The organism is Spirosoma daeguense (assembly GCF_054776875.1).
In genome coordinates, this window is the sequence record NZ_BAAHBF010000002.1 from 288357 (window position 1) to 519042 (window position 230686).

192 protein-coding genes and 1 CRISPR repeat array (1 of these 193 running past the window's edge) are annotated in these 230686 nt (G+C 45.7%); of the genes, 111 read left to right on the forward strand and 81 right to left on the reverse strand.

Going from position 1 to position 230686, the window contains the following annotated elements:
• The first annotated feature begins 863 nt into the window (after positions 1 to 863).
• Positions 864 to 1031, forward strand: a complete 168-nt coding sequence (locus ACYVD4_RS06100; protein ID WP_460943457.1) for a hypothetical protein — start codon at positions 864 to 866, stop codon at positions 1029 to 1031.
• Between the two features lie 167 nt (positions 1032 to 1198).
• On the opposite strand, the gene ACYVD4_RS06105 is transcribed toward ACYVD4_RS06100, so the two are convergent.
• A complete protein-coding gene (locus ACYVD4_RS06105) occupies positions 1199 to 1939 on the reverse strand; it encodes an IclR family transcriptional regulator (protein WP_460943459.1) in 741 nt (246 codons plus the stop codon).
• A gap of 363 nt (positions 1940 to 2302) precedes the next feature.
• Here ACYVD4_RS06105 and ACYVD4_RS06110 point away from each other — a divergent pair, with 363 nt between their 5' ends.
• From ACYVD4_RS06110 to ACYVD4_RS06165, 12 genes are all read left to right on the forward strand, one after another.
• Positions 2303 to 5485 (forward strand): SusC/RagA family TonB-linked outer membrane protein, encoded by a 3183-nt coding sequence (locus ACYVD4_RS06110; RefSeq protein ID WP_460943461.1) that lies wholly within the window; start codon positions 2303 to 2305, stop codon positions 5483 to 5485.
• Between the two features lie 13 nt (positions 5486 to 5498).
• Positions 5499 to 6935 (forward strand): RagB/SusD family nutrient uptake outer membrane protein, encoded by a 1437-nt coding sequence (locus ACYVD4_RS06115; RefSeq protein WP_460943463.1) that lies wholly within the window; start codon positions 5499 to 5501, stop codon positions 6933 to 6935.
• Between the two features lie 79 nt (positions 6936 to 7014).
• Complete coding sequence (locus tag ACYVD4_RS06120; RefSeq protein WP_460943466.1) at positions 7015 to 9132, forward strand: heparinase II/III domain-containing protein; 2118 nt, start codon at positions 7015 to 7017, stop codon at positions 9130 to 9132.
• A gap of 23 nt (positions 9133 to 9155) precedes the next feature.
• Entirely contained in the window at positions 9156 to 11123 is a 1968-nt protein-coding gene (locus ACYVD4_RS06125) for a DUF4861 family protein (protein WP_460943468.1), read from the forward strand.
• A 57-nt stretch (positions 11124 to 11180) separates the two neighbouring features.
• Complete coding sequence (locus ACYVD4_RS06130) at positions 11181 to 12926, forward strand: sodium:solute symporter family transporter (RefSeq protein ID WP_460943470.1); 1746 nt, start codon at positions 11181 to 11183, stop codon at positions 12924 to 12926.
• Between the two features lie 22 nt (positions 12927 to 12948).
• The gene (locus ACYVD4_RS06135; protein WP_460943472.1) at positions 12949 to 13650 is read left to right on the forward strand and encodes an SDR family oxidoreductase; all 702 of its coding nucleotides are present in this window, start codon (positions 12949 to 12951) and stop codon (positions 13648 to 13650) included.
• The gene (locus tag ACYVD4_RS06140; protein WP_460943474.1) at positions 13647 to 14366 is read left to right on the forward strand and encodes an RraA family protein; all 720 of its coding nucleotides are present in this window, start codon (positions 13647 to 13649) and stop codon (positions 14364 to 14366) included. Before ACYVD4_RS06135 ends, ACYVD4_RS06140 begins: the two co-directional genes overlap by 4 nt.
• 67 nt (positions 14367 to 14433) lie before the next feature.
• On the forward strand, positions 14434 to 14886 hold the full coding sequence (locus ACYVD4_RS06145) for a VOC family protein (RefSeq protein ID WP_460943476.1): 453 nt from the start codon (positions 14434 to 14436) through the stop codon (positions 14884 to 14886).
• Positions 14883 to 15251 carry a VOC family protein gene (locus tag ACYVD4_RS06150; protein WP_460943478.1) on the forward strand — a complete coding sequence of 123 codons (369 nt, stop codon included), beginning with the start codon at positions 14883 to 14885 and terminating at the stop codon, positions 15249 to 15251. The genes ACYVD4_RS06145 and ACYVD4_RS06150 overlap by 4 nt, the downstream gene beginning before the upstream one ends.
• A gap of 16 nt (positions 15252 to 15267) precedes the next feature.
• Positions 15268 to 16284, forward strand: a complete 1017-nt coding sequence (locus tag ACYVD4_RS06155) for a zinc-dependent alcohol dehydrogenase (protein ID WP_460943481.1) — start codon at positions 15268 to 15270, stop codon at positions 16282 to 16284.
• Positions 16285 to 16390: 106 nt separating this feature from the next.
• Complete coding sequence (locus tag ACYVD4_RS06160; protein ID WP_460943483.1) at positions 16391 to 18106, forward strand: FAD-dependent oxidoreductase; 1716 nt, start codon at positions 16391 to 16393, stop codon at positions 18104 to 18106.
• A gap of 109 nt (positions 18107 to 18215) precedes the next feature.
• The gene (locus ACYVD4_RS06165) at positions 18216 to 19814 is read left to right on the forward strand and encodes an FAD-dependent oxidoreductase (protein WP_460943485.1); all 1599 of its coding nucleotides are present in this window, start codon (positions 18216 to 18218) and stop codon (positions 19812 to 19814) included.
• A gap of 510 nt (positions 19815 to 20324) precedes the next feature.
• Here ACYVD4_RS06165 and ACYVD4_RS06170 read toward each other — a convergent pair.
• The 6 genes from ACYVD4_RS06170 to ACYVD4_RS06195 form a co-directional block, all read right to left on the reverse strand.
• Complete coding sequence (locus ACYVD4_RS06170) at positions 20325 to 21398, reverse strand: cobalamin-independent methionine synthase II family protein (RefSeq protein WP_460943487.1); 1074 nt, start codon at positions 21396 to 21398, stop codon at positions 20325 to 20327.
• Positions 21399 to 21446: 48 nt separating this feature from the next.
• Positions 21447 to 22439: a sulfite exporter TauE/SafE family protein gene (locus ACYVD4_RS06175; protein WP_460943489.1), complete on the reverse strand. Its 993-nt coding sequence runs from the start codon at positions 22437 to 22439 to the stop codon at positions 21447 to 21449.
• A gap of 118 nt (positions 22440 to 22557) precedes the next feature.
• Positions 22558 to 22809, reverse strand: a complete 252-nt coding sequence (locus ACYVD4_RS06180; RefSeq protein ID WP_460943491.1) for a hypothetical protein — start codon at positions 22807 to 22809, stop codon at positions 22558 to 22560.
• Between the two features lie 66 nt (positions 22810 to 22875).
• Positions 22876 to 23196 (reverse strand): hypothetical protein, encoded by a 321-nt coding sequence (locus tag ACYVD4_RS06185; protein ID WP_460943493.1) that lies wholly within the window; start codon positions 23194 to 23196, stop codon positions 22876 to 22878.
• 153 nt (positions 23197 to 23349) lie between these two features.
• Positions 23350 to 23928: a carboxymuconolactone decarboxylase family protein gene (locus tag ACYVD4_RS06190; protein WP_460943495.1), complete on the reverse strand. Its 579-nt coding sequence runs from the start codon at positions 23926 to 23928 to the stop codon at positions 23350 to 23352.
• 618 nt (positions 23929 to 24546) lie between these two features.
• On the reverse strand, positions 24547 to 25095 hold the full coding sequence (locus tag ACYVD4_RS06195) for a hypothetical protein (protein WP_460943497.1): 549 nt from the start codon (positions 25093 to 25095) through the stop codon (positions 24547 to 24549).
• Positions 25096 to 25990: 895 nt separating this feature from the next.
• Between ACYVD4_RS06195 and ACYVD4_RS06200 the strand changes: the two genes are divergently transcribed.
• Entirely contained in the window at positions 25991 to 26398 is a 408-nt protein-coding gene (locus ACYVD4_RS06200; RefSeq protein WP_460943499.1) for a response regulator, read from the forward strand.
• Between the two features lie 34 nt (positions 26399 to 26432).
• Here ACYVD4_RS06200 and holA read toward each other — a convergent pair whose 3' ends face one another.
• Both holA and ACYVD4_RS06210 read right to left on the reverse strand, forming a co-directional pair.
• A complete protein-coding gene (holA, locus tag ACYVD4_RS06205; RefSeq protein ID WP_460943501.1) occupies positions 26433 to 27467 on the reverse strand; it encodes a DNA polymerase III subunit delta in 1035 nt (344 codons plus the stop codon).
• Between the two features lie 134 nt (positions 27468 to 27601).
• Positions 27602 to 27976, reverse strand: a complete 375-nt coding sequence (locus ACYVD4_RS06210) for a winged helix-turn-helix transcriptional regulator (protein ID WP_460943503.1) — start codon at positions 27974 to 27976, stop codon at positions 27602 to 27604.
• Between the two features lie 92 nt (positions 27977 to 28068).
• Here ACYVD4_RS06210 and ACYVD4_RS06215 point away from each other — a divergent pair, with 92 nt between their 5' ends.
• Positions 28069 to 28638: a hypothetical protein gene (locus ACYVD4_RS06215; RefSeq protein WP_460943505.1), complete on the forward strand. Its 570-nt coding sequence runs from the start codon at positions 28069 to 28071 to the stop codon at positions 28636 to 28638.
• 112 nt (positions 28639 to 28750) lie between these two features.
• Here the strand turns inward: ACYVD4_RS06215 and ACYVD4_RS06220 are convergent, their stop codons facing one another.
• Positions 28751 to 31279 carry a serine hydrolase gene (locus ACYVD4_RS06220; protein ID WP_460943507.1) on the reverse strand — a complete coding sequence of 843 codons (2529 nt, stop codon included), beginning with the start codon at positions 31277 to 31279 and terminating at the stop codon, positions 28751 to 28753.
• Positions 31280 to 31380: 101 nt separating this feature from the next.
• Here ACYVD4_RS06220 and ACYVD4_RS06225 point away from each other — a divergent pair, with 101 nt between their 5' ends.
• The 7 genes from ACYVD4_RS06225 to ACYVD4_RS06255 all read left to right on the forward strand — a co-directional run bounded on the left by ACYVD4_RS06225 (position 31381) and on the right by ACYVD4_RS06255 (position 38946).
• Positions 31381 to 32445: a DUF1611 domain-containing protein gene (locus ACYVD4_RS06225; protein WP_460943509.1), complete on the forward strand. Its 1065-nt coding sequence runs from the start codon at positions 31381 to 31383 to the stop codon at positions 32443 to 32445.
• Complete coding sequence (locus tag ACYVD4_RS06230) at positions 32435 to 33505, forward strand: mandelate racemase/muconate lactonizing enzyme family protein (protein ID WP_460943511.1); 1071 nt, start codon at positions 32435 to 32437, stop codon at positions 33503 to 33505. Before ACYVD4_RS06225 ends, ACYVD4_RS06230 begins: the two co-directional genes overlap by 11 nt.
• A 78-nt stretch (positions 33506 to 33583) precedes the next feature.
• The gene (locus ACYVD4_RS06235) at positions 33584 to 34504 is read left to right on the forward strand and encodes a heme-dependent oxidative N-demethylase family protein (protein WP_460943513.1); all 921 of its coding nucleotides are present in this window, start codon (positions 33584 to 33586) and stop codon (positions 34502 to 34504) included.
• A gap of 112 nt (positions 34505 to 34616) precedes the next feature.
• Entirely contained in the window at positions 34617 to 35975 is a 1359-nt protein-coding gene (locus ACYVD4_RS06240) for an APC family permease (protein ID WP_460943515.1), read from the forward strand.
• Between the two features lie 115 nt (positions 35976 to 36090).
• Entirely contained in the window at positions 36091 to 37152 is a 1062-nt protein-coding gene (porQ, locus tag ACYVD4_RS06245) for a type IX secretion system protein PorQ (RefSeq protein ID WP_460943517.1), read from the forward strand.
• An 8-nt stretch (positions 37153 to 37160) separates the two neighbouring features.
• A complete protein-coding gene (locus ACYVD4_RS06250; RefSeq protein WP_460943519.1) occupies positions 37161 to 37709 on the forward strand; it encodes a KdsC family phosphatase in 549 nt (182 codons plus the stop codon).
• A gap of 136 nt (positions 37710 to 37845) precedes the next feature.
• On the forward strand, positions 37846 to 38946 hold the full coding sequence (locus ACYVD4_RS06255) for a DKNYY domain-containing protein (RefSeq protein WP_460943522.1): 1101 nt from the start codon (positions 37846 to 37848) through the stop codon (positions 38944 to 38946).
• 20 nt (positions 38947 to 38966) lie between these two features.
• Here the strand turns inward: ACYVD4_RS06255 and ACYVD4_RS06260 are convergent, their stop codons facing one another.
• The 3 genes from ACYVD4_RS06260 to ACYVD4_RS06270 all read right to left on the reverse strand — a co-directional run bounded on the left by ACYVD4_RS06260 (position 38967) and on the right by ACYVD4_RS06270 (position 43079).
• Positions 38967 to 40250: a hypothetical protein gene (locus tag ACYVD4_RS06260; protein WP_460943524.1), complete on the reverse strand. Its 1284-nt coding sequence runs from the start codon at positions 40248 to 40250 to the stop codon at positions 38967 to 38969.
• A 4-nt stretch (positions 40251 to 40254) separates the two neighbouring features.
• Positions 40255 to 40929 carry a hypothetical protein gene (locus ACYVD4_RS06265; RefSeq protein WP_460943526.1) on the reverse strand — a complete coding sequence of 225 codons (675 nt, stop codon included), beginning with the start codon at positions 40927 to 40929 and terminating at the stop codon, positions 40255 to 40257.
• A gap of 266 nt (positions 40930 to 41195) precedes the next feature.
• On the reverse strand, positions 41196 to 43079 hold the full coding sequence (locus ACYVD4_RS06270) for a beta-N-acetylhexosaminidase (protein ID WP_460943528.1): 1884 nt from the start codon (positions 43077 to 43079) through the stop codon (positions 41196 to 41198).
• A gap of 261 nt (positions 43080 to 43340) precedes the next feature.
• Here ACYVD4_RS06270 and ACYVD4_RS06275 point away from each other — a divergent pair, with 261 nt between their 5' ends.
• From ACYVD4_RS06275 to ACYVD4_RS06285, 3 genes are all read left to right on the forward strand, one after another.
• Complete coding sequence (locus tag ACYVD4_RS06275; protein WP_460943530.1) at positions 43341 to 44927, forward strand: acyl-CoA carboxylase subunit beta; 1587 nt, start codon at positions 43341 to 43343, stop codon at positions 44925 to 44927.
• A complete protein-coding gene (locus ACYVD4_RS06280) occupies positions 44908 to 45198 on the forward strand; it encodes a hypothetical protein (protein WP_460943532.1) in 291 nt (96 codons plus the stop codon). Before ACYVD4_RS06275 ends, ACYVD4_RS06280 begins: the two co-directional genes overlap by 20 nt.
• 127 nt (positions 45199 to 45325) lie before the next feature.
• On the forward strand, positions 45326 to 46024 hold the full coding sequence (locus ACYVD4_RS06285) for an NAD-dependent epimerase/dehydratase family protein (protein WP_460943534.1): 699 nt from the start codon (positions 45326 to 45328) through the stop codon (positions 46022 to 46024).
• A 76-nt stretch (positions 46025 to 46100) separates the two neighbouring features.
• Here the strand turns inward: ACYVD4_RS06285 and ACYVD4_RS06290 are convergent, their stop codons facing one another.
• Positions 46101 to 47315, reverse strand: coding sequence for an aspartate aminotransferase family protein (locus ACYVD4_RS06290; protein WP_460943536.1), 1215 nt, complete (start codon positions 47313 to 47315; stop codon positions 46101 to 46103).
• A gap of 45 nt (positions 47316 to 47360) precedes the next feature.
• Here ACYVD4_RS06290 and ACYVD4_RS06295 point away from each other — a divergent pair, with 45 nt between their 5' ends.
• From ACYVD4_RS06295 to ACYVD4_RS06310, 4 genes are all read left to right on the forward strand, one after another.
• A complete protein-coding gene (locus ACYVD4_RS06295) occupies positions 47361 to 48563 on the forward strand; it encodes a hypothetical protein (protein ID WP_460943538.1) in 1203 nt (400 codons plus the stop codon).
• 67 nt (positions 48564 to 48630) lie between these two features.
• Entirely contained in the window at positions 48631 to 49515 is an 885-nt protein-coding gene (locus tag ACYVD4_RS06300) for a hypothetical protein (RefSeq protein WP_460943540.1), read from the forward strand.
• 200 nt (positions 49516 to 49715) lie between these two features.
• Entirely contained in the window at positions 49716 to 51407 is a 1692-nt protein-coding gene (locus ACYVD4_RS06305; protein ID WP_460943542.1) for a sodium:solute symporter family protein, read from the forward strand.
• A 237-nt stretch (positions 51408 to 51644) separates the two neighbouring features.
• A complete protein-coding gene (locus ACYVD4_RS06310; protein ID WP_460943544.1) occupies positions 51645 to 52100 on the forward strand; it encodes a hypothetical protein in 456 nt (151 codons plus the stop codon).
• 4 nt (positions 52101 to 52104) lie between these two features.
• On the opposite strand, the gene ACYVD4_RS06315 is transcribed toward ACYVD4_RS06310, so the two are convergent.
• A complete protein-coding gene (locus ACYVD4_RS06315) occupies positions 52105 to 52884 on the reverse strand; it encodes a DUF2490 domain-containing protein (RefSeq protein WP_460943546.1) in 780 nt (259 codons plus the stop codon).
• A gap of 182 nt (positions 52885 to 53066) precedes the next feature.
• The gene (locus tag ACYVD4_RS06320) at positions 53067 to 53969 is read right to left on the reverse strand and encodes a DUF2911 domain-containing protein (RefSeq protein ID WP_460943548.1); all 903 of its coding nucleotides are present in this window, start codon (positions 53967 to 53969) and stop codon (positions 53067 to 53069) included.
• A gap of 149 nt (positions 53970 to 54118) precedes the next feature.
• Between ACYVD4_RS06320 and ACYVD4_RS06325 the strand changes: the two genes are divergently transcribed.
• The gene (locus ACYVD4_RS06325; RefSeq protein ID WP_460943550.1) at positions 54119 to 54661 is read left to right on the forward strand and encodes an NUDIX hydrolase; all 543 of its coding nucleotides are present in this window, start codon (positions 54119 to 54121) and stop codon (positions 54659 to 54661) included.
• Between the two features lie 77 nt (positions 54662 to 54738).
• On the forward strand, positions 54739 to 55152 hold the full coding sequence (locus ACYVD4_RS06330; protein WP_460943552.1) for a hypothetical protein: 414 nt from the start codon (positions 54739 to 54741) through the stop codon (positions 55150 to 55152).
• Positions 55153 to 55237: 85 nt separating this feature from the next.
• On the opposite strand, the gene ACYVD4_RS06335 is transcribed toward ACYVD4_RS06330, so the two are convergent.
• The 6 genes from ACYVD4_RS06335 to ACYVD4_RS06360 all read right to left on the reverse strand — a co-directional run bounded on the left by ACYVD4_RS06335 (position 55238) and on the right by ACYVD4_RS06360 (position 67894).
• Positions 55238 to 57871 (reverse strand): M14 family metallopeptidase, encoded by a 2634-nt coding sequence (locus ACYVD4_RS06335; protein ID WP_460943553.1) that lies wholly within the window; start codon positions 57869 to 57871, stop codon positions 55238 to 55240.
• Between the two features lie 47 nt (positions 57872 to 57918).
• Positions 57919 to 59247 carry a M20/M25/M40 family metallo-hydrolase gene (locus ACYVD4_RS06340; protein ID WP_460943555.1) on the reverse strand — a complete coding sequence of 443 codons (1329 nt, stop codon included), beginning with the start codon at positions 59245 to 59247 and terminating at the stop codon, positions 57919 to 57921.
• A 92-nt stretch (positions 59248 to 59339) separates the two neighbouring features.
• A complete protein-coding gene (locus tag ACYVD4_RS06345) occupies positions 59340 to 62165 on the reverse strand; it encodes a M14 family metallopeptidase (RefSeq protein ID WP_460943557.1) in 2826 nt (941 codons plus the stop codon).
• A gap of 113 nt (positions 62166 to 62278) precedes the next feature.
• Complete coding sequence (locus tag ACYVD4_RS06350) at positions 62279 to 62905, reverse strand: hypothetical protein (RefSeq protein ID WP_460943559.1); 627 nt, start codon at positions 62903 to 62905, stop codon at positions 62279 to 62281.
• A gap of 69 nt (positions 62906 to 62974) precedes the next feature.
• Positions 62975 to 64573 carry a SusD/RagB family nutrient-binding outer membrane lipoprotein gene (locus tag ACYVD4_RS06355; RefSeq protein WP_460943561.1) on the reverse strand — a complete coding sequence of 533 codons (1599 nt, stop codon included), beginning with the start codon at positions 64571 to 64573 and terminating at the stop codon, positions 62975 to 62977.
• Positions 64574 to 64648: 75 nt separating this feature from the next.
• A complete protein-coding gene (locus ACYVD4_RS06360) occupies positions 64649 to 67894 on the reverse strand; it encodes a SusC/RagA family TonB-linked outer membrane protein (protein WP_460943563.1) in 3246 nt (1081 codons plus the stop codon).
• 445 nt (positions 67895 to 68339) lie between these two features.
• Between ACYVD4_RS06360 and ACYVD4_RS06365 the strand changes: the two genes are divergently transcribed.
• Positions 68340 to 68759, forward strand: coding sequence for a hypothetical protein (locus ACYVD4_RS06365; protein WP_460943565.1), 420 nt, complete (start codon positions 68340 to 68342; stop codon positions 68757 to 68759).
• A 7-nt stretch (positions 68760 to 68766) separates the two neighbouring features.
• Here ACYVD4_RS06365 and ACYVD4_RS06370 read toward each other — a convergent pair whose 3' ends face one another.
• The 6 genes from ACYVD4_RS06370 to ACYVD4_RS06395 form a co-directional block, all read right to left on the reverse strand.
• Positions 68767 to 69282 (reverse strand): O-acetyl-ADP-ribose deacetylase, encoded by a 516-nt coding sequence (locus tag ACYVD4_RS06370; RefSeq protein ID WP_460943567.1) that lies wholly within the window; start codon positions 69280 to 69282, stop codon positions 68767 to 68769.
• A 135-nt stretch (positions 69283 to 69417) separates the two neighbouring features.
• Positions 69418 to 69618 carry a helix-turn-helix transcriptional regulator gene (locus tag ACYVD4_RS06375; protein ID WP_460943569.1) on the reverse strand — a complete coding sequence of 67 codons (201 nt, stop codon included), beginning with the start codon at positions 69616 to 69618 and terminating at the stop codon, positions 69418 to 69420.
• Complete coding sequence (locus tag ACYVD4_RS06380; protein ID WP_460943571.1) at positions 69596 to 69964, reverse strand: hypothetical protein; 369 nt, start codon at positions 69962 to 69964, stop codon at positions 69596 to 69598. Before ACYVD4_RS06380 ends, ACYVD4_RS06375 begins: the two co-directional genes overlap by 23 nt.
• 240 nt (positions 69965 to 70204) lie before the next feature.
• Positions 70205 to 71848: a S8 family serine peptidase gene (locus ACYVD4_RS06385; protein ID WP_460943573.1), complete on the reverse strand. Its 1644-nt coding sequence runs from the start codon at positions 71846 to 71848 to the stop codon at positions 70205 to 70207.
• Positions 71835 to 72533, reverse strand: a complete 699-nt coding sequence (locus tag ACYVD4_RS06390) for a hypothetical protein (protein WP_460943575.1) — start codon at positions 72531 to 72533, stop codon at positions 71835 to 71837. Before ACYVD4_RS06390 ends, ACYVD4_RS06385 begins: the two co-directional genes overlap by 14 nt.
• Positions 72534 to 72551: 18 nt before the next feature.
• Entirely contained in the window at positions 72552 to 73475 is a 924-nt protein-coding gene (locus ACYVD4_RS06395; RefSeq protein WP_460943577.1) for a LysR family transcriptional regulator, read from the reverse strand.
• 101 nt (positions 73476 to 73576) lie between these two features.
• On the opposite strand from ACYVD4_RS06395, the gene ACYVD4_RS06400 reads away from it, so the two are divergent.
• Both ACYVD4_RS06400 and ACYVD4_RS06405 read left to right on the forward strand, forming a co-directional pair.
• A complete protein-coding gene (locus ACYVD4_RS06400; RefSeq protein WP_460943580.1) occupies positions 73577 to 73999 on the forward strand; it encodes a hypothetical protein in 423 nt (140 codons plus the stop codon).
• Positions 74000 to 74043: 44 nt separating this feature from the next.
• Positions 74044 to 75045, forward strand: coding sequence for an EamA family transporter (locus tag ACYVD4_RS06405; protein ID WP_460943582.1), 1002 nt, complete (start codon positions 74044 to 74046; stop codon positions 75043 to 75045).
• Positions 75046 to 75048: 3 nt separating this feature from the next.
• Here ACYVD4_RS06405 and ACYVD4_RS06410 read toward each other — a convergent pair whose 3' ends face one another.
• The 5 genes from ACYVD4_RS06410 to msrA form a co-directional block, all read right to left on the reverse strand.
• Positions 75049 to 75552, reverse strand: a complete 504-nt coding sequence (locus ACYVD4_RS06410) for a hypothetical protein (RefSeq protein ID WP_460943584.1) — start codon at positions 75550 to 75552, stop codon at positions 75049 to 75051.
• A gap of 97 nt (positions 75553 to 75649) precedes the next feature.
• On the reverse strand, positions 75650 to 76696 hold the full coding sequence (locus ACYVD4_RS06415) for a hypothetical protein (protein WP_460943586.1): 1047 nt from the start codon (positions 76694 to 76696) through the stop codon (positions 75650 to 75652).
• A 107-nt stretch (positions 76697 to 76803) separates the two neighbouring features.
• Positions 76804 to 77817, reverse strand: a complete 1014-nt coding sequence (locus ACYVD4_RS06420) for a hypothetical protein (RefSeq protein WP_460943588.1) — start codon at positions 77815 to 77817, stop codon at positions 76804 to 76806.
• 97 nt (positions 77818 to 77914) lie between these two features.
• Positions 77915 to 78610 (reverse strand): hypothetical protein, encoded by a 696-nt coding sequence (locus tag ACYVD4_RS06425; RefSeq protein ID WP_460943590.1) that lies wholly within the window; start codon positions 78608 to 78610, stop codon positions 77915 to 77917.
• A gap of 144 nt (positions 78611 to 78754) precedes the next feature.
• Positions 78755 to 79426 carry a peptide-methionine (S)-S-oxide reductase MsrA gene (gene msrA / locus ACYVD4_RS06430; RefSeq protein ID WP_460943592.1) on the reverse strand — a complete coding sequence of 224 codons (672 nt, stop codon included), beginning with the start codon at positions 79424 to 79426 and terminating at the stop codon, positions 78755 to 78757.
• 125 nt (positions 79427 to 79551) lie between these two features.
• On the opposite strand from msrA, the gene ACYVD4_RS06435 reads away from it, so the two are divergent.
• Positions 79552 to 80148 carry a MiaE family protein gene (locus tag ACYVD4_RS06435; RefSeq protein ID WP_460943594.1) on the forward strand — a complete coding sequence of 199 codons (597 nt, stop codon included), beginning with the start codon at positions 79552 to 79554 and terminating at the stop codon, positions 80146 to 80148.
• Positions 80149 to 80209: 61 nt separating this feature from the next.
• Here ACYVD4_RS06435 and ACYVD4_RS06440 read toward each other — a convergent pair whose 3' ends face one another.
• Positions 80210 to 81193: a helix-turn-helix transcriptional regulator gene (locus tag ACYVD4_RS06440; RefSeq protein ID WP_460943596.1), complete on the reverse strand. Its 984-nt coding sequence runs from the start codon at positions 81191 to 81193 to the stop codon at positions 80210 to 80212.
• A gap of 350 nt (positions 81194 to 81543) precedes the next feature.
• Positions 81544 to 82329 (reverse strand): DUF3800 domain-containing protein, encoded by a 786-nt coding sequence (locus ACYVD4_RS06445; protein WP_460943598.1) that lies wholly within the window; start codon positions 82327 to 82329, stop codon positions 81544 to 81546.
• 137 nt (positions 82330 to 82466) lie between these two features.
• Here ACYVD4_RS06445 and cas6 point away from each other — a divergent pair, with 137 nt between their 5' ends.
• The 10 genes from cas6 to ACYVD4_RS06495 all read left to right on the forward strand — a co-directional run bounded on the left by cas6 (position 82467) and on the right by ACYVD4_RS06495 (position 94696).
• A complete protein-coding gene (gene cas6, locus ACYVD4_RS06450; RefSeq protein WP_460943600.1) occupies positions 82467 to 83123 on the forward strand; it encodes a CRISPR-associated endoribonuclease Cas6 in 657 nt (218 codons plus the stop codon).
• Between the two features lie 5 nt (positions 83124 to 83128).
• Positions 83129 to 83713 carry a hypothetical protein gene (locus tag ACYVD4_RS06455; protein ID WP_460943602.1) on the forward strand — a complete coding sequence of 195 codons (585 nt, stop codon included), beginning with the start codon at positions 83129 to 83131 and terminating at the stop codon, positions 83711 to 83713.
• Positions 83710 to 85875 carry a CRISPR-associated helicase Cas3' gene (gene cas3, locus ACYVD4_RS06460; protein ID WP_460943604.1) on the forward strand — a complete coding sequence of 722 codons (2166 nt, stop codon included), beginning with the start codon at positions 83710 to 83712 and terminating at the stop codon, positions 85873 to 85875. The genes ACYVD4_RS06455 and cas3 overlap by 4 nt, the downstream gene beginning before the upstream one ends.
• 6 nt (positions 85876 to 85881) lie before the next feature.
• On the forward strand, positions 85882 to 87216 hold the full coding sequence (locus tag ACYVD4_RS06465; RefSeq protein ID WP_460943606.1) for a hypothetical protein: 1335 nt from the start codon (positions 85882 to 85884) through the stop codon (positions 87214 to 87216).
• An 8-nt stretch (positions 87217 to 87224) separates the two neighbouring features.
• Positions 87225 to 88298, forward strand: a complete 1074-nt coding sequence (locus ACYVD4_RS06470) for a CRISPR-associated protein Cas7 (protein ID WP_460943608.1) — start codon at positions 87225 to 87227, stop codon at positions 88296 to 88298.
• Positions 88299 to 88328: 30 nt separating this feature from the next.
• The gene (gene cas4, locus ACYVD4_RS06475; RefSeq protein WP_460943610.1) at positions 88329 to 88841 is read left to right on the forward strand and encodes a CRISPR-associated protein Cas4; all 513 of its coding nucleotides are present in this window, start codon (positions 88329 to 88331) and stop codon (positions 88839 to 88841) included.
• Between the two features lie 71 nt (positions 88842 to 88912).
• Complete coding sequence (locus tag ACYVD4_RS06480) at positions 88913 to 89281, forward strand: GxxExxY protein (protein WP_460943612.1); 369 nt, start codon at positions 88913 to 88915, stop codon at positions 89279 to 89281.
• 74 nt (positions 89282 to 89355) lie between these two features.
• The gene (cas1b, locus tag ACYVD4_RS06485) at positions 89356 to 90366 is read left to right on the forward strand and encodes a type I-B CRISPR-associated endonuclease Cas1b (protein WP_460943614.1); all 1011 of its coding nucleotides are present in this window, start codon (positions 89356 to 89358) and stop codon (positions 90364 to 90366) included.
• A gap of 111 nt (positions 90367 to 90477) precedes the next feature.
• Positions 90478 to 90693, forward strand: a complete 216-nt coding sequence (gene cas2, locus ACYVD4_RS06490) for a CRISPR-associated endonuclease Cas2 (RefSeq protein ID WP_460944761.1) — start codon at positions 90478 to 90480, stop codon at positions 90691 to 90693.
• Between the two features lie 216 nt (positions 90694 to 90909).
• Positions 90910 to 92846: direct repeats of the CRISPR family, unit length 30 nt; unit sequence CTTTTAATCGTACCGTATTGGAATTGAAAT.
• 140 nt (positions 92847 to 92986) lie between these two features.
• Positions 92987 to 94696, forward strand: a complete 1710-nt coding sequence (locus ACYVD4_RS06495; protein ID WP_460943616.1) for an IlvD/Edd family dehydratase — start codon at positions 92987 to 92989, stop codon at positions 94694 to 94696.
• An 87-nt stretch (positions 94697 to 94783) separates the two neighbouring features.
• Here ACYVD4_RS06495 and ACYVD4_RS06500 read toward each other — a convergent pair whose 3' ends face one another.
• Positions 94784 to 96142, reverse strand: coding sequence for a PQQ-dependent sugar dehydrogenase (locus tag ACYVD4_RS06500; protein WP_460943618.1), 1359 nt, complete (start codon positions 96140 to 96142; stop codon positions 94784 to 94786).
• Between the two features lie 289 nt (positions 96143 to 96431).
• Between ACYVD4_RS06500 and ACYVD4_RS06505 the strand changes: the two genes are divergently transcribed.
• The 8 genes from ACYVD4_RS06505 (at position 96432) to ACYVD4_RS06540 (ending at position 110528) form a co-directional block, all read left to right on the forward strand.
• Positions 96432 to 97787, forward strand: coding sequence for an NAD(P)-dependent oxidoreductase (locus ACYVD4_RS06505; RefSeq protein ID WP_460943620.1), 1356 nt, complete (start codon positions 96432 to 96434; stop codon positions 97785 to 97787).
• Entirely contained in the window at positions 97784 to 99127 is a 1344-nt protein-coding gene (gene preA / locus ACYVD4_RS06510; RefSeq protein WP_460943622.1) for an NAD-dependent dihydropyrimidine dehydrogenase subunit PreA, read from the forward strand. Before ACYVD4_RS06505 ends, preA begins: the two co-directional genes overlap by 4 nt.
• A 35-nt stretch (positions 99128 to 99162) precedes the next feature.
• Positions 99163 to 100578 (forward strand): FAD binding domain-containing protein, encoded by a 1416-nt coding sequence (locus tag ACYVD4_RS06515; RefSeq protein ID WP_460943624.1) that lies wholly within the window; start codon positions 99163 to 99165, stop codon positions 100576 to 100578.
• 228 nt (positions 100579 to 100806) lie between these two features.
• Positions 100807 to 101415: an RNA polymerase sigma factor gene (locus tag ACYVD4_RS06520; RefSeq protein WP_460943626.1), complete on the forward strand. Its 609-nt coding sequence runs from the start codon at positions 100807 to 100809 to the stop codon at positions 101413 to 101415.
• A gap of 81 nt (positions 101416 to 101496) precedes the next feature.
• Positions 101497 to 102570: a FecR family protein gene (locus tag ACYVD4_RS06525; RefSeq protein ID WP_460943628.1), complete on the forward strand. Its 1074-nt coding sequence runs from the start codon at positions 101497 to 101499 to the stop codon at positions 102568 to 102570.
• 193 nt (positions 102571 to 102763) lie between these two features.
• Positions 102764 to 106372 (forward strand): TonB-dependent receptor, encoded by a 3609-nt coding sequence (locus ACYVD4_RS06530; RefSeq protein WP_460943630.1) that lies wholly within the window; start codon positions 102764 to 102766, stop codon positions 106370 to 106372.
• 17 nt (positions 106373 to 106389) lie between these two features.
• A complete protein-coding gene (locus tag ACYVD4_RS06535) occupies positions 106390 to 108165 on the forward strand; it encodes a RagB/SusD family nutrient uptake outer membrane protein (protein WP_460943632.1) in 1776 nt (591 codons plus the stop codon).
• A gap of 212 nt (positions 108166 to 108377) precedes the next feature.
• The gene (locus ACYVD4_RS06540) at positions 108378 to 110528 is read left to right on the forward strand and encodes an outer membrane protein assembly factor BamB family protein (RefSeq protein ID WP_460943634.1); all 2151 of its coding nucleotides are present in this window, start codon (positions 108378 to 108380) and stop codon (positions 110526 to 110528) included.
• A 281-nt stretch (positions 110529 to 110809) separates the two neighbouring features.
• Here ACYVD4_RS06540 and ACYVD4_RS06545 read toward each other — a convergent pair whose 3' ends face one another.
• The 3 genes from ACYVD4_RS06545 to ACYVD4_RS06555 form a co-directional block, all read right to left on the reverse strand.
• Positions 110810 to 111277 carry a DsrE family protein gene (locus ACYVD4_RS06545; protein ID WP_460943636.1) on the reverse strand — a complete coding sequence of 156 codons (468 nt, stop codon included), beginning with the start codon at positions 111275 to 111277 and terminating at the stop codon, positions 110810 to 110812.
• A gap of 18 nt (positions 111278 to 111295) precedes the next feature.
• Positions 111296 to 111466 carry a DUF1059 domain-containing protein gene (locus tag ACYVD4_RS06550; RefSeq protein WP_460943638.1) on the reverse strand — a complete coding sequence of 57 codons (171 nt, stop codon included), beginning with the start codon at positions 111464 to 111466 and terminating at the stop codon, positions 111296 to 111298.
• A gap of 433 nt (positions 111467 to 111899) precedes the next feature.
• Positions 111900 to 112202: a hypothetical protein gene (locus ACYVD4_RS06555; RefSeq protein WP_460943640.1), complete on the reverse strand. Its 303-nt coding sequence runs from the start codon at positions 112200 to 112202 to the stop codon at positions 111900 to 111902.
• A gap of 354 nt (positions 112203 to 112556) precedes the next feature.
• Between ACYVD4_RS06555 and ACYVD4_RS06560 the strand changes: the two genes are divergently transcribed.
• Both ACYVD4_RS06560 and ACYVD4_RS06565 read left to right on the forward strand, forming a co-directional pair.
• Positions 112557 to 114479 (forward strand): sensor histidine kinase, encoded by a 1923-nt coding sequence (locus ACYVD4_RS06560; RefSeq protein WP_460943642.1) that lies wholly within the window; start codon positions 112557 to 112559, stop codon positions 114477 to 114479.
• Positions 114442 to 115083, forward strand: a complete 642-nt coding sequence (locus tag ACYVD4_RS06565) for a response regulator (protein WP_460943644.1) — start codon at positions 114442 to 114444, stop codon at positions 115081 to 115083. Before ACYVD4_RS06560 ends, ACYVD4_RS06565 begins: the two co-directional genes overlap by 38 nt.
• Before the next feature lie 37 nt (positions 115084 to 115120).
• On the opposite strand, the gene ACYVD4_RS06570 is transcribed toward ACYVD4_RS06565, so the two are convergent.
• On the reverse strand, positions 115121 to 115960 hold the full coding sequence (locus tag ACYVD4_RS06570) for a polysaccharide deacetylase family protein (RefSeq protein ID WP_460943646.1): 840 nt from the start codon (positions 115958 to 115960) through the stop codon (positions 115121 to 115123).
• A complete protein-coding gene (locus tag ACYVD4_RS06575) occupies positions 115929 to 116927 on the reverse strand; it encodes a ComEA family DNA-binding protein (protein WP_460943648.1) in 999 nt (332 codons plus the stop codon). Before ACYVD4_RS06575 ends, ACYVD4_RS06570 begins: the two co-directional genes overlap by 32 nt.
• A gap of 141 nt (positions 116928 to 117068) precedes the next feature.
• On the opposite strand from ACYVD4_RS06575, the gene ACYVD4_RS06580 reads away from it, so the two are divergent.
• Positions 117069 to 118565, forward strand: a complete 1497-nt coding sequence (locus ACYVD4_RS06580; protein ID WP_460943650.1) for a glycine--tRNA ligase — start codon at positions 117069 to 117071, stop codon at positions 118563 to 118565.
• Between the two features lie 84 nt (positions 118566 to 118649).
• Here the strand turns inward: ACYVD4_RS06580 and ACYVD4_RS06585 are convergent, their stop codons facing one another.
• Entirely contained in the window at positions 118650 to 119039 is a 390-nt protein-coding gene (locus ACYVD4_RS06585) for a LytR/AlgR family response regulator transcription factor (protein ID WP_460943652.1), read from the reverse strand.
• A gap of 187 nt (positions 119040 to 119226) precedes the next feature.
• Positions 119227 to 123354 (reverse strand): hybrid sensor histidine kinase/response regulator transcription factor, encoded by a 4128-nt coding sequence (locus ACYVD4_RS06590; RefSeq protein WP_460943654.1) that lies wholly within the window; start codon positions 123352 to 123354, stop codon positions 119227 to 119229.
• On the opposite strand from ACYVD4_RS06590, the gene ACYVD4_RS06595 reads away from it, so the two are divergent.
• From ACYVD4_RS06595 to ACYVD4_RS06615, 5 genes are all read left to right on the forward strand, one after another.
• Positions 123353 to 123808, forward strand: a complete 456-nt coding sequence (locus ACYVD4_RS06595; RefSeq protein ID WP_460943656.1) for an SRPBCC family protein — start codon at positions 123353 to 123355, stop codon at positions 123806 to 123808. The genes ACYVD4_RS06590 and ACYVD4_RS06595 overlap by 2 nt on opposite strands.
• A 301-nt stretch (positions 123809 to 124109) precedes the next feature.
• On the forward strand, positions 124110 to 125354 hold the full coding sequence (locus tag ACYVD4_RS06600) for a dicarboxylate/amino acid:cation symporter (RefSeq protein ID WP_460943658.1): 1245 nt from the start codon (positions 124110 to 124112) through the stop codon (positions 125352 to 125354).
• A gap of 105 nt (positions 125355 to 125459) precedes the next feature.
• Positions 125460 to 125879: an RDD family protein gene (locus ACYVD4_RS06605; RefSeq protein ID WP_460943660.1), complete on the forward strand. Its 420-nt coding sequence runs from the start codon at positions 125460 to 125462 to the stop codon at positions 125877 to 125879.
• Positions 125880 to 126096: 217 nt separating this feature from the next.
• Entirely contained in the window at positions 126097 to 127011 is a 915-nt protein-coding gene (locus ACYVD4_RS06610) for an ABC transporter ATP-binding protein (protein WP_460943662.1), read from the forward strand.
• A gap of 132 nt (positions 127012 to 127143) precedes the next feature.
• Positions 127144 to 128466, forward strand: a complete 1323-nt coding sequence (locus tag ACYVD4_RS06615; protein WP_460943664.1) for an ABC transporter permease — start codon at positions 127144 to 127146, stop codon at positions 128464 to 128466.
• A 105-nt stretch (positions 128467 to 128571) separates the two neighbouring features.
• On the opposite strand, the gene ACYVD4_RS06620 is transcribed toward ACYVD4_RS06615, so the two are convergent.
• A complete protein-coding gene (locus ACYVD4_RS06620) occupies positions 128572 to 131532 on the reverse strand; it encodes a hypothetical protein (protein ID WP_460943665.1) in 2961 nt (986 codons plus the stop codon).
• A gap of 104 nt (positions 131533 to 131636) precedes the next feature.
• On the opposite strand from ACYVD4_RS06620, the gene ACYVD4_RS06625 reads away from it, so the two are divergent.
• The 10 genes from ACYVD4_RS06625 (at position 131637) to ACYVD4_RS06670 (ending at position 143036) form a co-directional block, all read left to right on the forward strand.
• Complete coding sequence (locus ACYVD4_RS06625) at positions 131637 to 131873, forward strand: 4a-hydroxytetrahydrobiopterin dehydratase (protein ID WP_460943666.1); 237 nt, start codon at positions 131637 to 131639, stop codon at positions 131871 to 131873.
• A gap of 78 nt (positions 131874 to 131951) precedes the next feature.
• Positions 131952 to 132677: a 16S rRNA (cytidine(1402)-2'-O)-methyltransferase gene (rsmI, locus tag ACYVD4_RS06630; protein ID WP_460943668.1), complete on the forward strand. Its 726-nt coding sequence runs from the start codon at positions 131952 to 131954 to the stop codon at positions 132675 to 132677.
• Complete coding sequence (locus tag ACYVD4_RS06635; protein ID WP_460943670.1) at positions 132670 to 133941, forward strand: lipoprotein N-acyltransferase Lnb domain-containing protein; 1272 nt, start codon at positions 132670 to 132672, stop codon at positions 133939 to 133941. The genes rsmI and ACYVD4_RS06635 overlap by 8 nt, the downstream gene beginning before the upstream one ends.
• Before the next feature lie 126 nt (positions 133942 to 134067).
• A complete protein-coding gene (locus ACYVD4_RS06640; RefSeq protein WP_460943672.1) occupies positions 134068 to 135360 on the forward strand; it encodes an acetylxylan esterase in 1293 nt (430 codons plus the stop codon).
• Positions 135361 to 135501: 141 nt separating this feature from the next.
• Positions 135502 to 136440, forward strand: coding sequence for a D-2-hydroxyacid dehydrogenase (locus ACYVD4_RS06645; RefSeq protein ID WP_460943674.1), 939 nt, complete (start codon positions 135502 to 135504; stop codon positions 136438 to 136440).
• Positions 136441 to 136468: 28 nt separating this feature from the next.
• Positions 136469 to 137881: an enolase C-terminal domain-like protein gene (locus tag ACYVD4_RS06650; RefSeq protein WP_460943676.1), complete on the forward strand. Its 1413-nt coding sequence runs from the start codon at positions 136469 to 136471 to the stop codon at positions 137879 to 137881.
• 520 nt (positions 137882 to 138401) lie between these two features.
• Positions 138402 to 141116: a DNA gyrase/topoisomerase IV subunit A gene (locus ACYVD4_RS06655; RefSeq protein ID WP_460943678.1), complete on the forward strand. Its 2715-nt coding sequence runs from the start codon at positions 138402 to 138404 to the stop codon at positions 141114 to 141116.
• A 60-nt stretch (positions 141117 to 141176) separates the two neighbouring features.
• Positions 141177 to 141545 carry a VOC family protein gene (locus tag ACYVD4_RS06660; protein WP_460943680.1) on the forward strand — a complete coding sequence of 123 codons (369 nt, stop codon included), beginning with the start codon at positions 141177 to 141179 and terminating at the stop codon, positions 141543 to 141545.
• Positions 141546 to 142247, forward strand: coding sequence for a SanA/YdcF family protein (locus tag ACYVD4_RS06665; RefSeq protein WP_460943682.1), 702 nt, complete (start codon positions 141546 to 141548; stop codon positions 142245 to 142247).
• A 186-nt stretch (positions 142248 to 142433) separates the two neighbouring features.
• Complete coding sequence (locus ACYVD4_RS06670) at positions 142434 to 143036, forward strand: CAP domain-containing protein (protein ID WP_460943684.1); 603 nt, start codon at positions 142434 to 142436, stop codon at positions 143034 to 143036.
• 57 nt (positions 143037 to 143093) lie between these two features.
• Here the strand turns inward: ACYVD4_RS06670 and ACYVD4_RS06675 are convergent, their stop codons facing one another.
• Complete coding sequence (locus ACYVD4_RS06675; protein ID WP_460943686.1) at positions 143094 to 144602, reverse strand: capsule assembly Wzi family protein; 1509 nt, start codon at positions 144600 to 144602, stop codon at positions 143094 to 143096.
• Positions 144603 to 144964: 362 nt separating this feature from the next.
• On the opposite strand from ACYVD4_RS06675, the gene ACYVD4_RS06680 reads away from it, so the two are divergent.
• The 8 genes from ACYVD4_RS06680 (at position 144965) to rplT (ending at position 152085) form a co-directional block, all read left to right on the forward strand.
• On the forward strand, positions 144965 to 145543 hold the full coding sequence (locus ACYVD4_RS06680; RefSeq protein ID WP_460943688.1) for a DinB family protein: 579 nt from the start codon (positions 144965 to 144967) through the stop codon (positions 145541 to 145543).
• A 95-nt stretch (positions 145544 to 145638) separates the two neighbouring features.
• Positions 145639 to 146049, forward strand: coding sequence for an EVE domain-containing protein (locus ACYVD4_RS06685; RefSeq protein ID WP_460943690.1), 411 nt, complete (start codon positions 145639 to 145641; stop codon positions 146047 to 146049).
• Between the two features lie 91 nt (positions 146050 to 146140).
• Positions 146141 to 147034 carry a class I SAM-dependent methyltransferase gene (locus ACYVD4_RS06690; RefSeq protein ID WP_460943692.1) on the forward strand — a complete coding sequence of 298 codons (894 nt, stop codon included), beginning with the start codon at positions 146141 to 146143 and terminating at the stop codon, positions 147032 to 147034.
• A complete protein-coding gene (locus ACYVD4_RS06695) occupies positions 147031 to 148320 on the forward strand; it encodes a tetratricopeptide repeat protein (RefSeq protein WP_460943694.1) in 1290 nt (429 codons plus the stop codon). The genes ACYVD4_RS06690 and ACYVD4_RS06695 overlap by 4 nt, the downstream gene beginning before the upstream one ends.
• Positions 148321 to 148473: 153 nt before the next feature.
• Positions 148474 to 150417, forward strand: a complete 1944-nt coding sequence (gene thrS / locus ACYVD4_RS06700; protein ID WP_460943696.1) for a threonine--tRNA ligase — start codon at positions 148474 to 148476, stop codon at positions 150415 to 150417.
• 206 nt (positions 150418 to 150623) lie between these two features.
• Positions 150624 to 151178 (forward strand): translation initiation factor IF-3, encoded by a 555-nt coding sequence (gene infC / locus ACYVD4_RS06705; RefSeq protein ID WP_460943698.1) that lies wholly within the window; start codon positions 150624 to 150626, stop codon positions 151176 to 151178.
• 151 nt (positions 151179 to 151329) lie between these two features.
• Positions 151330 to 151524: a 50S ribosomal protein L35 gene (gene rpmI, locus ACYVD4_RS06710; protein WP_460943700.1), complete on the forward strand. Its 195-nt coding sequence runs from the start codon at positions 151330 to 151332 to the stop codon at positions 151522 to 151524.
• Positions 151525 to 151740: 216 nt separating this feature from the next.
• Positions 151741 to 152085, forward strand: coding sequence for a 50S ribosomal protein L20 (gene rplT, locus ACYVD4_RS06715; protein WP_460943702.1), 345 nt, complete (start codon positions 151741 to 151743; stop codon positions 152083 to 152085).
• Positions 152086 to 152680: 595 nt separating this feature from the next.
• On the opposite strand, the gene ACYVD4_RS06720 is transcribed toward rplT, so the two are convergent.
• On the reverse strand, positions 152681 to 153121 hold the full coding sequence (locus ACYVD4_RS06720) for a nuclease A inhibitor family protein (protein ID WP_460943704.1): 441 nt from the start codon (positions 153119 to 153121) through the stop codon (positions 152681 to 152683).
• 114 nt (positions 153122 to 153235) lie between these two features.
• Here ACYVD4_RS06720 and ACYVD4_RS06725 point away from each other — a divergent pair, with 114 nt between their 5' ends.
• Positions 153236 to 153778 (forward strand): hypothetical protein, encoded by a 543-nt coding sequence (locus tag ACYVD4_RS06725; RefSeq protein ID WP_460943706.1) that lies wholly within the window; start codon positions 153236 to 153238, stop codon positions 153776 to 153778.
• 1025 nt (positions 153779 to 154803) lie between these two features.
• On the forward strand, positions 154804 to 156729 hold the full coding sequence (gene dnaK / locus ACYVD4_RS06730; RefSeq protein ID WP_460943708.1) for a molecular chaperone DnaK: 1926 nt from the start codon (positions 154804 to 154806) through the stop codon (positions 156727 to 156729).
• 133 nt (positions 156730 to 156862) lie between these two features.
• On the opposite strand, the gene ACYVD4_RS06735 is transcribed toward dnaK, so the two are convergent.
• Positions 156863 to 157042 carry a hypothetical protein gene (locus ACYVD4_RS06735; RefSeq protein WP_460943710.1) on the reverse strand — a complete coding sequence of 60 codons (180 nt, stop codon included), beginning with the start codon at positions 157040 to 157042 and terminating at the stop codon, positions 156863 to 156865.
• A complete protein-coding gene (locus tag ACYVD4_RS06740) occupies positions 157023 to 157454 on the reverse strand; it encodes a hypothetical protein (protein WP_460943712.1) in 432 nt (143 codons plus the stop codon). The genes ACYVD4_RS06735 and ACYVD4_RS06740 overlap by 20 nt, the downstream gene beginning before the upstream one ends.
• Before the next feature lie 466 nt (positions 157455 to 157920).
• On the opposite strand from ACYVD4_RS06740, the gene ACYVD4_RS06745 reads away from it, so the two are divergent.
• From ACYVD4_RS06745 to ACYVD4_RS06755, 3 genes are all read left to right on the forward strand, one after another.
• Positions 157921 to 158895 carry an SGNH/GDSL hydrolase family protein gene (locus tag ACYVD4_RS06745; protein WP_460943714.1) on the forward strand — a complete coding sequence of 325 codons (975 nt, stop codon included), beginning with the start codon at positions 157921 to 157923 and terminating at the stop codon, positions 158893 to 158895.
• A gap of 260 nt (positions 158896 to 159155) precedes the next feature.
• A complete protein-coding gene (locus tag ACYVD4_RS06750; RefSeq protein ID WP_460943716.1) occupies positions 159156 to 161471 on the forward strand; it encodes a xanthine dehydrogenase molybdopterin binding subunit in 2316 nt (771 codons plus the stop codon).
• Entirely contained in the window at positions 161434 to 162402 is a 969-nt protein-coding gene (locus ACYVD4_RS06755) for an XdhC family protein (RefSeq protein ID WP_460943718.1), read from the forward strand. The genes ACYVD4_RS06750 and ACYVD4_RS06755 overlap by 38 nt, the downstream gene beginning before the upstream one ends.
• Positions 162403 to 162479: 77 nt before the next feature.
• On the opposite strand, the gene ACYVD4_RS06760 is transcribed toward ACYVD4_RS06755, so the two are convergent.
• The 3 genes from ACYVD4_RS06760 to ACYVD4_RS06770 form a co-directional block, all read right to left on the reverse strand.
• Positions 162480 to 163871, reverse strand: coding sequence for an HU domain-containing protein (locus ACYVD4_RS06760; protein ID WP_460943720.1), 1392 nt, complete (start codon positions 163869 to 163871; stop codon positions 162480 to 162482).
• Positions 163872 to 163889: 18 nt separating this feature from the next.
• A complete protein-coding gene (locus tag ACYVD4_RS06765) occupies positions 163890 to 165572 on the reverse strand; it encodes a TonB-dependent receptor (protein WP_460943722.1) in 1683 nt (560 codons plus the stop codon).
• A 135-nt stretch (positions 165573 to 165707) separates the two neighbouring features.
• Positions 165708 to 168785, reverse strand: coding sequence for a tetratricopeptide repeat protein (locus tag ACYVD4_RS06770; protein WP_460943724.1), 3078 nt, complete (start codon positions 168783 to 168785; stop codon positions 165708 to 165710).
• A 186-nt stretch (positions 168786 to 168971) separates the two neighbouring features.
• Here ACYVD4_RS06770 and ACYVD4_RS06775 point away from each other — a divergent pair, with 186 nt between their 5' ends.
• Together ACYVD4_RS06775 and ACYVD4_RS06780 are read left to right on the forward strand one after the other, a co-directional pair.
• Positions 168972 to 170843: a M61 family metallopeptidase gene (locus ACYVD4_RS06775; RefSeq protein WP_460943726.1), complete on the forward strand. Its 1872-nt coding sequence runs from the start codon at positions 168972 to 168974 to the stop codon at positions 170841 to 170843.
• A 235-nt stretch (positions 170844 to 171078) separates the two neighbouring features.
• Positions 171079 to 172065 (forward strand): GlxA family transcriptional regulator, encoded by a 987-nt coding sequence (locus ACYVD4_RS06780; protein ID WP_460943728.1) that lies wholly within the window; start codon positions 171079 to 171081, stop codon positions 172063 to 172065.
• 114 nt (positions 172066 to 172179) lie between these two features.
• On the opposite strand, the gene ACYVD4_RS06785 is transcribed toward ACYVD4_RS06780, so the two are convergent.
• Both ACYVD4_RS06785 and ACYVD4_RS06790 read right to left on the reverse strand, forming a co-directional pair.
• Positions 172180 to 173865 (reverse strand): RagB/SusD family nutrient uptake outer membrane protein, encoded by a 1686-nt coding sequence (locus tag ACYVD4_RS06785; RefSeq protein ID WP_460943730.1) that lies wholly within the window; start codon positions 173863 to 173865, stop codon positions 172180 to 172182.
• Between the two features lie 11 nt (positions 173866 to 173876).
• A complete protein-coding gene (locus ACYVD4_RS06790) occupies positions 173877 to 176936 on the reverse strand; it encodes a SusC/RagA family TonB-linked outer membrane protein (RefSeq protein WP_460943732.1) in 3060 nt (1019 codons plus the stop codon).
• A 419-nt stretch (positions 176937 to 177355) separates the two neighbouring features.
• On the opposite strand from ACYVD4_RS06790, the gene ACYVD4_RS06795 reads away from it, so the two are divergent.
• Entirely contained in the window at positions 177356 to 178564 is a 1209-nt protein-coding gene (locus tag ACYVD4_RS06795) for an acyl-CoA dehydrogenase family protein (protein WP_460943734.1), read from the forward strand.
• A 74-nt stretch (positions 178565 to 178638) separates the two neighbouring features.
• Here the strand turns inward: ACYVD4_RS06795 and ACYVD4_RS06800 are convergent, their stop codons facing one another.
• From ACYVD4_RS06800 to ACYVD4_RS06810, 3 genes are all read right to left on the reverse strand, one after another.
• Entirely contained in the window at positions 178639 to 179019 is a 381-nt protein-coding gene (locus ACYVD4_RS06800) for a VOC family protein (protein WP_460943736.1), read from the reverse strand.
• Positions 179020 to 179098: 79 nt separating this feature from the next.
• The gene (locus tag ACYVD4_RS06805) at positions 179099 to 179530 is read right to left on the reverse strand and encodes an SRPBCC family protein (protein WP_460943738.1); all 432 of its coding nucleotides are present in this window, start codon (positions 179528 to 179530) and stop codon (positions 179099 to 179101) included.
• A 48-nt stretch (positions 179531 to 179578) separates the two neighbouring features.
• Positions 179579 to 180553: a helix-turn-helix transcriptional regulator gene (locus ACYVD4_RS06810; RefSeq protein ID WP_460943740.1), complete on the reverse strand. Its 975-nt coding sequence runs from the start codon at positions 180551 to 180553 to the stop codon at positions 179579 to 179581.
• 253 nt (positions 180554 to 180806) lie between these two features.
• Here ACYVD4_RS06810 and ACYVD4_RS06815 point away from each other — a divergent pair, with 253 nt between their 5' ends.
• On the forward strand, positions 180807 to 181112 hold the full coding sequence (locus tag ACYVD4_RS06815; protein ID WP_460943742.1) for a GNAT family N-acetyltransferase: 306 nt from the start codon (positions 180807 to 180809) through the stop codon (positions 181110 to 181112).
• 57 nt (positions 181113 to 181169) lie between these two features.
• Here ACYVD4_RS06815 and ACYVD4_RS06820 read toward each other — a convergent pair whose 3' ends face one another.
• From ACYVD4_RS06820 to rho, 4 genes are all read right to left on the reverse strand, one after another.
• Positions 181170 to 181868 (reverse strand): hypothetical protein, encoded by a 699-nt coding sequence (locus ACYVD4_RS06820; RefSeq protein WP_460943744.1) that lies wholly within the window; start codon positions 181866 to 181868, stop codon positions 181170 to 181172.
• A gap of 51 nt (positions 181869 to 181919) precedes the next feature.
• Positions 181920 to 182804: a sterol desaturase family protein gene (locus ACYVD4_RS06825; protein WP_460943746.1), complete on the reverse strand. Its 885-nt coding sequence runs from the start codon at positions 182802 to 182804 to the stop codon at positions 181920 to 181922.
• Between the two features lie 71 nt (positions 182805 to 182875).
• Positions 182876 to 183889 carry an OmpA family protein gene (locus ACYVD4_RS06830; protein ID WP_460943748.1) on the reverse strand — a complete coding sequence of 338 codons (1014 nt, stop codon included), beginning with the start codon at positions 183887 to 183889 and terminating at the stop codon, positions 182876 to 182878.
• A 182-nt stretch (positions 183890 to 184071) separates the two neighbouring features.
• The gene (gene rho, locus ACYVD4_RS06835) at positions 184072 to 186267 is read right to left on the reverse strand and encodes a transcription termination factor Rho (RefSeq protein ID WP_460943750.1); all 2196 of its coding nucleotides are present in this window, start codon (positions 186265 to 186267) and stop codon (positions 184072 to 184074) included.
• Positions 186268 to 186932: 665 nt separating this feature from the next.
• Between rho and ACYVD4_RS06840 the strand changes: the two genes are divergently transcribed.
• From ACYVD4_RS06840 to lptC, 3 genes are read left to right on the forward strand one after another with little or no spacing between them, the layout of a single operon-like run.
• Positions 186933 to 187736 (forward strand): type III pantothenate kinase, encoded by an 804-nt coding sequence (locus tag ACYVD4_RS06840; protein ID WP_460943752.1) that lies wholly within the window; start codon positions 186933 to 186935, stop codon positions 187734 to 187736.
• Positions 187737 to 187764: 28 nt separating this feature from the next.
• Entirely contained in the window at positions 187765 to 188994 is a 1230-nt protein-coding gene (locus ACYVD4_RS06845; protein ID WP_460943754.1) for a hypothetical protein, read from the forward strand.
• A gap of 13 nt (positions 188995 to 189007) precedes the next feature.
• On the forward strand, positions 189008 to 189613 hold the full coding sequence (gene lptC / locus ACYVD4_RS06850; RefSeq protein ID WP_460943756.1) for an LPS export ABC transporter periplasmic protein LptC: 606 nt from the start codon (positions 189008 to 189010) through the stop codon (positions 189611 to 189613).
• A 22-nt stretch (positions 189614 to 189635) separates the two neighbouring features.
• On the opposite strand, the gene ACYVD4_RS06855 is transcribed toward lptC, so the two are convergent.
• The 10 genes from ACYVD4_RS06855 to ACYVD4_RS06900 form a co-directional block, all read right to left on the reverse strand.
• Positions 189636 to 190064: a c-type cytochrome gene (locus tag ACYVD4_RS06855; protein ID WP_460943758.1), complete on the reverse strand. Its 429-nt coding sequence runs from the start codon at positions 190062 to 190064 to the stop codon at positions 189636 to 189638.
• Complete coding sequence (locus tag ACYVD4_RS06860) at positions 190061 to 190726, reverse strand: SCO family protein (protein WP_460943759.1); 666 nt, start codon at positions 190724 to 190726, stop codon at positions 190061 to 190063. The genes ACYVD4_RS06855 and ACYVD4_RS06860 overlap by 4 nt, the downstream gene beginning before the upstream one ends.
• Entirely contained in the window at positions 190692 to 191144 is a 453-nt protein-coding gene (locus tag ACYVD4_RS06865) for a viral A-type inclusion protein (protein ID WP_460943761.1), read from the reverse strand. The genes ACYVD4_RS06860 and ACYVD4_RS06865 overlap by 35 nt, the downstream gene beginning before the upstream one ends.
• A gap of 68 nt (positions 191145 to 191212) precedes the next feature.
• Entirely contained in the window at positions 191213 to 192886 is a 1674-nt protein-coding gene (gene recN / locus ACYVD4_RS06870; protein ID WP_460943763.1) for a DNA repair protein RecN, read from the reverse strand.
• 85 nt (positions 192887 to 192971) lie between these two features.
• Positions 192972 to 193886 carry a type IX secretion system protein PorD gene (gene porD, locus ACYVD4_RS06875; RefSeq protein ID WP_460943765.1) on the reverse strand — a complete coding sequence of 305 codons (915 nt, stop codon included), beginning with the start codon at positions 193884 to 193886 and terminating at the stop codon, positions 192972 to 192974.
• Positions 193883 to 195115 carry a bifunctional phosphopantothenoylcysteine decarboxylase/phosphopantothenate--cysteine ligase CoaBC gene (coaBC, locus tag ACYVD4_RS06880; protein WP_460943767.1) on the reverse strand — a complete coding sequence of 411 codons (1233 nt, stop codon included), beginning with the start codon at positions 195113 to 195115 and terminating at the stop codon, positions 193883 to 193885. Before coaBC ends, porD begins: the two co-directional genes overlap by 4 nt.
• Positions 195116 to 195286: 171 nt before the next feature.
• On the reverse strand, positions 195287 to 195598 hold the full coding sequence (locus tag ACYVD4_RS06885) for a DNA-directed RNA polymerase subunit omega (RefSeq protein WP_460943769.1): 312 nt from the start codon (positions 195596 to 195598) through the stop codon (positions 195287 to 195289).
• Positions 195599 to 195671: 73 nt separating this feature from the next.
• Positions 195672 to 196571: an outer membrane protein assembly factor BamD gene (locus ACYVD4_RS06890; protein ID WP_460943771.1), complete on the reverse strand. Its 900-nt coding sequence runs from the start codon at positions 196569 to 196571 to the stop codon at positions 195672 to 195674.
• Positions 196572 to 196691: 120 nt separating this feature from the next.
• Positions 196692 to 197351: a T9SS type A sorting domain-containing protein gene (locus tag ACYVD4_RS06895; protein WP_460943773.1), complete on the reverse strand. Its 660-nt coding sequence runs from the start codon at positions 197349 to 197351 to the stop codon at positions 196692 to 196694.
• A gap of 95 nt (positions 197352 to 197446) precedes the next feature.
• Complete coding sequence (locus tag ACYVD4_RS06900; protein ID WP_460943775.1) at positions 197447 to 199288, reverse strand: OstA-like protein; 1842 nt, start codon at positions 199286 to 199288, stop codon at positions 197447 to 197449.
• A gap of 33 nt (positions 199289 to 199321) precedes the next feature.
• Between ACYVD4_RS06900 and tilS the strand changes: the two genes are divergently transcribed.
• Positions 199322 to 200656, forward strand: coding sequence for a tRNA lysidine(34) synthetase TilS (gene tilS, locus ACYVD4_RS06905; protein ID WP_460943777.1), 1335 nt, complete (start codon positions 199322 to 199324; stop codon positions 200654 to 200656).
• 141 nt (positions 200657 to 200797) lie between these two features.
• Complete coding sequence (locus ACYVD4_RS06910) at positions 200798 to 203080, forward strand: carboxypeptidase regulatory-like domain-containing protein (protein ID WP_460943779.1); 2283 nt, start codon at positions 200798 to 200800, stop codon at positions 203078 to 203080.
• Between the two features lie 65 nt (positions 203081 to 203145).
• On the opposite strand, the gene ACYVD4_RS06915 is transcribed toward ACYVD4_RS06910, so the two are convergent.
• Both ACYVD4_RS06915 and ACYVD4_RS06920 read right to left on the reverse strand, forming a co-directional pair.
• On the reverse strand, positions 203146 to 203670 hold the full coding sequence (locus ACYVD4_RS06915) for a DinB family protein (RefSeq protein ID WP_460943781.1): 525 nt from the start codon (positions 203668 to 203670) through the stop codon (positions 203146 to 203148).
• A gap of 41 nt (positions 203671 to 203711) precedes the next feature.
• Positions 203712 to 204584, reverse strand: coding sequence for a DUF4198 domain-containing protein (locus ACYVD4_RS06920; RefSeq protein WP_460943783.1), 873 nt, complete (start codon positions 204582 to 204584; stop codon positions 203712 to 203714).
• 374 nt (positions 204585 to 204958) lie between these two features.
• Between ACYVD4_RS06920 and hemW the strand changes: the two genes are divergently transcribed.
• Together hemW and mtgA are read left to right on the forward strand one after the other, a co-directional pair.
• Positions 204959 to 206080, forward strand: coding sequence for a radical SAM family heme chaperone HemW (gene hemW / locus ACYVD4_RS06925; protein ID WP_460943785.1), 1122 nt, complete (start codon positions 204959 to 204961; stop codon positions 206078 to 206080).
• A 109-nt stretch (positions 206081 to 206189) separates the two neighbouring features.
• On the forward strand, positions 206190 to 207050 hold the full coding sequence (gene mtgA, locus ACYVD4_RS06930; protein WP_460943787.1) for a monofunctional biosynthetic peptidoglycan transglycosylase: 861 nt from the start codon (positions 206190 to 206192) through the stop codon (positions 207048 to 207050).
• 26 nt (positions 207051 to 207076) lie between these two features.
• Here mtgA and ACYVD4_RS06935 read toward each other — a convergent pair whose 3' ends face one another.
• Positions 207077 to 207499, reverse strand: coding sequence for a response regulator (locus ACYVD4_RS06935; RefSeq protein WP_460943789.1), 423 nt, complete (start codon positions 207497 to 207499; stop codon positions 207077 to 207079).
• Positions 207500 to 207757: 258 nt separating this feature from the next.
• Positions 207758 to 208111 carry a hypothetical protein gene (locus ACYVD4_RS06940; protein WP_460943791.1) on the reverse strand — a complete coding sequence of 118 codons (354 nt, stop codon included), beginning with the start codon at positions 208109 to 208111 and terminating at the stop codon, positions 207758 to 207760.
• 107 nt (positions 208112 to 208218) lie between these two features.
• On the opposite strand from ACYVD4_RS06940, the gene ACYVD4_RS06945 reads away from it, so the two are divergent.
• The 6 genes from ACYVD4_RS06945 (at position 208219) to ACYVD4_RS06970 (ending at position 214798) form a co-directional block, all read left to right on the forward strand.
• On the forward strand, positions 208219 to 208632 hold the full coding sequence (locus tag ACYVD4_RS06945) for an OsmC family protein (protein ID WP_460944763.1): 414 nt from the start codon (positions 208219 to 208221) through the stop codon (positions 208630 to 208632).
• 109 nt (positions 208633 to 208741) lie between these two features.
• Positions 208742 to 211900 (forward strand): two-component regulator propeller domain-containing protein, encoded by a 3159-nt coding sequence (locus ACYVD4_RS06950; protein ID WP_460943793.1) that lies wholly within the window; start codon positions 208742 to 208744, stop codon positions 211898 to 211900.
• A 49-nt stretch (positions 211901 to 211949) separates the two neighbouring features.
• Entirely contained in the window at positions 211950 to 212687 is a 738-nt protein-coding gene (locus tag ACYVD4_RS06955; protein WP_460943796.1) for a LytR/AlgR family response regulator transcription factor, read from the forward strand.
• 478 nt (positions 212688 to 213165) lie between these two features.
• The gene (locus tag ACYVD4_RS06960; RefSeq protein WP_460943798.1) at positions 213166 to 213321 is read left to right on the forward strand and encodes a hypothetical protein; all 156 of its coding nucleotides are present in this window, start codon (positions 213166 to 213168) and stop codon (positions 213319 to 213321) included.
• Between the two features lie 104 nt (positions 213322 to 213425).
• Positions 213426 to 214220: a thymidylate synthase gene (locus ACYVD4_RS06965; RefSeq protein WP_460943800.1), complete on the forward strand. Its 795-nt coding sequence runs from the start codon at positions 213426 to 213428 to the stop codon at positions 214218 to 214220.
• Between the two features lie 11 nt (positions 214221 to 214231).
• Positions 214232 to 214798, forward strand: coding sequence for a pentapeptide repeat-containing protein (locus ACYVD4_RS06970; protein WP_460943802.1), 567 nt, complete (start codon positions 214232 to 214234; stop codon positions 214796 to 214798).
• 47 nt (positions 214799 to 214845) lie between these two features.
• Here the strand turns inward: ACYVD4_RS06970 and ACYVD4_RS06975 are convergent, their stop codons facing one another.
• From ACYVD4_RS06975 to ACYVD4_RS06985, 3 genes are read right to left on the reverse strand one after another with little or no spacing between them, the layout of a single operon-like run.
• Complete coding sequence (locus tag ACYVD4_RS06975) at positions 214846 to 216036, reverse strand: FAD-dependent oxidoreductase (protein WP_460943804.1); 1191 nt, start codon at positions 216034 to 216036, stop codon at positions 214846 to 214848.
• A 53-nt stretch (positions 216037 to 216089) separates the two neighbouring features.
• Entirely contained in the window at positions 216090 to 216389 is a 300-nt protein-coding gene (locus ACYVD4_RS06980; RefSeq protein ID WP_460943806.1) for a 2TM domain-containing protein, read from the reverse strand.
• 14 nt (positions 216390 to 216403) lie between these two features.
• On the reverse strand, positions 216404 to 216907 hold the full coding sequence (locus ACYVD4_RS06985; RefSeq protein ID WP_460943808.1) for a DUF2306 domain-containing protein: 504 nt from the start codon (positions 216905 to 216907) through the stop codon (positions 216404 to 216406).
• Between the two features lie 102 nt (positions 216908 to 217009).
• Here ACYVD4_RS06985 and ACYVD4_RS06990 point away from each other — a divergent pair, with 102 nt between their 5' ends.
• The 4 genes from ACYVD4_RS06990 (at position 217010) to ACYVD4_RS07005 (ending at position 223459) form a co-directional block, all read left to right on the forward strand.
• Positions 217010 to 218746, forward strand: a complete 1737-nt coding sequence (locus ACYVD4_RS06990; protein ID WP_460943810.1) for a helix-hairpin-helix domain-containing protein — start codon at positions 217010 to 217012, stop codon at positions 218744 to 218746.
• A gap of 190 nt (positions 218747 to 218936) precedes the next feature.
• Complete coding sequence (locus ACYVD4_RS06995) at positions 218937 to 221348, forward strand: TonB-dependent receptor (RefSeq protein WP_460943812.1); 2412 nt, start codon at positions 218937 to 218939, stop codon at positions 221346 to 221348.
• A complete protein-coding gene (locus ACYVD4_RS07000; protein WP_460943814.1) occupies positions 221348 to 222409 on the forward strand; it encodes a DUF4249 domain-containing protein in 1062 nt (353 codons plus the stop codon). The genes ACYVD4_RS06995 and ACYVD4_RS07000 overlap by 1 nt, the downstream gene beginning before the upstream one ends.
• A 51-nt stretch (positions 222410 to 222460) precedes the next feature.
• The gene (locus ACYVD4_RS07005) at positions 222461 to 223459 is read left to right on the forward strand and encodes a glycosyltransferase family 9 protein (RefSeq protein WP_460943816.1); all 999 of its coding nucleotides are present in this window, start codon (positions 222461 to 222463) and stop codon (positions 223457 to 223459) included.
• A gap of 30 nt (positions 223460 to 223489) precedes the next feature.
• Here the strand turns inward: ACYVD4_RS07005 and ACYVD4_RS07010 are convergent, their stop codons facing one another.
• From ACYVD4_RS07010 to ACYVD4_RS07020, 3 genes are read right to left on the reverse strand one after another with little or no spacing between them, the layout of a single operon-like run.
• Positions 223490 to 224554 (reverse strand): glycosyltransferase family 9 protein, encoded by a 1065-nt coding sequence (locus tag ACYVD4_RS07010; RefSeq protein ID WP_460943818.1) that lies wholly within the window; start codon positions 224552 to 224554, stop codon positions 223490 to 223492.
• A complete protein-coding gene (locus ACYVD4_RS07015) occupies positions 224554 to 225306 on the reverse strand; it encodes a DUF4254 domain-containing protein (RefSeq protein ID WP_460943820.1) in 753 nt (250 codons plus the stop codon). Before ACYVD4_RS07015 ends, ACYVD4_RS07010 begins: the two co-directional genes overlap by 1 nt.
• A complete protein-coding gene (locus ACYVD4_RS07020; RefSeq protein WP_460943822.1) occupies positions 225303 to 226496 on the reverse strand; it encodes a molybdopterin molybdotransferase MoeA in 1194 nt (397 codons plus the stop codon). Before ACYVD4_RS07020 ends, ACYVD4_RS07015 begins: the two co-directional genes overlap by 4 nt.
• A gap of 139 nt (positions 226497 to 226635) precedes the next feature.
• Here ACYVD4_RS07020 and moaC point away from each other — a divergent pair, with 139 nt between their 5' ends.
• The 6 genes from moaC (at position 226636) to ACYVD4_RS07050 (ending at position 230551) form a co-directional block, all read left to right on the forward strand.
• Positions 226636 to 227121 (forward strand): cyclic pyranopterin monophosphate synthase MoaC, encoded by a 486-nt coding sequence (gene moaC, locus ACYVD4_RS07025; protein WP_460943824.1) that lies wholly within the window; start codon positions 226636 to 226638, stop codon positions 227119 to 227121.
• Positions 227114 to 227686: an NTP transferase domain-containing protein gene (locus tag ACYVD4_RS07030; protein ID WP_460943826.1), complete on the forward strand. Its 573-nt coding sequence runs from the start codon at positions 227114 to 227116 to the stop codon at positions 227684 to 227686. The genes moaC and ACYVD4_RS07030 overlap by 8 nt, the downstream gene beginning before the upstream one ends.
• A gap of 48 nt (positions 227687 to 227734) precedes the next feature.
• Complete coding sequence (locus ACYVD4_RS07035; RefSeq protein ID WP_460943828.1) at positions 227735 to 228343, forward strand: DUF6992 family protein; 609 nt, start codon at positions 227735 to 227737, stop codon at positions 228341 to 228343.
• A gap of 105 nt (positions 228344 to 228448) precedes the next feature.
• Positions 228449 to 229234, forward strand: a complete 786-nt coding sequence (locus ACYVD4_RS07040) for a nucleotidyltransferase domain-containing protein (RefSeq protein WP_460943830.1) — start codon at positions 228449 to 228451, stop codon at positions 229232 to 229234.
• Between the two features lie 122 nt (positions 229235 to 229356).
• Positions 229357 to 229833 carry a nucleoside deaminase gene (locus ACYVD4_RS07045; RefSeq protein WP_460943832.1) on the forward strand — a complete coding sequence of 159 codons (477 nt, stop codon included), beginning with the start codon at positions 229357 to 229359 and terminating at the stop codon, positions 229831 to 229833.
• Between the two features lie 55 nt (positions 229834 to 229888).
• Positions 229889 to 230551, forward strand: coding sequence for a thiamine diphosphokinase (locus tag ACYVD4_RS07050; protein WP_460943834.1), 663 nt, complete (start codon positions 229889 to 229891; stop codon positions 230549 to 230551).
• On the opposite strand, the gene ACYVD4_RS07055 is transcribed toward ACYVD4_RS07050, so the two are convergent.
• Positions 230532 to 230686 carry the final stretch of a hypothetical protein gene (locus tag ACYVD4_RS07055; RefSeq protein ID WP_460943836.1) on the reverse strand. The gene runs 1069 nt beyond the window's last position, so the window shows 155 of its 1224 coding nt (coding positions 1070-1224); its start codon lies off the right edge, out of view — the gene reads right to left on this strand; the stop codon is at positions 230532 to 230534. The two genes, ACYVD4_RS07050 and ACYVD4_RS07055, sit on opposite strands and share 20 nt — an antisense overlap.

The window sequence follows — 230686 nt, forward strand, 5'->3', positions numbered from 1 at the left end:
TTATTCAGCAGTAAATACCAAATATTCATCAACTCTTTTGCTCAGTTCCAAGTAGCCTGTTGCTTTTATATACAAAAACCAAAAGTAGACAAGTTGTTTGAAAGTATATGGATAAATGGCTACTGAAAATTTTTCCTGCTTTAAAATTATAAAAAGTAACCCAGCATTTGAGCCTGAAGTAGCAGGAGAGATAGGAAGAAGAAAAGAGAGTTCAGGTTCGGAGGCATTTAGAGCGGGACTATTATGTTTTTATGCTGCGGACATACCGCGTGATATCTACCTAAAAGATGCCCCGCACAGCCAATTGGCCAGAGCGGGGACACTAACCCATAAATGATAAGAGATTGAATATAGTAAATTATTACCACTCTGATTTAGTTTGTGGGTAAATAAATTTTTATAAAATGTGGTATACAGTAACAATTTGGAGTAATAGATTCTGTTACTTGTAATGATTTATATAATTTAATAATGATAAAGTAGAATATGTATAAGTAGAAATGGATACGAAAAATAGCCAATGGTACGGAACGAGATAGGCTGAAATAAATTGGTCAATTGTTGAGAATAAACTATAAATCAGCTCACTTCTTGAGTATATTTTATCCTAAAACTAGCCAATGAGATGCAAGCTTAATCGATTAAATTTGCTGTTTCAGCTATACAATTTGCTGATTAGTCGATTAAATAGGCATTCATGAGTTTGCGTATCTAATTTTAAGCAGTTTAAAAATGAGTAATCCGGAAAGCAAACTGATTTTATTGGTTTGCTTTTTTTTGTGTAGTTTATTCAGCCCAACGCATATGTAAATTCTTGGTTCTGTCTGTATTACAATTAGGATACACCAATCCAGATTGTCTTTATGATGCGTATACACTCGGGTTGCACCAAGGTGGTCTTGGGCTTCACAACCGTTAATGGTGCTGGCCGTCACCTGGTAAATTCTTCTTACATTGATTACAACCTGATTCTCTGTCTGGATCACCAGACCGGGGCCACCAAATTTCGCCCATGGCGATGGGAGCTTTAGCAACGAATAGGTGAGCTGACTATTGAGCGGTAAAGTAACGGTGGGTGTTGCCCCAGTAGTTAGTGTAAATCCAGTCGAGGTTATTGATCCGCCCCGTATTAACGACTGATTAACTGAACAAGAGCCGGCATCGCTTACATTTATATAGATTGTCTGTTAGAAAAAGTCTACATCATCGCCAGTCGTTCGTCAATCGCCTGAGCCGTTTGCCGTAACGCCTGAATAATACCGCTTTTGCGAGCCTCAGAACAGCGGATTTCGGGCAGAAAAACACTCAGGCTGGCTACAACCCGCTCCAGTTTGCGTATAGGTACAGCCAATCCAATTATATGAGTAGGGGAATGTGTGATAGCCAATTCCTGCCGCTGAATGTCGGCTAAAGCGTGCCCGAACTGATCGGAGGTAGCTGCTTCCGGCCAAATGTCTGGTCTGGGAAGGCCAATAGCCTGCAATAAGCTTTCTCGCTCCTTTGGCGACATAAAAGCCAGCAACACCCGACCTGATGCGGTTTCGTATATATTTCGTTCGGTATGGCTCCGGACCTGCAAATCCTGGTCGCTATTGACAAGATGCACAATAAATCGCTTCTGATTTCGGATAATCCCCAGAACCGATGTTTCGTTGATCTGCTTTGTGAGCGTCTCCATGGCATTCTTGGCGGCCAGGACCAGGTTCTGACTATAGGCCAGATTGTTGGTCAGATTATAGGCCATTGGACCAAGCCGATACCCTTTTTTGCGCCCCAGGTGTTCGAGGTAATTTTTACTGACCAGCGTTTGAAGAATGTTAACGCAGGTAGCCTGATTCATCTGCAAACCTTCTGCAATTTCGGTTAATGAGTATGTCCGCTCGGAATCTCGCGCCACCCACTCTAAAATGTCCAACGCTTTAACTATGACTAAAACCATGCCTTTTGTAATGAATTAGAATACTGCAGGGCAGACTGTATATCCATGGATGCTCTTCAGTAGATTTAACTCGAGTTATTGTCTTAATACTATATCATTGATAAATTACGGTAATTATAATGGATTAATAGATAATTGCTGGAAATATAGTCTGAATATTCAAAGGACTAGTAATAGTAATTTTCTAATACGTAAATCTGCCTGATTTTAACAGAGCTATATTGATTATCATATAATTAATATGTAAGTCTAAAGTGCAATCGTTAATTAAAATTTATATAGAAAAAATATTGTCAAATACAGATCTATTGTATAGTATTGCATTGATAAATTTAAATTCAACAATGATATAATATATACTGTATGGGACAATCCATAATCTCGTTCCAAAAATTGAGTTTGCTTTGTTTTTACCTTCTATGTTTCGCCCTAACATCGCTGGCACAAAATACACAAACCGTTTCAGGACGCGTAACTGACGAAACAGGGGAAGGGCTTCCGGGTGTCACGGTCGTGCTGAAAAATTCGTCGGCTGGAACGTCAACCAACGCCGACGGACACTATCAGATTCTGGTGCCAGCCAACAATGTAACCTTGATTTTTTCCTTTGTCGGCTACCAGCCACAAACGATTAGCGTTAACGGGCGGAACGTGGTTGATGTCCGCCTGACAACAGATACTAAAACGTTGGGTGAGGTAGTTGTGATTGCCTATGGCGAGCAATCTGCCAAGACTGTTACAAGTTCCGTCGCCAAAATTGAGGGGGAGGCCATTAGTCGGCAAACGGTCAGTACACCGGGAGAGGCTCTGGCTGCCCTGGCTCCGGGGGTATCGGTTCAGTCCGAACAGGGAGGCTCGCCGGGTAACCCGCCGGCCATCGTGATTCGCGGAGGATCCTCGCTTGGCACTAACAGCGACCCACTCTATGTGGTCGATGGCTACCCGTTGCAAGACCCGGCTCAGTTCAACCTAATCAACCCTAACGACATTGAGAACATATCGATATTAAAAGATGCTGCGTCGACAGCTATCTACGGATCGCGGGCGGCCAATGGGGTCGTTATCGTAACGACTAAACGTGGTAAGGCTGGCAAGACGGCATTTACCGTATCGGCATACACGGGCCTTCAACGCATAGCCAAAAAAATCGATGTATTGAAACGCGACGAATATATCGACTGGCAAACAATTCGAGTCCGTTCTAACGCCTACAACACCACAACGGGTACAATAGGCACGCCAGAAGCATTACCCAGTAGCTGGACAGCTAATGCCGGTAATCTCCCCGATACGGACTGGCAGGACGTGATTTACCGGGATGCAGTCATTCGCAATGTGGAGGTATCGGCATCGGGTGGCACCGAAAAGGCCAGGTTCAATCTTTCAGCAGGTTATTTTCAGCAGGACGGTGTATTACGAGGATCGGCTTTTGATCGCTTCAATGTGCGGTTTAACCTCGATGCCAACCTGAGTCCCAAATTGAAAGTAGGTATTTCAATGGCCCCGTCCTACGCCGTACAGGACAGACAGGCCACTGCGGGGTCCTGGAACACCAGTAGTGGTAGCGTCAATAATGGAACCCGTGCCGTACCGAATGCTACGTCACTGGCCCTGATGGTTGCGCCAACTATGCCGATCTATATCGACAATGGCGATTATGCGCAACCAAATAACCAGTTGATAGGCCCCAATAACACAACGTTCTACACGGTTAACGTATTTAACCCCAAAGCGGTGATTGATCTGAATCAGAACAGCATCACCAGCTACCGGGTATTTGGAAATACATTTCTGGAATGGTCGCCCTTGCCGGGGCTACAACTGAAAACGGCGGGGGGAGGAACCATTACCATTGACAACCAATCCGCCTATATTCCAGCGACAATGGCTTCCGAATCGGCGAGGACAGCCAATATTTCAACCCCGGTCATCAGTTCGGTTTTTGCCCGCGAAGGGTCCAATTTTAGGGTCGATTACTTATGGGAAAATACGCTCAACTACAGTAAACAGGTAGGCGCGCATAGTTTTGCAGTGCTGGGGTTGTTCTCCCTGCAAAAGTTTCAGGGGCGCAACACGGCCACTTCCGCCAGAACGGGAACGGTGACGAATACGCTAATCGAAAATCCACTGGCCTCTCCCGATCTGGTGGGTAGTTTGAGTTACGACCAGAATGCGTTTTTGTCGTATGGTGGACGCTTTACGTATGATTTTCGTAAGAAATACCTGTTCTCCGGAGCGCTGCGAACAGATGCTTCATCACGTTTTGGGCCTAACAATCGGTACGCAGTCTTCCCGTCACTGTCGCTGGGATGGCGGGTGAGCGAAGAACCGTTCTGGAAAGTTATCCGGCCAATTGTGAGCGAATTGAAGGTTCGAGCCAGTATCGGGCAGACCGGTAACGCCAACATCGGCAGCTTCAATTACCTCAACAGCATGGATAATACCAATTACAGTTTTGGTGGGGGACGAGCGTTTGGATATACGCAGAATGGGTTTCCTAATCCGGATCTGACCTGGGAAAAAAATGAGCAGACTGATCTGGGGCTGGATATGACGCTCCTTAATAATAAAATTACACTGACAGTCGACTACTATAGCCGCATTACGAAAGGAATGCTGCAAAACCGCCAACTGCCAAGTGCGATCGGCTATGCGAACACAATCCGGACAAACATTGGGAGTCTGCAAAACCGGGGACTAGAACTGGCCCTTGGTACCACTGTCAATGTCAATAAGCTGCGCTGGGCCATTTCCGGTAATATCTCCGGAAACCGCACGAAAGTACTTGACTTGGGCGGAGTGGATTCGTTCGTGCCGGTCGCGTCCATCAATGGCTGGAATAATTCATATCAGGTGATCGTAGGCCAACCCCTAGGAAATATGTATGGGTTTCAGGTACTGGGCATCTTTAAAACACAAGCTGATCTGGACCGGTACGCACAGACAGGTACCAAAAGTGATCGGGTTGGCAACTGGATTATCAAAGATCAGAACGGTGATGGCAAAATCGACGAGAGTGATCGGACCCGGGTTGGTAAAGGTGTCCCCGATTTTATTTACGGTCTGTCGCAGTCGTTTCAGTACGGTAACTTCGACCTGAGCTTGTTGTTGCAGGGGGTGCAGGGCCGTGATGTCATTCAGGGGATTTTGCGGCAGCACTTCGGAGCCCAGAACACGTCGCACCAAGTGTATAAGAACACTTGGGACCCCGCTTCTCCTGACGTAGAGACGCGTTTCCCCCGGCTTGGGGCAGGTGGATACACGCCCAGCAACCAGCTTACCGACCGACAGGTATTCGACGGATCGTTTTTGCGGGTTCGTAACCTGACGATTGGGTATACGCTGCCGGCCAACGTGCTTCAACGGCTCAAACTCCAGCGCATGCGAGTTTATCTGACGGGGCAGAATCTGTTCACGTTCACCAGCTACCCCGGTTACGATCCTGAGGCCAGTATCAATACCGGCTCCCTGATTACGCCGGGCGTAGACCAGAGTACGTACCCAGGCACCCGTGTGTTTACTGGCGGCTTAACCATTGGCTTCTAACCCTTTTCCTCCTATGAAACCAATAACTTCTTTTACCCGTAGCCTGCTCCTTGCAACCTTGCTGGTTGGCGCTTCCAGTTGTGCCAACTTCGTAAACCTGACCCCTCAGGACGTTATCCCGGTCAGTGGCTTTTACCGAACCGAAGCCGATATTCAGGGAGCGCTCACCGGGGCCTATGGGTCAATGCGTCCCATCTACAACAGTTATTTTCAGTTCACTGAGTTGCCTTCCGACAACACCAGGACTATCTCTGCCAGCGAAGTTGCTCACGGTCCGTTCGACAAGCTGACATGGTTAACTTCGTTTGCTCCCATCGCCAGTTTCTGGAATAACGCCTATGGCGTCATTGCTGCGGCCAACATAACTCTGGCTCATGCCGATCAGGTAACATTCGCCCGTGCTGCTGCGAAAACCCAGCTTGTGGGCGAAGCCAAATTTATCCGGGCGCTTATGTATTTTAATTTAGTTCGATTTTTTGGCAATGTTCCCTTGGTGCTTACAGAAATCACTGCCCAGGAGGAAGCGTTCAATCTGGTAAGAACACCAATAGCCGATGTGTATGCCCAGATCGAGAAAGACCTGAGCGAAGCCGAAACGGCCCTCCCCGCTACGTATACGGGGGCTAATGTAGGTCGGGCAACCAGTGGGGCCGCTAAAGCACTGCTTGGTAAAGTGTTTTTACAGGAGAAAAAATGGCCACAGGCCGAAGCGAAACTGGCCGAGGTTGTGGCCGGAGGCAGATACCAGCTACTGGCCGACCTGACCAAAGTGTTTGGGCCTGGAAATGACAATAATGCCGAGATCGTGTTTGCCTGTCAATACCTCAGCACTGGGAATGGCGAGGGCAACACCTTCTCTTATGCATTTGCCCCTTCGACAGCCAACGCCACGAGCGTAGCTGCTGGCAACTCCAACATTGGCACACTGGACCTGTTCAATGCCTTTGAAACCGGTGATCAGCGAAAAACAGCCTACGTAGCGGTGGATGAGTCGGTAAAGCCAACCAATTACTACGCTAGAAAATTTGTGTATAATGTTATGGCGGTTGGTGAAGGAGATAACGACTGGCCTATCATCCGCTACGCCGATGTGCTGCTGATGTATGCCGAAGCTCTGAACAGAAACGGCAAAACCGATTTAGCCCTGACGCAGCTTAACCCCGTGCGTAAACGGGCCGGCCTGGGGGCTAAAACGGTGCTGTCTGTAACCGACACCCAACTGGCTATTGAGCAGGAACGGCGGGTTGAACTGTGCTTTGAGGGCCACCGTTGGCACGATCTGATTCGCTGGGATAAAGCGATCAGTACGATGATTGCTTTCAAAGCCAAATACGCCAGCCTTGACGGAGCAACCAGTAATATGCTCCCGGATGCGTACCGGACGTTGTTTTCTATTCCGGAGACGGAAGTTTTGCTGAACAGTAAATTGACGCAAAATCCGGGCTATTGAGTAGATAATACCCTTTTTCTTAAGTAGGGTCAATGGGTTGGTTCAACTGTATGCTAACTCTTTAAAAATGAAGAACGATATGAAATCGAGGAGGCTGATGGGGTTACTACTGTGCATGCTCAGTGTAGTAGGTCAGGGTGCGTGGGCCCAGAACACAAAATTTCCCATTTTCGATAACCAGCGATTGCCGCGCCCGACGGATATTTCTCGTGTAGAGGCCGATAACTTCAAAATAGACCTGACCCGAATCAACCGTTACCCTGATGGAATGGTCTACGGCGACCAGCCGACGCTACGCCGATTGGGAAATTACCTGCTGAATGATGCGGAGGGAAAAGCCATGTGGAAAAAGCAGGCAGAAAACACGGCGAACGTCGTCAATCAATGGGATTTGAACCGAACCGGCTTTGCAGCTAACCGGTACATTTACTCCATTGTGCAACTCGAAAATCTGTCGCTGGTTTACATGCTCACCGGCCAACGGGATCTCGGCCAATTCATACGGGCTCATTTGCTGCATATTACGGAGTTACCATACGAATTCTGGGTTCATGCCGAACTACGAGGCTATAACCCCAAGCTGCCCTTAGGCATGATCGAAACAGCCGCCGTTTGTACGGGTGTATCAGTGGCGTTATCGGCAACAGGAGCGCTGTTTTCGCCGGACGAAAAAGCGCGGGTGGAATCGGCGCTGCGAAACAAAGGATTACAGACCTGCCTGAACTGGCTTAAAACACCAAGCTTAAGCAATTTCACGGCGGTGATTAGCTCAGGGGCTTTTGTCGCAGCTCGATATTTCAACGATAATGACGCAAAAGAAAAAGCCCGGCAGGCGATGATTGGGTACCTGAACGGCTCCATCGAAAAAGATGGCAGCTACGGGGAGGGTACTGGCTATTTTAATTACCCTATTGGGTCAATATTATCTGCCGTGCTCTCTATGACTGAAGCAGAACGGCAATCGACCTTTTCATCATCGGGCCTACGGTATTCGTCTCAGTGGGAAGTTTACCCGTACCTGTTCAACACAAGTCAGGCGGGAAAACTAGAGCCGACTGTTATTCATTATGGCGACAATGCCTATTCGAGTTCGCCCTCGATAGCTGTCAATCAACTGCTGTCCTCCCTGTATCAGGATTCTCTTGCCGCCTGGTTGATCAAAAAATTCGACCGCAACCGTGATTTTAGAGAAGCCCTGTTAGCCTTTTCGGTCAAAGGTGATCCGTTAACTCCCAAATCGCCTGAACAAAGCCGGTTACCGCTGCTCAAAGTTTTCAACAGTGGCGACTGCTATATCCGGTCAACCTGGGCTGATAATGGAATTGTACTGGGGATGCGCTCTGGCGATGGGTCGCTCATCAAATTCAATCACCAGCGTGCCGAGCTACATTCAATTGGGCTGGGTGCCTACGGTGAATACTTGGTTGTTTCGCCCGGTTCGGCCTCCTACCGGAGCCCGTTGCATTATATGTATGATTACACGACGCGAGCAGCCAACACCATTACCATCGATGATAAAAACCAGCGTTTCCCCGGCAAAGGGCTAAATTCCTGGAGTAAGGGTCTGGACAATTCGGCCTTTTGGGTGAGTGGTAAACCGAAAGCTGAAGTTATTCTCAGCAAAGCGGGTGACATGGCCGACTTGCTCGTCAGTGAAGCCGCCAGTGCCTATGCGCCCACGATGAAACAAGCGCGTCGGTCGGTGCTGTTTGTGCGCGACCCCGGTTATTTCGTCATTGTAGACCGACTGGAGGTAGCCACCGACAGTACCCACAAATTCTCATATCGGTTGCATCTTAACAATCGTGACGGTAAGGGAAAACTGGCTCAGAAAAGCGATAGCCATTGGCAGTTTGAACGGCCCCAGGCAGATTTGGGCATCCACGTTTTTGCCAATACCATGCTCTCCTCCACGATCGGAGAGGGGTATATGCACGGCTCCGAGCGCGATTACAGCCCCGGTGGCGAGAACGAAGGTAAGCTAGGTAGCGCCATTGAGCTGACCGTTTCCAACAAAGCACCCACCGCCCAAATGACTTTTTACTCCGTGCTTTTTCCCACCAAAAAAGGGGGGGCTTCACAACCTGTTCAGCATACTGCAAATACGATTAGCATTGGGAAAGACAAGCTCGTGTTTGACGAACAGACCTACCGCCTAACCAAAAATGGAAGGACGGAAACATTCAATATGCCCTGAACCTAAATCGAACCTCATAGACCATGCTACGTTCCTATTCAATTGATCGCTGGCTTTTTTCGTTGTGTGCAATACTGTTCATGGTAATAACTAGTCCAGTGGTTCAGGCTCAGAAATCAGCCCAGTCAGTTGCCCTTAAACCGGTTAGTTCATTGGTAATTGCTGATCAGGTGCTGCACAAAGGTCTGGCAACCATCGATCTCGGCCTGTACCCCGGTAGTCTGCTGATGCACGCCATGAGCGAACTAAGTGTCCTGCAAAAAGACCCTAAAAACCTGAAGCAGGCCCTGGAATTGTTTGAGCAGTTCCGCAGTAAAAAAATTGATGGCAGAGGGAGTTTTGTCAGCTATGAAGTAGGGGGCAGTGGAGTGGCTTATCTGTACTGGCTGAAGAAGTCGGCTACCTTCCGCGATCAGGTTATGACAGGAGCAGACAAACTGTATACGACGCAAAAACGCTCCTCTGATGGAATTCTGACCGCTACCTGGGCCAAAGACAGCCTCGATCAGGTGTTTATCGACGTAGCGTTTGCCGTGACGCCTTATTTATTGTACAGTGGTCTGGCCCTGAACAAACCGGAGTATGTAGACAAAGCCGTTTTTGAAACCCTGGAGTTATTCCGAATTCTCCATGACCCCAATGGATTGATCCACCAGGGGCGCGGTTTTCAGGGGAAAGGAGTCGTTTCGCAGGACAACTGGAGCCGGGGGAATGGCTGGGGTGCCTTTGCGCTGGCAACACTAGTGCGGGATTTGCCCGATAGTCACCCGCAGAAAAAAGAGGTGAACCGTCTGGCCAAAGCTTTTTTTCAGACGGTACTGACGTACCAGAATCAGGATGGTTTGTGGCATCAGGAAATGACCGATACTACTTCGTTTGTCGAAACATCGGGCAGTGGCCTTTTGCTCTATGGTATCGGTATCGCCCTTGAAAAAAAGCTGCTTAATCCGTCCGATTTGGCAGCTTTCCGGAAAGGATTAAGTGGATATCTGGCTTATATCACGGAGGAAGGTTCCGTGGGTAATACGTGTATTGGATGCCTTTGTCCGGGAAAAGGTACTAAAGTCGATTATACACGAAAGACTGTCAGTTTCAACGATCACCATGCCTTTGGGCCCGTTGTTTTAGCCTTTACACAAGCCGCTAAATTAGGTGTCAATCAGGTAGTACCCCGGCAGCCAATGGGCAGTTACGCCGAAACTACCCGCCCCCGGACTTTTCTACGGTACATGCCGGAAGCCAATGGGAATATACTCTGGGAAAACGACCGCATTGCCTTTCGGGTATATGGCCCTCCTGTGAAGGATCGAGTCAGCAGTGGCATCGACATCTGGACAAAATCAGTCAGTTATCCCATCATTGATAAATGGTATCAATTGGCAGGGAAAGGACAGCAGTATCACATTGATCGGGGTGAAGGCTGTGATTTTTTTCACGTGGGCTTTGGCAGAGGCAATGGTGGAACCGCTATCTGGTTTAACAATAAACCGTACATCTCCCAAACGTATAGCCATCACCGTGTTCTGAAAAGTACGGACGATGAAATTTCTTTTGAGCTACTATTCGACCCTTGGGTAATTGACGGCTTCAACGTAGCGGAACGGAAAATAATCAGTATGAAGCTCGGAACGAATCTGTTTAAAGTAGTCAGTACGTTCGAGACCGATTATCAGGGCCCGCTCACGGCTGCTATTGGTATTTCGTTTGCCAATAAGCCCGAAGTGCTGGCGAACCAACAAGCCGGAACGCTTACCCTTTGGGAGTCTTACCTGCCCCAAAATGGGGAACTAGGTACAGCCGTTATTGCCAGTCCGGGTATTGTTCAGGGGTTTGCTAACTATCAGAAAGACCAGTTCATGCTCATAAACGTGAAAGCAGGGCAACCGGTCACCTATTACGTGGGTGCTGGCTGGACTAAAAATCCACAGATTAAATCGAAGCAGCAATGGCTTGACTATATCAACCAAGAATTACGCAGGCTAACCTTCTGATTGAATGTGAAATAACCCGAAAATAAGCATTTGTCATCTGCTTAACCGTTAAGCGCAATGAATCAACTCAAACTACTTGATTACGCAGCAATCCTGCTGTACATGATGATGGTGTCCGGGATCGGTATTTTTCTGGGGCGCTACGTCAAAAACATCAATGATTACTTCAAAGGCGGGAGTGGCGTTTCGTGGGTGGCTGGAGGGATCAGCAACTTCATGACAAAATTCAGCACGTTCATCTTCGTGGCCTATGCCGGCATTGCCTATTCGGATGGGCTAGTGGCCATGACGGTGATCTGGAGTACCGTTTTCCCTTCCCTGATTGCTATTGGTGTTTTCGCCAAACGCTGGAAACGGGCAGGAATCATGAGCCCGGTCGAGTTTCTGGAAACGCGTTACAATGCACCGATCCGGCAGTTGTTTTCGTGGAGTGGTGTGGTATTTAAGCTGCTCGACGATATGATAAAGCTGTATTCCATCGGACTTTTTATCACGGCAGCTTCGGGGATGCCGTTTGAAACCGCCGTCATTGGTTGTGGTATTGTTGTGACCCTGTACACGGTCGTTGGGGGATTCTGGGCCGTAATCGTGACCGACGTAGTACAGTTTGTTATCCTCTTTTTTGCGACGTTGATTCTGGTGCCACTGGCCTATCAGGCGGCTGGTGGCATCGACCATATGCAGGCGGTAATTCCCCAAAATATGACCTGGTTTAACGGCAAAAAAGGCATCCCGCTCTGGTTAACCACGTATTATATTCTGCTCATCATACGGTATCTGGGCAACTGGACATTCATCCAGCGTTTTTACAGCGCCAAAACCGAAACCGATGGACAAAAATTAGCGGGTTTATCAGCGTTTTTTTTCTTTGTTTTCCCGATCATTTTCCTGTTTCCACCCTTAGCAGCACGGGTTATCCTGCCTAATCTTCCTAACCCCGAAATGGCTTACGTCAGCTTATGCGTAAAATTATTGCCCTCGGGTATTATGGGATTAATGATGGCCGCCATGTTTGCCGCCACTATGTCGGTACTCAGTGCCGAATATAACGTAACAGCCAGCGTACTGACCCGGGATATTTACCAACGCGTATTCCGGCCCGATGCCAGCGGGAAAGAGAGTCTTCTTGTTGGCCGACTGATGACCTTGCTGGTGGGCGGCATCGTCACCGTTGGGGCCTTGTTTGTGGCCGGGTTTGGCGGGGCTTTCGAGGCCAATAAGTTACTGGCGGGCATTTTTGCCGTACCCATGATTGTTCCCGTCATCGTGGGAATATTGATGGCGAAACCGAAACCCTGGGGGGCGTTGGTCACACTCTTTGGCGGCATAGCTCTGGGGTTTCTGCTGCACGTCTTCTTCGTAAAAAACGACTATTTCAACCTCGCCGGTCCTGCTGTTATTGAAGAGATTAGATGGGCAATTGCTACGTTGGTAGAGATCATTTTTTGTTTTACGGTATTTATTGTGTCGGGGTATTTTAAATCGACCAATACCGCTTACAACAAGCGGGTGGCCGCTTTCTTTGATAAACTGGCCATTCCGTTTGTGCCTGTCGAGGAAAGCAAAAACGACGATGCTTTTGCCGATGCGATCAAACTCATGTACGGTATTGCCTTTGGGCTGACGGGCCTCATGTTCGTCGTCATGGGCCTGCCTTCGCATACGCTGCTAAGTGGCCAGTTGGCCATGGGTGCCGGGATTCTATGCTTGCTTCTTTCCGCTTTTTTGTGGTACAAAGCCCGAAAAATGGCGGCTGTTATCAATAAAAAACCAGCTATGAAATCCGCACTCTCGCAAGATTAAAAACCATCTCAACCTGAATAGTATGAATTACCTGGAAAATAAAGTTTGCTTTATTACCGGAGCATCGGGCGGCATTGGCCGAGCCACGGCCCGCCAGTTGCTCGACCTCGGCGTGAAGATCTTCGATTTTAGTCGCACAAATCAACTTGCCGACGAGGTGTCTCACGAAAACCTACGCTCTTTTCGGGGCGACGTAAGCGACGAAATGCAGGTGAAAGCGGGCTTTTTAGCTTGTCTGGAAGCGTTCGGGACTATTGACATATTGCTGAACAACGCCGGTATGGGTGTGTTGACCACCGATCTCTCGCTGACCGATCTGGAGACCTACGAACAGATGGTCAACGTCAACATGCGGGGTGTTTTCCTGTGTACCCGGGAAGCCCTGAAAATTATGAAGCCGAAGAAGACAGGGCATATTGTTACCCTGATTTCTATGGCTGGGCAACGGACTAATCCCAACGCACCGATTTATGCAGCTTCGAAATTTGGAGCGCGGGGACTTAGCAGTGGTCTGGCCGATCAGGTGATCAAGGAAGGTATTAAAGTAACTGACGTAAATCCCGGCCCCACCGACAGTAACTATTGGGGCGACCGCAAGGTGGCCCGGGAGAAATTTCTGAAAGTAGACGACGTAGCCAACGTGATCACCTTCGTACTTAATCAACCGGATTACGTCGTGATTCGGGAAATCAATTTTGACAATATGAACTATCTAGCCGGATGATATCGAACCTACTCCACTCCAATGGCAACGGCCATTCCGTTGCTTTACCACCATCACCATTTCCAATCCCTGTAGCCGAGATGCGCGATCGCTACCTGAAACTCTATACGGGTGCGGTCAATGATGTGTTACGGTTTAACTACGCGATGCATACAACCAGCCTGCCTGCCGATTTCACCCCCCTGCGTGAATCCATGAAACTGGCCGGGCTGGCATTTACCGTAAAGGGCGGCCCCGACATCACAACCGATGGCGAGTTTGAAATGCGGGCGCAAATGCTCGAAGATCTGTACGAAAATTCGGTGGTTGTCTGGGACTGCACTGGCGATGTCATTACCTCGCAATGGGGTGAGGTGATGACAATGGCCGCTCTGAAAATAGGCTGCAGGGGAGCGGTTGTCAACGGGATTCGCGACACGCAGGCAATTCTTGAGCAGGGTTTTCCGGTGTTTCACAAATACAAAGCAAATACGGGTATGCTGGGACGTTTCCGCATGTACCATTACCAGAAATCCATCCTGATGGGCGAAGTTACTGTGCACCCCGGTGACTGGATTTTCGGTGACATCGATGGTGTGATTGCCATTCCGCAGGCCATTGCCTACGACGTATTGGTAGCCGCTGAGGGCATTTTGCGCAAAGAGGATGAAATCAAGGGAATGGTAAAAGGGGGAATGAAACCAACCGATGTCGTTAAAAATGGGGGCTATTTCTAATCCGTATGCATTGGAACACTGCTCTGGCCGAGCCACCAGCCCAGTTGAAAAACAACCTGTTTCCTGAATGTCGAACGGAAGCTATCCTCCACTTGATACAATGATGCACACACTGAAACTTACCGGGATTGACCATCCTGCCGTGGCTGCCAATGACGTAGATGTTCTCGCAAATTGGTATTGTAAGGTGTTCGGCTACGAAAAGTGGTTTCGCCATCAGAACATCGGTACACTCAAATTGGTCTGGATGCTCCGTGCGCCCGACAATACGTTACTCGAAGTAATGCCCAAAGACAATACCCCCCGCCCGACGCGCACCACCTGGACGCCTGGCTGGTCGCATGTAGCTTTACGGGTTGCCAATCTTGATGAGGCCATTGCTTTTCTCGATACCAGAAATGTAACCTGGAGGGGCGAGGTTACCGATGCGATTGGTGGCGGTAAGGTTCGCAGCCTGTTCGATCCCGATGGAAATATGCTTCAGATATTGGAAAGACCTACCCTTAACGAACCTTCATGAAAAAATTCAAAATCAACGGCATTGATCATCCTGCCGTGGCTGCCAGTAATGTAGACGAGTTGGCCACCTGGTACTGCGATGTATTGGGGTATGAACAATGGTTTCGGGACCCACGCCCTATCTGGCTATTAAAAGCCACCGACGGTACCCTACTGGAGATACTGCCCATTGATGCCACGCCACGGCCCGTTCGGACAAATCTGACACCAGGCTGGTCACATGTGGCCTTTCAGGTGGACGATATAGTTGCCGCCATTCAGCATCTGGACAATTACGGCATTACGTGGTCGAGTGTTCTCTCGCCGCAACTGGCGGTGGACGAGTCCGCACATTCTTTGACCCGGAAGGAAATGTTTTACAGCTAATCGAACGGACAAAACGATGACCTCCTTATTTTTCACCGGCAATAAAACGTTTCGTCTTCACCCGGTTGAGCCGCAACCTCCACAACCAGGCGAAGTACAACTCCGCGTGGCTTACTGTGGCGTATGCGGTACCGATGTACATATCTATCATGGCGCCATGGCCCAGCGGCTGCAACTACCACAGGTAATTGGTCATGAAGTTTCTGCCGAGGTTGTCGCGCTGGGTAAGGGCGTGCTAGGCTGGCAACCGGGCGATCGGGTAACGGTACGTCCTTTACTGCCGGGAGTGGAAGACCCATCGGATAATGGGCAGCACCATATTGGCAAAAATCTGAAATTCATCGGGATCGACTCCCCCGGCGGCATGCAGCAGTACTGGAACGTACCGGCCTATACCCTCCACCGATTACCCGATCATTTACCGATGCAATTGGGTGCGCTCATTGAACCGCTGGCTGTTGCCTGTCATGACGTAAGGCTGGGTGAAGTACAGCCGGGTGAACATGTAGTGGTCATTGGTGGTGGTCCTATCGGTATGATGATTGCACTTGTCGCCCGACAGAAAGGCGCGCAAGTCCTGATTTCGGAGGTTAATACGGCCCGGCTGGCGCTGGCCGAATCGCTGAGGTTACCGACAATTAACCCGACGACTACGGACTTGGTAACGCAGGTTGAGCTGTTCACTAAAGGCTCTATGGCTGATGTTGTGTTTGAGGTATCGGGAGTGCAGACGGGCGTATCCGCCATGACACAGGTCGTGCGGGCGAGGGGTCGGATTGTGATGGTAGCGATTCATGCTGAGCCAAAAGCAACTGATTTGTTCCGCTTTTTCTGGCGTGAATTAAGGTTGATAGGGGCACGGGTGTATGAACCCATTGATTTTGAGGAAGCGATTGCCCTGGCAGCAGCCGATATGTTGCCGCTTGACAAACTCATTACGCAGATTGCCCCGCTGGCCGATGCTCCGGCTATTTTTGAGGCCATGAATGCCAACCCGGCAGGTATGAAATATCTGCTCAACTGCCAGAACTGACCAATTCTTCTGGGTAGTTCCCAAATGTAACATAGGTTGGTTTTAGAAAGCCTCCTGTTATGCAGGAGAGCTTTCTTATTAACCCTTTTCTGACTCTTCTTTCCCAATGAAAACTGCTTCCATTATCAGTTATTCAGGTATTCCCAGCCTGCCAAGCCACATGACCAAGGTGTATTTGTTCCTGATTGGATCAGTTATTACACTGTCTAATTGTGTTGCCCTTCCTCCCATTCGCAAAGCCGATGTTGTTGTGTATGGCGGTACGTCGGCGGCTGTTACAGCGGCTGTTCAGGTCCGAAAAATGGGCAAATCGGTCATCATCGTATCTCCCGATAAACATCTGGGTGGGTTATCATCAGGGGGATTGGGCTTTACCGATACAGGCAATAAAGAAGTAATTGGAGGCTTGTCGCGTGAGTTTTACCAACGCTTATACGCCCATTATCAGCGGCAGGCCGCCTGGAAATGGCAGAAAAAAGCAGAATACGGTAACAAAGGCCAAGGGACGCCGGCTATTGATGGGGCTAACCGTACAATGTGGATTTTTGAGCCACATGCTGCCGAAAAAGTCTTTGAAGACTTTATTCGGGAATACAAAATTCCGGTTTATCGAAACGAATGGCTCGATCGCTCCGCATCGGGTACTCAAAAACAAAACAATACTATACGGTCGTTTCGCACCCTCAGTGGGCAGATTTATGAAGGCAAATTATTTATTGATGCTACGTATGAGGGCGATTTGATGGCTGCTGCCGGTGTCAATTACCACGTCGGGCGGGAAGCCAACAGTGTGTATAATGAAACCTGGAATGGCGTTCAGGTGGGTGTATTTCAGCACGAGCACTATTTTAAATCGCCTATTAGTCCCTACAAAATTCCGGATGATCCCAATAGCGGTTTATTGCCCGAAATATCGGCCGACAAACCGGGACCCAATGGGGCAGGGGATCATAAAATTCAGACGTATTGTTTTCGCATGTGCCTAAGCAACCATCCCGATAACCGCGTTCCGTTTCCCAAACCCGAGGGCTATAATCCTGCCCGTTATGAACTACTGGCACGTGTTTTTGCCAGTGGCTGGCGCGAAACCTTCCAGAAATACGACGCTATTCCAAACCGAAAAACCGACACCAACAACCACGGCCCGTTCAGCACGGACTACATCGGCAAAAACTATGACTACCCCGACGCTACGTATGAACGCCGGAAAGAAATCATTAAAGACCATGAGGTATACCAAAAAGGACTGATGTATTTTCTGGCGAACGATCCGCGCATTCCTGCCGATGTACACAGGCAGATGCAGCAATGGGGGTTAGCCAAAGATGAGTTTACCGACAATGGACACTGGCCACACCAGCTCTATATTCGTGAAGCCCGGCGAATGCTGGGTACATTCGTGATGACCGAAGCCGACGCACTGGGCAAAACGGACGTACCACAACCCATTGGCATGGGCTCGTATGCACTCGACGCGCACAACTCGCAACGGTTTGTGAAGGGCGATGGCTTTGTGCAGAACGAGGGAGATATCGGGGTACATCCCGACAAGCCTTACTTCATTGCTTATGGGTCGATTCTTCCCAAAGAGAACGAGTGTAGTAATCTATTGGTGCCCGTTGCAGTCTCTGCTTCACATATTGCCTACGGGTCGATTCGAATGGAACCAGTTTTCATGATTTTAGGCCAATCAGCAGCCACAGCAGCCGTCTTATCTATGGAGGCTAAGACAACACCACAGCGCCTGTCTTACGAAACGCTGCGGAAAACACTGCTAAAAGATGGCCAGCGATTGACCGATAAAAAGCAGGCTTTGCATTGACGAATACATAGTTCATATAAAGTCGATAGTATCCTTAATGAAATACGGTACTATCCTGAAAATCAGATTAGATTGTTAATCCTATTGCCTATCTAAAACCGCTTTTGGTATGAGATCAGTTGTCTTATTTCTTCTAGTAGCCTTCTGCTGTTGTTCATTCCAGTCCGGCAGGGCAGTTCAGACCAATTCCTACGATGTAGTCGTATATGGAGGTACGCCTGGTGGGGTCATGGCAGCAGTGGCGGCAGCTCGGGCTGGAGCAGGCGTTTTGCTTATCGAGCCTACAAAACATGTAGGTGGACTGAATACGAGCGGTATAGGTACGGCTGAATCAGAGCATATGATTGAGGAAACGTACTCTGGACTACCGCTTCAGTTTTATGAACGGCTGGGCAAGTATTACGGCAAAAATGGCCCTGTTTTTTATTTCGAGTCGCACGTAGCCGAAAAAATACTTAACGATTTACTGCGGGAAGCCAATGTGCCGGTACGTTACCACGCCTATGTGCAGTCGGTGCAGAAGAAGGGGCCGATTATCCAGTCGATCAACCTGACAAATGGCGAACGTGTGGCCGGTAAGGTTTTTATTGATTGCACGTATGAAGGCGACTTAATGGCTAGCGCGGGTGTGGCTCATACCCATGGTCGGGAGAGTCGGGAAAAGTATGGCGAATCGTTGGCGGGAGTACGGTTTGTTGATACGCCAATTGAAGCCTCACCTTATAATGACGCTGGTAAGTTGTTGCCGGGTTTTGTGGAGCGCGCTACGTTAACTGAAGGGCAGGCCAGTAACCGCGTTATGAACTATAACTTCCGCCTGACGTTATCGACCAACACTGACCGTCGGCCGTTTCCTAAACCAGCTACTTACGAACCGAACCGGTATTTGCTGTTGACTCGGTTGCTTAAAAAACAACCCGAAACAAAACTACGTGACATCATTGATCTATATTCTTGGACGTATCCCAAGGGGAAGTTTGAAGCTAATAATAAGCAGAAGGCAATAATTTCCTTGGGTCATTTTGGAGGTAATGTTGATTATCCAAATGCTGATAATACTAAGCGTCAGGCCATTTATGCTGACCATAAGGCATGGACACTAGGTCTAATGTACTATCTGGCCAATGACCCGTCCGTTCCAGAAGCTCTGCGAACAGAAACCGCAGCTTATGGACTAAGCGCAGACGAATTTAAGGATAATGAGAATTTTCCATATTACCTCTACGTGCGCGAGGCCCGACGCATGGTAGGTGCTTATGTACATACGCAGAAAGATATTCTGGAGGAGCGCACCAAGCCAGATGCAATTTGTTTGGGCTCGCACTGGATTGACAGCCACCACGTACAGCGTGTAGCTGTTTCGAAAACCCAGTTTGTCAACGAAGGCCGAATCTGGGAGTCCATCTCCAATCCTTATGAAATCTCCTACCGTACTATCACACCCAAGGCTAATGAGTGTACAAATTTGCTGGTACCGGTATGCTTGTCAGCTTCACACGTAGGCTTTTGTTCGTTACGGGTCGAGTCGACATGGATGCAACTTGGCAACAGTGCAGGTATTGCTGCCGCAATGGCCGTCAGCCAGAAAAAGACCGTACAGAATCTGAATATATCTGAGTTACAAGGTAAGCTAAAGCAGGGAGGGGTCATTATCAGCATTGATCATCAAGTCTGGAACGGAACGAAAGACAAAGATATTCAACATTAAATCGGTGTCTTCAAAAGCCAGAAAACACGTCTTGTGTTGTCTAGACTTTCCTGATCCAGTCAATGCCAGCCTATCGGAATTTCCTGACTCTATTAATTTTTATGTTATAACTGCAAGCTATTCATGCCCATAGAGTCTCGATTAAGAGCGGTTACACTTCGCTGAATTTTGTCTTTTTTATAAGCGATCATTTGATTGTTCAAGGTATCAAAAATGCCCGAACTCTCGACTTTAGACTAGGCCAGTTTATTGAGAGGAATCACCTTTGCTTTCCACCAGTTTGTTCGGGTTTTCAACTATAAGGGCTATCGAAAAGGGTTGAATACATGGTTGGGTAATCAGCTCTTTTCGATAGCCCTTATAGTTGGTTAACTAAATCAATAATTTTTGCGAAAGTATGAACAAGACGAAGTAGGTAGTTGGAGGACTATTAGCTGTAGATGGTGTCATATTTCAAACATATGAGAAAAGATTTTAGACTAACTACCTAATAGCCTCCAATGGAATTAACTATAAACTTGTTGTAAGTTTCTTGTCTGCCAGTGCAGTGCCTTCAATTCGGGCTCTGATTTTTGCAAAAGCAATTTCTCTGGCTGTCGATACGTCGTCGGCAAAAGGGGAAAAGCCGCAATCATCAGTTGTGCCAAGTTGATTAACAGGTAATATCTGAGCAGCTTCCAGTATTAACTCGCTAATTTCCTGAGGAGTCTCAATTCTTGGGTCCAGTACGTTAGTTACGCCTAAAAATACCCGTTGACTGGGTTTAAGATTTTTCTTAATTGCTGATAATACGTTTGCTTTATTTTTTTCTGCGGCAAATTCCAGATAAAAATTGCCTGCATTTAAGTCAAATAGATAGGGTAGAAGCTCACTGTAGCTGATGTCTGCACTATGAGTCGAATCATGATCGCCACCAGGGCAGGAATGTACACCAATCCGGGCTTGTTCTGCAGCACTGAAGCGATTTAAGACCTGATTATTCAGGTCGATAAAGGCACGTAAGAGTTGCTTACTGGGGTCTAGCTTGATTGCTAAACGAGCCTCTGTGAAGTCAATCTGAACATTATAGGCTCCGGCCAAAAGACAGTTCCTGATTTCGGTTTCCGCTTCATTAACCAGATCGGCTAAAAAGGCTTCCTGAGTATAACCCTCGATACCACTTTGTGGATAGAGTAAGCTAATGGCCGAAGCTGAAATAACCGCTTGCTTTACCGGAAGTGACGTATAGCTCTTAGCTCGTTTTAAAAATGTGTCGGCTGAGTGTACGTAGCGAAAGGGGCTTTGGGAAATAACTGGTAGCTGACGTGTATGACCATCAGCAAAAGGGATAACTACGCCGTTGGGTAGTAAACCGTGGAGGCCAGCAATAGGATACGTAGCAAAACTAGGCTTGGATTGTTCGCCATCTGTAATAACTGACGATCCGGTTTTCTCAAAAGCGGCAATGGTTTCCTGAAGTGCCTGATCTGTAAAACGATCTAGTTCGGTTTGGGTTATATCGCCACTAGCAAAAGCAGTCATGGCTTGTTGGAGGTAAGCAGGCCGGGGTATACTACCAACCGGTTCGGTACGAAGTAAAGGCATATGTGTAGTAGTTGAGTTAAGAGAAGTTAAATGAAGATTATTACGTCTTTAGATTGCGGAGCGTTGCCGTAATCTGGCGATGTATGCAAAAAAGCCTAAGCCAGCGCTTAGCGTCAGAATACAAATTAGCCACTGAGAAGCTGATGGGCGAATAACAAGTAATGCACCCAGAAACTGTACGATTAAAATCGCGTAGAGTAAACGAGCAATAATGGTTCGAGCCAATCTGGTAATGACGAAGGCTCCCAACGGGGCAAAGAAAACGACAATTGGAATGCAGGTCAGCCATAATTCGAACGACTCATTGTTAAAATCATGGAGAATCTGGGCATGGAGAAAAAAGCCTAGCAACGTTTCTATTGTCATAATAATGACTGATGATGGTGTTGCTACTTTTTCGTTAAGTCGGTAAAAAATAGTGACCAGACAAAATGTGAAAATGTTAATGCCAGTTCCAAAAATGGACGAGATAACACCACCAACCAATCCGAAAAGCGCCAACCGAATCATATCGGATGACTGAAAATTGGGAATGGCATCAAAAACGATGCGATATGGATTGCGATTTTCTCGCCAGAGTGTGATACCGAAACTGAGCCAGAGTGACACAAAAAAAAGCTTGGCCGCAACAGGCGAAATCAATGGTACAGCATAGTACGTTCCGAAGATCAGGCCAAAAATACCCCCTAGCGTTACGTATCGGATATAATTCCAGTCTACTCGAACCCGTAGCCCTAGAATAAGTAACGAAGCTGAGGTCATGCCAATACTCTGGATGGCGAACGAGAAATTACGTGCTACCGGTGGGGGAATCTTCAGCAATAGCGTAAATACCGGATACGAAATTGCCGCACTTCCCTCCGGACTTGAACCGGCAATGAATGAGCCCAGGACCATTGTTAAGGCTGCAGTCCACCGACGTACCAGAAAACTGACGTCGGGCAACGATGTCATGTACCATATCCAGCCACTTAATACGCTGACCAGAAACAGAAGATACAAAATCGGAATACGATGTGCAGGACGCTCTGGGGTAGACATGGCAGGATATAGAACAGGACAACAATAGGCAACTTGAGCTAGCAGGGCTGTGAACTGGGTGGCCATCAGCCCCACTATCCTCAGGATAGTAATTCGTACTCAGATTAATATTATGGTTTTACTTTTTCAGCAAACTTAAAATTGTTTCCTGATTGGCTAAGATTGCATCCAGCGTCTGCTGATTTTTGAGGATTGCCTGTTGATTGCCTAAAATGCTATCCTGATTGCTAATAATGGTTTGCTGATTACCCAGAATAGAATCCAGTGTTCCCTGATTTTTTAAAATTGTCTCTTGGTTTTTAAGAATGTTTTCTTGATTCGCCAGGATACTTTCCTGGTTCTTAAGCACTTGATCATTTTGGGATTCCATAACTACATTTTGGTTTAATTGATAGGATTAATTGACAAATTTCCCGTTTCAATACATACTATTCGATTATAGCATCGCGTACTGTTTGCGAGAAGTACGACCCGTTTCGGATTGAATTTTAGCTGATCGTTTATACATTGTTTGTGGTGGTTGCATAGTCTCATTACGCGGGTTTTCATGCAGCCACTTCTGGAATCGCTGCGTTAGGAACGGCAAGGCCACACATACCATATAAGGCACTAGCAGACAGGTTAAGCAAAACGTTCGGGCTACTAGTGGCAATTGTGCTGTAAAAGGCAGTTGAGTCAAGGCGTAAGTCATTACCGTACTGAACGGAAACATCGCCGACCAAACCAGCAGTGCCATCTTCCATTTATTTGTTTTCATAGCGAATCAATTAAATCGGTATGTTTCTGTGGTTTAGAAATAGGTAATGATAGGATAAGATGATAAGTTTGTGAAGATGTCCCCACCAGCAATAACCAGTGGGGAACATGAACTACCAACCTAATATAATTTGGGGAGCCGGATCAATACATTCTATTGATCCGGCTTTGTTTGTGTGAGTTGATTTTTAGTTACATGCGTGTATCCTTGGTTGGCCAGCATTTCACCCATATCAGCATAAATCGCCGGATCTTGCGGGGCCCATGTAGCCAGTCCGTCAACGTAGCGATTATACATGCAGAAAGCAGCGGCAATTAGTATCGTATCGTGAATATCCCGATCTGTAGCACCTTGTTTGCGAGCATCGGCTACCTGCTCGGTGGTAACATATTTGCCGCCCTGTTGCACACTACCGGCAATCGCCAGTAATGCCTTCACTTTATCTGAAACGGGGGCTGTCATGGGGTTTTTCCACGTTTGAGCTACTATCTGATTATCTCGCCCTAGCAAATAATCGGCGGCAGCACCGTGACTGGTTGAGCAGAAAAAGCAATCGTTTTGTCGAGAGGTGTAAGAGGCAATCAATTCTCGTTCGCCCTGTGTGAGCGTATCGCTGGCGTTGGTACGTAACAGTACTTCAGCTAATTCATTCAGCGGTTTAGTTGTTTGTGGGCTAAAAGCCATTGGCCCTAAAATCCCGGGAAGTCCTTCTGGAAGTCGGATATGTGGCATAGTCGCAATAGTCTTGAATTGAGATACTTAAAGGATGAACGTAGCATCGAGTGCACGTCCAAGTTGAAGCTGTTTAGAAATTTACTTTTGGCTGATAATCCCGCCGAAAGAATACGTTTTTTGTCATCCCGACCGTCCCGGCCCGAGCTTCGAGATCCCTCCAGCACCGGATGACAAAAACGCAATGATTTAGAAAATTCTAAACAACGTCAATTTGTATTAATCGTTTTGCAGATTGTCGAGTCAGCCAATAACCCATAGCCCGCCAAGTACAAGCTAAAGGCTGTAACCTTCGCTACGTAGGGGATAACTAGCTTGTGCAACTTGGCTGCGTTGTAATAAGGGAAAGCTTAGTTATTCTGCCAATGGGTTAAACTAACAGCATATTTACAGCTTAAGTGTAAATGCTTACGCTTACAGAAATCTATACAACGTAGCAACTCATCATTTCACGCAAACACAGCTATTATCGAGACCAATGCAAATGCATAGCTCAAAATGATTGAGTTCAACGCCGAAAATCGGAGAAACTATGAGAATAGAATGCTACGTAATAGCGACATAAATATACCAACAGCATCTGCTGTGATAAGGTATATGGCTAAACGTGATGAACAGCTAAACAGCTAGTTCAGGAGGAGGGGAGTGAATGGGCGCAGTGCGCGTAGAGAACATAAACGTAGCATCAGGAATTCTGATGGATTGGCTACAGACACTACGTAAAAAATGGAGTTTCGTTGACGAACCCGGTGAATACTCTTTGAGCAGGAATTTTAGCAACTGGCTGGCTTTGTGACCTGTATCAGATGAGGTTGTCAGGTGATTGTTGAGAAAAGCGAGCAAATCATCCTGCCAGAATGAATGGTTAGCCGCTTCAAGACCTGCAATAAGAATCTTGTCGTCTTGTATTTCTAGACTAACGACGTTATAATAATGCCCTCGATACCGAAAACCATCCTCAGTTGTACGGGCAATTGCTTTAGCGTCGGTTTGATCTTTCAGGGGAATCTGGAATTCGACGATGCTATCAACCGAACGATAGACGAGTAATCGTTCTGACAAGTCATGCTCAGCTTGCCACCAACTAACTAAGCCCACAATGGCACTGGCCAATGTGTGGAATAGCAAGAGTGCAAATAAGCTTATAGATGCTCGTCTTTGTATCATGAGGATACTTGGTTGTTGGCAAATATAATCACATCAATTGATACTAAGTAATATGGTAGTACTAAATCATGAAATTATTTGATCTTAGTGCGAAGCCTGTTCTGTCTCTACCAATTCAAACGTGATGTAAGGAATCTGTAAGATATCATCTGAACGACTGATGTTGACCTGGTCGCTCAAAAATAAATCGGTCTAGATGGCGAAAAAGCTAAAGGTGCCAGCCCAGATAGTAAAGGCAATGAACGAATTTAAGGCCTCAATGCTTGGGTCAGTGAGTACCGATTCTGTGTTGGCCACCAGTGGATCGATCAAAAAAGTAATGAAATCGATGTGTTGGTAGCATCATTAACGTGTTGATAATTTGGATGCTTGTCGAGTGCTAAAGAGCTAGAATCCATAAAATCTGTCCAGTGAATACAAATCTATCTTACAATTCACTAACCAACAGGATTATGGACTGGATATATAAAAACGGCGAGTGAAGGTAGCCTACCTACCTACCTACCTACCTACCTACCTACCTTAAGAAGATCATTACTTGACATGTATGCGGTTTCCTTATTACTCAAAAACTATAATAGAAAATCCCATTCTCCAGATAACCTGTTTTGAAGGAGATCCCAAAGCTTCGTTTTAGGTCTGTATAGCTTTTGATATGAGGCTTGTTATGAAAATTTGATTAAAATTCCTTTTTGGTAAAATGTTTATAGAGAGAGCATTACTTGTCGGAAGCACTCTCTGAATAGACTATTTTTAAGAGAAATCGAACAATTTTTAAACAAAATTGTTCGATTTCTCTTTTCTAAAAAGATGCTTACTATACAGTTAGGTTGAGTCGTGTTTGTTTAGTGGTAGTAAGCTTATTTAGCTCGATTCAGACCGAAATGTTTTGCGTATGGAATACAATCTACTCGTTGCAGATGATGATGATGATGATGTTTTACTATTGACCAATTACATTAACGGGCAGAATTCTTCTATAAAATTGACTCATGTCTGGAACGGAACAGGCATTATTGAGAAACTATCGGAAGGAATGCGGCCAGATTTAATTCTGGTCGATTCGCAGATGCCTATAATGAACGGGCAGGAGTTATTACGTCAACTAAAGGCTAACACAGGTTGGCAGCATATCCCTATTGTAGTATGGGCTGGTACGCTATCTGACGAAGATGTCACGAATTTTTATCAGTCAGGTGCAAATTCTTGTGTAATGAAACAAGATATTTTTGCCAAAATGGACGTATTCTGCCGGTATTGGTTTGAACTGATCAAGTTGGTTCCTACAACGATGCCGATCTAGAAAAAACTGTTGATGGTTATATAGCGGTTAGGAGTTAGTGCAGTATCGCAAAGATTAGTTCGCGCAGAATGTCGCTTTCGGTCATGGCCGGAGCGTCAATTCCTTTACTACGAGCATCTGCCTGACGTATCGAATGGATAATACTCACCACCTTAGGGAGTGGAAACGTTCGGGCAGCCGACAGGTAATCTTTCACAAAAAAAGGATTTACGCCCAATAAAGGCGCCAGTCCTTTTTCGCTCTGATCTTTAGAAGCCTGAACCATCAGTACTTTGCTGAAATAGCTGAACAGTTGTGCCAGTACTACCACTAGCGGATTATCTTTTGCATTCCGACCAAGGTAATCAACAATCTGATTGGCTTTTACGAGTTCACGCTGGGTCAATGCTTTTTGTAATTCAAATACGTTGTATTCTTTACTGATACCAACCAGCCGTTCCACAGTTGCCGCAGAGATTTCTTCCCCAACATGCATATTTATCAGCATCTTGTCGATTTCATTAGCCATCCGCCGAAGGTCGTTGCCAATGTGATCGGCTAGCAACTGACAGGCTTTGGGGCTTACCTTTGCTCCTTGTTCACGACAATATTCGCCAACCCAATCGGGAAGTTTGTTGTCGTAAAGCTTTTTTACACCCAGCATTTTCCCTTTTGCGCCAAAAGCCTTCACCCACGACTTTCGTTCATCGAGCCCCGATTTGCCTTCCTCTTTGACGTAGCATAGCATCAGAATCGTGCTCGGCAGTGGATTTAGGGCATAATCTTCCAGTAACGTCTGGGCCGATTTATCATTGACGCCAGCCATTTGTTGCGCTTCTTTCACTAAAACCAACTGACGCTCAGCCATGAACGGATATCGGCGGGCATAGTTCAGAACGGCACCTACATCTGTATCTTTTCCGAATAGAACAAATTGATTAAAACCGCGCTCAGTAACAGGTATGGCAACTTTTTCAAGCTCTTCGGCAATGCGGTCGAGATAATAAGGTTCGTCGCCATGAATGAGATAAACAGGGGCAATCCGTTTGTTACGGATATCTTTCAGTAGGGTATCAACGGCAGCAATCAAAGCAAATGGGGTGTTTCAGTGAACGAATCAGGATTGGCTTGTCAACTACGTAGCGAACCTGAAACGTGTAAACAAAAATACGGATTGCGGCCCATTTTTAACGTATCAAATGCACCCGTCTAATATAACTGAGCTTATAACTTTTCGTCAGGTCGGTATAACGCTGCGTTACGTTGGTTCGCCAAATCCTGTAAGCCCCAGTCTTGCATTACCATAATTACGGGCAATAGTGATTTTCCGTAATCCGTAATTTCGTATTCAACCCGTGGTGGTATTTCTGCGTAAATAATCCGGCGAATAATCTGATCATCTTCCAGTTCGCGAAGTTGGTTCACCAGCATTTGTTTACTGATGGTAGGCATGGCTCGTTGTAGCTTACTAAATCGATTACAGTTTTGGCCGATGGCGTAGATAATCATAATCTTCCATTTGCCACCAACCCGGTTCAGGAAATGCGTAACCGGGCAGTTGTTAGGATTGAAATCTTTGTTTTTACGCGAATTTGCCATTGGTCTAAAAAAATATACTAATCACAAAAATATGGACTGCTTTCTTATGAAGGACAAAGACAACAACTTTGCATCAGTTAAAATAACAGATAATGGACGTAGCACAGATTAAACAAACTATACTGGGTGAGTGGGTAAGCATTGCGCCAGAAATACGCCCCAGCATCAGCAAAAACGCCGATGGAACGCTCAAACCCTTTTACCTGACTCGGCAATTTATATATCAGCAAGGAGATAAATTTCAGTTGACCGTAGTGAATATGGCCGACGCTAACGGTAAGGTTCCGCTGGTAAAAATTGACCTTCAGGGACATGTATACTGGCAAGGGGCACATCCAATTGCCGATGGTGCTCAGAAGGTTGATTTTGTGGCTGATGAAGCTTATGACGTAACACCACTACATCAGGGCTTTGTCGATGTGCTGAATCAGGCGGCAAGCCAGGGATTTGAAAAATGGGAGCTAAATCAACCACAGAGCATACTTTGTAAATCTTTTGCGCCCTTTGGGCTTGCCGAAGGTCAGATTTTCGCCGAGTATGATCTGGTTTACGTGCTAAATGATATGTTGTTCTGGGGAGCCAGAAACGTAGATGGCCGAGGTTTTGACACTGAAGAAAACCGACCAACCAACTTACAGATTCCTTTGATGAGAAAACAGTAATCCCGGTTTATTGTGGGCAGGAGAGATAACTTCCCTGCCCGTAAAATGAACAATTTTAGTAGAGTAAGCGCAACGATTTGCCTGTTAACAATAGATTAGGAGAAACGTAGCATTACCGACGTAGTAATCGACCGGGTAACGCGCCTGTACTTTTCTGATTCTGATACACGAGTTTACCCGCTACCCAAACGGCTTCAATACCGGTCGAAAGGGCTTTGTTGTCACCGATACGCGCTTTGTCCTGAATGGTATCCGGGTTAAAGAGTACCAGATCGGCAAAATAGCCCGACGTAACGATACCTCGCTGTTTCAGGCCAAGATGCTCGGCCGACAGGCTGGTCATTTTCTGAATGGCCGACTCCAGCGTCATTAGTCGCTGTTCGCGAACGTAGCGGCCTAATACGCGGGTAAACGCTCCATAACCGCGCGGATGCCCATCATTAGCACCATCGGAACAAATGTTGCTATGTGGCCAGGCGAGAAAATTCTTTACGTCGGTTTCGTTCATCGACTTACCCATAATGCCTTCAATGCCAGAAACGTCCGGGTTTTTCTCTGAAAATGCTGATGCTTCGGCTACCAGTCCCATGAGCGTTTGCGCTGGTTTTTCGTTACGTAGTTTCGCTACGTCGCCAACCGTTTTTCCGGCGTAAGTAGGGTTGGCTGCAAAACGTACCAACACCGATTGTGCCGGATCGAACAACTGATTCACCGCAAATTCGGCACTGGCCAGATTGGTGTAATCGCGTTTGGGAAACAGGACACGTAGCGTCGACATCCAGTAATCATACGGATAGCAATCGGCGGTAATCTTTATTCCTTCCGAACGGGCTTCTTCGAGTCGGGCCAGCAATTGCTGCGACTGTCCCCATTGATTACGTAGCGCAATTTTCAGGTGCGAAATCTGCACGGGCATTTTCGTTTGCCGACCAATCTCAATAATCTCGTCAAGAGCATCGTCCAACGTAATGTCTTCGCTTCGGATGTGGCTGATGTAGCGCCCGCCCGAATCGGCCGTAACCTGCGCCAGTTGAAGCACTTCGTCGCGATTCGAGAAAAAAGCGGATTCATATTCCAATCCGGTCGATAATCCCAGCGAGCCATTTTTGAGTTCGCTACGTAGTACCGCTTTCATTTGTTCCAGCTCGTCGGGTTTGGCTGTTCGATAGAGTCCGTTGACGCCCATCGATTTCTGACGTAGCATGGCATGGCCCGTATAACTCGCCAGATTGATGGCCGCAGGTTTTTCTTTCAACCGAGCCTGTAACGTATCCATCGGAATACCCCAGCCATCCTGACCAACAACAACGGTAGTTATGCCCTGATTTAGAGCAGGTAAAGCATCGGGTTGCGCGTTCAGGTCGTGATGGCTGTGGCTGTCGATAAATCCCGGAGCCAGTACTAGATTCTTACCATCGGTGACGGATTCATTCGGAAAAGGGGTCAACGTACCGATTTCCCAAATGTGTTCGTCACGTAGCCGGACAGACGCTTTTCGGGCGGGCGTGCCTGTGCCGTCAACCAATCGGATGTTGGTAATCAACTGGGTTTGGGGAAGTTGTGTGGGTTTTTCTTCCAGAATTCCGCGCGAAATACGTCCAACGGCATTGCCTCCATTCGACAGTACAATCAAGGTTTGTTTCTTATCAAGATAGCGTATAATCAACGTTCGAAAACCTACCCAGCCGCCCGTATGCATCACTACGTTGCCTTTTTCTTCAATCATCCAGCCGAAGCCATACGGATACGTAGTGCCATCGTTCAGTTTGGCTGGAATGAAGGCTTCACGTAACGTAAAATCTTTAACTAATTTGCCAGTATAAAGCGATTGTTCCCAGATGAGCAAGTCTTCAGCCGATGAATACACATTCCCATCGCCAACAACACCATCTAACCGAATCAAATCATCGGCTACGTTACGTCCGTTTTCCCGCTTAAAGCCAAACACCCGATTATGCGGAATCGTCTTGCTTTTGTGGAAGTAGATATACGTGTTTTTGAGTTTCAGCGGCTTCACAATATTCTGGTCGAAAAACGTTTCGATGGGCATACCGCTTACTTTGGTAATAATGGCCGCCAGCAATACATAGCCTGTATTGCAGTATTGCCATTTATCGCCGGGCTGAAAAACGGGCTTTGGTTTATGCTGATTCAATAACTGCACAAGGCCGTCGTTTGTAAGCGTATCGAGTGGGCCGAGTTGGTTCTGGGCGAGGTCGAAGTATTCGGGCAGGCCAGACGTGTGATTCAGTAAATCACGTACAGAAATGGCGGTGTACGGAAAATCGGGCAGATACGTCTGAACCGGCTCGTCATACTTGAGTTTTCCCCGCTCCTGCAACTGCATAATCATCATAGCAATAAACTGCTTCGACACCGAGGCCAGATTAAACGCCGATTGGGTTGTAAGCGGCTCGTTTGTGGCAATATTAGCAACACCAAACGCTTTTTTATACCGAATTTTCCCCTGTTCGGCTACCAGTACAACCCCGTTGAACATGGCTCTATTGTGAAGAATCGTTAGCGTAGAATCGAGAGTTTTCAGGCGGCTATCCTGCGGGGCAGGTGTCGGTTGGGTGTGCCCGACTAAGCGGGAAATAAGAAAAAGAACGGGAATAATGTATCGGATCGGTGGGCGCATAAATAAATCGAAGAAAATCAGTCTAATATAAATCCTGCGTGCAATATTTCTGTCGACAATTGCCATATTACAGCAAAACATCATTGACAATCTCTTTTTGTATGGCAAACCGAGCGATTTTGCTCACCGATGGCTGGCTGAACACGCCGAATGCGAAAACGGCGCATGGATTGATTCGCGGAACGGAACGGTATAGCATCGTGGGCGTTGTTGACCCACCAACGGCTGGTCGTGATGCGGGCGAGCTGCTGGATGGTAAACATCGGAACATTCCCATTTATGCCTCGGTCGATGAAGTTCTGGCGCAAACGGATTCTGTTTCGTATGCCATCGTTGCTATTGCCACGAACGGCGGAATTTTGCCAGAAACAATGTTGGTTACGATTCAGGAATGTATCGAACGTGGTTTGTCTATTGTGAACGGTTTACACGAATTTCTGAACGAAAAGCCGGAACTGGTGGAATTGGCTCAGCAAAACAGCGTTCAACTCATTGATGTTCGTAGGCCGAAACCCCGTAACGAACTGCATTTCTGGACGGGTGAAATCAACCAGATAACAGCTCCAATCATTGCCGTAATCGGTACCGATTGTGCGTTGGGGAAACGGACAACCGCCCGCCTGATTCGCAAAGCTTGCGAACGTAACGAGCTTAATGTACAGATGATTTACACCGGGCAAACAGGCTGGCTTCAGGGTGGAAAATATGGCTTTATAGTTGATTCAACGCTGAACGATTTTGTATCGGGAGAGCTGGAACACGCGCTCATTACGTGCTGGCGCGAAACCAATGCCGACGTATTGTTGATTGAAGGTCAGGCTGCGTTGCGAAATCCAAGTGGCCCTTGTGGTTCCGAATTTCTGGTGTCGGGAAATGCCCGCTACGTTGTGCTGGTTCACGCACCCAAACGAACGTATTACGACCATGACCCCGCCTGGGGGAAAATTCCGACGGTTGAATCCGAAATAGCCCTGGTTCGAGCGTATAATTCGGAGGTAATTGCACTGGCGCTCAATACCGAAGACTGCACAGACGAAGAAGCCACTACGTATCAGCAAGCTTATGCCGAGCGTTTGGGAATTCCGGTTTTGCTGCCGTTGCAACAGGGCGTCGATATCCTGGTTCCTGTTATTCAAACGTTACGTTCCAAAACTCATGCGGATTAAATCGATTCGGGCTTACATCCGAAATCTGACGCTTACCAAGCCATATACCATTGCGTATCAGACAATATCTGAGGTTGAAAATGTCTTTCTGGAAATCGAACTCGATAACGGTATAGTGGGTGTGGGAGCCGCCAACCCATCGCCGGAAGTCGTCGGTGAGTCGCCGGAGGAGGCATTGCTAAACTTGAAAGGAGAGTGGGTGAGTAGCTTGGCTGGTAAAGATATTCGACTTTTTCAGGCACTAATTCGGGAAGGGGAACAGCGATTTCTTTCGTCTCCCGGTACGTTGGCCGCGCTGGATATTGCGCTGCACGATGCCTTCGGGCAGTTTCTGGGCGTTCCGGTGGTGCAGTTTTATGGTCAGAAAATTCATGCCCTGCCGACTTCGGTTACCATTGGTATTATGAACGTAGCCGATACACTTCACGAAGCCGCTGTGTTTTATGAGCAGGGGTTCCGGGTACTCAAAGTGAAAACGGGTCTGAATGTAGACGAGGATATCGAACGTATCAAAAAACTTCGGGAGACGTATCATCAGAATTTAACGATACGTGTCGACGCTAATCAGGGGTATTCGATGCCTGATTTACAGCATTTTTGCGCCGACACGCTGGACGATGCTATTGAGCTGATTGAGCAACCGCTTCCGGTAGGGCAGGAGTCCGATCTGATACGTCTGCCAACTCAAATCCGACAACAGCTAGCTGCCGACGAATCGTTGACAGGCCCAAAAGCAGCGTTGCAACTGGCACAGCAGCCGCAGCCGTTTGGTATTTACAACATCAAGCTCATGAAGTGCGGTGGAATTCGGGCGGCTCTGGATATAGCGACCATTGCCAAATCGGCCGGGATTTCGCTATTTTGGGGCTGTAACGACGAAAGTCGGGCGAGCATAACAGCGGCCTTACACGCGGCCTTTGCCTGTCCGCATACACGGTATATTGACCTTGATGGAAGTTTAGATTTAGCCGAAGATGTTGTGTTGGACGGATTTGTGATTGAAAACGGTTTCATGCGCCCAACTGCTGGGGCAGGTTTGGGATTGACTCGGTTGACATAGTATATATGTATTGAGTGACGATGCTGTCTGGAACAACCTCGTCACTCAATACATATATGAATTATTCTCATTGCTCTTATGCTTCCTTATTTTCCGTTCGGTCAGCGTTTTAATGATAAGATGGGGATAACTCCCTTGTCGGAAAGCGACCGATTGGTGGAAGTCGATGAACACTACGTAGCAGAAGTATCGTTGAAACGCCAGCTTCTGAATGAGCTGCCCGATTATTATTACAAAGCATTACCCGGATACGTAGCAGCACAATGGGAAGTGCTGGAACTGGTGCTGCAAAACCTATCCCGATTTGCGCCTGAATCATTTATGCTACGTCAGGATGGGGGGCAATGGCAGTGGACGAATCTGCTATTAAACGAAGAAATCTCGTTTACGTTTGGCGACGTAACAACACTTCCGTTGGAGCCACTCGATTGGGTTGGTCGGCAAGTGCAGGAAGACTTAATTCTCATGGCAGGAACTGATGCTACGTTAATTGCGGGGCAACTTTGTTTTGCCAACGATTGGTGTCTGGACGAAAAAATCGGCTTACCGTTCTGGCAGATTCACGCACCAATTACGCCCATCGTTGAGCCAATGCTACGTGCCGCGCAGACATTGATGGCGCGCTTACCCGTTGGCCGAACTGTTTGGCGAACCAACTGGAGTGTGAAAGTGAGCGACCAACTCGATATGACGAGCCGCCATTCGAAACAACTCAAACAGCAACTCGCCGAACAATTGTCTGGCCTGATTCCTGCAACAATAGGTGACCAGCTTTATGTGCGAATTGAGCGGCAAACACTGACCCGGCTGCCTCGTTCGGGCGTTATTTTGTTCGGTATTCACACGTATCAAAATCGCCTTTCCGACGAAGCAACTGACCCCGAACGGGCGTATCGAATGGCCCAGGTTTTCAATACAACACCCCCGGCCATGCTATCCTACAAAAGTATGACCGATTTTATGCCTGCACTATTGACTTATTTAAATGGCCGACATTAATAGTGTTGGCACGCGGATTGACTGGTTGATAGAAAGTATAAACTGCTTCGTCGCAAATCAGACAGCAAGATGCTGTCTGAGACAATTTTATGACTAGTAACACTTGATGCCTATGGCTCACCTTGCGCGTGCGCTTAATACCCGTTCGGCCGTTCTGCTTGTGGTGAGCGGAGTTATAGGTTCGGGGGTTTTTAAAAAAGTAGCCCCGATGGCGGCCGAACTGGGATCGCCCATATTGGTGGTGGCATGTTGGGTTGTTGCCGGATTGGTTAGCCTGACGGGTGCGCTCACCTACGCAGAAATGGCGGGTATGTTTCCACAGTCGGGTGGGGAATATCTTTATTTTAAAAAGATTTACGGCCGATTGTTCGCTTTTCTGTATGGCTGGGGCGCGTTTACTGTTATGCGCACGGCTACCATTGCCGCGCTGTCGCATATTTTCGGCCAATCGTTGCTTGCTCTGATGGATGTACAGTTTGTTCACAGTGAATATGTTGTTCAGGTAATTGCTACGTTGCTTATTCTCTTCCTGAGTCTGATCAATTGTTGGGGTGTTACGTTTGCCGAAGGTCTGAGTCGTGGGCTTACTTACATAGTTTTTGTAGCGGTTATTGTCATTGCCTGGTTGGGATTTTCGGCTGAGTCGGGCCACCTGTCGCATTTAACCCATTCAGTAACGCCAACCGCAACGGCCGAACGTAGCAGTGTGCTAGGTTCGCTGGTGATCGCTTCGCTGGGTGCTTTCTGGGGCTATGATGGGTGGAACCAGATCGGATACATTGGCGAAGAAATTAAACATCCTCAACGCAACCTGCCTATTGCCCTGAGCATCGGAACCAGCATTGTTATTGGCATTTACGTACTGCTGAATATCGTTTATGTATATGTAATGCCCATCGAATCGTTCATGCAACTGGCATCGGAGCCGGGGAAAATTGCGGCTGTCGAAGTGATACGTCGGGCGGCTGGTTGGTTGGGTGCTACGTTTATTTCGATATTAATTCTGATAACTACCTCAAATTCAACCAATGCGTCGATTCTGATGCCTGCCCGGGTTTTTTATGCGATGGCCCGCGATGGTTTGTTTTTTAAAGCGGCTGCCATCATCCATCCTGTTCATAAAACACCATCAGTGGCCATTATGCTACAGGGTTTTTGGTCAATTGTACTGGTTTGGTCGGGCAGTTTCGATCAATTGACTGATATGCTGGTGTTTGCATCGTTTATTTTTTATGGTGCTACGGCTGTAGGTTTAATCAGGCTACGTATAAAAGAACCTGATCGGGTGCGTCCATATCGCGTGTTAGGTTATCCGTTTATTCCGATCTTTTTTGGCTGCTTCTGTGCACTCCTTGTTGGTATGACGCTCATCAATCAACCGCAAGAAGCCTTAACCGGATTAGGCTTGATTTTAACAGGTTTGCCGTTTTACTGGTTCTGGCATAAAAAACAGGTGATTACGAAACCATAATATGTTTGTTCAATGGAACGTTGGGTAAATGCTGCCTGCTGGTGAATCTGAGGAAAATACTTTCACAGTGCCCGAAAATGGCGTTTCTTTGTACTAAACTGCGCCTTTGATCCGCTTGAACACCCGCATTATTTTTTGTCTGCTTTTGCTGTGCCCGCTCTGGGCAATAGGTCAGCCATTTGGTGGGCAGCGGGTGTTTTCGTTTCTCGATTTGCCAACGCATGCCCGTGTCGCTGCTCTGGGGGGGCAGGTAGCCACCGCCGTTAGTCCCGATGGCGAATATCACCTGAATAATCCAGCTCTGGCCGATTCAGTACGTTCTAACCAGCTCGCTATCAGTTTGATGCCATATCTGGCTGCTGCAAAATATTATACGTTGCAGTATGGTTTACCAGTAAAACCGAACTCGTCGGAGAAAAAAGTGAGCTGGGCGGTAGGAATGCAATACATGAGTTATGGCGAGTTTACGCAAACAGACCCGATAGGAAATACATACGGTACGTTTACCGTGAATGACTATGCGCTAAGTTTGACGTATGCCCGTACGGAAGGAAATTTTACACTCGGTGCTACGGTCAAAGCGGTTGGTTCGTCGATTGAAATGTACTCTGCTTTTGGGGTTCTGGCCGATCTGGGGGGCGTTTGGCGTCATCCGAAAAAAGACCTAACATTTGGTATCGTGGCCAGAAACGTAGGCTACCTGTTAAAAAATTACGGCTCTCTCGACCGCACCGCCGGACTAACCAGTTTGCCTTTCGACTTACAGGCGGGCGTTACTATAAAGCCCAAACACGCACCTATTCGCCTGACGATAACTGCGCACCACCTGCAACGGTTTGATATTACGTACTACGATCCCAATCTGAATACTCGCTATGATCTGAACGGAAACCCGATTCTTGAAACGACCAGCGTAACCGAGAAAATAGCGCGTCACCTGAGCGTTGGCGCTGAATTGCTTGTTCATCGAAACGTACACCTTTTAGTTGGCTACAATCACCTAAAACGGCAGGAAGGAAAATTGGCAACAGGCGGTATAGGTCCGGGTTTTTCATTTGGCGCGTCGGTACAGGCGCGTGGCTTCCAGCTTACGTATGCCCGGTTTACGTCGGTTCCAACGGCCGGAACCAGCCAATTGTCACTACGTATCGATCTGGATCGGTTGATTAAGAAATAAAATCTGGCATGAATCAGGCTCTACAAGTAAAAGCTACCCGTATTAAATTACTGCTCACTGATTGTGACGGTGTATTGACCGATGCAGGGGTTTACTACGGCGAAAACGGCGAAATTTTTAAGAAATTCAATATCCGCGATGGTATGGCCGTTGAGCGGCTGCGTGCATTGGCGGGTGTCGATGTCGGGATCGTTACGGGCGAAACCTCGCCTTCGGTGATAACACGAGCCGCGAAGTTGAAAATAACCGAACTGCATCTGGGTATCAAGGATAAACTTACGCTGCTCCATTTCATTCTGGAACGTACCGGATTAGACGCTTCGGAAGTTGCGTTTATCGGCGATGATGTAAACGATCTGGAGATTTTGCAGGCGGTTGGTTTGTCGGCATGTCCGGCCGATGCTACCCGTTTCAACAAAGCAGTGGTCGATTATTGCTGCGAAACCAAAGGGGGAGAAGGCTGTTTCCGTGAACTAGCCGAACTCATTATCGATGCGAAACAGACTGAAAATATCGCTGGCCCAGTCGACGTATCAGACGATGGGCAGGAACAGTAAGCTTGCCAGATAAACACAAAAAACAGCCTGTTATTTTCTCAGATAGACCAGCTATTCATCGGTAGTGGGAGAGGCTATCTGTAATTCATAAATTTGAACATAAAGTAAGTTGAAATCTGATTGCTTTGTGGTCATTATGAGATTGTTAAAGTTGCTGTTGTCGCTAATGGGATTTTTCTTTCTGGCATCCTGTAAAAACGCCAGTTACACGAAAAAAAATGGAACGGTTTATTTCAAAGACTCGCCCATTAATAGCGCAGACTACGCATCCTTCGACGTACTGAATGATGTTTTCGCTCGCGATAAGCAGCAGGTTTATTACCGTGGTGTCATCGTGGATGATGCCAATGGAGCAACCTTTTCTGCATTGGATGAACATTATGGCAAAGACAACATATCCGTTTTCTATTGCGACAATTACATCGACTTCAAACTTTTTGAAACGACGCGCCGAAATACGATACGTAAAGTGCAATCGGCCGATGTGAACTCGTTTCAAGTTCTAAGTTATGATTATGGAAAAGATAAATTCCGCTGTTATTATAAAGGAATCGGGTTTGCTGTACAGGACGTAGCAACGTTTGAGGTGCTCGATTATGAGTTTGGGAAAGATTCTCAAGTTGGCTATTTTATGTTGAAACCAATAGCCGGTAGCGAAGGCAGTTCGTTTGCCGTTCTCAGTCGAAATTTTGCTAAAGATAAGGGCCGTGTTTATTATGCCTGGACGAATTTGGATAAGTCGATTCCGCCGGGTATACACTTAATTGAAAAAGCTGATCCGGCTTCTTTTGCTGTGCTGGACATGTATTATGCCAAGGACAAAAGCAATGCTTATTTTCAGGATAAACGATTGCCAGCCGCCGATGCCGCTACGTTCAGACAATGGGATGACAATACAATCAATTATGCCGTGGATACGAACCACGTTTATTGTCGGGAAAAACTGCTGAAAGAAGCAGATAAGGGAACATTTCGGTTGTTGACGGATGACTATTCGCTGGATAAAAAGATCGTATATTTTGAAGAAAAACCAATAAACGGCAGCCTGATCAATTCGTTTCGAGTACTGGAAGCTGGTTACGCAACCGATGAAAAACGAGTTTATTATAGAGGCAAAATTCTGGAGGGAGCCGATCCTGCTACGTTTGAAATAGTACAGAATGAAGCTCATCGGGATGCCTCCGACAAAACCAAATCCTATGAAGAAGGAAAGCTTGTGAGCCCAGAATCAATGTAGGAACAATGGGTTTTACGTATCTATTTTTTAGAGTCTACGTAGCGTTTGAGCGTATCCAGCATGTCGGCTCGCTGGTATTTCTCGGCGATCCGTAAGGCGTTTGTTTCGCCATTAAGCTTCGTTATATGCAACGTAGCAATGTCTGGTTGACGAGTTAGTAATAGATCGAAAATGGCCTTTCGGTTGCTGATAATTGCCGTTTCCAGATAGGTATATTCGTCGTAATATGCATTTATATCGAACTGATAATTGAGAAGAAACGTAAGGAGCGGCAGATTATCGTTAATGATTGCCAGATAAACTAATCGCTTATCTGATGTATCAATTCTAAAACCATTTTCGAGTAAAAAAATTACAGTTTCAATATCTTGTTTCTGTATAAATGAATAGATTGTTTCTGCGTTCTGTAGTGTATCTTTAGCTAAGCCATTTTTAAGTAAATAAGCAAACAACGTAATGTTTTTATTCTGTAAAATGTTTTGAGTAATATAACTTACAGATTTTCTGAAATCTGGATTATATTTTTCAACTGTATAGTTTATTAGATCTGTTTTATTACTGGCTGATAATTCGTCAACTACCTGATTAGAATTCATCCCATTTTTAATCAGTAAATCAACCATTGCTTTGCTTTTTATTGGCCAGTCGAGCGCATAAGTAAATAAATTCTTATCTGCTTTTACTAGCACAACTACCATATCTACTTTATCTTTAGAAACCAGATATTCAATAAGCGTTAACGGCGTATTTGGTAATTTCACATTCCATAGGTCAACATTTCTGCTTTGTATTTCAGCAAAACGTTCAACGTCATTCGTATTTATTATTTTTTCGAGTGCTGATAATTTACTTTCATTCTGAATATCTGTAAGATAGTCGCTACTTTTTTCGAATAAAGGAAGCAAGGCAAAAACTCCGGTTATGCAGGCGTAAACACTAATTGCAATGAGCTGTGGTTTTTCGAAAACAAAAGTAGACTGGGTTATGCCCCCGAAAACGAATCGGGTAATACCAGTCAGTGTTACCATAAAAAACACGGCAATTGAATTGATTACTACGGTAGTACTATAAAATAATGCATAATTGGTGATAGTTGAAGTGAGCAGGTTCACCGTTACTACGAAAACGAGTAAAGCTGCGCCAATCGCTAAGGCCCAAACGGGAAATTGTAAATGTAAAAATCTGTTAGTCAGGCTAAAAAGTGTAGCCGTAATAACTATCGAAAAAATATTTAATGGTACGTAAATCAATAACCAGAAAAATAGATTGACACTATCCTGTAATGTGCCCGATGAACTATTCATTAGCTTAATTTTTTAAGGCATTTATTATCCACTGAAAGCGATCAGTATATCCAACTACAGTAGCGGGAGTTCGCCAGCTCACGACCAGACCACCAATAGCAGGTCTGAAAATTTCGCAATCCTTTAAATCAAAATAACGTAATTGACTTTTCCATAAATTTGTGTGTAGAGTTTCATTTCTAACTTTCTTGAAATTTTCCTCTAGCCAATCAATATTTGCAGATTTGGTAAAATAATAGGAGAAATCAAGCGTCATCTGAACCGAATTATTATTCTGACGGCTACTATAGCGTAGAGCAAGTATGCAAGGAGAATTATCTTTATTGATAGGTAAAAATCCCTGATAAATACTATACGAAATAGTTCCAGTAGATGCGGTATTAAATAAATTTTTTGCTCTGTCAAATTCTATTCTCCGAAACCCATTTTCACTAAACCAACTTCGTAAATTACTCTCGCGCACATTTCTCGATTGAACCATCACAACAAAGACACCAACAATACCAATAGCAAGACCAACCAACGTAAATTTTTGCCGGGGTTCAATAAAGCCAATTAATACACTCGTTACGACAATAATGACAAGCAACGTAGCATGTTTGGGGCTATTACGGTACGTCAGGTAATAAAAGCCGCTGAGCAACAACAAAGCCGGCACATACGTAAAAGAAAAAGGCATTGAATACCGTCGTTTGATACGTAACAAATTGATACGTAGTGTACTAAAAATGGTACATCAAAGTTACGGCTTCAGAAAGGCTGAATTTTGGGCCTTCATATTCGGCGGCAATGAGTTTATAACCGGTATATCTAGTAGTAGAGGTCAACGTAACGCAGACATCCTGTCGGCACTGATAGTCAGGTGTACGTAATAAAAAAACGTCTCTGCTTCGCTAGGATAAACCTGTTGAAAAAGAGACGTTTATATGCCTGAAAACGTAGCGATTAGAAACGACCGATACGCTTTTGGAGCGCGTCGCGAGTGAGTGTGATCAAATGACCGATGGGTTTGCCATTTCGATACGTAACAACCCGCAACGTAATAGGGCCATCAGGAAGGTCGACGGGTTGGCTGTATTTCGTTGAAAACTGGTCGGGCATAGTATCGTCGGTAGTGTAGTATAAGTCCAGACCGGGGATTTCACTGGCTAATTCGAGCCGTAACTTGTCGCCGTTCTGACTGGTACGTACAATGGCATCATATACTGCCTTCGAATAATTGATTTGTGCTACGTCGGCTCTGTCGAAATGGGTTTCCATGCGTTGCACAAAGTTGGGCCAGTTTTTCACTTCTTTCGGCGACCAATACACTTCGGCCAACGCCCAACCGCGCGGATACATCATGTACTCGGCATACCGTAGCGTCGGAATCTGTTCAGTCCAGAGGTTCGCCTGCCCACCCAGAATATATTTGGCATCAACGCCATCGGGAACAGGTTCGAAACTGTAACTTTTCTGCGCACGCAGATTCGCATAAATCGGCGGGTCAATGGTTGGATCGCCCTGATTATAATCCAGATAGGCAAACGTAGTAGGCGTCATCACTACGTTATGTCCCGCATGGGCCGCTTCGATGCCACCTTTGATTCCCCGCCAGCTCATGACCGTAGCACCCGGCGAAATACCGCCTTCCAGAATTTCGTCCCAACCAAGCAGTTTCTTACCCTTTGCCGTCAGAATCTTCTCAACACGATTCATAAAATACCCCTGCAAATCTTCAACATGGCGAATATTCAGTTGCTTCATCAGCGCCTGACAACCAGGGTCTTGGGCCCAATATCCTTTGTAACATTCGTCTCCGCCAACATGGATATACGGATTTGGAAACAGAGCTGCCACTTCGGTAAATACCTTGTCTAGAAACTCATACACCTTTTCGTCCGATGGGTTCAGCGTGTTCTCAACTTTCATCTTGAACGTACCATTGCCATACCACTCAGAAAAAGGGGTGCCGGGGTCGACCGATACCTGCGCTTTAGTGCAGCTCAATTCGGGATAAGCCGCCAGAGCCGCCATGCTGTGCCCCGGTACGTCGATTTCTGGAACAATCGTTACGTTACGTGTCTGGGCATAAGCGACCACCTCCCGAATATCGTTATGCGTATAAAAACCGCCGTATGGCGTAGGTTCGCCGGGTTTAGGAGCTGCCCGGTCGCCGTAATGACCGGTTCGCGCTACGCGCCATGCACCCACTTCGGTAAGTTTGGGCAGCGATTTAATTTCGATACGCCAGCCGTTATCGTCGGTTAAGTGCCAGTGTAACGTATTGAATTTCAGTTTTGCCAGTTGGTCGATAAAGCGTTTAACCTCGTCTTTTGTGAAAAAATGACGGCTCACATCAAGCATGATACCGCGCCAGCCAAAACGCGGATAATCGGTGATACGTACCGCTGGTAATGACCAGTTGGCAGACTGAGTGGTTTTGCTTTCAATTTCTTTTGGCAGCAGTTGGGTTAGCGTTTGGATGCCATAAAGTAGTCCTGCTGGTTGATTGGCTGTGATGATCACGCCCTTCGGCGACGCATCAAGCGTGTAGCCTTCCGGCCCTAGTCTGGCGTTGGGCGTTTGATTTAGGTTCAGTTGAATTTTTCCGGCTTTCCCTTCTTTTGCAGCCAAGCCAAATCCCGTTGGCGCGTTCAACTGCTGCCCAAGCATCTCGGCAACAGGGCGGGCATTAGCTTGATTGTACTGAATCGAGGTCGATTTGTTCAGCGTAAAAACACCCGTTTGCGCGTCAACGCTTACAGGTTGGGGAATTAGATTTATCGGAGACTGTGCCTGCACAAAGATTGCAGACAGACAGAGGCAAACAAGGGCGGGAAAGTTCATGTAGCGAATGGTTTTTAAATTTTTTCAAAAATAAGTTTATTCTACTTTTTAATGATCAAATAGTGAGATTTTTATAGTTCGGCGACGTAGTATCTTGTTCAATCTCTACTTACTCTGTCTGGGTATTCTTTATTTTTTGTGGTAAAACATTATCAATAAATTAACTGCGTATTCCTTTTTTACCGATTTTTCAGGCTAGCATTTCATGTAGCGAAAAGAGCCTACCTTTGCTCGTACCTGATTCCGATAAGACCGAATCTTATGCAAACTGAAAAAAAAGCCGATACCGATTTAATAAACTCTCCAATATCATCGAAAGTCGATACGTTGGTCCGTAAAAATGCAGAAGCCGAACTTGGCGGTGGCCAGAAACGAATCGACGCGCAACACGCGAAAGGTAAATTGACTGCCCGCGAACGCATTGCGTTACTGGTTGACGAAGGTTCGTTTGAGGAAATCGGCAAGTTTGTCATGCACCGCACCCGCGATTTTGGCCTTGACAAAGAGCATTATCTGGGCGATGGCGTCGTGACGGGTTATGGCACTGTAGAGGGTCGGCTGGTGTACGTGTTTGCGCAGGATTTTACCGTTTTTGGGGGTGCTTTATCCGAAACACATGCCGAGAAAATCTGCAAACTGATGGATCTGGCGATGCAAAACGGCGCACCTTTGATTGGATTGAATGACTCTGGCGGAGCGCGGATTCAGGAAGGAGTTTTGTCGTTGGCGGGCTATGCCGATATCTTTTATCGGAACACAAAAGCATCCGGTGTTATTCCGCAGTTGTCGGCTGTTATGGGGCCTTGCGCGGGTGGAGCTGTCTATAGCCCGGCTATTACCGATTTTATTTTCATGGTCGAAAACACCAGCTACATGTTCGTGACCGGGCCTAACGTAGTGAAAACCGTTACTCACGAAACTGTAACGGCTGAAGAACTCGGTGGAGCTAGCACACATAGTACGAAATCGGGTGTAACGCACTTTGCCTGTGAAAACGAACTGGCTTGTATTCAGTCGCTTAAACAACTATTGAGTTATATTCCGCAAAATTGCGAAGACGAGCCGCCCATGATGGCTTACGAATCTTCCGACGAAATACGCACGAAATTAAGCAGCGTCATTCCCGAAAACCCCAATCAGCCCTACGACATGCGCGAGGTGATCGACGAGTTGGTCGATGCGGGAAGTTTTATGGAAGTGCACAAGAACTTCGCCGAAAATATTGTTGTCGGATTTGCCCGTATTGCCGGACGTAGCATCGGCGTTGTTGGCAACCAGCCAGCGGTATTGGCCGGTGTTCTTGATATTAATGCGAGCACAAAAGCCGCCCGTTTTGTGCGTTTCTGTGACTGTTTCAACGTACCGCTTTTAGTGCTCGAAGACGTACCGGGTTTCCTGCCCGGCACCGATCAGGAGTGGAACGGCATTATTACCAATGGCGCGAAATTACTGTATGCTTTTTGCGAGGCCACTGTGCCACGGGTTACGGTTATTACGAGAAAAGCTTATGGCGGTGCCTACGACGTAATGAATTCCAAACATATCGGTGCCGATCTGAACTACGCCTGGCCAACGGCTGAAATAGCCGTGATGGGAGCCAGTGGAGCCGCCGAAATTATTTTCAAGCGTGAAATTGCCGAGGCCGAAGACCCTCAGGCCAAGTTGCAGGAGAAAGTGCTGGAGTATACCGAAAAGTTTGCCAATCCGTATCGAGCCGCTCACCGGGGCTATATTGATGAAGTAATCATGCCCGAGCAGACACGGCAGAAATTGATACGTGCCTTTCAGATGCTGGAAAACAAAGTCGCGTCGATGCCTAAGAAAAAACATGGCAACATTCCGTTATGACAAGTCTTCAGAAGCTCAGGTTTTTTTGATTGCCGGTTTCGGACTGATTTTGCTGGCCGCGCTACTAAGCAAAATGCCTGTTCTTTTGAAATCAATATTGATTGTTGGAGGTGGCTGGTTAATAGGAATTGGTGGTTATTATCAGATTAACCTATTCGCTGAAACTAAAGACACGCAATACTACGTCGTGCTGACGTTGATTTCGATTTATTGGATTTCGTTGATTTTACTCACCTTATTCTGGTTTGCCCGACAAATTGGAATGTATTAATCTCATGCCCGAACAGCCTATTAAAAACTCCGGCAGCTTATTAAAAACCGTTCTGATTGGTTTAGCTATTATTTTCGGTATCGCCTTGCTAGTTGGTACGTTGACCGTGCTTTTTCCGTAATACGTTATGCAGAAAAAGATTTTACTGGCGGGTGCTGCTGGTGCAATCGGTTTACGGCTGTCGCAGTTGCTTATTGATGATGGCTGGTACGTAGTTGGTACGACACGATCCGAGCAAAAAGCCGATGTGCTACGTAGCATGGGCGTAGAGCCGGTTCTGGTCGATGTTTTTGATGAAAATGCATTAGGGCGTGTTTTTGCAGAAGCGCAACCGTCAATTGTGATTCACCAGCTTACCGACTTGCCGCCGGGTCTTGATCCAGCAAAAATGCCAGAGGCAATGGTACGTAACGCACGCATTCGGGATGTGGGCACCCGCAACCTGATCAAGGCGGCCTTATCGGTTGGTGTTGAGCGATTTATCGCCCAAAGTATAGCGTTTGTTTATGCGCCGGGGCCAGTACCATATACCGAAAATGACCCGCTCGATCCATCGTCTAAAGGAGTTATAAGTTTAGAAGAGCAAACTTTAAACGCTCCGTTTATCGGCATTGTACTACGTTACGGTAGATTCTACGGCCCCAATACAGGGTTTGATAAGCCACCAGCCGGATGTGCCATTCACGTCGATGCGGCTGCCGATGCCGCCCGACGCGCTGTTACGCAGGGAACGCAAGGCATATATAACATTGCCGAAGATGGCGGAACGGTTTCATCGGAAAAAGCCAAACAACAACTCAACTGGTCAGCAGCGTTTCGTTTTTAATGACTAATGGAAAATGTAGAATGAATAATGAGCCCGAGTTGCCCTTCATTATTCATTCTACATTTTCCATTAGTCATTAAATTGACTCCAGAATCACAGCGCAGGCTTCCCGAATTTGATCTTCGGTGATGATGAGTGGAGGGGCAATCCGCATGGAATTATCGCAGAATAAGAACCAGTCGGTAATAACACCCGGACGGGCGGTTCCGATTTGGCCTGATGTTCCTCGTTCAATGGCCCGGTCGATAACTGGCTTCAGTACGTCGAAAGAGTCAAATTCAGCCGCCAGCATTAGCCCTTTACCACGCACTTCCCGAATGGCTGGGTGACGTAGCAGTTGCTTGAATAATTGACCCTTAGCCTCGGCTTGCTCATGTAATTTTTCGTTCTGAATCGTTTGCAACGTAGCAAGCGAGGCCGCACACGAAACCGGGTGTCCGCCGAACGTAGTGATATGGCCCAGAATCGGGTTGTTTCTGAACACGCTCATTATATCGGCTGAACTGATAAACGCACCAATAGGCATACCTCCACCCATACCTTTGGCGCAAAGCAATACGTCGGGTACTACCGAGACGCCTTCAAAGGCCCAGAACGTCCCCGTTCGGCCAAAGCCCGTCTGAATTTCGTCGAAAATCAGTAACGTACCCATATCCGTACAGCGTTGCCGAACGGCTTCAAGATACGTAGCATCCGGGACACGAATACCCGATTCACCTCCCACCACTTCCATAATGACGGCCGCAGTACGTTGAGTAATCTGTTCAATATCCGCAAAGTTGTTGTAGCGAATATTCCGAATGTCGGGTAGGAGAGGGCGAAAGTTGCGTTTGAAATTTTCATCGCCCGACAAGGAGAGCGCCCCTTGTGTTGAGCCATGATAGGCATTGAAACAACTGATGATCTCAGTTCGGCCTGTGTAGCGTTTGGCCAGTTTCATGGCTCCTTCGGTGGCTTCCGTACCCGAATTGGTGAAGTACACATTGTTCAGGGAAGGAGGCAAGGTTTGGGCAAGCGCATGGGCAAGCTGTGCCTGTGGTGTCTGAACATATTCGCCGTATACCATCAGGTGCATGTACTTATCAAGCTGATTATGAATGGCTTCCAGTACGTTCGGGTGACGGTGGCCTACATTGCTTACCCCAATGCCCGAAATAAGGTCAACGTAGCGCTGGCCGTCTGTGCCAAATAAAAAAATACCTTCGGCCCGATCGATTTCCAACGCTAAGGGGAAATCAGAGGTCTGAGCCATATGCTGAAAGAATAATTGTCGGTGGGTAACCGTTGACATGTTGTTATTGTCATGAGTGATTCCTGAAACTTAACATCGTGAGTTATGAAAACAGTTCTATTGCTACTGCTACTTTGCCCAATTTGGACGTGGGCACAATTCGTTAAAATAAGCCCGGAGGATATACAGCGAAAACAATCTTATCTGATGCTGCGCGACGGTTCGGTGGTACGAGGAAAGATTATAAGACAGGATAGCTCCGTAATTACAGTACAGGTACGAAAAGGTATTTTCTCGTATGTAGAAGCCGATCAGGTTGTGCAGATTGGGAGCGGAAAATCCGATTTTACGCAAAATAAACTTGCTGATAATCAGGCAAGTTCGACAACTGTTTTTGTGTTGCGAGATAGTACTCACTTGCCCGGAAAATTTGTTCGTCGGGATAAAACCATGATTACGGTTCGGAAGCAGAATGGTCAGTTAACCTATTTCGAGCCTGAATTGCTGGTTCGTGTCGATACGGTCAGAACTACTGGTAAAGGTGGCGTAGCAACCGGAGGAACTTCTGGAAAACCAGCGTATGCGAATCAATTTTCGCCTTTTCTGCTGAGCAATCCCACCGCATTTAATATAGAAAAAGGGCGGCTTGTTTACCGAAATACGTTGGTAATTCTGAACGAACTGGATTATGGTATTACGAAAAACTGGAGCGTAGGTGCCAGTCTGAATCCGTTATTTGGTAGCCTTGAATACAGTAATTCAGCACGTGAGTCGATTTTTGTTGCCAACTACCGTTTCTCTACCAAACTGACATTTCCAATTGGCGAACAGTTTCGATTTGGAGTAAATGCTATTTACCAGCCACAACAGAAAGGCAATCTTTTTCGGATTGCGGAAGTGCTCATCGCACAGGGAATCATGTCGTTTGGTAGCAGCCAGCGGAACGTAACACTAGGATATGGTATGCGTTTGTTTCCCCGAAACTTTACCTATAAACAGCCCTTTATTTCGACGGGCGTGATGCACAAGATTTCGCGAAATCTGACGTTCGTAAGCGATAATATCTTTTATCTGAATCCGTATGCTACGGGCAGTGGGGCGGAGCTTTCTGTTGCGCTTCGTTTCGACCGATTTCGTCATGCATTTGATATTGGCGCATTTTCGGCCATTCAGTCGCGCTATCAATATTCGTACGGTTCAACTACGTCGCCGACTGGAACAACTGTTATTATTTATTCGCCAACATCCGTTACGCAGGCTTATTTTTATCCTTATCTGGGTTATAAATTACTGATAGGTAAAAAGTAGGTTGAGCGCTTCTCTGGCACTTACTTTGCAGTAGATCACACCAAACGTACTATTTCGGTTACGTAGCATGAACCATTACGTACTTGTATTTCTGTTGGTTTTGCCTTTGCTAACATGGGCGCAGGATGACTATTATCAGCCCAAACCGACCCAGATTCCATCAAAACGAACGTATATTATTGAGCTGAAAGACGGTACGCAACTTCGGGGTGAGTTGATAAAACAAGACAGTTTGGAAGCTATAATTCGGACCACTAATCTGGGCGAAATACGGGTGCAGTCTGAAGAGATTGTGAGAATGCAAAAGATAGACGAGCAGGGACGAACAGTTTTCCCGAATATCTTTCCGCATACGTTACGTTTGACACCGACTGCTTTTTCGGCTGAAAAAGGCAGACTTTATTATCATAATTATCTGCTGTATTTCAGTCAGTTCGAATATGGCATTACCGACAATTGGAGCGTGGGTACGTCATTTTTTACGTTTTTACCAACGGTTCTATTCAGCCTCAATACCAAAGTTACATTTCCGGTGAGTGGTCGGGTTAGGATGGGAGTCAATGCGCAATACGTAGGACTTCGGGTCGATAACACAGCCCCCGAGAGTCTGGGCTATTTTCAGGGTATCGTGACTACTGGCGACCAACGTAACAACACTACGTTCGGGCTGGGTTGGAGTTTGTCGAATGGGGATATTTCCCAGAATTTTGTTGGTACGTTCGGACTTGTTCGTAAAATAAACCCCCGGCTTACGCTAATTAGCGAGAACATGGTTCTGTTTGGGCAGGGAGCAATTGATTTCGCCGGTATGCTATCGATAGGGCTTCGGTTCGACCGTCGACGTCATGCCTTCGATCTGGCCGCTTACGTTCCGTTTGTAGCGGGGCCGGGTATTACCCAACAGCTTACTTTTGCACCCTATGCCAGTTATCACATTCGCATCGGGAAATAAACCGTTTATGTGAATATCGGTGTCAATACATCTATTTACGCTATTTTCGCCGTTATAGTCAGACAACTCCTACCCTTCATGACCGAAACACCTACCGATTTACCTCCATTTGCTCGTTCATGGCCGCAGCTCTACGCCATTGTTATTGGCTGTCTAGTGCTTGAAATTATAGTGTTTTACGGTTTAATGCGCTGGCTGTCATGAGTGTTCTCGACTGGGTGGTACTGGTACTTACGTTGTTGGGTATCACGGTCTATGGAATAGTTCGAAGTCGGGGAAGCCGTAGTATGGACGATTATCTGCTGGCCGGGCAGTCGTTACCGTGGTATCATGTGGGCTTGTCGGTAATGGCAACGCAGGCCAGCGCTATTACGTTTTTGTCGGCGCCGGGACAGGGTTTTGCCGATGGCATGCGGTTTGTTCAGTTCTATTTTGGATTACCGCTCGCGATGGTCGTTTTGTCGGTTACGTTCGTTCCTATTTTTCATCGGCTGAAAGTATTTACGGCTTACGAATTTCTAGAAGATCGATTCGACGCACGCGTCCGGACGTTGACGGCGGGGCTTTTTCTTCTTCAACGTGGCTTATCGACCGGGCTTTCGATTTATGCACCCGCCATTATTCTGTCTACTATTTTCGGCTGGAATATTTACCTGACCAATCTGCTGATGGGCGGTATCGTGCTGATTTACACCGTAGCCGGGGGTACTAAAGCCATTTCCTATACGCACCTTCAGCAAATGCTGATCATTACGTTAGCGATGGGGCTAGCTGGATATCTAACCGTGAAATTACTGCCTGAAGGAATCGGTTTTGTGGACGCCCTGCACGTAGCAGGTAAAGCCGGACGTGTCAATTTGATTGATTTGAAATTCGACCCGAATAGTCGGTATAATTTATGGTCGGGATTGATTGGCGGGTTTTTTCTGCAACTGTCTTATTTCGGCACCGATCAGTCGCAGGTGGGCCGTTACCTGACGGGCGAATCCATCGGGCAAAGTCGGCTGGGTTTGTTGATGAATGGCTTACTGAAAGTGCCGATGCAGTTTCTGATTTTGCTGGTGGGTGTATTGGTTTTTGTGTTTTATCAGTTTAATCCATCGCCCACATTTTTCAACAAGCAGGAAACCGATCGGCTGAAACTAAGCCAGTATGCACGGCAGTATCAACTGGCCGAAATTAAGCATCAGAATCTGGCCGCCCAGCGACAAAAAGCCGTGCTCGATATGCAATCGGCGCTGAAAACCAACGATGAAGAAGCGCAGAACGTAGCGAGTGCTTCCCTTCGTGAAACCGACGACGCCATGAAAGCGGTGAAAGACGACGTAACGAAGCTTATCAAACAGAACAACCCGTCTGCCGATACCAACGATGTAAACTACGTGTTTCTGCGATTCGTGCTTGACTATCTTCCGCATGGTCTGATTGGCTTGCTCATTGCCGTTATCTTTATTGCGTCGATGGGGTCGATTGCTTCCGCCTATAATTCGCTGGCGTCGACAACGGTAGTAGATGTATATAAACGGCTGATTAACAACAACTGTAGTGATGTTCAATACGTTGCCATTTCGCGTTGGGTAACCATTGGCTGGGGGATTTTCTGCATTATTGTAGCCCAGTTTGCCAACCAGTTAGGCAGCATGATTGAGGCCGTTAACATTCTGGGGTCGTTATTTTACGGCGTAATTCTGGGCGTGTTTGTGGTCGCTTTCTATGCAAAATCCATTGGGGGAGGTGCTACGTTCTGGGCCACGATCATTGCCGAAGCATTGGTTGTGCTAAGCTGGTATCTGGATCTGACGGCGTTCCTATGGCTCAACGTAATTGGTTGTCTGCTTGTAGTAGGTATTGCGTGGGCGTTGCAGCAAACAATTTATCGGAAGACGTTGTAACTTAGTACGTTCACAAGTCGCGATAAAAGCAATGAGCGGAATCATATTTTCGTTGAGACGACCACCGATTTATCAAAAACTGAAACGGCAGGTTGTCGCAGAGTTTGAATCAGAGCTTAGGCAGGCAACAGGCTGGCGAAAAAAATGGATTCGATGGAAACGGAGAATAACCGTTCAGATACGTTATGATCAACTCCTGTTTATGCGAAATCCAGTGCATAAACGATCTCAATCTGTATGAAAAAACTATTCCTTTTACTCGGTTCGGCTATTTTATTTTCGTGTGAAAAACCGTTCTGCGAAGAAACCAGCGACCAGACAGCCGGGCTTGTGATACGGGTTTTAGACCGAAAGTATCTAGCCTACGATACCTCAACTGGCGATTTGAGCCGTTTTGGCATCAAAGTATCGAATGAACAGCAGTACCAGCGAGTATTTGCACATTGTTGCGAAAGTCGGCTAGATACGATTGACTTCGAGAAATTTGATATTCTTGGCTTAACAACTGTAAATCGTGGAAATAGCAGCGGTTATCTGCTTGATGTTAAGCGGGATGATAGCAGTAAAAAGATAATTTATACCGTAACCGAACACTATTGCGAACGATCTTCTCCGGTTGATGGCCGAAGTAATTTTGTTGTGGTGCCTAAATTGCCTGCTGATTATCAGGTTGAATACGTTCGGAATCAATAACTGATTACTTCCTCGCAAGATTCAGGTTATAGATCATATTCAGCCGAAAACCGTGATTCAACTCAACAACTGATCGATTCGAGGTTGGGTCGGGAGTGGCGTGCTGCCTGATTTGATAGAGGTAGTTTAACTCCAGTTTGGCATCTTCAGTGAACTGATAACCGATTCCGCCCGATAATCGATTCTGATTGAAAACATTATCTTCAACCGCTTGTCCGAAGCCGATAAACAGTTCATCAAACGCATTCAGATACCATTCTCCATCGTCTGTAGTTGAACCCTGCAACGGAAACTCAGCCGAAATCTGGTACCTGATTCGGTTTTGATACGTCCATTCCTGAACAGGGCTATCACCACGTTCGTTACGTGAACCGAGCCACCGTTGTTCAAGCCGAAGACGATGGGTTAATTGCAGCTTCCCTAATTGATCCTTCAACGATACGTCCTGATAAATCCGATGTTCGGGTTCGGGTCGTTCGGCCACTTCAGGGTAAGTTCCATAGCGATGACTTTGAAAATAGGTGTACCCTCCTGATACGTCTATTCGCTCTGAAAGCGTGCGCATTAGCCCTACACGTGCCAGGTGTTGTTGCTGCTGACTGATCCAGCCAACTCGACGCCATTGATACTCTGTATGGATTGCCCATTTATCGGTTAATTGATGGTCGCCTACATAAACAAACCAGCCGATTGAATTGAAATTCGTTAACCGACTAGCTTGCCCAAAGCTTATCGATACGTCGATAAAACAAATCAGGCTTAGCACTGTAAATAACTTCTTCATGCGGTCACTACGTTGTAGCAGAAACGTTGAGTTATGCTACGTAGGGTTTCACTAATACGTAGCACTTTTATGGAACAAGCCATGCACCACGTTGGTTAAATCGGATTGTTGCATTCGAAATGTTTTAAAATAAAAAAGAGGCTTTTGCCTCTTTTTTATTCCCTTAAATAGGTGCTGATCCGTTACGCTTTTTTCTTGCCTTTACCACCTTTCACAGCAGGCATAGCCGCTGGAACTTTGGCGGTATATTCGCTGATACTTTTCTCGATACCTTCTTTAAAGAACGGGAAAGACTGATCATTTGACGACTGACCTAAAGAAAGCGCTTTCTGAGCAACGGGAAGGGCTTCTGTGTATTTGCCCATTTTGGCCAGAATCTGCGATTTAACGTAGAGGTTACGGAAGTTTTCCTGTTTGGCAATGGCTTTGTCGACGTAGCCAAGCGATTGCTCCAGATTCCGGCCTTTCGATACGTTGTAGCTGGCTGCGGCTGTTAGTACGGCAGCATCATCTGGCTTTTCAGCAACGGCTTTGTCAACATTGGCCGCTGTGTTAGCTGCTACGTCTACTTTCAGATCGGCTGAAGCTTTGGCGTTTGCCCACATGATATTCAACTTCGCTGTGCTGTCGGTCAGGTCACTGAAACCCATGGTGAAGGTTTCTACTTTTTCGCTGTTTTCTGCCGGCGTCAAATTGACACGTAGTGCATCTTCTTCCTGCTTATAATTGGCTTCGGTGGTCGCTTTGTTTTTGCTGAAAATCAACGTAGTAGTTTCGCCGGGAATAGACAAAACTGCATACGTACCGGCTGGGAGCGTCTTTCCGCTTACCATCAGATCCGTCGACGTGGTTAACGTAGTAGGCTGGTTAGCTCCTGTACGCCATATTTTTCCAACCGGTACAAACGAGTCTGTGAATGGCTGACGACCTTTCAAACTTGGCCGCGAGTACGAAATGGTCAGATCGGTAGTACCAATAGTTTGCATGACCGTAGCACCGGGGCTAGGCGAAGGGAGTTTAATTTGCGCTGTTGCCAGTTGTGCAACCAGACATAACGTAGCGGCTGTAAGAGATAATTTACGCATGGTAGTCTATAGAGTATTAAAAAATACGACGGCAAATTGCGCCTTTTTATAGACAATCTCAACCAGCTTCATGATGATTTATTGGTGTCGATACGCAACTTCATATATTGTTCATACACCATCTTTGACAAAAAACATCATTTCCAGCTATGCATCGCCATAATTTGCTTCACTTATTACGCCAACATCAACCAGCCGATTCGAATGAAAAAGCTATGACAGATTCCACAATTGATTTTGTCGAAGAACACCCTGACTGCTTCAAACGGTCATTGCTGGTTGGACACATTACCGGATCGGCCTGGGTCGTTAGCCCTGACCAACAGCAGGTTTTACTCATTCATCACCGCAAACTCGACCGTTGGTTGCAACCCGGTGGTCATGCCGATTGTGATTCCGACGTAGCAGGAGTGGCACTACGTGAAGCGCAGGAGGAGACAGGACTAACATCGTTACGGTTGTTGTCACCAGCCGTTTATGACGTCGATATTCATCCAATTCCTGCCAGAAAAGACGTACCGCAGCATCTTCATTATGACATCCGGTTTTTGCTGGAAGCTGATCCTTCAGAACCATTTGGTGATTCGGACGAAAGAGAGAATATTCAATGGATTTCACTAGGAAAAGCCAAAATTCTAACCAATTCAGAGTCGATTTTGCGTTTAATTAGAAAAATTCAAGAAAAACTATAAACATAGTAGTTGATTTAATTGTTTTTTAATCTGACAAATGTATAGATTTGCCGTACAACAAAACCATAGAAATAGTCATGAAAGTGTTCACATATCTGCTTGCGGGTGCTGGCTTGCTTATAGCCGCACAGCAAGTATACTCACAGGATGACAAGCCTAAGAAACCTCTGAATAACCCGATGTATTCGTCGCACAATTATAAGCATCCAAATATGGCTGCTGCGGCTAAAACTTGGGAGACAAAAAAAGGAGTAGAGGTGCAAAAGCCGGGTAATTCAGAACTGGCCAATTATAAACGTCAATCGCTGACAACTGAACCAGTAGGAGGGATTGTTCTGGAACATACGCCGTCGCGAAATGTGCAGGATCGTAACTACAAAATTCAGCGTCTGAGCGAGCCTAAAACGCTTGGCCCACCGAGCGAATACTACGTAAAGCAGCCGGAACGTACTACCGACACAAAAAATATAGAAGAAGTCGGAAATAAATAGTGAAAATGAATAATGCAGAATGGATAGTGAAGAGTAGTCTTTTGCCACTTTTCATTATCCATTCTGCATTTTCAATTAACTCACTCTATTCGCTTTTGGCGCTTGCTTCGCCGGTTGATTTAGGCATTGTGCTTTCGTAGAGCGCGTTGAAGAGCAGCTTGTAAGTGCCGCGTGGCTGACCACGGAATTGAGGTCTGAAGCCAAACAGCACAATGTTGCCTTTGCCTTGATTAATACGTAGAACGGCCGGTTTTCCGGCAATGTATTTGTCTTCGTTCAGCGCCCAGCCGCTCATGAGCAGGTCTTTTTTCGCGTAGCTGGCAACCACTTCCACTTTAGGGTCGATTCCCATTTTGGTTTCTTCCCGACCGCCTTCGCCCTCGCGTGACTGACGTACAACTTCGAACGCACGGCTGTTTGAGAACGCTGCGGCCACTTCGGGCTGCATACCATAGGCCAGCGAATGTTTAGTATCGATGTTGGTACGTATCAGCGAACCCGGAATGTAAAACTGCTGACTCGACAAGCCTTCGGTGATATTCTTCACCGGTAAACCAAACAGCTCAATGGCGAAATCACTGGCTTCATCGAACGTAACAAGCGTACCGCCATTGGTAACAAACTGTTGCAGAGCCACCGTACCGCCTAAACCGATGCCACCCGTATATTGCGCTGGCATGGTGTTGGGTGCATGACCATTCAGGATACGTTTAACTTCCTGATCTGGAATGATAATGGCGCTATAGGCTGACAAATCTTTCTTGGCAATATCAGCATCGTGCAACGTATCGACAGGAAAACTGTACTGTTCCATCAGCCAGCGTGTCCAGCCTTCGTCCATATTGGCAACCCACGATTTGTACAAACCAATTTTAGGCAGCTTAACGGGTTTAGCAGTAGCAGGTTTGCTGGCTACGGTCGTAAAATTAATGCCAAGATCTTTCGCTAATTTCTGCAAACGAGCTTCAGTCGATGCCCCTTTTTCGATCACGAAACTGCCGGATTCCGATGGAACCACCGATACGTTTTCGCCGTCCTTCAGCAACTGATTCACCGCCATCACACTGGCGTTCTGATTCCGCGAAAGCATATAACCGTAACTTGCGCCCGACGCTACGTTGCCTGCAACCACCGGGGCAAATCCTTTGATAAGTTCGGCTTCGGCTTTAAACGCACTGCTGATACGTACTGATTTTACGCCCATCTGCATCGGTAATGTCCAGCCAGCCAGATCATAAGGAGGAATCGGTGGGCCGCCGGGATATAACCGTTGGTTGGGGTGAACCTGCTTTTCCATCAAATCCACTACGTAGGGGCTGAATGCCTGTCCGCCGTAAATGATGTAGCTGCCTGCCGGATACGTTTCGTTATTTGCCTGAAAGGTTTGCGTGGCCCGATGTATTTCAACCCCACTTTGCCGGAACATATTCACCAGATTGAGAGCTTCACTCTTGTCCCACTGTTCAGCCGGAATGACATATGCAAACGGTTTCGTTTTACCCGCCGATTCGATGGCATCGCGACCCATTACGTAGATGTTATACAGGAATTCTTCCCGTTTGTCGGCAGCAAGCACTAACGTAGCCATCGACGCTTCTTCCATGTAATTCACCGCATCGCGGAAGCGCGACTGACCACCTTTCCAGGGATCGGCGTAGAAGATATCGGTACCACCTGTCGAAGCCGTTACACCAACACCGACTGTTTTCGGTAGCGAATCGGGTGGGTAGAAGCGGGGAGAAGGCGTAGCGTGAGCTGTTTCGGTAAGAATACCAATCTGGTTGTGGTAATACGGAACCGTCCGCATACCGCCGTTCCACCACATGCTGAAGCGAAGTTGAGCCACTACACCGGGCATTTTTTTCATTGCAAACCGACTAGCCATTGCCGTACCGACGAGGTTAACGCCAGCCGTTACGCCGGGGTGAATCTGTGGGTTTACAGGGTTGGCAAACGGCGGGATGAAAATGCGTGTCCAGGCTGGAGAAGTCTGGTGGTGGTTATAGACAATCTGCGGATACCACTGATTATAAAGCACTTCCGAAATTGCTTTGGTTTCAATAATGTTGTTGGTGAACCAGTCGCGGTTGTTGTCGTGACCAACGTAGTGATGATACAGCCACGGCGGTTGAGTCGTTTCGTAAGGCGTGCCGAGGTTGGCGTTATACCAGTCGGCTACGATGTCGAGACCATCGGGGTTCATTTCGACCATCAGCAGAGCCACAACCTGATCGCGGATTTTTTTCATTTCCGACGATTCTTCGGTCGCCATTCGGTAGGCCAGTTCGGGCATCATTTGCGCCGATGCCACTTCCGAAGCGTGCATACCCGCGTCGATCCAGATAATGGCTTTACCCGAAGCCGCCAGACTTTTAGCCGTTTTGTCGTCGATTTTAGCGCGGGAAAGTTGTTCGCTGATACCGCGCCATTTTTCCAACTGTTTCATGTTGGCTTCACTCGATACCATCAGCAGCAACAACGGTTTGCCCAACGTCGACTTGCCGATGTTAACCATCTGCACACGATTACTGGCTTTGTCGAGTTTCTGGTAATAGTCGACCAGCATTTTAGTGTTTGCCAGTTTGTAGTCGGCACCCGGTTCGAAGCCGAATACGTCGGCGGGTTTGGGTACCTGAGCGAAGGCCATTGTGCCAGCCAATAAGGGGGCCAGCAGCATGCCCGCTCGGGAAACAGACATTTTTGGGAAAGCTAGTTTCATGAGAAAAAGGTTTGATGAATGTGTTGAAATCGAGAAGTATTGCTTGATCAATTCGCGGTTCCAGCTTCAGAAAGTAGCACGAGCAGAATGCGTTGTAAGCCCAGAACGCCTTTGTCGTTCAGCCACCATTCGCGGAGCGAGTGCGCGTTGCCGCCCGTTCCACCACTACCAATCGTGAAGGATGGAATGCCTTTTGCAATCGGGATATTCGCATTCGTGGAGCCTACGCGAAGCTTAGGTTGTCCGCCCAGGTATTTCGTGACGGCCATGGCCCGTTGCACGGCCGGAATCGTCGGTTCGATACGTCCAGATGGACGGTCGCCGACCATTTTTACGTCTACAGTCAAATCCGGCCCGCTACGTTTCATGCCGTTTTCTTCTTTCAGCGCCCGCTGAACAGCCGCCTGTAAAAGCTTGTCGATGCCCGCCAGTTTTTCCTTACTTTCCGACCGCATGTCGATCTCCATCCACGACTCGTATGGAATGGCGTTAATCGACGTACCACCACCCACTACGCTAACACTGTAGGTAGTTTTAACTCCTTCTTTCGTGAATTTGTCGGCTTCAGAGGTGAAGTAATAAATGGCTTTACCCAGAGCTCCATGCGGATTTACGATGCCGAATGCGCCATAGGAATGACCACCCGGCCCCCGGAACGTAATGCGGTAGCGGTGCGAACCTAAACCCCGGTGTGTAATGGTTTCGATACCGTGTCCATCAACAGCAATATAGGAATCAACTTTCTGGCTGCCTTCACGTAGTAAATGCTTAACGCCACGCAGATCGCCCAGTCCTTCTTCGCCCACCGCACCGACAAATAATACGTCGGCTTCGGTTTCAATGTTGGCTTTTTCCAATCCTTTCAGCACGGCCAGCACAGCCGCCAGGCCACGCGTATCGTCGCCAACGCCGGGCGCGTATAGTGTATCTCCTTTGGTTTTGATTTTTACATCGGTACCTGCCGGGAAAACGGTATCGAGGTGCGCTTCGACCACCACGGTTTTCTTGCTTGAGCGGCCTTTACGTTTGGCAATTACGTTGTTGACTTCATCAATCCAGACCGAATCGGCACCGGCTTCTTTCATCATGGCCGCGTATTTCTTCGAACGCTCGGCTTCTTTGAATGGGGGAGACGCAATTTCGGTGAGTGTGTAGAGGTCTTGTTTTGTTTGCGGTTCTAGGTCGTTGAAAATCTTGAACGCTGTCTGAACGGCGGGTTTCCTGGCTAACGTACTGATTTCGCTTTCGTACTTCTTCTCAATGGGAACTACTTTCCTCGATTCTTCATCCTCTTCTTCTTCCTGAGCGAACAGGCAGGTCGCCGTGCCTGCTAACAAAAGAGGAGCAATAAAAACTACTTTAACGAATTTATTCATGGTTAAGAAAGTTTGAAGCGGTTGTTACGTGCTTTCGTTTAGAATTTGCTACGTAACAACCGCTTCACTACGTTGGGAAACTGGATATACGATTAATCTTCGCTCACTACGTCGTTGCTTTGCGAACCGCTTCGGCCTGTATTATACAACTGATTGAAAAGGAATTTGAACGTACCATGTGCCTGTGCACGGAACGTGATTTCTGGACCAAAGGCGTAGAATTTACCTGCACCAACAGGTGCCATGAAAGCCGCTACGCCATCCTGTAGATACGACTGCCCCCACGCCCAACCCGAACGTAGTGGTTTGTCGGTATCGAACCACGCGAGTGGGGTGATGGTACCTTTAGCAACAGCTTCTGGAGCCAGTTTGAATACAGGGCTTGAATCGAAATACACATCCGTTTGCTTCGACAGGCCCCACGTAGCGTGTTGCGTCGAATCCAGGGTAACACGTAGTACGCTGCCCGGAATGTAATATTTTTCGCCGGGTAGTGGCCGCTCTTTACCAGCCGTGGTCATTTCGGTAAGGGCGCTCTTAACAGGCAGGCCTAAATGATACGCCAGATTTGTGCTGCTGCCAATGGTCAATACCGTACCACCTGCTTCGAGGAACGATTTCAATTGTGGAATCGACTTGGAAGCCGTCATCTTGCCTAATGTCGAACGATATTCAGCCGGGGTGTTGTCTTCTTTCGGTTCCCGTTCCATGGCGCTGAAAATGTCTTCATCCTTGCCACCAACTGGCGGAATTGCCCGCGTTACGAATACAATTACGTCGTATTTTTTCTTCAGATCGCCACCGTCAATTTCCTGCGGATAAATCACTTTCATCGGGAAATGATATTGTTCCATCATCCAGCGTACCCAACCCGAAGGCATAGAACCGCCGTAGGTATCCCAAAGAGCAATCCGCATCGGCGATACTTTTACCATCGACGTCGTTGGTTTTTTAGCCACGCCCATCACTTCGATACCAAGTGCTTTTGCCGATTTATCGATCAGCGACTTCGCTTTTGCCGAAGCCGGAACGTAGAACGAACCCGCTTCAACCGTCGATTTGCCACCTACGCCATTTGGCAAACGGAATACGTCGACACCAGCCGCCAGCAGGTCGTTTACGGCAATAAACGAGTTGTTCGCTTTTGCGCTTAATACGTAGCCAGCACCAGCCGCGCCATTAACATGACCTTCTGGGAATTGTAATTCCCCAACAGGAAGTTTTTTGAATGGGCCATCGAAAGCATCCAGAATACGGTCAAATTTTACATTCATCAGATATGCCAATGTCCAGCCAGCGGCATCGTATGGACGAACTGGAGGGCCGCCCGGATACTGGAAATCGTTGGGGTGATCCTGTGGCTCAAACATGTCGAGTACGTGGGGACGGAATGCCTGATCGGTTTTCACTACGTAAGAACCGGCCGGATATTTCTTGCCTGCTACGGTAAAGTCGGCCGTGGCCTGCTGAATTTCGATACCGGTACGTACCAGCGCGTTGATAAACTTAGACGCCGTTGCAAAATCAGGCTGATTGGTTGGAATGATAAATCCACGAGGATCACGTAGCACTGGCGCTTTCATGATCGTATCGAAATACTTGCTCGGAACACCTCCACCACGAGGTACGAAACCATATTGAGCCAGAGCCGCATTGGTTGGTACGTTCGGTTTTTTAGGATCGTTCTGGAATGCCTGATTGATAGCGTCGATTTTCTTCGGCGATAATCCCCAATAATCTTTACTGCCGCGCTCAATCGAGTTTTTACCCATCTTGTAAATGTTGAACAACACCTCGTCACGATAGCGAGCGGCATAGCCCATCACGGCATAGTTCAGCGAAACCGAGTAATCGATGGATTGCTTGAAATGCCACTTCTGCGGTAGTACAGGGAATGGCGTATTTCCGTTTGGAATCAGGTATTTACCCACAACCGGAATGTCTTCCGGCGTTGGGCCACCGATGATTTCCGTGAGCAGACCGATCATGTTGTGGAAGTGCGTTGTGGTACGTAGACCGCCGTTATACCAGGTCGAGAAAACCGAACCACCCAGACGAGTGAAGCCCGGTTTGTTTTCCGAATTTAACCGGTTGATCATAGCCGCACCGAGTGCATCGATACCCGTTACCATCAGCGGATCGAATACGTAGTTGAACGGATCGCGGTAGGGGGGGCCAGCCAGCACCGAACCAGCGGGACCGCGCTGGTGGTGGTTGTACATGATCTGCGGAATCCATTCGACGAACAACTGACGACCGATGTTCTGGGTTTCCTTCATATTCATGATGAAGAAATCGCGGTTGTTGTCGTGGCCGATGTATTTCTGATACAAACGGGGCAGATTGTCGAGCATCCGCTTGTCGGCTTTCGGCTCGCGCATGTACCAGTTCGTTACCAGCTCCTGTCCATCGGGGTTCGCGTGGGTTAGCAGAAGAACGTCCTGATCCAGAATACGCATGGTTTCAGGATCTTTGCGGCTCACCAGTTGCCAGATGGTTTCGATAAGCTGCATCGTACCAACTGTTTCGGTTGCATGCAAACCACCGTCGATCCAGACAATAGCTTTGCCCTCGCTGGCCAATGCTTTCGCCTGCTCATCGGATAAACCTTCAGCGCGAGCCAGTTTTTGCGAAATCTCTTTGTAGCGATCTAGTTTTTTGAGGTTTTCGGGCGACGATACAATAAGCATGTACTGATGCCGGCCCTCTTCGGTCATGCCGATGTCGACCAGTTTGACCCGGTCGGAAGCAGCGGCTACTTTCTTAAAATAAGCTTCGGTCTGGGTGTACGTAGCGAGATTATAATCGTCGCCAATGTTGAAGCCGAAATGTTCCTTGGGAGAAGGAATCGATTGGGCCACAACGGTGCTCACACCCATCATCAGCCCGGCAAGGAGCGAGTAAGGAGAATAACGCATTTGTAGAAGTTAGTTGGGAAATTATTGTTGAAAGTGATTGCGATTTTACGTTTTAAATTTCAGGTTCCATGCCAATTGCTTTAGAGAATTTGCAACACAGAACCTGAAACTGCTTATTTCCGGCGGAAGCGCACACCAACCCGGCAATCGCCGACTTCACCGCGTGCTTCGTCGCAGACGTTTTCCTGATATCCTTCGATCTTACGACCGTCGGTCATGGTCAGAATGAATTTGTAGATAAAATAGTCATTCTGAACAACTTTTGTGAGGTCGGTGCCCGTAAACGTTGCCATCTGACCAGCGGTTGATGTAATAACTTTCGGGAATTCCGTAACGGTCATAAACAGCTTGTCAGACGTACCAACCCGGCTGGGAAGCGGGAACTGTGTTACGCTCGGATAAATACCGCCTGGCTGCGAAACCACAATCGGATAGGCTGGATTACCTGTTGCTGGCGCTTTCACAAAACCCAGATAAACGTCGATGGATTTTACTTCGGTCTTGCCGAAACCTTCCCATTTGAGGGTGTACTCAAATTCCTGACTGGCCAGATTAGTAGCTCCCAGATCAAAAAAGGACGTATTGGCTGTAGCAAGTGTGGGAAGTGCCGATTTCGCCGTATTGACCGTTACCAGCGGAACCGCCGTATACGACCAATTCTCCCAAACGTAATTCTCAGTCTTACAGGCATCCAAGAGCAGAACAGCCAGTAAGGAACAGTATAAAGTGATATTTTTCATAATTATTGGTGATGTCAAAGCTCAGTAAACGGGTTCAGGTTTGATACCTGAAACCGTTTACTGAAGCGTTTATTTGTCCCAGAAAACAGGCGTTGTTTGTTGGGCAGTTTGAAGTTGATCGGCTTTGTCAGAAACGCTTGCATTGGTTGCCAGCTCGGTAATCGAGTAGGACAGACGTAGCGGGAACGTATTAAGCGGAGCAATCGGTGCAGGCAATGTCGGTAAACCCGTACGACGGTAATCGTTATACGATTCCATGCCGTTACCATACAGAGCGATATATTTTTGCGTCATTACCGCGCTCAGTTTACCGGCTGCATCGGCTGCATCATATTGAGCTGCCCGATTCGCCACAAACGACGTAATGGTGGCCGCAGCCATAGTAGGAGCAGAGTTTCCGGACGTAGTAGAAATCGTGTTGACACTGTTTAAACTGGCCGTAATACCATCCTGAAAAAGCTGTTTCGGGTCACCAGCAGTGCCCATTGTAAGGGCGGCTTCAGCCAGAATGAATTTAACCATTGCATTCGTGATGAACGGAAATACGCCAGCTCCCGTACCATCGGTATTGGTAACCACTTTAGGGGCACCCGTAGCGCCAGTGTTCGTAATGAATACGTTCGACGCGGTCAGGTTGTTGATAGGCGAATTGTCGTAAAGACCACCCGCCGGATACACACCAAACGTAGCTTTCAGCGCATTGTCGTTTGGAGAAGCCGTAGCATCGCCTGTATAGCGTCCGAAATAGCCGTTACCTGTTGGGGTGAAACCAACTGTGTAGTTCGACGTCTGGCGGAAGAAATAATACCGCATCCGGGGATCATCGGTGCCGAACAAACGCTCGATGAAATTTTGACTCATATAATAACTCTTACTGGCCTGATATTCAGTACGGTGCCAGGGATGGCGGTTTGCGGGTGTCTCGGTAGTGCCAAAACGGAAAGCGAAATCCTGCGCGTTGGTCGAAATCAACGGGGCATTGCTGCTCAACAAGGCTGCAATACCCGCTTTTGCTTTGTCGGCCTGAACCAGACGTATCTGATTGAAAAGCTTCAATTTCAACGTATTACCCATCCGTATCCACGCTGCTTTATCGCCTTTGTAGATAATGTCAGCAGTGGTTGGCTGGATGGCAAAATTGCCTTTGTTCGCATCGGCCAGACCGTCGTCGATCAATGTGAACAGCTTATCATAAATGGTTGCGCCACTTTCGAAAACCGGATCAGAAACCGATAATCCTTTCGTAGCATCGGTATACGGAATATCGCCCCACAAATCAACCATCAGGCTGTAGATATAGGCTTTCTGCAATTTGGCAATTGCTACATAGTCCCAGCGTTGAAGACGAGTACCTTCGCGAATAATGATTTCGATATCGTTCAACGCCTGCGTATACAGAGCATTCCAGGATTGCTGGTAATCAGTTCCGTCCTGAAAATTACGGCTGGTGTTGCTCGTATACAAATGCTGCATAACGATTGACGCACCCTGATTTACATCCCGCAGACTACCCGTCATCGAGATTTGCGTAGCGGGAAGCAGTAACTCCAGTACCGGGGTTGTCGGGTTGTTGGGGTCACCGTTAATTTCGACGAATTCTTTGCAGGCACCCGCTATTCCGAGCAGGCCAAGCAGTGAAATCGTTCGTATGAATTGAGTGAATTTCATAGGATAAAAGTTGATGTTTTTAACTTTCAGGCATTACGTTGAATTGTTGAACGTAATGCCTGAAGACGGAATGTATTAGAAACTAAACCGAAGGTTAACACCTAACCGACGGGTAGTCGGAATGCCGATGAAGTCGAATCCCTGTGAGTTACCCGCCCCTGTCGAACTCACTTCTGGATCGAAGTTCAGGTATTTCGGGAAGTTAGGAGCCAGATACCAGAGGTTGCGTCCGCTAACCGACAGAAATGCCGAGCCAAATGGGGTTTTACGTAGCCATGATTTCGGGAATTGATACCCCAGCGATACTTCACGAAGGCGGAATACCGTAGCATCCATAATGTTCACCTCGGCAGCACCACCCGGCCCGAAACCACCTGTGAAATAGTAGTCAGCAACGCCAATTCCGATGTTGTTCGGGATTTTCCTGCCTTCACCATCCAGCAGTGGTTTCAACGTATTCACATCGCCAAGTACACCCGGACCAACCAGAATCGCTTCCCGTTCTTCGGTATCACGCGTTACACCACGGCTCAACAGCTCGTAAGCGGTGAACGAGTACATGTCACCCCCTTTCTTCCAGTCGAACAAGGCACTGAGGGTTAGCCCTTTGTAGTTGAACGTATTAGTTACGCCAAGTATAAAGTCTGGGTTTGGGTTGCCGATAGGAGCCGTTTTGCCACTCAGAATGGGCTTCCCTGTGTTAGGGTTTACCAGAATATTTCCGACGTCGTCGCGAGCATACGTAGAGCCGCGAATCTGGCCATAAGGCTGCCCGGCAATGTGTACACTTCCCAGATCGGAGAATCCACCATACGGTAGTTCTTTCAGCGATCCTATATCCAGAACAATGTTCCGGTTTAGCGTAAACGCCGACGAAATGTTCCACTCGAAACCGTTTGACAGTTTAACCGGCGTAGCATTCAGACCAATTTCAACCCCTTCGTTCGATGATTTTCCGAGGTTAATTACTTTTTGGGTATAACCTGTTGACGGTGCCGCGTTGACCGTAAAGATTTGTGATGTACTGATTTTGTTGTAGTACGTAACATCTAAACCAATTCGGTTATTGAAGAACTGCAATTCAGCACCTAACTCAAGTTCGGTAATAAATTCAGGTTTTAATTCAGCATTGGCCAGCAGATCAGACTCGGTTAGTGAACTCTGGCCCATGAACGGCGATGCAATTGCACCTGTTGTAGAACCAGCTCCTAATACCGGGTTGGCGATGTAAACCGTTTGTGTCTGGTAAGGCGTAGCTTCATTTCCTACACGTGTATAACCTGCCCGGAACTTTCCAAAATTCAGAATATTCTTTGGCAGTTTGAACGCTTCCGTGAAAATCAACGACGCACTGGCACCTCCATATAGATAACTCCGATTGCTTGATGGCAGTGTGGACGATACGTCGTTACGTGCCACTACGTTCAGGAATGCGAAATTTTTATAATCGAGCGAAATGTCGGTGAAGAACGCAAAATACCGCTGTTTGAAATTGTTGCGGTTGTAAGGAAGTACACGAGGAATCGTTACGCTAGTGTTATTCAGTGAGTTAATGCCCCGGAAAATAATACCATCGCCGAATACAACCTGACGTTCGGTGAGTCGTTGGTTTACATTATTCCCGACAATGGCTTTAAAACCGATGTTTTCGCTGATTTGCTTGGTTGCGGTAATGAGCAACGTATTGTCCAGCTCCTGCCGATAAATGTTATCGTTGGTAATGTTTCCGTTCGGGAAATAATCGCCCCCTTTACCATTGACAACAACGCGCCGGTCGGTGTAGGCATTGAAACCGATGGTGTTTTGAACATTCAGCCACGGAAGCGGATCGAAACCGAGAACCATGTTACCATAATAACGATCTACTTTGCTCGTGGTTGGGCTGTTCACAACCGACCAGTATGGGTTGTCGGTACCTACGCGGTCATAGATGTTGTTGCCATTCAGCGGATTCGTGCTTGGAAAACCGGTTAAATCGTAGCTCGTTGGTACAAACATCAGGATATCCATGATCGATGAACCGCTGCCATTAGCTGCTGTAAGCTGCGGAGAAACCTGATCGGTATTCACGTAATTCAGCGAACCGCTAACGTAGAACTTGTTGTCTAACTGCGCATTACCGCCAATATTGATGCCTGTCCGGGTAATGTTATTCTCCCGAACTACGCCATTATTGCCAGTACGTGACAAGCCAACAGTCAGATTTCCTTTCTCTCCGCCAGTCGATACAGAGAGCGCATTTTCAAATACGTTACCAGTACGGAAGAAATTTTTGGCGTTGTACTGCGAATACGATTGGTAAGGAACCTGAATCGGCGTTGTGCCGTTGGCCTCATAAAACTGTGGAAACACAGTCGATGGATAGCGATTGTTGGTTGTGAGCGGGTGCGGAATAGTGGCCCGTGTCGGAATCAGACTGCTAACGCCCTGATACGGTGGCCCCCACGAACCAAATACACCACTACGGTAGTCGAAGTTGGTACCCTGACCATATAAGGTCTGATATTCAGGCAAACCCGCAACTGTTTCCGTTGCATAACCCATATTATAGGTTATTTCCAGACCTTTCCGGCTCTGACTTTTGCCTGCTTTCGTTGTTACAATGATTGCGCCATTGGCCGCCCGTGAACCGTAAAGAGCCGCAGCGGCAGCACCTTTCAATACGGTCATCGTCAAAATATTATTCGGATCTAAGTCGAATGCACGGTTGGTGATCGTTGACCCGCCTACGGTACCATCGGTACTGCCGAAACTTGAGTTGTCAAACGGAACACCGTCGACCACAAAGAGCGGTTGGTTGTTGTTACCCAGCGACGAATTTCCCCGAATGGTAATGTTGGTAGCTCCTCCAGCGGCCCCCCCAGACCCCTGAATGTTCACACCCGCAACTTTACCTGTAAGTGCACGTAGCGGGTCAGGTTCCGAACGTTGAGCCAGCTTCGTTGCATCCAGTGTGCTTACGGCATACCCCAATGCATTCTTGTCGCGTTTAATACCGGCTGCTGTTACCACTACTTCGCTAAGTTGTTTGGTATCAGCAATCAGTAATACGTCAATAACTTCTTTGGTGCCTACGACAATTTCCTGTGGCCGAAAGCCAACTGAAGAAAATACAAGCGTAGTGTTTTTGTCGGAAACGTTAATTTGATACGTTCCCTGCGCGTCTGTTACGGTGCCTAGTGTACCGCCCTTAATGGTGATGGTAGTTCCAGGTAGTGCTTCTTTGCCATCTGCATCACTCACTTTTCCGCGCACAATTTTCGATTGAGCTAGTGAAAAAATGGGAAACAATAAGGCAACAAAGAGTAAGTGTACCTTCATAGAGTTTTGGTTGTAGATGATTGAATTAGTTGGGGAGAGAGCAATTGATTCAGTAATATTAAAAATTTTTATTTTATTGAAAGGTATTTTTTTAGAATAAAATTTTAGAAAATACGATAATGTAAATATAGTCTTCTTTAAATTCAATTATATCAGTACACTTGGATAAGTAAGTGAAAATCCTGTTTTTGGTGATATATGAATGAACTGTCTTCAGGGATGGCGATAGGACCAATGTATTATTCAGTTATAAACGGCTGAATTATGGGCAGATTCCGCCGTTGATTGGTACACAGCGTAATAATCCCGAAGAAATCCATCGGGTCGTTTTTTTGATACAATTTGGTTCAGAGAGAATGGTACGTATCAGCTAGAATTTAAGCTTGAGCCGCAAACATTTGGGTGCTATGAAGGTTTTAACATTCATAATCAGGCCACCAAAACCATGAAAAATCTAACTCTGCTTTTGTTTCTGATTTCCTCAACCGCTTTTGCGCAGTCGGATGAGTTATTTAAAAAGGGAAATTCAGTTTATGTAGAGTCAACGTCGAAGAACGAAAACGTTCAGGAAACCGAAAAAGCGTTTACTCAGAGTCTGCGCGAATTAGGCTATTGGAATGTCGTATCAGATAAGAAGCAAGCTAATTACAGCATCAAGTTAGATGTTGAAGCCAGTAAAGGAATAACAGCGTTTTCGTGGGGTGGTACGTCTATTGGTTGTAGTGCCAAGATATATGACAAGAGCGATGCGGTTGTTTGGGAATCTGATACGTATAAAGTAAGCCCAAACGGAACCAACGGCTTCGATGCAAAAAAAGCGGCTGCACGGAAGCTAGCCAAGGCTATTGAACGTAAGGTTAAATAAACAGAGTCTATTCTAGTGTAGCTGTCAGTTTCTCGTTATACAAGTCCAGATTGTCAGTGTCGAAGCAAACGAATAGAATTTCCTGAATCGATGTTGACTTCTCCAGAAACTCCCGTACGGCAGCAATTGCTACGTCGGCGGCTTTATCTTTTGGATAGCCATAAATTCCCGTACTAATATTCGGAAAAGCGATGCTGGTCATTTGGCGTTCTGTAGCAATTTCCAACGACCGATGATAACAACTAGCTAGAAGCTTCGGCTCTCCATTTGTGCCGCCACGCCATACGGGACCCACTGTGTGGATTACGTATGGCGCCGGTAATCGATACCCTTTTGTTAGTTTAGCATCGCCGGTTTTGCAGCCGTGCAAAAGCCTACATTCGGCTACTAGCTCAGGACCAGCAGCCCGATGTATAGCACCGTCGACACCCCCGCCACCTAATAAGCTGCTGTTAGCCGCGTTTACAATTGCATCGACAGCCTGTTTGGTTATATCGCCTTGAATCACCTGAATAGTTGCCACGAGTTTACTGTAGATTCGTTAACCGCAAAGAGCGCAAAGACTACTCCTTAGCGAACTTAGCGTAAACCTTTGTGTAAAAGAGATTCTCTATTAACGACTGGTCTGTGAAACTGTTTTCAGTCTTACCTGACTTAGCTAATCACTTTCTTCGAGTGAAAAAATATGCTCGACAGGCTTACTAAAAACTTTAGACAGCTTGAGAGCCAATACAGTTGAGGGAACGTAACGACCTGCTTCGATTGAATTTATCGTTTGTCTACTAACTCCAATTCGGTCAGCCAGTTCAGCTTGTGAAAGGTTTTGTTCGGCCCGCTCAATCTTCAGTCGGTTTTTCATAACGTAAAGCGGTTGTTTCAAGTATAAGCCAGCGAAAACGAATGATGAAGACTAGTAGCACCGTGAACATATTATAAATCATAACATTGAAAAAAGCGGTGTCATAAACAGTCAGAATGGCAATGGCTAAAATAAAGTAATTAAAGTAGACGCTCCATTGCAAGGCTTCGAGCCGTAGCTGACTGATCATTTCATCTTCTACTTTCTCTTGTGAGAAGGCAATTAACATCAAACTTAAGATCATACCCATACAGGCTAGTTCGTCGGTCAGGTTTTGAGGGACATAATCACCAGGTATTTTCCAGATACCGAACAAAGTTGTTTCAACCGGTAGTTGAAAATTCATGTAAAGCGTGGCTAGTCCAAGTATAAGTGAATAAAAACAAGTAAACCGATTAGTCGGTATGAATGTGGAAACAACCATTTTGTTTTCATGAGAATGTAAAGTTTGTTTTACAGTCCTAACGTAAAACAAATTTGTCTTATTGTAAAGTATTTTTTACAATAAGACAAATGTATAACAGAGTTTATACCTGTAATCAGAAAAGAATGGCATCCGCCCATAATGCAGGGCTGGCAGGAAAAGCTACTGTTTCAGAACCCGTAAGGTTCGCTTTTTATCACCGGCAACTAGTGTCATTACGTATACACCAGCCGATAGACCGAGCGGAGGGAGCACAAAAGCCGCCAGCCCCGCAGATGTGTAGCGTCCTTGCCAGACAACTTTTCCTGTAATACTGGTCAACGTAGCGTCGAGTGGTACGTTGGCTTCAACTTCGCCCCATTGTATGCCCAATGGAGTTCCGTCAGTGAATGGATTTGGGTAAACCAGTAAATTATTATAGGATTCGGCCAGTGTGGAAGCCAGCTCGAAATTAGGAATACCGTAGCCTTGCTGATCAGTTGGTGTAGCGAACAAATTGCCAGATCGACGTAGCGTTTCGGTGATTTGCGTGGCCGTAAGTTGTGGGTGGGCCTGCCAGAAACCGGCTACCAAACCGGCTACCAGCGGTGTTGCATAAGACGTACCGTTGCCCTGTACAATCTGTCCGTTGGGGTTTCCTACAACCGTACCTTGCCCGCGTGCTGAGAGGTCGGGTTTGATCCGTTTGTCGGCCGATGGGCCGTATGAACTGAACAAAGCCGATTGGCCAGTTTGTGAAACCGCTCCAATCGAAAGCACAGACGCAGCATCGGAAGGGGCTGACAAATAACGCCATGCCGAAGCACCTTCGTTTCCGGCAGCAACCACCACAACCATACCTGTTTCGGTAGCAATCTGGGCTGCCCGACTCGAAAGTGCCGTCTTGCCGTCCATATTCTGATACGTATAATCAGTGTTGGGGTCATCGAACTCTGTATAACCCAGCGATGAGCTAATCACATCGACCCCCACACTATCGGCATATTCAGCACCAAATAGCCAGTTAGCCTCTTCGAGCCGACTTTCAGTGCTGGCATCTTCGGTACGTAGCAAAACGAATGATGCTTTATAAGCCGTGCCATATAGTTGATTATCAGCGGTGGCGGCAATGGCCGACAGACAGGAGAGGCCGTGGTAGTCATCTTCATAAACGCTGGTTTCCTTCTTCACGAAATCATACGTAGCGAGTATCCGATTTTCGTCAAAGAGCGGTTTCAGGAAACTCACCCGGTTGGCATTCAGAAATCCGGCATCCAAGACACCAATAAGCATACCTTCTCCGTGATACCCTTGCTGGTGCATCTTATCGGCACCAATCTGGGTAATCTGGGGCTCTGAAATCCCGTAATTCAATGGTGCAACTTCGCCAAATTTACTCAATGCATCCGGAACTTTAGGAGCTTTGCTACGTCCGCTGGCTCCGGCACGGGCATTGCTCAATGATCGTCCGAATTCCAGGCCGGTAACAAAGGGTAGTTTTTGAATCGTTGTTAACGTAGCGTCGGTGGTTTCAACTAATACGGCATTGAGCCAGCGCGATTGATACCAGATTTTAGCCCCGGTCTGACGTAGTTGAGTTATGTAACCGGGGTTAACAGGAAGATCACGTTCGAGAATGGCGATATTTTGTTTTTGACGACGTAATATGGCCCGTTGCGACAGAAACTTGTTGGGCTCATTCAGGCTATAGGGCGAGTTGGTTTTGTCGCGCAGAAGTACCAGATACTTCCGGGTTGTCTGGCCAAAGCTGACATGATTTGTCAGCAAACAAATAAAAAGCAACCAGCGAAATTTATTCATAACCATAGGTGCGTACGCGGTGAATCTGTCGAGTACCATAATCTATCTGATTACGACCAATGCAGGCTGGCGATGACGAGCAAAACTGAAGTTGCGTTCGCTCCTGGTAAATCAGACCAACCTGCCGGGCATATACATCAATACGTTTATCCTGAGAAATCAGCGTTGAATCGTTCTGTTCAACAATCGTTACGGTATTATCGAACTTTTTATCCTGTACGTAAAACGATGCCTTTACGTTGCGCGCCGTATACGTATCAACACCAAGTATATTACGTTGGTTACCATCCCAGCTTAATTCATTATAAACGGGGAGGAGTAATTTAATAAAATCGCGCCCATTTTCAGTCCGAACAAACTCATTATTACTTATACGCACCGACCAGATGGAGTCGGCCTGCCACGGCTGACGCTCATCGGAGCGACGAAAACGCAGGAGTCGATAGGCTGTCTGGCCTGTTACGTCCTTATATGCCTCACCAATAACGTCTTTTCGTTGATAAGAAAGATGAACGGGTTGGGCATTGAGCGCGTAGCGTTGTTCCTCTACGTCATAGGTAACGTAGTGTCCTGTCTGGAGGGGAACGTACTGATTATCGTTCAAAGCCGGATCTGTGGTTGGAGACTGGCAATTTGAGAGAGCAAACAACGTAGCGGCACCCGCCAAAAGCTTATATAGCCGTAACTGCATAAGTAAATAGGAATAGAATTAACTGGCTATCACGTTGTCGATCGGACAGGCATAGCCGTCCATTTCTTTCATATGGCAGGCCAGTTGCTCAATAAAGGCGGTTGTATAAGGAGGCTGCTTTTTATTCTTCAACGTAGCGGCATACCATGTTCGCAGAATACGTTTTTCGGTAATGCGTACCGTTGATAGTTGACCCATTTGCAAATAAGGCCGAACCACCCAGGTAGGCATAACAGCAACGCCAAGCCCAGCTTTTACCATCTCCAAAATGGCTTCGGTCAGTGTAATTTTATATACTTTTTTAGGTCTGCGATTTTTAAAAATCATCATGAAGTTTTCGCTTTCCTCGTCCGGAATATTATACATGATGTAGTTGTAGGCTGCAAATTCATTCAGTTCAACCCAGGAACGCCCTACCCAAGGATGGTCGGGTGCAACGATCGCCACAAATTCATCCTGAAAAAGCGGAGTATAGGAAAATTTCGGATTTTGATCGCCTTCGGTAATAGCCACGTCTATCATGTTGGCCGATAGATGTTTAATAGCGTCCTGTGTGGCAGCTTCAAGCTCGACTTTTATATCCACTCGGGGATATATTGTCTGAAACTCCCGCAGAAAACCGGCCAGCCAGTGATAAGAGGTGTAGCATTGGGTGCAAAGTCGAATTTCGCCTGCTTCTTTATCCGTAATACACCTGACTTTGGCCCGCGTTTCGGCAACCTCCTGAAGTATCTTCTCTGCCGCCTGCAAAACGATTTCGCCAGCCTGAGTAAGGAGCATCTGCTTTTTGTCGCGGATGAATAGCTGCGTATCGAAATAGCTTTCTATTTCTTTCAACTGATGGCTCAGTGCTGATTGGGTCAGGAACAACTGATCGGCGGCTTTGGTCAGATTACCACTGCTTGCAACCTCCTTTACCATCTGAAGATGTCGAATTTCCATAATGAATATTATTCATGATTTCCACAAAAATAATTCGTTTTGTTAATATATCAAGAACCGCCAACTTTGAAACCGTAAACAATAACTAATGAACATTTTGTATGAAATCAGTAGTAAAAACAGTAGTGAATGGGCTGATAATTAGCCTGATTCTGACAGGTAGTGTTGTAAGAGCACAAGCTGTGAAGCCAGATTTAGAAGCGTTGCCAGAGAGGCAATCCTTCGAAGTCGGTACGTATATGGGCGCTAACCAAACGCTAAACCTGATGCTATTTGTTCTTGAACCAAAGGGGGTTACGTTGACGGTCAGGAATACGAAAAACGACATTATGCATGAACTGTATCTGAAGCGGTCGCCGAGGGCATATCACCAGAAACTAAACTTCGAGGGAAGCAAACCCGGAACCTATCGGCTGGAAATTAGTGATGGCCGGAAAACGGTGGTTCGCCGAATTGAGGTAGTGGATATCCCGGCAATTGAATCGCAACGATACGTTACGTACTCTATTCAGCCAAATCGCTGATACGTTATTAATACACCAATAAACCTGATAAATTGACATAAGTCATGAATACGAACGTAACAAAAACTGCTTCTCCGCTTCTGGTTATCAGTGCCTTTACGATTGTCTACATCGTTTGGGGGTCTACGTATTTTTTCATACAAATGGCCATTCATGATTTTCCGCCATTGTTGCTGGGCGCACTACGTTTTTTTGTTGCTGGCGCGCTTATGCTAGGTTGGGCCTATCTGAAAGGTGAACAATTATTCCATAAAAAGAACATCATTACGTCGGCCGTGGTCGGTACGCTGCTGCTGGTAGTCGGTAATGGCGTAGTTATTTGGGCCGAACAAACTCTACCCAGTGCGTTGGTAGCCATTTTAGTATCATCGGCGCCGATCTGGTTCGTTTTGCTCGATAAGGCCAACTGGAGTGTCAACTTCAAAAGTAAATCGACGTTGCTCGGTCTTGCAGTAGGTTTTGTTGGGGTAGTTCTGCTGTTTGGCGAACAGTTGAATAGCATGCTGAAGCAGGGCGCACCAGAATCAAAACTGATCGGAATGTTTTTGTTGGTTATTGGGGCAATTTCCTGGTCATCAGGGTCACTTTACTCAAAATACCATCCTTCAGAGGGGGCACCAACGGCTAGTGTAGCCTGGCAAATGCTAATTGCGAGTCTGGTGTTTTTGCCGGGTAGTCTGCTCAATCATGAGTTCGACAAAATTCAATGGAATCACGTATCCGTTCAAGCATGGCTGGCATTAGGGTATCTGATTCTGTTTGGCTCCATTATCGCCTATAGCGCGTATGTGTGGCTGCTGAGCGTTCGTTCTGCGACTCAGGTCAGTACGTATGCCTATGTAAATCCGGTGATTGCGCTGATACTAGGGGTGGTATTTGCTCATGAAACAATCTCGCTGTTGCAAATTATTGGGCTGGCTATTATACTGGGAAGTGTATTGCTGATAAACTTATCGAAGTACCGTAGTGAAAAGGGCGAAAAGCCAACCAATTCTGTTTCTGAACGTGAGACGCCCTTAACTTTAAGGAAAAGCAATGCTCTTTAAGCCTTAAAAAATACGGCTCCAGGCAAAGCGAATAATGAGAAGTATGGCCACAAAACCAACAGCAATATACGTAAACGGAATATACGTGACGGCGTAAATACGGGTTCGGTCAACGAGCCAAAGGATGCCTATTACGGCGGTAATAAGCGTTAAAAAGCCTGATAATTTACCAAAGCCAGGAATATAATTGAATGGTATTTTCCGCCGGATAAGCATCAACGTAGCAACCATGGTCAGAATAGGGAGAATCTGTAAGGCAAGATTCATTTCCCAGATACTTTGTCGCTCAAATAAAAAAAGGTAGATGTTGAGGGTAAATGCAAAAACGCCCGGTATACAGGCTAAATAAACCAGTACGGCATAGACGTAGCGCCATTTCCAGATGTCCTCGGCAGTTTGGCCCGACCATAAATTTACCAGAAAAGCTCCCGTCGGCACCGCCATCAGGAGTACGAAAAGTAAAGCAGGTTGGCCCGAAAGAGCCGCAAAAACGTCACGGAGAGTCATAATGGGTAAATGACTGAATGACTGAATGATAGAATGAATGAATACCATCCGGCAGAATATCTGACGTTAATTATTCACTCATTCTATCATTTAATCATTATTTAAGCGTCAGTAAATATCCAATGGTGAAATTGGCATCCCAGTCGAAAACGAACTGATTACAGTTCGTTGCATCGGCAATGGCTTTGTAGATGTTCAGGCCGGCTTTCGACTTGGCATTTTCCAGTTTATAGGCAGAAGGCGCATCAAGAACCGTATAGCGTTCTTTGCCTTTCCGAACCGCTTTAGCCAGTTCAAACGGTACACCGCCAATGATAAAGCAGGTCTGTCGCTTGTCGGATGGAACTTGTTTGGCTTTGGCCGCTACCTCTGATGTAACTGTCGCATCGCTGGTGCCTTCCTGAAAATATTTAGCACCATAAGTTTCCAGAGCTTTGGTAGAACCGCCTGTTTTCCAGGAGATTTTGGTGTTGCCTGAGCCAATGTCCGTAACAAACGAGTTGTCTGCATATTCGGTTGGTAGAACCGAACGTAGCGCCAGCGTACCTTCCTGTTCAGGCGTAACCGTATTCACGAAGTAATTCAATGATTTCAACGCTTTAACGATTTTTTGTGTGCCTTCGGCTTTTACCGCGCCCGAACTCACTACAAAGTGAATGTTACGTCCGCTCACACCGAAATCGAGCATTTTGCCGATGTAACTTTTCAAACCCATCCGAACGTCATCGTCGGTAGCCATATTTTCCAGTACCAGGCTGTTGCCGAATTCAGCTTTTTCGAGTTTCCAGCGTTTCTGGTCATCAATACGAACAACGAATGAGTTGAAACCACTGGCTCCTAACTCTACTACGCCTTTCAGAACACCATTTTGCGGTTCGGGAGCCGTATAGGTAAACGCTTTTTGTGGCTGACTACTAGTCGCTTCGTCCGACGAGCTACCATCCGAAGCCTGAGATTCTTCTACAGTTTTTTCGGCTGTTTCATTGTCAGCACGAGGCATGGTTTGCGATTCTGAATATTCCTTGTCTTTAGGCTGAAGTTTCTTCAGAGCATCATTGCCGCCAAAATAACGGAAGGCGAAAAAAATACCGGCAAGGATCAGGGCCGTAATGAGCAGCCGACCGGCTACAGTTAAACGTTGCATATTTTTAAAGGATGAAAGAGTGAAAGGGCAAATTTAAAGAGCGAAAGAGCGAAAGAGTGGAATTTCGATAGTCAAGTTGGTGCATGGATTTTTCGCTCTTTCGCTCTTTAATCAAGTAAATTCTTATATCCGGCGTCCTTTTGCGGGGCTGGGCCAAGGTTAACAGGCTGAGCAGGAGCGTCTAATTGGACCATCTTGAACTCACCCTTGTTGTAGGCATCCAGCAACGCTTCGCCCTTGTCAGACAGAATGCCGTTCTGAATGTCGACACCGTTGATGAAGTCCATCGACAGGTCCATCGCCCGTTTCATCTCACCAAGTTTCTGGCTCATATCGTCCTGAATGTATTCCATCGACTGATCGAAGTAAAACTTCTTGTCAGGATCGCCCTTGAATATGCTCACCGCCGTTTTCAGTGCGTTAGAGCTTTCTTTGACAATCTGATATTCTGTTTCTTTCAGGCGAACCTTGATTTCAGTTTCCTTGATAATATAATCGGCGCTCTGGTTCACTTTTTCCATGAATGCCAGTACCTGCTTCATGTTACGTTGCAGAGGCAATAGCTTTTCGTTCATTTCCTGCAAACCGGCTCCTTCGATGGTGGCCAATTGAGCAGCTTCACGCATGCCCGGCTTCTCAATCATCGAATTAGCTTTATTGGCTTCGGCGAATTTCTGCTTGATGGACTCATTATTTTCGTTGATACGTTTATTGAGTTTCACCTGCTGGCCCGCCAACGTATTGATTTGGGCCTGCATTTTTTCGCGCTTATCCCGCAAATCCTGAATGTAGATTTTCATGATAGCGATGGGATTTAGTTGAATAACCGTACCCGTCAGGCTACGCATCAGTGATTTGAACAGGAAAAACACCGCCGTCCGTACGTCTTTGCTCGTGAAGAGGAAAATCAATACGCCCAGCGCGCCCAATAGCAGCGATAGTTCGAGTATATTCGACGTAGCACGAATCAGAAATTCGAGAATTGCATTAAGGTGCCAGAGTCCGTAACCAGCGATACCCGCCAGTGTAATCATACCCAAAACACCTTCGGGGCGGCTCCAGAACGACTTTTTTTCGGGATCTGAACCACCACCAAGTTGAGAAAAATCAGGAGTTGCCATGTTTAAATAGTGAAAGAGTGAAACAGCCAAAGAGTGAAGGAGTAAATAGCTAATGCCGGACGGTTTTCGCTCTTGCACTCAATCGCTCTTTCGCTCATTATTTTAAATACTGTGTCAAGTTAGCGATGTCGCCCTTAATCTGGTCGGTAAAGTGCGCGAACGTCGTTTCGTAATTTTGTCGGTTTTGGGTGAGTTTGCCACTTTGATCCTTAATCTCACCATCGATGCTCGCTAACCGACTGGTATTGGCATCGATTTTCTTTTGTATCTCAACCAACTGTTTGGCCAGATTTTCATTTTCCGACTGAAGCCGTTTCTGTTCATTTTGCAACCCACCTACACGCTCATTGAGGGCTGCTTCTACGCTTTTGCCGAATGCGTCGCGGTCTTTGTTGAGTGCTGCAATATAACCATTTGCCGTATTGGTCAGCGTTGCTACGTCGCTACTACCGCCCAACGCTTTGAAACTAGCCCAGGCGGCCTGATATTGTTTATCTTCTGGCAATCCCAGATTGGCCAGACTACGTAACGCTTCCCGAAATTCAAAATAATCGGGACCCGGCGGATTGTTCTGCGCGAGCACAGAGGCAAAGTGTTCGGCAAATTTTTGGTCGATTGTGCCAGTCGTTTCGGTCGTTTTAGGGGCAACTGGCGTTGGTTCCGATGGTGTCGTTACAGGCCGGGGTGTAGCTGGCGCTGCTGCTGGCGTGGTACCGGTTGCCACGCCCGGTTCTTCTTCTTTTATGAAGAATCCCAGGATTTTACGGCCGATTGATTTGTCTGTTTCTGGCATATATAGTCTGTCATTTGGTGAAAGACGTAGCAATGTTACAAGGTTCGGTTCAATCCCGCAATACTGGATTAGGCCGAACGGTTACGGGCATACGGAAAAGGTCGTAGAGCGGGCCGAATGTAAGACATACTAAACCCGAAATGGCTATTGTTCGCCTTTAAGTTTATCGGCCATTCGCTCGCGAAATAGGTCTATTTTGGGTTTTGAGACTAGTTTTATGTACAGATTATATGGATTGTTCTGATAATAATCCTGATGATAAACCTCGGCTGGATAGAATGCCTCAAACGGTACAACCTGCGTTAATACGTTGCCCTGATGATGCCCCGAGGCAGTTTCGCGTTTAATGGCCGCTTCGATACGTGCTTTCTCATCGGGTGTTCGGTAGAAAACGGCCGAGCGATAATGTTTTCCCCGATCAGGTCCTTGCCGATTTAATTGCGTAGCGTCGTGGCCTGCAAAAAAAGCATCCATTAATACATCATAAGAAATCACTTTCGGATCATAATATACCTGCACCGATTCAGCATGGCCAGTCTGATCGGTGCCAACCTGTTCGTAGGTCGGGTATTCCAGATCGCCACCGGAGTAGCCTGATAGGACAACCCGAACGCCTTTCAACGATTTCATTTCTTCCTGCACGGCCCAGAAACAGCCACCTGCTACGGTTGCAACGGCTTCGCCAGAACGTAGAGCGGGTAGTTTGGCTGGGTTAATATCAATACCAGTCGCTTTTTTTTCGGTGGGCTGTTGATTGCAACGTAGCGTCAGACAGGCAACCAGAAGAAACACAAAACCAGTAAAGGCACTCTTCATAGCGACTATTTTCGGGAAACTACTCAATAAGAACGTAACGCAAAATAGCATGTTGGGGTTATAAATCTGTCAATTCTACGAAGACAGCTTACCTTTGCAGTCAGACGAACACTGATTATCGACCTATGACGCTGACCACATTAGGACTCGAACTGCCGACTGATCCACGCTGGGTCAACATTGCTGAAATGAATATTGGTGAAATTTTGATCGACCATGCGTGGTGCGAGCAAAAAGCGGCTTCGTCCTGCATTTCGCTGATTGTTATGTATACCGATAAAGCAAAATTGGTGGATGTGTTGACTCCTATTGTTGCCGAAGAATGGGGCCATTTTCAGCGAGTACTCAAAGAACTCAAGAAACGTAGTATTCCGCTGGGCCGACAACGGAAAGACGACTATGTGAACAAACTACGCTCTCGGTTACGTAGGCCTATCGCAGATCAGAATGAGCAGATGATGGATAACCTATTAATTAACGCCCTTATCGAAGCCCGGAGTTGCGAACGGTTCAAACTTCTGTCAGAACATATTGCTGATGAAAGCTTGCAGAAGTTTTATCGTGAATTAATGGTTTCGGAAGCTGGTCACTACCGTACTTTCATTGAACTGGCCGAAACCTACTTACCCGCCGAGCGTGTCCGCGAACGCTGGAAAGAATTTCTGGCCGTTGAGGCCGACATCATGGCGAATCTCGAAGTTCGTGGCGACCGGATGCACTGATTATTTTTACAAGATTGACAGGATGATTTCAGGCTAACATAAATCAATCCTGTCAAAAAACTTATTTATACTGCTGCCAGGCATTTTTGAGGAAATCAGTTAGTTGGTCAACTAAAGAGGTCGGGCTAAGCACTTTTACACCATTGCCCAGACGTGCCAGTTCATAAACCAGCTCTTTGTTGACAATGATGGACAATTTAACCCGAAACTCGCTTTCGGTGTCGATCAGAATGTCCTCTTCACGAAATGGATAAAACGGTTGCGCTTTGAAATGTAATCCCTGCTGACGGGTAAACGATAACACTATGTCTTCGGGCGGATTGTCATACGCAGCTATACCCAACGTTTGATGAAAATAGATAGCGGCATCAAATGGCGGAGCGTCAAAGAAGTCGTCTGTTACGTATAGCGAACCAGCTACAATTCGATCAAGCCCAAAAACACGTACCGCCTGATAGTTGAGTTGCCAACCCACTACGTACCATCGGTTACGATGCTCCTTGATAACATAAGGCAACAGTACGTGCGATTTGGTAGTCTCCGTATCAAATCGCACATGATCGAATCGCACAATACATTGATTGTGAATAGCGCCGAGCAATACATCCACGTATTCATTCCCTTTTACAAACGGCACCGATTCAAAAAGTACATATCGCCCGAAATCGTCGTTAACGTTTGTTCTAAACCGCACAGCCTTATCGATTTTATCGACCGTGCCCCTTAAATCGGCAAACAAGCTAATATGTTGAAATTGATTCAACGTAGCAACGGCTGTGTGTAGGGCTGTCAGATCTTTATCGGTCAACGTAACAGATGCCGCCAGATTAAACGGATGGGTATAATAATAGCCTTTGGGCTTACGGCTGTATTCAATGGGAGCCTCATAAACATCTTTCAGATAAGCGATATCCTGCTTGATAGTCGACTGCGCTACGTCGCACAAGTGAGCTAACTCTTTGGTTGTGGCAGGGCGATTGTTCCAGCGATTCAGACGGCTATTGATGGCGTGTAAACGATCTTCACGATTTTTTACAATGGGCATAGTAACAACTAGATGTGGAAATTTTTGCAGAAAAAGTAAATAAACGGCTTACCGGATATATAGGCTATACGGTGCCAAATCTACTTTTGAGCCGTTCGCGAAATACAGGAAAAGTAACGAGTAAAAAAGTTGATTTTTTTCATTCACCTTTCACTATCTACACAGATAAAGAGATATGAAAACTAAATTCAATACCTGCCAACTGCTAGTAGGTGAACTTTCAATTCCTTGCATCTACGATTTCAATTCCTATTTTTCGTATCTTTGTAAAGAACTGATAGGTGTATCTGTTACCAGAACTCATAACTACTTGGGGGTTGCCAGTATTGGCACGGGGGCAGATGGATCTATCAGTTTTTTTGTTGCCCAATCAGTAAGTCAAACGGTTTCATTTTTTCAAGGCGTAGCTGAGTATTTTTCCCATCATACTGCTTTTCATCGTCATACAAATCCAAGACCGACGAAACGCAAGGTTCTACTGCTTCCCAAAACCGAATTTCTCCTTTTAATAAATACCGATGAAGCGCCCAAAGTAAATAATCGACAACGCTTAATTCCGGCATTTTGCTACTCTGCTCGACTGTACAGGAATACCTTATTTTCTGTTGAATTCCCAATTTACCGTTATCGGCTTGAATGGCTTTGTCAATGGCTGTTACTAACTGCTTTTGAGTCGTTTTGGGTTTGTGGGCCAAATAAATATTCTGCTCAGTTTCTTCCTGTAATTTTTCCTGTAGTAAATGGGCAACTAAGTCGAAATAGAACTCAACTGAATTGTTATTGTGCTTCCGGTTAAAGATGTCCAAGTCTTTACGACCTATAACTGCGTGAAATCTGAGATCGTCGTAAGAGCGAATTAGTTTGAAAAATTCGGCACGTACTTCTGGATGATCATTACGTGCATGAAAAAACCAATTTGGTTCCTTGACCGATGGAATACTTCGATAAAGCGTGTCTGATAGGATTTGTTGTTGGAGTGTAATCACAGCTTCACGGAGTCGTTTCCGATTGGAAGTTTCTACCAAGCCTAAAATAAGCAGAGGCTGAAACCCTTCGGTTCCTACCAAAAGCCGTTTGCGCTTACCGTAAAACTCCGAATCTCCTGACTCGTCTATGAAAAAATATCGCTCTAACATCTACTCTAAATGTTAATAAAAGAGGTTCCCAGCGGTACGATTACTGTCGAAGAAAACCCTATAATTTCAATTCCGTGCTAGGAACCCCAGTCAAAAATAATAGATTTGCTCAAATAAATCTCTATACGGTAATTTTTATGAGAATCCACCTAAAACTCACACCAAACAAAACTATTGTTCCATTTGACCATTTACCAACGATAGTTGGGGCGATTCACAAGTGGTTGGGAATAAATCAATTACATGATATGCCATCGTTGTACTCTTTCTCTTGGCTATTAGGTGGGAAAGGTAACGAGCGTGGCCTGAATTTTCCAAAAGGAGCTTCATTCTTCATTAGTTCGTTTGATGATGACCTAATTAGAAAATTAATAAGAGGTATCCAACAAGACCCTACTATTAACTTTGGTCTAGTAGTTCAAGATGTCATATTACAGGAAACACCGGACTTTGGTCCACAAGCTTATTTCAGAGTGGCTAGTCCTGTTCTTGCTAAACGGAAAGTTGGTGATGAAGAAAAACATTACCTATATAATGAAGCAGAGACAGATGATCTCTTAACACAAACGCTCCAGACAAAACTAAAAGAAGCAGGATTACCAAATGAAGACGTTTACGTGCGATTTGATCGAGGCTATCCATTTGCCAAGACCAAAAAGGTTAATTATAAGCGAATAGGTAATAAAGCTTCTCTGTGCCCTGTCATTGTAGAAGGCTCGCCTGAACAGGTAGCGTTTGCCTGGAATGTTGGAATTGGTAACTCAACAGGTATTGGTTTTGGCGCTTTAATCTAAGCTATATGGAAACTCTGTTTACCGTAAAATATTCTGGGCCATTTGGGTTCATCAAACCTTGGACTGCTGTTCGAGATAGCGAAACATTCAGCCAACAATTTCTAACACCCTCTATTATAGAAGGCATTGAGAAAAAGTTGTTTCCAGAGCTACTTAATGAACGTGGTATCAAAAAAATTACTCGCCATCGATTGAATTATCTGGCAATCGATTTACAGCAAGAGAAAACATGGGCCAAAGGTGGGTTCGGCGCGTACAAGGATAAAAACACCTATAAGACCAATATGGCCATTATCAAGCGTGGGGTGATGGTTGAACCTAATCTCTATCTGGCTTTCAGTCAAGAAAAAGATGCACTAATTGCTTTAGAGCAACATATATGTCTATGCCGTAATGAAGACCTCCTTTTTCCAGAGGAATTGATAAAGCTTGATGAAACGCAATTCGATGACATTGAAGGGTTTGAGCTTCATATCGGTGCATCAGATAGTAGTTTCAAAGTAGGCTATAATCGATTTGATGAAGCTGAAGCTATGTTTGGCCAACTGAAAATTTACCATAATCCTATCCGCCAACCTATTTCATTATGAACAGCTTAGATACAATCCTGGCTAAAAGTAAAAGCTATGGTGGAACGACATTATTAGATCATACACGCCATGTTGCGGAAGCTATTAATGTCTTTGCCAGAGAGTGGGGGGGAACTTGGGGATTCGACAGTCAACTTGCCTGGAAAGCGGCTGCCTTACATGATTTAGGCAAAGCACATCCTAAGTTTCAACAGCAGATTGCCGAAGCTAATGCAAAAACCTTGCGGTCTGCTATGCAGGACGATTACGCCCATCGGCATGAATTATCATCACTCGGTTTTCTACCTATTTTCCCTAAAGAGGAATGGAATGCACTTATTGACATGGTGGTTGCTCACCATAAACCAATCGAAAATGATAAGCGAGGAAGAGGTATTGTCGATTTGGACGAGAATGACCGCTACTTTATCAAAAATCATTTAAAAGATTGGGATAATTGGTCACCATATGGATTGGCCATTTTAGAAAAATTCGGCATAGTAACGCGACCGATTTCTCAAAGTGAAGCCCGTGAAGCATTAGAATACGCGGTTGAATATTGCCGAAATCTTGAGGGTGGTTGGTCACCATTGAGAGGCCTTTTGCAATCGGCTGACCATTTTGCATCTGCTTTTGTCGATAAGACAAGCCACCAATTAACAGGCTTATTTCGTCCACCAAATATTAGCTTCTATCATAATCCAGACAGAAAAAGCTGGTTATATCCTCTCTCTGAAACTTCTGTTGAGGACCCGCGCCCACACACATTAGTGGTTGCACCTACAGGAGCAGGCAAGACGGATTTCTTGGTCAGACGTTGCGTAGGTCGGTTTTTCTACACACTGCCTTATCAGGCTTCTATCAATGCTATGTATGACCGAATGAAAAATACTGTACCTGATGCAGACATTCGGGTTATGCACGCTACGTCAAAAATCTTGGTGAAAGGAGATGAAGAAGCACAAACCCTACAGCCCTTTGCCGGAGCTTCTGTTAAAGTACTTACACCGCATCAAATTGCTTCCATCATTTTCGGGACCGCGGGTTTTGAATCGGTTATGCTTGACTTGCAAGGGTGTGATGTGATCCTCGATGAAATTCATACCTACACGGACATATCGCGGGCAATGGTGTTGGAGATTGTTAAAACATTAGTCCGTCTCAACTGCCGAATACATGTCGGTACGGCCACTATGCCGACTATTCTATACAACGAAATCTTGCGTCTATTAGGTGGCCCGGAACAAGTTTATGAAGTGACACTTCCGGATGATGTGTTGGATACGTTCGATCGGCACATTGTCCATAAAGTTAAAGACGTTGAGCAAATTGAATCCATTTTAGAAAAGGCATTTGAGCAAGGCGACAAAGTACTGCTTATCTATAATACCATTAAGAAAGCACAGGAAGCCTACAAATGGTGCCAAGAGCGATTCGCGGACATTCCTAAAATGCTCATTCATAGTCGGTTCAGGCGAGGTGACCGTATTAAATTAGAAAAGCAGTTAAAAGAGGAATTTAACGGTGATGATCCTCAATTCCAGGGTGGCCAAAAACCTTGTTTGGTTGTTTCAACGCAGGTAGTAGAAGTAAGTCTGGATATAAGCTTTGATAGAATGATAACGGAAGCAGCACCGCTAGACGCTCTCATTCAACGGTTTGGCCGGATTAATCGCAAGCGAAATGAGCAAACGATTGGTACATACAAACCAGTACATGTGCTGAAGCCTGAAGGGAAATGTTTGCCTTACAATAAAGCAATCGTTGAAGCTAGTTATGAGCAATTACCTGATCAGGAAATATTGTCTGAACAAACACTACAGAAACGGATTGATTTGGTTTACACAACTATTGACACCCGCGAAATAGATATTCATCTAATTCAAGTTGAAGAAGAGTTTTTGCTTAAAACGCTGTGTAATCGTCCCAAATCAGTGCTGATAGATGCGCTTGAAATAGAAGCGGCTACTTGTATTTTGGAGGAAGACAAAGCTCGCTATGAAACTGCCTACTGGGAAGAACGTATTGGCCTAGAAATTCCAATTAGCTGGCGAGTAATTGCACCGCACTATAAACAATACGAACAGCTTGAAATAGGCTCTTATCCATTTGTAGTTCCTCAGAATTTGGTCGCTTATCAGACCTACGGCTTACAGTTAGTTGAACCCGATAATTTTCTATAAGCAACTATGTATACAAGCTATATTGGCAAAAAACTATTAACGCTTTATAATCAGCGAAATAATAATAACCTCTCGGCTAAGAACTTCTTTGATGAAGTTGTGTTTCCGTTGTTTTTCAATGACGAGCGACATTTACTGCACGCGAATAATTCACCGTTTTTTCAAAAGCCCACACCGTCAGCTATTGAAAAGGCAGGTTCGAAATCATTAGCTCAGCTCTACAAATTACATGACGACATTGCCAATCAGCCACCTAATATGGCAACGTTTGTCGGGTACGCAGCCAAAGATTTACAAGGAACTACATCCGGCCAACTGACTTCACTTGATTGTAAAATAGATGCTGAGGAAATGTATGCTTCCTGGATCGGAGAGGCATTGGCTATGGGAATTAGCGGTGGACTGGCATTGCTGATTGATGAAGACGATGTTTTATGGACGCTTTACGGTGGCTGGGAGCGGTATCGAAAGTATTTAAAGCAAACCCCAAACGTCAAGGACAAGCAGATTCAAACTTGGAATGGACATTGGCTATGTTATTTATACGGGCTCAATAGAGAAGTTAGTCCTAGAGATATGCCAAGCTTAAACCCTAAAGAGCAGTTAGGACAATTGGCTATTCCCACACAAGATTGGGTGAAAGTTGTATTTGCGCTTGCTCGAAAGTTTCCAAAGAAGGTATTAACGGCTTACTGTTACAATTTTTCGCAGACAAATACGACCGTTGGTTTCGTGAATTTATATCTGCCAGATGTACGAAAACTAATTGATTTTAAGACAGCCGTCTTTCAATATTTCGATGATGAGACAATTCGCGATAAAGAATTAGAAACGCTTTACGATACGTACTACTCCTTTAAGAATGCTTATAGTAAACTAGGGAGTATTGGTTTACGTGCTCTTGAGCCTGATAAGCTCCGGGAATATATGCCCTATCCGTATGGGCGAGGAGACGATTTTAAATTCAAAGACACCAATTCTTATGTTCAATATCAACTTTTTAAATCCTGGATCTATGCCATGTTAAGTAATAAAGCAGAACTAAACCGCCTAGCTGAACAAGTCGCTACCGTCCTTCTTGAATTTGAAGGAAAAAATAAAGAAAATAGCCGTGGGACAACTGGAATAAGTCAGTTGAGCAAGACACTTCAGGAGTCAAAAAGCTACAACAAATTTGTAGAGAATATGACCGCAATAATTGAAAAAGATAGTACTACAGGTGCTCTTTTTAAGGAAGTGAAGGATACTGTATTGCCTGTTCCGTCTGATCTATTCCCCCTCTTTATTACACTCATCCGCTTCGAGTACCAATACCAGAAATCTGTTCAACCAAAATCCTAAATAAACTAATGGAACCATTCATTTATATCCGTGGCTTACGCCATGCGGAACACACCGTTTTTGCCGTTCAAGATGGTCAGAAGTATTATCGGGATACTCAATTCGGTCGTGATATGGCCTATTCAAGTGGTCAACAAGTGAAGCGATCAATCATTGATACGTTGACATCAACCATGAACGTACCGTTTGCAGCTATTACGTTCAACTGGGAAATTGACAAGAAAAATAACAAGGCTAATCAGAAAGAGCCGCACTCGCCATGCGATCCAACCTATCCTGACCAACTGCTAGGTGGTTATATGAAAGCTGAAAGCGACAATTTCACGGTTAAGCGCCGGAGTCCGCTTTCAATTTCAGCCATGCGCCCTTTACATCCTTTACTTGGCGGCATCGAAACCCCGAAAGAAAACTTAACATTTGACAGAACGTCACACCCAAATCATCATAAGGTCAATGTCTTTTGGCTAGACGGTAATAAGCGAGGTGATAAACTTACGGATGAAGAACTTGAAGAGTGGCTTAATAAGCGGAAACGTAATTTACCTAACCGGGCTTTTATTCAAGACCAAACTCGTGCTTCCGGCTTATTTGTGTATGACGTAGCTATTGATTTACGAACGTTATTTTGTGTTTCAACGAATCGTCTAGAGCCAGAATTATTTCATGAAACAGAGCAGAAATTACGTGATAATGGCTGGATAGAAGGTAAAAACGTTTTTGGTAATTGTCTTATCTGCCCGAAGGAACAGCGCGATAAAATCATTCCTGCTTTGGCTTATGCTTTGCTGAATTGGCGTATCACTAGCAACCAAGCTCGAACGTTTAGCTTAATGGAGACTTTAGCAGCGGCAGTGAGCACAAACGCGAATCAAATTGCTTATGCTATTCGAGGTGAGTTGCGGGAAGATACTGATCGTCCCACAGCTACGCCGAAAATTGATGAAACAAGCAAAGCAAACATTTTTGTAACACCATCGTGCTCAGGCTACGTTAGAGGTTCCGTTGGATCAGCGGATGCACTGGACAACGCCGAAGCTCAGTTGGTTGCAATGATGAGTGCCTTTGATTACGAAAACCAATAAGAAAGGCCTTCGGGCCTTTTTACTTGTATTATGACCATCACCGGTACGTATATCAAATACTACAAAGTCTGCCATCGGAAAACGTGGCTGTTTCATCACAAAATTGAGATGGAGCATACGTCCGAATTGGTGGCAGAAGGCTCGTTTATCGGCGAAAAGTCATATCCGCAACGGGCCGAACGATACCGCGAAATCCTGATTGATGGTTCCAAAATCGACTTTTACGATCCGGTTGACAAGGTCGTACATGAGATAAAGAAGTCGGACAAGCTGGAACATTCGCACGTAGCACAGGTGCAGTTTTATCTGTATCTGCTCCGACGTAACGGCATTGACGGCGCTACGGGGCTGATCGAGTATCCCAAACTTCGCCAGACCCAAACCGTTACGCTGGCTGATGAAGACGTAGCGACAGTAGAAGGCTGGGTACGTGATATTGAACGTATTGTCGATGAAGAGCGATGCCCTGAACGTATCGCCAAAAGCAAATGCCGGTCGTGTAGTTATTTTGATTTTTGCTACGTAGAAGAAGAGATTTTTTGACAGGATTAGCATGATTACTTTTTCCTACAGGAAGTCGTATCAGGAAAAATCTTGTGAATCCTGTCAAAAAAATGCATGTCAATTTAACCCATCAAATCATCGCAGCCGCCTACGGCGTTCACAACACGCTTGGTCCCGGTTTTCTGGAAAAGGTTTATGAGAATGTACTCTTTATTGAGTTGCTGAATCGGAGAATTTCGGTGGTTCAGCAAGTAAGCGTACCTGTATTTTACCAGCAAGTTCAGGTGGATGATTATATGGCGGATATGCACGTTGAAGAGACGGTGTTGATTGAACTTAAAGCCGTAGAAATATTACATCCAAAACATGAAGCCCAATTGGTCAATTACTTAACAGCCACAGAACTGGATATTGGCTTGCTGATCAATTTCGGGAGTAGGGTAACGATTAGGCGGAAATACCGAACGTATAGGAAATAATTTTCTGACAGGATTTACATGATCAACATGATTTTCTGCTCAAAAATAATCCTGTCAATCCTGTCAGAAAAAATATGAAACAGACTAAATACCTGATGAATCCGGGGCGACTGAGCCGACAGGACAATACGTTAAAATTTACGCCCGTCGATGAAAACGGCAACGAAGGTCAACCGCGTTTTTTGCCAGTCGAACAGGTGTCTGATCTGTATATTTTCGGGAGCTTGGATGCCAATTCTGCGCTCTATAATTTTCTCGGAAAAGAAGGAATTGCCGTTCACTTTTTTGACTATTACGAACATTATACCGGGTCGTTTATGCCGCGCGAGTATTTGCTGGCGGGTAAAATGCAGGTCGAGCAAACGAAGCACTACATAGCGGCTAAAAAACGGATCGTTATCGCGCGAGCTTTTGTGGCAGGTGCCGCCACCAATATTTTGCGGGTACTAAAATACTACGATAACCGAAAGGCAAATTGTTTGTCTGATTCCATCGCCACCGTCGAACGGCTGTTAGCATCGGTACACACAGCCCCAGATGTACCTACACTAATGGGCATTGAAGGCAATATTCGACAGACGTATTACGACTGTTTTGATGCTATTCTGGGCGAAACTTTCTGCCTGGATGGACGAAGCAAACGCCCTCCACAAAACGAACTGAATGCCATGATTTCGCTGGGTAATATGCTTTGTTATGCAGCTTGTTTGAGTATGATTTACCATACCCAGCTAAACCCAACCATTAGTTTTCTACACGAGCCGGGTGCTCGTCGATACTCGCTGGCACTTGACATGGCCGAGGTTTTCAAGCCAATTCTGATCGACCGACTTATATTTCGGATGGTCAACAAACGCCAGTTACAACCGTCAGATTTTCGGATGGAAGTAGGTGGTTGTGTGATGAAGGAGTCGGCCCGGAAACGATTCTTGCAGGAGTTCGACGAGTCGCTGAAAGAAACTATCAAACACCGGTCGCTGGGACGTAGCGTGAGCTACAGGCACCTCATCAAGTTGGAGTGCTACAAACTCCAGAAACACTTGCTGGGTATTGATGAATACAAACCGTTTAAAGCGTGGTGGTAAAACTAATTGTGGTTGAGCGAATATAGGCTTGTGTCAGCTATTCACTCAATCACTCATTGACTTATGTATGTAATTTTAGTCTACGATATAGGGCAGAAGCGGGTCGGGAAGATGTTAAAACTTTGCCGACGGTATATGAATTGGATTCAGAATTCGGTTTTTGAGGGCGAACTGACGGAGGTGCAGTTGAAGGAATTGCTGTACGAAGCCAACCGAATCATGAAAAATGACGAAGACAGCCTGATTCTATTCAAAAACCGCGACAAAAAATGGCTCGACAAGCAAATAGTGGGTGTCGAGCGTCAATCGACCGACGATTTTTTGTGACGTCTTTGTCGTCAATCGGTTAAAAATGTTCTTTGTTCTGTTGTAATAGCTAAGGTGAATTGTTGAGTAATCGGCCTAAGTTGCTAATAGTGAGCGCATCGTCGATCAGCGAGTATTTTCGTACCATCTAAGATCGACGATGCTTTGACTGACTATCACAATGCAAAACGTATGGTTATGCCTTACAAAGCCCCTTTTTTACCTTTGAATTCAAGCCTTTTAATCGTACCGTATTGGAATTGAAATGGAAGAACACTGTTATCGTTATTTTTTCGAGTGGACTTTTAATCGTACCGTATTGGAATTGAAATGACGCGGGGCTAAAACCTCTATAGATGAAGGATTCGCTTTTAATCGTACCGTATTGGAATTGAAATCGGATGGGCGGAAGTGTTCTTCAGTCCTGAATCGGGCTTTTAATCGTACCGTATTGGAATTGAAATCAAATAACACCATTACACAATGGTATAAAGCGAAACCTTTTAATCGTACCGTATTGGAATTGAAATGGCGATTACGCTTTCGAGTCGCTTCCGCCGTTGGCTTTTAATCGTACCGTATTGGAATTGAAATATCAATTAGACGATACGTTACGGCCATGCGTGGACACTTTTAATCGTACCGTATTGGAATTGAAATGATTCGGGTAGAGGTAAATAGTAAACGCTAATCCAACTTTTAATCGTACCGTATTGGAATTGAAATAAAACAGGTAATTAAACGGTAGCTATGGCAGACGCTTTTAATCGTACCGTATTGGAATTGAAATGAGAGCAGTACGCGGTAGCACATTAATTGAGCTATTCTTTTAATCGTACCGTATTGGAATTGAAATTTGTCGATGAAGATTAAAGTAATGTTTTGGCGACGGCTTTTAATCGTACCGTATTGGAATTGAAATCAAATCTCGACTAACCGCCATTAGTTCGGTACGAGCCTTTTAATCGTACCGTATTGGAATTGAAATTTTCGAAAATCAAAATATTGTCGGCTGGCATAGTTTCTTTTAATCGTACCGTATTGGAATTGAAATATTGGCATACGTGTAACACTACACATTGTCGAGCTCTTTTAATCGTACCGTATTGGAATTGAAATAAAGCCGCGTAATTAGACCGCCCGGTCAACTGAATACTTTTAATCGTACCGTATTGGAATTGAAATAACATCTTTATGATACCGAACGAACCACCTAGTCGTCTTTTAATCGTACCGTATTGGAATTGAAATGGTTTCCACTTTGGGAAGGAAAGTAGTGGGTGTGATCTTTTAATCGTACCGTATTGGAATTGAAATACGATCTCTCGGGCTTCTAAAAGGGATGAATCAAGACTTTTAATCGTACCGTATTGGAATTGAAATGAAACGTGGGGCAAACTGAAAGGGTTGGCGCTTCGGCTTTTAATCGTACCGTATTGGAATTGAAATTCCGCGATAAACAGGCGTCGGCATACTGGCCTACGTCTTTTAATCGTACCGTATTGGAATTGAAATCGCCTGAACTATTAGAGAATTTAAAAGAAACACATGCTTTTAATCGTACCGTATTGGAATTGAAATGTGCTCACCCAGCCTACCATCGGTACGGCCGTGCTGCTTTTAATCGTACCGTATTGGAATTGAAATGATGTTCAGGCAATGGCGAATGACTTCCAAGCCGATCTTTTAATCGTACCGTAGTGGAATTGAAATAGCCGCAAAAGCCAGTCAATAATTCACCTTTTAAAACTTTTAATCGTACCGTAGTGGAATTGAAATGCTCACGAACCAGTCACCGCCTGTCTGGGTAATACTCTTTTAATCGTACCGTAGTGGAATTAAAATGACGCCTGTTTCGGGCTTTTTTTGTGGAAAAAGGTCTTTTAATCGTACCGTAGTGGAATTGAAATGGGAACCTGGTATAATGCCGGAAAAATGAAGGTTATCTTTTAATCGTACCGTAGTGGAATTGAAATATAATTTCCAGATCGAAAACTTTGGTTTGGCACTCTCTTTTAATCGTACCGTAGTGGAATTGAAATGCGGTGTTGGTCGCTGTCACTTGATAGGTACCCGATCTTTCAATCTTACCGTAGTGGAATTGAAATATTGATAAGGTGAACAAAGGGTATCACGTGTTTAAACCTTTAATTGTACTGTAGTGGAATGGAAAATTAGACTATTCTAGATTATGCGCTAGTTTGTACTGAATCTAGAATACGTGTTTTCGGTTGCTGTGTAAGTAAAATGCGTCATTACGGCTCTTTACCAATTAGCATCTGGTCTGCTCTCAGGCTGATAATTTTGATTGTTAATGGCTCATCTTCGTTCTCAAGATTGGTTTGGCCGCACCGGTAAAGACGGCTTTATTTATCGCGCCTGGATGAAAAATCAGGGGTTTCCACATCACGAATTTGAAGGGAAACCAGTTATTGGTATCTGTAATACCTGGTCTGAACTGACGCCCTGTAACGCACATTTTCGGGAATTGGCCGAAGCAATTAAACGGGGAGTTTGGGAAGCTGGAGGATTTCCGCTTGAATTTCCGGTGATGTCGCTCGGTGAATGTCAGATAAAACCCACCGCGATGCTTTTTCGCAATCTGGCTAGCATGGATGTAGAAGAAAGTATACGGGGTAATTCGCTCGATGCCGTAATTCTGATGTGCGGTTGCGATAAAACAACGCCTTCGCTGGTGATGGGCGCTTGCAGTGTCGATATACCTACCATGGTGGTGTCTGGCGGGCCTATGCTGGCAGGTCGTTTTCAGGGGCGGAAAATTGGAACGAGCGATCTCTGGCGGTTTGCCGAAGCCTATAAGGTAGGGGAGATGAGTCAGGCTGAATTTGTTGCTGCCGAAGCGAGTATGGCACGTTCGCAAGGGCACTGTGCAGTAATGGGAACGGCATCGACTATGGCCGCTATGGTTGAATCGTTGGGGCTGGCTCTGCCCGATAATGCCACGATTCCGGCTGCCGATTCGCGCCGAAAAGTGCTGGCTCATCTGACGGGTATGCGTGCCGTTGAATTGGTAAAACAGAACATTACGCCATCAAAAATTCTGACTCGCCAGGCATTTGAAAATGCCATTATGGTCAATGCTGCTTTGGGTGGTTCTACCAATTTTATTTTGCACTTAACGGCTATAGCCGGACGTGTTGGTATCGATCTATCGCTCGATGATTTTGATGCAATTTCCGCTAAAATTCCACTTCTGACCAATTTGCAACCTTCTGGCGAGCACTTTGTCGAAGATTTGTTTTATGCCGGTGGGTTGCCCGCTGTTATGCGTGAACTTCGGCAACACCTGCATAATGATGCCCTAACAGTGAACGGGCAAACAATTGGCGAAAACTGTGCCGATGCACAATGTTACGACCCTGCGGTTATTGCTTCAATTGACGACCCCTTTAAACCGGAATCCGGAATTGCCGTATTACGTGGTAATCTGTGTCCAAACGGTGCCGTACTAAAACCATCCGCTGCTACGCCTGCGCTCATGCAGCATACCGGAAGAGCGGTGGTTTTCGAGAATATTGATGACTACAAAGCACGTATCGACGATCCTGAACTGGATGTTGACCCTACTTGTGTTTTGGTCTTAAAAAATGTAGGGCCGAAAGGCTATCCGGGTATGCCCGAAGTCGGAAATATGCAGCTTCCCGCCAAAATTCTGGCACTGGGCGTTCATGATATGGTACGTATTTCGGATGGTCGGATGAGCGGAACGGGCTTTGGAACAGTGGTGCTTCACGTATCGCCCGAATCGGCCGTAGGTGGAAATCTGGCATTGGTTGAAAATGGCGATTTGATTACACTTGATGTAGAAAATCGACGGTTACATCTGCACGTCTCTGATGAGGAACTGGCCGGACGAATGGTACATTTCAAGCCACTTGATTTAGGATACCACCGGGGTTATGTAAATCTGTATATCCAACACGTAACGCAGGCGCATGAAGGGGCCGATTTTGATTTTCTGAGGGGCGGTTCGGGTAGTGAAGTTAAACGCGATTCGCACTAGAAAATCCCTTTCGAAAGCACTTATATAAAAACAGACAGCCTGCCAAATTGCATATTTTGGCAGGCTGTCTGTTTTTATAAATCTATCTTAAAATCCCAACCTTAGCTTACCTGTGCCGTATAAAGTGATCTGCCCTCCGCCTAAATATTGAACTTTTGTCGCCTGTCCTTCCAGATTAGTATCAATGGTAACGGCATGGCCAACAGTAACCATGTCTGAAGAGAGCGGAACTCGTCCGCAGTTCCAGATTGCTGAATTATGCCAATTTCCGGCCGCAATTGTTTTGCAATCTGAATAAATGAATTTTAGAATTTTACCTTGCCCACGATTTAAATCGTATATATGTCCATCAGGCCCCAGAAATACGGTAAGATCCTGACCCGGTAACCCCGTTGCGAACCGTGAATTTACTGCCGTAGGGCCAGATAAATCCAATACATCCATCCACCCACTGCAAAAATCAGTGAAGAAATATTTCCCTACGTAAGAATCTGGATAAGCCAATACCGTCGGGTTATAAAATGCACCGCCTGTTATAGAACAGCCAATCGAGCCCGTGCCGCTATGTGGGTAAGCGTATACGGGATTGGTAAATGTAGCGCAGGATGGGGCTGAACATACGCCTTCGGCAGAAGGCCAGCCAAAATTTCGCCCGGCTACCGTTGCATCGTTTATTTCTTCCCAAGTTCCTTCGCCTACGTCATTCACAAACAGTCGGCCAGTTCCTGGCTGAAAGGTTATCGAATACGGATTACGTAGTCCGTAAGCCCAGATACGCTGACGAGCATCATTCCCCGTAAACGGATTACCTGAAGGAACACTACCATCGGCATTAATACGTAAAATCTTACCCAGATAATTATTTAGATTCTGCGAATTGGCTCCAACAGCATTATCGCCCGTTGCTACATACAGTTTATTATCGGGCCCAAAAGCAATAGACCCTCCATTATGATTGGTTGCACCCAGCGCAGGTAAATTCAGGATGATCGACTCGCTGTTAGGGACTGCTACGTCGCCATTTGCTGTAAATCGGCTCACTCGGTTAAATGCAGCAACGGTTCCACTAGCAGGAACGGTATAAAAAACATATACGTACTGATTGGTGGCAAAATCAGGATCGAACGTAACACCCAGAAGCCCACGTTCGCCCGAAGAACTTACCGAGAGACTGACAAATGGCGTAGTTAATAGGGTGCCATTTTTGACCACGCGCAATGCTCCTGCCTGTTGCCCAACAAAGATGCGCCCATCGGGCGAAAACGCGGCTACAGTTGGCGAAGTAAAGCCTGACGCTACGGTTACTGCCGAAAAATTAGGAGGTAAAGTTTGCCCAAACGACAGATGTGCTATTGCCAGAAGAGCCGGCAGGAAAACTTTCCAGAAAATCATTTGTGATTGTTTGATGCCAAAAGGCAAGCGTAAAAGAATGGAGAATTGATTCATAACGGAACGTAGTTTTGGGTGTTGAGGTAAGGAAAAGTAAAGAAGTTTTGTAGAATGTGCCAGAATTACCGATTGTATGGCCCATATCTTATTTTATGAATGATTTTATCCGTAAATTGTTTGACAGGCTAATGTAAATTTGAGCGATCAGGAGAGAATTAATTGTCTATCAAATCGCAATTTGAGTAAGCAAGTGGTTATATTTATTTGGAGTGATGTTTGATTTGCCAAATAGGATAATGGTATTTTAGGCCTTATACATTTCCGTTTTTAATTAGTAAGCGTGCCCATGGCTATCCGTAACAACCGATTATCTACAGAAGAATATGCGCAAAATTTCAGCGATGTTCACCCACCTTTCGAAACGCGCGAAGCGGCATTGGTGGAGGCTAATCGTTGTTTGTTTTGCTACGATGCACCCTGTATAAAAAGCTGCCCAACGAGCATCAATATTCCCCGGTTTATCAAACAGATCACTACCGATAATATCAAGGGTTCAGCGTTCACCATTCTGGACGCCAACATCATGGGGGGCGGATGCTCGAAAGTGTGCCCGGTCGAAAAATTGTGTGAGGGATCCTGTGTATATAATCTCCTGAGTGAACCGCCAATTCCCATCGCGAAACTTCAGCGGTATTCAGCCGAGAAAGCCATTGATAATCAGTGGCCTTTGTTTCAGCGAAAACCGGAAACGGGTAAAAAAGTAGCCGTTGTAGGGGCTGGCCCGGCAGGACTTAGCTGCGCGCACGTACTGAGTCGGCAGGGGATCGACGTAACCGTTTTTGAAAAAGAAAGTAAAGGCGGTGGCCTGATGACCTACGGCATTGCTGCCTATAAAGTAACGCCCCAGTTCTGTGAAGACGAGGTTAATTTCATTACGTCGCTGGGTGGTATCGACATTAGGTACGAACAGGAACTGGGACGTAACGTAACGCTTTCGGAGTTACAGACCAGCTATGACGCAGTTTTTCTGGGTATCGGCGTGGGGCTTGCCCGCCAACTCGATATTCCGGGCGAGGAATTGAATGGTGTAGAAGATGCTATTCAGTTTATCTACGACATACGTACCAAAGGCTACCCAACAGTGCCGGTTGGAAATAAAGTGGCGGTCATTGGTCTCGGTATGACAGCTATTGATGCCGCTACGCAGGCTAAACGGTTGGGAGCCAAAGACGTAACAATTGTTTATCGGCGTACGCAGGCCGAAATGCCAAGTACCGAAGTTGAATTGAATCTGGCAAAACTCGATGGCTGTGGCCTTATCTGGTTGGCATCTCCCAAAGAGATTAAAGGCGAAAACGGCAACGTAACACAACTGATTTGCAACGTAATGGAATTAGGATTGCCAGATGTAAGTGGTCGTCGCTGGCCTGTCGAAACAGGCGAGACTATTACGTTGGATGTCGATATGGTCATCAAAGCCGCTGGTCAGATTCCGTTCGAGGAGCTGGTTAGTAGTAATCAACTGGCTCATGCCCGAGGGCGCCTTGTTATTAACGACGACTGTTCTACAAATATCAACGGCGTTTTTGCCGGTGGCGACTGTGTCAATGGCGGAAAAGAAGTCGTAGACGCTGTTCAGGCCGGAAAAGATGCCGCGAAGGCGATAGTTAATTTTATAATGAGCGAAAGAGCGAAGGAATGAAAGTGCAAAAACCATCCGGTCGATTCACTTTTTCACTCTCTCATTCTTTCGCTCTTTCGCTCTTTATTTACATGGCCGATTTAAGCACAAATTTTCTAGGAATTCAGTCGCCGAATCCGTATTGGCTGGCGAGTGCACCCCCAACCGATAAACAATATAACGTACTACGTGCCTTCGAGGCAGGTTGGGGCGGAGTGGTCTGGAAAACGCTGGGTTCTCAGGTCAAGAACGTATCGTCGCGCTACTCATCGGTCGATTATAACGGAAGCAAAGTGATGGGGTTCAATAATATTGAGTTGATCTCTGACCGTCCGCTTGATATTAACCTGCGCGAAATTGCGGAATGTGTTCGGCTCTTTCCCGACCGGGCCATGATTGTATCACTTATGGCCGACAACTCCCGCGAGAAATGGCATGAACTAATTGCGCAGGTTGAGGATACGGGCGCGCATGGTCTCGAACTAAACTTTGGTTGTCCGCACGGCATGACCGAACGCGGTATGGGAGCTGCCGTGGGGCAAGACCCCGACATTGCTCGTATGGTGGTAGAATGGGTGATGGAAAAAGCTACTATTCCGGTTATCACGAAACTAACGCCAAATGTTCATTCGGTAGTGCCAACAGGTCGGGCATCGGTTGAAGGAGGGACGAACGCACTTTCGCTGATCAACACCATTCAATCGGTAACGGGTGTCGATCTAGATACGTTTGTACCCAATCCATACGTAGCAGGTAAGTCGGTTTATGGCGGTTATTGTGGGCCGGCGGTAAAGCCGATAGCCCTGAAAATGCTGACAACCATTGCACAGGACCCCGTTACGTCGAGAGTGCCGATTTCGGGGATTGGTGGCGTTAGTACGTGGAAAGATGCCGCCGAGTTTATGCTGCTTGGTGCTACGTCTGTTCAGGTGTGCACAGCGGTGATGACCCACGGTTTTCGCATCATTGACGATCTGTGCGACGGCCTGAATAACTGGATGGATGAGAAAGGATTTAAGACCGTTTACGACTTCATCGGCAAGTCGGTTCCGACCATAACCCACTGGGAAGATCTGGATATCAACTACCATATCGTTGCCAATATCGACCAGAACAAGTGCATCCACTGCGGTTTATGTTACATTGCCTGTGAAGATACGTCACATCAGGCCATCAATCTGGCGTATGGCAAACCCTACAATTCGTATTCGATCATTGAAAACGAGTGCGTTGGCTGTAATTTGTGCAAAATCGTTTGCCCGGTCGATAGTTGCATTACGATGGTTGAACAGCGTAAAGGTGATGAGTACCTGAACTGGAAAGAATTCCAGCGACGTGGATTGCCTTTGAATGATCATTAAATAGAAAATAGATTCCTTAATTGCCTAATTACAAATTGATTACCTTCATTCTCAATAATAAACAAATCAGTACGTCGCTTCCTTCGGGTACAACGGTGCTTGATTTTGTTCGCTACCAGCAGCATCTGTCCGGTACCAAAATTGGGTGCCGCGAAGGTGATTGCGGTGCTTGTACGGTACTGGTGGGTGAGCTGAATGAAGGCGCAATACGATACCGAACCGCTACGTCCTGCCTGATGTCACTAGGCAATGCACAAGGAAAACACATTGTGACTGTTGAGGGGTTGAATATGGACGCATTGAATCCGATACAGCAAGCAATGGTCGATGAATCGGCTACGCAGTGTGGATTCTGTACGCCCGGTTTTGTGGTGTCGCTGGCTGGTTTTTGTCTGAGTGCCAAAGCACCTACGTATCAGAACGCAATCGCGGCTATCGACGGAAACATTTGCCGATGCACAGGCTATAAATCAATTGAACGGGCAGCCGGAAAAGTCGCTCATTTACTCGAAAACCGAACCGACGAAACTCCCACTCAATTTGCTGTAGAACAAGAAATTTTACCCGCGTATTTTGCCACGATACCCAAACGCTTACAAACGTTAATACTAGATCTCAACGGCGAACAGGCCATCGATACGTCAGGCTCGCAATACGTAGCAGGTGGAACGGATGTATACGTGCAGAGGCATGATGAGGTGAAAGATGCGTCGATGCAGTTTTTGTTTGATAAACCCGATCTAAAAGGTATTCGTCAGGAAGAAAATCAGTGTGTAATAGGAGCCGCTGTTACGGTAACAGATTTGATGGAGTCGCCGATTTTTCAGTCGCATTTTCCTGACTTTGCCCGTTATACGAAGCTCATTTCTTCAACACCTATTCGTAACGTAGCAACCATTGGCGGCAACTTTATCAACGCATCGCCCATCGGCGATTTCACGATTTTCTTTCTGGCGCTGGATGCTACGTTGACGCTACGTAATGGCGAACAAACACGCTACGTACCACTACGTCGATTTTACAAAGGCTACAAAAAACTGGATAAAGAACCACACGAATATCTGGAACAGATTCGCTTTACATTGCCCGATTCGGCAACTCGTTTCAATTTCGAAAAAGTGAGTAAACGTACCAATCTCGATATTGCCAGTGTGAATTCGGCGATTCAGATTTCGCTGGCAGGAGACGTACTATCAGTAGTGAACCTGTCGGCCGGTGGCGTTGGGCCAATCCCGAAACGACTGGAGAAAACAGAAGCATATCTGACAAATAAGCATCTAAGCGAAGCTGTACTGATTGACGCCATTGCTATTGCCCAAACCGAAATTTCGCCGATCAGTGATGCACGCGGTTCTGGTACGTATAAACGGTTGTTGTTGAGTCAATTATTAAAAGCGCACTTTATCCACTTTTTTCCAGAATTGAACGTAGATGCGATTTTGACTATGTGATCGTACTGCGTTTTTGTCAAATAATCTGCCATGTTCTGATAGCTGCAACAGACCGATGTGTCTTCCAGTAGTTTACAAACCGTTGATCTAGTCATTCTCCTGTTCTATTGTCCGTTCTTTGGTCATGTAGATCAATTAAACGATAATTGATTCGTTCATATTCGCTGTTTGGCCAAAGAATTAGAAGTATATTAGGGAAAAATCGCATTATTTTGTCCCGTGAAAGCTATGGGGGCAACCGATCAAGAAGATCAACTTTATTGGAATCGCTTCAGGAACGGTGAAGAGGTCGCTTTTTCCTGGCTCTATCAACGCTATGTCCGCGTATTGTATAGCTATGGGATGAAAATTAACCACGATTCGACTCTAGTGGAAGATGCCATACAGGATATGTTCACCGATTTGTGGCGCACTCGTTCGCAACTAGCCGAAGCCCAATCCGTTCGCTTTTACTTATTTCGGTCGCTACGTCGTAAAATTCATCGTTCGTTACGTCCTGATACTGAATTTGCCCAATCATTTAATGAAGAAACAGACCTCTGGCAGCCTACGATGGCTTCAGTAGAAGCCAATATGATTTCGGACGAAGAAATTGCGTTGCAGTCTTCCCGGTTAAAGTCGTGGCTAACCAGCTTACCTGCTCGCCAATATGAGGCATTAATCCTGCGCTATTACCAGGATTTTAGCTATGCCGAAATCGCTTCAATTATGAACATAAGTGAGCAGGGTGCTCGCAACATGATTCAAAAGGCATTGCATACGCTCCGCCGACTAGCCATAGTTTTTTCGATTTGTTTTGTAGGCATTGGCTGGTTATTGAAAATTTTTTTCAGGTAAATAGGTTTAAACTAATTGAATGCAGTCTCTTGCTTAGTGAATTGAAATAATACAAATCTCTCACTAAAAAGAACTGTACTGTTGTACCAGAATTACACGGCTGATGATTTTTTGCAGGATACCGCTTTCCGTAAGTGGGTATTGCAGGGAGTGCCCAGTGACGATGCTTTCTGGGCGAATGTGCTGCTAAACCACCCGGAACAACAGGATAACATCAAGCAGGCACGAGAGTTGTTGCTCATGTTGCATGAGCAGATCGAAGCTGATTTCCCATCGGAACAGCAAGTGGATTTATTATATAAGCGTATTTGGGCAAACACGCAGGAAACTCCTATTCCGCTCTGGCGGCAATGGCGTGTCTGGGCAGCCGCTGCTTCCATTAGCGTATTGCTTGGGTTAGGCGGATGGTGGCTTACTCAGGAAAGTAACCGCCGGATTGATACAGATCAGCTCACCAATCAGGTTGTTTCAGATCGACTTGAACAAGTTAACAACAATACATCCAGAGTATTGGTCGTAAATTTGCCAGACGGAAGCCAGGCCTTTTTAGAGCCTCGTACAAAACTCCACTATCGGAAAGCATTTGCCGATACCATTCGAGAGGTCTTTCTGGTAGGGGAAGCTTTTTTTGAGGTGCGAAAAAATCCGGATAAGCCCTTTCTGGTTCATTCAAATGCCATCACTACCAAGGTGCTGGGAACCAGCTTTCGGGTCAGAGCTTATGAACAGGATCAGCAGATCAATGTAATGGTGAAAACCGGGCGAGTCTCTGTTTTTCCAATCCAAAGCAACAAACACCTCGATCCAGAACAGGATGGGTTGATTCTGACCCCCAATCAACAGGCCACGTTTACGAAAGCAGACGCACATTTCACCCGTACCCTTGTTGAAAAACCGAGTCCTGTTCTTCCGCAGAACGAGTTAAAGCTTTTTTCGTTTCGGAATGCACCCCTGGCTGAGATCCTGCAGGCAATTGAAAAAGCGTATGGGGTAGAGATCATTTTCGACGAGGACCGATTAAAAAATTGCCGATTGACCACTTCACTGGGCAGCGAAAATCTATTTGAGAAAATGGATATCATCTGCGAAGGAGTGGGTGCCAGCTATAAACTGGTAGATGCCCAGATTATTTTCGACAGTAAAGGCTGTGACTAAACCTATCTCGATAAACCCAAAACCTATCTGCCTATGCTCGTATAGTTAAAGCGGCAAACTCAATAAAAAAACCGGTAACGGTACCAGCGTTACCGGCCATTATATGACCTTCTCTGCTCTCACAAACAGTATCCCGTACCAGCGGGTGTGAAGGTTGTTTTTGTGTCTACTACTTACAAAAACTGTCAAATCAATGAAAAAAACAGTACGATTCCAAAAAGAACTGATTCTCCTCATGAAACTATCGCTCCTGCATATTTCGATAGCGATCATTTTCGCGGGGGTATCTTTGGCCCGGGATGTAACAGCCCAAGAACTCTTAGATCGAAAAATAAATATTCACGTATCGGACCAGGATTTTATTCACGTCCTGACGGGTATTGAAACGCAGGCCGATGTGAAGTTCACCTACCGGCCTCAACTCTTGGCGGCTACCCAACGCATAACGGTCAATGTTGTCAACGAACCGCTAAGACAGGTGCTCGACCGTTTGCTCCAACCCCTACAACTCAAATATAAAGTCATCAGGAACCAGATCATTTTATCGCCCCTGACGACGAAAGCCGATAACCTGAGAAGCCAATATGTACCATCTATACCCATTGAAGAGCCTTCCGAAGTGTCTGTTTCCGGGACTGTTCGGGATGAAAAAGACGTAGCGTTACCGGGTGTTACCGTTGTTGTTAAAGGAACCAGCCGGGGCACAACAACCGACGCGCAAGGCGTATATCGAATTGGAGTTCCTGATGCAAACACCATTTTAACGTTCAGTTTTGTCGGTTATAATGCCAAGGATATTGTTGTCGGCAATCGGACAGAAATCAATGTTCAACTGGAAGCGAGCAACAACCAGCTTGCCGAGGTTGTGGTAACGGGCTATACCACTCAACAGAAAAAAGACATTATCGGGGCGGTATCCGTCGTGAAAGCCAGCGATCTGAACGCTACGCCTTCGGCGAACTTAGTAGCCCAGTTGCAAGGCCGGGCAGCGGGCGTTACGGTGAGCAGCACGGGCGACCCTGGCAGTTCGGCATCTATCCGAATTAGGGGGTTTGCCTCCTATGGCAACAACAATCCACTCTACGTCATCGACGGTGTTCCTACCACCGATGCGTCACGTATTAATCCGCAGGATGTAGAGTCGATTCAGGTTCTGAAAGATGCTTCTTCGGCCTCTATTTACGGAGCCCGAGCCGCCAATGGCGTCATTATTATAACAACTAAAGGAGGGAAGGCAGGAAAAACTACCCTGTCGTACGATACGTATTATGGCCTTCAGGTAACGCCACTTAACCGGATTCCCAAACTGTTAAATACGAGCGAGTTGCTGACCTATCTGGATAAAACAACGGCAAGCACGTTTGTTGACCCGGTTTTTGGTCAACATGGCTCGTTTGCTATTCCAGACCGTTACGTTGTCAGCAATACGTTCAAAGGGGGCGTATCGGCAACCGATCCCCGCGCCAACCCCGATTTATATACCATCGCCGATTACACTAATCCGTACCAGATTTTTCAGACCAGTCCGGGTACCAACTGGTTCGATGCGATGTCGCAACAGGGCGTTATTCAGAGCCATCAGCTATCGGCCAGTGGAGGCAACGACCGATCTACGTATTCGCTGGGGCTGAACTATTTTAACCAGCAAGGCACCTTCAAAAACACGAGTTATGAGCGGTATTCCATGCGGCTAAACTCATCCTTTAAAGCCACCGATTTCCTGACTGTGGGTGAAAACCTTCAGGTATCGTACGACAATCGGCAGGGCGATGCTACCGTGATTGGCGAAACCAGCGCCTGGGGATACGCACTACGTAGCGCTACGTTTATACCGGCTTATGACATAAAAGGTGGGTACGGCGGTTCATTGATTGGGGGTACTGCCGGAGTTGGGTATAATCCGGTATCGTATCTGGATCGCCGGAAAGATTGGTTCAACCAAAATCTGCGGGCTTTTGGGAACGTGTTTGCACAGGTGAATGTCAATTCTGATCTGGCCTTCCGAACCTCTTTTGGTGTGGACACCCGCAACGGAACCCTTCAGCGGGCTTTCCTGAAAGAATACGAAGCCAGCCAATCCAGGCGAGTTACCCAGTTGACAGAAGCTTCTAACAATTTCCTGAGCTGGACGTGGACCAATACGCTGACGTATCAGAAAAAATTTGCGCAGATTCATGATGTAAAAGTCCTGTTAGGTACCGAAGCCATTAAAAACGCCGGGCGGGGTTTGTTTGGCGCCAAGAGCAATTACGACTTCGAATCAGCCAATTTTCTGTCGCTCAATACGGGTCTTCCACAGTCGCTGGGCGATATTAGTGCCAACAATGCCGACATTAACCGAAATTCATTGTTGTCGCGTAGTTCGATGTTTTCGTATTTCGGTCGGCTCGACTATAGTCTGAAAGATCGGTATTTGTTTAACGCTACGTTCCGCCGGGATGGCTCCTCGCTTTTCGGTCTCGATGTTCGATACGCTAATTTTCCTTCGTTGGGTGTCGGCTGGCGCCTTTCCGACGAAGCGTTCATGAAATCGCTCGGCTGGCTCGATGACTTAAAGCTACGTGCAGGCTGGGGACAAATGGGCAGTATTTCTAACGTACCGGCTTTCAACCAGTATTCAACCTACAGTGCTGCACCAGGCAACAATTTCTACGATATAAATGGAGTGAATATTGGTTCTACGCAGGGGTATGGAGCGAGTTCACAAGGAAATCTTCAAACCAAATGGGAAACGACCGAATCGACCAATATTGGATTGGATGCCAGTATTTTACGGGGGAAATGGAGTATAGCCGTCGATGTATACACCAAAAACACACGCGATTTACTAGTTCCCAGCCTACGTAACGGACTGGAGTTGCTCGTAACGAAACCATTGGTCAATCTGGGAACGATGCGTAACACGGGTATCGACCTGCAAATCACGAACCAGGGCACCATCACCTCCGATCTGAAATATGATGCAACCCTGACAGTTACCCATTATAAAAACCAGCTAACCAAACTAAACAACGAAAATACGGCGCAACTAGTGGCCGCAAGCAGGATCACCAACGCCCTGATTACAACCCAGGGGCAGGCAGTCTCTTCGTTTTATGGGTATCAAATCGATGGATTTTACAACAGTCAGGCCGAGGTAGATGCGGGACCTAAAATAAACGGAGCTTCGGGCGTAGTAGGGTCGTGGAAATATAAAGACATAAATGGCGATGGGAACATCACCACGGCCGACCGAACTGTGCTGGGATCGCCCCACCCCAAATTTCAGATGGGGCTGAATCTTGGCTTCAGTTGGAAGGGGTTCGACCTGAGTACGTTTGTGTTCTGGAATCAGGGGAACCAGCTCTATAACTACACCAAATACTTTACCTACATGGGTGTGTTAGGTGGTTCTGTTGCTTCTGGAAAGCTATATGACGCCTGGACCCCTGAAAAGGCAGCTACCGCCAAAACACCTCAGCTTGGCGTTGGTGCCGCCAATGGCTATACGGCTTTTGTGACGGGAAATTCGAGTTCGTTTTACGTAGAGAATGGGTCCTACCTGCGGGGTAAAAACATTCAAGTAGGTTACTCCTTCCCTAAGACATGGCTGAAAACGATTAAAATGAGCAACCTGCGGATTTATGCACAGGCGCAGAACTTCTTCACCATCACGAAATACACCGGAGCCGACCCCGATTTAGGACTGGTATCGGGTGCATCGGTTGAACAAACGGCCAGCAGCGACCAGAATCTGGGGGTCGATTACTCTGGCTACCCTAATCCGCGTCAGTTCTTACTGGGCCTAAACGTATCTTTCTAACCCTCGCAATATCTGTTATGAAACCGATCCTAAAATATACTACGTTCACCTTACTGCTTTCGGTCGTTACGCTTTCTGCCTGCAAGCAACAATTTCTTGACCTGGGTCCTCAGGGTGTCTATAGCGAAAGCGATTTATTGAGCAAAAAAGGGATCGATGGCTTTTTGATCGATGTCTACGCTACGTTAGATGGTTCACAGGCCGCTAATTTTCTGGGCTTTAGCGGATCGTACAACTGGATATGGGGCAGTATAGCCGGGGGCGATGCATACAAGGGAGGTACCAACTTCACTGACCAAAGTGAAATTAATCAGGCAATGCAGTATGCCACTCCCAGCACCAACTCCCAGCTGCTCGCCCGCTGGAACGGTATTTTCGATGGCATTGGCCGGGCCAATATTGTGTTGCAGGCAATAGCCAAAACAACCGATCCGGCCCTAACCGATGCGATGAAAAAGCAAGTGACCGCCGAGGCTCGTTTTCTGCGGGCTTTCCACCATTTCGAGGGTAAGAAAATCTTTGGTAACATTCCGTTTGTCGATGAGAAAGCCACCGACTATAAAATTCCGAATACCGATGCAAGTGGTAATTACATAAACATTTGGCCCCAACTGGAAACAGACTTCAAATTCGCTTACGACAATCTGGACGAAGTGAAAACGGGCAAAGGGCGGGTCAACAAATGGACTGCTGGAGCGTATCTGGCAAAGGCCTATCTGTATCAGAATAAATTCGCCGAGGCCAGAGCACTGTTTGATGTGATTATCGGTCAGGGGAAAACCAGTCAGGGGGTTAAGCTGGACCTGACTGCGAATTTTGGCGAGAATTTCCGCATTGCCACCCAGAACAGCAAAGAGGCTATGTTTGAAGTTCAAAGCGCGATTGGCGATGGTGCCAGCGACAATACAAACGGGTTTCGGGAAGCGATTCTGTGTTACCCGAACGGTATTGCGGGGGGAACAAACTCCTGGTTTTATCGGCCATCGCAAAATTTGGTCAATGCGTTTCGTACCGATGAAAATGGCCTGCCCTTCCTCAATACCTATAACGACGTAGATGTTACATCCAATGAGACAGTGCCAGATGCCAGCCCATTTACTCCTTATACGGGCAATCTGGACCCTCGTTTAGACCACACAGTAGGACGTCGGGGCATTCCTTATCTGGACTGGGGGATGATGAGCGGTTTAGCTTTTACGGCTCCTCCGGGCGAGTCGATCACCAATGGTGGGCCGTTTACGGGAAAGAAACACGTTTTTTCATCGGCTGAGTATAGTTCGGGGCAGGTCGTTCGGGCTAGTTTTGGTATTGCCAGCGCGCTGAATTATGACCTTATGCGTTTTGCGGATGTACTGCTGATGGCGGCAGAATGCGAAGTGGAGTTGGGTAGTCTGGATAAAGCGCGAGAATATGTCAATCGGGTTCGTGCCAGAGCAGCGGCCTCGCCTATCAAAACAGTTGACGGAACGGTCAATGCTGCTAAGTATGTGGTGAATCTCTATACAACACCCTGGGCTAGTCAAGCAGTTGCCCGGCAGGCTGTTCGGTTCGAGCGGAGAATTGAATTAGGAATGGAAGGCCACCGCTTCTTCGATCTGGTCCGTTGGGGAATAGCCGATCAGGTTATCAACAACGAATATTTGCCAAAAGAAAGTCTTCGTCGTTCGCTGGCATTGGGAAATGGAGTTAAGTTTACGAAAAATAAGAGCGAATACCAGCCCATTCCAGACTATGCGATTACCCAGAGTTTCGTGAATGGACAACCAACCTTGAAACAAAACCCTGGGTATTGATTGCTGATTCTCGGCTTTTGTTTCGAAGGCATTCTCCTCTCTCTACGGGGCCAGTCTTGTAAGGGTTTCATGTGAATGGTAAATAGCGTAAAACAAACCAAATTTACCATCCACATGAAACCCTTACAAGACTGGCCCTGACAGAAATTGAAAACTGGCCTCGTTATCGTATATCAACCTGTCTCTTCAGCATCCATTTGTTCAGAAACGTAATGAAACGCATTCTTTTGCCTGTTCTTTTCCTGTCAGCGGTTCTCTTAACGGCTTTCCAGCTAAGCTATCAAGAACGAAAAACGGATTTGAGTACCGAGTGGCCTGAATATTTGGGCGGGCCTGATCGCAATCATTATTCGACACTAGATCAGATCAACACGAATAACGTTAGACAGCTTAAGATAGCCTGGGAATACCACTCCCGCGACTCGGGGCAGGTGCAGTGCAATCCGATTATTGTTGATGGCACGCTCTTCGCCGTGACGGCTTCGAATCAGTTGGTGGCACTCAATGCGGCTACGGGTCAGCAAAAGTGGCGCTACGTTGAACCGGGTACCAAAACGTTCAATACAAACCGAGGTGTTACGTATTGGAAAAGCAATCGAGCCGACGATACCGAGCCCGCACGTATCTTGTATGCATACGGCTCATCGCTTTACTCGATTAATGCACAGACCGGGCAGCCAATCGTCAGCTTTGGCGAAAACGGTCGGGTTAGTCTTAAGGCCGGACTAGGGGAATCGGCAAAAGACAAATTTGTTATTTCGAACACGCCGGGTACTCTGTTCGAGGATTTGCTGTTCATGCCTCTGCGTGTTTCGGAAGGGGCGGATGGAGCACCCGGATCTATTCAGGCGTTTAATGTGCGAACAGGTAAACTAGCGTGGGTATTTCATACAATTCCGCATCCGGGGGAATTTGGCTATGACACCTGGCCCAAAGAAGTCTATAAAAACACCGAAGTTGGTGCGGCCAATAACTGGGCAGGTATGGCTATTGACCGCAAACGCGGTATCCTCTACGTACCGACAGGCTCGGCCGGGTTTGATTTTTATGGCGGAAACCGCAAAGGGCAGAACCTGTTTGCCAATTGCCTGCTGGCACTGGATGCCCGAACCGGGAAACGTATCTGGCACTACCAACTAGTTCATCATGACATCTGGGACCGCGATTTACCTGCCCCCCCCAACCTAATCACGCTTCGTATGAAGGATCGATCGGGCGTCACGAAAACTATCGATGCGGTGGCTCAGGTAACAAAGAGTGCCCATGTCTTCATTTTTGATCGGGTGACGGGTAAGCCGCTTTTTCCTATTCGAGAGGTTCCCGTTCCTAAATCGCCTTTACCGGATGAAGCCCCCTGGCCAACGCAACCCATTCCAACTCTACCTGCACCTTTCGCCCGACAAACCATTGCCGAATCCGAGTTAAGTCCCTACGCTACAAACCGTGATTCGCTGATCGCGCAGTATCGCCGAGCCAGAAAAGGCCCCTATCAGCCGCTGAGTAAAACCCCAACGTTGCTGTTGCCAGGAGCTGATGGAGGCCCGGAATGGGGCGGTGCGGCCGTTGATCCTGATGGTATTATGTACGTCAATGCGAATGAAATGGCTTGGATGTTTAGCCTAAGCACTACGCCTAAAATAGATGCCCTGGCGCATTTAAGTCCCGGCAATCGGCTCTATACGACCTATTGTGTTGCCTGTCATGGAACGGACCGAACGGGTAATCCATCAAGTGGCTATCCATCGCTCATGCAAATCGGTCAACGGCGCGACCGGGAATACGTATCCAAATTGATTACCAGCGGCAAAGGAATGATGCCAGGTTTCGCAGGTATCACAGCCGAGCAAAAGCAGGCCCTACTGGCTTTTTTGTTTAACGACGAGAAAGTAGAAACCGTCGCCACGTCTCCCGGCTCGACTGCGAAACAAGTGCCTTACGTTCCGTATCGCTTTAACGGTTACACGAAATTTTTAGATAGCAAAGGTTATCCCGCCATTAAACCGCCTTGGGGCACCTTAACGGCTATCAACCTCAATACGGGACAGAAAGTTTGGCAGAAAACATTGGGCGAGTTTCCTGAATTGACCCGGCAAGGAATCCTGCCAACCGGGACAGAGAACTACGGAGGCCCAGTTATTACAAAGGGCGGGTTGTTATTTATTGCGGCAACTAAAGACGGTATGTTCCGGGCCTATGATAAGAAAACTGGACAATTACTGTGGCAGACACAATTGCCAGCGGCTGGTTTTGCAACCCCCAGTACGTATGAGGTGAACGGAAAGCAATATATCGTAGTCGCTTGTGGAGGTACAAAATTAGGGACTCACAAAGGAGATAGTTACGTGGCCTTTGCTCTACCTTAAAAGGGAAAATAGACTAAACTATGTGAGGATTGTTGTACTTAAAATCAATATTGTGATGCAGATTAATCATAAACTCTACAGACAGGATAAAAAGGAGTAGTGGTTAACTATTGGGAATTGGGGGCTCGCTAGATTTGCGCCTGTACAGTCAGACATTTTCGCAAATTCATCATGTAGCGATCTTGTTTGTCGGTAAGCTTTGGAAGGTGAAGACTAAAAAAGTGGCTACTTAAACCATTTATTCTTCTTCCCAAGAGTGTTCTTACACCAATAAAATGCTATTAGTATGTAAACATCCGATCACTGTCTGCCGCGAGTCTGACTAGCACCGTCGGCATAGCAAACTCCGCTGGTTTTCCTGCAATTTCAGACTCTCCTACGCTTCGTGCCTTCGACGACATACCCGACAGATAAAACCTACCGCCTGCTTTCACGATGGCCTCATAATGATCCCTTAGTTTACCCGTCCCCAGGCCAACTACCTTATCCAGTTCGCTATCTTTAAGCAACGTAACGGCATCGCCTGCCAGAAATAATGCAACGGTATGGCCTTCGTCAGTCGCCGTTTTTGCGACCAGAAATGCTAAGGCTGCCTTGGTGGGATTATCAGGACCGCAGGTGATATGAATCAGGAATTTCATCTTTTTTTCAATTGATTTAATACCGTTGGTTGTTGAGGATTGGGCATAAGTAATTGTTCCTGCAAGGAGCAAAAAGCTGGCAAGCAGAATTCGGTTAATACGTATCATAGCAAGTCTTGAGCTTATTTATGCGTCGTGAATTAAGGGTTTAATTTGTTCAGCCATCTCAGGCGTAATGGTCACCTGGTGAGTTTCCTGAGCGTGTTGAGCCGCTAATTGCAATACTTCGGCTTCCGTTTCAGCTTTCACAATACCGGGGCAATCGAAGCCCACATCTTTGCATCGTAGTTCTTTCATGATTGATTGTATTAGGTATAAAAAAATACACGTTCCAATTCCCAAATTTTCTGGGGCGATATGCCACTCAGAAAAGTGCTGAAGCGAATAAAACGTATTTATAAATGGCTCATAATCACAAAGGAAAGTTATTTTTGGTGTTTTCGATAAGTCTGTATATGGAATCATAGACAGACTTACTGAACGGTAGGAATTTATCAATATCTGACTATAAGGCAGACCGGCAACAGATTACGAAATACGGCTCAATGTAACGTAGTCGGATCATTTATGGACTTACTCGAATTACCCATACCATAGATAAGCCGACCGGATGCACCGTAGGGGATTTTTAAAGCATTGCCCGAATAATTTGGTGGAATTGTGACGGCGTGGTCAAGGTTAACCAGATTACTGGAGGTTGGTATTTGATTGCACGACCAGACTGTTGTAATCAATAAAGGCTGGCTATTTGGGCTAACGCATCCATTAAATGTGCCCATGTATAAGTAAGTGTATTGCCAATCTGGCAGCGCAAGTTGGGAGAGGGTAGTTCGCCACCACCAATTGAGATAGTCCCGGCAGTAGTACCATCGCTCCGCCACAAACCACCATTGGCATTCAGTAGAAAGTAACTGTCCATTGACTGAAATGCCCCTATGTCACAACAAGGTCTGAACTCTTTAACGAGTGAAATCTGAGCTGACGTAGTGAAACTTATTAACCCTAGTAAAGCAAGGAAACATAGGTGTTTCATGGGTGGAGATAGAGGTGAAAAAAGAATGTAAGACCTGACGGTGGTACTAAGACCAACTGTTAGTACAATGGTGAAGCGTTTTTTGTGTTTATGATGTGGTTTCAGAATAAGATCAAGTCAGCAAAAAAAATACATGGTGTTGGGATAGAATTGGAAAGCTTAATTCACTCTCCGGTAAAAAAACAGGTTTCAGTTTTTTTACCAAACCCATTTGCCTGTTGGACAATCTTGTTTTACCAGCCGCGAATGGGCAGACAAAAGTGGCCAGAAAAACCAGTTGAGGACAATACCACGAAAGGGGTATTTTTAACTTAAGTACCAGGAAATATCTTTGAATTCGAAAAAGTTACTTCCATGAAAAAGTGCCTTGCATTCGTTTTTTTGTGGCTTTTGGCGCTTTCAGGGCAGTCGCATGGAGTTCAGCCTGTACGGATCGCTACTGAGTCTGAATGGTCGCTTCGTAATCATCTTGTGCTGTTCAGAACTGTTTCGCGGCTTACACCTATACAGGCTTTTGCAGCCTCTCAAACAGTACCTGTTAACCTTCTTACAGAGCGTCATCTGAATCTTGGCATTGAACCCCGTTACGTATGGTTATATTTCCGCATACAAAACAGTGTAGCCGCTCAAACAGTCGTTTTCTCATTTGATCGTGTTGATATACATCGAGTACAGTGCTTTCGTCGGCGTAGCGGACAGATCGATACGTTAGCCATTACTGGCGATGCTTTACCATTTCATAGCCGTCCCATCAAGGTCAATTATTTTGCCATTCCGATCTCGCTCAAATCAGGCGAGCAATCAGAAATCTTGATACTGCTGGATAAGCGGAATGAATTTATTTCAGGAAACGTAGGACTCTATTCATCCGAAAATTTTTTACAGAGCGTTCGGCTTGATTCGGCACTGGTCGCTTTTTTTCTCGGTATGGCAGGATTTATTTTCCTGTTCAATTTTCTGCTGTGGCTTTCTCTAAAAGATTCGGTGCACCTCTTATTTATGGCGCACTTAGTTGCTACTACGCTTTATGTACTAACCAGTTTAGGTTATGGGTTTGAGTTTATATGGCCTGAATTGCTGTTTAGTAATTCGCTTATAATGGTAATGTTATCAGCTCTTTGGGCCAGTACAAATTTGTTTCTTATGAAGCGATTTCTGGGGCTCAATCGGTCAACCAGCCGTTATGCACAGGCAACGACCCGGTTAGCCTGGTACATCCTGATTATTTCGTTTGGAGGATGTTCGCTTTCTCTATTTCAGCAGCAGGATTTACCTGTCTACGTTCTTCGGCTTGGCGAGTTTCTGCTTATAACCTGGATAATCGCTAATGCATTACTGCTGGGTGCTGTTTTTACGGAGCAAATTCTCAAGAAAAACGAAGCCGCTTATATATACGTAACAGCCCTTAGTTTTACCATTCTGGGAACTGTCATTTATAGCCTTACGCTCTTGAACGTAGTAAATGCAGGTCATTTTACTACCAACTGGTTGTTCCCAGGATTTCTGCTTGAGCAAATTACACTGGCTTTTGGGCTGACTTTACGCTACAATCGTTTTCGACAGCAGAATCTTAATCTTCAACTAGCTCTGGCTCAGGAACGTAACGAAACCACCACGCAGGTTATTAATGCGCAGGAAGGGGAGCGTCGACGACTTGCTGCCGATTTGCACGACGATCTCGGCGGCACACTGGCAACACTCCGACGCAGAATGGGTGAACTCCGAACGTATCTGCGAGACCCATTAGCTACCAGTGTGTTCGACCAGCTAGAGTCACTCGTGCAAAATAGTACAATTGATCTCCGACGTATCGCCCATAACTTAATGCCACCCGAATTTGACCGACTAGGTCTTCGGCACGCGCTCGATCAGTTGTTGCAGAGCCAACCTTCACAACCTACGCAATTTTCCTTTATCGTAGCGGGTCAGGAACGGCGGTTGCCATTGGAGATTGAATTGAATATTTATCGAATCGTTTCAGAGCTGGTGCAGAATATCCAAAAACATGCTGAAGCTAAACGAGCGGCTGTTCAATTGCTTTATTATGAAGATTATCTTTCAGTTATGGTTGAAGATGATGGATTGGGTAGCCGGGTAACAAAAAACGGTGAGGCAAGTGCAGGTCTTGGGCTGAAAAATAGTAGCTTAAGGGCCGAATACATCGGAGCACAGCTACGTAGAGATGTAACGGAAGCCGGTACGATGGTTGTGCTCGATATTCCCTACGTGACCGCATCCCATGGAGATTTTTCCCCCAGCCCACCTACTTCTGATTGACGACCACCGGCTCTTTAACGACGGGCTGAAAAGCCTGCTTGATGCCCAACCCGACCTAACCGTTTGTGGGCAGGTATTCGTAGCCGCCGATGCCCTGCCTGCTGTTCATCGTTTAGCACCTCAACTAGTGTTGTTAGATGTTAATCTGCAAGGTATCAACGGGATAGATCTGGGCTGCCAACTGCTGCAAAATTTCGTAGGCTTGCAAGTGATACTTCTGACTATGTACAACCAGCCTAAACTACTTGATGAAGCACGACGGGCGGGTTTGCATGGCTACCTGCTCAAAGATGCCACTACCGATCAACTATTGACGGGTATACGTACCGTTCTAAACGGAGGAAAATTCTTTGCGTTGAATGAATCAGAAACCAACATCCCAGATGATCGTTTTGGTGATGACTTTGCCCGGCGCTTGAGCCTGAGTTTCCGTGAAGTCGAAATCATTCGGCTCATTTGTCAGGGATTAAGCAGCGAGCAAATTGCAGATCAGTTGAATTTGAGTGTGGAAACGATTAAAACGCATCGAAAGAATATTCACTTTAAACTAGGTATCAGCAAAGTGACCGATCTAATTCAATTTGCCATTAAACAAGGTTTATAAAAACGTAACAGTAGTCATATATTTCGTAAAAACTTATTCATTTTCGTTTACTCAGATATTCCATTGCTTCGCGGAACGTAGTGACCCAATACGTTTGCTTGTTTTGGGCTAGGTATTCGACTAGTTTTTTGTGAGCCGTTGCTGATATGGCAATCCACTGGCTACCAACACCATGAAACATATAAACGCCCAATCCACCCTGTTTTGCAGCTTTTTCCGCAAAAGAAATGAGATCGGTAGCCGTGTTTGATGGTTGAACACCCCAGGCAGGTACCTGAAATGGATCGAGCTTAGCAAAGTTCGTAACAATAGCGTTGGCATCGCCACCCATCCGGGCAAAACGTACCAGCCCCGACTTACGTAACGTATCGACATAAGAAACGCCCCCAACCAACGTATCAACGCACGGAAAGGCAAATGTTCGGCTGTCGGTTCGGCCATCGAGTAAGTAGAGCTGACTGTTCATCGACTGAATTTCTTTAAACAGCCGCTCTAATGTGTAATTGTCTAAAGCCCACTCGTTTTTCCAGCCTTTGGCGGCCAGACACGGGTGAAATAAGGTATGGTTGGCTAATTCATGTCCGCGTTTGGCTGCCTGACGCCATTGCTCGGCCAGACGAACATCAGTGATCGAATTGAGAAAGAACGTACCGACTAAACCAGATGCGTTAAGAACCGGAATTGCCTGTTCTACCTGACTGTGCATGCCATCATCATACGTCAGGCAAATGGCTGCTTTGGCACCGTTGGGCCATTCGATACCTTGCGCCCGAACAACAAAAGATAGGAATACAAAAAAACAGGAACTGACTACGTATCTGAGAGAAGAAACAGATGTATGGCGGTTAAAAGTCGAGGTAAGGAGCGAGTTTTTCAATGGTTTTGGCATCAAGAATACGAATTGGTTTCAACGACTCGGCCGATGTATACGCGCCGTGTTGTTCGCGGTAATTTACAATGATCTGCGCTTGCCGACGCGATAAAAACGGAAACTTATCAAGTTCTTCGGCGGTAGCGGTATTGATCGCCAGTTTACGGGCTGGTGAACGAATTTGTCCAAATTTCTGCAACTCGTTCAGAGCCAGCGAATCAAGTCCATAAATATCGCGAAACTGTTCGGGAGAGACAAAACCACCCAGCGCATCCCGAAACTTTACAATCCGCCCAGCCAACGTAGCGCCAATACCTTTCAGGGCAATCAGTTGCGACGTATCGGCCGTGTTTATATCGAATGGTTGCAAAACTGGCTTCGTTGGTCGTTCGGTAACGTAGCGAGAAGGCTGTTCGGTTGCTCTTGCTGGGTAGTCGGCGGTTGTGCTACGTTGATTTTGTTCGAAATCTCGCGCTACGTTCGTGCCACCACGCTGTTCGTTCAACGTAATATAAGCCTCCAGTTGGTCGTACAGATCGGGAGGAAAATCGTAGATACGTAGTAAATCTTCTTTCCTGCGAAACCGTCCGCCTTTGCTTCTATATTTTTCGATACGTTCGGCCAGCCAGCGCGGCAAACCGAGTTGCTGCCAACCGGCCACGCTCACCGTATTCGGGTCGAACGTAAAAAGCTTCGGCTCACTAAAGTGCTCGAAGGTTGTTTTGTCGGATTCGGGTCGGTTGCCAAATTGAGGCTGTTTGGCTTCGGCTTCCTGCATCAGCGCAACCAGACTATCGAGTTTACGTTGGTCGGCTAAAGACGTGTTTACGTTTTCTGGCTGGGCAATAAACCGATACAGAAACGGAGTCAACAAAGCGAGTGCCGTAAGGAAAAGTAGAACCAGAAACCCACGAGTCTCTTTATGAGAAAATCCGAAGTAATCGCGGATAATGGATTGGAAGCGAGTGAACATGCTTCCTGAGACGATAGAATAAGATGTATAGTAACTAAAAATGTATTAAATGTTTAGCTAAAACGTAGTGTGCTATGAATTAGAACAAGTGAGTAGGCACTTGCACATAAAACCGTATTTTTGCGGACTTAGTAACTGATTATGACAGAGCAGAAAGTTTCCCCGGCAACCTCATTACAAGATATTATTGCTCACGCCAAAGAATATGGCTTCGTTTTTCCGTCTTCCGAAATTTATGATGGGCTACAGGCGGTATATGACTACGGTCAGAACGGCGTTGAACTCAAAAATAACCTCAAAACGCTGTGGTGGAAAGCCATGACGCAACTCCACGATAACGTAGTGGGGATTGATGCGTCAATTTTTATGCATCCACTTACCTGGAAAGCGTCCGGGCACGTCGACTCGTTCAACGATCCGATGATCGACAACCGCGATTCTAAAAAACGCTACCGTGCAGACCAACTCATCGAATTGAAAGCCGAAGAGTATGAAAAAGCAGGCGACGAAGCACGCGGACAGTCTCTGCGTAATGAACTTGGGCGTCTGCAAAGTGCCGATGATATGGAAGGTCTTCGGAACCTGATTCTGGCCGAAGGTATTAAAGATCCCGTTTCGGGTACGGATAACTGGACCGAAGTTCGTCAGTTCAACCTGATGTTCTCAACACAGGTTGGTTCTGTGGCCGAAGATGCAAGCCTGATTTATTTACGTCCGGAAACGGCGCAGGGTATTTTTGTGAACTTCCTGAATGTGCAGAAAACTGGCCGGATGAAAGTTCCGTTTGGGATTGCACAGATTGGTAAAGCGTTTCGGAATGAGATTGTAGCTCGTCAGTTTACCTTCCGAATGCGCGAATTTGAACAGATGGAAATGCAGTTTTTTGTACGGCCCGGCACCGAAATGGAATGGTACGAACGCTGGCGCGATACACGCATGAAATTCCATCAGGCGTTGGGACTTCCTGCCGAGAAACTCAAATTCCATATCCACGAGAAACTGGCACACTACGCCAATGCCGCTGTTGATATTGAGTATGAATTCCCGTTTGGCTTCCGCGAAATGGAAGGTATTCACTCACGTACCGATTTTGACCTGAAATCGCACCAGGAGTTGAGCAAGAAGAAACAGCAATATTTCGATAATGAGGTTGACGAAGCAACGGGTAAACCCTACGGGAACTACATTCCATACGTAGTGGAAACTTCTGTGGGTGCCGATCGTTTGTTCCTTGCTACGTTCTGTAATGCGTTTACGAAAGAAACGGTAGGTGAGGGCGATCAGCAGAAAGAGCGTACGTATCTCAAACTGCACCCGGCGCTGGCTCCGGTGAAAGCGGCCATATTTCCGCTGGTACGTAAGGATGGTTTACCAGAGAAAGCCGAAGAGATTGTGAAAAGTCTGCGTTCCGAATTTCGGGTTATTTATGAAGAGCGTGATGCCATCGGAAAACGCTACACCCGGCAGGATTTGATTGGTACGCCGTTCTGTATTGCTGTCGATTATCAGTCAATTGAAGACAATACGGTTACCATTCGTCACCGTGACACAACCGAGCAGGTTCGTATTCCGATCAGTGAGTTGAAAGCATACATTGGTCAGGCAGTGTCGATGGAGCGCGTACTAGAGATAATGTAACCGGAAGAAATCAGATTGCCTAAAAATAACAACGCCCCTGCCAAACGGCTGGGGCGTTGTCGTTAACGCAGCGTAAATCAACTATTAATTCATCAGGGAACGATTACTGGCCAGTTGCCGACGAACAGTGCTCCACCGCCGACGCGATACGGGCAACGTTTCGCCATTTGTAAGATGAACGGTGCCGCCCGTTTCGGTACGTTCCAGCCGCTCCACAAACCGCCGGTTTACAACGCAATTGCGGTGAAGGCGAATGAATAGTTCGGTAGGTAGTTTTGGCGAGTAATATTTAAGCGTACGAGGCATCAGCATTCGGCTGCCATCAACCCAGTTTAGCCAGCTATAATTGGCAACGGCCTGTAAATAAACTAAATCAGTTACTGAAAAAGACTGTCTTCCGGCATCACGAAGATAGAGCTTCAGTGGAGGCCAGTCGGTAGGTGTGGTGCGTGCCGAGGAAGAAATAGATGGCATGAGCATGTGGGTAGACTTGATTTAAAGTAGTTGGCTTAGTAATGTTGATACAATACTAAAACCATTGTTGTCCAGCCTCTTGCTCTTTCGTAACAAGCACTATAAAATTTGTAACATGCTCCTTTGATTCATAAATCAATAATAATTCATGTATACAATTCGACAGGCGAAGTGTATTTGTAGTAATTTATACCACCTCATGCCGATTTTTATCGACGTATTCCGACGGTGTTACGTGGTAATGATCTTTGAAGACTTTCGAAAAGTAAGCGGCCGTATCAAAGCCAACCCGGTCGGCAACTTCCGAGACCGATACACCAGTGAGTAGCAACGCAGCCGCCCGGTTCAGACGAACAATACGGATCAGTTCATTAGGCGTCATATCGGTCATGGCTTTCACCTTTCGGTTCAGGTGCATTCGACTCATGCCAATGGCAGCGGCCAATGGTTCAACGCCAAACGTAGTGTCATCGAGCCGAGCCTCCAGAATACTGTAAATCCGATTCATGAATTCATCTTCCGGATTCTGACTCGCTACGGGCAGATAACCTTCCCGCACTAACTGCGTACGGTGATGTTGGCGGATACGTTGCTGCTGGTCGAGCCGGTTTCGGATGCGACCACGTAGTTCATCGACCTGAAACGGTTTTGCTACGTAGTCGTCGGCACCAGCGGCAATACCTTCCAGCCGACTTTCGACCGAAGCTTTCGCGGTGAGCAGAAGTATGGGGATATGATTTGTAACAGCGTTCTGTTTCAATTGCCGACAAAATTCCAGCCCATCCATTTCGGGCATCAATACGTCGCTGATGATAAAATCCGGGCCGTCGGCAATGGCAGCTTCAAGCCCTGAGCGACCATTTTTTACCCGTCGAATTCGCCATTCAGATACCAGAATCGAGGTGATGTAATCGGCAATGCCATCGTCGTCTTCAACCAGCAGAAGCCGGGGAGCGTTTTCCGAAGTTGATTCATTTTGTGACTTGGTGGCATCAACGAAATTGCTAACAGGTGTTACGTCGGCACTGGCCGCCAACGTTGCCTGCGCTTGCCGACAGGGGAGTTCGACAAGAAACGTAGTACCTGATGTTAGGTGACTATCGACTGTAATACGTCCTTTCACTAACTCAACCAATTCTTTCACTAGCGCCAAACCAATGCCAGAGCCATTCGCTACGTTGTTTGGCGAATCGGCTTGATAGAATCGATTGAAAATATAAGGTAACTTATCGGTGGGGATTCCTGCTCCCGTATTATGGACCGTTAACTGAATCAGATCGGTATTACTGGCATCACCCTGAACAGGATCAACCTGTACCGATACGTCGATCAGCCCCGATTCATCCGTGAATTTGAGCGCATTTGAAAGCAGATTCGTCAGAATTTTCTCGATTTTATCGGGATCGAACCAATAGTAGGGTTGATCGAAATGCTGCGTAATCCGCAACTGAATCCGTTTACGTTGTGCTTCGCCTTCAAAAGCGCCTAGTGTACGTTTAATAAATTCGGGAAGATCGGCAGGGGTGGGGGTAACCGTTAAGCTTCCGGCATCAAGTTTCGCTAGATCAAGTAATTCGTTAATTAAGCGAAGTAATCGATTGGCATTCTGATAAATAAGTCGAAGACGAGCATGATAGGGAGAACCTGAACTGTCGTTTAGAACTTCTTCTAACGGTGTTAGAATTAACGTAAGAGGAGTGCGAAACTCATGCGTGATATTTGAAAAGAAACGAGATTTAACCTCATCCAGATGCTTAAGCTGTACCGATTCCTGTTCCTTTAGTTCCATCTGACTTCTCAGTCGAATCCGATTGAGACGGATGCGAAAAAATAGAATCAAGCCTACCACAATTAGCAATACGTAAGCTGTATACGCCCACCAGGTGGCCCAGAGCGGTGGCTGGATAATGATACGTAGCTGATGCGTATGAGGACTCCAGATTCCCGACGTATTAGAGGCATTTACAAAGAAGATATACGAACCAGGAGGCAGATTGGTATACGTAGCAGTTGACTGATTCTGACTATAAACCCAGTCATCGTCCAGACCTGTTAACTTATATCGATACTGGTTTTTATAACTCTGGTTAAACTCAAGAGCGGCAAAATCAATAGATAAGAAGTTTTGCTGGTCGTTGAGAACAATCTCTTTTGTTTCGTTAATATCCTTCTGAAGAGGTGAATCGGACGTATTGACGCGGACAAGCTGATTGTTGATACGTAGTGCCGTAAGAACTACCTGAGGTTTTACTACGTCTTCGCTGATGCGGGCTGGGTCGAAAGCAGTATAACCGCCAACACCACCGAAAATGAGCCGACCATCAGGTAGTGTTACGTCGTGAAACTGCTTAAATTCTTCACTAGGCAGCCCATCGTCGGTCATGTACGTCCTGACATCATGAGTACGGGTATCGAACCGGCAGAGGCCCCGATTCGTACTAAGCCATAGATGCCCATTCCGGTCGGCACGGATGGCATAAATAACGTTGTTCGACAAGCCCTGACCGATCGTGAACCGCTGAATCTGCCCCGTCATTTTATCGAGCCGACAAAGTCCATCTCCAAACGTACCAACCCAGAGAAAATTATATTGACGCGGGTCCTGAGCCAGACAAAGAAGCGAATTTCCGGGAAGCGATTTAGGGTCCGATGGTACGTTCTGCCAGCGAATCAGCCGTTTGGTAGACAATTCGGCACGTAATAAACCGTTGTTTTGGGTAGCCAGATACACCCGGCCGCCATCAACAACCATAGCGGTTATAATGTATGGATGATTGGGCGGCAAGGGCAATGGAAAAGCCGTAAATGTCTCTTTGTCTGGGTTGTGACGAACAATAGCCTGATTTAATGGGCCAAGCAATCCCCAGATTTCGCCCTGTGAACCAATCGACAATGCCGTCAGTCGGAACTGATTATTTGGAAGCCAGCGATTTTCTATACCCGTCGGCAGAACTGGTGCGAATGCTTTAGTGCTCAGATTATAGCGGAGTGGGGCAGTTTCCAGATTGCTGATCCACAGCATGTTACGTCCGTCGAATTGGTAACGTAACCTGGACGACGGTTGCGCGCTGATGGCTGCCGGAATAGCATTTGCAGGCACTTTCAACTGTTGAGTAAGCCAATCGGTCTGGAAATTGACAACGTATGGTATGGGCTGAAAAGGGCGTTTGTTAAGATCGTATTTTATGATGCCATCGCCGTTCAAACCGAGCCATAATACGTTGGTTTGATCGACCAGAAATGACAAAACCGCAAATCGGGTGAGCTTAGCATCGGTTTCAGGTAGAAGAGGCAATAAACCAGTCTGTTCAGAAAAACGGCTCTGATTTACGTAGTCACTCCCTCGGGAATCGCTCGCAAAGAGAGGTACGCCCGGTACGTTTGGTAGTGCAACAACTTGCTGCACGCGCCCTTCCATTGGGTTGAAGAGAGCAAATTTTCCCGGAAAACCCAGCATGAGTGTACCATTACGTCGCTCGTGTAGCCGATAAATATCGTTTCGAGGTAACCCCTGCGTCATCTGGAACGTAGCAAACTGACCGGATGCCGGTTCATACGAAAACAGGCCATTCTGTGTAGCTAACCAAAGTCGGTTCCGACGGTCAAGAAGCAACGTATTAAGTTGATTACGTGATGCTTTGTCGGGAAATGACTCGTGACGGTGCGAAATTGTACCATCGGGTTTCAAAAGGAAAAAGCCCCCCGTTCGTGTAGCCACCCAAACCGAACCCGAAGGATCAGGGTAGATACTTACCAATTGATGCTGACCAATTGCCTGCTTAAATGCCGACGAACCTGAAATATGAGCCGACTGACCTGTTGTTGGGTCAAATAGATCGATGTTATTGTTTTCGGTACGAATCCAGAGCTTACCTTCTTTATTTTCTTTAATTTCGGCAATGCTACTGAACGAGAGCGAGCTGGCTTGTTGCGGGTCATGGGCATAAATGCGAAACCGGATTCCATCATATCGACAGAGTCCATCGCGGGTGGCCAGCCAGATAAATCCACGCTGATCCTGTATCACCGAACTAATGTACCCCTGTGGCAAACCGCTACGAACGGTTAGGTATTCGGGTTCGGGAAGGGCGGCACGTAACGGATTCGATACGTTGACAAACGTAGTGAAAAGAAAAATCGTTAGCCGATGCCGAACGAAGCAACTAAACAAAACAATTAGGTGATGGAGTTTAGTAGTAATATGTGGAATGCAAAAACCAGAATTAGTTATCTCTGGCGACGTAGCGTAGTTGCACGTAGCAAAAGAAAGCATTTCTATTTTCGTTCTTCGCTCCACCATTCGTTCTCCAATCATGCATATTATTCGCAAAACTCGGGTCGAGAAAGCCTTGCCTCAGGTATGGACTGGCTTCACTCGCACGCTTTTTGAGCAACTTACGCCTTCATTTCCGCCCGTGAACGTTATTCGTTTCGACGGTTGTAAGCAGGGCGACGTAGTACATCTGCAACTGAACTTTATTTTGTTTCGTCAGGACTGGATCAGTCATATAGTTGATCAGCAAACCACCGACGAAGAAATTTATTTTATCGATCAGGGAACGAAGCTGCCCTTTTTTCTGACATACTGGCATCATCGCCATCGTCTACTAAAACTTCAAGATGATACGTCAGAAAATCAGACTCTTATTGTTGATGATATTTATTTTCGAACACCCTCCCGACTGACCGACATGCTTGTGTATCCAGTGTTGTGGTTACAATTTACATGCCGGAAGCCAATTTACCGGCGGGTGTTTAAACGTAACTGAAGTTGCCTTTTGTTCGTTCGAATTGCTCAATTTGGTGCATAATACGTCGCCCAAAGTTAACTTACAACAACCAGCGGTTTATTCTACTCTATAGACATTACTTCTATAGGAATCAAGCTGACTATAAGAAAGATAAATTTGTTATGGTAAAGGTTTTCCTATTTTTCTCTTGGTTCTTTCTGCTTTTGTCCAATAAACGTATGTGAATCGACAAAAAGCCGTAATAGGCACCTGTTCCTGCTTTCGGATGTGGATGGATTCCGTTACATTTGTTCATTACGGTTCATCTTAATTTGACTGCATGAAATTACCCAACCTAACTACACGTATCTTTCTAGGCATGGTGATCGGGATTGCCATTGGTTATTTTTTTCCCGACACTGGCTCCGGATTCTCAGGCTCTGACCTGAATATCCTGTCTAAAATCTTTCTCAGGCTCATAAAAATGATTATCGGACCACTCGTCTTTGCGACGCTGGTGGTTGGTATTGCTAAACTCGGCGACTTTGGTACGGTAGGACGTATCGGTTTGAAGACGCTGGCTTACTTTTATTTTGCAACGATTCTATCGCTGGTGGTAGGCTTGCTGGTTGTCAATATTATGAAACCGGGCGAAGTAATGAATTTACCACTTCCAGCAAAAGGTACCGACACAGGTGTTGAGGTACAAAAATTGACTTTTGAAAACTTCATCACACACATCGTACCAACGAGTTTTATTGAGGCTCTGGCCACTAACGAAATTCTTCAGATTGTTGTATTCAGTATCTTTTTTGGTATTGCCGTAGGGTCAGTTGGCGCACAGGGAAAAATCATGATTAAAGCGCTCGATGCCTTGTCGCATATCATGTTCAAAGTAACAGGTTACGTAATGTCCTTTGCGCCGTTTGGGGTACTGGGTGCAATTGCGGCTGTGGTTGCCAAGCAGGGGCTGGGTATTTTGTCGGGGTATATTTACCTGATTTTCTGTTTCTTCGGCGGCCTGTTGTTCTTCATTTTTGTTGTGCTATTTGCCATTTGTCTGGTAGTCCGGATTCCGTATATAGCCTTGTTGAAAGAAGTGCGTTCAGCTATTATCCTGTCTTTTAGTACGGCGAGTTCCGAAGCCTCATTTCCGCAGACGATTGAAGCACTACGTCGGTTTGGCTGTTCAGAACGAATCATTTCGTTTGTGTTGCCACTTGGTTATTCATTCAACCTCGATGGGTCGATGTTATATATGACCTTTGCAACAGCCTTTATTGCGCAGGCATACCACGTCCCGCTTTCGGTAGAGCAGCAAATTACCATGATGCTTACTCTAATGATTACATCGAAAGGAATTGCGGGTGTGCCACGTGCATCGCTGGTGGTTATTGCGGGCACGATGTCGTTATTTAACCTCCCCATCGAAGGGCTGGCACTTCTGCTCGGAATTGATCAGGTGCTGGACATGGGACGTTCGGCAACGAGTGTAGCGGGTAATGCCGTAGCGACCTGCGTTATCTCGAAATGGGAAGGCGAGTTTCGGACGCAGCCCGTTGAAACTGACAGCGTTACCGTTTAGTAAATCGTTTGTCGTTTGCACAGGTTTGTATGGGGATGTGCGGCTGATTTTGTAGGTTAGAGCAGCAAACTCAATTAATTGTTTCACGCTAAATCCTATAAACCCGTGCAGCCCTCTTATTCGCCCTTAAGTACGTATGTTAAAGCCAGTCCGGTTCAACGTTTCATTGCCGCTTTAATCGATAGTGTCATTGCCTATGTGCCTTGCTGGATATTGCTCATAGTGTCCTATCGGCTAGGCATGGTTGGTTATGCTATAGCAATTGCCTATTTGCTTACAAAAGATGCACTTCCGGCAACGGCTGGTTTTTTAGGTGGTCAGAGTATTGGTAAAAAGTTGATGGGTATTAAAGCCATCAAAGAAGATACAGGGGCCAGTCTGGTTGGCGATTATGGAACAGCAATAACCCGCCAGGTATCTCTCCTCATTCCATTGTTTGGATTTGTCGATGCGCTAATGGTTTTTAGCGATGACCGCAAACGGTTTGGCGATAAATGGGCAAATACCATCGTGATAAAAGCCTGATAAATTAAATTCACTACAAAAAAGCCACATTCTGCGCAGGGTGTGGCTTTTTTGTTTAGTTGACTGAATTCGTTTGTTATTGATGAGCTATAATTTCTCGGAAAATGTGAATTTGCTACGTAAAGTTTGATTCAGTATACAGGACTTTTGCCGCTTGCTCTTAACTTTGGCCGTTGACCGTCATTCACCTCCTAACATACCACCCGCAAATACTCACGTGACAAACATTCTTGAAACCCATCACATTATTAAACAATACGCCGAACACCGAGCTCTCGACGATGTGAGCCTGTCGGTACCACAGGGTAGCATTTTTGGCTTACTGGGTCCGAACGGAGCCGGAAAAACTTCACTCATTCGGATTATTAATCAGATTACGGCTCCTGATGCGGGCGAAGTAATTCTGGGTGGAGAACATCTCAAACCTGATCATATCCGACGTATCGGCTATCTGCCTGAAGAACGCGGTCTGTATAAAAAAATGAAGGTGGGAGAGCAGCTTTTGTATCTGGCTCAACTAAAAGGGCTTTCCGAGAAACAGGCGATGGATAAGCTGAAAACCTGGTTTGTGAAATTCGATATTAAGACCTGGTGGAATAAACATATCGAAGATTTATCGAAGGGTATGCAGCAGAAGGTGCAATTTGTGGCCACCGTGATGCACGAACCTGATTTGATTATTCTCGATGAACCGTTTTCTGGTTTCGACCCTATCAACGCCAATTTGATCAAAGACGAAATTCTGGAACTGCGTGATAAAGGCAAAACGATTATCTTTTCGACGCACCGAATGGAGTCTGTTGAGGAGCTATGCGATTATATTGCTTTGATCAATCGCTCGCATAAGGTACTCGATGGGGCAAAGCGTGCCATTAAAGAGCAGTTTAAAACGCATACGTATCACGTTGAATATCAGGGCGAACTTGCTACGTTGCCCGACGTGTTTACAATTTTGGAGACCCGGCTGTTAGAAGATAATTTTAGCCGGTCTGATATTCGAATTCCGCCCGATGCAGCCGTTAATGATCTGCTACGTTACTTGTTGGATCGGGTTAGTATTCGATCATTTGGCGAAAATATCCCGAGTATGAACGACATTTTTATTCAGACCGTTGGCGAAAACAATGACTGAATGATAGATTGATTGAATTGTTGACTAATAGAATTGTGATCCGCCAGTATGGTTAAATTACGCCAATAATCAAATAGTCAATCATTTAACAATTCAATCATTCCATCATTCCACAATTCAACCATTCAAACTATGCGTACAATCTTTCTCATCATCAAGCGTGAGTATCTGGTTCGGGTACGGAAGAAGTCGTTCATTATCATGACGATTCTGGGCCCGCTCCTTATTTTTGGTTTTTATGCCATCATTGGCTGGGCGGCTGTAAGCTCCATTAACCAGAAAAAAGTGGCTGTTATTGACGAAAGTGGCCGGTTTGTCAATCAATTTAAAAATGGCGACGAAACCGTTTATTCATATTTAAAGCAACCACTGAGCGAAGCAAAAAAGACGTTTGTCAAAGACAAATATGATGCGCTGGTTTTTGTGCCAAAAGACGTAATTGAAAAGCCGAAAACAGTACAGATTTTTGCTGAAAAGGGAGTTAGTCTGGCTCTGCAAAGCAATATCGAACGCGCAATTGCCAAGGAGATTGAAACCATAAAACTCCAGCAGGCGGGTATCACGCAAAAGATAATTGAAGATGCTAAAGTAAATGTTGATGCACAGACCATAAGTCTCGGTGACGAAGGCGAAAAAAGCAGCAATTCTATTGCAATGACTATTATTGGTTATTTCTGCGCCTTTATGATTTACATATCCGTATTTATTTATGGTACGCAGGTGATGCGTGGGGTTATGGAGGAAAAAAACAACCGGATCGTAGAGGTGATTATTTCGTCTGTAAAACCATTCCAACTGATGCTAGGCAAAATCATGGGCGTAGCACTGGTTGGCCTTACACAGTTCATGCTCTGGATTTTACTCACAATCGGGCTGTTTACGGTAGGTGGTAAATTGGTTGGCGATAAAGTGGATAAAGGACGGGAAGCCATGCAAACGTCGAGTAGTATGGCCCGCCCTACACCGGGTGTCGATGCAAGCAAGACCAAAGGGGGCGTAGTGACCAGTGTGATTCAGGCAGTCGATACGTTGAATATTCCGCTGATTGTGGCTTGTTTTCTATTCTATTTTCTGGGAGGTTATCTGCTCTATAGTGCCTTGTTTGGCGCAATCGGCGCTGCTGTCGATAACGAGACAGAAACCCAACAGTTTATGTTTCCGATCACGCTGCCTATTATTGGTGCCATCGCCATTGCACAGTTCGTAATTCGCGAACCCGATGGCGCACTTGGTTTCTGGACATCTATTTTTCCGTTCACATCGCCGGTGGTAATGATGGTACGAGTGCCATTTGGTGTTCCGGCCTGGCAACTGGCTCTGTCGATGGTATTGCTCATTCTCGGGTTTGTTGGCACGGCCTGGGTAGCCGCCCGAATTTACCGCGTTGGTATTCTGATGTATGGCAAAAAAGTATCCTATCGTGAACTATCGAAATGGGTATTTTATAAAGGATAATTTTAGTGATGAGTGATAAACGATGAGTGATGATTGGGCTGACGCGCGTAGTTAATGCTGGCGTCAGCCCAATCATCACTCATCGTTTATCACTCATCACTAAAATTAAAAACCAATGTCAATCACTAGCGGCTGAACGAGCCATTCGCGGGTACTTGGATTATAAATGGTTCGAAAACCTGCTTCAAACGGTGATTGAAGACGTAGTACGTTGAACACAAACGATACGTCGATTCCTGTAGAGTGATAAGTGTGACGTAGCGTTTCGTATCCACGCAACCGCCCATATACATCCCGCACATCGACCACGCTCTGCCCTTGCGCACGGTCATAGAAAGCCCCGGCCTTAATCCGCTGAACGTACAGCAAACGCCCTATTGACCAATGCATATCGGCAACTGGGAATCGATATTCGGCACTCCCGGCACTAATCTTATCGTCACTTACATAAGCTTGTCCACGAGGATAAAACACAATTGGGCTGAACCGATAAGTTCCCTGCGCCTGTTGCTGATACCCACCCCTCAGACGTAGCGAATGATGCTTTCCAACACCCGGAAAAAACAGATTTGCCTGAACACCCCACTGCTCACTGGTGAGTTTGCCCCCAAACGGCGTTGTTCGATAATTTACCGAAATCGTTTGTCCCCAGCGCGGTGCTACGTCACGTTTGCTTTGGCGCAGTAGACGTGAATAACTTGCTCCGTAAGTTAGTGCCTGTAGTGCGCCTGACGCACCAACTTCGGTAATAGGTCTGAAGGGTAAATCATAGCCTGTTACGTTCAGGTAATTGTAATAGGCTGACAGACTGGCGTTTTCTATATATTTAGAATGGGTTAGCTGAAATGGAATCCGAAAACCTGCCGAAAGCTGATTATACTGCCATCGGTCGGTACGTAAACTATCGGCGGGCGAAACTCTGTCGATGTAAAGCGACGTACTACGGGTGCCACGTTGAAAACTCAAATCAAAAATAGGGTAGAGGCCCTGATAGCTGAATAAGGCATACGCGTTTCCCGCTCGCTCGGCCTGATTGTAGGTATAGCCAACTTCCAACTGGGTAGTACTAAGCAGATTCTGTGAGCTTAATCCTACCGATAAGGCCTGACCACTACTGCTGGCTGTTGGTCCCCAGCTATAAATATTTATCGCATTCGCCAGCCGACGATACGGGGTTGGCTGATACCTTGCTGTAGGTTTTAACGAATCCGACAAGATACGTTGCCCCTGTGCAGCCCCTGGCTCTAACGAAGGCAATTTACCAAAATAACGTAGCAAAGAAACTTGATCGTTTTCTCCCGAGTTGGATACACTTTTCCAGATAGAGGGCTCAAGTGGCATATCCATGATACGTGACCCGGCAACGGTAAAATCATCAAACGCCAGCCTGGTTCCAGATGGCGAAATGGAAGCGTGGTAAGCCGCTTGTGGTCGTGATGTTACCTGAAATACCTGTTTTGTACGGATATCAACTGCGTAAATATTATCGATACCCGAACGGGGCGAATTATAGAAAACATAATTTTCAGAGGATTGCGGATTACTTATATTTTCGTTGCGAAGGGGAAGTAAATCGGTATAACTGTTGTTGGTTGTGTTGATTTGCTGAATGGTTTTCTTCCCATCTTTTAAGACAACCGTTACGATGGTTCGGTTATCCGCCTGCCAGCGTGGGTGTTGGTATACTACGTTCGTTGAATTCGGAATCTTGTGAAGGCTTTTGCCCGTTTTGGCATCGAGTACGACGAGGTTATGATGATAACGATCGGTACTTTCTACCACAATCAGTTTGGTATTATCGGGCGAAAGTGCAGCCACCAAATACCGGGTTCGATGCGTCAGACGGGTAAGTTTTCGCGTTTTTACGTCGAGAAGTCGGATGGTTGAAAAAATGCGTTGCTGCCAGCGAGGATCATAGCCGTACTCAATCCAACAAACGGTTGATCCCGTTGCCGACAACATAGCCGGATCGTTCGGAAAACCTTGAATGAATAACGTTTGTTCGGGTTGACTTTTACCCAGAATTACCAGTCGTGGCGTATCGCCCAGACCACTTTTTACGCAAACAACCGTTGAGTCGGTCAGGAATTGTGGATGCTGATAATTGGTAAAAACAGGCTGTCTGGTGGTTGATTTTACTACGTCTGAACCGTGCTCTGGCTTAACTTGAAACGATGTAGCAGGAGTTATCGTTAGCTTTTCCTGTCGTTTTTGCCAGGTTTCGGTTAGGTCGTCCATCGTTTTTCGATACAAATCGTCGGTTCGTAGCCCCGTTTCTGCTTTTATGCTGGCCGAAAACGCAAATGGCCACGGAAAGCGCCGATAATTTCGATTCAATACGCGGCTCCAGACATCAGGCCCATACGTACGTTTCAGATACGTAGTCAGAAAATAACCTAATACGTAGTGGTTCGGAACATTATCACGATAGGAACCACTGACCGCTTTTGCGTAATTGAAGGGGGTACTTGCTAAAAGATTGGTTCGCATACCTAGGTCGAAATTCGGAATCCGGCCACGACCTGCCTGACTCAGAAGCGTTTCAGTACTTACGGCATCGCCTTCGGCAAACCAGCTTGGTACGGTCAGCAACGGGAATGCCAGCCCCGTATTGCCAAACAATGTATATAACCAGCGTCCGTAACCTTGCAACGCCTTGTCGTTCTGAACTACGTGGCGGTACTCGTGAACAGCCAGCAAATCGAGCCAGTCGAACGTACCGAGTAGAGCCGGATCTTGTGGCGGTACGGCAAAAAACTCTGACCGTCGCGGAAACAACGTAACGAAACCGTTGCTGTTGGTAGTCTGATTCTGAATCAGCACCGAAATCGGGCGTGGTTTTTTACCTAGCGATGCACTTGCGGGCTCATACAGACTTTCGAGTCGCTGGGCTGTTCGTTGGGCCGTAGAATCAAGTTGGGCAGGATAAATAACCTTGAAATGTGGTGTTTTAAGCTGATTCCAACGTAGCTGTGGCGGATTCTGTTCAAGAATCGGAAGCGTTTGGGCGTTGCTGCCAAGAGCGGCCAGCAGTAAAAGAGTTGTGAGGAAATTGCTACGTAGCATAGAATATCAATGATACGTAGTTTTTCCCGGAAATTGATTTGTCCAGATTATAAAACAGTAATTGACTCTTTCCTGTTGACTAAACACAAACGACCATTAACTTTATGTGGCAGGAAAAGGATAATCAACTCATCCGCGATTTTAAATTCGCCGATTTCAGTGAAGCGTTCGCCTTCATGACCAGGGTGGCGCTTATGGCCGAGAAAATGGATCATCACCCTTGGTGGTCAAATGTTTACAACGAAATCACGATCAAACTCTCGACGCATGACGCGGGCAACGTAGTGACCGATAAAGACCGAAAGTTGGCGGCCGAGATTGATAAGCTAATCAATGAATAATGGGTACTGTGAAATGAATAATACGTATTAAACGAGATCAATTTTGCATTTTTCGTTATCCCGTATTCATTTCGCAGTATGAAACTATATCTTGTGCCGACGCCCATCGGCAACCTTGATGATATTACGTTGCGGGCTATCAACGTATTGAAAAGTGCTGATGTGATTCTGGCCGAAGATACCCGTACATCGGGCGTGTTGCTACGTCACCTTAGCATCAGTAAACCACTCCATAGTTATCACATTTTCAACGAACACCAGACCGTTCAGCGACTTGTAAATCAGTTAAAAGAAGGCAAAACCTTTGCCCTGGTTTCAGACGCTGGCACGCCCGGTATTTCAGATCCCGGCTTTTTGCTGGTGCGTGAGTGCATCAAGAACAACATTACTGTTGAATGCTTGCCGGGGCCAACTGCTTTTGTGCCTGCTCTTGTCAATTCGGGGCTTCCCAACGACCGCTTTACGTTTGAGGGTTTTCTGCCGCATAAAAAAGGACGTCAGACACGGCTAACGGAGTTGGCAGAAGAAGAACGAACGATGGTTTTCTACGAATCGCCCCACCGATTGCTGAAAACACTCCAGCAGTTTGCCGACATTTTTGGGCCGGATCGTCCAGCCAGCGTTTCACGCGAACTCACCAAACTATTTGAAGAAACCCAGCGCGGCCCCTTATCCGAACTTATTGCGTATTTTGCCCAAAAAACCATAAAAGGCGAAATCGTTGTCTGCGTTCAGGGTAAAGAACCTGTTCGCAAGGCCAAACGAAAATACGATAATGACGATGATACGGAAGAAGATGAATAAACTATGTGGTGTGGGGCAAGGTGCAAGGGGCATGGAAATAATTCAAAAACGGTTAGTTTGCAGACTACTATTTATTTTTCCTTTTTCACTTTTCTTTTTTCATTCATTTTCCTCAGTTAGCCAAAGCCTTTCACCGGCATCGCAGGTCAGTTTAATCACCTATGGCCCTGGCGATGATGATATTTCGTCGGCTTTTGGCCATACCGAAATCCGGATTGTCGATCCTGCGATTGGTCTCGATAAAGATTACAGTTACGGCGGGTTCGATTATCGGGCCGACTACTTCATTATCAAATTTTTACGGGGCACACTGCCCTACTATTTAACAGCTCATAATTTATATCAGGTTGCCTATTATTATCAGCAAACCAACAGAAGTATTCGTGAACAGGTGCTGAACCTGTCGCTCACGCAGCGTCAGCAATTATTCCGGGATTTAGAAACGAATTATTTGCCTGAGAATCGGGAATATCGCTACAAATTTTACTACGATAATTGTTCAACCCGTCCGCGCGATATGATCGTGCAGGTCTGTGGGGATAGCCTCACGATACCGTCCCGTTCGGTAATGACTGGGAAATCGTACCGTAATTTGATGAATGATTATCTGGGAAATATGCCGTGGTATCAATTAGGGATGAATCTGGCCATTGGTAAACCCGCCGATGAACAAACCGACGGCTGGCGGGCGATGTATCTCCCCAATCAATTATTTGACCAATTTGCCAGTGCCAGACTTCGCCAGGCCAACGGGCAGGTTGTACCGCTAGTACGTAGCGAGCAGACTCTGTTTGCTGCTCAGAAAACCTTTCGTAAACAGGTGCCATTTATTTTCGATCCCGACGTAGTGTTTACGATCCTTGGCGTTATCGTGGCGTTGTTTACAATACGTCGGTACATGGTTGCCGGTAAAGTAGATCGGTGGGTTGATTTGCTGTTATTTGGCGTAGCCGGTCTATGGGGATGGTTAGGTTTGTTGATGTGGATCATCAGAGACGACGGCGTAACTGGCTGGAATCCAACATTGCTATATCTGTTGCCTTTTCACCTCCCTCTGATATTCTGGGCAACCCGCTCTACAGCCACCTCCCGTCGTCGGACAACCTATTTTAGCATAGTGTCAGTTCTAATCTTACTCGGAATAGTCTTTTCGAAAATTCCGGGCGGATTCGATGTGTTGTTCCCGTTAACGTTGCTGGTACGTTGCGTTGTCAATATTCAGGTATCCCGAAAAGGGTATCAGACTCCAGCGCTGCTCGATTAATCAATTTCTGATTATAATTCCTGCCGAAGTTGCTTTGCCTACTAGTTGCGTTCGGGTTTCACGTTCTGGCTTCGGCTTTAACGCGTTAACCTAGTGATCTATAGTAAAACCTCCTGCTACATATTCATGAAAAAATTACTTGTTCCCTTTTTATTGCTTCTCTGGTTCAACGTACTGGCACAGCCTTCTGAGCGAGTCGTTAAAGTTTTAATTACCCCCGATCATGCCGACTGGGTTTATAAGGTAGGCGAGCCGGTAAAATTTAACATATCGGTTTATCGCAACAACGTATTGATGAAAGGTGCGAAACTCCGTTACGAAATCGGGCCGGAGAAAATGGAGCCGACAAAAAAAGAAACCGTTACGTTGAAAGATGGTACGTTAGCACTCGATGGCGGAACCATGAAAACGTCCGGGTTTCTACGTTGCATCGCCACAGTGGAATGGGATGGTAAAGAATATCGGGGGCTCACTACGGCTGGTTTCGATCCATTGACGATTAAACCAACCGTAGAAAATCCTGCCGATTTTAAAGCATTCTGGGATAACGCAAAGGCTGATCTGGCTAAACTCCCAATCGATGCAAAAATGACGCTGCTACCCGAACGTTGTACGGCCCTTTCGAACGTGTATCACCTGAGTCTGCAAAATATCAATAGCTCCCGGTTCTATGGAATTCTTTGTGTGCCGAAGAAAGCAGGTAAATATCCGGCAATTCTGCGCGTACCGGGTGCTGGGGTACGTCCATACAACGGCATGATTGCCGAAGCCGATAAAGGATTTATTACGCTCGAAGTTGGAATTCATGGCGTTCCGGTAACGATGGACCCTAGTGTTTATATGGATTTGGCACGTGGACCGTTGGCTGGTTATCAGGCAGCCAATCTCGACGACCGCGACAGATATTATTACAAACGTGTATATCTGGGATGTGTGCGTGCAGTCGATTTTCTGGTGGGTATGCCCGAATACGATGGTCAGAACATAGCCGTTACGGGTGGTAGTCAGGGCGGTGCACTGAGCATTGTTACGGCCGGACTGGATTCCCGTATCAAATGGTTGGGTGCTTATTATCCCGCTTTATCGGACGTAACGGGTTATCTGCACAATCGCGCGGGTGGTTGGCCGCATTTGTTTTTCGGGAATGAGAAAGCATATAACAACAAACCTGACCGGATAAAAACTACAGGTTATTACGACGTAGTGAATTTTGCCCGACAGGTGAACGCACCGGGGCGCTATGCGTGGGGATTCAACGATGAAACCTGCCCGCCAACGTCGATGTACGCATCTTATAACGTAATACCGGGGCCAAAAATGCTGGATATTGATTTCCTCGATACCGGACATTGGACGTATCCTGAACAAACCGAAAAAATGACCAATTGGCTGCTCGAGCAGTTGAAAGGAGGGAAGTAAACAGTTAATGAATAATGTAGAATGAATAATGACTAATTAACGAATTGGCTGAAAGTCCGTTCATTAAGAACAGGTAGACCATTCGTTACGTATTGTTTCTCCCTACATTATTCATTACCCATTCTACATTATTCATTACTTATGCGATTATTTGTCAATACAGCACTCGACGATAGACTTAAAGCTGAACTTCAAAAGCGCCTTCCTGTCGACGTAACGGTGGTTTTTCGGCACGACATTCCGAAAGATGAGCAACAGGCTTCTTTTTTGCTGGCCGATCTGGTCATGGGTAATCCCCCGGCTGTCTGGTTTAAGGATGCGGTTCCAAATTTGAAATTCTGGCAGTTGGATTCAGCCGGATTCGATGGGTATAAGCAGGCTAATCTGCCTCCGGGGTCTGTAGTTGCCAATATGGGCGATTATTTTGCCTGGCCTTGTGCCGAAACCATGCTGGCCGGGATTCTGGCTATGTACCGACGTATTCCGGAACTGGTAACCTTACAAAATCGCTCCGAATGGTTAGGCGTCCCTATCCGCGACCGTACCGGGTTGCTACGTGGGCAGCGTGTAGTGATTCTCGGAACAGGCACCATCGGACAGGCTGTTCGGCAAATGCTGACCGGTTTTAACTGCCCTACAAAAATGCTCGCCCGTACTGACCCAAAAGCCGATTTGCATTCTGTTGATGAATTGAAGCAGGAACTCGCTCAAACCGACATCCTGATCAATTGCCTTCCGGGTACAGCTAATAGTTTTGTGTCAGCAGACGTATTAGCGGCAATGAAGCCGGGAAGTATTTACGCCAATGTGGGCCGGGGTAGCACAACTGATGAGCCTGCGTTAGTTGATGCACTTCAGTCGGGGCATTTGGGGGGCGCTGTTCTCGACGTAACAGCTACTGAGCCGCTTCCCACCGATAACCCACTTTGGGCCTTACCGAACGTACTACTAACTCAGCATACAGGTGGTGGACAACCCAATGAGGATACGGGAAAAGTGATTCACTTTATGGGGAATCTAAAGAAATTTCTGGCTGGTGAAACAATCGAAAATGCGGTTGAACTAAGCCGAGGGTATTAATACGAATTATCTGTTATTGACTACTGAAATGGACATTCTATCAGGTCAGCACGATGCGGTAAATCGCCGGACGTTTATTCAGGCTGCTGGTAGTTTAGCCGCGCTAAGCCTGGGATCGTCCATTTCAGCAATCGCCAATAAACCGGAAGCGAATCGCCCACCCAAAATGATACGTATTAAGCAGGTCGATTCTAATTTTGAACGAGAACCGCTGAACCCGTATCGATTTAAGGGAAGTGCCATCACCGAGAGTTGGCAGGTCGCGTCGATGCTCGAAAGCGAATCAGGTATTCGTCGGATTGGTTTGTGTACGCAAGGCGTTTTGTGGTCTGATGCGAAAGTGTTTTCAACGCATTCCGAGCGGGTGGGCAATGCGCTTATGTATGCCATCAGCGATCGTGCGTTGCAGATGATGAAAGGCAATACGTTTACAAACCCTGTTACGTTGCTCGATGAATTGTTGCCTGACGTATATGCCTATGCGAAAACCATCACGCGAAATCCTGATTTGCGGAAAACCTTTGCGCTAAATGCACTGGTAAGTGTCGATAATGCGGCATGGCTGTTGTATGCGCAGGAAAACGGACTTACCCGTTTCGATGATATTATACCGGAGACGTATCGGCCGGGTTTATCCTATCGCCACAAGAACGTAGCAAGTATTCCGTCATTTAGCGTTGGCACCACCGCCGAACGCATCAAAGCGGCTGCTGATGAAGGCTATTTTATCCTAAAATTAAAAACGGGAGCAGCTGGTACACAGGCCGAAATGCTGGAAAAGGACATTGCCTTTCTGACCGCTGTTCACAAAGCAATTGGTCGTTACGAAACGCCCTATACGAAAGACGGCAAGATTCCGTACTATTTCGACGCCAACGGACGGTACGAGAAAAAAGATACGCTGTTACGTTTTCTGGATCATGCCCGAAAAATTGGTGCATTTGATCAGATAGCGGTTATCGAAGAGCCCTTTGAGGAACGTAACGAAGAGTTTGTTGGTAATCTGGGCGTTCGAATTGCTGCCGATGAAAGTGCGCATACCGTTGAAGACGCTGCCATTCGGATTCAGCAGGGATATTCGGCCATAGCGGTAAAAGCGATAGCCAAAACGCTGAGCATGACCATGAAAATTACCCAGCTTGCCTACGAAAAAGGCGTTCCCTGCTTCTGCGCCGACCTGACGGTAAATCCTATTCTGGTCGACTGGAACAAGAACGTAGCGGCCCGACTTCCGCCGTTTCCGGGCATGAGTGTAGGGCTACAGGAAACGAACGGGCATCAATACTTCAAAAACTGGGATAAACTGATGACGTATCACCCCAAAGCTGGATCAAGCTGGACCCAAACGCAACGGGGTGTCTATCCGACAGATGCTACGTTTTATGCAGAAAGCGGAGGAATATTTCTGCCATCGGGTCATTACGAGCAATTGTTCAGTTAACCAAATCAGAGTAGTCGTTATCCTTTCCTAATAAGCAATAGTTAAAATCATCGTTGATTATACAACAGAAAAAAGTATGAAATTCCTACCCAAAGATCAGTATTTGCCATACTTGCTCTTAGCGGCTAGGGTGCTAATCAGCTTTGTTTCCCTTTGTAAACCTATTCCAGTAGCATACGCTAGGAAAAATACAAACAGCAATTAGTTGATTCTTTTGCAATCAACTAATCGGATCGCGTGCTCTAGGCGAAAATTGGTAGTAGTGCTGGGCTGTTTATCAGAAAGAACTTGCATCCCTGTTATATACTACGTATACACCTATCTATACTCATTAAACCGGCTGATTTCCTTTGTTGTCGAAGGACTTGGAAATAAGGTGCATGTTATAGAATTATTGCCGCAATACGCCCTCTAAAGCCCTTTTTTGGAAATTTTTCCGTATATTTAAGGAGCCGAACGTGATACTTATCGTTCGCTAAACCTGCGACCCATCCACTGGAATTGACCTGAACAAAAATAAATGACGAACAACGAGAATGAACCCCTCATGGACGACGATGATCAACTGCCAACCTCCGATTTATCGACCAATGAATCAGAGCTGGTGAGCGTCCCTGAAGAGCTTGAAACTCCTATTGACACTGTAGAAGAAGTCCTGCATGACCAGACGGTTGTGTCAGGGTTATATGAAAGTTATTTCCTCGATTACGCATCTTACGTTATTCTGGAACGAGCTGTGCCTGCGGTTGAAGATGGACTGAAACCAGTTCAGCGACGGATTCTGCACGCCCTCAAAGAAATGGACGATGGTCGTTTTAATAAGGTGGCCAATGTAATCGGACAAACCATGCAGTTTCACCCACACGGCGATGCGTCGATTGGGGAAGCGTTGGTAAATATCGGCCAGAAAGAACTGCTGTTCGATACGCAGGGAAGCTGGGGTGATGTTAGAACGGGCGATGGCGCTGCCGCTCCCCGGTATATCGAAGTACGGCTTTCGAAATTCGCAATTGATACCGTTTATAACGATAAAACAACCGAGTGGCAATTGAGCTATGACGGTCGTAAGCGGGAGCCCATTACGTTGCCGGTGAAATTTCCGCTGTTGCTGGCACAAGGCGTTGAGGGAATTGCCGTTGGGTTGTCGACCAAGATTCTGCCGCACAACTTTAACGAACTGGTCGAGGCTTCGATTCTGATGTTAAAGGATAAACCCGTTTCGCTTTTTCCTGATTTCCAGACGGGTGGGCACATTGATGTCAGCAATTATAACGACGGACATCGGGGCGGTAAAGTGCGTGTACGCGCTAAAATCGAGGAAGTTGATAAGAAAACGCTGGCTATTCGGGACGTACCATTTGGCGTAACAACGTCGCAACTGATCGATTCGATTGTTAAGGCGGCTGAACTCGGCAAAATCCGGATTAAAGCACCTAGCCGGAACGTAGCGGCTGTGGTTGATAATACGGCTAAAGACGTTGAAATTCTGGTTCACCTGCAACCCGGTGTGTCGCCCGACGTAACGATTGATGCACTCTACGCCTTTACGGATTGCGAAGTAAGTATTTCGCCCAATGCCTGCGTCATTATTGGCGATAAGCCGCATTTTGTGAGTGTAACAGACATACTACGTGTCAATACGCATCAAACGGTGCAGTTGCTGCAACGCGAGCTTGAGATTCGGCGTAGTGAGATTATGGAGCGATTGCTGTATAGTTCGCTCGAAAAAATATTCATTGAAAACCGGATTTACCGGAAAATCGAAGAGTGCGAAACGTTTGAGGCTGTACTGTCGACAATCGATAAAGCACTGAAACCGTTTAAAAAACAGTTTTATCGCGAGATTACGGAAGATGATTTAATTCGGCTCACCGAAATTAAAATCAAGCGTATTTCGAAATATGACGGTTTTAAAGCCGATGAACTGATGCGTCGACTGGAGCAGGAACTGGCCGAAACAGAAGACAATCTGGCGAATATTACGCGGTATGCGATTGCCTATTACAAGGAGTTGCAGAAGAAATACGGCAAAGGTCGCGAACGCAAGACCGAAATACGGGCGTTCAACACCATCGCTGCGAACGTAGTAGCGGCTGCCAATCAGAAACTCTACGTTGATCGGGAGGGAGGTTTTATTGGCTATGGTCTGAAAAAAGATGAATACGTTAGTGACTGTTCCGATATTGATGATATTATTGTTTTCCGTCGGGATGGTAAATGTATGGTCGTAAAAATTCAGGAAAAAGTGTTCGTCGGCAAGGATATTGTTTACGTTTCGGTATTCAAGAAAAACGATGAGCGCAAGATTTATAACCTGATTTATCTGGACGGTAAGTCTGGAATTTCGATGTCGAAGCGTTTTCCAGTAACGGGAGTCACACGCGATCGGGAATACGATCTGACAATGGGAAATCCTAAGTCGAAAATGACGTATTTCAGCGCCAACGATAATGGAGAAGCTGAAGTCGTAATGATAAATCTGACAGCGCAGAGTTCGGCAAAAATTAAACAGTTTGATTTTGATTTTGCCTCGATTGCTATTAAAAACCGGGGTGCGCAGGGAAATATTCTAACCAAATACCCCGTCCGGAAAATTACCCAGAAAACGGCAGGTACGTCAACGCTAGGTGGGGTTGATATATGGTATGACGAACACCTTGGCCGACTCAATCGGGACGAACGCGGTCGGTTATTAGGGAATTTTGAAGCGAAAGACAGTATTCTTGTTGTTTACAAAGATGGTCAGTATGAACTAACAAGCTTTGATTTAACCAACCGATATGAGCCGGCCGACATTGCGGTATTGCAGAAATTTGATCCTGAAACCGTAGTATCGTCCGTATATTACGAAGTGAATCAGAAAGCGTGGTACGTAAAACGATTTAAGGTCGAAACAACCTCGCTGGATAAGAAATTTAGTTTCATTGGCGATACCAAAGGTTCGAAAGCATTAGCAATCACGGTTGATCGTTTTCCACGTATTGAAATCGTGCATCAGGTTAAAGACCGTGGACCAATGGAAAAAATGGTGCTGGAGCCAGAGGGTTTTATTGATGTAAGAGGCTGGAAAGCATTAGGCAATAAGTTGCCTTTTGCTAAAGTTAAAGAGGTTAAATTGCTAGCTCCCAAAGTGGTGAAAGAGACCAATAAGGTGTCTCCAGCGATTGAATCTATTACGTTGGATAAGCCTGAGGTTGAGGAAAAAGATTCGGTACAGTTAGGTTTGTTTTCTTAATTGAACGGGTTTTTAGAGTATTATTAACTTAGTAAATAGCGTTGCAAAATCGGTATTACTATGGCAGAGACAGCTTTTTTAGGCCTACGAACGGTAATTTATGCCGCTCCGAATTTAGCCGAAACCAAAGACTGGTATACCAAAGCATTGGGTTTTGCACCTTACTTCGAAGAGCCATTCTACGTAGGTTTTAACGTAGGCGGGTATGAATTAGGTCTTGATCCTAATGCTCAACCTACTGATGGTAGCACGTTAACGTATTGGGGCGTTGCATATATTGAAACAAGTGTGCAACGCCTGCTTTCACTGGGAGCCACCCCCCATACCGATATTCAGGACGTTGGTGAAGGTATTCGTGTGGCTACGGTTCGAGATCCGTTTGGAAATGTGGTCGGATTGATCGAAAATCCGCATTTTACGCTGACGTAAATGAATACTACCTTGGCAACAAATTACAACAAAGAATCTCCGCCCGAAACGGTTGGTGTTCGTGTTGCCAAGCGTTTCATAAAAACATTGATTGCACTCGGCTTTTTAGTGGCTATTGCTGTGCTTATCAGTAACTGGTGGGTCGTTTACAATACGCGAAATCAGATTTATTTCGATATTGACGAGCTACCTGCCAACGATGTTGGACTGGTATTGGGAACCAGCAAATTTGTCCGGTCAGGGAAGGAAAATCTTTTCTTTCGCTATCGCATGGAAGCGACTGCCCGTCTATGGAAAGAAGGGAAAGTTAAATACTTGATTTTGAGTGGAAATAATGATTCGGAGTATTATAACGAGCCTGTTGATATGCAGCGGGCGCTGGTGAAATTAGGCGTTCCTGCTTCTATAATGACGCTTGATTATGCCGGTTATCGTACATTCGATTCGGTAGTGCGTTGTAAAGATTACTTCAATCAGGAGAAAATAACTATTATTTCGCAAAACTTCCATAATGCCCGTGCGCTTTACATTGGTAATCATGAGGGTATGGAAGCCATTGCTTTTGCTGCTCAGGACGTACCCGATGGATACTCTTTCCGTACATTAATTCGCGAGTATCTGGCTCGCCCATATGCGTTGCTCGACGTATATATATTTCGTCCCCAACCGCAAAAAGGTAATTGGGAGCGAAAACGAAATTAATCCATTCTTCTTTTTTAATTTACCTATTCTATATTTTAGTGAATGATTATTGGATAATATATGTATATTTATTAATAATATGTTACCGTAAAATAATTTTAATAAATAAAAAATCTCGTAGTTTAGTTCTGTCGTATATACACTTCGAGTGATGTGTATTATATCTAACTAACTAAACTATAAAAAATGAAACTCTCGAATTTATTGGGCATGATTTTATCCGTATGGGTATTCATGTCCTGTCAGCCCAAACAAGAAAGTGCATTAACGCCCGCTCCTGTTATGTCTTCAGTGTATAAAGAAGGGGGAAACGATCAATTAGGAGAGCCAATGCCAGAGACTGCTGGTGCCCGGGAATCCGATGCTTCTTTTGCCGTTCAGCAAGAAGTATTGCAGTATATTAATGAAGCTCGTTCTCAAAGTTGTGTATGTGGCACTGATACGTATCCACCTGCTCCACCACTTAGTTTGAACTCCCGACTAAATGGAGCCTCGAATAAACATGCTGTCGATATGGCCGATTACAATTATTTCAGCCATACCGGACGAGATGGTTCGCAACCTTGGGACCGAATGACTCGGGAAGGTTATCAATGGATTGTTGCAGGCGAAAATATTGCTGCTGGCTTTACAACCCCACGGTCAGTAGTTACAGCCTGGCTTAATTCGCCAGGTCACTGCGCTAATATTATGAATCCGGGCTTTCAGAACGTAGGGGTTGGTTATGGCTACAACATTAGTAGTAATTATGACCATTACTGGGTAACAAAATTTGGTACAAGACGCTAACCTTAACCCATTTTTACTACGTCTGTTCTGGTAACAGACGTAGTAAAAATGGATATACTATTGCTCCGGCAAATCCCGTCGACGACTCTGACCTTCTTTACGTATGCCAATAAAGAATCCAGTATTATTCTGATACAGATTGCCCGTATCATTAGCTATGGAAATATTTGCTGTTATTCCCTGAAAAATAGGTAAAGGAGCAGACATCGATAAAATAGACGAAAACTGTTGAACAGCCCTGGGAAACGGAACCTCATACGTACCGAGATTCTGACTATAAGATGCTTTGATCTGAAATTTAAGAAAATCGACGATTTGCCCCGATAAACCAACGTGAAAGACTGATACGCGGTTATTGTTGGTAAATCCATAACGTGGCAATTCTACATTACTATCAGTTGAAGGACTAATAAAAGGCGTTCCCATAGTGAGGCCGTACCGAGACCAGCCATCGCGATACTGGGAATGATTAAAATAGTTGTCGCGTCCCTGCTGTCCGGTTTTATCCAGAAATAATTCTCCTCCCTGACTCTGTGTGAATAAGAATTCCAGTAAAACATCCTGAATCTGGAATCCACCCGGACGGGCAGACCGAAGGTTACGTATACGTAATCCATTTAGTCCATCACTGATATTAATCAGGTAAAACAGCGATCCATCTTCATAAACGTTTTGGCGGTACGCAAACACTGAGAACGAGCGTGTTCGGTATTCGAATCCTAAATCAATGCTTCCTAAATGATTGCCTATGCGATTTTCGCGATCGAAACGGCTTATTCGGGTTGTATCGACATTTGTGCGGTTGCCTAACGTAGTGCCTGTGATAACGTCGATATAGTCACTAAACCGATTAGGAAGTTGATTATTCTTGATAACCGAACCCGGTAGACTCTCAGTATTGCCGCCCCACATCGCCTGGTGGTTGAACCCGCCGTATAATTTAAGCCGCCAGTTTGGTTTGCCGAATCGCCCATAAAGAGCTTTCTGATGAAGGAGCACGTTTTTAACAAAACGATCTTCTTCAAACCAGCCATGTGCATACATACCCTTAAAGCCAAAAAGCGCGTTTCTGGGGAAATAGTCAGGAGTTGCCAGTTGAATTTTCAGCATAGGTAACGCATTGGTCGACCATGCATAAGAGCCGGAGCTCAGTGTTGAGTCGACTAAGCCAATGACTTCCCGACGACGACCTGCCCAAGCTTCCAGATTACGTCCGAATTTAACCTTTACGTATGCCTCTGGAATCACTACGTTATATGACGTACCCGCATTAAGCACTGCTTCGGCACCCCAACCCCAGTCAATACGTCGATTAGCTGCCCGTAGGCTATCAAGTCGATTTTGGGGGAGATCATGATAGTCAACCCGCATGGCATGACGTAGCGTCAGGAAAGTTTTCTCCTGAGGAACGATTCCATATTGATTTGCTCGTAGCCAAAAAGGAGTTGAGCTTGGCACCGAAAAATAGCCACCTGCCTCCGAGCGATAACGGAGTGGTTTAGTTGTTTGAGCAAAACAACTAATTGTTAACAATAGAAAAGGGAGCAGCCTGATAGCATAGGCCATACAATTACGTAAACTTTTTTGTGAGCAGATTCATCATTCTAGTGAGAGTAATTAAAGAAGAAGCATTGGCTAATCATATACATAAAATGTGCCATCCTGAGAGTAGAATGGTTATAAAAACAATCATTAGTAAGACAACAGTAGGTTTCATGGGTTTTTCTCGGAAGACCATAAATAAAGGATTACCTTTGTAAGTCCTTGCAAAACTTTTCTTGTAATAATGTTTGTGTTACAACATATGAACAGTTTTGAGGTATTAGTTTGCGCTATAGTTATGCTTTTGTTTGTACTGCAAACTATGTGTGTTTGAAATTACAACCTGCTACTAACTTTATAGTTGATTATAACTTTTTTTTCTGCGTATGGTCCCTAATGACGAACTGATCCGCATCATTGATTTACTCAACACAACTTATGAAGGTGAAGAAGCCTGGCATGGCCCCTCTGTAGTTGACGTGCTGCGGGGCGTTACGCCGGAGATAGCCGGACGGCGTATTTCGCCCAATACACACAGTATTGCCGAGCTGGTTTTTCATATGACTAGCTGGCGTATTTTCTGTGTTAAAAAAATGCAAGGTGATGAAACGTTTGATATCACAACGCCAGATAAAAACTTTGGTGCATTGCCCGACAAAATCGACGATTTTGAATGGGAAGCACTTGAAATGGAATTAAGTCTGAGTCAGGAAGAGCTGATCAATGAATTGGATAAGCGCGATGATGATGAATTTCTGGAAGATATAGTGCCTGGGCGTGATTATACGTATTACGATATGTTGCATGGTATTATTAACCATGATATGTACCATACGGGCCAGATTATGATACTTCGAAAAGCATTGGCTTTTAAAAATGCAGGTTCGCGTTATGCCGATGAAGATACTGGTACCGATGAATACGGATCTCCGTTCGGAAGCCACGAGCATGACGATTATTATTGATTGTCAATTGATCGAGAACATGCTTCAGTAATTGTATAAAGCAACAGTAAGTCTGTACTGGCATTCTGTTGCTCAGGCATTCAACATTTATTCCTTTGAACTTCTGGCTGGTTAAATCAGAACCCGATACGTATGGATGGCACCACTTTATTGAACAGGGCCGTGCTGTATGGGATGGTGTACGTAATTATCAGGCGCGTAATAATCTGAACGCCATGAAAATCGGCGATCAGGTACTTTTTTACCATAGTGTTACGTCTCCTTGCGTTGTTGGTCTGGCCCATGTAGTAAAAGAGTCATACCCAGACCCAACCATTCCTGACGACACCCGTTGGGTAGTTGTTGAGCTTGAGCCTTTATTTGCTCTGGAAAAACCAGTGTCGCTGGCCACTATAAAAGCTGAGCCATTACTGGCTAATCTGAGCCTTATTCGCCAGTCACGTTTATCCGTGATGCCCGTTCGGGTCGATGAATTTGAATTAATCTTGAAAATGGGACAGAATTGAATTAATAATAGAATGACTGAATGATAGAATTGTTGAATAGGTTCATTGCAGTATTCATTCAACAATTCTATCATTCAGTCATTCAATCTATATGACCAATATTCAACTAGTTATACCAGAATCCTGGTCTGAGTACGAACTCATTGATTCGGGGGCTTTTCAGAAACTGGAGCGCTTTGGCAATTATGTGCTATCGCGGCCAGAACCACAGGCAATCTGGGATAAATCGCTGACCGATAGTGCGTGGGAAAAACGGGCACATGCTATTTTTCGTCGCGACCGTCAATCGCCGGAGCGGGGCGACTGGCAAACGAAACCCGATATGCGTGATCCTTGGTTCATTACGTTCCAGCAGGGAGGGTTAAACCTTAAGTTTAAACTGGCACTAACAACGTTTAAGCACGTAGGGCTTTTTCCTGAACAGGCTGATAACTGGGCTTATATTGCCACCAAAATCAAGGGAATGGCGCCCCACGTAGCGCGCCCAAACGTATTGAATCTGTTTGCCTATACAGGTGGAGCATCACTTGCTGCCCGGCAGGCTGGTGCCGACGTAACACATGTCGATGCAGTGAAACCAGTCATTTCCTGGGCTCGGGAAAATATGGATTACAGCGGCTTGACAAATATTCGCTGGATGGTTGAAGATGCAGTAAAGTTTGTACGTCGTGAAGTACGTCGTGGCAATCGGTATAATGGCATTATTCTTGATCCTCCGGCCTATGGACGTGGACCCGATGGCGAAAAGTGGGTACTTGAAGAGCATCTCAATGACTTGCTCAAATCCTGCGCTGACCTGCTCGATAACGATCATTTTTTCTTTATCATTAACCTCTATTCGCTTGGATTTTCGTCGCTACTGGTCGATAACCTTATGCGGCAGATATTTGGTAGCGTACCAAATCCGGAATGGGGCGAATTAGCTATGATAGACCAATTTCAGAAAAGACTACCTTTGGGGGTGTTTTATCGGTTTGGGGTATGAAAATTTTCAAAGAGCGAATGAACGAACGAGTGAACGTGCGAAAAACCTACCAGATGGCACTTTCGCACGTTCACTCGTTCGTTCATTCGCTCTTTATAACATTTGCTATTTCGTTCCTTTTATTCTCTTGCGATAGTGATGACCGGCAAACGGCTCATATTCCTGATTATCCGAAACCGGGAGATAGTAGTCGTACCGAGGGTGCGCTACGTGCTCTTACACGCGCCATCAATCAATCATCACCAGCTTCAGCCTACGCCAAACGAGCGTCCATTCTGTTAGTGATGGGTCGTGTGAACGAGGCTCTCTCGGATATTGATGAAGCTATTGATCGTAATGATAATATAGGTACGTATTATCTGACCAAAGCACAGGTGCTACGTGCCTTGCAGCAGCCTTCCAAAGCCTTCCAGAACGCTCAGCGTGCCGAAATCTTAGGTGTCGATACGCCCGAGTTATACACACTTCAGGGCGATTTACTTCAGCAACAGAATGAGTTTGATAAAGCCAGACTTTATCTTGCCAAATCCTTGCAAATGGCGCCATACGATGGAGAGACCTATTTTTTTAATGGATTAATGGCAGCTCGCCAAGGTGATACCACCCAGGCTCTCGTGCTATATAAACGCTCGCTTCAGTTAAAACCGCGATATCTGGAAACGTATAATCAGCTATCGTCCATTTATCGGACAATTGGTGATTTGAATTCGGCGCTGGTTTATAATGAGCAGGCATTACGTTATTTTCCAAATAATGCCCGGCTTGCATACGGACGTGGTTTGATCTATCATACCGAAAATAAGCTTGATAGTGCTATGATCTATTACCAGCAGACGGTGAAGGTGCAAGCAAATTATTATCAGGCTTTTTTTCAGATGGGCCTTATCAATCAGGCGTATCGGAACTATTATTCGGCTTTGGCAAATTATCAGCGTGTGCAGCAGCTTCGCCCACAATTTCCACGTATCGATACATATATAGGCTACTGCTATGAACAAATGGGGCAGTATGAGTTGGCTATTGCAGCCTATACCAAAGCTACTCAACAGAATGCTGGTGACCAGCAGGCTGCTGCGGGATTGTGGCGCTCGCAGCGTTCGCAATACTCACAAAATTCATATAACTCATTATTTTTGCCGGATACTGCTAATAAACCTTCGCCCACTACCCGAACTCGCCCTGGACTTGACACAACTCGCGTTCGGGTATCGACAATTCAGCCTAAAGTGCAGGTGGAGAGCAGAACCAGCGATTCGCTTCAACGAACTGTAAGACCAATAAATTGAGTTAGTAATTATGTATGATGTATACTGAATTATAACGTACAGAAGGTAGATACGTTATATGTTATAGTTCATACCTCCTATATCACACATAAAAAATAAGTGGCTTACAGTTGTAGGTAAGCTGCGGGTACCCACAAATAAATACGTGTAAACATGATTGCGCAGGACGAACAAATCCGCGTTACGTTACCAGATGGTAGCGTTCGGCAGTATCCAAAAGGAAGTACAGGGCTGGAAATTGCCGCTCAAATTAGTGAAGGTTTGGCCCGTAACGTATTGGCCGCTAAGGTAAATGGTGTGGTGCAGGATGCAACACGTCCTGTTGATCAGGATGCAACCGTACAGCTTCTGACCTGGAACGATGCCGAAGGGAAGGCTACGTTCTGGCACTCATCGGCCCACTTACTGGCCGAAGCACTCGAAAGTCTGTATCCGGGTGTGAAATTTGGTATTGGACCTGCGGTCGAAACCGGATTTTACTATGATGTTGATTTGGGAGGGCAACCTTTTTCGCAGGAAGACTTCAAAAAAGTTGAGGATAAAATGCTGGAACTGGCTCGCCAGAAGCAGGCGTATATTCGTAAGCCGATGGGCAAGGCAGAGGCCATTGCTTATTTCGAAGAAAAAGGTGACCCCTATAAACTCGACCTGCTCAAAGATCTGGAAGACGGGACCATTACGTTCTATACGCAGGGCGATTTTACTGATCTGTGTCGAGGACCGCATATTCCGAACACCGGATTTATAAAAGCCGCTAAACTGATGAACGTAGCGGGTGCATATTGGCGTGGTAATGAGAAAAATAAGCAGCTAACACGTATCTATGCCGTTACGTACCCGAAGCAAAAGGAACTTGACGATTATCTATATCTGCTCGAAGAAGCCAAAAAGCGGGATCATCGTAAGCTAGGTAAGGAGTTGGAATTATTTGCCTTTTCGGAGAAAGTAGGAGCGGGGCTTCCGCTTTGGCTTCCAAAAGGTACGATGCTACGTGAGCGGCTCGAAAATTTTCTTCGGAAGGCACAAATTCGGGCAGGTTATTCGCCAGTTGTGACTCCACATATTGGCAGTAAGCAATTATACGTAACGTCGGGTCACTGGGATAAGTATGGCGAAGATTCGTTTCAGCCCATTAAAACCCCCGATCCGAACGAGGAATTTTTGCTGAAACCAATGAACTGCCCGCACCACTGCGAGATTTACAAAACCAGACCACGCTCATATCGGGATCTTCCACTACGTTTGGCTGAGTTTGGAACTGTATATCGCTACGAGCAATCGGGCGAGTTGCATGGTCTGACTCGTGTGCGTGGATTCACGCAGGATGACGCGCATATCTTCTGTCGGCCCGATCAGGTTAAAGATGAGTTTATGAAGGTCATTGATCTGGTGCTCTACGTTTTCAGAACACTTGGGTTTACGGACTACAGCGCTCAGATTTCACTACGTGATCCTGAAAATAAAATCAAGTATATTGGTTCCGACGATCTTTGGGAAAAGGCTGAAGCGGCTATTATCGAATCGGCTGCTGAAAAGGGGCTACCAACTGTGACCGAACTTGGTGAGGCTGCTTTCTACGGACCAAAGCTTGATTTTATGGTTCGTGATGCCTTGGGACGGAAGTGGCAACTAGGAACAATTCAGGTCGATTATAATTTGCCTAATCGCTTTGAGCTGGAGTATATTGGTGCTGATAATCAGAAACATCGGCCCGTTATGATTCACCGGGCACCGTTTGGGTCGATGGAGCGGTTTATTGCCATTCTGATCGAAAATACGGGGGGGAATTTTCCACTCTGGCTATCACCTGAGCAGATTGCCATTCTGCCGATTTCTGAGAAATACGAAAATTACGCCAACGACCTGTTTTTTGCCTTACAGGAGAATGATATCCGGGGTATTGTTGATTTGCGCGACGAAAAAATTGGCCGTAAAATCCGCGATGCCGAAGTAAATAAAGTACCCTACATGCTTATTGTCGGTGAAAAAGAATCTGCCGAAGGCAAAGTATCAGTTCGACGAAAAGGGCAGGGTGATCTTGGTAGTATGAGTGTGGAAGAATTTGTAACCATATTCCAGAATGAAGTAAAGGTTTAGTACAGTTTCAGGTTCTATGTTCGGAATTTTAGGTTCAATATGGATGTAGTATCAGCCTAAAACCTGAATCGTTGAACCTGAAACAAACTTATGCTTGCACTGAATCAGTATTTTCAATAGTTTCCCGAACTTTTTAAGAGCTGTTACGTTATCCAAACGGCTTCAAAAGAGCTCACTTTAACAATTTGTTACCTTAAACACAATCTATGGCATTACCCCAGCGCAGACCACCCCGTCGCGTGGTTGAAGAACCCTATAAAGTAAATGAGCGCATTCTGGCCCGTGAAGTACGGGTGGTCGGTGAAAATGTAGAACAGGGAATCTACGATATAAATAAAGCACAGACTTTGGCGAAAGCCCAGGGTTTAGACCTTGTGGAAGTATCGCCCAACGCTGTGCCGCCCGTCTGCCGAATTGTAGACTATTCGAAGTTCAAATACGAGCAGAAGAAAAAGCAGAAAGAGATCAAAGCCAATGCAACTAAAGTTGTTATCAAAGAGATTCGGTTTGGTCCGAACACCGATGATCACGATTTTGAGTTTAAGCTTAAGCATGCGATTAATTTTCTGAAAGAAGGCGCCAAAGTAAAAGCTTATGTACAATTTGTAGGCCGGGCCATTGTTTTTAAAGACCGTGGTTTCAACCTGCTCGACCGTTTTGCTAAAGGGCTTGAAGAGTACGGTAAAATTGAAGCAGAACCGAAGCTCGAAGGAAAACGGATGAGCATGTTCATGTCTCCTAAAGTTGTTGCCAAGAAGTGATTTAATTAGTTATAAAGTTGCAGGGTTACAAGGTTGTAAAGTTTAATAGCGCTATTAAACTTTACAACCTTGTAACCCTGCAACTTTATAACTAATTTTCGTATCTTTGCGGCCTGTTTACAAAGAAGTTTCCACAAAAGCAGTTACAATAATGCCAAAAGTAAAAACCAATTCGGCAGCCAAAAAGCGTTTCAAGCTGACAGGCTCCGGTAAAATCAAACGGAAGCATGCCTTCCACAGTCACATTCTGACGAAAAAAACCACCAAGCAGAAACGCAATCTGGTACATGATGCGTTGGTAGCTGGTCCAGATGAGCGACGTATCAAAATGTTGCTGAATATCTAGTCAGGATTTCAACGTATGTGCTGCAAATGTAGCATATACAAAAGGGACGAAGTAGTTCCTGGTTCACGTTTCACCCGATATCAGGCTATATAAGAGAATGCATAATGATTAATGAAAATGAATAACGGTTTGTGACGCTGGCCGTTGCATATTATTGATTCAACATTATCCATTAATTAGTCTTCCGCCTGTTGTCAAAAAACAACTAATAATAAAATGCCACGTTCCGTCAATCACGTTGCCTCTCGCGCACGTCGGAAAAAAGTAATGAAGCTGGCCAAAGGTTATTTCGGTCGGCGTAAAAATGTTTGGACAGTTGCTAAGAACGCTGTCGAAAAAGGCTTAGGATACGCATATCGCGATCGCCGGGCCAAGAAACGCGATTTTCGCGCTCTTTGGATTCAGCGTATCAATGCAGGTGCTCGTATCAATGGTACCTCCTATTCGGCACTGATGGGAGCCCTTAGTAAATCCGGCATCGAACTGAACCGTAAAGTTCTGGCTGATCTGGCAACGAACCATCCGGAAGCATTTGCTGCTGTTGTGGAACAAGTGAAGTAAACAGAATAAAATATAAAACGCAAAACCCGGCTCTTCGCCGGGTTTTGCGTTTTAAAGAGTTAGTTGCTGAGTCATCTCTGTCAAATGGTCGGTGTAATACTTAGTTTCCCATCTTCAATAAACTGCTTAATTTGATGGTAAGTGAAATCCTGATAGAGATACATATTAAAGTAACTATTGATAGCATTACTCATCTGGGTGAAATTTTTAAAGTCTAATGCTGCTAAAGCCCATCCTTCATACACGGCAGGTGGGTAAAACTCTTTATGTTTTTGGTCTACATAAGCCAATCAACAAATGCATGAGGATTTCTGGCCTGTGTCTGCCTTACAAAGGATAATCGTTCTGCTAATGTTGGAATATTAATATTTCGTATAATAGCAAATGATTGTGTTGTGTCTTGTTGAATGGCAAGGGTCAATGCTTTATAAAGAAGTGGTTTCTCCCAGCGTGGGTAGATTGGATGAGTCTGATCAAACCAGGAGTTTTTTTTATTACGGCAATCTTAGTTGGTGTGGATATAACCTATTATAAATAGGTATTAAAATTAGGAAGCTTTCAAGATAGCTTACTGCCGAAATAAACGGCTGAGTTGCTACGTCTCAATAACTTTTGTTTTGATTCCAGCTCGTTCACCAGTAGCTAATCGACCCAGTAAGTATATATCAATTTCGTTATCGCCAACCCGAAACACCTGACGAACGCTTAGCTCTTGGTCCAACGCTTGCTTTAATGTCTGAAATTGAGCCAAACGGGCTTTTTCCTCATCGCCATACCAATCTTCTTCGGTGAGAACAGGGCTCCAGAAATCAACCTCCGGAATTTCTTCGACATAAATCTTAGGCGGTAGCATTTGCCAGTCTTTAATCTGGCTCACAGTCAACGGCTCTTCCTGTTTCAAATAGCAGGTAGTTGATTCGAGGGGCTCGTCTGATTCGCTTGGATAGAACAAATCAGTGAGCAACGGGTTTATTTTTTCAGAAAATGATATATTTTCTGAAACCAAACCGCTACTTTCTGGCTCTTCAGTCGTCATAGATGTTATAGATTCAGGGCAAATTAACCGTTTCTTATTGGAATTTGCTGTAAGAATCTGTCTAATTTTAACGCGCGGGTGAACCCTATTCCCGCTTAACCAAATAAAATAGTCATGCTAGAAACACTGATGAATCTGGTACAGCAACAAGCTGGTCAGGCGGTAATCAATAACCCAGCAATTCCCAACAGCCAGAATAATAATGTTATGCAGACCGTTGCTAGCAGCATTCTTAGTGGTTTGGGTCAACAGGCACAAGGTGGCGGCCTAGGTAATTTATTGGGCATGGTTGTTAATGGTGGCAACGTTCAGAAAAGCCCTGTTACACAAGGCGTACAGGAACATGTTGAACAGAGCCTGATGGAGAAATTAGGTATTTCGCCACAGGTAGCTATGTCGGTAGCAAGTGCTATTGTACCGATTGTGTTGAGCAAACTGATGTCAAAAGCGTCTGATCCGGATGATTCTAGCGTTGATGGCAATTCAATTCTAGGAGCAGCTACAGGTCAGCAGGGAATTGACTGGATGGGCATGGCTGGTTCAGCAATGGCCGATGGGAAACTCGATATGAACGATCTCCTACGTATTGCTACGCAGCAAGGTGGAAGTGGCGGTGGATTAGGAGGTATGTTAGGCGGTCTTTTTGGTGGTCGTTAAACATAAACTCAGGGTAAATAATAAAGGCCGTTCTCACAAGAACGGCCTTTATTATTTACCCATCGAGTAAATTTACAGGTAAATCATGAAAGGGTAGTAGTATGCCGAAATGGGGTGAAATCAGTAAGATTTAGACGTGAGAGTTGGCGCGCAATCACAAACGCGTGCATCGCTTATATCTTTAGTAAGGGCTAAATATGCGTAACAAACGGCCACTACGGAACCGAGAGTCGTTCATCGACGGGACAGCTATGAGCTCTTTACTTTTCATCAATGTTGGAACGGGACGCCGTAGCGGTTTGGACTTCGTGGGGGACTAGTTGTTTGATGACCGAAAAATCCAAGCCTTAACTTAGTCGTATAATTAAAGCCGCAAGTGCAGGCCCATCCACGTCGGTCAGTCATTGAAAGGAGACGATCTAGTAACGGTGATGAATCACTTAAAAATCGTAGATTTGGCTATTTCGCAACGCATTCAAGTGGATAACGGAAGTTTCTTAAATGTCCACTGCTTCTTATCACTGGAATATGCCCCTGAAAAAAACGAATTCTGGCATCAGAATATAATTCATTCCGACCGCACAGTTCACTGGATGGATTGACGCTGGATGAGGCTAGAAACGCAGTCGAAATAGGGATAAATGAACGTCCGATTCCCAATTCTGGTATTCATGGGGAGGTCAAGATTTATCCTAAAGCTGTAAAAGGGAAATCAGGGAGTTGGGAAATATACAACCTGTATAAAAACAGAAGTGAATTGATCTATAATCATGGGATAGGAGCTAATTTTTGGCGTTTGTCTTGAAACATCACCCTACAGGCCAAAATTGGACAACATGTGTCTGCTGGTCTGCCACAACTTAGCTATAGTAACCTATTAAAAGCGTCATTCTGGCCCGTTCGGATACATTAATCTGCCAATCTGACAGCAATTCGAACATTTTTTCTAGCTGGCATTTGTATTGATAGATAAGAACTGTCTGTCAGTTTATATATACAGCCAACTAAAGAAACTAAATCCAGTTATGGGAAAAATTATTGGTATTGACTTAGGCACCACGAACTCGTGCGTGGCCGTGATGGAAGGCAACGAGCCGGTTGTAATCCCCAACTCTGAAGGCGCCCGGACAACCCCCTCGGTAGTGGCGTTTATGGACAACGGCAACGGCGAACGCAAAGTAGGCGCTCCCGCCAAACGCCAGGCCATCACCAACCCGAAAAATACGATTTCTTCGATTAAGCGTTTCATGGGGAAACGTTATAATGAAGTTACTAACGAAATGAAATCGGTAGCATACGACGTAGAGAACGGACCGAATGGTACGCCCCGCGTTAAAATTGGCGACCGTCAATATACTCCACAGGAACTTTCGGCTCTGATTCTGCAGAAAATGAAGCAGACTGCTGAAGATTATCTTGGCCAAACGGTAACCGAAGCGGTTATTACGGTGCCCGCGTACTTTAACGATGCCGAACGGCAAGCTACTAAAGAGGCAGGTCAGATTGCCGGCCTTGATGTGAAACGGATCATCAATGAGCCTACGGCGGCTGCACTGGCCTATGGGTTGGATAAAACCAATCACGATCAGAAAATCGCAGTTTTTGACTTAGGTGGTGGTACGTTCGATATCTCGATTCTTGAACTCGGTGACGGCGTATTTGAAGTGAAATCGACGGATGGCGATACGCACCTCGGTGGTGATGATTTCGACCAGGTAATTATCGATTGGCTTGCCGATGAGTTCAAAAAAGACGAAAATATCGATCTTCGTCAAGACCCAATGGCGTTGCAACGTCTGAAAGAAGCGGCTGAAAAAGCGAAAATTGAATTGTCAAGCTCCAACTCAACGGAAATTAACCTGCCATACATCATGCCGGTGAATGGTATTCCGAAGCACTTGGTACGGACGTTGAGTCGGGCTAAATTTGAACAACTGGCCGATTCACTAGTCCAGCGCAGTCTGGAACCATGTCGTCGTGCCCTGAAAAATTCAGGTTTATCGGCTGGCCAAATTGATGAAGTAATTCTGGTTGGTGGTTCAACCCGGATTCCGAAAGTGCAGGAAGAAGTTGAAAAACTTTTCGGTAAAAAACCCTCCAAAGCTGTTAATCCTGATGAAGCTGTAGCCATTGGAGCTGCTATTCAGGGCGGTGTATTGACGGGAGAAGTAAAAGACGTACTGTTGCTTGACGTAATTCCATTGTCACTTGGTATTGAAACGATGGGTGGCGTATTTACCAAAATGGTGGATGCTAACACAACAATACCAAGCAAGAAAGTAGAAACGTATTCGACAGCTTCTGATAATCAGCCGAGCGTAGAAATCAACGTATTGCAGGGTGAACGTCCAATGGCAGCTCAAAACCGTCAATTAGGCCGATTCATTCTCTCTGATATTCCACCAGCTCCGCGTGGTGTGCCACAAATTGAAGTAACGTTCGATGTTGATGCCAACGGTATTCTACACGTAACAGCGAAAGATAAGGGTACTGGTAAAGAGCAAAAAATCCGGATTGAAGCATCGAGCGGCCTAACCGAAGCCGAGATCAGCCGGATGCGCGAAGAAGCAAAAGCCAATGAAGCGGCCGATAAATCTGAACGCGAAAAAATTGAGAAAGTCAATCAAGCTGACTCGATGATTTTCCAGACCGAAAAACAACTCAAAGAATACGGCGACAAACTGTCAGAAGGCAACAAAACTGCAATCGAAGGTGCGCTGGCGAATCTGCGTACGGCTCACGGATCGCGCGACGTAGCAGCTATCGATACGGCTCTTGAAGGTTTGAATAATGCGTGGGCTACGGCTTCGCAGGAACTATACAACGCTACGGGTGGTGCCGGCGCTAACCCAGCGGATGGCACTGGTTTTGCTGGTAACACCGACGGAGCCGGACAAGGTCAGCCAACCGGCGACAACGTATCGGACGTACCCTACGAAGAAGTTAAGTAAGACCAGGGTTTATCCGATTTCTGGCTTAAACTGATTTTGTTAAAAAGCCCTCATCAGTAATGGTGAGGGCTTTTGTATTGGTAATAAATAGGGCCAATGTACTAAATTCCGCAGCGGCTTTACTTACATAGAGCTACTGGCTTACCCGATAGATAACGCCATTGGTATCGTCGGTGAAAATTAGTGAACCGTCAGGTAACGTAGCAATACCAACTGTCCGGCCGAACTGAGCCTGATTAGTATTGACAAGGAAACCTGTTGCAAAATCCTCTGCCAGAACAGGTTGGCCGTTTTCAAAATGTACACGTATCACTTTGTAGCCAGAAAGCTGAGAACGATTTCAGAAGCCGCATTAGTGTCTTGTAAGAGTGTAACTGTGCCCGCTGTACGAGATATGTAACGAATACATTACCTAAAGAACCAACGGCAAACGTTCTCGGCTTGCCAAGCTGATCTGCAAATTTTCGGATAGCAGATCCCATCGGCACTTTAGGCAGGCCAATCCTGTCGTCAGTAGCTTCTACTAATGCTGGTTCAAATACATTTCCCTGAACACCTGAAGTTGTTGGGCTGGTATTTATTTCTGGAATAGAAACCTCCAGAAGGTTGTCTTTCTTGCAGGAGCCCAGTAATGACATGGCAACAATCACTCCCAGAAGGGACACTGTGTGTAAATTTTTCATTGAATAAACGTTGAGAATTAAGAAATGAAAATGTGCTTTCATCCATAATCGCTGTTTATAGACTTACTACATATGGATAAGTTGAAAATCATGCCGACAAATGAGTATTTGGACTTTGGTTTCTATTAAAACAGAATAGGATTGGTGTAATATTAAGATGATGTTTAAAATAGAATTATATTATTTGGTATTAGTAAAATTAAATTTGGCGAAAAAATTGCTGTATACTTATATAATTTATATAATTACTTGTCGTTAATTAATTTGGTAAAAATAATATTGTCCAATAATTTCTTTAACTAATGATATGTATAGGTTAGAGTATATACAGAATTATTCGGGCTATTCTGTACTAAGGACAATTCTCCGTCGTGCATCCTATGTGCTATACTTGACGGTTGTAGTTGTTCTATTACTGGAACTCTGTCTGCGAATATATAACCCGTTGAATCCAAGGGTTAAAAACGAAAAGGTTATACTGCCGATCAATAAAACCTACGAACTAACGATGGAAGGCCTGCCTTCTATCGAACGTAATGCCATTCATACGAAAAATTCGCTTGGTTTTCGTGGAGAAGAACCGCCCAAAGACTGGTCGAAACATCTAACAGTTTTAACTGTAGGTGGAAGCACAACAGAGTGTTTTTTTCTGGGAGATGGAACTGACTGGACAGCCCGTATGGCACAACGTAGCCATTCAACAATGCCTTATTTGTGGATCAATAACGCTGGCCTGAATGGGCATTCTACGTTCGGGCATCAGGTTTTGCTTGACGATTATCTGTTGAAACTACACCCAAATGTAATCCTGTTCCTGATCGGTATAAACGATGTAGGTAAGGATAAAATGGACGGTTTCGACAACACCGTTCTGAAGAATACATATCTTGATTTAGGCGATTCTTGGTGGAAGAATCTGGGACGTACTATTGCGCAAAACAGTGAAGTAGTTGGACTGGTTCGGTTAGTAAGCAGAGGAATTGTTACCCAGAAACTTAATTTTCGGGACAACCTCTACAGACCTGTACACCCCGATGATACTCTTAATTTGTCGCAGGCAGTTATTCAGAGTGAGTTGGCAACTGTATCCCACTTTATACCTGCATACCGCGAACGGGTACTAAAATTGATAAAAACCTGTCGGCAGTCGGGAATTGAACCAGTTTTGATAACGCAACCACTACTGGTTGGGGCGGGTTTTGATCCCGTTAGCCACACCGATCTGGCAAAATTTCGGGTAAATGAACGCGAAAATGGGCTGCTTTGCTGGAAACGCCTTGAAGTGTACAACAACGTAACACGGGCGGTGGCTATTGAACAACAGGTTCATTTGATTGATTTGGCACGTAAAATGCCCAAAAGCAGCGAATATTTTTACGATGACATGCACTTTACCGAATCGGGAGCCAGAAAAGTAAGCGATGTACTATCCGATGATTTAACACCATACTTAAAGCTAAAATATAATAAAGCCAGTTTGTGATTGGCAAGCAAGAACATATTTTGCAGAGTGACGACTATTGCGATTGAATTGGCACAAATAAAAAAGCCTGACTATTTTTCCGTCAGGCTTTTTTATTTGTGAATTAGTCCGAAACAGCTTTCTGAAGAGAGAAATCAAACTGACAGTATCTTCCCAAGCAGATAACAAAAAATACCCATTTTGATATATCTCGCCAAACGTATTTTAAGAGTATATTACAGAGTGTGAATTCTGATGGAAAAACAAAATGCTATAACAGCATGAAAAATATAGATTCCAGAACGCACGTACGGGGGGAGTCGGTTTATCTGGATGATATTCCGCTGATACAAGGTACGTTGTTTGGTGTTGCGTTTGGTTCTCCAATCGCACATGGTGTCATTAAAAAGCTTGATACGTCTGCTGCCGAAACTATGCCGGGAGTGATACGTGTGTTAACGTATAAAGATGTAACAGGTGAGAACCAGATTGGTGGCATCATTCCCGACGAACCACTCTTGGCCGAACATCATGTCCATTATTGCGGTATGCCTATTGCATTTGTGGTAGCTGAAACCGAAGATGACGCCAGAGTTGCGCTGAAAAAAATTACGCTTGATGTTGAGCCACTTCCCATAATTACCGATCCTCGCGAAGCACAAGCTTTGGGCGAGTTGATTATTCCGCCAAAGCACTTCAAACTGGGAGATACACAGACAGCCTTGGCGCAGTGCCCGTATATTTTTGAGGGTTGTGCCGATACCAATGGACAGGAACATTTATATATTGAAACGCAGGGTGCATATGCCATTCCACAGGAAAACAATGGCATAAAACTATACTCATCTACACAGGGCCCAACAGCAGTACAACGAGCAGTTAGCCGCTCATCAGGATTACCAATGCACCAGATTGAGGTTGATGTGAATCGGTTGGGAGGGGGCTTTGGCGGTAAAGAAGATCAGGCCAATCTGTGGGCGGCTTTGGTTGCCTTGGCGGCTCATATTCTCCGAAAACCCGTTAAATATTCACTGCATCGGATGGAAGATATGGCGATGACTGGCAAACGCCATCCCTATTCGTCAGACTTCAGGATCGGCTTAGACAATGAGCTGAAAATCATTGCTTACGAAGCTACGTTCTATCAGAATGCCGGTTCTGCTGCTGATCTTTCGCCAGCGGTGCTGGAACGAACTTTATTTCATTGCACAAATAGTTATTACGTCCCGAACGTGACAGCTACTGCCTACAGTTGCCGCACACATTTACCACCTAATACGGCCTTTCGGGGATTTGGCGGGCCGCAGGGAATGTTTGTCATCGAATCTGCCATTGCCAAAGCTGCTGAATCGCTGGGTATTGATGCGTCGGTTATTCAGGAAAAAAATCTGATTAGAACAGGCGACGAATTTCCATATGGCCAACTTGCCGAAAGCGAAGCCGAAGCCTGTTGGCGTAAAGCAAAGCAAGTTTACGAGCTTGATACTATTCGGGAACGTATCGCCATTTTCAACCAAGAGAACCGGCTTTATAAAAAAGGAATAGCTTTAATGCCGATATGTTTCGGAATTTCATTCACAAATACGCGCATGAATCAGGCACGGGCATTGGTGCATTTGTATACCGATGGCAGTGTGAGCGTAAGTACTGGAGCTGTTGAAATGGGGCAGGGCGTTAATACCAAAATGCTTCAAGTAGCGGCCGAGGTGTTATCTATACGTAGCGAGCGGGTGAAATTGCTGACAACCAGTACGTATAGAATTGCCAGTACGTCGCCATCTGCCGCTAGTGCAACAGCTGATTTGAATGGAAAAGCTGTTCAACTTGCTTGTGATGAACTGGTAAAACGACTTAAAGTAGTAGCTGCCGGTGAACTGAATTCCTCTGTTGAGTTGATTACTCTAAAAGAGGAATGGGTTTATCTGGATGGACAAAAAACCGATTGGAGTTGGGAACGACTATTGATGACTGCTTATTCGAAACGGGTTAGCCTTTCTGAACACGCACACTACGCTACTCCAACCATTCATTTTGACCCTATTGCGGCAAAAGGCCATCCGTTTGCGTATCATGTATATGGAACGGCTATCGTAGAAACAACGGTCGATTGCCTGCGTGGTACCTATCAGGTTAATGCGGTAAACGTAGTGCATGATTTTGGTGTCAGTATGAACACCGCTATTGACAGAGGGCAAATTGAGGGTGGTATTGTACAAGGGTTAGGCTGGATGACTATGGAAGAAATCGTATTTGATAAAGCAGGCCGATTAAGGTCGAATGCGCTCTCGACCTATAAAGTGCCAGATGTATATTCAGTACCTGAAAAAATTGCTATTGAGGCTCTAAAAACGGAGCAGGATAATCTGGCTATTTTTCGATCGAAAGCCGTAGGAGAGCCGCCACTGATGTATGGTATAGGAGCCTATTTTGCGCTACGTAATGCCATTTTTGCCTTTAATCCAACGGCTGTTATTGCCTACGATGCGCCCATGACCCCCGAAAAGGTTTTGTTGGCGTTATATAACGATTCAGCTACGTATCAGAATTTGTCTTCTGTCGATGATAAAACAGTTAACCACCTGGCAATTAATCCTTAGTAGCCTGCAACAAAACCTACCGGTAATGATGCTGTACGTTCTGGAAAGCCACGGTAGTAGCCCAGGGCGGCAGGGATTTCTGATGGCCGTGAATACACTAGGGGAGATGGATGGATCGATTGGTGGAGGAATTATGGAATATAAGCTGGTAGAACTGGCCAAAGAAAAACTGCGGAATAATCAGATTTCTGAGGTATCGATTCGAACCCAATACCATGATAAACATGCCGCTCATAACCAAAGCGGTATGATTTGCTCAGGCGACCAGACGATTCTTTTATATCAGGTTCGGCAAAACGACGCTGGCTCGATTCGGTCAATTATTCGTTGCCTGCAGCAGTATAACAGTGGTTTGCTTGAGCTGTCATCTGAGGGCATCCAGTTTTCGAAGGATATATTCCCTGAAACAGATTACCGATTTACAAAACAATCGGACCAGAAGTGGTTATACTGGGAACGTCTGGGATATAAAAATCAGCTCTATATTGTTGGGGGAGGTCATTGTGCGCTGGCACTCTCGCGTCTAATGAGTAAAATGGATTTTTATGTCCGGATTTTCGATGATCGGGATGATTTACATACGATGGGTCAGAATAATGATGTTCATGAAAAGGTAATTGTAAAGCAATATGACGAATTGGCAAGTTTAATTCCTTCTGGTTCGCAGCACTACGTAGTAATCATGACGTTCGGCTATCGAACCGACGATCTGGCAATACGTGCTTTATTAGGAAAACAGGTTAAGTATATCGGATTGTTAGGAAGTAAAGCCAAAATAGGGAAACTGTTTTCTCAGTACCGTAGTGAAGGCATAACACCAGAAGTACTTCAACAGATTCACGCACCAATTGGTATTCCCATCAATAGTCAGACGCCCGACGAAATAGCTGTGAGTATTGCCGCAGAAATAATTCGGGTTAAAAATAGCTAGCATCATTACCTTGGAAACCTATTGACAAAGAAAAAGGCAACCCGTATGAGTTGCCTTTTTCTTTGTAGTATGAATGCTTAAAAGTTATCGAAAATCCAGGAATCGGCACCTGTTAAATCGTTGATTTCTGGCATTTTAGCAATAACATCTTCCCGAGTATTAGAACCCATCGCCGATACTTTAAACAATTGCTTTTGACCGCGTTTGGGTGTAATGACAAAAGCATCGGCAAAGCCAGCCTGACGTAGTTGCGACTTCAGACGGTATGCATTTTGTTTGCTCGAAAACACACCAGCAATTGCCAAAAAGTTTGGATAAACGCGTTGTGCTTTAACGGCAGCAATAGCCACCTTTTTAGTTGCCACAACAGGCTTTGCTTTTACCTCGATAGAAGCGGCTGCTACGTGCTTAACTTCAGGCATCGGTGCAGGTTTGACAGCTACTGGCGCAGTCTTAGCAACTGTAGGGGCCGATTTTACAACCGTAGGATTTGTTTTGGCAACGACAGGAGCCACAGCAGCAGGGGCAGTTTTCACAACCACTGGAGCCGATTTTACCTCGGTTGGAACAGCTTTAGTAGCGACCACCGGAGCCGATTTCACTTCAACAACTACGGGAGCAGCTTTTTCAACCTCAGGTGTAGATTTCGCTACTTCAGTCCAGCCGTCATTGTTAACGGGTTTAACATCAACCGGTGCAATTTTAGTCACTTCTGGCTTTGTTGCAGTAGTAACGACAGGAGCCAGTTCTTTGGTTTCCTCAGGCTTAGCTACAGCCTTTTTCTCAGCAGACTTATCGAAATAGGCCGACGTACTGTGGAACAGATTCGACGGATCTAAGCTGCTCTGAAATGGCTGACCAGGTTTGATAACGGAGAAATAGCTAACAACGCCAACCGTACCGATCAGTAACACCGCAGCAGCAATGCGCCAATACGGAATTGAAGGTTGCAACGGCGTATGTACTACGTCTTCATCGCGAACCAATACTGGCCCTAATGCCGTAGTTACCGGAACTGCATCGATAGCTGGCTCCAGAATTGGTTTTGGATTTACCCGCTGAGTAGCTAACGGGGTCATACCATAGGCTTCACCAAAAAAGTTATGCCGAACGCTTGGATGGAACTGTAACCGGTTTTCGTCGTTGTTGGTGAACGTACCGATATTTTCCAGTTCAAACCGCCCGCCCGTATCAATCTGCTGGTGTAGTTCATTTACGAACGTAGCAATATGGCGTTGCGCCACATCACGTGCCACAGACTCATGGAGCATGATATAATTAGCCAGAATGCCATCATCAAGCCGCAAAGCCTCATTAAAGGCGATACGTTTACGAGGGGGCAGATACAGGCCACTGGCTTCCGTATACGTAGCGGGCTGATAGTGAGTTAAAAAAGCACCTAACTCAGGTACCACCACGCAGTCGTACTGGTAAAGTAATTTCTTTAGGTATTCATTAACGGACGTCATAGATATGGTATATACCGATTAGAACGAATAACTAATTCCGCCAAGAAAGTTAAGTCCTTGATTTTGATAATACAAATATCGCTGATAATTCTGTCCGAAGATATTATTTAACGAGACAAAAGCGGATAGTTGCTTACCAAGGAAATAGTCAATCTTTACATTTGCATCATAAATAGGTTTCAGGGTATACGTAATTCCAGAAACAAAATTTTTGTTCGTTATACCCTCATAAAAATACAAATCAGCTGTAATAAATAATTTTTTGTCCAGAATATACGAATTTGTCCAGGTCGCTGCTATGCGAGGGCGTCCCCAGGCATTATCGAGTCGTTCGAACGAATAATTGAAAAAGTCAGCTTTCAGTGTCGAACGAAATTTGTCTTTCTGTGCATAGGCTAACTGACCAGAAATGGTCAGTACATTCGCCAGGCCACCATCATACAGCACTGCAAACTTAGATGTGTCGGGCAAGCTGTTATTAAAGGTCGAAAAGTTTCGGTAGCGCGCATAAGATGCTTTCGCTTCGTATGAAAATCCACCACCCAATGCGCCTTTAGAACCCCCATAAATATCAAGCGATTTAACCGTGTTCGCCAACATGACCTGAGGTCCAAGCCATTTGTTTTCGCTTAACAACGACCGTAACGTATTCCGGTTAATATCGCCATCAACGCCGGCAAAAATATGCACATTCCCAACCGGCACGAGGTCAATATCGATCACCGGAAAAGCCCGTGTATCGTTAATGTTCTGACGTTGATCGGTCTGGTTTACAGCGTTAATACCTGCCGTCAGTGTAAAGATTGAGGAGGTATATTTAAACGTTGGTTTCACCCGGAACAAATTCCGGTTGTCGATAAGAGAACCATCGGTGCGTTGTGTTACGTAAGCGTCAGCAGTAAGAAGTGCAAAAACGCTGCCAGAAATTCCAATAGACGCATTCAGGTTGGTTCCCCAGTCGAATTCAGATGCGTTGAAACGATCGCTCAGTGACGTAATGCCTGTGCGTAGCGAGTAGTCGACTGCGTTTTCGCTGTTTGTATTTTCGATGCCTACCTTAAAGTTAAAGGTGCTCAGATGTTGTTTTAAGGCATCTGGATTGAAAGCTGATGATGCGGCAAATTCATGGCTATAACCATAAAAATTATAGGCATTTCGGTCATAACCCACATCGGCCTGAAGTTTAAAGGCGTCGGCCAAATATTTTCCGGTAACTCTGAAGCGCGAATCACTTTGCGCCGAATTCTTTCCATCGACTGGGCCAATACCCGATGACAAATGCCGTGCCGAAGCTTCTAACGATACGTTCGAAGACGCATTCAGCCCCACAAAACCTTCGCCCAGAAACGAACTATAGTTACCTGCACCGAGCCGGACATAATTATTGAACGAAGAGGTTTCATCAGGCTGGGTAGTTGCCGGAGACAGAACGCCCGGCGTAATTTTAGGATCGCCTACAGTTAATTTACGGTCTTCGAATTCGTAGGTTAGTTTACGTTGCTCCGCCGACGGTTTAACCGATGGGATTTTGTTGAAAATCCGGGTTGCGGGGGGGAGATCAATTTTGCGGCTTTTCTCAACCGTAATCTCCTGGTTTTCTACCTCACCTTCTTTAACAGGTCGGGTGGGTTTCGTCTCCTGCGCGAAAACTGCCGAAGTGAGCGACGCAAAGCCAAGTATGAATAGGGAACGTACGATCATAATAGAGGTACGACATAAGAATAATGGATAATTGAATAATGAATAATGAATAATGAATAATGATGTGTTAGGCAAAGTTGCGCTACGACCATTATTCATTATCCATTATTCAATTATCCATTATTCATACATCAGTTAGTTTTTAGATTCCAGCGTTGCCAGTTTTTGTTTGGCTTCCGCAACAATGGTTTGATCGGATGAATTTTCGATGATGGAGTTCAGAACGGCTTTAGCCTGAGCAATTTCGTCCTGAGCCGCGTTATTATCGGCCACCAGAATAAACGCTTTCCCTTTCCAGTACTCAAACTCGCCAAATTGCTGATTGAATTTGAGCAACATCGCAATCGACTCCTTGTATTTTTTCTGCCGATACAAAATGTCGCCGAGGTAATATTGTGCTTCAGCACCGTTGACGTCTTTAGCCAATGCAATGGTTTTGTCGAACTCAGTCTGTGCGGTTTTATAATCGCCCTTTCCAATGGCAACTTTACCCAGCATTAGTTGCGCCCGGTTCTGTGCTCCCGGTACTACGTTGCCAGCGGCCAGAACCTCGCGAGCCATCGCAGCCGCTGAATCCGGTTTTGGGTAAATGAAATACGTATCCATCATACCCAACTGAGCCGTTACCTGCTCCGCCTTACCGCTCGACTGGCTGGCCATGATCTGGTAATTGCGGATGGCACGCGGATAATTCTTCTGAGCGATTTCCAGCTCAGCGGCCCGAGTTGCGGCACGTACCAGATACTCTGAGCGTTTATCAGCAATAATCAGGTTATAATAACGGAGCGCATTGGCCGCGTCCTCTGTCTGGCGATATGATTCGGCCAGATAATAACGCGCTTCATTTGTATTCGGGCTGGCCGGATATTCCTGTAAAAAAGCCTGCAATGATTGAATGGCCTGCGCGTATTTCTCGTTGCCATAGATGTTTTTGGCGTTCTCGAATTGCACCCGTTCGATGTCGGTACTGCCTGGATTACTCTTCTTGTATTGGCCCAGCACCTTAGAAAATTCTTCCGGACGACCAGCATCGTTCAGCGTATTTTGAATACCCAGAAGGGCACTTTGTGCTTGCTCTGAATCGCCGTAGTTATCGAGAATTCGTTTGTAATCGGCAACGGCGGGATCATATTGCTGGATATTACCATAGGCAATGGCTCTCTTTAGCAAAGCCGCCGGAACCAACCGACTGTTGGGCCGCTCCTGAATCAGCTTAGTAAAATTACGAATGGCGACCTGATAATTTCCTTTTTCAAAATCGACATTGGCCGTCTGAAACAACGATTCATCAACAAATCGCGAAGTGGGGTATTGCCGTTGTAATTGATCAAACTGCGCTTTGGCTTCTGCATCACGACCAACGTAGCTTAAAATCAACGCTTTCTGATACGCAGCGTAATCCTTGTCGGCAGCATTTCGGGCAATCGCCTGATCGTAATAGCGCATCGCATTTTCATACTGCTTGGTCACAAAGTACGTATCGGCCAACCGGATTGTGGCATCTTTAACCTGTTCTGCTACGTCGTCCTGCTGACTATTGCCTGCTTTCGTTACGAAATCGCGGAAGTTTGGCTGAGCCCGCGCGTAATCCTTTTTATTGTAATACGCATAGGCTAATCCGTACAAGCTTCTTGTGGCGTAGCTCGACCCGCTTTTCGATACGCTGGTATAAAGCGGAATAGCCGTATCGTATTGTTTCCCTGCCGAATAGGCTTCGGCTTTCCAGAATTGAGCCCCTGCCTGTAACTCATTGTCGACAGGGAATTTTAGCGATTTATCCAGATTTGCGACGGCTTGCGGATAACGCTCAGCGTTGAAATCGTTGACGCCCTGATTATACGTCAGTCGCTGATAAGTAGCGTTGATTTTCGGAGTTTTCCGCTTCAAACCCTCGATATAGGCGATGGCCGCCGGATAGTTGTTCGACGCAAAATAGGCCTCACCAACCAATTCATTGGCTTCGTTTTCAAACTTACTATCAGGATATTGCTTGAGAAAAGCCGTCAATTCTTTCACCGCGTCAGCGCCGTTATTCTGGTCGAGTTGCAGTTTGGCGTGGGTGAATTTTGCTTCCTCCTGAATTTCTTTATTGAATGTCAGCCGACCAGCCTGATCGAAAGCATTGAGCGCATAAGTCGGATTTTGTGTCTGTAAATAGCTGACACCAAGCGTATAAGCAGCGTATTGAGCTGTCGTGTCTTTTCCTCCAGCCAGCGTTTTTAATTGTGTGATGGCATCCTGATACGCACCCGTCCGAAACAGCGATTGCCCATACCGGAACCGCACTGCACCGGGCGTTTTTGCTCCGCTCACATTTACGTACTGTTTGTAATACGGGATCGCTTTGGTAAACTGGTTTTGCTGATAAAAAACTTCGGCTGTAAATAGTGCCACTTCATTCAAACCTGCTCCATTATTCCGACGTAGCAACGGTTCGGTATAAGCAAGCAAATCATCGAAACGACGTTGCCGATATAGGGACTGAGCAATCCAGTTTGGTACCTGATTCTGATACGTCGGGTTGTTTTCGATACGTCGAAAATCAGCAACCGCTTCGTTATAATTCCGATTCCGGAAATTAATCACACCAGCGTAGTACGAAGCTGCGGGCGCATCGGGCGAGCTGGTATCTAGTTTCACCGCGTTCAGCAGGGGCAAGGCTCGTGCCAAATCCTGTGTATTATAATAAGCTATGGCAAGCTGGTATTTATAGGCCAGTTGCTGACTGCTACTACCACCCTGATTTACGGCTTTTTCCAGAAAATCGATGGCTTTGGTATAATCCTGACGATTGTAGTAATACGTACCTAAATCACCATACAACTGGCCCGCTTTGGGATGTTGTGCATGGTTTTTTACAAATCGATCAACCAGCAGTTCAGCACCGGGTTCATCGATGTAAAGACTCGACAAGGCAATGTAATATTCGGCTTCTACAGCATTCTGATCGCTGGTGTTGAGCAGCGTCTGGGCGCCATCGCCACGGCGAGGTTCCAGATATTGCCTGAATTCATAACGGGCAGCAGCATAATTGTTACGTTCGAACAATTCAAGGCCATTTCGATAGTGGTAATCTGGTTCGGCATTACTCTGGGTTCGTTGCGCAGTTGCCGATAGCGACAGAAACAACCCAGAAAGCAGACAGAACAACCATCGACGGATTAGGAATGATGATTGCAGTGACTGGTCAGGCTGTGGGTTTGATAGGGGCATAATAACTGGTTTTGGAACTTGGCGTTTTTTGTTTTAAAGTTTTATGTTCCAGCTTTCAGGAGTAAATTGCCTGTTCTGAAATCAGCAACTTGAAACAAAAACAGATTTGCGTCGTAGTTTCGCCGACAAATTGGCAAATTTCCTTGTCAAATCTGGACAAAAAACGAAGGTACTTCGGTTTTCCGTATGAAAAAAAAAGCGTCGCTTCTGTATTTACTTACTCTATGGACCATTTTTGCTTCTCAACAAACATTTGCAGGCCCAACACGTCCCGATGATGATACGCCCCCGGCTCCTTCGCCTAGCGTAACCTATATTCTATCGATGCCTGAGCCGCAGACCCATTATTTTGAGGTTGAAATGCAGGTGAAGAATGCATCGACGGCTACTAATGCAAAGAAAAACGGCTATCTCGATATCAAAATGCCTGTCTGGACTCCCGGTTCGTATCTGATTCGGGAATATGCCAAGAACGTAGAAGCATTTACAGCATTCGTAGGCGACAAAACGGTACGTAGCGAAAAAATCCGTAAAAATGCCTGGCGCGTTTACACCAACGATGATAACCTGACGCTACGTTATCGGGTATACGCTAATGAGTTAACGGTCAGAACCTGCTTCATCGATTCAGACCACGGCTACGTAACGCCAGCCGGAATGTTCATGTTTCACGATGCTCTCAAGAATCAGCCACTACGTCTGGTCATTAAGCCGTATAAAGACTGGAAAAAAGTAGCAACCGGATTAAAGCAGATCACAAGTCAGGTTGGGATTACCACCGATTTTACCTACGAAGCCCCTGATTTCGATATTCTGGTCGATTCGCCGATTGAGATTGGAAATCACCACACCTTCAAATTTACGGCGTCAAATATTCCGCATACCGTAGCCATGTTTGGCGACGTAGCGTATAACGAGCAGCAGTTAGCCGCTGATTACAAGCGTGTTTGCGAAGCAGCAGCAACTGTAGTAGGCGAGCATCCTTGTACCGATTACACATTCATTGTGCATCACATTCCACCGGGTGGTGGAGGTTTGGAACACCTGAACTCCACTACGCTCGAAACGACACGTAACGCCTACGCCACCGAAGCAAACTACAAAGGGTTCCTAACCTTGGTTGCGCACGAATATTTTCACCTCTGGAACGTAAAGCGAATCCGCCCAGTTGCGTTGGGTCCGTTCGACTATGAGAACGAGAACTATACGCACATGCTCTGGTTGTCAGAAGGTTGTACGTCGTTTTACGAAGATTATATTTTGCGTCGGGCAGGTTTTCATACGCCCGAAGCGTATTTAAATATTGTAGGAATCGATATTACGGGTATCGAAAATCAGCCCGGAGTTCGAGTGCAATCGGTTGCCGAATCGAGCTGGGATGCGTGGATTAAAGGCTATCGCCCTAATGAAAACTCGACCAACACAACCATTTCGTATTATAGCAAAGGCAGCGTGCTCGGTACGTTGCTGAATCTGGCTATTCTGGCCGGAAGCAACGGTGAACGTAGCATGGACGACCTGATGCGGTTTCTGTACAATGAATATTATAAGAAACAGAAACGTGGTTTTACTGACGATGAATTTCGGAAAGCGGCTGAGCAGATCGCTGGCAAAAAGCTGGACGATTTCTTTAACATTGCCGTCAATACTGCTAATCCGATCAACTACAACGCTTATTTCGAACCAGTGGGTTTGCAATTGGTGAACGTAGCAGGACGGACTCAGGATGGTTTTCTGGGGGCAGCGGTTTCGGCTGCGGGCGGAAAATCAATAATAACCAGTGTTCGACGTGGATCAGCAGCTTACAATGATGGTTTGAACGTAGGCGATGAAGTGCTGGCTATCGATAGTGTTCGTGTAGGAGATGATTTACTACGTCTGGTTGCCGGACATCGGATTGGTGATAAATTGAATGTGTTGGTAAACCGGGCTGGTCTGGTACGTGAAATTCCCGTTACGTTAACCCAGAATCCACTGGCCAGTTATCGACTGGAAGCGTTGCCAAATCGTACAGATGCGCAAAAAACACTCTATAATAAGTGGCTATATATTAAGTAGTCTTTACCGATAATTAGATAAACAGGCCCGGTTAACTGCCGGGCCTGTTTGTGTTTAAAAGGAATGAGTTTTTCCTAACCAGCAAGAACGATTAGGAGTTGAGGGCGAGCCAAATGCATATCTAAAAATTGGTTAACATAGCAGCTTTAAAAGGGAGGATGCCAGTGGATAATTAAGCATTAAATTCGCTACTAAACTGATTGATTTCAACGCTGGATTTGGTTATTTTTAAGACATGAAACACGTCACTATTCTAATCCCAAATGGCCATATTAGCCTTACCAACGTTGAAGGAACACGTCAAATTTTTCTGGAAGTAAACAACATATTAGCCAGTATGGGGAGGTCTCCACTTTTTTCTGTAGAACTGGCTGGAATCTCCAAAAAAGTAAATCAACAAAATGGCTTATTTTCTGTGACACCTGATTTGCAAATTCAGGATATAAAAAAAACGGATCTAATCGTTATTCCCGCCATTCACGGCGATCATAAAAATAACCTTGAACAAAACAGAAAATTTATCCCCTGGATTATTAATCAATACAATAACGGAGCAGAAGTCGCCAGCTTTTGCATTGGCGCTTTTTTACTTGCTTCTACAGGCTTATTAAAAGGAAAACAGTGCGCAACCCATTGGCGGATGGCAAATGAATTCAGGCAGTATTTTCCTGATGTGAATCTGGTCGATGATCGGATTATGACGGAAGAAGATGGCATTTACACGAGCGGGGGTGCTTATTCATACCTGAATTTGATCCTGTACCTAATCGAAAAATTTGCCGGGCGCGATATGGCGATCATTATTGCGAAAGCCTTTATGATTGATATTGATCGACAGAGCCAGTCGCCGTTCATTATTTTTCAAGGCCAGAAAGAACATGACGATGAACCAGTGAAAAAGGCGCAGGAATTTATTGAGTCAAATTTTCAGGAAAGAATATCCGTCGATCAACTGGCCGATATGCTAGCCCTTGGTCGGCGAAATCTGGAACGGCGTTTTAAAAAAGCAACAGCGAATACAGTTGTTGAATATATTCAGCGGGTGAAAGTAGAAGTCGCTAAAAAAAGCTTCGAAACTAATCGGAAAAATATTAATGAGGTAATGTATGATGTTGGGTATACCGATACAAAAGCGTTTCGCAATACGTTCAAAAAAGTAACAGGATTGTCTCCAATCGAATATCGAAATAAATACAATAAGAAGAGTCTGGTGTTGATGTAGAAATATTTACAACAGAAGAAAATTATTCGTCAGAATAATTAAGGATAAACGAAACTAAAAAATGGCTTTAGATTTTATATCTGAAGCCATTTTTTAGTTTCACTACATTAGAAATTAATAACTGTCATTTTGTTTCAGATAGCCCGGTAAGTTCGACGCACCGTCGATGGCGGTTTGTGGAATCGGAAAAATACGCTTGAATTTATCGGTATTCGTTTTTTCAGTCCACGCGCCTTCATATTTTCCGAAACGTATCATGTCACTACGACGTAGCATTTCCCAGTAGAATTCAAAGCCGCGCTCACGATAGAGTAAATCCAGCGTCATTGACGATAGGGCAGGAGGAGCCGTCGTTACGTTACGTGCCGCTCTGACTATATTAACATCAGCCAGTGCACTAGCCGCATCGTTGCTTTTACGCAATTTTGCTTCGGCCCGCATCATGTATACATCGGCCAAACGCAAAATAATAATATCCGCTTCACCGAAATTTCGACCACTTACTGACTTTTTGCTGAACTCATATTTCTCCACCCGATAGCCAGTATTGTAGTTGCTACCAGCCACGGTAAAGTCAATTTGCTCCGTAAAGTCAACCGCCATCGTTGGCCGGTTACGGGTGTCGTGATACAGTTTTGCCACCTTGAATTTGCCATCAGGACACTTTAAGAAGACCCCATTCCGACGTATCAAACCATATTGCTGACCACGTAGTATACCCCGATTAATATTGAAATCTGCTTCGGCAACGCACGAATCAGCCGGATTTGAATAAATTGACAGATTCTGTTTGTAAAACCGAGGATCAACAGAAGGGTCACGGGGGGCATAGGCGTTTACCCAAGTACGGTAATAATCGGGCGTAATACCCGGACCATCGGTACCGTTGGCATTTGGATAAGCTGGCAGTGGAAACTGATCGCCTGATAGTGAGAAATACGCCATCCGGTTGTGCCCGTTCAGGTCTGCACGCTGATCGACCGCGAAAATCAATTCTTTATTGTCGTGATTATCGGAGTTGAAGATCGAAAAATAGTCTTTCGAAAGCTGATACTGACCCGAGCTGATAATCTTATCGCTGTACTCAATTACCTTGTCCATATCTTCCGGCTTAAAGGTAAATTGAGTAGCATAACGGTCGCGGTAAACGCCAGCGTTCAGATACAGGCGCGCCAATAATCCCCAGATAGCCCCTTTCGTCAGCCGACCGGGGCCAACCGTTGTTTCCAGATTTGGTTCTACCGCCAGAAACTCGTTTTTCAGGTATTCAACAGCTTGTTCTCCGCGCAAAATAGTCGACGTAGCGCCGAGGTCGTCTTTTACGAAAACAATACCGAATAAATCCAGCGTCAGTAAACCGTAATAAGCCCGCATACCCCGTGCTTCGGCCAGATACGTTTTAGTAACTGGATCGTTTAGGGTCGGTAACGTATTGATCGCCGTAATAGCCCGTGATACGCCCTGGAGAATGAAGTTCCAAGTGTTACGTAGGTTGGGGTCGGTGCTGGTATGTGTATGCTGGTGGAGGGCCAGATAAATACCATTGTCGCCCCAGTCGGTGCCACCCCGATACGGCAGAATAGCTTCGTCGGTCGAGATTTCCTGTAGCGCAAAGTAGTTGGTATGCTGAAAAATGTCGGGCAGCCGGGCATAAACCGGAGCAATAATACCATCGGCGGCCTGCCGATCTGAAAGGCCCGATACGGAAGCTTCGTCTAGTACACGTTCGGTCAGGTTTGTACAACCGTTTACGACCAATAGGCTCACCAGCGCCAGCGTGGAAATAAGTTTCTTTTTCATGATCTCTGACGTTAGAAAGTAAGGTTCAGACCGAAAACAAAGGTTTTGGCTTTAGGGTAAGAGAGATAGTCGATACCGTATGATGAGACACCATTGATGGTGCGGTCGGTATTAACTTCTGGATCGTAGCCGTCGTAGGGTGTAATTACAAACAGGTTTTGACCCGTAGCTGACAAGCGAATAGCTGAAATCCAGCGATTTATACCAAGGCTTTTGGTATTGACAGTATAGCCAAGCGACATATTGTTTAGCCGGAAAAACGAACCGCTTTTCAGATAGCGAGACGAAACTGGAGCCGAGTTATTGATCGATTCCTTGCTGTATTGAATAGCTTCGGGAGTAGTATTCAATCCTTTCGATAAACGCAGCTTGTAGAAATTGGCATTGGCCGTATTGTCGTACAATTTGTTGCCCGAAACACCATTGAAATTAATGGCCAGGTCAAACCCTTTGTAAGCAAGATTGCTATTGATATTGAACTGCTTCGTTGGCAGCGCACTTCCGATGGGCACCCGATCTTTATCCGTTACAATACCGTCGCCGTCAATATCGCGGAACGTACTGATTCCTTTGTCATCAAAGCCAGTGAATTCTTTCAGGAAGAACGTACCAATTGGCTGACCGTTGATATAACCGTTGATCGTGGCCGACGTTAGTCCCGAGCCCGAAGCCGAACCAGACGGAATGACCGAATAAGGCGAATTATTTACTACGTTATTAATGAACGTAACGTTACCGCCAATATCGAATCGGAAACCGCTCAGGCTGGCGTATCGATAATTCAGGTCTAATTCAACGCCCTGGTTTGTGATGGTCATGTCTGGTACGTTGGTCCAGAACGTACCGGCTGGTTGAACGGGGTCGGAAGGAATAACTTCGAGGAGGATATTATTCGAGACCTTACGGAAATAATCGACCGATCCCGATAAAGCACCTTTGAACAGCGCAAAGTCAAGTCCAATGTCGGTTTGCGACGATACTTCCCACTGAATATCGGGGTTGGCCAACCGTGCATACGACGTCCCCGCCGGATAAGGGCCTGAAGCCGCTAATGGATAACTTGTTGATGCCGAAACCTGCGAGGTAAATAGCGCCTGTGTAATTTTCGAAGGAATTTCCTGATTACCCGTTAGTCCCCAACCCGCACGAAGTTTTAAATCGGAAAACGGACTTGATTTCAGAAAGGCTTCTTCGCTCAACCGCCATCCCAATGAGAACGATGGGAAAACACCGTATTTATTGTTGGCACCAAATTTAGATGAGCCATCGGCTCGTACCGTAGCCGTTGCCAGATACTTGTCTTTGAACTGGTAGTTAACCCGCGAGAAGAACGATTGCAGCTCATTTTCAGTAGCGAAACCAGTTGGTTTGTTATTCGCCAACGTCAGGTCCTGCCCAAGTCCTGGGTTGTAAATAGGCTGGATTGGAGAAATCGGGAATTTATTGATGCTGTTGGTACGTTCCTGCACGAAAATTTTCTGGTAGGAATGGCCCAGCAATGCCGTCAGATTGTGATCCTGTTTTGCGAGCGTATAGGTGAAATAGTTCTCAATCAACGTATTGCGATTGGTGCGGTAATACGTTTCAAGACGTCCGTCCTGTTGAGGAACGGCACTTGGTAACGATTGCCAATCCCGAACGGAGCTTGAGATGTCTACGCCAAGATTGAGTTTATACACCAGATCTTTTGTAATCTTAAACGACGGCGAGATATTCCCTACAACCCGGTTTATCGTCGTAATATCCTGATTCAGGGCTAACGTAATAAGTGGGTTTGTTCCACTCTGGTAGCGATATGGATCTCCCTTGTCGTCGTAAGCGGGCATGGTTGGGTTAGCTGAGATCGCGCTCCCTAAAATGGTTACGGCACTATTGGTTGGGCTGTCGGTAGGCGGACGATTGTTCAACGTGTAGGAAGCCGTCATGTTGACGTCAACATTCAGCCGATCTTCCAGAAACTTCTGCGATACGTTGATACGTCCCGTATACCGTTTTAAATCACTTCCTTTCAGAATACCTTCCTGATTTTGAACGCCAAACGATCCGTAATATGTCAGCTTGTCTGCACCACCGCTAAACGACAGATTATGGTTCCAGGTGTAGGCTGTCCGCATGATTTCCTTCTGCCAATCGGTCGATGCTTTGAAATCTTCTAATACCCCGCCAACGGCTGGTACCTGACGACGATACTCATCTGCCGAAAAAACAGCTAACGGACGAGCCAGATTCGAAATCCCCAGACTCGATGAAATGTTGAACGTAGAGAAACCGGCTTTGCCTTTTTTGGTGCTAATCAAAACCACACCATTGGCGCCCCGCGAACCGTAAATGGCCGTAGCCGAGGCATCTTTCAATACGTCGATGGATTCAATATCCTGAGGGTTCAGGAAGTTAAGCGGGTTCGTAGCACCGCCTGTACTCGAATTGTCGAGGGCAATTCCGTCGAGTACAAAAAGGGGCGTACTGCCCGTTCGAACGCCACCCGGACCACGTATCGTAATGTTCTGCGTACCACCCGGCTCACCGCTGGCCGACGTAACGTTTACACCTGCCACTTTACCCTGCAAAAGTTGCTCCGGCGAATTGATAATTCCCCGGTTAAAATCGGCGCTTTTGATTGATTTTACAGCACCTGTCATGTCTTTTTTCGACGCGCTTCCGTAGCCGATTACAACGACCTGCGCTAACTCCGAAGCCGAAGCACTCAATGCTACGTTGATGGTAGTACGTCCATTAACCGCAATTTCCTGCGATACAAAACCGATGAAACCGAATACCAGTGTTATGTTGCCTTCTGGAACCACGATTTTGTAATTGCCATTGGCATCGGCAGTCGTGCCGCGTTGCGTACCTTTCACTACAACATTACAACCGGCAAGCGCTTCGTTGGTAGATGCATCGGTAATTCGCCCGCTAACAGTCTGTTCTGTAGGTTTTTCACTACGTAGCGAGTTGATGGTTGTTGCTGGCGAAGGCGCGCTGCCTGCTAAAGATGGTAAAACCAGAAAAAGGCCAAACACCATCGCCCACATCCTGATGAGTGGGGGTGAAAAATGGTAAAAAAACTGCATAAGAGGTTGGTTTAATGAAAAACAGAAACTATTCTAAGGGGTAAAAATACAACTTACTATCGGTATATTTTCTAGGGAAATTGTACTATAATTTTTGTAAGTAGAGGAAATAAGAAACGGAAGAATTACTTAGCTCAAAATCAGTGCAGACGAACGCTTTAGATCAATAAACCAAGTGCTAATAAGGAGGTAAAAGCAACTTATTTTGCTCGCAAATATCGCTTGCTTTGATCTGAAAAAACTACCTATATACGTTAATAGATCTTTAATAATATGTCAGTGTTTTACTAAAACTGCGTACAGAAAGCTTATTTTGCATAATATTAATCACCCGTATGACGCAGTCTAGAAAATAGCGTCATACGGGTGATTTTTTTCGTTCGAACCAACAAGCTGACCCATTTTCAGTTCATTGTACTATGCAAACACCATCCCTAACCTCACCCCGAAATAAGGTTGATTCGTTTGAATCGCCTGATTTCTATTGTCTGGACGATTTGTTGACGGCTGAACATAAGCTGGTTCGGTCGGCTGTGCGCGACTTTGTGAAACGTGAGATTACGCCCATTGCCGAAGAATATGCACAGCGTGCTGAATTTCCTGAACATCTGGTAAAAAAGTTTGGTAAAATTGGCGTATTCGGCTCTACGTTACCTACCGAGTACGGAGGAGGTGGACTCGATCAGATTTCGTATGGGCTAATGACACAGGAAATCGAGCGGGGCGACTCAGGTATGCGTTCGTGTGTATCGGTGCAAAATTCGCTGGTAATGTACCCGATTTTTACGTTTGGCTCAGAAGAACAGAAAAAAAAATACCTTCCCCAACTGGCGCAGGGCGAACTACTCGGATGCTTCGGCCTAACCGAACCAAACCACGGCTCCGACCCCGGTAGTATGGAAGCTAACTTTATCGAACGTAGCGATTATTACCTGTTAAACGGCTCAAAACTCTGGATTACCAACGGCAACATCGCCGACATTGCTATTGTCTGGGCACGTAACGACCAGGGTAAAGTGCGGGGGTTGATTGTGGAACGAGGAATGGAAGGTTTCACAACTAACGAAATCAAAAACAAATGGTCGTTACGTGCCAGTAATACGGGCGAACTGGTTTTTCGGGATGTGCAGGTTCCCAAGACCAACTTACTGCCAAATGCGTTTGGATTAAAAAGCGCATTAAAATGCCTCGAACAGGCCCGTTATGGCATTTGCTGGGGCGCATTGGGCGCAGCAATGGAGTGTTACGAAGTGGCACGACGCTACGCTCTCGAACGTATTCAGTTCAACAAACCCATCGCCAGTTTTCAGCTGATTCAGAAAAAACTGGCCGAAATGCTGACCGATATTACACAGGCACAACTGCTTTGCTGGCGACTCGGCACGTTAAAAAACGAAGATAAAGCGACATCGGCACAGATTTCCATGGCAAAGCGGAACAACGTAGAGATTGCACTACGCACTGCCAGGGAAGCGCGTCAGATTCTGGGTGCAATGGGCATTTCGGGCGAATACCCCATTATGCGCCACCTGATGAACCTCGAATCGGTGAGCACTTACGAAGGTACTCACGATATTCAACTCCTGATTCTCGGTGCCGAGATTACGGGCATTCCAGCGTTTAAATGAGTGAAAGAGCGAAAGAATGAAAGAGCGTTGTTTTCGCGTCAGCCGCTCTTTCATTCTTTCATTCTTTCGCTCTTTCACTCATTGGAAGGAGCATACGTCACCATGTCAATACCAATTCCATTTGGGTCGGTGATGGCGAAGTGGCGGTCGCCCCAAGGTTCGTCGCGTAGTTCGATGGCGATTGGGACGCCGAGTTTTTTAATACGAGCGTATTCGTCGTCGATATTCGGAAATTCGATGGTCAGGTAAACGCCTTTTCCACCAAAAGCTGGTTGAAAGAGTGGTTGCTGACTGGGATGATCAGGAAGCAGGAAACTTAGCTCGGCCTGCTGATTGGGTGTATGTAAAAGCAGATAGAATTCATTTTCGAACGTAATACCAAAGTTGAGAACTTCTGTATAGAACTGCTTGGTTTCCTGAAGTTTGTCGGTAATAATGCCTGCGTTGAGTTTCATAAGATGTGTGTTTTGGGTATAAGAGAATTTTAATAACGCTACGTTCTTTTCTGGTAAATGCTACGTAGTAATTGACAGATTATCGTTCGGCGATTTCCTTAATTTGCGATAAAAGGGCGGTCATGCCACTTTGAGAATGGTTATAGCCATCTTCGGTCGTAAAACCCTGTTGTGTCCAGGTGAACACAGTCTGATTATCACCAGTTTGTTTTAGCGAATACGTAATGGTTGAATAATTTTCGGGCTTGTCTTCCGCCCCTGAAAAACCGCTCCAGTAACTATAACTCAAAAGCTTATAGGGTGTGTTTTCAAGAATAACACCCTTATCGCGGTACTGATGATCGCCGTATTCACCCTGAAAAATAATGTCACTGCCTGGTTTCCAGTCGGTCAGCGTTTGGGTACCATACAGGTATTCGGCGATGAGAGTGGGCGTAGTCAGTACGTTCCAGACTTTTTCAGTGCTGGCGTCGATGTTTATCGATTGGGAGACGATTAAGTCGTTGCGCATAATATTATTCGTTAGCTGAGCCAAAGTTCGGGAAGCGTAGTGACAACCCTATGTCAGTACGGTGTTGGCAACAAGTACAGAATTGTTGTAATGTTCCTGAATTTCGTTGGCTAGTTTTTGCATGGTGCTACGTAGCGTATCGGGCTGCTCAATTGTTACCGCACGCCCAAACATCAGTAACCACTTTGCCAAACCTTCCAGATAAGGAGTCTGAAAATAGATACGTACTGTATCGCCCAGATCTTCCTCGCGCTGATAACCGTACGAATATTTTTCAATGAGCATGTAGCGCGTTACGGATTTGGGCAGAATAATTACCACTTTATGCATCGGCATATCAACGCCCACTCGGTCGAGGTATTCCTGTAATGACAGCCGTTCCCGTCGTGCAAAGCGTTGACCCGTGTCGGTAAGTTGCCGAATTCTGTCAACCCGAAAATCGCGGTAATCCTGACGAACGCGGCAAAATGCAATTAAATGCCAGCCCATATGGTAATGATACAACCCAACTGGTTCAACTTCCCGTTCGGTTTCGGCGTCTTTATACTGTGAATGATATTGAAGTGCAAGCACATGATTTTTGGCAATGGCGTGCTGAATCGGAATTAATAATTCATCGGAATAAGGCTGCCGAATACGCGGTTTTGCTACGTTTATGTGCGAATCGAGATCGTCGAGGTGTTCCTGATCGGCTTTTTTGAGCACAGATTTAATCTTAAACAAGGCCGATTCAAATTCAGTACGTATTGATTCGTCGGCCCAATGTTCAATAAGTTTGCCTCCTAATAAAAGAGCACTGGCTTCGGCGCTCGTAAACATGACCGGGGGTAGGTGGTAATCGGTCAAAAAATAGCCCATACCTGCTTCGGCACCGATCGGTACACCCGCTTCTTCGAGCGACCGAACGTCGCGATAAACGGTACGTAGGCTGATTTTGAAGCGATTCGCTAGTTCCTGGGCACGAACAACCCGTTTAGTCTGAAGATGGATAAGAATTGCAGTCAGGCGATCAAGGCGGTTCATAACAATTGAAATAAAATGCCACACGCAAATTACAACGCTTGCACTGAACGACCGACTACCGAAACCTAGATAATTCGTTTCATTAAAGCGAAATTGATAGACTATCGACAGAAGGTTTTTAACCGACAGAATATTTTTATGCCTTAGCTTCCAGTAAAATTTAAGATGTTTCTGAATGCTTCTGAGCGGAAAGTTTAATGATGAACCTTTCAACAGTTATATCCGTAGTTGAAATAAAAACGCTTCTAATCGAATGGATTCAGCAAATATTCAAAATAACACAAGCCGCCACCGGTTCGAACTGGAAACCGAGGGTAAATTATCAATTGTCGCCTACCAAAAAGTAGATGATGAAACACTGGCACTGACGCATACTGAAGTTGACCCTAGTTTAGAAGGACGTGGCATTGGCTCGAAACTGGTGGAAGGCGTATTACGCTACGTAGAAGCACACGAACTAAAAATTGTTCCTCTCTGTCCGTTTATAGCTGCTTATCTGAAGCGCCATCCCGATTGGAACCGTGTAGTATCTGCTACGTATTCGGTTGACGATTTTTAAGCACTGAGATTAGCGATGCAAATGTTCGTCTGTAATGTGATTGCAGACGAACATTTTTTATTTGTGGGATTGAGGAGCGCGAATTGGTGAAATACGATCTCCTTTTTTTACCCAACGCCAAAGATCCGTTGCCAGAGTTGGATAAATGTTGACGCCAATACTATAATAACTCCCGTTGAAATTCTGATTGATTGCCGTCTGAAAAACCGACAGACGGTAGCCTATTTGCGCACTCAGTCCAAACCAGCGTGTTGCCCGCCATTGCCCGTATGCGCCAATCTGTAAGGGAACAAAAAAATCCTGCCGAGTACGGTCAACTTGCATATCCTGCCGTAAGTTAAGGGGAATGGCGTAAGCAACCCCGCCACCAACTTCAACCGGAATACTTACTTTCCAGCGTTGATTGTTGGTGATGTTGAACCAGTATAACAGGCTCATAAACCACATATCGGTGCGAGTATAGTAATCGAGATTGATACGTCGTGAAGCCGCTCGTCGCCAGTCAATCAATCGCAGATACGTAGCATAACTAATCCAGTAATAGCCAAGCGTAATCTGATGACGTTTATGCCCAAATTCGATCCCGGCGTTTACTCCCCAAACGTTAACATGCTGTTGCTCAAGGAAGGAATCACGAAAGTCGAGATTAAAAGCCGGAGTAATCTTTGGCCGTTTCAGTCGTATAGAATCGGCTTTGGTCAACGTATCACCGTTGGAAACCAACAACGTACTAGCTATTAAAAAAGCGGCAACCATAGTGCCTTACTAACTAGAAAATGGTACGTATGGTTAGAATAGTTTTGGCGATTACAATACGTCCTCGATAACGGGATTTTGCTCAGCGCGCAGTTGCTTTGTTGTTTTTCGTGAACCATCATGACTCCAGCCTGGTGGGCCAAAGATATAACCAATTGCGGCACGAAACGACCCAGCCCGACGAATATCCTGGCCAATAGCCGCCCATTCATGAAAAGCGATACGTACCGGATTGAAGGTATTGATATTCGTAGTCAATCCATACGTAGGTCGTTTTTGCTCAAGCTCGAACGTACCAAACATCCGGTCCCAGATAATCAGAATGCCGCCGTGGTTTTTGTCCAGATAATCCAGATCGGACCCATGATGCACCCGATGGTGCGATGGTGTATTTAAAATAAACTCTATAGGTGCCGGAAATTTATGAATATGTTCGGTATGAATCCAGAATTGATACAGCAGACTTATCGATTGCATAGTCATGATAACCACTGGCGAAAAACCCAACAACGGCAGCCAGATCCAGAAAATAAACGCGCCCGAAATATTCCCCGTCCAGGTCTGACGTAGCGCCGTGCCTAGATTGTATTTCATGGATGAGTGATGCACTACGTGCGAGGCCCAGAAGTACCGACTACTATGGCTAATCCGATGAAACCAGTAATAGCTGAAATCGTCGGCAAAAAACAGGATTAGCCAGGCCCACCATTGCGTCATATCAACCGTGAAAAACCGGAATTGATATACCAGCGAATATGCACCAAAAACAATAGCCTTTCCAACAATACCGATAATTACGTTGCCAATTCCCATCGACAGACTACTGGCCGTGTCTTTGGCTTCGTAATAATCTTTCTGTTGCTTTGCCGTAACAATAACCTCGGCAACCAACAGAATTACAAAGCCTGGAATGGCGTATTGAATCAAATCTCTCATACTTTTTCTAACTTTTATGCAAGTTACAGTTTTTGTAGAAATGATTAAAACGACATTTGCGAGACTGTTTGTTACTGCTTCACAAATTCAACCCGTCGATTCTGCGCTCTTCCTTCGAACGTAGTGTTTTCAGCAATGGGTTTGATTTCGCCGTAGCCTTTTGCTGTTAATCGAGTGCCATCAATGCCCATCGATATGAGTTGAGCTTTTACGGTTGCGGCTCTGGCATCCGATAATTTTAAATTGCTGGCATCGTCTCCATCCGAATCGGTGTGGCCACTTATCTCAACTTTCAGAGCTGGATTAGCGGATAATGCTTTTACAATGGCATTGATTTCGCCCATTGATTCGGGCTTCAACGTAGCTTTATTTACATCAAAAAGAATACCGTGAGAAATGTATTTTCCGTCGGTAAACGCCTTGCCAATCAGGTTAATATCGCCACCAGACGCTAGTTTAAAATTGCGAAACATCATATTCTTCCCATCGCTGGCATCGCCCCCAATAACCAGTGAGGTAGCCTTAAAAATCACTTCTGGAACCACCAGCACCCGGTACTGATCGCAGTAAATTTTTACTTGATTGTCTTTAACTACAATAGCGTAGTGGTGCCATTTACTGAGGTAATTCTCGGCTGCAATTGCTTTAGGATATTCCCCATTTAGTCTTGTATCGGGGCCTTCAAACGTTGAATAATCGCGATTTGACTTAATGTGTACGACCGACTCAGTACCATTCATAAACTTGATATAGACGCCTTCGTTGCTATCATAAGCTACATCCAGATAGCTATCGAACTCAACTGTAAAGTTTTTAGGCAAGTAGTTTGGCGTTTTAACTCGTGGGGCAAGTACTGTGTAATATTTTGTAATGAAAAAGGCTTTCTCATCACCCGCTTTGTTGACCACTGCCTGCCCATCAATAAGTTTCCAGTGCGGATCGAATTCGCCTAGTTGTGAATCGGACAGATCGTCGGCAAAAATGATTTTATCGCCGGCAACGAAATCATAATTCTGATACGCTTTGATGTCCTGAGCGAGGCAGGGGAGTGGAAGCAGAAGAATAACTGCCAGAAATTTTTTCATGAAAAATAGTGATAGTTCTGGTTCGTGATGATAAGATGCAAAACTCTGATGACGTGCTACGTATCAGCTAGTTGGCTCCAGCAAAACAAATCATTCATACCCCTGAAACTGTTAATTCTTGGTTAAAAAAGAAGCCCAGCGACGTCTGTCACTGGGCTTCTTTTTTAACGGTATAGTTTCGACTACCGATTCATCGAAATCAGGAATTCTTCGTTGGTACGAGTGCCTTTCATACGGTCGAGAAGGAAGTCCATCGTTTCCATTGGATTCATGTCGGCCATGTGCTTGCGAAGAATCCAGACACGTTGTAATGTTTCCTTGTCAAGTAACAGATCTTCCCGACGTGTTCCTGACGATAGGACGTCGACGGCTGGATAGATACGTTTGTTGGCGAGCTTCCGGTCGAGCTGGAGTTCCATGTTACCGGTACCCTTAAACTCTTCGAAAATTACTTCGTCCATCTTCGAGCCTGTATCGATGAGGGCCGTGGCGATGATTGTCAGCGAACCGCCATTTTCTACGTTACGAGCCGCTCCGAAGAACCGTTTTGGACGGTGTAACGCATTTGCATCCACACCACCCGACAGGATTTTACCCGACGAAGGAACAACCGTGTTATAAGCACGTGCCAGACGTGTAATGGAATCGAGCAGAATCACTACGTCGTGCCCACATTCAACCATCCGTTTAGCTTTCTCCAGCACCATACTCGATACTTTTACGTGCCGGTCGGCTTGCTCATCGAACGTAGAAGAAATTACTTCAGCATTTACGCTACGTGCCATGTCCGTAACCTCTTCCGGGCGCTCGTCAATAAGCAGCACGATCAGGTAAACTTCGGGGTGGTTATGTGTAATTGCGTTCGCTATTTCTTTGAGAAGCACAGTTTTACCAGTCTTAGGCTGTGCCACAATCATACCCCGCTGACCTTTACCGATGGGGGCAAACAGGTCTAACACACGCGAAGAATAATTCTCTGGACGGTTGCTCAACCGCAGGTGTTCATCGGGGAAAAGCGGAGTCAGGTATTCAAACGGAATCCGGTCGCGGATTTCTTCCGTTGTTTTACCATTTACCGTCGAAACACGTAGCAGAGCGAAATATTTCTCACCTTCCTTCGGAGGGCGAATGGCACCACGTACCGTATCTCCAGTTTTCAGACCAAATAATTTAATCTGCGAGGGCGATACGTAAATATCATCTGGGCTAGCTAGATAGTTATAGTCAGCCGAACGAAGGAAACCGTAGCCACCGTCCTGCATAATCTCCAGAACACCCTCATTATCAATAATGCCATCGAACTCTCTAATATGCTGATTGTACTGACGGCGAATACGATTCTGGTATTCCTGAGCCTCACGCGGAGGATTTGGCAATTGTGGATTCCCAGCTTGAACAGGCTCTGGCTGAGCGGGTTGATTTGGTGCGTTTTCGGGATTTTCTGATGTTTCAACGACTGGCGAATCTACACCGATTGAATCACCCGTTTGTTCCATTGCCGGAGCAGTATCTTCTGTGATAACTGTTGGTGTCAGAAAATCGTCTTCAGTATGACCGCTCAGATTTAATGCCGAATCATCCGAAACAACCCGTTGATTACGTGGTCGTTGGTCACGCCGTTGGTTATTATCACGAGGGCCATTATCCCGATTTGATTCAAAACGCTGACGACCAGCATCACGTTGGCCAGAGCCATTACCACCGTTTCCTTCCGGGCGTGGTGAACGGGATTGGTTAAAATCAGATCTTGGGTTCCGGTCGTTACGTGGTCCGTTATTACGGAAATTGCGGTCAGTCGATCCCGTGTTCGAATCGCCTGTATTCGATTGGTTCAAGTCCCGTCCATTTTCCGGCCGGTTACGTTGTGGCTGATTCGGATTTTTAGAGCGTATATCTTCTACACGATTGCGGGGAGAACGCTCCTGATTCCGCATCTGGTTTTCAATCGGAGGAGTGGTTGTTTCTGGTTCAGTAGGTGCCTGTTCCGACGTGGCAACAATCTCAGATTCCGATGTTTGTATTACTGTATCTACCGGACTAGCATCCGATACCTCAACAGTTTCTGTTGTTTTTGGCGCACTTTCCCGGCGGGCACGTACACGTGTCTTGGGGATTTCGACAGGAATAGATGCCGTCTCAACTGGCGTCTCGACAGGTGTGTCAACAACAGCTTCAGTCGTCTTCGTACGGCGTCCTTTACGGGGAGCTTCGACAACAGGGGCCGTTTCCTCTGGCCCCGGTCGAACGGCTTGCTCGCCCAATATTTTTAAAATAAGTTTTTCTTTCGTGTACTTAGCTGTGTCGCGAATGCCGAATTCGGCGGCAATTGGTTGAAGCTCCGAGAGGAGTTTCATACTTAATTCTTCCTTGTTGTACATAGAGGTCAGGTTAGCGATAAACCTTGAAAGGACCGTTGGAGCGGTAAGGATGGAAATTGGAAAATGTTGAAAAAGATGGTTTTGATCGGGTGGTAGCTCTCAGAGCCATGTGTGGGCTCAACGAGTAGGGTTACTGATTGATTAATCAGATCAACCTTCACAGATTCAGGTAATTACGTGATGAAAATAGAACCAAAATTAAGAACTGGGGTGATTTATCGATTCCGAACCTAATGTACTGGTGAGGCCAGACAGGACGGTGATCAACTTACTTTTAGAAAAAGGCGATTCAGTGTTGCGCTGGTCTGCCGAAAGTATTCCAACTAAATGAGGATTACGGCTTTTCAGAAGAGCATTACCTGCCGTGCTAGCTTGATGGAAACAAATGTAATAGTTTGTTCCTGTATTGTCAAGATAACGTTATTATGAGGTAAATGTTTCCTTAACCAGCTTAAAATTAATAATTCTCTTTATAATCAATGGTATTGTTAAAATCTGTAGTTATTCTGGAGAAATCAGGACCTAATTACGTACCGTGTATCAGGCCACAGGTTTGATTCATTACAAATCCACAGTGCAAAGTCGTTTCTGCCGTTAAAAAAACTTAAATCGCCACATATTTACAAATTTTGTGGCTAAAACAAACGTTGGTTTTTCAGTGATTTATGGAAGAAAAATCGCCTGACATAGGCAAACCACTTAAACTGGTTATTGATTGGGGAAACTCAAGTCTGAAAACAGGTTGGTTTGATGGATCGGATTTGATCGAAACCAGACGATACTCGTCGACAAACGAACTCCTGCTGGATTTACCAAAACGTAGTATAGATCAGGTAATTGTTTCATCAACGAGTCGGCCGGGCGAAGAGTTGCGCAGCCTATTACCGGATATACGGGAGCGAATTTGGATTCTGGATTCGCAAACGGTTTTGCCCATACGGAAGTCGTATGACACACCAGATACGTTAGGTGCCGACCGAGTAGCAGCCGCTGCGGGAGCAATCACATTGTTTCCGGGCGAGTCTTGTTTGGTGCTTGATCTGGGAACCTGTCTAACTGCCGATTTTGTAGATCGTGATGCTACGTTTCAGGGGGGCTTAATTTCGCCGGGATTGCGGATGCGTTTTCGAGCTATGCATGAGCAAACGGCGCGGTTGCCGATGATTAATGTGGGTGATGAAGACGTAGTCGTTAATTGGCCTGTGCTAGAGGCTAAGAACACACGGCAGGCTATGCTGAGTGGCGTATTGAATGGCCTGCTGTTTGAGATGAATGGGATCATCGAAGATTACCGTAAGAAGTGGCCAAACGTAGTTGTTTTAGTGTGTGGGGGAGACGCTTCGCTTTTTGAAAGTCGTTTGAAACCCCCGATATTTGTAGTTCCCGAATTAGTGCTAATGGGGTTGAATCGAATTTTACGTCATAATGTTGATAATTTACAGGCAGGTACGCCGGAGAATCTTAGTTAGTTTGCTGGCCATTGCCGCAGCATCACCGATGGCATGGGCACAGAGCCTGGGCAATTCTCCTTACTCGGCTCTAGGTATCGGGGATATGTATAGTGAGGGAAACGTAACGAATATGGGTATGGGAGGTATTGGTGTGAGCTTTGCCAGTCCGTTCTACCTGAATCTACAAAACCCGGCACTGTTGGCTCGACGTTCGCGATTTACCGTTTTTGAGGTAGGTTTGGTTGGCCAGTCGAAAGGGCTTAGCCAGAATGTTGGAAACACGCGGCAAAGTCAGCGAAACTCAGGAGCTAATTTGGGCTATCTGGCGCTTGCTTTCCCGGCAAACTCCCGATGGAACATGTCATTGAGTTTGCGTCCGTATACCTTTGTTAATTATGCGACAAAGCAAACCGAGCCTGTTCCCGGTACGAACTTCACAGCTGAATACAATTATAAAGGTGAAGGAGGATTGAATAAAGCCACCTTTTCGAATGGAGTTCGGATAACGAAAAATATTTACGCTGGTGTAGATGCTTCATTCCTGTTTGGAAATATTACCCACTCATCTGACTCGCGGGCCTATATTGGCGCAGAAGACATGCGGGTAAACCGATTGAGCCGCACTACGTATAGCGATGTTGTCTGGAGACTGGGGGCTGCATGGCGACCAAAACTGAGCGAAGCCTGGACGTTGAATGTAGGTGCTACGTATGATCCACAGGTACGAATAAATGCCCGCCAAACAGAGATTAATCAGCAAACATCGCTTAATTATCAGGCTTTAGCTGCACCAGATACGATTCGCCTGAATTCGAACGGTCAGCTAACGTTGCCTCAACAAGCTCGGTTTGGTATTAGTCTGGAGCGAAACAATACGCTTGTATTTGGAGTTGATGTAGGTTTTCAGCAATGGAGCCTTTACCGCACGCCTGATAACCGTCCGGGAAACCTCGTCGACGGTATGAATATTGCTGCTGGTATTGAATATACGCCTAAAGCCAGTTCGATGCGTTACCGCGATCTGATTACGTACCGTGCTGGTTTTCAGTATAATCGATTGCCGTATCAGGTAAGAGGAGAGCAAATCAATGATATTAACGGAAGCGTCGGCTTGTCGTTGCCGCTGGGTGCTTATTTAGTGAATCACGTAACACTTTCTGTTGTAGGTGGTCAGCGTGGCGTATTGTCTGGAACACAAATCAGGGAACAGTACGTGCGGTTTGCACTTGGGTTCTCGCTCAACGACTGGTGGTTCCGTAAACAAGTAGTTGATTAGAAGTTAGTGAATAATGAATAATGAACAACCTAAAATGAAAGAGAGTGGGAGGCTAACTGTGTTGTTTCGTGGCTTTACGCATTTTACATTGTTCATTATTCAATGTTTCTTCATACTAACTTCCTGCGAAGAGCCAAAGCAGGCTAAGAATGTAGCCCGTTACACTGGGCCGATTGAAGAAATTAACGACGTAAAGCTTCTCTATAGCGAAGCTGCTATATTGAAAGTTAAACTAACCACTCCCAAACAGTACCGGTACGAGAACGACAACCGTCGTTATCCCAAGTCTGTCAATATTGTATTTTTCGGACCAACTGGCGAAGAAGTAACGACGCTACGTTCAGATTCTGGCCGCTACGACCGGGCCAAAGACTTATACACCGTGATGGGCAACGTAGTGGTAATCAACAAGCAAAAGCAGGAGAAACTACTTACTCCCGAACTCACCTGGAATCCAGTCACAAAAAAAGTTTATACAGATAAGAAAGTGACGGTTCTTAGTCAGCAAACCGGCGAAAAACTATACGGGCTTGGTCTAGATGCAAATCAGGACTTTTCACAGTACTCCATTCGTAAGCCAACCGGTATCTTCAATATGGAAGGCGGTGGAGGAATATGACAAAATGGTCGATATTGCTTGACTATCGACCTTTCTTACATTGTTCCAGCACTGGCGTTACGTCCTTTACGCTAATCAGCTTCTTCTCGTTTCCCCACTCGTTATAAATGTACGTAACTAGCTCGGCCACTTCAAGATCGCTGAGCTGCGGCAATGGTGGCATGGGGTGATTATATGTTTTCCCATTTACGACAATAGGGCCTTTCTGCCCATATCGAATGAGACAAATAACGCTGTTTTTATCGGCCAGATAGTCAGAATTGGCTAATGGGGGATATAATGATGCTAGCCCTTCACCTTTTGGTTGATGACAGTTCGCACAATTATTTTTATAGACCAGAATGCCCTCAGTTATATACCGTTGACGCTTTATTTCCTCTTCACTCTGGCAGGAAAACCCGCTAATAGAGACAAACAGAATCGCCAGAAAACGGACGTATTGACTAATCATGGATTGTATTCAGCCAGAAGCCGATTCATGTCATTCATTAATTTATCGACACCTGCTTCAGTAGTACCGTCGTAAATACCCCGGATGTGCCGGTCTTTATCGACTAGGATGAAAGCCCCGCTGTGAACAGCGCCACCCGGTGCTGAAGCATCTTCTTGGGCGGTAACCATATAACTGGTCTGACCTATATCATAAATTTTCTCCCGGTCGCCGGTTACGAATAACCATTGATGATCCGTAACCCCCAGATCCTGCGCAAATTGCTTCAAAACGGATACCGAATCATGAGCAGGATCAATTGTATGAGAGAGTAGCATCACGTTCTGATTACCCTTAAATTTCTCGTACACCCGTTTTAGCTGTACTTTCATTTTGGGGCAGATCGTAGGGCAGTTTGTGAAGAAAAAATCAGCTACGTAGATTTTATTGGCTAGTGTATTCGCCGATACCGTATCACCATACTGACTAATAAATTTGAAGTCTGGAATAGTATGATAAACCGAATCGGTAACCTCTTTACCATCAACAGTTTTTGTGACAGCTTCACGCTGCCCTAAAATTGGGAGTTTATCCGTTGAGGAACCGCAACTCAAAAGAAATCCCGTAATAAGCGCAAATAACGTGCTGCTATTTCTTTTGTAAAAACTCGGTAGCCTGTTCAATACTGGTTTTAACTTTTGCTTTAACATCGGTAATTTGTTCTTTTTGATCGGCCAGATAACGTAACGCTTCATCGGAAGATAATTTGGCTAACGTATCGCCATTATACCGATCCATCCAGTTCATCATCAGGCTATCGGCAACGGTTAAATTCTGAATCAAACGAGTAGCCTGTGCTTTTTCTTCATCACTACGTAGGGTTGTTGTAGCTGAACCTGATGCCTTCAGGCTATCAATTGTTGCTACGTGCTTATTCAGCATTTTACGTAGTTTCATGATGTCGTCAATTTTAGGCATAACTTCATCATGAATCGCAAATACCTCATTTTCAGATTCTTTAACAGCTTCGCCCGAATCGCAGGAGCTAATTGCGAAAGCTAGTGAAAGCAAACCGGCAAAAGATAAAATACTCTGTCTCATAGTGTATAGGTAATGGAGAATGATGAATCAAAGGTATCGTATGGCAATTAATCCATCATTCGAAAAAATTATTTTGCTACTGATGCGGCCCGTTGTTTAAGCATTTCACGGGCATTTTTCAGGGCGCTGGCCGATGGATTTTTGCCCCCAATCATCTGGGCGATTTCCTGAATACGCTCCTCCAGCGTCAGTTTTTTAATTCGACTGACCGTTTTCTCTGAGGAATTGTCTTTATAAACAAAATAATGTTCAACTCCCTGACCAGCAATCTGATGTAAATGTGTAATGGCAATAATCTGGTGGCTGTGAGCCATGTCTCGCATCATCTTTCCCATTTTTATAGCAATCTCGCCCGATACACCCGTATCAATTTCATCGAAAATAATAGTTGGCAATGATCGCTTACTGGCAAGGATGTATTTAATCGCCATCATTAATCGGGAGAACTCACCGCCTGAGGCCACATTTTTCAATTGTTGTGGTTTTACGCCTTTATTCGCGCTAAACAAAAACGAAATTGTATCGACGCCCGTAGCTTGTGGTTTACCAGTTTCTGCTGCAATTTCCAACGAAGCATTGGGCATGCCGAGGTCATTTAATAACATACCAATTTCGCTTTCAATCGGACGTAGCACTGCCAGTCGGGAGGCCGAAAGTTGTTCAGCACTTGTCTGAAGCTGTGTATAAGCTGCTGTTGCTTCTGCTTTAGCATCGGCCAGTGCATCATCGAGGTTAAGTACTTTACTAACTTTTTGCCCGAGTTCGTTACGTAGCGAAATCAGCCCATGAACATCTTTCTGCTGATGTTTGGTCAAAAGCTGGTAGATCAGATCTAACCGTTCACGAATAGTTTCAGCACGGGTATCATCCACTTCAACCTGATCCTGTTCAGAGCTAATTTCATCGGCCAGATCACGGAGTTCAATTAGGCTGCTCTGCGCCCGCTGCTGCAATTGCTCATATTGATCCGATAACTTAGAAATATAAGCCAGATTGCTAACCGCACCTTTCAAAAAGTCAATGACCGATTGTTCGGTATTGTCCAGATATTCATAAGCTAGTTGCAGCCGTTCTTTTATTTCTTCGGCATTTTCGAGAATGGTTAATTCTTGTTCCAGCGACTCCTGTTCATCGGCCTGAAGCTGTGTCTTAACTAGTTCTTCGTACAGAAAATTATTGTAATCAAACTCCTTACGCATCGCAGCGGCTTCGGATTGAAGCTGATCGTAATGCGATTTTTTAGCACGATACGCTTGATAGTCATTGTGGTAACTACGTAGCAGCGCATCGTTTTGAGCATACGTATCAACGATAGCCAATTGATATTCATTAGAGCCGAGCAAGACATGGTCGTGCTGGGAGTGGATATCCATCATCTGGCTTGTAACACGACGTAACGTTTCGAGATTTACGGGCGTATCGTTGACAAACGCACGCGATTTTCCGCTTACGCTAATTTCTCTACGAACAATACAGACATCGGAGAAATCTAACTCTTCTTCGTCAAAAATCTGCTCAATTATGTAGCCAGCTACCCCAAAGGTACCTTCGATAACACATTTTTTTTCGGGGTTATATAGCACTCGGGTATCGGCCCGGTTGCCCAATAATAGACCGATGGCCCCTAGCATGATCGACTTACCTGCCCCCGTTTCGCCCGTAACGATGTTTAGGCCACGGTTGGGACTGAGTGAAAGCTCATCGATCAGGGCGTAATTCTTGATTAATAAATGGGATAGCATACGTTAAGCAGTTTTCAGCTTCAGGTTCGACTTTGGTAGGTTGTAAGGTGCAATTAACTCACCGAACACTAGTTTCTGAAACTGGTTACTGTCCTGCACTGATTAATTTTCGGTAATTTTCTGTCTTAGACGGGTCTAGATACGATAATAAATCAAAAGCCTGTTTGCGCTCTGTAGAAGTGCCTTCGTAAAAAATATTATACAATTCCTGCGATTTAGCATCGAAGAACGAATTGATTAATACAGAGTTAGGCAATTGCAGGCCAATGGTACGGATGGTACTAAGTAGGGTCAACATCTGCTTACGAACCTGCACTGGATTAGCGGCAAAAACGTCGAGCCCCATCCGGTGATACGTATACATACCATCTCGAAACGGCAAAAGCTGCTGATTTTGCAGGTTTTCAACCAACCAATAGCGATTCCGGCGGTCGCCCCCTGTTTGCCAGGCTCCATTGGGCGAGCCCTGTTGAGCAAGATTAGTGATGGCGAAAGCACGCTGTATGTAAGGATTACCACCTTGCTTGCTAAACGTATCATAATCGACAGCCAGAATAATATTGGCGTAGTAAGCCAACAAAGATGTCAGATCGTCGGTAAACTGGTTATCCCTGAAAAAAACTGGTGTAGTAGGCAGGTAAACAAAATTAAAAGACCGATCGACGTAGCTAAACGTAGTGGTTTCGTAAGACGTACCATAAACTGGACGAGTTACGGTGATCTGGGCAGTCGCTTCAAAAGCTCCCTGTGTCAGCGATTTGATCAGATTTATCGAGAGTGAGCAGTTGATACGTTCCGACACCGCGAATTGGTCATTACTCCAGCGTCGGTTGTTCATAAACTCGGTTATGATTCCCTTCAACTGGTTCACATAAGAAAAGTCGGTTTTCTGCTGTGCGAATAGCTGATCAGAATTAATTGTGACCTGACAGTTGAGTTCCTGAGCCCGAGCCGAAAACAAGTAGCCCATCAGAGAAAATATAAGTACTAACCGTTTCATACAGAGAGTTTTTTCGCTACCAGTTCGACCAAATCCTGTGCCACTTCTTCTTTCGATTTAAGGGCAAATTCGCATGTATGTTCGTCTTTATCTATAACGGTAATTTTGTTGGTATTGTGCCCAAAGCCTGCACCTGCATCGCGGAGTGAATTTAAAACAATCCAATCTAAATTCTTAGTGTGCAGTTTCTTTAACGCATTGGCCTGTTCATTATCTGTTTCGAGCGCAAAGCCCATCATCAACTGATTCGACTGTTTCTGAGCTCCTAACGTAGCAGCAATATCGGTTGTTTTAGTTAGCTCCAGCGAAAAAAAATCTTCCTTCTTTTTTATCTTTTTATCGGCTGGATGAGCAGGTGTATAATCGGCTACGGCAGCACTCAAAACTACTACGTCGGCACTGATGAAATGAGCGGCTGTTGCCTCGTACATTTCTTGCGCCGACCGTACGTCAATACGTTGAATAGCAGGATCGGGGAGGGGTAAACTAGTTGGTCCGCTAACCAGTGTTACGTTTGCTCCCACCTGTGCAAATGATTTAGCGATAGCATAACCCATTTTTCCGGTGGAGTGGTTACTGATGTATCGTACGGGGTCTATGGCTTCCTGCGTAGGGCCAGCCGTGATTAACACCCGTTTTCCAGCTAGCACAGCCGAGCTATTTCTAGTTTCTACTACTTCTTTGTTCCAGTAAGTTTCAAGAGTCTGAACAATATTCTCTGGTTCGGCCAGCCGCCCTTCACCAATCAAGCCACTGGCCAATTCGCCATGTTCAGCGTCAATAATGTGGTTGCCAAACGAGCGTAAGCGACGCAAATTTTCAGTTGTTGTCGGATGCCGGTACATATCGACATCCATAGCAGGAGCAAAAAACACCGGGCAACGCGCTGATAGATAAACTGCCGATAAAAGGTCATCGCAGATACCGGTGGCGCAACGGGCAAGTGTGTGTGCAGAAGCAGGGGCGATAACCATGACGTCAGCCCACAACCCAAGCTCAACGTGGTTATTCCATTGACCTTTGTCGGCCTTGTCTGAATCTACAAATGAAGACAAAACCGGGCGTTTCGACAGTGTTGCGAGTGTTAAGGACGTAATGAACATCTTTGCCGATTCTGTCATAACTACCTGAACTTCTGCACCAGCCTTTACCAAAAGCCGAATAAGTAGAGCCGATTTGTAGGCCGAAATGCTGCCCGAAACACCTAGAAGAATTCGTTTGCCTTTCACAGGAAAGCGTTTCAGATAATGAAGAATTAAGCCGGTCAGTCCAACATGTTGGAATACCGCAATTTATAACAGAAATTGGAAGGCAGACACCTGAATAATCCAGTGGCTAAAACGTCAAAAACCGCACGGCAACGTACCATGCGGTCTTGTAAAAAAGAATACCTGATGATACTATGATTGCTGTTCGTCGTTGTAACGCCAGTAAATTTTACCTTCCAGAAATTCGTCGGTAGCAATTGACGTTGGCTTTGGCATACGCTCGTAGAATTTCGAAATCTCGATTTGCTCACGGTTTTCGAAAACTTCTTCAAGATTATCGACAGCCGAAACGAATTCCGATAATTTATTGCTTAATTCTTCTTTGTTCTTTGTAGCAATCTGACGGGCACGTTTCGAAATCATCGATACTGATTCATAAAGATTGCCCGTGTGAGCCGCAATTTTATCGTTATCGCGGGTAATGATGGATTGATTAGTTGCCATAAATTTAGTTGCTATTCTAGAGTCTTTGGCTGACAGCCGCTAAGCATACGACTGATTCCTTTGGACGTTAATTTTAATTTGCTGCCGTTACTTTGGCTGGGCGATTTAGATTTTTAAGCCGCTCTTTTTCCTGTTCGCGTTCTTTCTCCAGCTTATCGAGCCGATCTAGCTCTTTCTGGCTGGTTTCATACATTTTTTCTGACTGTTTCAGAAACCGACTGTTGGGATATTTATCTACGAACGCCTGATGATAACTCATTGCCTCCTGATAACGTTCCTTTTGTTTCGTTTCCAGGCTATTCTGAGCCAGACTAAATTCTGCGTCTACTTTCTTGAAAGCCAGTTCCTCATTGTACTCAGAATCAGGAAATTCTCGCTGAAAGTTGTTGATAGAAATAACTGCCGATTTGTAAGAGGCAATGTTAAAGCCGCTGGTTTTATAATACAGCATGGCTTTTTCGTATGCTTTCCGCTCCAGCTTTCCGCGTAAATCCAGAATTTGCTTGGTGGCATCAGCTTTGTACTTGCTATCAGGATAAATATTCAGAAAGTCTTGTAAAGCCGCTGTTGCTGTCAACGTATTAGACTGGTCAAGGTTAAATGCAGGCGTATCCTTATAAAGCGAATTTGCGTACATATACATCGCTTCCTCTACGTATTCCGAACGGGCAAATGTTTCGTAAAACTTCTTGAATAGCGTAGCACTCAGCAAGTATTGTTGCTGATGAAACTGCGTATACGCATAGTAAAACTGGGCCGTTTCTGATTCTGTACTACCTTTCAGTACCGGAATTAACTCCTCAAATAACAGACCAGCGCGATACCAGTCTTCTTTCTTATAATAATTAAGAGCGCCCTTGTATTTTTCGTCATCGCTCCCACTTTTCTGCAATTTCGAGAACGGACTGCATGAGCCTAACAAAAAAATGACCCAGACCCCTAGCAGAATCTTACCAATATGACGGTGTTGCATATGTTTGCAAAGATACAAAAAAAATACAGGCTACACCGTTGTAACGACGATGCAGCCCGGTATAGTGCTGAAAAAGAATTCTAACAAAGCCAGTTTATAGAATTTTAACAAGCCGAATAGTTATTGATGGCGGACAAGCAATCGTTTAGTCGCCACTTTTTTGCCATCAACCGTAAGCTGATACAGGTAATAACCAGTATCCAGCGAACGAGTTACAATTTTAACTTTTCGGTCGTTCGGTTCGAGGTTGAGCTCGTAGCCTGGCATTGGGGAACCCAGTACATTGAGCAGTACTAGTTTGGCTTCGCCAATTGAGCCGCTGAACTGATAATCCAGTTCGGCAACGTCATCGGCAGGATTCGGATAAACGTTTGAGACCCACAACTTATCGCTGGTATACATCCGGTTGTTTCCTTCCTGTGCAGGTGCTGCCGAACGTAATTCACTGGCTGGAGCTGTAGCCGTCAGTTCTGCGGAAACAGATGAAGACGATTTAGCACTGGCACTTGGCATCAGTAAAGACCGATAATGCTCATTGATTGCCTTATTTTTGTTAACAGTAATGGGCCGGTCGTAATTCGATAGTGCCGGATTGGGAACCACCGAGAAGCGTTTGTTGGATAAGGTGTTTGCCCCTGCCTTACGGGCATTTCCCGTACGGCCCAGCTCAAGTCGGCTTCCTTTTCGGCCATCAGAGTCCCGCACGGCGACCTGCGCCTGGAGCGGGATTGTTGCCATAAGCAAGCCCGACAAAACACCAATAAGTATAAATTGTTTCATGAAAGTCCTCTGTAAATGCACACGTATTCAACACAAACCTATTCACCAAAAAAGACAAAGTCAACGGTCAATTATCTAAAAAATTGTTAAACGGTCTAATTTGTCCTCTTTTGAACCAGTTTTTGAGCCAATGGTTTAATTTTTGACTTATTTTTTACTGGCTTTTTAATGCCCGGTTGCTCGGCCGGGGGCGTTTCAATCCATAAAACCTGCCCTTTTGTTGGCTTTTCAGCATCCCGCCACCTGAATCCGTCGAGTTGTTCATTCTCGGAATTTATTTCTTTCGGCGGAATTAACTGCGAATCTGGCGTACCATAAAAACGAATCTGACCAACCTTGTTATCGTTAAAATCGATATTCATCCGACTGCATTCTACGTGGTTTAACCCAATCATTTTATTTTTATCGTCGACAGCGTAATAAATGCTTTGTCCGTTGCCTTCAACAATGACCCGGTCAAGAGAAGTCTGTTCCTGCGCCGGAGCGGTTGTTGATGCTGGCACCGCAGCCCTTTTCTCCATTACGCTTTTCTCTACCGATTTCGTTGCAAAAACCGATCCATTTTGTGAATTAATTGCGCTGCCTAATTTTGGCTTATTTGCCTGAGCAACAGTTGATGAGACGGGCAAAGCCGTTGTAGAGATAATTTTTGTTTCGAAATAGGCTGTAACCGTACGCCCTTTAATCTGATTGAAATTTTTCAGAGTATCGAGCGAAATCACAAACGATTTAGTTTTCAAAAACATCGTATGAATTCGATTTTTTTTCATCAAAGCCCGAATTGTATCGGCTTCCATCTGATACTTATTCTGACTCCAGACAATCGGTTTTTTGTAAAAATAAATCGTTGAATCAGCGGTGTCGTAAATAAGTGAATCGCACTTACTTTGAAGATCTGATTTGTAGACAAAAACGTTTTTTTGTCCCAAAAAGCGTCGTGTATTTGTTTGTTTATTGTCGAATGAAAACAACGTATCAGCCCGCATATATAACGTATCATTCGTGGTTTCGCTAGCCAGACTTTTGGCCACGGGACGACCCGTTACCCGCGATATACCAACTTTACCGTTATAGCGCACATGCTCACCTGTAATAACCGCTTTCTTATCTTTGGCTACCATCACTACGTTACCTTTCGCAATACCTAATTCAGACACATTATCATAATAAAGCGAATCGCCAGTGAGCTGATATTTAGGAGTTTCGACAGTGGCCCGGCGTTGAAAATTGGAAATACCCGTTACCGTATTGTAATCACCTGCTACAGCCGTCAACACGCCATCTTTGTTAGTGATACGTGTCGGCCCCATGAACGTAGCAATACGGGTTAACGAATTATACAACAACGAATCGGCTGTAAGCGTACCTTTGGGGTTGACTAAGCGAACATTCTGACGAAACGTAAATAATTTTGTACGTGTATCGTAATAGCCTTCCCGGCTGGTCAGTACGTTTTCTTTATCAACAATACGTCCGGGTTTGGGATAATGGGCTATGCCCGAAAGCATATCGTAATCGAGCTGAGTCGTAGTGAGGGTCATCTTACGGTCGCGCATCACTACGTGTCCACGAGAGTTTGCCTGTCGGGTATTGCCGTAATAAAATAACGTATCGGCCCGCACGCTGATGGTATCACCCTGAATCATACGGACATTCCCATATGCTTCTATTACGTTCGTTGTTACGTTCTGAATGGCCAGATTACAATACATCAACATGCCTTTCTGACGGAACCGAACGTTATTATAGATTTTTCGAACCACCTGGCCCGGCACGTTGATTCCCACCAGACTATCGGCTCCCGGCAGCAATTCTACCTTATCTGTCGTGGCCGGACGTCCCGACGAAGGCGTACCAACTTGAGCTAATGCAGTAGGAAGCACGAACAAAAAGCTGAGCAGAAGGGCAACGAAAAAACGGGCGAACAAACGAATCATATAGACAAAACTACGGCTTAGGGCCGATTCTGGATGTTGGAAACGGATTTTTTAGCATTTATTAACGACCAAAAACTACTTGAACCCGATCATCGCGTATTGCTGGCCGTTAGTGGTGGTCTGGATTCGATGGTGATGGCTCATCTTTTTTATCGAAACGATCTGCCTTTTGCCATTGCGCATGTAAACTTTGGCCTGAGAGGAGCTGAATCAGACGCCGATGCGTCGTTTGTTCGGAACAAGGCTGACGAATACGGAGTTCCGTTTCACCTGACTCAGTTCCATACAGCTGCAATTGCATCTGAACGTAATTTGTCCATCCAGATGGCAGCCCGCCAACTGCGCTACGTCTGGTTTAATGAACTGTTAATAGAACATAGGTACGCAGGAATTGCAACGGCACATCATCAAAACGATGTACTGGAAACCGTGTTGCTCAATCTAACACGTGGAACAGGGCTGGCTGGCCTCCACGGAATAGCAGCAAAACAAGGCAATCTAATACGCCCGATGCTGTTTGCCACGCGCGACCAACTTGCTACGTATGCTGAAGAGCAGAACGTAACATATCGGGAAGATAGCTCCAATCGGGAAGATAAGTATGCCCGCAATCGCATCCGTCACCACGTAGTGCCTGTGCTCACAGGCTTGAATGCTGGCTTTTGGCAGACCTGGCCGCGAACCATAGAGCGCTTGCGGGGGGCAGAGATACTTTTTCAGGAAGAGCTTGATCGCTCATGGCGAGAGATTGCTGTCATAGAACGGGAGCGTATCTGGCTGCCGATGAATAAGTTAATGAACGTAACAGAACTGGCTTTTCGATTGGGGGAGTGGCTCCGACCGTTTGGTTTTACCGCCGACCAGATTCTGCAACTTATTGCTACGTTTGAGAAACCAATTGGTCAGGTATTTCGGTCAGCTACGTACCGAATTTTCCACGAACGTAATGGCCTGTTGCTCGAACCACTGCCCGTCGACGCTGATTTTGAGATCATGTTTGACGATTGGCCAACTGAACCTGTTACGTTGCCAAACGGTCAACTACTATTAGTAGACATAGTGGCCAAACCTGTTGATTTTAAACCAACACCTGAAAACACGATTGCCTGTCTGGATGCCAATAAACTTACTTTACCGATCACTATTCGAAAATGGAAACTGGGAGATCGTTTCCGGCCACTGGGTATGAAGGGCACTAAACTGGTTAGCGATTTATTGAACGACCTTAAAGTGAGCCGTTTAGAACGTGAACAAACTTACGTATTGCTCACGGGCGATCAAATTGCTTGGGTCATCGGTCGGCGCATAGCTCATCCTTTTCGGATTGCCAGCCAAACGAAGTCCATCATTCAAATTAGTTTTAGGTAACTTGGGCATAATTGTGTTTTTTTGAGGTTGGGTAAAAATTTATGTGCCTGAACAGTGAGTTAATACGTACTTTTGTAAAGTTGGCACTTAATTTGTTAGTATTTGAGCGAGCCCAAGTTTTTCTCTAACTCATTTAATATCATGAACCGAATTGTACAGGTTCTGCTCATTGCAGGACTGGCCTTCTGGAGCCTGACTGTTCAGGCACAAAGCGCGAAGTTACGAGCGGCCAATAAGCAGTTTGATAATTTCAGCTATGTCAACGCGGTGCGTTCCTATGAGGACTTTCTGCGTGCTGACAAAAAGAAAGAACCTGCCGAAACACGGGAGGCTATGATTAAGCTTGCTTACAGTTATCGCAAGCTGCAGGACACACGTAACGCCGAACGAGTTTATAGTGAGCTGACAAAAAATTATACAGACTTGGATAGCGAAGTCTATATGTATTTTGCACAGGCACTGGCTCAGAACGGAAAGTATCGGGAATCCCAGAAAATGTATAGCACGTATGGCGAAAAACAATCTCAGGACCTTCGTGGACGCCGTTATACGGTTTCTTACATGGATATGAGCCGGTTTTATCAGGATTCGTCATCGTATAAAACATATAGTTTGCCCATCAATTCACGACAGGCAGATTTCAGTCCGATGTATTATAAAAATGGACTGGTTTTCGTTTCGTCGCGCGATGAAGGTGGCGTTATTAAACGGGTTTTCAACTGGAACCAGACCCCATTTCTGGACTTGTATTACCACCCCGATACAAACCAATTGCATGTTCCGGGAATGGAGTTGAGTCGGTCGCCAGGGTCGGCAGTGCTGGGCGGTGGTGGCGATGGCAAGGTGCCAGCAGAAGAGTTAGGAGCAGATGGTCAGAAGCTGACAAAAGCCGAGATTTTTAGCCGGACTCTAAACACGAAATACCATGAAGGCCCAATGACCTTTACAAAAGATCAGAACACTATTGTCTTCACCCGTAACAATGGTAGTAAAGGGAAAGCAGGAAAAAGCTCCGAGGGGGTAAGAAAATTGAAATTGTACTCTGCCGTGAATAAGAACGGTAAGTGGACTGATGTTAAAGACATTCCATTTAACAGTAGCGAATACTCAGTTGGTCACCCAGCTTTCTCGCCCGACAATACTAAACTTTACTTTGTATCGGATATGCCCGGCGGTTTTGGCGGTACGGATATCTACGTAGTAGAATACAACAATGGCCAGTGGGGAACTCCGGTAAATATGGGTAAAGAAATCAATACTGAGGGTAATGAAATGTTTCCCTACGTATCGGAAGGTGATTTTCTTTACTTCTCATCGGATGGCCATGAAGGACTTGGCGGTTTGGATGTATTTGTGGCCGAGTTGCGTGACGGGGTCGCTTATAAGGGTGTTCAGAACGTAGGAGCCCCAATCAATTCTGAAAAGGATGACTTTGGTATTATCACCGATAAAGGTCGCACTACGGGGTATTTTAGCAGTAACCGTAAGAAGGGGGTAAGCGACGATGATATTTATTCATTCCGCCGGAACTGTAAACAGCTTAATATCTTCGTCTACGATGCCAAAACCGGTACTGCCCTTGAGAATGCTGATGTTCGTATACTACGTAACGGCGTAAATCAGGAATTACGTCTGACGAATGTGGAAGGTCGGGCTGATTTGTGTGTGGATTCAAATACCGAATATGAGTTTAAAGCTGTAAAAGAAGGTTTTGCTTTGAATAGTGTTCGTTTCTCTACGCTTACTCAGTCGCAGAAACCGGTGATGAACGTATCGATTTATCTGGAACGCTCAGAAAACACTCTTGTAAAAGGTGTGGTAAAAACCGAAGTGAACCAGCAACCTGCGCCAGGCGTAAAGGTGACGCTACGTAACGAAAAAGATAAATCGGAGCAGACCGTAACTACAGGTCCAGACGGTGGCTATGAATTCGATATGAAACCGAATTCGCCTTACACCATTACTGCACAGAAAGATCGTTACGCTACGAAAAAAACGAAATATGCCAAAACAAAGAAAAATACGCGCGTTGTGAACGATTCGCTGGGTATTTATGGTGTAGGTGACGTATTTCAGCTAAAGAACATCTATTACGATCTGAATAAGTTCTTTATTCGCCCAGATGCCGCTCGTGAGCTGGATCGGGTGTTGGCAGTGTTAAAAGAATATCCGCAGATGCAGATTGAGCTACGCTCACACACCGATGCTCGGGCAACAGATGCGTATAACATCCGCCTTTCAGAAAATCGGGCTCGTGCTGCTTTAGATTATCTAGTGTCGCGTGGAGTACCTTCTAATCGGTTGATTTCTAGGGGATATGGCGAAAGTGAAATTCTGAATGGTTGCGTTGATGGAGTGAACTGCTCCGAAAATGAACACCAGCAAAATCGACGAACCGAATTTAAAGTACTAGCGGTTCAATAAACGTAGTGTTTAAACGCAAAAAGCGCAGATCAATGATCTGCGCTTTTTGCGTTTAAACACTACGTTTACATCAATCTAGCAGTTACCAGCAATTGACCCACGTGCCGCATGGTGTGTTCTGCCGAGTGGGTTAGTAAGCCTATTACCGTTGATGGCAACTGAGCCCGCCCAACGGTACGTGCCTCCGTAAGCATCTGTTCGTCCGTTTGTTGCAATTGTTTAAGTGCTTGTTCAATCTGTTCGTCAAACCGACGTAGTAGTTCCTCAACAGAGGGTTGTGGAGCCGGGGGATTACCTTCTGCCGACAATGCCATTAATTGCAGAGACGTTAACGCTTCACCACGAGCATACGTAAAAAGACGGTCGAGAACACCCGTTAAATGCTGTAAATGAAACCCGACTGAAGCGACTGACTGATTGGTTTTCGGGTTTACAAGTTGTTCCCATAACAATACTTCTGGAAACGCCTGCAAATTGGCCCTTACTTCTTCACGAGCCTGCATGAGCGCATGTGCTATAGGCTGGAGTAACGGCAGAATATTGGGAAGCGGTCCCCGTAACCAGACTTCTAGGGTTGTATTGGTACTCATAATGAAAAATTACCGTCAATTCTAAAAACAGTTTACTACGTCTACCGGCAACCAAATGTAAGGCTCCCCCAGTAACTATGCCAGTCGGCCTCGGTTATATTCTCGTGTGCAACCATTCGGACGAGGCTAACCATGTTACTGCCTGAGCGAAGCCGAAACGTAACGTGTCCCATCTTATCCGAACGCTGTTTTTGCTCGGTCAATTTGTGGGTAGCATCCCGGTTCCAGTAACGTACTAGCGCACCTTCCAATGGCTTATTTTTGAAAAGTATCTTATAGACAATCTCTTGACCAGCCATTTGGGTATATGGATTTTTAGCCGGAATAATTTCCAGTATCATACCTGTATTCTTGGCGAACGTATCATCGTGTTTATTACCAACCTGAACCAGTGTTTTCACACAACGTTGATAAAGCTCACGGCTGGGTTTATTTGTTTCGCCCAGTTTCTTTCGGGCTTCAATAACATTATCGAGGCCATCTTCCTGTAAATACAAAAGGAAGCTATCAGGTTTCATGGCTAAAAATTTGGGCGTATTCGCGAAGCTAAATAGGTGTGTTCCCGTTTCATTGAGCGATACCAAAACATCGCCATACGTATCGCCAGAAAGGGCGGGTGCTAAATCGGTAACCGTTTGATTACTGTGGTGGCGATACTGGATAATTCGATTCTTTTTTCCCTCCGAACGCTCCCCTTCAAATCCTTCGCCCACCAAAACCTGTAGATTGATTTTGTCGCCTACGTTTGCAAAGAAACGAGTTGGCTGTAGCCAGAACTCATGCCCAAAAACGAACGATAAACTAAGATATATTCCTAACGTAGTGATTACTAATGTTCGGGCTACCACGCCGTAAGGCAGGAAAAAGAGAGAATAGATTCGATAGTTTTTGTTAGCCTCAGAAAACTTTTTCATCGATTTTATTTTTAATGAATCTAAACAGTATTAATTTTGACGTCTCAATCAATTCGTGTGCATGAACGTAGAAGTTGTTGTAGCTGATTGTAACATTGTCGACACTACGTCGAAAAGACCAATGCAGTCGAACCCATTCTTGGGTAATGAATGTGTACTGAAAAAGTGCTGCAAGAAGTATAAAAAAGGAAAGCGGTGCAAGAAATGCCCCGACTGAGAAGTCACAACTCTCATTATTTCGTAGTTGCAACTTTCGGCTGGTGAAGAACCAACCTACCGAAAGCATCGTTGCCTGGTTGGCCAGTTACTCTCTCTGAATTGGAAAAGGGAGTATTAGAAAGATAGTTGACTTTCCTTGGCTTTTCTTTCAATTCATGCATCTATACATTCATATCCCATTCTGCAAGCAAGCTTGCCACTATTGCGATTTCCATTTTAGTACAAACTTGAGCCGGAAAACAACTCTGGTTGAGGCAATTTGTACAGAGATCAGCTTGCAGAAAGACTATTTGCCGAGTCGTGAACTAACTTCAATTTATCTGGGTGGCGGAACGCCTTCATTACTGACTGAAGCAGAATTAGCTCAGATCATGAATACTGTTGATCAGTATTTTGCAGTTTTCTCCGGTGCCGAAATCACTCTCGAAGCGAACCCGGACGATTTACTCCCGGAAAAACTTCGAATGCTACGTCGCTATGTAAATCGGCTCAGTATAGGTATACAAACGTTTGATGAAGCAGCACTTCGCTGGATGAATCGTGCTCATACGGCCACAGAAGCCGAAATCTGCGTTTTGCAGGCACGAGAAGCTGGCTTCGACAACATAAGCACCGATTTAATCTATGGCATTCCTAACCGTTCCCGCGAAAACTGGCCGGGCGATCTGGAAAAAATGCTGTCGTTAAACGTACCACATCTATCGGCTTATGCATTGACTATTGAACCTGATACGGCTTTTGGGCGATGGCAGCAGAAAGGTACGTTGCCACCTGCCGACGAAGCCCTGGCCGCCGAACAATTCGAAGAACTGACTCAGGCGCTTACGGAGGCTGGCTACGAGCATTATGAAATTTCTAACTTTGCCAAACCCGGTCAGTATGCCCGTCATAATACCGCTTATTGGCAACGACGCCCTTATTTAGGTGTTGGGCCAAGTGCCCATTCATACAATGGGCACTCACGGCAATACAACATTGCCAACAATTCACGTTATATCACCGAAATTCAGCAGGCAAGTATTCCGGCTACCGCTGAAATTCTTTCGGTTGCCGATCAGGTGAATGAATATTTACTAACTGGCCTACGAACGCAGTGGGGTTGTTCGCTGGCTGAATTATCGACGTTGGCTGGAGCCGATTTTGCGATGAAACAGGCTCAAGATCTCGCAGAAATGTATGATGCCGGTTGGTTGGTTCGGAACAACGATCAGTTGAAACTAACACCACAGGGAAAGCTTTTTGCCGACCGGGTTGCCGCATCGTTGTTTATCCTGTAAGTACAGATTTAAAGTTCGGGTGTAGCTTTTTTTGCGTTTGTCGCTTAAATTGAGCCAATGGGCGACTATGAGTAGGCTTTCCTATTATTTTCGCAGAATAGATTTTTCTATGAACCCACAACGCCCGGCCAATACGTTTCGTACACCGCCACCATCTCCACCGCGCCCGAAGGCTTCTAGTGCGTCTACTGCGTCGCGAACAAGCCAGTCGGAGCGTCCGTCGGCACGCGTTTTGCCGATGTGGCATCAACTGCGCCAACTCATTCGGGAACAGCCTATTTTAACGAGTCTGTACTGGTTGAGTGTTCGCCTGTTTCTGTGGGTATTTTTCGGTTCACTTGGCTACGTTATCGTATTAAAATACGTACCAGTCTGGGTAACGCCCTTGATTGTTTCGCGTTGGATGGATACCATCGGAACGAATGAGTCGAGTCGGGTTTATAAGAAGTGGCGTTCTTATGACGATATAAATAAAGAAATGGCGTTGGCTGTAGTTTCGTCAGAAGATCAGGATTTTCCGACACACTGGGGTTTTGACTTTGATGAAATACAGGATGCGATCAAAGAAAACCAGCATCGGAAACGCCCACGTGGTGCCAGTACAATCTCGCAACAGGTAGCTAAAAACGTATTTCTCTGGAATGGACGTAGCTATATACGTAAAGGATTGGAAGTATATTTTACGGTATTGATTGAGTTGATTTGGGGAAAAAAACGCATTCTGGAAATGTATCTAAATGTAGCAGAAACGGGGCCAATGACCTTCGGTGTTGAAGCCGCATCACAACGGTATTTTCAACACGCGTCTGCTACGTTGACACGTAATGAAGCGGCACGTATTGCCGCCGTACTTCCTAATCCAATCCAATACTCAATTAGCGATCCGTCGAACTATATTCAACGACGAACCCGTCAGATTACCCGGCAAATGCGTTATCTGGGTGGACAAAAATACATTCGTAATTTATAGAAGATTACTTATTTGAGTTCGTTTGTTTACCGATTTATTGGTGTTTTAGGCTGGAGCCAACGCTGACTTATCCGTAAAATGAGTTGGTTAAACTGATTCAGCGTGGCTGGTTTTGTTATAAAATCGTCGGCACCGAGATTTAGCGCTTTTTGTTTATCGCTAGCCTGATCGGAAGTGGTGAGCATAACTACCGGAATCGCTTTATAGTGATCTATAGCCTTCAGTGTTTGTAGCATCTCAAAACCACCCATAAACGGCATATTCAGATCAAGCAGAATTAACGCAGGTAATTCCGATGATTTATCTAATGTATGAACAAGTTCTTCTCCATCTTCAATACAGTTAAGCTGATAATCAGGGCAATATTGTCGGAATACTTCCTGCAAAAGAAAGCGGTCGTCTTCATCATCATCAACGAGGAGAACGTACGTAGTAGATAAATTCTTCATAAAGGCGGGCTGGTCTGCCAAACGTAGCAGGGCCATCGAATAGGTGATAAGTACTGAAATAAATGAAGTAAAGATTAAAGCAAAGGCAGATTACTTTGTTATCGGGTTTTTTTGTAAATCGTATGGGTTAGCAAAAAACACAATTTAATTTATTGATTATTAGGTAGGTAGAAAACTGTAGAGACAACGTTTTATTCATCATAGGTAGTTAATCAGGACGTACTACGTAGGGCATCGTCACCGCTTTATAAGACAAACTTAAAAAAGTCTGGTATTGATAAACTGCTCCAGCGAAACAGGTTTGTTATGCAGGATGAAAAAATAGACAAGAGCCATCAGAATTAAATAACTGATAGCGAGCCATTTCTTTTTTTGAGCGAACTCGATAGGATGATGATAGTAATCGTAAATCATGGATGCAGATAAACCCATCACCATCAGAAAGAACGAGAACACGCCGAAATCTGTTCGATACACACGGACTGATTCCATGAAACGAGCTCCCGAAACAATATAAAGTAACCAAACGCCAAAACCCGCCCGATACAGATATACACTTAATCGACGGTCGTTTTTAAGATCGAAAATGTCATCGGTGAATTTTTCAGACATAATCTTGTTTACTTTGAATTGTGTGAAACTAAACATTTTACCTGATAAACGCAAAAAATAGAATGCCTAATACACAATTAGTTAATACTGAACAGGAATTTACAACAATGCACATTGAGCTGGCCCGCGTAGACGACGCCTTTCATTTTGAGGCTGTTGGTACGTCTGGAGTTGCTCAACATATCGATGCAGCGCCCGATACAGGCGGCCATAATGCCGGTGCTCGGCCAATGGAGATGCTGCTGATGGGCTTAGCAGGTTGCTCGGCGATTGACGTAATTCTGATTCTGAAAAAACAGAAACAGATTATTGACGATTTCAGACTCAAAGTAGATGGACTACGGGAAAAAGGAGCTATTCCCGCTCCCTTTAAAAAGATTCATATTACGTACTTACTTAAAGGCCAGTTAGATCCCGACAAAGTGAAACGTGCCATCGATTTGTCGATGGATAAATATTGTTCAGCAACAGCTCAGCTACGTCCAACAGCCGAAATTACGTACTCGTTCGAACTATCCTGAAACACGACTACGTAACGTAGTAATTTAATAGGATTCTGATTTACTTTTGTTACGTATTTCTAATTGATTAGATTGATTTTCAGAGTTTTTGAGAAGTTCGTTGCTGCCGATGAAGAAGAAAGTAAGATATTCGATGAACGACAAGTCTGCTACGTTCGGGCGATCGTTATTCGTCAATTCTTACTTTCATCGGTGGGCAACATATTGCTGGTTGTTCCTTATACTGACAAGTAAATGCATTGTTGGTCAGGCTCAAAGCGTTGATAATCAATTTGAACATCTTTCAACAAAAAACGGCCTGTCGCATAATTCTATACTATGCATTTGGCAAGATCGTGATGGCTTTTTGTGGCTTGGTACAAAAGACGGTCTGAACCGATACGATGGCTACAACTTTACGGTTTATAAGCCAAATCCGAGTGATCCAACAAATACATTCGGTCATAACTGGATCAGCAGCATCTGTGAGGATCACAAAGGTCGTATGTGGATAACAACATTGGGCGGGGGGCTGTATCTATTTGATCGTCAGTCGGGTAAAGCAACTGCTTTTCGGATTGAACCCGCCAATATATCGCTCCGCAATGCCATGTACTCGGCAATTGAAGATCGACAGGGAATGCTTTGGATAGCCTCTAGAGAGGGCCTTACCCGTTTTAATCCTGATACGAAACAATTTACCTTATTCGCTTCGCCTGATCCGAACAATCCGACTGTTTATACGGTTCGGGAAGACCATCAGAAGCATTTATGGGTTGGTACTGCCAATGGTTTGTATCAGTTTGATCGCCAATCGACAACGTTCATACGTGTGCCATTGAACCAGAAGCAGCGGGAAGCTGTATCAGGTATCGTTCCCGACCGAACCGGTGCCGTTTGGGTTATTTCTCCGGCGGGGAAATTATATCGGCGAATGGCCAATGGGAGTATCCAGCAAATCTATTCATACACGCCATCCAGCAAGCCATATTACCGGTTTGCACCTTTGGGCAGACTTAAAGAAGATGCTGCTGGCAATTTCTGGGGGGTGCTGCCTGGACTTCCCGGACTTATTTATCTTGATACGGCCACAGGACAGATAAAACGTATTCAGGTTGATCCGGCCCAAACCGCCAGTTTGAGCAGCAATACGATTTACTCGTTGTATTATGATAAAACAGGGACACTGTGGGTTGGGTCTGATAACGGCTTGGACAAACGGGATGCACAGCCCAAAAAATTTCTGACGCATCAGTTGATTGCTAACAACGGAACCAGTCGTCAACCCAAAAATAGTATTCGGGCATTATGGCAGGATGAAACCGGGTTAATCTGGCTCAGCAACGAACTGGGCGAATTATATTCATTTGACAGTTACACAGGGCATTATCAGCGGTTTCCGGCAGACGCAGCCAACCCGAAACGCTTATTCAGCGACGATGTAAATGCAATTTGTGAAGATAAGTCAGGGCTTTTATGGATTGGGGCAGGGAGGTATCTTCATTCCTTTGACCGTAGTACAGGGTTATTCACCCGGTATCCAACCCAAATAACGATACGAAGTATTCGCATCGGTTCAGATAACAAACTCTGGATGGCAGGAGAGGGGCTCGCCTGTTTTGATCCCGCGAATCATCAGTTTACATATTACTTTCACGACCCCAAAAATCCGAACAGCCTTGGTGATGAGTCGCTTATTGTGGCATTGCCCACCCGTGATGGTAGTATCTGGGCCGCTTCAACCCGGCGGGGGCTAAGTCGTCTGAACGTAGCGACTGGTAAGTTTACGCATTACAGGCCCGATTTTGATGATCCCGCCGGGCAACTGACAGATAAAGATATTCGCTGTTTATACGAAGATAATCAGGGAAAGCTCTGGGCCGGGACTAATCAGGGAGGATTGAATTGCTATGATTATCAGACGGATACGTTCACCGCATTCACAACAGACGATGGCCTTCCCAATAACCATATTACTGGTATTTTAGGAGATAATGATGGCAATCTTTGGTTGTCGACCAATCAGGGTATCTGCAAGTTCAATCCCAAAACAAAAGTATGTAATACCTACGAAGAAAGTGATGGTTTACAGGCTGATGAATTCTTCGAAGTGTATGCCAGCGGCCCAAACGGAAAGTTGTTGTTTGGTGGCCCGAACGGATTTAACGTTTTCTATCCCAAGTCTATCCGAAATAATCCGCTGATACCGCCGATACGTATCACGCGTGTGCATACCCGCAACAAAATTATTCAACTTCCGAAAGGAACATTGGAATTTTCACATCAGGAAAACGACCTCTGGTTCGATTTTGTGGCCCTTAATTTTAGTATGCCCGAAAAAAATCAGTACGCTTATCAGTTGGTTGGTGTCGATAAAGAGTGGGTTAATAGCGGATACCGGCGTTTTGTAAGTTATACGAATCTGTCACCAGGCGAGTACTGGTTTCGGGTGAAAGGAACCAATAACGATGGTACCTGGAACGAGAAGGGTATAAAGCTTCACATTCTGATCCGACCGCCATTCTGGCAAACCTGGTGGTTTATTGCGCTAGCTGTGGTTGCTTCGCTGGGGCTAATTTACATCGGGTTACAGTTCTGGATTCGGCAGGTTAAAGAGCGGGAAGCGAATAAAACGGCCTATAATAAGCGATTGGCAGCTATGGAAATGCAGGCATTACGAGCGCAGATGAACCCGCACTTTATTTTCAATAGCCTGAATTCAATTAATCGCTTCATTATGAAGCATGAATCCGAAAAAGCATCCGACTACCTGTCTAAATTTTCGAAATTGATTCGGCTGATTCTCAATCACTCCAGTGTGGCAGTTGTTACGTTGGAAAAAGAGCTGGAAGCCCTTCAATTGTATTTGCGGCTCGAAGCGTTACGTTTCGATGGGCGATTCACGTTTTCTATCAATGTGAGTAACGATATTGAACCTGCCTATACCGAAATTCCACCCATGATTATTCAGCCGTATGTCGAAAATGCAATCTGGCATGGGCTGATGCATAAAGAAGAGGGAGGACATCTGATTCTCGACTGGCAAATTGAAAAAAATACGTTGGTTTGTACCATTGAAGACAACGGCATTGGTCGGCAGAAAGCCGCTGAATTGAAAAGTAAATCGGCTACGCGAACAAAGTCATTAGGTATGCAAATTACTGCCGACCGCCTGAAATTGAGCCAGTTGCTCGACGGGGAACAACCAAACGTAACAATTTATGATCTGGTCGATCCCGATGGTGAACCGGCTGGTACGCGTGTAGTATTACGAATTCCGACTAGCTGAATCGGTTATCTCAACGTTACGATTTCGAACAGCACCGGGCTTTTTGATTATGTTAAAAGCAATTATTATTGATGATGAGGCCCATTGCCGGGAAACCTTGTCAATGCAATTGGCAAAATATTGCCCTCAGTTACAGGTAACGGCCGAATGCCGTTCAGCAGCCGATGGGCTAAAAGCGATTGCCGAATATGAACCGGACGTATTGTTTCTCGACGTAGAGATGCCTGTCATGAATGGCTTCGAAATGCTGGAACAACTTCCCAAGGTAGATTTCGACATTATTTTTACTACCGGTTACGATTCCTATGCCATTAAAGCCATCCGGTTCAGTGCGCTCGATTACTTGCTTAAGCCGATTGACAAAGATGATTTAATACAGGCTGTTGCGAAAGTAAATCGAAATCCAGACCCGGTTGTGAACCAGCAGATTAAGTTGCTTCTGGAGAAACTCGATCATAAAACTCCTCTGCAAAAAGTGGCGTTGCCTAGTACGCAGGGATTCGAGCTAGTAATGATTGATACCATTATCCGTTGCGAGGCCGACGATAATTATACCCATGTATTTTTAAAAGAACGACCTCCACTATTGGTTTCACGAACGCTGAAAGAAATCGAAGAGTTATTGGAGAATAACTCGTTTTTGCGAATTCACCAATCACATCTGATTAACTTAAATGAAATCGTCCGTTACGTCCGGGGCGAAGGTGGTTACGTTGTCATGAGCGACAATTCAACCATTCACGTATCGCGCAGCCGCAAAGATGTATTACTAAAAATATTCCGATAACGTAGCATTTCCTGATTCTTCCCTTACCCTGTCGAATACTCATTCAGATTGGTCCAATACTCATTATGCATGGTATGGTCTTTCTATGAGCTGTAATTTTGAATCATCAATCAGCAAGGCAGGCGTTTTCAAAAGATTAGTAATGTCTTAATTTCTGCCGATTGATCTTCGAAGAGATAAAAAATCTGGAGACCTCGTTACATCAAATTAAGTTAACAGCAGGTCATTATAGATGAATTGCTTAGTCAATTCAGACGATTTTGTAAGAGTTAATTAGAATAGGTGATTTTTAAAGCAGACTTCAGCTTGGAGGTCTGCTTTTTCGTTTTTGAGTTACAAAGTCGTTGACTACCAACGAAATCGCTATCTAAATCGTATGGCTGAAATCAACTAAATATATTTTGAAAATCAGATACATTTTTTTCATAAAACAGGAGAAGTCGCGTTATGGATTTGAAACCTTAACAACTATACTACCATGAAAAAAGTCCTGCTTGGGTTGGCTCTGTTAACCACCCTAACCACTGTTACGTTGGCGGCTGATGTACGGAAAGAGAGGAAGGCGAAAAAAGCGAAATCGGCAACCTGTGGAAAAGGACGACATGCCTGCGGTCTGAAAAAGGCTAGGGTATAATCGCTACTTATTTGCAATCGTATCAACCCCTTCGTCAGCAGAACGAAGGGGTTTTTATTTTTACCAAAAGTTGATTTACGACGTATCGCTTCCGATTTTTGTTTATGCAACAGTACCACGATCTCCTTCGCCACATTCTTCAGAACGGCGCCCGCAAAACTGACCGCACTGGCACCGGTACCATTAGTGTATTTGGGTATCAGATGCGTTTTAATCTGGAAGATGGCTTCCCATTGCTTACTACCAAAAAAGTACATACCCGGTCTATCATTTATGAACTGTTATGGTTCATTAAGGGCGATACTAATATTAAGTACCTGAAAGACAATGGAGTTTCGATCTGGGATGAGTGGGCTGATAGTGAGGGAAATCTGGGGCCGGTTTACGGCAAACAATGGCGTAGCTGGGCGGCACCCGATGGCCGTGTAATTGATCAGTTGAGCGACGTATTGCGGCAACTCAAAAAATCACCCGATTCGCGTCGGATGATGGTGTCGGCCTGGAACCCGTCTGACGTACCAAACATGGCATTACCGCCATGTCATGCCTTGTTTCAGTTCTACGTATCAGATGGAAAACTGTCTTGTCAGCTCTACCAACGTAGCGCCGATGTATTTCTCGGCGTTCCTTTTAACATTGCCAGTTACGCACTTCTGACCATGATGGTTGCGCAGGAATGCGGCTATACAGCACATGAATTTATCTGGACTGGTGGCGATACGCATCTGTATCTTAATCATTTAGAACAGGTAGAAACGCAACTTGCCCGTGAACCGCGCCCTTTGCCAACCATGCGCCTGAATCCAGATGTAACGTCAATTTTTGACTTTACGTATGACGACTTTACACTCGAAAACTACAACCCATATCCGGCTATTAAAGCACCTGTTGCGGTATAGTATCGAATAATATGGAGTATTTCGACCAGATTTTCGATAGCCCGGACGATTTGCCGACACAGTGGATCGGGCAGGAATTCGAACAATGTATATTTAAGAAGCTGGATTTGTCGCGTATAGCATTTTATGATTCCAGTTTTATCAATTGTCGATTCGAAGATTGTGTGTTGGCTAACGTAGAACTTGGAAATACTAAACTGTATGACGTTACGTTTGTCAACAGCAAATTGCCGCATGTTGATTTTGGCGTGTGTAATCCGTTTGGTTTTCACGTCGATTTTCAGTCCTGCCAGCTTGATTATTCCGTTTTCCTGAATCGTAAAATGAAGAAAACGAAGTTTATCAATTGTTCATTGAAAGAAGCGTTCTTCATCAAGTGTGAATTAATAGGCAGCGTTTTCGATAATTGTGATCTGGAATTGACTCGATTTGAGAATAATGATCTGACACAGGTAGATTTTTCCAGTTCCTATAATCTGGAAATGAATCCTGAAGATAACAAAGTAAAGAAAGCAAAGTTTTCACTGCACAACCTGCCCGGCCTGTTAACAAAATACGGGCTAGTAATCAGTAAATAATTGAACAATACTACTAAAATTGGAGTGAGTAATTGGCGGAATGAATCTTAGCGAATTTTCTCACTCCAATTCGTTTTATAGGCATATACCCAATCCATTTTTTTTGCCTCGAACTTTACAAAATAAGGCAGTAATAAATCCCGAAAAAACTGCTGGAATTTATTCGGTACCGTTTTCGTATCCCCAACTTTACGAGCTTCTCGTACAATTTTTTGAACACGTGCCTGACGTAGTGATTGAAATTTGGCGAAAGCTGAAACGGGATCGGGTAGGTCGCGGAGACATTTAGCGAGCACAACAGCATCTTCGAGTGCTAACGACGCACCCTGACCGATGTGAGGGGCCGTTGCATGAGCCGCATCACCGAGCAGACAGACACGCCCTTTATGCCAGTTTTTCAAAAACGGAATGTCGTAGATAGGGTATATTTCTAGTTGATGAGCCAATTTTATTACGTCAGCAATAGGTGCAGGGTCATTTTGGTGAAGTTTTAAAAGCTTATCTTTCAGTTGATTTATTTCCATCGTCGACAATTCATTACGTGCTGGCTCTTGTTCCTGTGCGATATTATTGAACCACCAAACATCTCCCTGACTAGAAACCGAATATGCAAAAAAGGCCCGTTCGCCAAATGTCATACGAATTGAGCCGTACAAACCCGCTACGTTATCCAGCTTTGTAAAACCTCCGGTCGACAACAAACCTGTGTAGGCTAATTTAGGTGCATCAGGAAAAATAACATTGCGAGTGGCCGAATGAATACCATCACAGCCTATGATAAAATCGCCGGTAACATTGGTACCATCAGTGAAAAAAGCTGTAGCATTTTTATCCGTTTGAGAAATGGATGTTAATTTTTTACCAAACTCAATTTTTATGCCCTTTCCCAACGCTTCCTGACGAATAGCTTTGTTCAGCAGTCCACGTTTTACCTGAATAGTTTCTGCGCCATATAATTCCCGCTGAGTGACTGTATCAATCTCGCCAATATTTTTATTTTTCGCATTGAAAAAACTCATTTTTCCCGGCGTAAAATCAGTAAAAATTTTATCCAGCGAAATAATTTCGTTCAATACGTTCAACCCATTTGGTGTAATGCCTAAAAACGCACCTGCATCGTCCTGATAAGCTGGTTTGGCTTCGAAAATAACCGACTCGATGCCAATTCTTTTTAAGAATAAAGCCATTGCTGGCCCCGCAATACCGCAGCCAATGATGAGGGCTTTCTGGGAAGACATACTACGTATTGTTGACTGAAAATGGTGGGATTGAACGTATCGTTATAGGCTATTTATCGGCCCAATAATTTCTGGTATTCTTCTTCAATCATGCTACGTTCACTACCACGTTGGTAAACCGTGAAATAGTGCGAAGCTAGGCCGATACCCCAACCGAGGAGTGGGAAAATTGGCCAGGGGAAAATCGAACCTGAATGTTCTCGTTGAATCGCGAAATTCGTGAATGCCCAGATCAGCCATAAACCAGCATTTACGATTAAATAGCTCCGTAAATGCATTTTAAAACCAACTCGTGCTTTGGCCTGCTTCCACAGAAATGGGTCGCGTTTTTGATTGTCTGATGTCGTTTCCATGATTTGAACAGTGCTTAGTTTAGAGATTTAGACTTTGGCGCGAATGCCTCGAAGAATTTTAGTTTGTAACGATTGACAAGGTAACTACCTAAGAAAGTTGTCAGACCAGTGGCTACTACAACTACGGGCCAGAACTGTTTCATGGGAAAGAGTCGCACCAGCGTTTCGGCCCAGAAGGCAGCATAAAGACCAATTACCGACCAGTTCATGAAATAGTAATGGTAGTAAAACCAGCTTGGAACGTAGCGTCGGAAAATGATGGGCACCATGCCACCAATGATGGTTATGCTGCTGAAAAGGGCGGCAATATGAAACGGCCCAAATTTGCCAAACAGCCGATAAATCATGAATGCCGTGAGGTTGACCAAAATCATAGACACTACGTACCCATAACCGATCTGTCGATGAGCGCGGGTACCTTTGGGCATCAGTACTACGCACGTTCCGAGTATGATAGCGGCCATAGCAGAGGTAAAGTGAATGGTACCCGTAGTTGAGTGAATAATGTCGGTTAACATAAGTGTAGGCAGGTTTGTGAAGTAAAGATAAATTGCGCATTGACGAAGCCATCGGCCTATCCGACCAATTCCCTAACTTGCGGAGTAAATGACCGTTTTTTTATGACCAACGCCGATATTGTCGATATGCTCGAACTGACGGGCCGATTGATGGAGCTTCACGACCGCGATGCTTTTAAGACCCGTACCTTCCAGAGTGCTGCTTTTAACCTCGATAAATCCACTGCCGATTTAGTTAATTTACCCGTTGAGGAATTGGTCAAATTGCAGGGTATTGGTAAGTCGATTGCCCAGAAAATCCGAGAAATCGTCGAAACGGGTCGTTTGACCGATCTGGATGAGTTACTGGCTCAGACCCCGGAGGGTGTACTGGATATGTTTCGTATTAAGGGGTTGGGCGTAAAAAAAGTACGAACGCTCTGGCGCGAACTGGGTATCGATAATCTGCGCGATCTGCAACGGGCAGGCGAAAACGGTGAAATTGCTAAAATAAAAGGTTTTGGGGGGAGTACGCAGGAAAAAATTCTGGCGGCACTTGAGTTTTTGCAGGAACAGCAAGGCAAAGTTCGCATGGATAAAGCGGCCATGATTGCCAAGCTGCTACATGAAGAACTAAGCAAACACTTCGACCGTGTTGACATTAGCGGTCAGGTTCGCCGGAAAGCGCAGGAAGTCGATACGGTTCAATTGCTGGTGCAGACTAACGACCCATTATCGGCCATGCTTACGTTGAATGGACTGCCGAATTTTTCGCAGAACGAAGCCGAATCGTCGCCGTTTAGCTGGCGGGGGAAATTTATGAGTTTCGATGTTCTGGTTGAACTTCTCCTATATCCGGCCGAGCAGATGAATCGGCAGTTGTTTATTCAGACGGCAGCAACTCCACACCTGCAACAGGTTGGTACAGGGGGCGCTACGTTGTTGCAGGTGGCCTATACAAGTGTGGTTTCGGAAGTGGCAGAAGGGGCGACTGAAGAAGTTGAACAGGCCATTTATGCACGGGCCGGATTACCTTACATTGTGCCGGAAATGCGCGAAGATGAATTTGCGTTTCGTTGGGCAAGCCGCCATCAGAACGATGAACTGGTGACCTGGAACGATCTTCGTGGTACGTTGCACAATCATAGCACCTGGTCGGATGGAAAACAGTCGGTTGCTGATATGGCAGCTTATTGTCGTGAGTTGGGCCTTTCTTATTTTGGTATTGCCGACCATTCAAAAACCGCATCCTATGCCAACGGGCTCGACGTTGAACGGGTTCGTCAGCAACATATTGAAATCGATAAACTGAACGAAGGTTTTGGCGGTACGTTTCGTATTCTTAAAGGTATCGAATCGGATATTTTGGGCGATGGCTCGCTGGATTATGACGATGCTACGTTAGCAACGTTCGACTACGTAGTGGCATCGGTACACCAGACCCTTACTATGTCGATTGAAAAAGCAACGACACGGCTGTTACGTGCCATCGAAAATCCGTATACTACTATTCTAGGCCATCCAACGGGTCGATTGTTGTTAGCTCGCGAAGGGTACCCCATCGATCACCGGGCTATCATTGATGCATGTGCCGCTAATAATGTCGTAATTGAAATCAACGCTAGCCCGTATCGGCTCGACCTCGACTGGAAGTGGATTGATTATGCTATGCAACAAGGGGTTAAATTGAGCATCAACCCCGATGCGCACGAATTGGCTGGCTTACTCGATATGCACTACGGTGTTGCGATTGGTCGAAAAGGAGGATTAACAAAAGCCATGACCTTCAATACGTTATCGCTCGATGAAATGACAACGTATTTAGAGCAACGCCGGGAACGAATTCCGTCAAAAAGTTAATCAATTAATTCTTGATTAACGAGGCAGGGGATAGGGTAAATAAAATATAGAATGGTACTTTTAGGGGAGTAGGCGTTTTGTCTAAAGCCGTAACAAATCAGCGAATCAGAAGTAAGATGGCTTTCAGTGAACGCCGTCCTTCTGAGTGTACCCAACCTGATTTTACTACAGGCTTCCTAAACCCGCTTCTATGCGCTTTTTTTGTGTACTGATTCTATCGATTTACCTGTTCAGTGAGGGTAGGGCTCAACCTATAACAAAACCCAAAAGCTCGACCAACACATTTTCGGCAACGGGCTATGTCCGGGATGCCAAAACGGGTAAACCAATTCAGGGCGTTAATATTGTGGTGCTTAACGTATCGAAAGGATACGTAACGGCGAAAGATGGCTTTTACGTTGTTCAACTTCAGCCGGGCACTTACATATTACGATTTACACACGTCGGGTTCCGACCACGTCAGGATACCATTACGTTGCAAAAAACGCTCTTTCGGGAAGTGGTAATGGAAGATGACTCGAAAGATCTTGAAGAAGTGGTAGTTACCAGCGAGTCGCCAGATCGAAACGTGCGAAAAGTTGAAATTGGCGTATCTCAACTGTCGATACGTAGCATTCGACGGATTCCGCCACTGATGGGTGAAATCGACATTGTTCGGAGCCTGTTGTTGCTGCCAGGTGTTACAACAGTTGGTGAAGGAGCGCCGGGATTCAACGTGCGAGGTGGGAGTGCTGACCAGAACCTGATTCTTTTCGATGATGCACCGGTGTTCAATTCGAGCCACTTGATGGGTTTTTTCTCCGTATTCAATCCCGACGTAGTACGCGACGTAACGCTGAATCGGGGCGGAGTGGCTGCAGCCTATGGCGGACGGGCATCGTCGGTGCTGGATGTGAAAATCAAAGAGCCGGATGCGCAAAAATGGGGAGTAAATGGCGGTATTGGTCTTATTTCGACCCGATTAGGTATTGAAGGGCCACTCATTAAAAATAAACTGTCGCTGCTGCTGGGAGGGCGAGTGTCATTCAACGATTTCCTGTTCAAACTGGCTCCTTCAAATCTGACCGATACAAAAGCCAACTTCTACGACCTAACGGCCAAGCTGAAATATCAGCTCAGCGAAAAACACACGATTACATTCACTGGATACCGAAGTACGGATGTGTTCAAACTGGCCTCCGATTCGTTGTCAGGACAGGAAATCAATGCATCATCGACCCAGTTCAATTACCAAACTACCACTGCTTCGCTACGGTGGAATTACTTCATGAGCAAGCAGTTGAATCTGGCAACGGCGGCTATTTTTAGCCAATATCAGGCCGATTTGTCATCGCCCGATTCTGCCAACGCGTTCCGACTCGAATCAGGTGTTTGGCATCGACAACTTAAGTCTGACTTGACCTATACGCCTAACGAAACACACCAATGGCAGGCAGGGGTGAGTTTTATTGATTACTACGTTCAGCCCAATAACCGAATTCCCGGTCCAAAATCGAACGTACTGCCTGTTGATATTGCTTCGGAAAGAGCCTACGAACTGGCTGCTTATGTGCAGGATGAATGGAAGCTGAATGCAAATGTATCGGTTATTGCGGGACTACGTTATTCGGCTCTACTGAATCGAGGGCCTGCCGTGTTACGTAACTATACCGAAAATGCGCCACGGCAGGATGAAACCGTTGTGTCGACACAAACCTACACTGAGGGTAAAATTTATCATTCAGCGGGAGGATTGGAACCCCGGTTGGCGCTACGTTGGTCGGTGGATGAGGGGCAGGCCGTGAAAGCAGGTTATAGTCGGTTACGTCAATATATTCAGCAGGTTACGAATACGACGGCGGCATTGCCCACATCGCGCTGGCACCTGAGCGATACGTATACAAAACCCGTTATTGCCGATCAGTGGTCGTTGGGCTATTTCCGTAATACGTCCGACAATGCCATTGAAGCATCGGGAGAGGTCTATTACAAAAATCTGACGAATGCAATCGATTATCGCGATGGAGCCGAGTTGCAACTGGCACAGGCCGTTGAAACGCAAATTGTACAGGGTAGTGGGCACGCCTATGGTTTTGAAGGATTGTTTCGGAAAAACAAAGGTCGCTGGACGGGCTTTGTGAGTTATACCTATGCCCGAACGTTTCTGACAATGGTAAGCCCGTATGCCGAAGAACGAGTTAACAATGGCAATCCGTATCCAGCCAATTATGACAAACCACACACCCTAAATATTCTGGCTACCCATCGCCCAACCGCCTGGTTCAGTATGTCGCTGAATTTTACTTACAGCACGGGTCGCCCCACTACCCAACCTGCCGCCATTGCACGGGTTGCTGGTATTCGCGTGCCGATTTACCTCGACCGAAATCAACAGCGAGTTCCCGATTATCATCGGCTCGATTTTTCGATGACGTTTGAGCAGAATCCGCTCAAGAAAAAGCGGAATCAGAGCAGTTGGGTTTTTGCAATTTATAATGTTTACGCTCATAAAAATGCGTATTCTATCTTTTACAACCTGAGCCCAGCCGCTTCGGCCGATGCCTATAAACTGTCAATTTTCGGCACGATGTTTCCCTCGCTGACCTATAATTTTAAATTCTGATGAAACGTCGCTCGCTGGCTTACATACAACTTTTTTTATTTGGGCTGCTGGTTGTGGCTTGTGTTACCGAGTTTCAGCCCGGCACGGTAAGTATTCTACCATCGCTGATTGTGGAAGGGCAGATTACGAATCAACCCGGTCCTTATTCAGTCAGGCTGACACAAACGGCCGATTATTCGTTCAAGAGCATAAATCTGCTCGAAACGGGGGCTACGGTAACCATTGAAGATAACCTTGGCAACCGCGAAACATTAACAGAGCAAGCGCCGGGGGGCGTATACCTGACCAAAGTGAACGGCATACGGGGTGTTGCAGGACGTAGTTACAAACTTACAATCCTGACTAAAGCCGGAAAACGTTACGAATCAGTACAGGAAGTGTTGCCTCAGCCTCCACCAATCCTAAAGCTTTATTACGAATATACTAATACGTTAGAAGGTATTATACCGTCACGTCGGCAGGGGTGGAATGTCTACATTGATGCGAAAGATCCTGATACGTTAGGGAATTATTATAAGTGGAGCTGGACTCATTACGAACCGATAGAGGTTTGTTTTCAGCGGGAATTACCGGATGGCCTTATTACTGGTTTGAACTGCTGCACTCCCTGTTGGGATATTCATCGTTGCTACGACTGCATCAACCTGAACTCCGATGCCAATATTAACGGACGGGCCATTAGCCGCCAGCCAATCATGACAGTTCCCTATAAATCGACCCGGTCATATTACTTGGAGGTTGAACAACAGGCACTTAGCAAAGGAGCGTATGCTTTCTGGAAAAGCGTTAGGCAACTGACCAGCAATACGGGCGGTTTATTCGATGCGGCTCCGTCGTCGGTTCAGGGAAATATCCGTTGTGTAAACGACCCATCAACCACAGCCTATGGGTATTTTGGCGCAACGGGCGTAGTTGAGGAACACATGTACGTTGATCGGAGTGCTGGGCAGGGAATTCCTGATCTGGATCGGGAGGTATTTGTGCCGCAGCCATCGCCCTGTGTGGCCTGTGAAAATAGCATTTACCGTACGCAAAATAAACCGCGTTGGTGGATTCAATAAGTTATTTGACAACGACTAATTAATAAATATTTTTGTAGAAAAGATAGATAGATGGAGCGTCCGGTAAAATTTCTGATTTTGCAATTTGCGTCTATTGGTGACGTAGTACTGACATCGCCGGTAGTACGTTGCCTAAAACGGCAGGTTCCAAATGCTGAGATTCACTATTGTACCCGGTCCGAATACGCGTCTATCATCGAGTTTAATCCGCACATTTCTGGTACTCATTACCTGTCGAAAAATGTGTATACGCTGGTACGAGCACTACGTAGCGAACAGTTCGACTACGTAATTGATTTACAAAACTCGTTTATTACAGGCTTTATTAAAGCTACGTTAGGCGCTAGGTTGTATAGTGTGGAGCGGCAGACGTTACGTCAATGGCTTTACGTGCGCTGGAAAATCAACGCTATTCCCAATCAGCATGTGGTAGACCGGTATATGACAACGGTGCAGCCGCTGGGGGTTGAGAATGATGGCCTTGGTCTGGATTATTTTATCCCCTACAAAGACGAGGTTGAAACGGACTGGCTTCCTGAAACGCACCAGAACGGTTTTGTGGCCTATTCCATCGGTGGCCAGCATTTTACCCGCCGGATGCCCACGCTGCGAATGATTGAGCTTTGCTTAAAAATCAACTACCCGATGGTGCTTGTAGGTGATAAGGACGATCGGAAAGTGGGCGAAGAAATTGTGCGTGCCATTGGCGAAAAATATATTTACAACGCTTGTGGACATTATAACTTGAATCAGTCGGCTTCATTGCTGCAACAGGCGCGAGTTGTTTTTACCCACGATACGGGGCTGATGCATGTTGCGGCTGCTTTCGGCAAAAAAGTCTATTCTATTTGGGGAAGCTCTACCCCCCAACTAGGTTTTGCGCCTTACAAAACCCCCCACGTCCGACTTGAAGCCACCGGCTTAGGTTGTCGTCCCTGCTCAGCTACTGGCTTCGGGAACTGTCCCATGAAACACTTCAAATGCATGAACAACCTCCCGTTCGATTTCGAAGTGAAGGAGCTACGTACCAAAAAGAAGAATTTCGAATAACTACGTAACGGGAGAACGTACTACGTAATGTCAATCCTGTTTTAGCATTTTCTGCACACGCTGAGCAACCATTTCTACCGATATATCAATAAGGCAAGCTAAATCTCCTCGCCAGCAGGGCTTGTTTCCAAAAACTGAACACGGGCGGCATGTTAGTATGTCGGTCGGAATTTGCAGAATCGCTTCGTCGCCCTGTCCCCAGGGGCCAAAACCCGCATTCGGATGAGTAGCTCCCCAGATCGACAGTACCGGCACACCACTAAGGGCGGCCAAATGCATGTTTCCTGAATCCATACACACCATGCCGTTTAACTGACGAATCAAGGCCAGTTCGGCGGTGAGCGACAGTTGACCAGCAACCAGAATTACCTGCGGAAAACGTTGGCGAAGCGTGTTTAGTTGGGAAATTTCTGCCGATCCTCCACCAAAAAAAAATATAGTAATTGGTTGATTATCTAGTAGTTGTTCTAGTAAGAGGGCAAATCGTTCGAATGGCCACATCTTTTGCGGATGCTGTGCAAATGGCGCAATACCCAACCACGGTACGTTAAATGGAATCGTTTGCTTCGCTAAAAACTGGCTTAGCTCGGTTTCGGCCGATTGATACGTTGGGAATTGAAACGGGCGGGCAGGTTGCAAGGAAAAACCTGCTTTGTCGAAAACCTGCGCGTATCGCTCAACACTGTGCGGCAATTGCTTTCGAACTTTATTCTCTTTCCGGGTTAATGTTTTTTTCTCAGATCGCCCCTTATCGATGGTTACTGCCGGAATGCCAATTAAACGAAACAGATTCTTCAGTACGGCAGTACGTAGGTTTTGATGCGCATCAATGACCACCGCATACGTAGCAAGCGCACGCAATTCCCGAAACAGACGTAGCAATCCCCCAAATCCTTTGTGACGACCGGAAAAATCAGCACCGACAATTGTTATGTTTGGAAAACCCTCAAAAAAAACGCCGAATCGCGCCCGTGTTACCAAGGTGATACGTAGATCAGGGTAACGTTCCGTGAATGCCTGCACAACAGGTGCCAGCAATGCTACGTCGCCCATAGCCGAAAATCGTAGAAGAAGCAGGTCTTTTTTCAACGACATTACGACTGGCCGTATAGCACAGGGTTGAGCGTGGGGTCGTTATACATTTTCATTTGCCGATATACTTTCACAAAACGATCTCCGTTTTGAATATCTTCCTGAAGCTCGTCGAAGCAACGGGCCAGATCAATTTCCTGTTCGAGCAATACGTTGAGTTTTTGTTGCGCTTTTTGCCGATGTTCATCCGAAACCTCCGAACGATCCACCTGTTCGCGAAAATGATAAATTTTCAGCTGCAGAATCGACATGCGGTCGAGTAGCCAGGCTGGCGTTTCGGAGTTCATCCGGGCCATTTCCTTCGGTGTAATGCCCGCATATAAATCGACAAACCAACTATCAATCAATTCGACCGTATCGGTCCGATCCTGATTCGACTGATCAATCCGGCGTTTAATGGCAACCAGTTCATCGGGGCGGATGGCTGGGCTGCGGATAATGTCTTCAAGGTGCCATTGCACCGTATCAATCCAGCTTTTCTGATATAACAGGAAGGCAATATCGTTGGCGGAATACGGGTTGTTGATGGGCGTGTCGACATGGTCGGTCAGGTGGTAATCCTGAATGCTTTGTCGAAATATATCGTTGGCAAACGTAGCGTTCATAGTCGTGAATCGACCGCAAAGATACAGAATTTCGGTAGGGAAAGCAGTTTTCCCAAACTCCTCAGCGTATTGAATTGATGGCCACAAAATTAGCGATATACTGTACTGAAGATGAACGTGCTTGATAAATCCGAAAATCCGTTGGGTCAAAGCGTTTCCCAGATTGGGAACACATCGCCTGCATTAAACTCGGATTTATCAGCGGGTAATTCCATAAAAGCGTTGGCCGCCAGTAGATTAGCGAAGTCAGCCGAGCCAGATCCCGGAAGCGGATGTGCCAGTATTGCGCCATTCAGATCATAGTCGAGCCGAACAGACAGGAAATACGTAATAGCTGGGCGGAACGTAAATGGCTCTGTCAGTTGGGCATAACGTAGCGGAGCGGGAGCCAACCCCAACGAAGCCCGTAGATAAGGTAATACGTAGCGATACGCGCACAAAATAGTCGAAACCGGGTTTCCGGGAAGTGCAAAAACGGTTTTCTGGGGTGCAGTTCCAAACCAGAGCGGTTTGCCCGGACGCTGTTCTATTTTATGAAACTGTTTCTTAACCCCAAGACTCGCCAGTACGTCGGGTACAAAATCAGCTTTTCCGGCCGAAACACCACCGCTCAAAATCAACATATCGTGTTCGTCGAGTAAGGCTGTCAATCGTTCAGCCAGCACCTGTTCTTCGTCGATTATGTGGTGCAGCGATGCCTGAATACCCAGCGATGCCAGTGCCGCACGTAGCATATACGTATTAGATCGGCGAATTTGATAGGGAAGGGGCGAGTCGCTAATATCGACAAGCTCATCGCCAGTTGAAATAAGCGCAACGCGGGGCAACGACGTAACCGCCAGCGATTGCTGACCAACCGAAGCCGCTACGGCCAGTTCAGAAGGGCCGAGATACGTACCAATGGGTAGCAGTTCATCACCCGAACGTCGATCATTGGCTTGAAAATGAATATGTTGCCCTTTTTCTATGCCGTCGATTAGAAGCGTTGCCTGTCCGTCGTTGATACGTATGTCTTCATAGCGAACAACCGTATCAACGCCAATAGGCAACATAGACCCAGTCATTACTTCCAAACACGTACCAGCATCGATGAGGGTTTGCTGAGGCTGTCCGGCCATCTGCATACCGACAACCCGAAATGTCCTGTTTCTGGCAGAAACATCGGCAAAACGAATGGCAATCCCATCCATTGCCACTCGGTCGAAAGGCGGGAAATCACGGTCGGCAAACACCGGTTCACGTAAGACTCGTCCTTGTGCTTCGAGCAACGAAACCGTAATTATAGGTAAATCGAGCAGATGCTGCTGGGTAATCGAAAAGGCGTCGGCAACGGAGAGCATACTTTTTAATGAAAAATGGATAATGAAGAATGAATACTAGATAATGTAACTGTAAAAATAAAATGCAGTTATTCAACATCTACTTTTGTAGTATTCTTTCCGATGTTCATTTTTCATTATACACTCTTCATTAAAATCTATGTTTTCTCATCTCAACGAAGAAGGCAACCCGGCTATGGTCGATGTGGGCGCAAAAACCGTAACCCGCCGAACAGCTCGTGCCCAGACGGTTGTTGCTCTTGGACCCGAAATAATGCAGCATCTGGTGCCGTCGGTGGGGAGTGGCTCGGATATTGCGACCAAAAAAGGCCCTGTTTTTCAGACGGCTATTATTGCAGGGACTATGGCTGCCAAACGTACTGACGATCTGATTCCATTATGCCATTCACTCGGATTAGACAATTGTAAAATTACGATTACAACAAAAGAGAATGACGCAATTGTCGATTGTCTGGTGTCGACCGAAGGAAAAACCGGGGTCGAAATGGAAGCATTGGTGGGCGCATCGGTAGCCGCGCTGACCATTTATGATATGTGCAAGGCTTTTTCGCACGACATCATAATTAAAGAAACCAAATTGATGGAGAAAACTGGGGGTAAACGAGACTTTCGACGCGATGCCTAAACTCAACGGATTGATACTCACGGGCGGACGTAGCACTCGCATGGGCGAAGATAAATCACAGCTACGTTATCACGATAAACCACAACGCGAACATCTGACCGAATTGCTACGGCCCTATTGCAACGTAGTATTTTGGTCGGTAAACACGGTACAGGCGGCTGAACTGACTAATTCGGAACAGCTACGTATTGTTGATACGTTTGATATCGCTGGCCCACTCAATGGAATCCTGTCGGCGTTTCAGTACGACGCTGAGGCAGCCTGGTTTGTAGTAGCCTGCGATATGCCACTCCTGACAGTTCACTCGCTCGATGCCTTGGTAAAGGGACGTAACAAAACCAAGTTAGCTACTGTGTTTTATGATTCAGACGGTACGTTACCCGAACCATTGCTCGGTATTTATGAGCCTGCATTTGGATCAATTCTGCAACAAGCTGTTGCCAACGGCACTGTTTCACCCCGTCAGATTCTGCAACAGAACGAAATTCAATTGTTGACCGTACCCGATGTTCAGGAGTTAACCAACGTCAATGATGTAACAGCTCGAATAAAACTGGGTTTCTAAACCATTGAACCAAACGTAGCGTTTGTATTGCATTAAAAATGAACGCGTATGAATTCATTACGTCGGTTAGTACTGGCCGCAGGAGCATTCCTCTTAGGTAACTCGGCTCAGGGGCAACGTAGTACACAAGCTACTGAATTACAAAACTTTAGCATACAACGTATTCGTCATCAAAAAACGATTGGCCTCTCTTTGGGAGGTTATGCGTTGGCTAACGTAGCAATCGGCAGTATTGCAGCAGCCCAGACTTCGGGGGAGTCGAAGTATTTTCATAAAATGAATGTCTACTGGAATCTGGTGAATCTGGGAATTGCGGGGGCTGGTCTGCTGGCTACCCGCAAACGTAACGCAGATTCTGAATCGCTTTCAGAAGCCGTTCGGCAACATGAAAACATGAAACAGATTCTGTTGATAAATGCCGGACTCGACGTAGCATATATTGTTGGAGGGGCATATTTGCGGGAAAAGGCGATTAATAAACCAGACCGGGCCGACCAGTTTCGGGGCTATGGTACGTCGATTATGGTGCAGGGTGCTTTTCTGCTCGCTTTCGACGTAGTGAATTACCTCATTTTCAAACGCAGGGGCGACAAACAGGAAAAACGTCTGCTTTCGGTCAGTTCGTCGGGTATAGGCATTACGGTGCCAATTCGATGAGATTTACGGATTGTTTCTGAAAATCAGCCCGTCCCCGAACTAATCAACACAGCATCTGGTTCTGCGATAATTTACTAATCGCAACCGGCTTCCGGGGCAACGAACATGCAAACGCATTTACAACCTTTTCGCTCATTTGTTCAACAAGCTGTCGACCGTATTCAGCAAGACTCCGATGCGGTTGGTCTGGCCGCTGGTGGCTCCTGGATATCAGGAGAAATGGATGCTTATTCCGACCTTGATCTGGTACTGGTAACAAACCGACGTATTGCGCCCGATATACAGCAGATGCGTACTTATGCCGCTACGTTAGGGCCAATGATTGCTTCGTTTCGGGGCGATCATGTTGGTGAACCGCGCTTATTGATAACGCTTTACAATCCGCCACTTTTACACGTCGATCTAAAATTTATTACGCCCGACGAGTTTCAGGAACGGGTCGAAAATCCGATAATTCTTTGGGAGCGCAACCACGTATTGACGGATATAATGCAGCAATCCGTGGCACAGTATCCGCCGTTCGATTTTCAATGGACCGAAGATCGGTTCTGGGTTTGGATGCACTATGCCGCCGTAAAAATTGGTCGAGGTGAGTTATTTGAGGCCGTCGATTTTTTTGGATTTATCCGGGGAGCGGTTCTGGGACCAATGCTTCACTTAAAAAATTCGGGTTTGCCACGTGGTGTTCGACGGGCAGAAACTATTTTTGGTGCACAGGAACTAGAACAGTTAGGCCGAACCGTGGCAACGCCTGATCGAGAAACGTTACTGGCTAGTTTGTGGGAAGTGATTCATTACTACGAATTGTTGCGTGAGTCGCTGGCTCCTGCTACGTTGCAGAGAAACACAGAGGCACAACAAGTCGTTACAGCGTATGTAAGGTCGCTATAACGTAGTGAGATTGTAAAGATTAATCCAACAGCTTCTTATACGTAAAGTGTGCGAAGAAAGGTATAAATCGGAGGGTGAATCGTATTCATAAACACAGCTAAAATCATAGCTTTTTAGAATTAATGACTAATCAGGACGAATATTTTTTGCGGGAAGCGATTCGGCTGGCGCGTGAAGGTATGCTGAGCGGACAAGGTGGACCTTTTGGCTCGGTCGTTGTGCGAAATGGAGAAATCGTAGGAAAAGGCTGTAATCAGGTTACGTCGACCAACGACCCAACCGCCCATGCCGAAGTGGTTGCCATTCGTGATGCCTGCCGCAACCTGGGAACGTTTCAACTGGATGGATGCGTGCTATATGCTTCCTGCGAACCTTGCCCGATGTGCCTTGGCGCAATTTACTGGGCGCGTCCGAGCCGAATTGTGTACGGAGCTTTTCACTCCGATGCTGCGGGGGCTGGCTTCGACGATCAGTTTATTTACGAAGAGCTGGAAAAAGACCGTGAACAACGGCATATTCCCATGTATCAGCTTCTGCGCGACGAGGCCGATGCCGTTTTTCAGGAATGGATTGCTCTGGAAAACCGAACAAATTATTAAATGCCCAATAAGATAACGGCTACTTTTGGCCCGAGTTATTAGCTATTTGTAAAGAATGTCATCGCATCATATTGTTCGTGAAAAGCAGGAGCCAGCGTTACTTATTGCCAATGGCGAAGCCTGTCAGCCCGAACTAATTGGGCAATTGCTCGAATGGAGCCCTACTGTGGTTGTTCTTGACCGGGCAATCTGGCGGGTTTTTGAGCTGGGTATTAAAGTAGACGTATTGCTAGGTGATTTCGACCGCGCGCTCGATTTAGATTCAATTCGGGAACAGCAATTTCCGCTGGATATCATTCACACACCCGACCAGTCGAAAACGGATCTGGAAAAAGGAATTGAATTCCTGATCGAGCAGGGTTATCCGGCGGTTAACATCATCTGGGCAACCGGCCGGCGGGCCGATCATAGCCTGACCAATATGACCAATATTGTGCGCTACAAAGACCAGATTCGGATTGTTATGCTCGACGATTATTCGAAGATTTTCCCATTGGTTGGCCGCTTCGAAAAATGGTACGAAGCGGGGGCTATACTCTCGCTGATTCCGGTTGGCACCGTAACGGGCATTCGAACCCAAGGTCTGAAGTACAATCTCTACGACGAAACACTGACGATTGGCTACAGAACCGGAAGCAGCAACGAAGCCGAACAGGATGGTTTTGTCAGAATCGAAGCCCAAACCGGCGATTTGCTACTTATGGAGTGCTGGGACTGATCAGGCCAACGAACTGAATAGAACGTAGTAAAATGGGCTGAGGCACCAATTGTAGCCACGAACTCAGAACCAGTATCAGCCAGAACACCCTTACTTTTTTCTGAACAAACATCGGCGAATTGCCCAGCCAAAACA

Excerpts from the sequence above, each read along its gene's own strand:
- ACYVD4_RS06100 (WP_460943457.1), top strand. The coding sequence starts at position 864 with ATGATGCGTATACACTCGGGTTGCACCAAGGTGGTCTTGGGCTTCACA.
- ACYVD4_RS06105 (WP_460943459.1), bottom strand. The coding sequence starts at position 1,939 with ATGGTTTTAGTCATAGTTAAAGCGTTGGACATTTTAGAGTGGGTGGCG.
- ACYVD4_RS06110 (WP_460943461.1), top strand. The coding sequence starts at position 2,303 with ATGGGACAATCCATAATCTCGTTCCAAAAATTGAGTTTGCTTTGTTTT.
- ACYVD4_RS06115 (WP_460943463.1), top strand. The coding sequence starts at position 5,499 with ATGAAACCAATAACTTCTTTTACCCGTAGCCTGCTCCTTGCAACCTTG.
- ACYVD4_RS06120 (WP_460943466.1), top strand. The coding sequence starts at position 7,015 with ATGAAATCGAGGAGGCTGATGGGGTTACTACTGTGCATGCTCAGTGTA.
- ACYVD4_RS06125 (WP_460943468.1), top strand. The coding sequence starts at position 9,156 with ATGCTACGTTCCTATTCAATTGATCGCTGGCTTTTTTCGTTGTGTGCA.
- ACYVD4_RS06130 (WP_460943470.1), top strand. The coding sequence starts at position 11,181 with ATGAATCAACTCAAACTACTTGATTACGCAGCAATCCTGCTGTACATG.
- ACYVD4_RS06135 (WP_460943472.1), top strand. The coding sequence starts at position 12,949 with ATGAATTACCTGGAAAATAAAGTTTGCTTTATTACCGGAGCATCGGGC.
- ACYVD4_RS06140 (WP_460943474.1), top strand. The coding sequence starts at position 13,647 with ATGATATCGAACCTACTCCACTCCAATGGCAACGGCCATTCCGTTGCT.
- ACYVD4_RS06145 (WP_460943476.1), top strand. The coding sequence starts at position 14,434 with ATGTCGAACGGAAGCTATCCTCCACTTGATACAATGATGCACACACTG.
- ACYVD4_RS06150 (WP_460943478.1), top strand. The coding sequence starts at position 14,883 with ATGAAAAAATTCAAAATCAACGGCATTGATCATCCTGCCGTGGCTGCC.
- ACYVD4_RS06155 (WP_460943481.1), top strand. The coding sequence starts at position 15,268 with ATGACCTCCTTATTTTTCACCGGCAATAAAACGTTTCGTCTTCACCCG.
- ACYVD4_RS06160 (WP_460943483.1), top strand. The coding sequence starts at position 16,391 with ATGAAAACTGCTTCCATTATCAGTTATTCAGGTATTCCCAGCCTGCCA.
- ACYVD4_RS06165 (WP_460943485.1), top strand. The coding sequence starts at position 18,216 with ATGAGATCAGTTGTCTTATTTCTTCTAGTAGCCTTCTGCTGTTGTTCA.
- ACYVD4_RS06170 (WP_460943487.1), bottom strand. The coding sequence starts at position 21,398 with ATGCCTTTACTTCGTACCGAACCGGTTGGTAGTATACCCCGGCCTGCT.
- ACYVD4_RS06175 (WP_460943489.1), bottom strand. The coding sequence starts at position 22,439 with ATGTCTACCCCAGAGCGTCCTGCACATCGTATTCCGATTTTGTATCTT.
- ACYVD4_RS06180 (WP_460943491.1), bottom strand. The coding sequence starts at position 22,809 with ATGGAATCCCAAAATGATCAAGTGCTTAAGAACCAGGAAAGTATCCTG.
- ACYVD4_RS06185 (WP_460943493.1), bottom strand. The coding sequence starts at position 23,196 with ATGAAAACAAATAAATGGAAGATGGCACTGCTGGTTTGGTCGGCGATG.
- ACYVD4_RS06190 (WP_460943495.1), bottom strand. The coding sequence starts at position 23,928 with ATGCCACATATCCGACTTCCAGAAGGACTTCCCGGGATTTTAGGGCCA.
- ACYVD4_RS06195 (WP_460943497.1), bottom strand. The coding sequence starts at position 25,095 with ATGATACAAAGACGAGCATCTATAAGCTTATTTGCACTCTTGCTATTC.
- ACYVD4_RS06200 (WP_460943499.1), top strand. The coding sequence starts at position 25,991 with ATGGAATACAATCTACTCGTTGCAGATGATGATGATGATGATGTTTTA.
- ACYVD4_RS06210 (WP_460943503.1), bottom strand. The coding sequence starts at position 27,976 with ATGGCAAATTCGCGTAAAAACAAAGATTTCAATCCTAACAACTGCCCG.
- ACYVD4_RS06215 (WP_460943505.1), top strand. The coding sequence starts at position 28,069 with ATGGACGTAGCACAGATTAAACAAACTATACTGGGTGAGTGGGTAAGC.
- ACYVD4_RS06220 (WP_460943507.1), bottom strand. The coding sequence starts at position 31,279 with ATGCGCCCACCGATCCGATACATTATTCCCGTTCTTTTTCTTATTTCC.
- ACYVD4_RS06225 (WP_460943509.1), top strand. The coding sequence starts at position 31,381 with ATGGCAAACCGAGCGATTTTGCTCACCGATGGCTGGCTGAACACGCCG.
- ACYVD4_RS06230 (WP_460943511.1), top strand. The coding sequence starts at position 32,435 with ATGCGGATTAAATCGATTCGGGCTTACATCCGAAATCTGACGCTTACC.
- ACYVD4_RS06235 (WP_460943513.1), top strand. The coding sequence starts at position 33,584 with ATGCTTCCTTATTTTCCGTTCGGTCAGCGTTTTAATGATAAGATGGGG.
- ACYVD4_RS06240 (WP_460943515.1), top strand. The coding sequence starts at position 34,617 with ATGGCTCACCTTGCGCGTGCGCTTAATACCCGTTCGGCCGTTCTGCTT.
- ACYVD4_RS06250 (WP_460943519.1), top strand. The coding sequence starts at position 37,161 with ATGAATCAGGCTCTACAAGTAAAAGCTACCCGTATTAAATTACTGCTC.
- ACYVD4_RS06255 (WP_460943522.1), top strand. The coding sequence starts at position 37,846 with ATGAGATTGTTAAAGTTGCTGTTGTCGCTAATGGGATTTTTCTTTCTG.
- ACYVD4_RS06260 (WP_460943524.1), bottom strand. The coding sequence starts at position 40,250 with ATGAATAGTTCATCGGGCACATTACAGGATAGTGTCAATCTATTTTTC.
- ACYVD4_RS06265 (WP_460943526.1), bottom strand. The coding sequence starts at position 40,929 with ATGCCTTTTTCTTTTACGTATGTGCCGGCTTTGTTGTTGCTCAGCGGC.
- ACYVD4_RS06270 (WP_460943528.1), bottom strand. The coding sequence starts at position 43,079 with ATGAACTTTCCCGCCCTTGTTTGCCTCTGTCTGTCTGCAATCTTTGTG.
- ACYVD4_RS06275 (WP_460943530.1), top strand. The coding sequence starts at position 43,341 with ATGCAAACTGAAAAAAAAGCCGATACCGATTTAATAAACTCTCCAATA.
- ACYVD4_RS06280 (WP_460943532.1), top strand. The coding sequence starts at position 44,908 with ATGGCAACATTCCGTTATGACAAGTCTTCAGAAGCTCAGGTTTTTTTG.
- ACYVD4_RS06285 (WP_460943534.1), top strand. The coding sequence starts at position 45,326 with ATGCAGAAAAAGATTTTACTGGCGGGTGCTGCTGGTGCAATCGGTTTA.
- ACYVD4_RS06290 (WP_460943536.1), bottom strand. The coding sequence starts at position 47,315 with ATGTCAACGGTTACCCACCGACAATTATTCTTTCAGCATATGGCTCAG.
- ACYVD4_RS06295 (WP_460943538.1), top strand. The coding sequence starts at position 47,361 with ATGAAAACAGTTCTATTGCTACTGCTACTTTGCCCAATTTGGACGTGG.
- ACYVD4_RS06300 (WP_460943540.1), top strand. The coding sequence starts at position 48,631 with ATGAACCATTACGTACTTGTATTTCTGTTGGTTTTGCCTTTGCTAACA.
- ACYVD4_RS06305 (WP_460943542.1), top strand. The coding sequence starts at position 49,716 with ATGAGTGTTCTCGACTGGGTGGTACTGGTACTTACGTTGTTGGGTATC.
- ACYVD4_RS06310 (WP_460943544.1), top strand. The coding sequence starts at position 51,645 with ATGAAAAAACTATTCCTTTTACTCGGTTCGGCTATTTTATTTTCGTGT.
- ACYVD4_RS06315 (WP_460943546.1), bottom strand. The coding sequence starts at position 52,884 with ATGAAGAAGTTATTTACAGTGCTAAGCCTGATTTGTTTTATCGACGTA.
- ACYVD4_RS06320 (WP_460943548.1), bottom strand. The coding sequence starts at position 53,969 with ATGCGTAAATTATCTCTTACAGCCGCTACGTTATGTCTGGTTGCACAA.
- ACYVD4_RS06325 (WP_460943550.1), top strand. The coding sequence starts at position 54,119 with ATGCATCGCCATAATTTGCTTCACTTATTACGCCAACATCAACCAGCC.
- ACYVD4_RS06330 (WP_460943552.1), top strand. The coding sequence starts at position 54,739 with ATGAAAGTGTTCACATATCTGCTTGCGGGTGCTGGCTTGCTTATAGCC.
- ACYVD4_RS06335 (WP_460943553.1), bottom strand. The coding sequence starts at position 57,871 with ATGAAACTAGCTTTCCCAAAAATGTCTGTTTCCCGAGCGGGCATGCTG.
- ACYVD4_RS06340 (WP_460943555.1), bottom strand. The coding sequence starts at position 59,247 with ATGAATAAATTCGTTAAAGTAGTTTTTATTGCTCCTCTTTTGTTAGCA.
- ACYVD4_RS06345 (WP_460943557.1), bottom strand. The coding sequence starts at position 62,165 with ATGCGTTATTCTCCTTACTCGCTCCTTGCCGGGCTGATGATGGGTGTG.
- ACYVD4_RS06350 (WP_460943559.1), bottom strand. The coding sequence starts at position 62,905 with ATGAAAAATATCACTTTATACTGTTCCTTACTGGCTGTTCTGCTCTTG.
- ACYVD4_RS06355 (WP_460943561.1), bottom strand. The coding sequence starts at position 64,573 with ATGAAATTCACTCAATTCATACGAACGATTTCACTGCTTGGCCTGCTC.
- ACYVD4_RS06360 (WP_460943563.1), bottom strand. The coding sequence starts at position 67,894 with ATGAAGGTACACTTACTCTTTGTTGCCTTATTGTTTCCCATTTTTTCA.
- ACYVD4_RS06365 (WP_460943565.1), top strand. The coding sequence starts at position 68,340 with ATGAAAAATCTAACTCTGCTTTTGTTTCTGATTTCCTCAACCGCTTTT.
- ACYVD4_RS06375 (WP_460943569.1), bottom strand. The coding sequence starts at position 69,618 with ATGAAAAACCGACTGAAGATTGAGCGGGCCGAACAAAACCTTTCACAA.
- ACYVD4_RS06380 (WP_460943571.1), bottom strand. The coding sequence starts at position 69,964 with ATGAATTTTCAACTACCGGTTGAAACAACTTTGTTCGGTATCTGGAAA.
- ACYVD4_RS06385 (WP_460943573.1), bottom strand. The coding sequence starts at position 71,848 with ATGGTTATGAATAAATTTCGCTGGTTGCTTTTTATTTGTTTGCTGACA.
- ACYVD4_RS06390 (WP_460943575.1), bottom strand. The coding sequence starts at position 72,533 with ATGCAGTTACGGCTATATAAGCTTTTGGCGGGTGCCGCTACGTTGTTT.
- ACYVD4_RS06395 (WP_460943577.1), bottom strand. The coding sequence starts at position 73,475 with ATGGAAATTCGACATCTTCAGATGGTAAAGGAGGTTGCAAGCAGTGGT.
- ACYVD4_RS06400 (WP_460943580.1), top strand. The coding sequence starts at position 73,577 with ATGAAATCAGTAGTAAAAACAGTAGTGAATGGGCTGATAATTAGCCTG.
- ACYVD4_RS06405 (WP_460943582.1), top strand. The coding sequence starts at position 74,044 with ATGAATACGAACGTAACAAAAACTGCTTCTCCGCTTCTGGTTATCAGT.
- ACYVD4_RS06410 (WP_460943584.1), bottom strand. The coding sequence starts at position 75,552 with ATGACTCTCCGTGACGTTTTTGCGGCTCTTTCGGGCCAACCTGCTTTA.
- ACYVD4_RS06415 (WP_460943586.1), bottom strand. The coding sequence starts at position 76,696 with ATGCAACGTTTAACTGTAGCCGGTCGGCTGCTCATTACGGCCCTGATC.
- ACYVD4_RS06420 (WP_460943588.1), bottom strand. The coding sequence starts at position 77,817 with ATGGCAACTCCTGATTTTTCTCAACTTGGTGGTGGTTCAGATCCCGAA.
- ACYVD4_RS06425 (WP_460943590.1), bottom strand. The coding sequence starts at position 78,610 with ATGCCAGAAACAGACAAATCAATCGGCCGTAAAATCCTGGGATTCTTC.
- msrA (WP_460943592.1), bottom strand. The coding sequence starts at position 79,426 with ATGAAGAGTGCCTTTACTGGTTTTGTGTTTCTTCTGGTTGCCTGTCTG.
- ACYVD4_RS06435 (WP_460943594.1), top strand. The coding sequence starts at position 79,552 with ATGACGCTGACCACATTAGGACTCGAACTGCCGACTGATCCACGCTGG.
- ACYVD4_RS06440 (WP_460943596.1), bottom strand. The coding sequence starts at position 81,193 with ATGCCCATTGTAAAAAATCGTGAAGATCGTTTACACGCCATCAATAGC.
- ACYVD4_RS06445 (WP_460943598.1), bottom strand. The coding sequence starts at position 82,329 with ATGTTAGAGCGATATTTTTTCATAGACGAGTCAGGAGATTCGGAGTTT.
- cas6 (WP_460943600.1), top strand. The coding sequence starts at position 82,467 with ATGAGAATCCACCTAAAACTCACACCAAACAAAACTATTGTTCCATTT.
- ACYVD4_RS06455 (WP_460943602.1), top strand. The coding sequence starts at position 83,129 with ATGGAAACTCTGTTTACCGTAAAATATTCTGGGCCATTTGGGTTCATC.
- cas3 (WP_460943604.1), top strand. The coding sequence starts at position 83,710 with ATGAACAGCTTAGATACAATCCTGGCTAAAAGTAAAAGCTATGGTGGA.
- ACYVD4_RS06465 (WP_460943606.1), top strand. The coding sequence starts at position 85,882 with ATGTATACAAGCTATATTGGCAAAAAACTATTAACGCTTTATAATCAG.
- ACYVD4_RS06470 (WP_460943608.1), top strand. The coding sequence starts at position 87,225 with ATGGAACCATTCATTTATATCCGTGGCTTACGCCATGCGGAACACACC.
- cas4 (WP_460943610.1), top strand. The coding sequence starts at position 88,329 with ATGACCATCACCGGTACGTATATCAAATACTACAAAGTCTGCCATCGG.
- ACYVD4_RS06480 (WP_460943612.1), top strand. The coding sequence starts at position 88,913 with ATGCATGTCAATTTAACCCATCAAATCATCGCAGCCGCCTACGGCGTT.
- cas1b (WP_460943614.1), top strand. The coding sequence starts at position 89,356 with ATGAAACAGACTAAATACCTGATGAATCCGGGGCGACTGAGCCGACAG.
- cas2 (WP_460944761.1), top strand. The coding sequence starts at position 90,478 with ATGTTAAAACTTTGCCGACGGTATATGAATTGGATTCAGAATTCGGTT.
- ACYVD4_RS06495 (WP_460943616.1), top strand. The coding sequence starts at position 92,987 with ATGGCTCATCTTCGTTCTCAAGATTGGTTTGGCCGCACCGGTAAAGAC.
- ACYVD4_RS06500 (WP_460943618.1), bottom strand. The coding sequence starts at position 96,142 with ATGAATCAATTCTCCATTCTTTTACGCTTGCCTTTTGGCATCAAACAA.
- ACYVD4_RS06505 (WP_460943620.1), top strand. The coding sequence starts at position 96,432 with ATGGCTATCCGTAACAACCGATTATCTACAGAAGAATATGCGCAAAAT.
- preA (WP_460943622.1), top strand. The coding sequence starts at position 97,784 with ATGAAAGTGCAAAAACCATCCGGTCGATTCACTTTTTCACTCTCTCAT.
- ACYVD4_RS06520 (WP_460943626.1), top strand. The coding sequence starts at position 100,807 with ATGGGGGCAACCGATCAAGAAGATCAACTTTATTGGAATCGCTTCAGG.
- ACYVD4_RS06530 (WP_460943630.1), top strand. The coding sequence starts at position 102,764 with ATGAAAAAAACAGTACGATTCCAAAAAGAACTGATTCTCCTCATGAAA.
- ACYVD4_RS06535 (WP_460943632.1), top strand. The coding sequence starts at position 106,390 with ATGAAACCGATCCTAAAATATACTACGTTCACCTTACTGCTTTCGGTC.
- ACYVD4_RS06540 (WP_460943634.1), top strand. The coding sequence starts at position 108,378 with ATGAAACGCATTCTTTTGCCTGTTCTTTTCCTGTCAGCGGTTCTCTTA.
- ACYVD4_RS06545 (WP_460943636.1), bottom strand. The coding sequence starts at position 111,277 with ATGATACGTATTAACCGAATTCTGCTTGCCAGCTTTTTGCTCCTTGCA.
- ACYVD4_RS06550 (WP_460943638.1), bottom strand. The coding sequence starts at position 111,466 with ATGAAAGAACTACGATGCAAAGATGTGGGCTTCGATTGCCCCGGTATT.
- ACYVD4_RS06555 (WP_460943640.1), bottom strand. The coding sequence starts at position 112,202 with ATGAAACACCTATGTTTCCTTGCTTTACTAGGGTTAATAAGTTTCACT.
- ACYVD4_RS06560 (WP_460943642.1), top strand. The coding sequence starts at position 112,557 with ATGAAAAAGTGCCTTGCATTCGTTTTTTTGTGGCTTTTGGCGCTTTCA.
- ACYVD4_RS06565 (WP_460943644.1), top strand. The coding sequence starts at position 114,442 with ATGGAGATTTTTCCCCCAGCCCACCTACTTCTGATTGACGACCACCGG.
- ACYVD4_RS06575 (WP_460943648.1), bottom strand. The coding sequence starts at position 116,927 with ATGTTCACTCGCTTCCAATCCATTATCCGCGATTACTTCGGATTTTCT.
- ACYVD4_RS06580 (WP_460943650.1), top strand. The coding sequence starts at position 117,069 with ATGACAGAGCAGAAAGTTTCCCCGGCAACCTCATTACAAGATATTATT.
- ACYVD4_RS06585 (WP_460943652.1), bottom strand. The coding sequence starts at position 119,039 with ATGCCATCTATTTCTTCCTCGGCACGCACCACACCTACCGACTGGCCT.
- ACYVD4_RS06595 (WP_460943656.1), top strand. The coding sequence starts at position 123,353 with ATGCATATTATTCGCAAAACTCGGGTCGAGAAAGCCTTGCCTCAGGTA.
- ACYVD4_RS06590 (WP_460943654.1), bottom strand. The coding sequence starts at position 123,354 with ATGATTGGAGAACGAATGGTGGAGCGAAGAACGAAAATAGAAATGCTT.
- ACYVD4_RS06600 (WP_460943658.1), top strand. The coding sequence starts at position 124,110 with ATGAAATTACCCAACCTAACTACACGTATCTTTCTAGGCATGGTGATC.
- ACYVD4_RS06615 (WP_460943664.1), top strand. The coding sequence starts at position 127,144 with ATGCGTACAATCTTTCTCATCATCAAGCGTGAGTATCTGGTTCGGGTA.
- ACYVD4_RS06620 (WP_460943665.1), bottom strand. The coding sequence starts at position 131,532 with ATGCTACGTAGCAATTTCCTCACAACTCTTTTACTGCTGGCCGCTCTT.
- ACYVD4_RS06625 (WP_460943666.1), top strand. The coding sequence starts at position 131,637 with ATGTGGCAGGAAAAGGATAATCAACTCATCCGCGATTTTAAATTCGCC.
- rsmI (WP_460943668.1), top strand. The coding sequence starts at position 131,952 with ATGAAACTATATCTTGTGCCGACGCCCATCGGCAACCTTGATGATATT.
- ACYVD4_RS06635 (WP_460943670.1), top strand. The coding sequence starts at position 132,670 with ATGAATAAACTATGTGGTGTGGGGCAAGGTGCAAGGGGCATGGAAATA.
- ACYVD4_RS06640 (WP_460943672.1), top strand. The coding sequence starts at position 134,068 with ATGAAAAAATTACTTGTTCCCTTTTTATTGCTTCTCTGGTTCAACGTA.
- ACYVD4_RS06645 (WP_460943674.1), top strand. The coding sequence starts at position 135,502 with ATGCGATTATTTGTCAATACAGCACTCGACGATAGACTTAAAGCTGAA.
- ACYVD4_RS06650 (WP_460943676.1), top strand. The coding sequence starts at position 136,469 with ATGGACATTCTATCAGGTCAGCACGATGCGGTAAATCGCCGGACGTTT.
- ACYVD4_RS06655 (WP_460943678.1), top strand. The coding sequence starts at position 138,402 with ATGACGAACAACGAGAATGAACCCCTCATGGACGACGATGATCAACTG.
- ACYVD4_RS06660 (WP_460943680.1), top strand. The coding sequence starts at position 141,177 with ATGGCAGAGACAGCTTTTTTAGGCCTACGAACGGTAATTTATGCCGCT.
- ACYVD4_RS06665 (WP_460943682.1), top strand. The coding sequence starts at position 141,546 with ATGAATACTACCTTGGCAACAAATTACAACAAAGAATCTCCGCCCGAA.
- ACYVD4_RS06670 (WP_460943684.1), top strand. The coding sequence starts at position 142,434 with ATGAAACTCTCGAATTTATTGGGCATGATTTTATCCGTATGGGTATTC.
- ACYVD4_RS06675 (WP_460943686.1), bottom strand. The coding sequence starts at position 144,602 with ATGGCCTATGCTATCAGGCTGCTCCCTTTTCTATTGTTAACAATTAGT.
- ACYVD4_RS06680 (WP_460943688.1), top strand. The coding sequence starts at position 144,965 with ATGGTCCCTAATGACGAACTGATCCGCATCATTGATTTACTCAACACA.
- ACYVD4_RS06690 (WP_460943692.1), top strand. The coding sequence starts at position 146,141 with ATGACCAATATTCAACTAGTTATACCAGAATCCTGGTCTGAGTACGAA.
- ACYVD4_RS06695 (WP_460943694.1), top strand. The coding sequence starts at position 147,031 with ATGAAAATTTTCAAAGAGCGAATGAACGAACGAGTGAACGTGCGAAAA.
- thrS (WP_460943696.1), top strand. The coding sequence starts at position 148,474 with ATGATTGCGCAGGACGAACAAATCCGCGTTACGTTACCAGATGGTAGC.
- infC (WP_460943698.1), top strand. The coding sequence starts at position 150,624 with ATGGCATTACCCCAGCGCAGACCACCCCGTCGCGTGGTTGAAGAACCC.
- rpmI (WP_460943700.1), top strand. The coding sequence starts at position 151,330 with ATGCCAAAAGTAAAAACCAATTCGGCAGCCAAAAAGCGTTTCAAGCTG.
- rplT (WP_460943702.1), top strand. The coding sequence starts at position 151,741 with ATGCCACGTTCCGTCAATCACGTTGCCTCTCGCGCACGTCGGAAAAAA.
- ACYVD4_RS06720 (WP_460943704.1), bottom strand. The coding sequence starts at position 153,121 with ATGACGACTGAAGAGCCAGAAAGTAGCGGTTTGGTTTCAGAAAATATA.
- ACYVD4_RS06725 (WP_460943706.1), top strand. The coding sequence starts at position 153,236 with ATGCTAGAAACACTGATGAATCTGGTACAGCAACAAGCTGGTCAGGCG.
- dnaK (WP_460943708.1), top strand. The coding sequence starts at position 154,804 with ATGGGAAAAATTATTGGTATTGACTTAGGCACCACGAACTCGTGCGTG.
- ACYVD4_RS06740 (WP_460943712.1), bottom strand. The coding sequence starts at position 157,454 with ATGAAAGCACATTTTCATTTCTTAATTCTCAACGTTTATTCAATGAAA.
- ACYVD4_RS06745 (WP_460943714.1), top strand. The coding sequence starts at position 157,921 with ATGGAAGGCCTGCCTTCTATCGAACGTAATGCCATTCATACGAAAAAT.
- ACYVD4_RS06750 (WP_460943716.1), top strand. The coding sequence starts at position 159,156 with ATGAAAAATATAGATTCCAGAACGCACGTACGGGGGGAGTCGGTTTAT.
- ACYVD4_RS06755 (WP_460943718.1), top strand. The coding sequence starts at position 161,434 with ATGATAAAACAGTTAACCACCTGGCAATTAATCCTTAGTAGCCTGCAA.
- ACYVD4_RS06760 (WP_460943720.1), bottom strand. The coding sequence starts at position 163,871 with ATGACGTCCGTTAATGAATACCTAAAGAAATTACTTTACCAGTACGAC.
- ACYVD4_RS06765 (WP_460943722.1), bottom strand. The coding sequence starts at position 165,572 with ATGATCGTACGTTCCCTATTCATACTTGGCTTTGCGTCGCTCACTTCG.
- ACYVD4_RS06770 (WP_460943724.1), bottom strand. The coding sequence starts at position 168,785 with ATGCCCCTATCAAACCCACAGCCTGACCAGTCACTGCAATCATCATTC.
- ACYVD4_RS06775 (WP_460943726.1), top strand. The coding sequence starts at position 168,972 with ATGAAAAAAAAAGCGTCGCTTCTGTATTTACTTACTCTATGGACCATT.
- ACYVD4_RS06780 (WP_460943728.1), top strand. The coding sequence starts at position 171,079 with ATGAAACACGTCACTATTCTAATCCCAAATGGCCATATTAGCCTTACC.
- ACYVD4_RS06785 (WP_460943730.1), bottom strand. The coding sequence starts at position 173,865 with ATGAAAAAGAAACTTATTTCCACGCTGGCGCTGGTGAGCCTATTGGTC.
- ACYVD4_RS06790 (WP_460943732.1), bottom strand. The coding sequence starts at position 176,936 with ATGCAGTTTTTTTACCATTTTTCACCCCCACTCATCAGGATGTGGGCG.
- ACYVD4_RS06795 (WP_460943734.1), top strand. The coding sequence starts at position 177,356 with ATGCAAACACCATCCCTAACCTCACCCCGAAATAAGGTTGATTCGTTT.
- ACYVD4_RS06800 (WP_460943736.1), bottom strand. The coding sequence starts at position 179,019 with ATGAAACTCAACGCAGGCATTATTACCGACAAACTTCAGGAAACCAAG.
- ACYVD4_RS06805 (WP_460943738.1), bottom strand. The coding sequence starts at position 179,530 with ATGCGCAACGACTTAATCGTCTCCCAATCGATAAACATCGACGCCAGC.
- ACYVD4_RS06810 (WP_460943740.1), bottom strand. The coding sequence starts at position 180,553 with ATGAACCGCCTTGATCGCCTGACTGCAATTCTTATCCATCTTCAGACT.
- ACYVD4_RS06815 (WP_460943742.1), top strand. The coding sequence starts at position 180,807 with ATGGATTCAGCAAATATTCAAAATAACACAAGCCGCCACCGGTTCGAA.
- ACYVD4_RS06820 (WP_460943744.1), bottom strand. The coding sequence starts at position 181,868 with ATGGTTGCCGCTTTTTTAATAGCTAGTACGTTGTTGGTTTCCAACGGT.
- ACYVD4_RS06825 (WP_460943746.1), bottom strand. The coding sequence starts at position 182,804 with ATGAGAGATTTGATTCAATACGCCATTCCAGGCTTTGTAATTCTGTTG.
- ACYVD4_RS06830 (WP_460943748.1), bottom strand. The coding sequence starts at position 183,889 with ATGAAAAAATTTCTGGCAGTTATTCTTCTGCTTCCACTCCCCTGCCTC.
- rho (WP_460943750.1), bottom strand. The coding sequence starts at position 186,267 with ATGTACAACAAGGAAGAATTAAGTATGAAACTCCTCTCGGAGCTTCAA.
- ACYVD4_RS06840 (WP_460943752.1), top strand. The coding sequence starts at position 186,933 with ATGGAAGAAAAATCGCCTGACATAGGCAAACCACTTAAACTGGTTATT.
- ACYVD4_RS06845 (WP_460943754.1), top strand. The coding sequence starts at position 187,765 with ATGGCATGGGCACAGAGCCTGGGCAATTCTCCTTACTCGGCTCTAGGT.
- lptC (WP_460943756.1), top strand. The coding sequence starts at position 189,008 with ATGAATAATGAACAACCTAAAATGAAAGAGAGTGGGAGGCTAACTGTG.
- ACYVD4_RS06855 (WP_460943758.1), bottom strand. The coding sequence starts at position 190,064 with ATGATTAGTCAATACGTCCGTTTTCTGGCGATTCTGTTTGTCTCTATT.
- ACYVD4_RS06865 (WP_460943761.1), bottom strand. The coding sequence starts at position 191,144 with ATGAGACAGAGTATTTTATCTTTTGCCGGTTTGCTTTCACTAGCTTTC.
- recN (WP_460943763.1), bottom strand. The coding sequence starts at position 192,886 with ATGCTATCCCATTTATTAATCAAGAATTACGCCCTGATCGATGAGCTT.
- porD (WP_460943765.1), bottom strand. The coding sequence starts at position 193,886 with ATGAAACGGTTAGTACTTATATTTTCTCTGATGGGCTACTTGTTTTCG.
- ACYVD4_RS06885 (WP_460943769.1), bottom strand. The coding sequence starts at position 195,598 with ATGGCAACTAATCAATCCATCATTACCCGCGATAACGATAAAATTGCG.
- ACYVD4_RS06890 (WP_460943771.1), bottom strand. The coding sequence starts at position 196,571 with ATGCAACACCGTCATATTGGTAAGATTCTGCTAGGGGTCTGGGTCATT.
- ACYVD4_RS06895 (WP_460943773.1), bottom strand. The coding sequence starts at position 197,351 with ATGAAACAATTTATACTTATTGGTGTTTTGTCGGGCTTGCTTATGGCA.
- ACYVD4_RS06900 (WP_460943775.1), bottom strand. The coding sequence starts at position 199,288 with ATGATTCGTTTGTTCGCCCGTTTTTTCGTTGCCCTTCTGCTCAGCTTT.
- tilS (WP_460943777.1), top strand. The coding sequence starts at position 199,322 with ATGTTGGAAACGGATTTTTTAGCATTTATTAACGACCAAAAACTACTT.
- ACYVD4_RS06910 (WP_460943779.1), top strand. The coding sequence starts at position 200,798 with ATGAACCGAATTGTACAGGTTCTGCTCATTGCAGGACTGGCCTTCTGG.
- ACYVD4_RS06915 (WP_460943781.1), bottom strand. The coding sequence starts at position 203,670 with ATGAGTACCAATACAACCCTAGAAGTCTGGTTACGGGGACCGCTTCCC.
- ACYVD4_RS06920 (WP_460943783.1), bottom strand. The coding sequence starts at position 204,584 with ATGAAAAAGTTTTCTGAGGCTAACAAAAACTATCGAATCTATTCTCTC.
- hemW (WP_460943785.1), top strand. The coding sequence starts at position 204,959 with ATGCATCTATACATTCATATCCCATTCTGCAAGCAAGCTTGCCACTAT.
- mtgA (WP_460943787.1), top strand. The coding sequence starts at position 206,190 with ATGAACCCACAACGCCCGGCCAATACGTTTCGTACACCGCCACCATCT.
- ACYVD4_RS06935 (WP_460943789.1), bottom strand. The coding sequence starts at position 207,499 with ATGAAGAATTTATCTACTACGTACGTTCTCCTCGTTGATGATGATGAA.
- ACYVD4_RS06940 (WP_460943791.1), bottom strand. The coding sequence starts at position 208,111 with ATGTCTGAAAAATTCACCGATGACATTTTCGATCTTAAAAACGACCGT.
- ACYVD4_RS06945 (WP_460944763.1), top strand. The coding sequence starts at position 208,219 with ATGCACATTGAGCTGGCCCGCGTAGACGACGCCTTTCATTTTGAGGCT.
- ACYVD4_RS06950 (WP_460943793.1), top strand. The coding sequence starts at position 208,742 with ATGAAGAAGAAAGTAAGATATTCGATGAACGACAAGTCTGCTACGTTC.
- ACYVD4_RS06955 (WP_460943796.1), top strand. The coding sequence starts at position 211,950 with ATGTTAAAAGCAATTATTATTGATGATGAGGCCCATTGCCGGGAAACC.
- ACYVD4_RS06960 (WP_460943798.1), top strand. The coding sequence starts at position 213,166 with ATGAAAAAAGTCCTGCTTGGGTTGGCTCTGTTAACCACCCTAACCACT.
- ACYVD4_RS06965 (WP_460943800.1), top strand. The coding sequence starts at position 213,426 with ATGCAACAGTACCACGATCTCCTTCGCCACATTCTTCAGAACGGCGCC.
- ACYVD4_RS06970 (WP_460943802.1), top strand. The coding sequence starts at position 214,232 with ATGGAGTATTTCGACCAGATTTTCGATAGCCCGGACGATTTGCCGACA.
- ACYVD4_RS06975 (WP_460943804.1), bottom strand. The coding sequence starts at position 216,036 with ATGTCTTCCCAGAAAGCCCTCATCATTGGCTGCGGTATTGCGGGGCCA.
- ACYVD4_RS06980 (WP_460943806.1), bottom strand. The coding sequence starts at position 216,389 with ATGGAAACGACATCAGACAATCAAAAACGCGACCCATTTCTGTGGAAG.
- ACYVD4_RS06985 (WP_460943808.1), bottom strand. The coding sequence starts at position 216,907 with ATGTTAACCGACATTATTCACTCAACTACGGGTACCATTCACTTTACC.
- ACYVD4_RS06990 (WP_460943810.1), top strand. The coding sequence starts at position 217,010 with ATGACCAACGCCGATATTGTCGATATGCTCGAACTGACGGGCCGATTG.
- ACYVD4_RS06995 (WP_460943812.1), top strand. The coding sequence starts at position 218,937 with ATGCGCTTTTTTTGTGTACTGATTCTATCGATTTACCTGTTCAGTGAG.
- ACYVD4_RS07000 (WP_460943814.1), top strand. The coding sequence starts at position 221,348 with ATGAAACGTCGCTCGCTGGCTTACATACAACTTTTTTTATTTGGGCTG.
- ACYVD4_RS07005 (WP_460943816.1), top strand. The coding sequence starts at position 222,461 with ATGGAGCGTCCGGTAAAATTTCTGATTTTGCAATTTGCGTCTATTGGT.
- ACYVD4_RS07010 (WP_460943818.1), bottom strand. The coding sequence starts at position 224,554 with ATGTCGTTGAAAAAAGACCTGCTTCTTCTACGATTTTCGGCTATGGGC.
- ACYVD4_RS07020 (WP_460943822.1), bottom strand. The coding sequence starts at position 226,496 with ATGCTCTCCGTTGCCGACGCCTTTTCGATTACCCAGCAGCATCTGCTC.
- moaC (WP_460943824.1), top strand. The coding sequence starts at position 226,636 with ATGTTTTCTCATCTCAACGAAGAAGGCAACCCGGCTATGGTCGATGTG.
- ACYVD4_RS07030 (WP_460943826.1), top strand. The coding sequence starts at position 227,114 with ATGCCTAAACTCAACGGATTGATACTCACGGGCGGACGTAGCACTCGC.
- ACYVD4_RS07035 (WP_460943828.1), top strand. The coding sequence starts at position 227,735 with ATGAATTCATTACGTCGGTTAGTACTGGCCGCAGGAGCATTCCTCTTA.
- ACYVD4_RS07040 (WP_460943830.1), top strand. The coding sequence starts at position 228,449 with ATGCAAACGCATTTACAACCTTTTCGCTCATTTGTTCAACAAGCTGTC.
- ACYVD4_RS07045 (WP_460943832.1), top strand. The coding sequence starts at position 229,357 with ATGACTAATCAGGACGAATATTTTTTGCGGGAAGCGATTCGGCTGGCG.
- ACYVD4_RS07050 (WP_460943834.1), top strand. The coding sequence starts at position 229,889 with ATGTCATCGCATCATATTGTTCGTGAAAAGCAGGAGCCAGCGTTACTT.